196 protein-coding genes and 1 tRNA gene (2 of these 197 running past the window's edge) are annotated in these 230686 nt (G+C 59.2%); 104 read left to right on the forward strand and 93 right to left on the reverse strand.

Annotation, left to right across the window (positions count from 1 at the left end):
* The 4 genes from scpA to H8B14_RS01165 form a co-directional block, all read left to right on the forward strand.
* Positions 1-2107: the 3' portion of a methylmalonyl-CoA mutase gene (gene scpA, locus H8B14_RS01150; protein WP_187313797.1), read on the forward strand. It extends 20 nt beyond the left edge of the window; 2107 of the gene's 2127 nt are visible here — the last part of the coding sequence; the start codon falls outside the window, past its left edge; its stop codon occupies positions 2105-2107.
* Positions 2104-2694: a leucine-rich repeat domain-containing protein gene (locus H8B14_RS01155; protein ID WP_187313798.1), complete on the forward strand. Its 591-nt coding sequence runs from the start codon at positions 2104-2106 to the stop codon at positions 2692-2694. The genes scpA and H8B14_RS01155 overlap by 4 nt, the downstream gene beginning before the upstream one ends.
* A 29-nt stretch (positions 2695-2723) precedes the next feature.
* On the forward strand, positions 2724-3161 hold the full coding sequence (locus H8B14_RS01160; protein WP_187313799.1) for a hypothetical protein: 438 nt from the start codon (positions 2724-2726) through the stop codon (positions 3159-3161).
* A gap of 248 nt (positions 3162-3409) precedes the next feature.
* Entirely contained in the window at positions 3410-4138 is a 729-nt protein-coding gene (locus H8B14_RS01165; protein WP_187313800.1) for a metal-dependent hydrolase, read from the forward strand.
* A 53-nt stretch (positions 4139-4191) separates the two neighbouring features.
* Here the strand turns inward: H8B14_RS01165 and H8B14_RS01170 are convergent, their stop codons facing one another.
* From H8B14_RS01170 to H8B14_RS01180, 3 genes are all read right to left on the reverse strand, one after another.
* Complete coding sequence (locus H8B14_RS01170; RefSeq protein WP_187313801.1) at positions 4192-4680, reverse strand: ankyrin repeat domain-containing protein; 489 nt, start codon at positions 4678-4680, stop codon at positions 4192-4194.
* 86 nt (positions 4681-4766) lie between these two features.
* Positions 4767-5507, reverse strand: a complete 741-nt coding sequence (locus tag H8B14_RS01175) for a J domain-containing protein (protein WP_187313802.1) — start codon at positions 5505-5507, stop codon at positions 4767-4769.
* A 171-nt stretch (positions 5508-5678) separates the two neighbouring features.
* Entirely contained in the window at positions 5679-6425 is a 747-nt protein-coding gene (locus tag H8B14_RS01180; protein WP_187313803.1) for a CPBP family intramembrane glutamic endopeptidase, read from the reverse strand.
* A gap of 187 nt (positions 6426-6612) precedes the next feature.
* Here H8B14_RS01180 and H8B14_RS01185 point away from each other — a divergent pair, with 187 nt between their 5' ends.
* Positions 6613-7353, forward strand: a complete 741-nt coding sequence (locus H8B14_RS01185; protein WP_187313804.1) for a DUF2490 domain-containing protein — start codon at positions 6613-6615, stop codon at positions 7351-7353.
* Positions 7354-7368: 15 nt separating this feature from the next.
* Here H8B14_RS01185 and H8B14_RS01190 read toward each other — a convergent pair whose 3' ends face one another.
* The 4 genes from H8B14_RS01190 to H8B14_RS01205 all read right to left on the reverse strand — a co-directional run bounded on the left by H8B14_RS01190 (position 7369) and on the right by H8B14_RS01205 (position 10898).
* Positions 7369-8535 carry an NAD(P)/FAD-dependent oxidoreductase gene (locus tag H8B14_RS01190; RefSeq protein ID WP_187313805.1) on the reverse strand — a complete coding sequence of 389 codons (1167 nt, stop codon included), beginning with the start codon at positions 8533-8535 and terminating at the stop codon, positions 7369-7371.
* A gap of 64 nt (positions 8536-8599) precedes the next feature.
* Entirely contained in the window at positions 8600-9259 is a 660-nt protein-coding gene (locus H8B14_RS01195) for a DUF2461 domain-containing protein (RefSeq protein WP_187313806.1), read from the reverse strand.
* Positions 9260-9309: 50 nt separating this feature from the next.
* Positions 9310-9756 carry a DUF4174 domain-containing protein gene (locus H8B14_RS01200; protein WP_187313807.1) on the reverse strand — a complete coding sequence of 149 codons (447 nt, stop codon included), beginning with the start codon at positions 9754-9756 and terminating at the stop codon, positions 9310-9312.
* Between the two features lie 179 nt (positions 9757-9935).
* Complete coding sequence (locus H8B14_RS01205) at positions 9936-10898, reverse strand: alpha/beta hydrolase (RefSeq protein ID WP_187313808.1); 963 nt, start codon at positions 10896-10898, stop codon at positions 9936-9938.
* Positions 10899-11059: 161 nt separating this feature from the next.
* Between H8B14_RS01205 and H8B14_RS01210 the strand changes: the two genes are divergently transcribed.
* The 4 genes from H8B14_RS01210 (at position 11060) to H8B14_RS01225 (ending at position 14718) form a co-directional block, all read left to right on the forward strand.
* Complete coding sequence (locus H8B14_RS01210) at positions 11060-11809, forward strand: L,D-transpeptidase family protein (protein WP_187313809.1); 750 nt, start codon at positions 11060-11062, stop codon at positions 11807-11809.
* A 119-nt stretch (positions 11810-11928) separates the two neighbouring features.
* Complete coding sequence (locus H8B14_RS01215; protein ID WP_187313810.1) at positions 11929-12720, forward strand: M57 family metalloprotease; 792 nt, start codon at positions 11929-11931, stop codon at positions 12718-12720.
* A 92-nt stretch (positions 12721-12812) separates the two neighbouring features.
* Positions 12813-13355, forward strand: coding sequence for an NUDIX hydrolase (locus H8B14_RS01220; RefSeq protein WP_187313811.1), 543 nt, complete (start codon positions 12813-12815; stop codon positions 13353-13355).
* 265 nt (positions 13356-13620) lie between these two features.
* Positions 13621-14718, forward strand: a complete 1098-nt coding sequence (locus H8B14_RS01225; RefSeq protein WP_261989841.1) for a TolB family protein — start codon at positions 13621-13623, stop codon at positions 14716-14718.
* Between the two features lie 58 nt (positions 14719-14776).
* Here H8B14_RS01225 and H8B14_RS01230 read toward each other — a convergent pair whose 3' ends face one another.
* A complete protein-coding gene (locus H8B14_RS01230) occupies positions 14777-16180 on the reverse strand; it encodes a DUF5723 family protein (protein WP_187313812.1) in 1404 nt (467 codons plus the stop codon).
* Positions 16181-16325: 145 nt separating this feature from the next.
* Between H8B14_RS01230 and meaB the strand changes: the two genes are divergently transcribed.
* Complete coding sequence (gene meaB, locus H8B14_RS01235) at positions 16326-17303, forward strand: methylmalonyl Co-A mutase-associated GTPase MeaB (protein ID WP_187313813.1); 978 nt, start codon at positions 16326-16328, stop codon at positions 17301-17303.
* Positions 17304-17399: 96 nt separating this feature from the next.
* Here meaB and H8B14_RS01240 read toward each other — a convergent pair whose 3' ends face one another.
* From H8B14_RS01240 to H8B14_RS01265, 6 genes are all read right to left on the reverse strand, one after another.
* A complete protein-coding gene (locus tag H8B14_RS01240) occupies positions 17400-19952 on the reverse strand; it encodes a DUF5916 domain-containing protein (protein ID WP_187313814.1) in 2553 nt (850 codons plus the stop codon).
* Between the two features lie 311 nt (positions 19953-20263).
* Positions 20264-22879 carry a M56 family metallopeptidase gene (locus tag H8B14_RS20850; RefSeq protein ID WP_222840524.1) on the reverse strand — a complete coding sequence of 872 codons (2616 nt, stop codon included), beginning with the start codon at positions 22877-22879 and terminating at the stop codon, positions 20264-20266.
* Entirely contained in the window at positions 22866-23288 is a 423-nt protein-coding gene (locus H8B14_RS01250) for a BlaI/MecI/CopY family transcriptional regulator (RefSeq protein WP_187313815.1), read from the reverse strand. The genes H8B14_RS20850 and H8B14_RS01250 overlap by 14 nt, the downstream gene beginning before the upstream one ends.
* A gap of 185 nt (positions 23289-23473) precedes the next feature.
* Positions 23474-23848 (reverse strand): dihydroneopterin aldolase, encoded by a 375-nt coding sequence (folB, locus tag H8B14_RS01255; RefSeq protein WP_187313816.1) that lies wholly within the window; start codon positions 23846-23848, stop codon positions 23474-23476.
* Between the two features lie 165 nt (positions 23849-24013).
* Entirely contained in the window at positions 24014-25009 is a 996-nt protein-coding gene (locus tag H8B14_RS01260; RefSeq protein ID WP_187313817.1) for a DivIVA domain-containing protein, read from the reverse strand.
* 190 nt (positions 25010-25199) lie between these two features.
* A complete protein-coding gene (locus H8B14_RS01265; RefSeq protein ID WP_187313818.1) occupies positions 25200-26138 on the reverse strand; it encodes a WD40 repeat domain-containing protein in 939 nt (312 codons plus the stop codon).
* A gap of 81 nt (positions 26139-26219) precedes the next feature.
* Here H8B14_RS01265 and H8B14_RS01270 point away from each other — a divergent pair, with 81 nt between their 5' ends.
* Together H8B14_RS01270 and H8B14_RS01275 are read left to right on the forward strand one after the other, a co-directional pair.
* The gene (locus H8B14_RS01270; protein ID WP_187313819.1) at positions 26220-26870 is read left to right on the forward strand and encodes a 4'-phosphopantetheinyl transferase family protein; all 651 of its coding nucleotides are present in this window, start codon (positions 26220-26222) and stop codon (positions 26868-26870) included.
* A gap of 96 nt (positions 26871-26966) precedes the next feature.
* Positions 26967-27575 (forward strand): redoxin domain-containing protein, encoded by a 609-nt coding sequence (locus tag H8B14_RS01275; protein WP_187313820.1) that lies wholly within the window; start codon positions 26967-26969, stop codon positions 27573-27575.
* Positions 27576-27727: 152 nt separating this feature from the next.
* On the opposite strand, the gene H8B14_RS01280 is transcribed toward H8B14_RS01275, so the two are convergent.
* The 7 genes from H8B14_RS01280 to H8B14_RS01310 all read right to left on the reverse strand — a co-directional run bounded on the left by H8B14_RS01280 (position 27728) and on the right by H8B14_RS01310 (position 35147).
* Positions 27728-28603, reverse strand: coding sequence for a transglutaminase-like domain-containing protein (locus H8B14_RS01280; RefSeq protein ID WP_187313821.1), 876 nt, complete (start codon positions 28601-28603; stop codon positions 27728-27730).
* A gap of 258 nt (positions 28604-28861) precedes the next feature.
* Complete coding sequence (locus H8B14_RS01285) at positions 28862-29434, reverse strand: DUF1572 domain-containing protein (RefSeq protein ID WP_187313822.1); 573 nt, start codon at positions 29432-29434, stop codon at positions 28862-28864.
* A gap of 308 nt (positions 29435-29742) precedes the next feature.
* Entirely contained in the window at positions 29743-30639 is an 897-nt protein-coding gene (locus tag H8B14_RS01290) for a DUF5694 domain-containing protein (RefSeq protein WP_187313823.1), read from the reverse strand.
* A 462-nt stretch (positions 30640-31101) separates the two neighbouring features.
* A complete protein-coding gene (locus tag H8B14_RS01295) occupies positions 31102-31488 on the reverse strand; it encodes a hypothetical protein (protein ID WP_187313824.1) in 387 nt (128 codons plus the stop codon).
* 25 nt (positions 31489-31513) lie between these two features.
* Positions 31514-33142, reverse strand: a complete 1629-nt coding sequence (locus H8B14_RS01300; RefSeq protein ID WP_187313825.1) for an acyl-CoA carboxylase subunit beta — start codon at positions 33140-33142, stop codon at positions 31514-31516.
* A 207-nt stretch (positions 33143-33349) separates the two neighbouring features.
* Complete coding sequence (locus tag H8B14_RS01305; protein WP_187313826.1) at positions 33350-34357, reverse strand: MlaD family protein; 1008 nt, start codon at positions 34355-34357, stop codon at positions 33350-33352.
* Between the two features lie 58 nt (positions 34358-34415).
* The gene (locus H8B14_RS01310; protein ID WP_315984803.1) at positions 34416-35147 is read right to left on the reverse strand and encodes an N-acetylmuramoyl-L-alanine amidase family protein; all 732 of its coding nucleotides are present in this window, start codon (positions 35145-35147) and stop codon (positions 34416-34418) included.
* A gap of 205 nt (positions 35148-35352) precedes the next feature.
* Between H8B14_RS01310 and H8B14_RS01315 the strand changes: the two genes are divergently transcribed.
* From H8B14_RS01315 to rplS, 8 genes are all read left to right on the forward strand, one after another.
* Positions 35353-38226 (forward strand): putative LPS assembly protein LptD, encoded by a 2874-nt coding sequence (locus H8B14_RS01315; RefSeq protein WP_187313827.1) that lies wholly within the window; start codon positions 35353-35355, stop codon positions 38224-38226.
* 232 nt (positions 38227-38458) lie between these two features.
* Complete coding sequence (gene panB / locus H8B14_RS01320; protein WP_044016464.1) at positions 38459-39274, forward strand: 3-methyl-2-oxobutanoate hydroxymethyltransferase; 816 nt, start codon at positions 38459-38461, stop codon at positions 39272-39274.
* Between the two features lie 114 nt (positions 39275-39388).
* Positions 39389-40096 (forward strand): RluA family pseudouridine synthase, encoded by a 708-nt coding sequence (locus tag H8B14_RS01325; protein WP_187313828.1) that lies wholly within the window; start codon positions 39389-39391, stop codon positions 40094-40096.
* A 269-nt stretch (positions 40097-40365) separates the two neighbouring features.
* Positions 40366-41121, forward strand: coding sequence for an acyl-CoA desaturase (locus tag H8B14_RS01330; protein ID WP_187313829.1), 756 nt, complete (start codon positions 40366-40368; stop codon positions 41119-41121).
* A 195-nt stretch (positions 41122-41316) separates the two neighbouring features.
* Complete coding sequence (locus H8B14_RS01335; protein ID WP_187313830.1) at positions 41317-41859, forward strand: 30S ribosomal protein S16; 543 nt, start codon at positions 41317-41319, stop codon at positions 41857-41859.
* Positions 41860-41971: 112 nt separating this feature from the next.
* On the forward strand, positions 41972-42553 hold the full coding sequence (gene rimM / locus H8B14_RS01340) for a ribosome maturation factor RimM (protein WP_187313831.1): 582 nt from the start codon (positions 41972-41974) through the stop codon (positions 42551-42553).
* Between the two features lie 11 nt (positions 42554-42564).
* A complete protein-coding gene (gene trmD / locus H8B14_RS01345) occupies positions 42565-43242 on the forward strand; it encodes a tRNA (guanosine(37)-N1)-methyltransferase TrmD (RefSeq protein ID WP_187313832.1) in 678 nt (225 codons plus the stop codon).
* 172 nt (positions 43243-43414) lie between these two features.
* A complete protein-coding gene (rplS, locus tag H8B14_RS01350; protein WP_187313833.1) occupies positions 43415-43789 on the forward strand; it encodes a 50S ribosomal protein L19 in 375 nt (124 codons plus the stop codon).
* Positions 43790-43939: 150 nt separating this feature from the next.
* Here rplS and H8B14_RS01355 read toward each other — a convergent pair whose 3' ends face one another.
* Complete coding sequence (locus H8B14_RS01355; RefSeq protein ID WP_187313834.1) at positions 43940-44329, reverse strand: hypothetical protein; 390 nt, start codon at positions 44327-44329, stop codon at positions 43940-43942.
* A gap of 158 nt (positions 44330-44487) precedes the next feature.
* Here H8B14_RS01355 and H8B14_RS01360 point away from each other — a divergent pair, with 158 nt between their 5' ends.
* Together H8B14_RS01360 and H8B14_RS01365 are read left to right on the forward strand one after the other, a co-directional pair.
* Positions 44488-47469: a M1 family metallopeptidase gene (locus H8B14_RS01360; protein WP_187313835.1), complete on the forward strand. Its 2982-nt coding sequence runs from the start codon at positions 44488-44490 to the stop codon at positions 47467-47469.
* A gap of 10 nt (positions 47470-47479) precedes the next feature.
* Entirely contained in the window at positions 47480-48079 is a 600-nt protein-coding gene (locus H8B14_RS01365) for an inorganic diphosphatase (protein ID WP_187313836.1), read from the forward strand.
* 219 nt (positions 48080-48298) lie between these two features.
* On the opposite strand, the gene H8B14_RS01370 is transcribed toward H8B14_RS01365, so the two are convergent.
* Positions 48299-49006: a hypothetical protein gene (locus H8B14_RS01370; RefSeq protein WP_187313837.1), complete on the reverse strand. Its 708-nt coding sequence runs from the start codon at positions 49004-49006 to the stop codon at positions 48299-48301.
* Positions 49007-49268: 262 nt separating this feature from the next.
* Here H8B14_RS01370 and H8B14_RS01375 point away from each other — a divergent pair, with 262 nt between their 5' ends.
* The 4 genes from H8B14_RS01375 (at position 49269) to H8B14_RS01390 (ending at position 52133) form a co-directional block, all read left to right on the forward strand.
* Positions 49269-49676, forward strand: coding sequence for a 6-pyruvoyl trahydropterin synthase family protein (locus H8B14_RS01375; RefSeq protein ID WP_187313838.1), 408 nt, complete (start codon positions 49269-49271; stop codon positions 49674-49676).
* Complete coding sequence (gene folE / locus H8B14_RS01380) at positions 49669-50343, forward strand: GTP cyclohydrolase I FolE (RefSeq protein ID WP_187313839.1); 675 nt, start codon at positions 49669-49671, stop codon at positions 50341-50343. The genes H8B14_RS01375 and folE overlap by 8 nt, the downstream gene beginning before the upstream one ends.
* Before the next feature lie 134 nt (positions 50344-50477).
* Complete coding sequence (locus tag H8B14_RS01385; RefSeq protein ID WP_187313840.1) at positions 50478-51392, forward strand: TIGR01777 family oxidoreductase; 915 nt, start codon at positions 50478-50480, stop codon at positions 51390-51392.
* A 12-nt stretch (positions 51393-51404) separates the two neighbouring features.
* On the forward strand, positions 51405-52133 hold the full coding sequence (locus H8B14_RS01390) for a DUF2625 family protein (RefSeq protein ID WP_187313841.1): 729 nt from the start codon (positions 51405-51407) through the stop codon (positions 52131-52133).
* Between the two features lie 379 nt (positions 52134-52512).
* Here H8B14_RS01390 and H8B14_RS01395 read toward each other — a convergent pair whose 3' ends face one another.
* The 9 genes from H8B14_RS01395 to H8B14_RS01435 form a co-directional block, all read right to left on the reverse strand.
* Complete coding sequence (locus H8B14_RS01395; RefSeq protein ID WP_222840525.1) at positions 52513-54894, reverse strand: transglycosylase domain-containing protein; 2382 nt, start codon at positions 54892-54894, stop codon at positions 52513-52515.
* A gap of 153 nt (positions 54895-55047) precedes the next feature.
* Positions 55048-55395 carry a hypothetical protein gene (locus H8B14_RS01400; protein WP_187313842.1) on the reverse strand — a complete coding sequence of 116 codons (348 nt, stop codon included), beginning with the start codon at positions 55393-55395 and terminating at the stop codon, positions 55048-55050.
* A gap of 3 nt (positions 55396-55398) precedes the next feature.
* Complete coding sequence (locus H8B14_RS01405) at positions 55399-55785, reverse strand: hypothetical protein (protein ID WP_187313843.1); 387 nt, start codon at positions 55783-55785, stop codon at positions 55399-55401.
* Positions 55782-56306, reverse strand: coding sequence for a hypothetical protein (locus H8B14_RS01410; protein ID WP_187313844.1), 525 nt, complete (start codon positions 56304-56306; stop codon positions 55782-55784). Before H8B14_RS01410 ends, H8B14_RS01405 begins: the two co-directional genes overlap by 4 nt.
* 51 nt (positions 56307-56357) lie before the next feature.
* Positions 56358-56756, reverse strand: a complete 399-nt coding sequence (locus H8B14_RS01415; protein ID WP_187313845.1) for a hypothetical protein — start codon at positions 56754-56756, stop codon at positions 56358-56360.
* Between the two features lie 4 nt (positions 56757-56760).
* A complete protein-coding gene (locus H8B14_RS01420) occupies positions 56761-57000 on the reverse strand; it encodes a hypothetical protein (RefSeq protein ID WP_187313846.1) in 240 nt (79 codons plus the stop codon).
* Positions 57001-57135: 135 nt separating this feature from the next.
* Positions 57136-58746, reverse strand: a complete 1611-nt coding sequence (locus H8B14_RS01425) for a DUF4153 domain-containing protein (RefSeq protein WP_187313847.1) — start codon at positions 58744-58746, stop codon at positions 57136-57138.
* A 121-nt stretch (positions 58747-58867) separates the two neighbouring features.
* Entirely contained in the window at positions 58868-59161 is a 294-nt protein-coding gene (locus tag H8B14_RS01430) for a winged helix-turn-helix domain-containing protein (RefSeq protein ID WP_187313848.1), read from the reverse strand.
* Between the two features lie 100 nt (positions 59162-59261).
* On the reverse strand, positions 59262-59900 hold the full coding sequence (locus H8B14_RS01435) for a hypothetical protein (RefSeq protein WP_261989842.1): 639 nt from the start codon (positions 59898-59900) through the stop codon (positions 59262-59264).
* Positions 59901-60077: 177 nt separating this feature from the next.
* Between H8B14_RS01435 and H8B14_RS01440 the strand changes: the two genes are divergently transcribed.
* From H8B14_RS01440 to H8B14_RS01460, 5 genes are all read left to right on the forward strand, one after another.
* Complete coding sequence (locus H8B14_RS01440) at positions 60078-60479, forward strand: hypothetical protein (RefSeq protein ID WP_187313849.1); 402 nt, start codon at positions 60078-60080, stop codon at positions 60477-60479.
* 211 nt (positions 60480-60690) lie between these two features.
* Complete coding sequence (locus tag H8B14_RS01445) at positions 60691-61131, forward strand: hypothetical protein (RefSeq protein WP_187313850.1); 441 nt, start codon at positions 60691-60693, stop codon at positions 61129-61131.
* A complete protein-coding gene (locus H8B14_RS01450; RefSeq protein ID WP_187313851.1) occupies positions 61106-61894 on the forward strand; it encodes a class I SAM-dependent methyltransferase in 789 nt (262 codons plus the stop codon). The genes H8B14_RS01445 and H8B14_RS01450 overlap by 26 nt, the downstream gene beginning before the upstream one ends.
* 130 nt (positions 61895-62024) lie before the next feature.
* Positions 62025-62897, forward strand: a complete 873-nt coding sequence (locus tag H8B14_RS01455; RefSeq protein ID WP_187313852.1) for a UbiA family prenyltransferase — start codon at positions 62025-62027, stop codon at positions 62895-62897.
* Positions 62898-62961: 64 nt separating this feature from the next.
* Positions 62962-63582, forward strand: coding sequence for a hypothetical protein (locus H8B14_RS01460; RefSeq protein WP_187313853.1), 621 nt, complete (start codon positions 62962-62964; stop codon positions 63580-63582).
* 153 nt (positions 63583-63735) lie between these two features.
* On the opposite strand, the gene H8B14_RS01465 is transcribed toward H8B14_RS01460, so the two are convergent.
* Entirely contained in the window at positions 63736-64395 is a 660-nt protein-coding gene (locus tag H8B14_RS01465) for a DsbA family protein (protein ID WP_187313854.1), read from the reverse strand.
* 158 nt (positions 64396-64553) lie between these two features.
* Complete coding sequence (rho, locus tag H8B14_RS01470; protein ID WP_187313855.1) at positions 64554-66746, reverse strand: transcription termination factor Rho; 2193 nt, start codon at positions 66744-66746, stop codon at positions 64554-64556.
* Between the two features lie 494 nt (positions 66747-67240).
* Here rho and serS point away from each other — a divergent pair, with 494 nt between their 5' ends.
* Entirely contained in the window at positions 67241-68515 is a 1275-nt protein-coding gene (gene serS, locus H8B14_RS01475; RefSeq protein ID WP_187313856.1) for a serine--tRNA ligase, read from the forward strand.
* Positions 68516-68593: 78 nt separating this feature from the next.
* Positions 68594-68959, forward strand: a complete 366-nt coding sequence (locus tag H8B14_RS01480) for a hypothetical protein (RefSeq protein ID WP_187313857.1) — start codon at positions 68594-68596, stop codon at positions 68957-68959.
* On the opposite strand, the gene H8B14_RS01485 is transcribed toward H8B14_RS01480, so the two are convergent.
* The 4 genes from H8B14_RS01485 to H8B14_RS01500 all read right to left on the reverse strand — a co-directional run bounded on the left by H8B14_RS01485 (position 68956) and on the right by H8B14_RS01500 (position 72664).
* On the reverse strand, positions 68956-69222 hold the full coding sequence (locus H8B14_RS01485) for a UBP-type zinc finger domain-containing protein (protein ID WP_187313858.1): 267 nt from the start codon (positions 69220-69222) through the stop codon (positions 68956-68958). The two genes, H8B14_RS01480 and H8B14_RS01485, sit on opposite strands and share 4 nt — an antisense overlap.
* A gap of 18 nt (positions 69223-69240) precedes the next feature.
* A complete protein-coding gene (locus H8B14_RS01490; protein WP_187313859.1) occupies positions 69241-69690 on the reverse strand; it encodes an OsmC family protein in 450 nt (149 codons plus the stop codon).
* A gap of 53 nt (positions 69691-69743) precedes the next feature.
* Positions 69744-70811 (reverse strand): glycosyltransferase family 9 protein, encoded by a 1068-nt coding sequence (locus H8B14_RS01495; RefSeq protein ID WP_187313860.1) that lies wholly within the window; start codon positions 70809-70811, stop codon positions 69744-69746.
* A gap of 98 nt (positions 70812-70909) precedes the next feature.
* Positions 70910-72664, reverse strand: coding sequence for a DNA polymerase/3'-5' exonuclease PolX (locus tag H8B14_RS01500; protein WP_187313861.1), 1755 nt, complete (start codon positions 72662-72664; stop codon positions 70910-70912).
* A 146-nt stretch (positions 72665-72810) separates the two neighbouring features.
* Here H8B14_RS01500 and H8B14_RS01505 point away from each other — a divergent pair, with 146 nt between their 5' ends.
* The 5 genes from H8B14_RS01505 to H8B14_RS01525 all read left to right on the forward strand — a co-directional run bounded on the left by H8B14_RS01505 (position 72811) and on the right by H8B14_RS01525 (position 76642).
* Positions 72811-73206: a hypothetical protein gene (locus H8B14_RS01505; RefSeq protein ID WP_187313862.1), complete on the forward strand. Its 396-nt coding sequence runs from the start codon at positions 72811-72813 to the stop codon at positions 73204-73206.
* A 70-nt stretch (positions 73207-73276) separates the two neighbouring features.
* A complete protein-coding gene (locus tag H8B14_RS01510) occupies positions 73277-73678 on the forward strand; it encodes a hypothetical protein (protein ID WP_187313863.1) in 402 nt (133 codons plus the stop codon).
* 114 nt (positions 73679-73792) lie between these two features.
* Positions 73793-74200, forward strand: coding sequence for an EVE domain-containing protein (locus H8B14_RS01515; RefSeq protein WP_187313864.1), 408 nt, complete (start codon positions 73793-73795; stop codon positions 74198-74200).
* A gap of 103 nt (positions 74201-74303) precedes the next feature.
* The gene (locus H8B14_RS01520; protein ID WP_187313865.1) at positions 74304-75878 is read left to right on the forward strand and encodes a hypothetical protein; all 1575 of its coding nucleotides are present in this window, start codon (positions 74304-74306) and stop codon (positions 75876-75878) included.
* Positions 75879-76096: 218 nt separating this feature from the next.
* A complete protein-coding gene (locus H8B14_RS01525) occupies positions 76097-76642 on the forward strand; it encodes a DUF4252 domain-containing protein (protein ID WP_187313866.1) in 546 nt (181 codons plus the stop codon).
* A 481-nt stretch (positions 76643-77123) separates the two neighbouring features.
* Here H8B14_RS01525 and H8B14_RS21260 read toward each other — a convergent pair whose 3' ends face one another.
* The 3 genes from H8B14_RS21260 to H8B14_RS01540 form a co-directional block, all read right to left on the reverse strand.
* Complete coding sequence (locus H8B14_RS21260; RefSeq protein WP_187313867.1) at positions 77124-78710, reverse strand: OmpA family protein; 1587 nt, start codon at positions 78708-78710, stop codon at positions 77124-77126.
* A 273-nt stretch (positions 78711-78983) separates the two neighbouring features.
* Entirely contained in the window at positions 78984-80453 is a 1470-nt protein-coding gene (locus tag H8B14_RS21265; RefSeq protein ID WP_187313868.1) for an OmpA family protein, read from the reverse strand.
* A gap of 323 nt (positions 80454-80776) precedes the next feature.
* Positions 80777-82072: an aminopeptidase P N-terminal domain-containing protein gene (locus H8B14_RS01540; RefSeq protein ID WP_187313869.1), complete on the reverse strand. Its 1296-nt coding sequence runs from the start codon at positions 82070-82072 to the stop codon at positions 80777-80779.
* 168 nt (positions 82073-82240) lie between these two features.
* Here H8B14_RS01540 and H8B14_RS01545 point away from each other — a divergent pair, with 168 nt between their 5' ends.
* On the forward strand, positions 82241-83269 hold the full coding sequence (locus H8B14_RS01545) for a glycosyltransferase family 9 protein (protein ID WP_187313870.1): 1029 nt from the start codon (positions 82241-82243) through the stop codon (positions 83267-83269).
* Between the two features lie 239 nt (positions 83270-83508).
* Positions 83509-84741, forward strand: coding sequence for a M16 family metallopeptidase (locus H8B14_RS01550; protein WP_187313871.1), 1233 nt, complete (start codon positions 83509-83511; stop codon positions 84739-84741).
* A gap of 179 nt (positions 84742-84920) precedes the next feature.
* On the opposite strand, the gene H8B14_RS01555 is transcribed toward H8B14_RS01550, so the two are convergent.
* A complete protein-coding gene (locus H8B14_RS01555; RefSeq protein ID WP_187313872.1) occupies positions 84921-85883 on the reverse strand; it encodes a hypothetical protein in 963 nt (320 codons plus the stop codon).
* Positions 85884-86422: 539 nt separating this feature from the next.
* Between H8B14_RS01555 and H8B14_RS01560 the strand changes: the two genes are divergently transcribed.
* From H8B14_RS01560 to H8B14_RS01580, 5 genes are all read left to right on the forward strand, one after another.
* Entirely contained in the window at positions 86423-86860 is a 438-nt protein-coding gene (locus H8B14_RS01560) for a YDG/SRA domain-containing protein (RefSeq protein ID WP_187313873.1), read from the forward strand.
* Between the two features lie 32 nt (positions 86861-86892).
* The gene (locus tag H8B14_RS01565; protein ID WP_187313874.1) at positions 86893-87534 is read left to right on the forward strand and encodes an O-methyltransferase; all 642 of its coding nucleotides are present in this window, start codon (positions 86893-86895) and stop codon (positions 87532-87534) included.
* A gap of 93 nt (positions 87535-87627) precedes the next feature.
* On the forward strand, positions 87628-90570 hold the full coding sequence (locus tag H8B14_RS01570) for a TonB-dependent receptor (protein ID WP_187313875.1): 2943 nt from the start codon (positions 87628-87630) through the stop codon (positions 90568-90570).
* 294 nt (positions 90571-90864) lie between these two features.
* Positions 90865-93198, forward strand: a complete 2334-nt coding sequence (locus H8B14_RS01575; protein WP_187313876.1) for a LysM peptidoglycan-binding domain-containing protein — start codon at positions 90865-90867, stop codon at positions 93196-93198.
* A 118-nt stretch (positions 93199-93316) separates the two neighbouring features.
* Complete coding sequence (locus H8B14_RS01580) at positions 93317-94174, forward strand: LysM peptidoglycan-binding domain-containing protein (protein ID WP_187313877.1); 858 nt, start codon at positions 93317-93319, stop codon at positions 94172-94174.
* 109 nt (positions 94175-94283) lie between these two features.
* Here H8B14_RS01580 and H8B14_RS01585 read toward each other — a convergent pair whose 3' ends face one another.
* From H8B14_RS01585 to H8B14_RS01595, 3 genes are all read right to left on the reverse strand, one after another.
* Complete coding sequence (locus H8B14_RS01585; RefSeq protein ID WP_187313878.1) at positions 94284-95360, reverse strand: fatty acid desaturase family protein; 1077 nt, start codon at positions 95358-95360, stop codon at positions 94284-94286.
* A 549-nt stretch (positions 95361-95909) separates the two neighbouring features.
* Positions 95910-96479: a nucleotidyl transferase AbiEii/AbiGii toxin family protein gene (locus H8B14_RS01590; protein ID WP_187313879.1), complete on the reverse strand. Its 570-nt coding sequence runs from the start codon at positions 96477-96479 to the stop codon at positions 95910-95912.
* Positions 96479-97048: a hypothetical protein gene (locus tag H8B14_RS01595; protein ID WP_261989843.1), complete on the reverse strand. Its 570-nt coding sequence runs from the start codon at positions 97046-97048 to the stop codon at positions 96479-96481. Before H8B14_RS01595 ends, H8B14_RS01590 begins: the two co-directional genes overlap by 1 nt.
* A 177-nt stretch (positions 97049-97225) precedes the next feature.
* On the opposite strand from H8B14_RS01595, the gene dnaE reads away from it, so the two are divergent.
* The 7 genes from dnaE (at position 97226) to trxA (ending at position 105694) form a co-directional block, all read left to right on the forward strand.
* Complete coding sequence (gene dnaE / locus H8B14_RS01600; RefSeq protein ID WP_187313880.1) at positions 97226-100909, forward strand: DNA polymerase III subunit alpha; 3684 nt, start codon at positions 97226-97228, stop codon at positions 100907-100909.
* A 132-nt stretch (positions 100910-101041) separates the two neighbouring features.
* Positions 101042-102505 (forward strand): hypothetical protein, encoded by a 1464-nt coding sequence (locus tag H8B14_RS01605; protein WP_187313881.1) that lies wholly within the window; start codon positions 101042-101044, stop codon positions 102503-102505.
* Positions 102506-102559: 54 nt separating this feature from the next.
* Positions 102560-103081: a hypothetical protein gene (locus tag H8B14_RS01610; RefSeq protein WP_187313882.1), complete on the forward strand. Its 522-nt coding sequence runs from the start codon at positions 102560-102562 to the stop codon at positions 103079-103081.
* 54 nt (positions 103082-103135) lie between these two features.
* Entirely contained in the window at positions 103136-103657 is a 522-nt protein-coding gene (locus tag H8B14_RS01615) for a GbsR/MarR family transcriptional regulator (RefSeq protein WP_187313883.1), read from the forward strand.
* A gap of 116 nt (positions 103658-103773) precedes the next feature.
* Complete coding sequence (locus H8B14_RS01620) at positions 103774-104694, forward strand: TIGR01777 family oxidoreductase (protein WP_187313884.1); 921 nt, start codon at positions 103774-103776, stop codon at positions 104692-104694.
* Positions 104695-104779: 85 nt separating this feature from the next.
* Entirely contained in the window at positions 104780-105169 is a 390-nt protein-coding gene (locus H8B14_RS01625) for a hypothetical protein (protein ID WP_187313885.1), read from the forward strand.
* 195 nt (positions 105170-105364) lie between these two features.
* Positions 105365-105694, forward strand: a complete 330-nt coding sequence (gene trxA, locus H8B14_RS01630) for a thioredoxin (RefSeq protein ID WP_187313886.1) — start codon at positions 105365-105367, stop codon at positions 105692-105694.
* A 93-nt stretch (positions 105695-105787) separates the two neighbouring features.
* Here the strand turns inward: trxA and H8B14_RS01635 are convergent, their stop codons facing one another.
* The 5 genes from H8B14_RS01635 to H8B14_RS01655 form a co-directional block, all read right to left on the reverse strand.
* Positions 105788-106099, reverse strand: coding sequence for a hypothetical protein (locus tag H8B14_RS01635; RefSeq protein WP_187313887.1), 312 nt, complete (start codon positions 106097-106099; stop codon positions 105788-105790).
* A 72-nt stretch (positions 106100-106171) separates the two neighbouring features.
* Positions 106172-107137, reverse strand: a complete 966-nt coding sequence (locus tag H8B14_RS01640; protein WP_187313888.1) for an energy transducer TonB — start codon at positions 107135-107137, stop codon at positions 106172-106174.
* Between the two features lie 287 nt (positions 107138-107424).
* On the reverse strand, positions 107425-107889 hold the full coding sequence (locus H8B14_RS01645) for an Lrp/AsnC ligand binding domain-containing protein (protein ID WP_044016376.1): 465 nt from the start codon (positions 107887-107889) through the stop codon (positions 107425-107427).
* 544 nt (positions 107890-108433) lie between these two features.
* Complete coding sequence (locus tag H8B14_RS01650; RefSeq protein ID WP_187313889.1) at positions 108434-109585, reverse strand: isoaspartyl peptidase/L-asparaginase family protein; 1152 nt, start codon at positions 109583-109585, stop codon at positions 108434-108436.
* A gap of 108 nt (positions 109586-109693) precedes the next feature.
* On the reverse strand, positions 109694-111895 hold the full coding sequence (locus H8B14_RS01655; protein ID WP_315984789.1) for a protein-disulfide reductase DsbD family protein: 2202 nt from the start codon (positions 111893-111895) through the stop codon (positions 109694-109696).
* A gap of 198 nt (positions 111896-112093) precedes the next feature.
* Between H8B14_RS01655 and H8B14_RS01660 the strand changes: the two genes are divergently transcribed.
* Positions 112094-113428 (forward strand): hemolysin family protein, encoded by a 1335-nt coding sequence (locus tag H8B14_RS01660; protein WP_187313890.1) that lies wholly within the window; start codon positions 112094-112096, stop codon positions 113426-113428.
* Positions 113429-113510: 82 nt separating this feature from the next.
* On the opposite strand, the gene H8B14_RS01665 is transcribed toward H8B14_RS01660, so the two are convergent.
* The 5 genes from H8B14_RS01665 to H8B14_RS01685 form a co-directional block, all read right to left on the reverse strand.
* A complete protein-coding gene (locus H8B14_RS01665; RefSeq protein ID WP_187313891.1) occupies positions 113511-114029 on the reverse strand; it encodes a hypothetical protein in 519 nt (172 codons plus the stop codon).
* Between the two features lie 134 nt (positions 114030-114163).
* Positions 114164-114694: a gamma carbonic anhydrase family protein gene (locus H8B14_RS01670; RefSeq protein ID WP_187313892.1), complete on the reverse strand. Its 531-nt coding sequence runs from the start codon at positions 114692-114694 to the stop codon at positions 114164-114166.
* A gap of 78 nt (positions 114695-114772) precedes the next feature.
* Positions 114773-115756, reverse strand: coding sequence for a radical SAM protein (locus H8B14_RS01675; protein ID WP_187313893.1), 984 nt, complete (start codon positions 115754-115756; stop codon positions 114773-114775).
* A 92-nt stretch (positions 115757-115848) separates the two neighbouring features.
* Positions 115849-116616, reverse strand: coding sequence for an endonuclease III domain-containing protein (locus tag H8B14_RS01680; RefSeq protein ID WP_187313894.1), 768 nt, complete (start codon positions 116614-116616; stop codon positions 115849-115851).
* 167 nt (positions 116617-116783) lie between these two features.
* Positions 116784-117497 (reverse strand): OmpA family protein, encoded by a 714-nt coding sequence (locus tag H8B14_RS01685; protein ID WP_187313895.1) that lies wholly within the window; start codon positions 117495-117497, stop codon positions 116784-116786.
* A 79-nt stretch (positions 117498-117576) separates the two neighbouring features.
* Between H8B14_RS01685 and H8B14_RS01690 the strand changes: the two genes are divergently transcribed.
* Entirely contained in the window at positions 117577-117840 is a 264-nt protein-coding gene (locus H8B14_RS01690) for a hypothetical protein (protein ID WP_187313896.1), read from the forward strand.
* A 33-nt stretch (positions 117841-117873) separates the two neighbouring features.
* Here the strand turns inward: H8B14_RS01690 and H8B14_RS01695 are convergent, their stop codons facing one another.
* From H8B14_RS01695 to H8B14_RS01705, 3 genes are all read right to left on the reverse strand, one after another.
* On the reverse strand, positions 117874-118620 hold the full coding sequence (locus H8B14_RS01695) for an OmpA family protein (RefSeq protein WP_261989844.1): 747 nt from the start codon (positions 118618-118620) through the stop codon (positions 117874-117876).
* Between the two features lie 195 nt (positions 118621-118815).
* Positions 118816-119709, reverse strand: coding sequence for an acetyl-CoA carboxylase, carboxyltransferase subunit beta (gene accD / locus H8B14_RS01700; RefSeq protein ID WP_187313897.1), 894 nt, complete (start codon positions 119707-119709; stop codon positions 118816-118818).
* 143 nt (positions 119710-119852) lie between these two features.
* Positions 119853-120905: a class I fructose-bisphosphate aldolase gene (locus H8B14_RS01705; protein WP_187313898.1), complete on the reverse strand. Its 1053-nt coding sequence runs from the start codon at positions 120903-120905 to the stop codon at positions 119853-119855.
* 168 nt (positions 120906-121073) lie between these two features.
* Between H8B14_RS01705 and H8B14_RS01710 the strand changes: the two genes are divergently transcribed.
* Both H8B14_RS01710 and H8B14_RS01715 read left to right on the forward strand, forming a co-directional pair.
* Positions 121074-122090, forward strand: coding sequence for an OmpA family protein (locus H8B14_RS01710; protein WP_315984790.1), 1017 nt, complete (start codon positions 121074-121076; stop codon positions 122088-122090).
* Positions 122091-122191: 101 nt separating this feature from the next.
* Positions 122192-123733 carry a hypothetical protein gene (locus tag H8B14_RS01715; protein WP_187313900.1) on the forward strand — a complete coding sequence of 514 codons (1542 nt, stop codon included), beginning with the start codon at positions 122192-122194 and terminating at the stop codon, positions 123731-123733.
* 48 nt (positions 123734-123781) lie between these two features.
* Here H8B14_RS01715 and H8B14_RS01720 read toward each other — a convergent pair whose 3' ends face one another.
* Positions 123782-127432 (reverse strand): PKD domain-containing protein, encoded by a 3651-nt coding sequence (locus H8B14_RS01720; RefSeq protein ID WP_187313901.1) that lies wholly within the window; start codon positions 127430-127432, stop codon positions 123782-123784.
* A gap of 847 nt (positions 127433-128279) precedes the next feature.
* Here H8B14_RS01720 and H8B14_RS01725 point away from each other — a divergent pair.
* From H8B14_RS01725 to H8B14_RS01755, 7 genes are all read left to right on the forward strand, one after another.
* Positions 128280-129815 (forward strand): AMP-binding protein, encoded by a 1536-nt coding sequence (locus tag H8B14_RS01725; protein WP_187313902.1) that lies wholly within the window; start codon positions 128280-128282, stop codon positions 129813-129815.
* 2 nt (positions 129816-129817) lie between these two features.
* Positions 129818-130975, forward strand: a complete 1158-nt coding sequence (locus H8B14_RS01730; RefSeq protein WP_187313903.1) for a DUF3419 family protein — start codon at positions 129818-129820, stop codon at positions 130973-130975.
* Entirely contained in the window at positions 130968-132203 is a 1236-nt protein-coding gene (locus H8B14_RS01735; RefSeq protein WP_187313904.1) for an aminoglycoside phosphotransferase family protein, read from the forward strand. Before H8B14_RS01730 ends, H8B14_RS01735 begins: the two co-directional genes overlap by 8 nt.
* Positions 132204-132332: 129 nt before the next feature.
* Positions 132333-133223, forward strand: coding sequence for a UbiA prenyltransferase family protein (locus tag H8B14_RS01740; protein ID WP_187313905.1), 891 nt, complete (start codon positions 132333-132335; stop codon positions 133221-133223).
* 115 nt (positions 133224-133338) lie between these two features.
* Positions 133339-135879 (forward strand): PEP/pyruvate-binding domain-containing protein, encoded by a 2541-nt coding sequence (locus tag H8B14_RS01745; RefSeq protein WP_187313906.1) that lies wholly within the window; start codon positions 133339-133341, stop codon positions 135877-135879.
* Positions 135880-135907: 28 nt separating this feature from the next.
* Complete coding sequence (locus H8B14_RS01750) at positions 135908-136975, forward strand: hypothetical protein (RefSeq protein WP_187313907.1); 1068 nt, start codon at positions 135908-135910, stop codon at positions 136973-136975.
* Positions 136976-137115: 140 nt separating this feature from the next.
* Positions 137116-139344, forward strand: a complete 2229-nt coding sequence (locus tag H8B14_RS01755; protein WP_187313908.1) for an efflux RND transporter permease subunit — start codon at positions 137116-137118, stop codon at positions 139342-139344.
* A 114-nt stretch (positions 139345-139458) separates the two neighbouring features.
* On the opposite strand, the gene H8B14_RS01760 is transcribed toward H8B14_RS01755, so the two are convergent.
* The 4 genes from H8B14_RS01760 to H8B14_RS01775 form a co-directional block, all read right to left on the reverse strand.
* Positions 139459-142305 (reverse strand): TonB-dependent receptor, encoded by a 2847-nt coding sequence (locus H8B14_RS01760; RefSeq protein ID WP_187313909.1) that lies wholly within the window; start codon positions 142303-142305, stop codon positions 139459-139461.
* Between the two features lie 208 nt (positions 142306-142513).
* Positions 142514-145294, reverse strand: coding sequence for a TonB-dependent receptor (locus tag H8B14_RS01765; protein WP_187313910.1), 2781 nt, complete (start codon positions 145292-145294; stop codon positions 142514-142516).
* Positions 145295-145970: 676 nt separating this feature from the next.
* On the reverse strand, positions 145971-146684 hold the full coding sequence (locus H8B14_RS01770) for an SIMPL domain-containing protein (RefSeq protein WP_187313911.1): 714 nt from the start codon (positions 146682-146684) through the stop codon (positions 145971-145973).
* A 6-nt stretch (positions 146685-146690) separates the two neighbouring features.
* A complete protein-coding gene (locus tag H8B14_RS01775) occupies positions 146691-147830 on the reverse strand; it encodes a cystathionine gamma-synthase (RefSeq protein WP_187313912.1) in 1140 nt (379 codons plus the stop codon).
* A 242-nt stretch (positions 147831-148072) separates the two neighbouring features.
* On the opposite strand from H8B14_RS01775, the gene H8B14_RS01780 reads away from it, so the two are divergent.
* From H8B14_RS01780 to H8B14_RS01790, 3 genes are all read left to right on the forward strand, one after another.
* Complete coding sequence (locus H8B14_RS01780; protein ID WP_187313913.1) at positions 148073-148915, forward strand: DUF2167 domain-containing protein; 843 nt, start codon at positions 148073-148075, stop codon at positions 148913-148915.
* Between the two features lie 96 nt (positions 148916-149011).
* On the forward strand, positions 149012-149722 hold the full coding sequence (locus tag H8B14_RS01785) for a TVP38/TMEM64 family protein (RefSeq protein WP_187313914.1): 711 nt from the start codon (positions 149012-149014) through the stop codon (positions 149720-149722).
* 145 nt (positions 149723-149867) lie between these two features.
* Positions 149868-149941, forward strand: a tRNA-Arg gene (locus H8B14_RS01790).
* Positions 149942-150279: 338 nt separating this feature from the next.
* Here H8B14_RS01790 and H8B14_RS01795 read toward each other — a convergent pair.
* Both H8B14_RS01795 and H8B14_RS01800 read right to left on the reverse strand, forming a co-directional pair.
* Positions 150280-151437 (reverse strand): xanthine dehydrogenase family protein molybdopterin-binding subunit, encoded by a 1158-nt coding sequence (locus H8B14_RS01795; RefSeq protein WP_315984791.1) that lies wholly within the window; start codon positions 151435-151437, stop codon positions 150280-150282.
* 11 nt (positions 151438-151448) lie between these two features.
* The gene (locus H8B14_RS01800) at positions 151449-151862 is read right to left on the reverse strand and encodes a hypothetical protein (RefSeq protein WP_187313915.1); all 414 of its coding nucleotides are present in this window, start codon (positions 151860-151862) and stop codon (positions 151449-151451) included.
* 557 nt (positions 151863-152419) lie between these two features.
* Here H8B14_RS01800 and H8B14_RS01805 point away from each other — a divergent pair.
* Positions 152420-152887, forward strand: coding sequence for a hypothetical protein (locus H8B14_RS01805; RefSeq protein WP_187313916.1), 468 nt, complete (start codon positions 152420-152422; stop codon positions 152885-152887).
* A gap of 402 nt (positions 152888-153289) precedes the next feature.
* Here H8B14_RS01805 and H8B14_RS01810 read toward each other — a convergent pair whose 3' ends face one another.
* Complete coding sequence (locus tag H8B14_RS01810; RefSeq protein WP_187313917.1) at positions 153290-153736, reverse strand: hypothetical protein; 447 nt, start codon at positions 153734-153736, stop codon at positions 153290-153292.
* Positions 153737-154612: 876 nt separating this feature from the next.
* On the opposite strand from H8B14_RS01810, the gene H8B14_RS01815 reads away from it, so the two are divergent.
* The gene (locus tag H8B14_RS01815; RefSeq protein WP_187313918.1) at positions 154613-155011 is read left to right on the forward strand and encodes a hypothetical protein; all 399 of its coding nucleotides are present in this window, start codon (positions 154613-154615) and stop codon (positions 155009-155011) included.
* 47 nt (positions 155012-155058) lie between these two features.
* Here the strand turns inward: H8B14_RS01815 and H8B14_RS01820 are convergent, their stop codons facing one another.
* Positions 155059-155667: a hypothetical protein gene (locus H8B14_RS01820; RefSeq protein WP_187313919.1), complete on the reverse strand. Its 609-nt coding sequence runs from the start codon at positions 155665-155667 to the stop codon at positions 155059-155061.
* 73 nt (positions 155668-155740) lie between these two features.
* Here H8B14_RS01820 and H8B14_RS01825 point away from each other — a divergent pair, with 73 nt between their 5' ends.
* From H8B14_RS01825 to H8B14_RS01845, 5 genes are all read left to right on the forward strand, one after another.
* Positions 155741-156154 (forward strand): hypothetical protein, encoded by a 414-nt coding sequence (locus H8B14_RS01825; protein WP_187313920.1) that lies wholly within the window; start codon positions 155741-155743, stop codon positions 156152-156154.
* A gap of 152 nt (positions 156155-156306) precedes the next feature.
* A complete protein-coding gene (locus H8B14_RS01830; protein WP_187313921.1) occupies positions 156307-157320 on the forward strand; it encodes an NAD(P)/FAD-dependent oxidoreductase in 1014 nt (337 codons plus the stop codon).
* A 93-nt stretch (positions 157321-157413) separates the two neighbouring features.
* Positions 157414-157740: a 2Fe-2S iron-sulfur cluster-binding protein gene (locus H8B14_RS01835; RefSeq protein WP_187313922.1), complete on the forward strand. Its 327-nt coding sequence runs from the start codon at positions 157414-157416 to the stop codon at positions 157738-157740.
* Between the two features lie 45 nt (positions 157741-157785).
* Positions 157786-158652 (forward strand): hypothetical protein, encoded by an 867-nt coding sequence (locus tag H8B14_RS01840; protein WP_187313923.1) that lies wholly within the window; start codon positions 157786-157788, stop codon positions 158650-158652.
* Between the two features lie 149 nt (positions 158653-158801).
* Complete coding sequence (locus H8B14_RS01845; RefSeq protein WP_187313924.1) at positions 158802-159173, forward strand: DoxX family protein; 372 nt, start codon at positions 158802-158804, stop codon at positions 159171-159173.
* A gap of 81 nt (positions 159174-159254) precedes the next feature.
* Here H8B14_RS01845 and H8B14_RS01850 read toward each other — a convergent pair whose 3' ends face one another.
* Together H8B14_RS01850 and H8B14_RS01855 are read right to left on the reverse strand one after the other, a co-directional pair.
* Positions 159255-159692, reverse strand: a complete 438-nt coding sequence (locus H8B14_RS01850; RefSeq protein ID WP_187313925.1) for a hypothetical protein — start codon at positions 159690-159692, stop codon at positions 159255-159257.
* 169 nt (positions 159693-159861) lie between these two features.
* Positions 159862-166122, reverse strand: coding sequence for an alpha-2-macroglobulin family protein (locus H8B14_RS01855; RefSeq protein ID WP_187313926.1), 6261 nt, complete (start codon positions 166120-166122; stop codon positions 159862-159864).
* Between the two features lie 188 nt (positions 166123-166310).
* Between H8B14_RS01855 and H8B14_RS01860 the strand changes: the two genes are divergently transcribed.
* Entirely contained in the window at positions 166311-167018 is a 708-nt protein-coding gene (locus H8B14_RS01860) for a porin family protein (protein WP_187313927.1), read from the forward strand.
* 91 nt (positions 167019-167109) lie between these two features.
* Here the strand turns inward: H8B14_RS01860 and H8B14_RS01865 are convergent, their stop codons facing one another.
* On the reverse strand, positions 167110-167691 hold the full coding sequence (locus H8B14_RS01865; protein ID WP_187313928.1) for a DinB family protein: 582 nt from the start codon (positions 167689-167691) through the stop codon (positions 167110-167112).
* 123 nt (positions 167692-167814) lie between these two features.
* Between H8B14_RS01865 and H8B14_RS01870 the strand changes: the two genes are divergently transcribed.
* The 3 genes from H8B14_RS01870 (at position 167815) to H8B14_RS01880 (ending at position 170930) form a co-directional block, all read left to right on the forward strand.
* Positions 167815-168774, forward strand: coding sequence for a hypothetical protein (locus tag H8B14_RS01870; protein ID WP_187313929.1), 960 nt, complete (start codon positions 167815-167817; stop codon positions 168772-168774).
* 262 nt (positions 168775-169036) lie between these two features.
* Entirely contained in the window at positions 169037-169975 is a 939-nt protein-coding gene (locus H8B14_RS01875; RefSeq protein ID WP_187313930.1) for a ComEA family DNA-binding protein, read from the forward strand.
* Between the two features lie 85 nt (positions 169976-170060).
* Positions 170061-170930, forward strand: coding sequence for a hypothetical protein (locus H8B14_RS01880; protein WP_187313931.1), 870 nt, complete (start codon positions 170061-170063; stop codon positions 170928-170930).
* A gap of 73 nt (positions 170931-171003) precedes the next feature.
* Here the strand turns inward: H8B14_RS01880 and H8B14_RS01885 are convergent, their stop codons facing one another.
* Positions 171004-171897 carry a hypothetical protein gene (locus H8B14_RS01885; protein WP_187313932.1) on the reverse strand — a complete coding sequence of 298 codons (894 nt, stop codon included), beginning with the start codon at positions 171895-171897 and terminating at the stop codon, positions 171004-171006.
* Positions 171898-172145: 248 nt separating this feature from the next.
* On the opposite strand from H8B14_RS01885, the gene H8B14_RS01890 reads away from it, so the two are divergent.
* The gene (locus tag H8B14_RS01890) at positions 172146-172346 is read left to right on the forward strand and encodes a cold-shock protein (RefSeq protein WP_044016307.1); all 201 of its coding nucleotides are present in this window, start codon (positions 172146-172148) and stop codon (positions 172344-172346) included.
* A 156-nt stretch (positions 172347-172502) separates the two neighbouring features.
* Here H8B14_RS01890 and H8B14_RS01895 read toward each other — a convergent pair whose 3' ends face one another.
* Positions 172503-172997 carry a gliding motility lipoprotein GldH gene (locus H8B14_RS01895; RefSeq protein WP_187313933.1) on the reverse strand — a complete coding sequence of 165 codons (495 nt, stop codon included), beginning with the start codon at positions 172995-172997 and terminating at the stop codon, positions 172503-172505.
* A gap of 11 nt (positions 172998-173008) precedes the next feature.
* Positions 173009-174766: a PSP1 domain-containing protein gene (locus H8B14_RS01900; RefSeq protein WP_261989845.1), complete on the reverse strand. Its 1758-nt coding sequence runs from the start codon at positions 174764-174766 to the stop codon at positions 173009-173011.
* A gap of 336 nt (positions 174767-175102) precedes the next feature.
* Here H8B14_RS01900 and H8B14_RS01905 point away from each other — a divergent pair, with 336 nt between their 5' ends.
* A complete protein-coding gene (locus H8B14_RS01905) occupies positions 175103-175912 on the forward strand; it encodes a M57 family metalloprotease (protein WP_187313934.1) in 810 nt (269 codons plus the stop codon).
* A gap of 478 nt (positions 175913-176390) precedes the next feature.
* Here the strand turns inward: H8B14_RS01905 and H8B14_RS01910 are convergent, their stop codons facing one another.
* From H8B14_RS01910 to H8B14_RS01925, 4 genes are all read right to left on the reverse strand, one after another.
* Complete coding sequence (locus tag H8B14_RS01910; RefSeq protein ID WP_187313935.1) at positions 176391-178988, reverse strand: S8 family serine peptidase; 2598 nt, start codon at positions 178986-178988, stop codon at positions 176391-176393.
* Between the two features lie 344 nt (positions 178989-179332).
* Positions 179333-180229 (reverse strand): NHL repeat-containing protein, encoded by an 897-nt coding sequence (locus H8B14_RS01915; RefSeq protein ID WP_187313936.1) that lies wholly within the window; start codon positions 180227-180229, stop codon positions 179333-179335.
* Between the two features lie 52 nt (positions 180230-180281).
* Positions 180282-181076, reverse strand: a complete 795-nt coding sequence (locus tag H8B14_RS01920) for a UDP-2,3-diacylglucosamine diphosphatase (protein WP_187313937.1) — start codon at positions 181074-181076, stop codon at positions 180282-180284.
* Entirely contained in the window at positions 181042-181707 is a 666-nt protein-coding gene (locus H8B14_RS01925; protein WP_187313938.1) for a LutC/YkgG family protein, read from the reverse strand. Before H8B14_RS01925 ends, H8B14_RS01920 begins: the two co-directional genes overlap by 35 nt.
* A gap of 475 nt (positions 181708-182182) precedes the next feature.
* Here H8B14_RS01925 and H8B14_RS01930 point away from each other — a divergent pair, with 475 nt between their 5' ends.
* Entirely contained in the window at positions 182183-183457 is a 1275-nt protein-coding gene (locus H8B14_RS01930; RefSeq protein ID WP_187313939.1) for a tetratricopeptide repeat protein, read from the forward strand.
* A gap of 192 nt (positions 183458-183649) precedes the next feature.
* Here H8B14_RS01930 and ftsH read toward each other — a convergent pair whose 3' ends face one another.
* Both ftsH and rsfS read right to left on the reverse strand, forming a co-directional pair.
* On the reverse strand, positions 183650-185770 hold the full coding sequence (ftsH, locus tag H8B14_RS01935; protein WP_187313940.1) for an ATP-dependent zinc metalloprotease FtsH: 2121 nt from the start codon (positions 185768-185770) through the stop codon (positions 183650-183652).
* A 91-nt stretch (positions 185771-185861) separates the two neighbouring features.
* The gene (rsfS, locus tag H8B14_RS01940; protein ID WP_187313941.1) at positions 185862-186251 is read right to left on the reverse strand and encodes a ribosome silencing factor; all 390 of its coding nucleotides are present in this window, start codon (positions 186249-186251) and stop codon (positions 185862-185864) included.
* Positions 186252-186293: 42 nt separating this feature from the next.
* On the opposite strand from rsfS, the gene H8B14_RS01945 reads away from it, so the two are divergent.
* The 5 genes from H8B14_RS01945 to rlmB all read left to right on the forward strand — a co-directional run bounded on the left by H8B14_RS01945 (position 186294) and on the right by rlmB (position 193569).
* Positions 186294-187058, forward strand: a complete 765-nt coding sequence (locus tag H8B14_RS01945) for a biotin--[acetyl-CoA-carboxylase] ligase (protein WP_315984792.1) — start codon at positions 186294-186296, stop codon at positions 187056-187058.
* Between the two features lie 290 nt (positions 187059-187348).
* The gene (locus tag H8B14_RS01950) at positions 187349-187999 is read left to right on the forward strand and encodes a T9SS type A sorting domain-containing protein (protein WP_187313943.1); all 651 of its coding nucleotides are present in this window, start codon (positions 187349-187351) and stop codon (positions 187997-187999) included.
* A gap of 217 nt (positions 188000-188216) precedes the next feature.
* The gene (locus H8B14_RS01955; RefSeq protein WP_187313944.1) at positions 188217-191216 is read left to right on the forward strand and encodes a glycosyltransferase family 117 protein; all 3000 of its coding nucleotides are present in this window, start codon (positions 188217-188219) and stop codon (positions 191214-191216) included.
* A 128-nt stretch (positions 191217-191344) separates the two neighbouring features.
* Complete coding sequence (locus tag H8B14_RS01960; RefSeq protein WP_187313945.1) at positions 191345-192562, forward strand: GWxTD domain-containing protein; 1218 nt, start codon at positions 191345-191347, stop codon at positions 192560-192562.
* Positions 192526-193569 (forward strand): 23S rRNA (guanosine(2251)-2'-O)-methyltransferase RlmB, encoded by a 1044-nt coding sequence (gene rlmB / locus H8B14_RS01965; RefSeq protein ID WP_187313946.1) that lies wholly within the window; start codon positions 192526-192528, stop codon positions 193567-193569. The genes H8B14_RS01960 and rlmB overlap by 37 nt, the downstream gene beginning before the upstream one ends.
* Positions 193570-193651: 82 nt before the next feature.
* On the opposite strand, the gene H8B14_RS01970 is transcribed toward rlmB, so the two are convergent.
* Both H8B14_RS01970 and H8B14_RS01975 read right to left on the reverse strand, forming a co-directional pair.
* Positions 193652-194743 (reverse strand): mannose-1-phosphate guanylyltransferase, encoded by a 1092-nt coding sequence (locus H8B14_RS01970; protein WP_187313947.1) that lies wholly within the window; start codon positions 194741-194743, stop codon positions 193652-193654.
* A gap of 128 nt (positions 194744-194871) precedes the next feature.
* Positions 194872-195849 (reverse strand): KpsF/GutQ family sugar-phosphate isomerase, encoded by a 978-nt coding sequence (locus H8B14_RS01975; protein ID WP_222840526.1) that lies wholly within the window; start codon positions 195847-195849, stop codon positions 194872-194874.
* 171 nt (positions 195850-196020) lie between these two features.
* Between H8B14_RS01975 and recQ the strand changes: the two genes are divergently transcribed.
* Positions 196021-198216, forward strand: coding sequence for a DNA helicase RecQ (gene recQ / locus H8B14_RS01980; RefSeq protein ID WP_187313949.1), 2196 nt, complete (start codon positions 196021-196023; stop codon positions 198214-198216).
* A gap of 193 nt (positions 198217-198409) precedes the next feature.
* Here the strand turns inward: recQ and H8B14_RS01985 are convergent, their stop codons facing one another.
* On the reverse strand, positions 198410-198832 hold the full coding sequence (locus H8B14_RS01985; protein ID WP_187313950.1) for a BrxA/BrxB family bacilliredoxin: 423 nt from the start codon (positions 198830-198832) through the stop codon (positions 198410-198412).
* A gap of 192 nt (positions 198833-199024) precedes the next feature.
* Here H8B14_RS01985 and H8B14_RS01990 point away from each other — a divergent pair, with 192 nt between their 5' ends.
* From H8B14_RS01990 to H8B14_RS02020, 7 genes are all read left to right on the forward strand, one after another.
* Entirely contained in the window at positions 199025-199318 is a 294-nt protein-coding gene (locus H8B14_RS01990; RefSeq protein WP_187313951.1) for a hypothetical protein, read from the forward strand.
* A 127-nt stretch (positions 199319-199445) separates the two neighbouring features.
* Positions 199446-200507 carry a tetratricopeptide repeat protein gene (locus H8B14_RS01995; protein ID WP_187313952.1) on the forward strand — a complete coding sequence of 354 codons (1062 nt, stop codon included), beginning with the start codon at positions 199446-199448 and terminating at the stop codon, positions 200505-200507.
* A 164-nt stretch (positions 200508-200671) separates the two neighbouring features.
* Positions 200672-202705 (forward strand): OmpA family protein, encoded by a 2034-nt coding sequence (locus H8B14_RS02000; RefSeq protein WP_187313953.1) that lies wholly within the window; start codon positions 200672-200674, stop codon positions 202703-202705.
* 228 nt (positions 202706-202933) lie between these two features.
* A complete protein-coding gene (locus H8B14_RS02005) occupies positions 202934-206578 on the forward strand; it encodes a hybrid sensor histidine kinase/response regulator (protein WP_187313954.1) in 3645 nt (1214 codons plus the stop codon).
* Positions 206579-206630: 52 nt separating this feature from the next.
* A complete protein-coding gene (locus H8B14_RS02010; protein WP_187313955.1) occupies positions 206631-207359 on the forward strand; it encodes a LytR/AlgR family response regulator transcription factor in 729 nt (242 codons plus the stop codon).
* A 33-nt stretch (positions 207360-207392) separates the two neighbouring features.
* The gene (locus tag H8B14_RS02015; protein ID WP_187313956.1) at positions 207393-208013 is read left to right on the forward strand and encodes a PKD domain-containing protein; all 621 of its coding nucleotides are present in this window, start codon (positions 207393-207395) and stop codon (positions 208011-208013) included.
* 179 nt (positions 208014-208192) lie between these two features.
* Positions 208193-208594 (forward strand): hypothetical protein, encoded by a 402-nt coding sequence (locus tag H8B14_RS02020; RefSeq protein WP_187313957.1) that lies wholly within the window; start codon positions 208193-208195, stop codon positions 208592-208594.
* Between the two features lie 8 nt (positions 208595-208602).
* Here the strand turns inward: H8B14_RS02020 and H8B14_RS02025 are convergent, their stop codons facing one another.
* Entirely contained in the window at positions 208603-210132 is a 1530-nt protein-coding gene (locus H8B14_RS02025) for a hypothetical protein (RefSeq protein WP_187313958.1), read from the reverse strand.
* Between the two features lie 370 nt (positions 210133-210502).
* Here H8B14_RS02025 and H8B14_RS02030 point away from each other — a divergent pair, with 370 nt between their 5' ends.
* From H8B14_RS02030 to H8B14_RS02050, 5 genes are all read left to right on the forward strand, one after another.
* Complete coding sequence (locus H8B14_RS02030; protein ID WP_187313959.1) at positions 210503-210751, forward strand: hypothetical protein; 249 nt, start codon at positions 210503-210505, stop codon at positions 210749-210751.
* A 286-nt stretch (positions 210752-211037) separates the two neighbouring features.
* Positions 211038-212576 (forward strand): ABC transporter substrate-binding protein, encoded by a 1539-nt coding sequence (locus H8B14_RS02035; RefSeq protein WP_187313960.1) that lies wholly within the window; start codon positions 211038-211040, stop codon positions 212574-212576.
* A gap of 3 nt (positions 212577-212579) precedes the next feature.
* A complete protein-coding gene (locus H8B14_RS02040; RefSeq protein ID WP_187313961.1) occupies positions 212580-213629 on the forward strand; it encodes an ABC transporter permease subunit in 1050 nt (349 codons plus the stop codon).
* 104 nt (positions 213630-213733) lie between these two features.
* Entirely contained in the window at positions 213734-214615 is an 882-nt protein-coding gene (locus H8B14_RS02045) for an ABC transporter permease (RefSeq protein WP_187313962.1), read from the forward strand.
* Positions 214616-214911: 296 nt separating this feature from the next.
* A complete protein-coding gene (locus H8B14_RS02050; RefSeq protein WP_187313963.1) occupies positions 214912-215148 on the forward strand; it encodes a hypothetical protein in 237 nt (78 codons plus the stop codon).
* Between the two features lie 160 nt (positions 215149-215308).
* Here the strand turns inward: H8B14_RS02050 and H8B14_RS02055 are convergent, their stop codons facing one another.
* Together H8B14_RS02055 and H8B14_RS02060 are read right to left on the reverse strand one after the other, a co-directional pair.
* Positions 215309-216214: an SDR family oxidoreductase gene (locus tag H8B14_RS02055; RefSeq protein WP_187313964.1), complete on the reverse strand. Its 906-nt coding sequence runs from the start codon at positions 216212-216214 to the stop codon at positions 215309-215311.
* Positions 216215-216265: 51 nt separating this feature from the next.
* The gene (locus H8B14_RS02060; RefSeq protein ID WP_187313965.1) at positions 216266-216907 is read right to left on the reverse strand and encodes a peptidylprolyl isomerase; all 642 of its coding nucleotides are present in this window, start codon (positions 216905-216907) and stop codon (positions 216266-216268) included.
* Between the two features lie 171 nt (positions 216908-217078).
* Here H8B14_RS02060 and H8B14_RS02065 point away from each other — a divergent pair, with 171 nt between their 5' ends.
* Positions 217079-217732 (forward strand): DUF2238 domain-containing protein, encoded by a 654-nt coding sequence (locus H8B14_RS02065; protein WP_187313966.1) that lies wholly within the window; start codon positions 217079-217081, stop codon positions 217730-217732.
* Positions 217733-217822: 90 nt separating this feature from the next.
* Here H8B14_RS02065 and hemC read toward each other — a convergent pair whose 3' ends face one another.
* The 5 genes from hemC to H8B14_RS02090 form a co-directional block, all read right to left on the reverse strand.
* On the reverse strand, positions 217823-218761 hold the full coding sequence (gene hemC, locus H8B14_RS02070; RefSeq protein ID WP_187313967.1) for a hydroxymethylbilane synthase: 939 nt from the start codon (positions 218759-218761) through the stop codon (positions 217823-217825).
* Between the two features lie 192 nt (positions 218762-218953).
* Positions 218954-220093 (reverse strand): DNA polymerase III subunit, encoded by a 1140-nt coding sequence (locus tag H8B14_RS02075; RefSeq protein ID WP_187313968.1) that lies wholly within the window; start codon positions 220091-220093, stop codon positions 218954-218956.
* A 3-nt stretch (positions 220094-220096) separates the two neighbouring features.
* A complete protein-coding gene (locus H8B14_RS02080) occupies positions 220097-220522 on the reverse strand; it encodes a hypothetical protein (RefSeq protein WP_187313969.1) in 426 nt (141 codons plus the stop codon).
* Positions 220523-220582: 60 nt separating this feature from the next.
* On the reverse strand, positions 220583-221821 hold the full coding sequence (locus H8B14_RS02085) for a GlmU family protein (RefSeq protein ID WP_187313970.1): 1239 nt from the start codon (positions 221819-221821) through the stop codon (positions 220583-220585).
* 223 nt (positions 221822-222044) lie between these two features.
* Positions 222045-222290 (reverse strand): type B 50S ribosomal protein L31, encoded by a 246-nt coding sequence (locus H8B14_RS02090; RefSeq protein WP_044016244.1) that lies wholly within the window; start codon positions 222288-222290, stop codon positions 222045-222047.
* A gap of 199 nt (positions 222291-222489) precedes the next feature.
* On the opposite strand from H8B14_RS02090, the gene H8B14_RS02095 reads away from it, so the two are divergent.
* The 5 genes from H8B14_RS02095 (at position 222490) to secDF (ending at position 228176) form a co-directional block, all read left to right on the forward strand.
* Positions 222490-222894, forward strand: coding sequence for a hypothetical protein (locus H8B14_RS02095; RefSeq protein ID WP_187313971.1), 405 nt, complete (start codon positions 222490-222492; stop codon positions 222892-222894).
* Between the two features lie 167 nt (positions 222895-223061).
* Entirely contained in the window at positions 223062-223655 is a 594-nt protein-coding gene (rdgB, locus tag H8B14_RS02100; protein WP_187313972.1) for an RdgB/HAM1 family non-canonical purine NTP pyrophosphatase, read from the forward strand.
* A 151-nt stretch (positions 223656-223806) separates the two neighbouring features.
* Positions 223807-224430 (forward strand): uridine kinase family protein, encoded by a 624-nt coding sequence (locus tag H8B14_RS02105; RefSeq protein WP_187313973.1) that lies wholly within the window; start codon positions 223807-223809, stop codon positions 224428-224430.
* Between the two features lie 177 nt (positions 224431-224607).
* Positions 224608-224979 carry a hypothetical protein gene (locus tag H8B14_RS02110; protein WP_187313974.1) on the forward strand — a complete coding sequence of 124 codons (372 nt, stop codon included), beginning with the start codon at positions 224608-224610 and terminating at the stop codon, positions 224977-224979.
* 182 nt (positions 224980-225161) lie between these two features.
* The gene (gene secDF / locus H8B14_RS02115) at positions 225162-228176 is read left to right on the forward strand and encodes a protein translocase subunit SecDF (RefSeq protein WP_187313975.1); all 3015 of its coding nucleotides are present in this window, start codon (positions 225162-225164) and stop codon (positions 228174-228176) included.
* A gap of 192 nt (positions 228177-228368) precedes the next feature.
* Here the strand turns inward: secDF and H8B14_RS02120 are convergent, their stop codons facing one another.
* The 3 genes from H8B14_RS02120 to aroC all read right to left on the reverse strand — a co-directional run.
* Complete coding sequence (locus H8B14_RS02120; protein ID WP_187313976.1) at positions 228369-229007, reverse strand: NifU family protein; 639 nt, start codon at positions 229005-229007, stop codon at positions 228369-228371.
* Between the two features lie 140 nt (positions 229008-229147).
* Entirely contained in the window at positions 229148-230467 is a 1320-nt protein-coding gene (gene nhaA, locus H8B14_RS02125; protein ID WP_187313977.1) for a Na+/H+ antiporter NhaA, read from the reverse strand.
* 140 nt (positions 230468-230607) lie between these two features.
* Positions 230608-230686, reverse strand: the 3' end of a protein-coding gene (gene aroC, locus H8B14_RS02130; protein ID WP_187313978.1) for a chorismate synthase. The gene runs 998 nt beyond the window's last position; 79 of the gene's 1077 nt are visible here — the last part of the coding sequence; its start codon lies off the right edge, out of view; it ends in the stop codon at positions 230608-230610.

Raw genomic sequence — 230686 nt, forward strand, 5'->3', positions numbered from 1 at the left:
GATAGCCTATAACGACGCCCCGCTGCCTGCTACTCCGGCGGCTGAGGCGGCTACGACTACGCCCGAAGGCATCCAGCTTAAAAGCCACTATACCGCCCACGACGTGCAGCATCTCGACCATCTTGGGTTTGGGGCAGGGCAGGCGCCGTTTCTGCGCGGGCCGTACGCCAGCATGTACGTGCAGAACCCATGGACCATCCGGCAGTACGCGGGCTTCAGCACGGCCGAGGAAAGCAACGCCTTCTACCGCCGCAACCTGGCCGGCGGCCAGAAGGGTTTGAGCGTGGCCTTCGACCTGGCTACGCACCGCGGCTACGATTCCGACCACCCGCGGGTGGTGGGCGACGTGGGCAAGGCCGGCGTGGCCATCGATTCGGTGGAGGACATGAAGATCCTGTTCGACGAAATTCCGCTGGATAAGATGTCGGTGAGCATGACCATGAACGGGGCGGTGCTGCCGGTGCTGGCCTTTTATATCGTGGCGGCCGAGGAGCAGGGTGTTTCACCCGACCAGCTGGCGGGCACCATTCAGAACGACATTCTGAAGGAGTTCATGGTGCGCAACACCTACATCTACCCGCCCCTGCCGAGCATGCGCATCATTGCCGACATCTTCGCCTACACGGCGCGGCACATGCCTAAGTTCAACAGCATCAGCATCAGCGGCTACCACATGCAGGAAGCCGGCGCCACCGCCGACATCGAGCTGGCCTATACCTTGGCCGACGGCTTGGAGTACGTGCGCGCCGGTTTAGCCGCGGGCATGACTATCGACCAGTTTGCGCCCCGCCTGAGCTTTTTCTGGGCCATTGGCATGAACCACTTCATGGAAATTGCTAAGCTGCGCGCCGGCCGGATGCTGTGGGCCAAGCTCCTGAAGCAGTTCGAGCCGCAGAACCCCAAGAGCCTGGCTTTGCGCACGCACTGCCAGACGTCGGGCTACTCGCTCACCGAACAGGACCCGTTCAACAACGTGGCCCGCACCGCCGTGGAGGCCCTGGCCGCGGCCTTGGGCGGCACCCAAAGCCTGCACACCAACGCCCTCGACGAGGCCATTGCCCTGCCCACCGACTTCTCGGCCCGCATTGCCCGCAACACCCAGCTCTACCTGCAGCACGAAACCGACATTACCCGCGTGGTAGACCCCTGGGGCGGCTCCTACTATGTGGAAACCCTCACGCACGAGCTGGCCAACAAGGCCTGGGCGCTGATGCAGGAAGTGGAAGAGCTGGGCGGCATGGCCAAGGCCATCGAAACCGGCCTGCCCAAGATGCGCATCGAGGAAGCCGCGGCCCGCAAGCAGGCCCGCATCGACTCGGGCAAGGAAATCATTGTAGGCGTGAACAAGTACCGCCCCAATAAGGAGCAGCAGCTCGACGTACTCGACATCGACAACGACGCCGTGCGCGAGTCGCAGATTGCGCGCCTAAAAACCATCCGCGCCACCCGCGACAATGCCGCCGTGCAAGCGGCCCTGGAGGCCCTCACGGAAGCCGCCCGCACTGGCGCCGACAACCTGTTGGCTCTGGCCGTAATGGCCGCCCGCCACCGCGCCACGCTGGGCGAGATTTCCGATGCCCTGGAGAAAGTGTACGGCCGCCACCAGGCCACCATTCGCGCCATTTCGGGCGTGTATTCTGCCGAGATGGACTACGACGAGGAGTTTGCCAAGGCCCGCGCCGCCGCCGATGCCTTTGCCGTGAAGGAAGGCCGCCGCCCCCGCATGATGGTGGCCAAAATGGGCCAGGACGGCCACGACCGGGGCGCCAAAATCATTGCCACGTCATTCGCCGACGTGGGCTTCGACGTGGACATTGCGCCGCTGTTCCAAACCCCCGACGAGGTAGCCCGCCAAGCGGCCGAAAACGACGTGCACGTAGTGGGCGTGAGCAGCCTCGCCGCCGGCCACAAAACCCTGATTCCGCAGCTGCTCCACGACCTCAAGAAGCTCGGCCGCGACGATATCCTCGTCATTGCCGGCGGCGTTATTCCCGCCCAGGACTACGGCTTCCTCTACAACGCCGGCGTGGCCGGCGTCTACGGCCCTGGCACCGTCATTGCCGTGGCGGCACAGGAGATTCTGGAGAAGCTGAGTTTAAATGCATGACAAAACCAGCATTATTCCTCATTTTTTCTTTGATATGCTTGAGTGCGCAAGCACAACGACGGGGCGTGTATAATGATTTAGCAACTGCCCTTCACCAGCCTGATAAAGTGCGCGTCCTCGATTTACGCGGGCAAAACTTGGATAGCCTTCCAGGTTCATTGGCTAGACTTCAAAATGTTGAAGCCATTTTGTTGGGCATGAAATTGCGCAATCTGTGGCTCTATCCTCGCGCCTGGAAATATGAACTTAATCTTAAATACCGACCAGCGGGAGGATATCTCCATATGCAGGGGCGAGGTGGTGGTGAATATTTCCGCTTTAACCGTTTTAAAACTCCACCGATTGACTTTTGCCTGTTTCCTAAACTCCGGGTTTTAAACGTTAGTGGAGCAGGTTATTTTTCTATGGCAGATACAGTAGCCAGTCGCATGGCAAGGTGTCGCCCAGAAATTATTGTACTTGGAGGCACCGTTCGCCACAAGGATACCGCTCCTGACATTAATACTATAGGGCACCCTGACAAGTATCGTGAAGCTAAAAACTATTTACGCCCCTTTAAAATAAAGGGGTTTAAAGCTAGAAGGTGATTCAACCGAAGCGAATTATTTTGTCTTTCATGTACATCTCCCCCACCGACCAACTCGACGCCGACATTGACTACTTCGCCACCGACGAGGCCGGGCATATCCTGCACGTCGCGTCAGGTGGCGGGGTGCTGCCGGGGTCGGTGGCGGCGGATGAGGCGGCGCTGCTGGAGCTGCACCAGTATTTCCTGACGCTGCCGGAGCCGACAGCGGGCGGGGTGCAGGCCACCACCGACGCAGCTAATGGCGGCCACACCGGTGCCGCCCGCTACGCTCGGCGCGGTTTGTTCTCCTTCGCCAAAACCAACCTCCACGACCACCACGACCCGCGCTACTACCTCGTGGCCCGGCCGCTGCAGCCGCTCACGGTGGCCGAGCTGCCCCCGCCGCTGGCCACGCTGCTGCGCCGAACCCAACTGCCAGGTTTTGTAGCCCAGCAAACCACTTTCGATGTTTCGAATATTCAGTAATGCACCCTGGCCCGCTTAGCAGCGGGCCGGTTTTGGTTGCGGTGGTTTCATTAGAGACCATAACTACAGCTGGTTCCCCTCCTTGGAGAATATCGCGCATCAAGCGAGGGTGGGCTAGGGGTGGCTGACAATAGTTGAACAACTATTGTCAGCCACCCCTCTCCTTTTTCGGAGAGAGGGTTAGGGGTGAGGCGAATACAGCTAGAGCATCTGATAAGCTATTTTCGCCACTCACTTCATCCTTCCCCATGCCTTCCACCACGCAGCTCCAGTTTCTCGGCCACGCCAGTTTCCGCATCACCACGCCGGAAGGCCAGGTCATCCTGCTCGACCCCTGGCTGAGCGACAATCCGTTTGTACCGGAAACCCTACGCCACCCGGAGCGCGCCGACCTGGTGCTCGTCACCCACGGACACGGCGACCATATGGACGCCCAGTTGCTGGCGCTACTGGCCCGCACCAGCGCGGTGCTGGCGGCTCCCGCCCCGGTGCGCTTCTATCTGCACGGGCTCGGCCTGCCACAGGAGCAGGCCGAGCCCATGAACGTGGGTGGCAGCATAGCAGTGGCTGGCCTGCAGCTCACCATGACCCGCGCCCAGCACACCGCCCACATCGACCTGCCCGACGGCAGCACCACCGCCCCGCACGAAAGCGTGGGCTACGTGCTGCGCTTCTCCGACAACACCGTGCTCTACGCCGCCGGCGACACCGGCATCTTCAGCGACATGCGCCTGCTGGCCGACCTCTACCAGCCTACTGTGGCGCTGCTGCCCATTGGAGGGCGCTACACCATGGGCCCGCTGGAAGCAGCTCACGCCGCCCGGCTACTGCGCGTGCCGCACGTCGTGCCATTTCACTATGGCACCTACCCAGTGCTTACGGGCACTCCTGAGCAGCTTCGCGCCCACCTCACCCCTGCTGATGGCGTGGTGGTGCACGCGCTGGAAGCTGGGGATACGCTGGCGTTAGGCAGATAAAAGACCGTCATGCTTCGCTCCGCTCTGCATGACGGTCGACTGATTCGTCCGCCTTATTCCGGCAGGACTTTCAGCGCTTCTTCGTTGCCTTGCTGGATGGCCAGGTCGCGGGCAGAGAGGCCACGCACGTCGCGCAGGGTGGTGTCAGCACCGGCTTCGAGCAGAATGGGCACGAGGGCATGGCGGCCGAACAGCGTAGCAAACATGAGGGCCGTGCCGTCGTTGCCGTTGCGGGCGTTCAGGTCGGCGCCATGCTGGATGAGCAGGCGGGCAATTTCGGGGTAGCCTTTAAACGAGACGCCCATCAGAGCGGTGTTGCCGCTGGCATCCTGCGCATTGGGGTTGGCCCCGGCTTCCAGCAGCACACGCGTAGCATCGAGGTGGTCGTCGTAGGCAGCCAGAATGAGGGCCGTGAAGCCACGGCCGTTCTGGGCGTTTACGTCCACGCCTTCGGCCAGCAAGGCTTGCAGCGCGGCTACGTCGCCGCGGCGGGCAGCGTCAAAAAACAGGTCTTCGGAAGCAGAGGAAGTGAAGTCGGACATTAGAAAATGAATGGAGAGTTTGGCGTAAGTACGGTGTAACAGCCCTGGCAGGATATGTTCCCGGCGGCCAACCGACGTTTTTCAGGTCAGAATAGCCACATCACCACCACCGTGAGCAGCCAGAGCAAGCTGCCGGCCACGGCAGTATTCACCTGCATTTCGGGTGAGCGGTGGGGCAAAATGCCCAGCACTGCCGTGAGCAGCAGCGCCACGGGCAGTGCCGTCAGCACACCGCCATATACGCCACTCCCATAGGGCTCAAAAGGGGCCGCGCCTTCCGGGGAATTGGGGGAGCTGAGGCGGCGCACCACGCCCAGCAGCGGCGTGCGCCACACCGTCAGGAACTGGCCTTCGCGGGCGCGGGGCGCGGTGGCACTAGGCAGCCGGAACTTGGTGAGCGGTGTGCGAATATCGTAGGCCACCTGCGGGTTGGACGCCGAGGCACTCACCGACACCAACGTGCGCCGGAGCACCAGCTCGCCGGGCAGCTCCCGCAGCGGCAGCAGCCAGTCGAGGGCCAGCAACGCACAAAACGCCAGCAGCGCCAGATTCAGCCAGCGGGCGGCGGGGGCATAGCGCTGCATCAGGGCCTGGGTGCCGGACAGTATCGGGGCGGGCTGCTGGGCCAGCAGCTGGTCGTAGGCCCAGCGGCGGCGCGGGTCCAGCAGAATCTGGAGGCCGCCGTAGGCTTCCTGCAGCCGCTCGTTCAGGGCCGGGTCGCGGGCGGCGCGCTTGCTTAGGCGGGCGTGCAACCTATGGTAGGCTTCCTGCAGCTCGGTGGGGGTTGCCGTGGCCGGCACGCTCAGGATACGATAGTAATTCTGCATTGCCGGCGGCGAAACTAAAGAACAGCGAACTTCCCGAAGTACGGATTTTCCGGCTGCAAATGGAAACCCTGCTTCACTGTCCGCCGGTCAGACGGTAGCTGTTCAATTATTCGCCGCCTTGGTGGCACCACCCCCGCAGCAGATTCCATCCTGGGTTTGCGCTCCGTAGTGCTACGCTGCTGCCAGGGCCGGGGCGGCCGGCTGCCGCCGCCGCTTGTACCAAAGCGTGGCAGCTACGGAAAGCGCAATGGTAAGCACGCGGAACACGTTGGCCCACACGTTGCCAACTGCCGAGTCCGACACGTTGAACAGCATCCACCAGGCATTCATGAATACGTGCAGGAAAATGGGCACCCACAAGTTGTTCCAGCTTTTGTAGAGCCAGCCAAACCACACGCCCCCCGCAAACGTGACGGCCAGCACGCCGACTGCCGAGGGCAGGTCGTGGCTTTGGTAGAGGTGCCGGCTGGCAAAGATGCCCGACTCAATAAGGATGGTAAGCAGCCATGGGAACCGGACCCGACGGTAGAGCTGCCCAAACAGGAAGCCCCGAAACAGGGTTTCCTCGCCCAGCCCGGCCCAAAGGGCGCCCCGCAGCAGATTGCCGGCCACAGTGGTCAGCTGAAATACCGACAGGTAGCCGAGCAGCATCGGCAGCGTGCAGCCCAGTCCCATAGCCAGCCCCAGCCCCACCGAAGCCTGCCAGCCCAGCTCGGGCAATGCCCGGCGCCAGCCGTATAACCCGGCCAACGCCAGCAGCGGCAGCCCCACCCACCACAGCGCCATATACAGCACATACAGCCCCGGCGAAAGTTGACTGGGCACCAACCCCAGCAGCAAACCAACAAAGCGGGGCGCATACAAGGCCACCAGAAACGTGAGCAGCGCTACGGCGGCCACCAGAACAGGCTTTTTCATGAAGATCAGGCAGTAGATGAACGAAGAAGTGCCGGAAATTCACGGTTGTATAGGCCGTTTGAAACCAGAATCTGCTGAAGTGAGGAGGTCTTTGGTTGAAGTGAGTGAATTTGAGGATGTACTGGCTGACAACATCTCCCCGCACCGGAATTCCGTTAGGCTGGGGATGCGTACTTTTTCTTTATTTGTGACAAGCCTGCTGGCCGGCGCGCTGCTTCCCACCGCAAGCCAGGCCCAAACCGAGCCGCCAAACTCCATCCAGGACCGCAACCACAACGTGTGGCTGGCGTGGTTCAGCGACGCCCGCCTGACCAGGCGCTGGGGGGTGCACACCGAGTTTCAGCTGCGCCGCACCAATGGCCTGCGCGACCCACAGCAGTATTTCTACCGGCTGGGACTGAACTACCACGCCACCAAGCAGCTCACGCTCACGCCCGGCTACGTGTACTTGCTCTCCTTGCCCTACGGCGATTATCCGGATACGGGCCGCACCCATGAGCGGCGCTTCTACCTGCGCGCCGATCTGCAGGATGAAATCGGGCGCCTGCAACTCACGCACCGCTACATCCAAGACTTTCGCTGGCTGCGCAACCCGGGCGAGCCGGCATACGCGCCCCGCAACTACCGCTCCCGCTACCGCCTGCAGCTGCAGTTTCCGCTCACCAAGCCCCGCATCGGGCCAAACACGCTCTATGCACTGGCGTCTGATGAAGTGTTTCTGGCCTATGGCCCCGGCGTGGCGCAGGTGTTCAACCAAAACCGCCTGTATGGGGGCCTGGGTTACCAGATGACAGAAGCGCTGGGCATAGAGGCCAGCTACCTCAACCAGATTGTGCAGCACGACGATGGCGTGGTGTTCGAGCGCAACCGCACGCTGCAAATCAGCCTCAACTTCAACCCCGATTTCCGGGCCGACAAAGGCGAGTAGCAGGGTGAGGTAGCCTCAGCCCACAGCCCGCACCAGCCGGCGCTGCAGCCAGGGCCAGGCAGCGGCCCGCACTGTCAGGTTTACCAGCCACGCCTTGCCGGCCAGAAACTGCATAAGGCGGTAGCGCCGGGTTAGCTCCCGCCCAATGTGCTGCTCTACCTGCCGGGCATATTCTTCCAGAAAAGCTGCGTCGAAGCGGTTGGTTTGGAAGCTGCGCAACGTTTGCTCGGCAGCCAGCAAACCACTGTGTAGCGCTTTGTCGATGCCGTGGCCCTGCAGCGGGTCGATAAGCGCGGCAGCGTCGCCGCAGAGCAGCCAGCGGCGGCCGTGCAAGGGCCGCCCGGAGCCACCCAGCGGCAGCCCAAAGCCGCTGATGGGCGTCAGCAACTCAGCACCCACAAAGCGCGGAGCCAGGTGAGGATGCGTGTTCAGCAAATGGCGGAGCTCCGCTTTCAGATCAAGCCGGCGCGCCGCCACTTCCTCTGACAGCACGCCCAATCCCACATTGTAGCGCCCGTTGCCTACCGGAAATACCCAGCAGTAGCCGGCCCCAAACTCGCGTAGAAAGTAGAAGTCTGACGTGTCGGCGGGAGCTTCGGCTACGCCCTGGTAGTAGGCGCGCACCGCAGCGCAGTGGTAGGCGCGGTCGAGTTGCGGGGCGGCACCCACCTGGCGCGCCACCACGGAATTGGCCCCGTCGCAGCCGATAACCAGCGCCGCCCGCAGCGGTGCAAGGCCTTCACTGGCCAGCTGAATTGTTACGCCGGCTTCATCAGGCAATATGCGCCGCACGGTGTGGTTTTCAAGTATGTCGGTGGTGGTGTGGCGGCGCACCAACCGCAGCAGCGCATCATCGAAATGCAGGCGGGCACAGTTGAAGGCCGGGTTGTGCCAGCGGATGCGCAGCGTGCGGCCGTTGGGCGCCAGCAGGCGGCTGTAGCGGGTATCGGCGCGGTGCGGGGCCAGCAGTGCGTCCAGTTCGGGACCATAGGCGGCATCGAGGCGGCGCAGGTGGCGCAGCGTGGGGCTGGGAATAGCGTCGCCGCAGATTTTGTCGCGCGGGAAGCCGGCTTTGTCCAGCAGCGCCACGCGCAGGCCGCTGTGGCGCAAGGCCAGCGCACACGCCGCCCCGGCCGGGCCGGCGCCAACAATCACAACATCGTGGGTGAACGAACTGAGCACGCGCGAAGGTAAGCGGCAAACAGCTGGTAGAAATAGCAGCAGCAGTCAGGCACCTCGCGGCGGACTACTCCACGGCTTCGCGCAGAAATTCGCAGAACGGCTGCATTGCCCGAAAAACGGCGGGCACGTAGGTGGCAAGGTCGAGCTGGTGCACAGTAGCATCGGGAATGTGGTGGCTCACTACAAAGCTTTTGTGCTTAAGCAATTCTATATCCGGATGGTCAGTGGAGTAGCCAGTGGGCGCTCTTTTCAGCTTTTCGCCGCCCAAGCCCGGAAAGTACTGCTGGAATGCCAGCGCGTGCAGCAGGGCATGAAGTGCCGGGCCGTTGTAGTCTATTTCCTGCCGGATGCTGATTAGCTGTTCTTTATCAGGCACATAAATACCGCCGGCCAGCATTGTTTGGCCGTGTGGGCCTAGCTGCACATAGTAGCCGGGGCCGGTGCCCGCCTTGCCACCCTCCGAGAAATAGGCGCTGAAATGCGTTTTGAAGGGGTCTTTGTTGTTGGAAAAACGCACGTCGCGGTAGATGCGGAAGATGCATTTTTTGGGTTCCAGGCCAGCCAAGCGGGTATCAGAGGCGGTCAGGTCGCGCAGCCAACCGGCTACAGCCTCCTCAAATTCGCGGCGGAGCTGTTCGTAAGTGGGTTTTCGGGTTTGAAACCAGTCTCGTTCGTTGTGGTGGGCTAGCTCCGAGAGAAAAGCAAACAGTTGTGTGGTATTCATAGAAAGAGCAAGTGCCAGTCCGGCTATACCGGTGCGAAGGGTGTTAGTAGCTACAGCTGCCGGCGCATTTCCTGCTGCCGCATGGGCATGGCATCAATCGTGGAGAACAGGCTACCGGGCGCCAACGGCCGGGTGCTACGGCGCTTTACGCCACCGTCTTTCCCAATCAGCAGTACGGTAAACCCGCCCGAAGCTACCTTGAGCTGCGTTGTCAGACAGCGCGCGTCATCAGTTGAAAGCTCGCTGCCGATAAGCTCACGTACCAGCAGCTGCCGGGCCTTTAGCTCGGGCGCTACGTCGCGCAGCAACTCGCGCTGCTGCTGGAGCGCGGGGTGAGTAGCGGTAGGCGCGTAGAGCAGCAGCACGCGCTTCTGCCAGCGGCTTGCTTTCAGCAGCGCCGCTACAGAACTGGAGCTGGCAACCGTCTGGGCCTGCATCAATTCAATACTCATGAAGAAACCTGCCAGCAGGCAGGCACATACAACAGCTGAACGCATAGAGAATAAGCAATTGGCCCCGGCGCATGTTTTGCGTGGGCAGCAGCGGCCACAAAATGCCGGACAGCTATGTAGTGCATGTTCAAGCAAAATTGTGCTTCGGTGAACCTGATACGACGGTCTGGCGGATGCCATCTGGCTGTCTACGCTCTTCGGCATGCAAGCCTAGGCACGCAAGCTCAAGCCGGCAGCGTCTGCTGCAGCCACTCAAATACGGTCCGGAAGGCCTGCTCACGCGCTACCGGAGCCGACAGAAACAGGTCGTGAATGCCATCCGGGATTTCGCGCACCGTAACCTGAGAGCCAAGGCGCGGCGCCAGCTGCCGGATATGGGCTACGTTGAGCACAATGTCGGCCCGCTGGAAGTCATCGGACCACTGCCGGCCGCTGGCGGTGCGGCTGGCGTGTAGCACCAGCACAGGCGCCGCAATGCCCAGCCCTACCCGCACCTGCGCATGCCCCACCCGGATAGCGCGCAGCCAGCCCGCATTCACGCCAAATACATGGTTGGGTTTCCAGGCCAGGTTATAGTCCCAGTGGCCGCGGTACGCTTGGTGCAGGCTTTGCCCATATGCATCGGACAGGCCGGCCGGTACGCGCAGGTTGGGCCACACCCGCCCCAGCGCCGTGAGCAGCGGCACGCCCAGCCGCTTGAGGCGCGGCTGGTGCAACTCCAGAAACGGACTGTTCAGCACCAGTGCCGCCACAACTCTTGGGTGTGCCGCGGCATAGAGCGCCACAATCAGTCCGCCAGTAGAGTGGCCGCTAAGCACTATTTGCTTTGCGCCTTCGGCACGCAGCACAGCCAGGGCAGCATCCAGGTCGGCGAAATACTCGGTGAGGCTGCGCACGTTGTTAGGGTGCTGGTGCGGTAGAATGGCCCGACCGTACTTGCGCAAATCCAGCGCATAAAACCGGTAGTTGTGCGCTGTGTATTGCGCAGCCATTTCGGTTTGGAAAAAGTAGTCGTTGAAGCCGTGCACATACAGCACAGCCCGCGTGGTGGTGAGCGGTGCAGCAGCGCGCACCAACACGGCCTGTACCGGCCCTTCGTAGTCGGGCGGCTGCGGCAGGCGACGCTGCTCGAAGTCGGGCCCCAGCAGGTCGGGAGTATATAGGCCAGGATCTGAAGAAAATGCCATGTCCGCAGTACGCAAATAAGGCACGCACCGGCTAGCTGCCGCAAAATTCACACTATATATACTTCAGCCGATACTACGCGTGCGCCAACAGGCGTTTTGCCTGTCCTCTGCCCTGCCGGCCTCTCCACCCTGCCGGTTTCTCTTTCTCCCTGATACACTACATGCGCCTACTTGCTTTGCTGGCGGCTGCCCTGCTGCTCACGCTGTGTGCCCCGGCCTCTAATGCCCTCACGCCCGACCCGGGTTTCCGCCAGCAGCAGCTGCTCTTCGAGCGAGTCCGAACTGCCTATTCCCTGCACCAGGCTGCGCTGCACCAACTACTGCACCACAACGATATCCGGCCCGAGCGACTGGAGCTGTTTGTGCGGGCGTTTAAGGTGGGCCGGCGGGTGGAAGTATGGGGCCGCGAGCAGGGCATAGGCCAGTTTGTGCTGCTGCGCACCTACCGCCTGGCCGGCACCTCGGGCACGCTGGGTCCCAAGCGCCAGTCCGGCGACCGGCAGATTCCGGAAGGCTTCTATTCCATAGACCGGTTCAACCCTAACAGCGAGTATCTGTTGTCGCTGGGGCTTGATTACCCCAACGCTGCCGACCGGCGCTATACCGCGCCCGACCCTGGCGGCGACATTTTCCTGCACGGCTCCAACGTCACTATCGGCTGTTTGCCCATCACCGATATTTATATGCAGGAACTCTACGTACTGGCAGTGGAAGCCCGCGCCGCCGGACAGACGGATATTGCCGTTCACATTTTTCCGTTTGAAATGACGGCCGAAAATCTGGCGCGCCGCGTAGCCAGCCCGCACCTGGCTTTCTGGCAGAGCTTGGCAGCCGGTTATCAGTATTTCGAGGACAACCGCCAGGTGCCGCACATGGACGTGGACGAGCAGGGAAGCTACGCGGTACGCTAGGGGCTTGTAGGTGCAAAGCGCTGCAGAATGCTCCACTTCTTTCAATCTGCTGGTAGTCTGCCGTATCGACTAATTACCTATATTACTCCATCGTTCCACAACCAAACCAACTGTAGCGCATGAAAGCACCCGTAATTTTGACCGCCCTGGCCACGGCCGTACTACTGAGCGGCTGCTCCGACAAAGAGGCCGCCGTAAACCAGGCCCAGGACATCAGCGCCGACGCCCTGACGCAAATCCGGCAGCTCGGCTTTAGTGCTGAAAACGTGCAGCGCGACGAAGATGGCAACTACCTGGTGGAAGGTGATATTGCACTCTCGCCAGCTGACCTGAACAACCGTGCGGCCGTGCAGCTGCTGCGTGTGGGCCAGGATGAGCAGTACCGCACCACCAACACCGTCAGCGGTACACGCAACATTACCATCAGCGTGTCCAACCAACTGCCCAGCGCCTACGTCACGGCAATTGATGAAGTAGTGAACCGCTTCAACGCCGAAAACCTGCGCATTACCTTTTCGCGGGTAAGCTCGGGCGGCAACATCAGCATCGTGCGGGCCAGCGGCAGCTACCTGGCGTCGGCGGGCTTCCCCACCAGCGCCGGCGAGCCATTCAACCAAGTGAAAGTCAACTCGCGGGCCATTGGCACGGCCAACCCCACCACCTACATTGCCACCATCCTGGCCCACGAAATCGGCCACTGCATCGGCTTCCGCCACACCGACTACACAGACCGGAGCTACAGCTGCGGCGGCGCCACCTCCAATGAGGGCGCCAGCACCGTTGGCGCAGTGCTGATACCCGGCACGCCAGCCGGCCCCGACCCAAACTCGTGGATGCTGGCCTGCATCGGCAGCGGCCAGAACCGCCCGTTCAACGCCAACGACCGCACGGCCCTCGGCTACATCTACTAAACGCATAGTACTGCCTTCGTTGCCCCAAACCAGTGCGGGGCCGTACCTTGCCAGCGCCGACGCGGATTTGCCCGCGTCGGCGCTGTTGCGTTATGCCTGATTTCCCGATTCCTAAAATTCTGCGCGACTCGGCCGTGCTAGTGCCTGTTTTCCGCGACGCCGCCGGCCAGCTGCAGCTGGTGATGGTGCGCCGCAGCAACTTTGGGGTGCACGGCGGGCAGCTGGCGTTTCCGGGTGGCAAGCCCGAGCCCACCGACGGCTCGTTGCTGGCCACGGCTCTGCGAGAGGCCGAAGAGGAAGTAGGGCTGCCCGCCGCCAACGTAGACATTCTGGCGACGCTGCCTACGGTAGCCATTCCTACCGGCTTCCGCATTTCGCCATTTCTGGGGGGCATCCGGCGGCCCGAAACCTGGCAGTGGCAGACCCGCGAGATTGAGGAAGTGCTGGAAATTCCGCTGCTGCACCTTGCTGATGCCGCCAACCACTTCGAGGAGACGTGGCAGCTAGCTGGCTGGCCTGGCCCGCAGCGCGTGCCCTTCTACCGCGTAGAAAGCAGTGTACCGCTGTGGGGTGCCAGCTACCGCATTCTGCAGCCCTTGCTCCCACGCCTGCTGGCCGGCGAGTGGAACATTTGATTTCTGAGTTCTGAGCTGATACAGTGATAGGCACCGAAGCTGAGCGGCATTCCGAGCGTAGGCAAAGCCGCAGTCAAGGAATTTTGCTAGCGTAGCAATCAACGGCACCACAACGTCAGCACGCAGGATTCCTCGATACGCTCCGAATAACGTTCGACGTTGTAGTCTCGCGCTTTTCACCTCATTACGCCATCCTTTCATCACCTAACATATTCTGGCACGAAATTGCATTTCACTGCATCCTATGACGATTACCACCACTTCCATGAAACGTCTTTTGCTGCTGCCGATACTAACGCTGCTGTTTTCGGGTACAGCCCAGGCCCAGCGCGAACAATCCATCTGGCTGTTTGGCCAGCAGGCGGGCCTCACGTTTCCGGCCGATGGCGGCGCGCCCACGCCCCTGCTCACCAGCAAAATGACCACCTACGAGGGCTCGGCCGTGGCCACCAACGCGCAGGGGCAGTTGCTGTTTTACACCAACGGTGAAAACGTTTTCAACCGTCAGCACACCATCATGCCCAACGGCCGCAAGCTCACGGGCTCCAGCGCCAGCACCCAGAGCGCCCTCATCGTGCCCGATCCGGGCAGCGGCAACGTGTTCTACCTATTTACGGTAGGTGCCCAGGGTGGCAAAGAAGGCCTGCGCTACTCGGTGGTAGACATGACCCGCGACAACGGCCTCGGCGACGTGCCGCGCGCCAACATCCTGCTCGTTTCGCCAGTAGCAGAGAAGCTTACCGCCGTGCGCCACCAAAACGGCCGCGACGTGTGGGTGGTGGCGCACCGCTGGAACTCCAATGCCTTTGTCAGCTACCTCGTGACGGCCGATGGCGTGCAGGGCAAGCCCATTTTGAGCAACGTAGGCGGCACGCACTCCGGCCCGGGCCGCAATGCCATTGGGGCCATGAAATTCTCGCCCGATGGCCGTAAGATAGCCGTAGCCATGTGGCGCGAAGCCAACCGCTACGAGGTGTTCGACTTTGACCGCAGCACCGGGCTGGTGAAGAACCCGAAGGTGTTTTCACCTTACCCCGAAGCTTACGGTATTGAGTTTTCGCCGGATGGCAGCAAGCTCTATGGCTCCAGCAACGGCGAAGGCGGCGGCCAGGCTCAGATTTTTCAGTTTGATTTGAAGACCGGCAAAGCCACTGTCGTTGGCAAGTCGGCGAACCGTAAAGTGGGCCAGCTGCAACGCGCGCCGGATGGCAAAATCTATGTGGCCCGCGAAGACAACCCTTTTTTGGGCATCATTGAAAATCCCAACGCCGACGCCGCCAGATACGTGGATGATGGCCTGAAGCTAGGCGGCCGCCGCAGCAAGCTGGGCCTCCCCAATTTCATCACGGAGCCCGGGAAGTAAGAATTGAAAGACCGTCATGCTTCGCTGCGCTCTGCATGACGGTCTTTCTTTTTCCAGCCTACTGAATCTTCCCAAATTTAAACCGCAGAAACCCCGTAGCCACGGAGATATACGGGTTTTCGGAAGCCAATAGCCCTACCACGTCGCGGGTACTGATGCCGGCATCGTAGACGGAGGTGGCAATGGTGAAACCTAGTGGCAAGCTTAGGCCGTAGCCGGCGCCACCTGTCACGCCGCTGCTCAGCCGCAGCCAGCTTAGCGGCTTGTAATCAACGCCTACGCCAACGAAAGGCGACGTGAGGTTGCCAGCCACGTTATTGAGCGGCAAGGTCACGTCGAGGCCGGTCTCAAAGAACTCGCTGACGCGGAAGCCGGCGCCGGCGCGCAGTTTGGCCGGCAAACTGGCCTTGCTCTCTAGCCCGGTCTGGTACTGAAACAGGCTGTCGGTGCCGGAGGCGAAGATTTCGGTGGCTTCCTTAATAAAGTTGTAGCTGCCGATGCCCGCCGACTTCAGCCGCTTGAGCTTTTGGTCGTTGGCTGTGAGCAGGTTGCCGTCCCAAGTCATGCTGCCCAGGTCCGTGACGGCCAAGCCCAGGCGCAATGACTTGCCCACCTCGGCCGCCACGCCCACATCGAAGCCGTTGCCTTTGCCCACCGGCTGCAGGCCGCTGGTGCGGGCCATGAAGTTGAAGCTGGGATTGGCAGCCAGATTGCCGTAGTCGATGTTAAACACCGGCGACAACGAGCTGTAGCCCTGCACGTCGCCGGGCTGCACGCGCACATCCAGAATCCCGATGCCCTGAATGTAGCGGTAGCCCGCCCCCGCCGACAGCTGAAACAGCGGCAAGTCAATCAGGCGCTGGCCGAACGCCACATTGAACTCACTGGTGGCGGCAAACTGCATTTCGGTGCCCGCCAATGCCTCCGAAACCAGCGGAATATTGCTGGCGCTGGCGTTGGCATAAATCGGCGCATCCTTCCCCAGAAACAATAGCTCGGCCGCGTTTTGGTTGAGGCCGACGTGGCCGGCGGTGCGCAAACGGTGGCTCACGGCAATACCGCCCAGGCCGGGCAGCTGCACGGCCAAACCTACCGTGGTGATGTCGGCGTTGAGGTTGGCGGCATTGTCGGAGGTGAATGCCTGGGCCAGGCTGCGCTTTTCAGCAGGCGTCAGCTCATCGTTGGTGTTGTAAACAAACTTGCGCAGCTGGTCGCGCGTGAGCGACTGGGAGCTGACGCCCACTCCGGCCTCACCGATGGTGAAAGCCACGCGCGAGCCGCCCACCCGGCCCAGGTTGGCCGGATTGATGCCGATGGCCTGGTAGTCGGTGGCGAAGGTGGTGCTGACGCCGCCGCGGCCAGTGGCCGTGAAGTTGCTGAGCTCGTTCTGGGCGTGCAGCGGCGCCGCGGCGGCCAGCATCAGCAGCGCCGTTGTCAGGAGAGAAGTAAAGTTCCGGTTCACGGGCAAAGTAGTTTAGAGAGCTAGCGCCTGACGCCCGCCATAAGTAGGGCGCGAAAGTTGGTCAAATGTACCATTATGGGGTAGTTTGCGCGTAGTTTACTATACCAGCGGCCAATTTTCCCCGGTCAACTCTGTTTCTGCCCCGATGGCCAAGCGCTTTTCCGTTTCCGAATACGCCGACGGCATCCTCTCCGGCAACCGCGTCACACTCAGCCGCGCCATCACGCTGGTAGAAAGCACCCTGCCCACCGACCAGGCGCTGGCCCAGCAGGTGCTGGACGTGGTACTGCCGCACGCCGGCCGCTCGGTACGGGTGGGCATTACGGGCGTGCCGGGCGTGGGCAAAAGCACGTTTATCGAGGCCCTGGGGCTGCACTTGGTGCGCGAGCAGGGCAAGCGGCTGGCAGTATTGGCCGTAGACCCCAGCTCCCAGCGCGGCGGCGGCAGTATCCTCGGCGACAAAACCCGCATGAATGAGCTGGCCGCGCACCCACAAGCCTATATCCGGCCCTCACCAGCGGGCCGCAGCCTGGGCGGCGTTACCAAGAGCACCCGCGAGGCACTGGTGCTTTGCGAAGCAGCGGGCCACGACGTCATCTTTGTGGAAACCGTGGGTGTGGGCCAGAGCGAAACGGCCGTGCACGGCATGGTGGACTTCTTTCTGCTGCTGATGCTGGCCGGGGCCGGCGACGAGCTGCAGGGCATCAAGAAAGGCATTATGGAAATGGCCGACGCCGTGACCATCACCAAGGCCGACGGTGGCAACGAGCTGGCCGCCCGCCGTGCCCGCGCCGAGTACCAGAACGCACTGCACCTCTACCCGCTCGCGCCCAGCCAGTGGAGCCCCGTCGTCACGACTAGCTCGGCCGTGACGGGACAGGGCGTGCCGGAGGTGTGGGAAGTGGTACAGCGCTACGTGCAGCAGACCCAGGAAAGCAACTACTTCCAGCGCCGCCGCCAGGAGCAAAACCTGCACTGGCTCCACGAAACCATCCGTGAAACCCTGGAAACTCGCTTCTACCAGCGGCCCGAAGTGGCGCAGCGTCTCACGCAGATAGAGCAGCAGGTGATGGACGGCCGCAAATCAGCCTTCGGAGCAGCCGAGGAGTTGTTGGGCTTGTAGCGCAAAAAATCCGGTTTGCAACGGGTCGGGTTTGCGTAGCATAACTACAGCCCTGCCTCGGCACAAACCGGATTTTCGCACCTTCATCAGCTGTTGCTACCCGCGTTTGGGCTTGAGCATCAGGTAATCCAGGAAATACAGAATTTTGATGCTGACGTTGTTGTTGTGCGGCGTGTTGATGGTATTGCTCAGGTTGTCGAAGTAGAGTGGGGTGGCTTCGTTTGCTTGCAGGAAATTGGTGCCGGCGTTTTTCCAGACGATACTCACCTGCGAGCCGGGCGCAAACCACCACGAGTACACGGCATCCACGTTGAAGGCATTGTAGGTATTGTCGCGGTTGCGGCGGTAGTCGACAAGCTGCTCCTGGCCATCGGGGCGGAGCTGTGCGAAATCCTGGTAGCGCACAGTACTGGTATAGTGGCGCGTGCGCACCGTCAAGGACATACGGTTGGTGAACGTGTAGCCCACCGACAACACATTCGACACCGTAACTACCTGCCGGCGGCCCAGCAGCACGTCTTTCGGCGCTAAGCCCAGGGCCACGTTGCCGCCCAGCTGCCGAATGATGGCTGAGTCGAGCGGCTCACTGCTGCTGAGGCCGCCATTCACGTAGCCAATCTGGTTTCGGTTTTGCTCCCAGTCTACGCTGTACCGGAAATTAAGCTTATTGTTGACCCGGTAACGCGGCGACAACGACAACGAATAGCTGGCCCGCCGTGGGCGGTCCAGCCGCTCATCTTCTACATGCTGTCGGGTGCCCCCACTCAGGTCCCAGGCCAGCTTCTTCCGATAGTCCGTAGACACATAGGCGCTGAAGCCGGCCCGGCTTGGCACCCGCACGTAGTATTTGCCCAATGGAAACGTGCGCGGCTCGTAGAAGTCATTGCGCGCCGGGTCGATTCTCACGTCAAATCCCGTGGTGATGAAGCTCTTCGTGAAGGTAGTTTGTGTGCCTCCGGCAATGCTGACGTCTTGGTAGCGTGTGGGCCGATACAGGAGCGAATGGTTGATGTTAAACCAGTTATACAGGTTATTGACTTTCCAGAACGGCTTGTACTTGTTGTAATTGGCGTACAGCCCCTGCGAGATATTGTTGTTGCCAAACAGGATGCCCAAGTCGTTGGGATTGTAGTGGTCGGACTCGATGCCGTGGTTGATACCCCAGGTAAAAGCGCCACTGATCTTGCCAAATCCTACCTGATACTTATAGCCATTCTGGTCGTCAATCTGTCTATCGGAGCCGAACTCCGTACCGCGGCGGCGCGAGTATACCAGGCGGCCATCCACAGCGTAGGAATTTTTCTTGTTGGCCATTCGAAACAGCCCGCCGGTCACGTTGGCGTCGTAGGTGCTGCCTGCCCGCGTGACGTTGGTGTTGATCAGCGAAACGAAGGAGTTGTTTTTGAGACTTTGGTCCAGCACCAGAATACTGTAGTTGCTGAACGGCTGCGTCAATACCTCGCGCTCCTCACCGCTTTCCGTGTTGCGCACGGTGGCATACACATCATTGCTGAGCGCATTAAACACCCCAACACCCAGGCCTTTGTTGGTCCGCCCCGATACTTTGGTGGCATTCAGCAGCCGCGTTTCCGACGGATTTTTCACGAGCTGCTCTTTGTCACTCATGGCCACATCGTAAAAGCCAATGGGCGTAGCGCCAACCCGGCGCGAATAGAACAGATTGCCTTTGGTAAACAGCTCGGTGCCCTCCGTAAAGAACTGGCGGTTTTCGTTGAACTGCACCTCAAACGGCGAGAGGTTGAGCACCTGGTTGTCGCTCTGCACCTGCCCAAAGTCGGGCACGAGCGTGGCATCCAGCGTGAAGCTTTCGTTGATGCCCCACTTAATATCGGCACCGCCGTTGAAGCTGGTGGTAGTAGGGCGGGCGCCGTTTTCGCTGAGCGGGTTATGGTTGACGTAGCTGGAAATGTAGGGCGTAAGCGAAAGGCGCAGCGGCGGCTTCACGTCGCGCACACCGGTGAGGGTGCCCCACTGGTTCACGAAGCCATCCACGGCGGGCTTCACCTCGTTCCAGAAAAAAGCCTGGTTGTCTTTTTTGCGCTGCCGCATGAAGTTCAGGCCCCACAGCTGCTCGGGCAGATTGCCGAAGCGAATGGCCGAGTACGGAATGCGCATTTCCGCAATCCAGTCGGTGCCGCGGATGCTGGTGCGCGAGTCCCACACGGCATTCCAGTTGAAGTCTTCGCCCCCGGCCGGCGAGTAACGGGCATCCATCTGCACGCCGCCCGTCGTCACGAAAAAGCCGTAGCCATTGAGTTTGTCCTGGTAGGTATCGAGAAAAATGCCAAAAAAATCAGTGTTGCCGAAGTTGTCGCGCGGGGTTAGCTCCCGCAGGATGGAGTCGGCGCTGATATCGTGCATAACGGCCCCGATGTAGAGGTTGGCGTCGTCGTAGAGGATGCGTACTTCGGTGGGGTGCTTTTCGGGTGGGCCGGGGTTGGGGCGGTTCTGAATGAACTGCGTAGCTACTGGCGCCTGCTGCCACACGGCTTCATCGAGCACGCCATCCAGCTTGATTCCTTCGGTAATCCGGACCGCCTGCAGCTGCTTTTTGGGGGCCAGCGTTGTGGCCGTCACGGGCGTGGCAGCTGGAGTTTGTTGGGCAAAGGCCTTCCCGCCTAGCAGCATATAGCTTATCAGCAGGAAAAATAAGAACACACGAAGGCGCATCACGATAGAATGATGGAGGAGAAGTAAATCAAACGGTGGAAATCAGAGGGAAACGCACGGTGCGTGGCGTGGCATAACTAGCGCACCAAGCTTAAAACGGGGGCAGGCCAGGCAGTGTCCTGACTGGTTTGGGCAATAGATGCTGCCCGGCTGACAACCGTTGCTTGAACTGAATATTTGTTTTTGATACTATACCGCTACTATACCACAAGCCGTGAAGCAAACCGGCCACCGTTGCAGCGGTGGCCGGCTTATCTTATCTCTGTGGCTTATTCACTCACCGAAATATTAACGTTGACATTGGTTGATGACCGACCATCAGCAGTGCTGGAACTGCCCAGCAGCTTGCGGTATTTATCAGCCAGTGCGGCCGATTGCGACTCGCCGTTCACCATCAGGCCTTTGTCGTTGAGCTGAAACATGAAGCTTTTGGCGTCTTTTGCAATCAGTCCGTCTTGGCGGAGCGCTTCCCGAACCTGGTCGGAATTGAACCGTGGTGCGCGTGGCGGCGCAGGCACCGCTGGTACGGCAGGCACACTCGGAGCCGATGGCACACCGGGAGCGGCCGGAGCCGATGGAGCACCGGGAGTGCGCGGGGCACGCGGCGGGCGCGGCATAGCCGGCAGATCGTAGTTACGGGCGCTGGTATTGCTTTGCTGCTGAATATTGATGGAGCCCGTAGCACTGATTTTGCGGCCCGTGCGGTCTTCGTAGAGCTTGCGGTACTTCTGCTGCAACGCATCCGGCTGCTTTTTGCCGTTCACGGTGAGACTGGTAGCGCTAAGCGAAAAGCTATACGTTTCCTTGTTCCGAATCAGGCCGTCGCGCAGCAGCTCACTTACCAACGCCTGGCGCCAGATTTCGTCTTTGGCATCACGGCGGGCCTGCTCGGCGTCGCGCCGGGCTTGGTCCTGGTCGCGGCGGGCCTGGTCTTGGTCGCGCAGTGCCTGCTGCGCATCGCGGCGGGCCTGCATAGCATCCCGGCGGGCCTGGGCGGCATCTTCAGAGGCCTGTTGCCGGTCGCGGGCCGAGTCCTCCGTGAACTGCTTTTTTTCTTCCTGCAGCTCCTGCAATTGCGCCTGTATCTGCTGGCGCTCCTCCGTGCTCAGCCGCAGATTTCGCAGCTGCTCATTCAGGTTGTTTTCGGCAGCAGCAAAGCGTTGGTTGATGGACTCCTGGGTGAAATGCTGCTGCTCGCGCATGGCGTCACCGGCTTCAACCATTGCCAGGCGCGAGAGTTCATCGGCGTCAGCGTCGGTGGGCGTGCGGCCGGCCAGCGCGGCGCTGCTCATGCGCTGCGAAAGTTGCGCCATCCGGTCCCGGGTGGCCTGGCGGCGGTCGGCGAGGCTGTTGTTGCGGTTGGCCTGCTGGGTTTTCGCCAGTGCCTGCTGGTAGGCAGGCAGCTCGTCGGCGGGTACCTTCTTGCCATCCACATACACTTCCGAAATGGCGCCCTGCTCGTTTTTCACTACCACCGTAAGGCCCTTGATTTCGTTGAGGCGGGCCCGGCCGGATTTGGTGCGCAGCTTAGGATTAGCCTGCGCATACACCACCACCGTATCGTCGGAACCGGGCTGCAACTCATTGCCCCGGTAATTGACCGTCAGCAGCTCCCCTTCCGCCTCGGGAATTTCCATTGATTCTTCTCCTGGAACTTCCGCTTCCGGAGCAGCCTCTACTACTACCTCTTCGGGTTTATTTGCAGCCAACTGATCGGTCAGCAAATCGGCACCTTTCGTGACAACGGCAGTGCTGAATGAGGCGGCACTCAACGATAGCACGGTGCTGGCCGTGAGCACCCCTACGCTCAATAGCACCACGCAGGCAGCCCAGAAACCATCGGAAAATGTAGGAGCCGTGGCGCGATGCTGCACCAGGCGGCGCACACGCCCCAGCAACGAGCCCGATTCGCCAGCCGCGGCCATAGCCAGCCGCGGCGTGAACGTAGCGGCCGGCTTGTGTTGCAGCGTAGCCAGCGAGGCCAGCGCCTGCGCCAGCACCAGCGAGTCGCCACACAGCTCGGTGGCCATGTCGTCGCAGCAGTTTTCGCGTTCAGTCCGCAGGCAGTTGGAGAGAAACCACACGGCTGGATGATAGAAAAACAGGATTTCGGCCACCGACTGCAGCAGGTTGAACAGGTAGTCGCGGCGCAGCACGTGGGCCAGCTCATGGGCCAGAATGGCTTCCAGCTCTGCCCCAGACATACCCGAGGCAGCACTCATCGGCAGCAGAATCACGGGTTTCAGCCAGCCCACCACCAACGGGCCCGGTACCAGTCCCGAGGCCAGAATCCGAACTGGCTGGCGCAGGGCGGTGCGAGCCACCAGCGCATCGAGGCGGTTTTGCCACTCGGCGGGCAGCGCGGCCACACGGTAGCGCCGCAGCCGCTGCACGTAGGCCAGCCCACTCAGAAACCGTAGTGTCATGGCCAGCATGCCCAGCAGCCACGCCACCACCACTACCGGCATGTTGCGTTCCAGATACAGCTGCCCCGTTGTCAGCAGCTGGTGCAGGCGGCCGGATGCTGGTGTGGCTATTTCCCCGGCAATGGGTGCCACAGCAGTTCCTGCTGCTGGGCCAAGATCTGCACTGGCAGCTTCCGGAAGCTGACTATCGGCAGAAGCAGAGCTATACAGCGCTTCGGTAGCAGGCGCAGTACGAAACGTGCTGTAGTAATAGCCGAGCGTGATGCCGCTCAGGGCTAGCAGCGTGAGTAGCGCCCCTGCAGCTACTTTGTAGCGCAATGCGGCGGCATGGCGGTGCAGCAGCATCAGCAGGGCGGCAGCAGCCAGCGCCACGAGGGCGCCTTGCCACAACGAGTGGAGCAGTGTCCAGCCCAAGGCGCGCATGAGCGCCGGCGACCCAAATTGTTCAAGCAGGCTCATCGGAGGTATCAGTGGAGGTGGAACGACGCTGTTGCTCAATTTCATTTAGCAGACCCCGGATCTGAGCCAGCTCATCGGAGGAAGTGGAACGCGTGCCGAGAGCCTGCATCACCAGCTTCATGGCCGAGCCTCCAAAGGCAGCATCCACAAACCGGTCGAGGAGCAGGCCTTGGGTTTCTTCTTCGCGCACGGCGGCACGGTACACGTGGGTTTTGCTGTCGTCTTCGCGCAGAACCAGCACCTTATCGAGCATGAGCTGCAGGATTTTGAGGGTGGTGGTGTAGCCGACTTCGCGCTTCTGGCTGAGCTGGTCGTTCACGAACCGGACGGTGCTGGGGCCGTGCTGCCACAACACCTGCAGAATCTCCAGCTCGGAATCAGTGGGCTTAGGAATGGGTTTTTCACTCATAGTATAGGCGCTTTAAAGTCTACGACATTGTTCGTACTTCAAACATATACGAATGGCATCGTAGATACAACTTTAATCTACGATTTTTTTCGTAAAACCTCATACCGAATAAAAAAGCCGGCTGTGAAGGCCGGCCTTTTTTACCTCTATTGCTCTATCTACAAGCACTATATAGCAAGCTTTTGTTAGCTGCTGTGCTTTTGAGTGCGGTGCCGCGTGAGTGTAACGCGGGCCCGATGGCAGATGCCTCCCAGTGGCGGATTGAATTTTGACACGCTCACTTTCACGGACCGCACGTGCGGAAACTCAATCAGCACGCGGTCCAGTACCCGGTGCCCGACGTGCTCCAGCAGGCGGGCGGGCGCCAGCATTTCTTCGGCTACTACTCGGTAGAGCACTTCATAGTTCACGGTTTCCTGCAGCTTATCGGAGGCGCCGGCGGCATGCAGGTCGGTGCGGATGTAGAGGTCGACGCCATACTTATTGCCAATCTTCTGCTCCTCGTCGTAGTAGCCGTGAAACGCGAAGAACTCCATGCCTTCCAATGCAATCTGGCCCATGTGGTGCGGTGGTGAAGTAGTGAGGTAATCTGCAGCCCGAAGCGGAAATCTGAGCTACAGGTCGAAAAAAAAACGCAGCCTTCCCGAAGGAAGACTGCGCAAGGTCGGACACAAAACCCGTGAAATCCGACTTATCAGCAAAATCAACGATTCAGAATCAGCGGACTAAATTTCGTCGAAAAACGACTTTTCCGACGAAACGGCCGTGTTCTGCATTACGGGCTGATCGGTCTGGCCGGGGTGCGTAGGTGGCACCGGCTGCGGAATTTCCGGCTGCTCGGTGCGGCCGGGGCGAATATCGGGCTGCACATCCGGGTTGGGCGCGCCGGGGACCGGGGAGCCCGGACGCTCGATTTCTGGCTCCGGCTTGTTAGGCTGGCTGGGCTGATCGGGCTTTTCCGGCTGGCCGGGCTCGGGCTGCTGGCCGGGCTTGGGGTTGTAGGCGCCGGGCTGGGGCTGCGCGGCCGGCCGGGCTACCGGAGCCGCGCCGCCAAACGAGACCGAAGAGCCACCAGCAACTGCTGCGGCCGAAGAAGTGGAAGACGTTGAAACGAACATGGGAGCAGGGTTTTCAGGTGAATCGGACGAAGCCCGGTTCACCTTTACGCTGGCTGCCCGCGAAAGGATGGCCGCAGTGCTGGCTTTAGGCCGCGCCTTGGCTTTTTCCACCTTGTCCAGCGCATCAGACGCCAAGTGGTGCAGGTCGCGCACGAGGCTGTCGAGCTGGGTTTCAAGGCGCTGGCACTCCTGGCCTAGGCCGCTCACTTCCTTTTGCATTTCGGCCACCGTTTTTTCGGCTTGCTGATAGGCATCTTCTACCAGCAGGCGGGCTTTCTGGCGGGCATCGGCCAGCAGCTGCTCGGCTTTCAGCTGGGCTTCCCGGATGCGCAGCTCGGCGTCGCGCTGGGCCTGCTCGGTGATGCTGTTGCCGGTGTCTTCGGCGGTTTTGAGGGTGCGGTAGAGGCTGGTTTCCACCTCGCGCATCTTGCTTACGTCCTGGGTGGCGTGGTCGAGCTTCACGCGCAGCTCGCGGTTTTCGTCGCCCATCCGCTCCCACTGCTGCGAGAGGGTGAGCAGAAACGCCTGCACTTCGTCCTTGTCGAGGCCCCGAAAGGCTTTTTCAAAGGTTTTCTGGCGGATATCGAGAGCAGTGATTTTCATAGAATTGGGTGGTAGAAGTGGGCAGGTCAGATGGATTCTGCCAGCAGGCACCAGCTCGGGTCCGGCGGCAGTAGCCACCGGGCCGGTTGATGGTTGCGCCATCTAAACGACGCTGTAGTAACGTCAGCGTACGGCAAACAGCCGGAAGGATACCGCCGTCGGACCGAAGCTGGAGCTGCAGCAGTACTTTTTATTGGTTTTCACTGCTGAGCCCCCATACGGCCAGGCTGCGGTCGTCGCTACACGAAACTAGCCTATTCTGCTGTGCCGGCCAAAACAACTTGTTGACCGAGGTGCCGTGGCCGGCATGCCGGGCTTTGTCAATCACGCGCAGTAGCCGCAGGGTTTCGGCATCCCAAAGCTTGATGCTCTTGTCCATGCTGCAGGTGGCCAGCAGCGAGCCATCGGGACTGAAGGCGAGGTGATTGATGGTGAACAGATGGGCCACAATACTGTGCTCTTCGGCGTAGTCGGCGGCTAAATCCCAGCGGCGCAGGTGGGCGTCGCGGCCGGCCGTGAGCAGGTAGCGCCCATCCGGCGAATAAGCGGCCGTGAAAATGGAATTGGTGCCGCCCTCCCACTGCCGCCGCACGGCCAGCGAATCGGCATCGAGCAGGCGCAGCTGCCAGTCGGAGCCGCCCACGGCCAACTCATTGCGCTCCTCGTGTAGAGCCAGGCAGCGCAAACTTTTGTCGGAGAGCTTGAGCAGGGTTTCCACGCGCCAGTCGGGCGCGCGCAGCACGGCCAGCGTACCATCACCGAGGGCCACATACAGCCGCTGGTGCGCCTCGGAGTACACCATGTCGAAGATGGCGGCCGGGGGCAGCGCCGTAGCAAATACCAGCTTTTTTTCGCCTAGGCTGATGCCCTGCACGCCCTGAAAATTGTGGCCGATGAGCAGCAAATCGTGCTGGGGCAGGTGCAGCAGGGCATACACCGAGTTTTCCACCTTCGCCACCAGCTCCCCGTCCTGCTCGGCCTCGGCGGCGCGCCAGGCAGCTACCAGGCCATCGGCGCCAGCCGAGTAGAACGTGTCGGTGCCGGGAGTGCCGGCCAGGGTATAGACGCAGTCGAGGTGGCCGGTGAGGGCCGTGAGTTTATGGGCCTGCGGACGGTAGAGAAACGGCATGGCGCAAAGGTAGCGGTAAGCTCTAAGCCGTAAGCGGCGAGTGTACATACTGGCTTGTAGCTTACCGCTACCTTTGTGCTTATGCCGCTTCACTCCCTCACTCCTCTCTCCGGCCAGGCGCTGCTGGGGCTCTGGCAGCTCACCGAACCACTGGAGGCGCTGTGGCCGTTGCTGCCGCAGCCGCTGCACTATACAGCCCGCTTCCCGCAAGGCCGCCACGAAGACCGGGCCCGGCAATGGCTGGCCGGCCGGGTGCTGGCCCACCAGCTGCTCCGCGAGCTGACCGACGCCCCCGCCACCCTGCACAACGACAGCAACGGCCGCCCTTTCTTCGCCGAGCTGCCTCAGTATGGCGTTTCGCTTTCGCACTCAGGCGACTGGGTGGCGGCGGTGGTAGCGCGGGGAACGGCGGTTGGCATAGATATTGAACTAGAGCGACCCAAAGCCCTGCAGTTGGCGCCGCGGTTTCTATCGGAAGCCGAACGGGCCGACGCCGGTAGCAACGCCGCCAAGCATAGTGTGTACTGGAGTGCCAAGGAAACACTGTATAAGCTGCATAGCCGCCGGGGGTTGGTGTTTAAAGAGCAATTGCTGCTCAGTCCGTTTGAGCTGCGGGAGGCAGGTGTGTTGACGGGACACCTGCTGCTCGAAAACTCCCGCAGCCAACACCAAATCCACTATCAGCGCCCCGCTCCCGATTACGTACTAACTTACTGCGTAGAGAGCAACTGAGTGGTCGAGTAGCTGAGTAATTTGTCTAATTGCACAGCTGCCACTTCCCCACTCAGTTCCTCTTACTCAGCTACTCCCTTACTCAGTTCCTCTCTCATGTCCATTCGCCGAATTTCCATCCTCGCTGCTGCCACCCTCCTATTCTGCACGGTAGCAGCCGTAGGCGTGGCCCGGGCCCAGGGTGGGCGCACTGTCAGCGACTTTAGTTTGCGGAGCAGTTCCAACACAGAGGTTGCGCTGAAAAGCTATGCCGGCAGCAAAGCTGTGGTTGTGGTGTTTCTCAACCCAAGCTGCGCCTACTCTAAGCTCTACCAAAACCGTCTGGCGGCCCTGAATTCGCAATTCAGCGACCGGGGCGTTCAGTTTCTGTTCATCAACGCACCTATCAACCTCGAAGCCAGCGCCGACATAGCTGACGCTGAAAAACTCAAAATCAAAGCTACTGCCGACCTGCCGCTGCTCACCGACGAAGGCCAGAAAGTGAGCACCCTGCTGGGCGCCACCAAAACGCCGGAAGTGGTGGTGCTACAGCCCGTCGGCGACGGTTTTGCCGTGCGCTACAAGGGGGCCATCGACGATAATCCGCTGGTGGAAACCGATGTGCAGGAGCGCTACGTGCAGCAGGCTCTCACCAACCTGCTGGCCGGCCGCCCTGTTGGGGTAGCCGACAAGCGCGGCGCCGGCTGCTTGATTAAGCGCAACTAGGTTCCTGGTTGCGCTGGAAGAATGAAACTTTCTCTTGTAGCACCAGCATGCATTGAAAAGCCCTTCGGAAGCAGTACACACTGCAGCCGAAGGGCTTTCTCTTTATGTAGTTTGCTACGAGAAGTATGAGCAGAAGCGACTATATAGAGGCTCTAGTCTTCTTTCTCCGGCGCGTCGCGCGTGGCGGTGGGCTCGTCGGTGAGGATGGTGAGCAGCTGGGCTACTTCCACGGCTTTGGCGGGTTCCTGTAGCTTCTCAAAGCTGAGCTGCAGGTTGCGCAGGGCCCGCCGCACGATGTCGAGGTGCGAACAGGGCTCGTAGAAAATGTCGTTGGAGGTAAGATTCAGCTGCACGATGTAGTGCTCGATGTCGGTGCGCGTCAGGATCAGGCCGCGATTGTAGCAGTTGATATAGAACGGCTCAATAATGGGATTTTCGGGCCGATAAGTCAGCACAAACAGATTGGGCAGGTTTACGCCGAACACGGGCAGTTCCAGCCGCTGCGCTACCAGCAGATAAATCACGCACAGCGTGAGCGGGTTGCCGCGGCGGGTTTCCAGCACCCGGTGCAGCATGGAGTTGGCCGGCGAGTGGAAATTCTGGGTGTTGGCGGCAAACTTGTGCACCCGAAACAGCACGTGGTTAAGGGCCTGCACCTGCTCAGTGGGCAGCATATCGGGCCGTAGCAGCGTCCATACTTCAAAGCGCAGCTGTTCGATGGCCTTGTTGAGGCTCTGCAAGTCTGCGTCGGGATATTGATAGGAGTTCAGCAGCCACATGCCTTCCAGCAGGTTTTCGCCGCCCGACTCGCGCCACACGCGCAGCCGCTGCTGCAGCCCGTCAAACTGCAGTTGGTGAATCAGATCCTCCAGGCGCTGCTGCTGTTGGGGGTCCAGCGTTTCTTCCCAGCTTTCTTCCAGAAACGGAATGATGGTTTCGCCCAGCGTTTGAATTTTCTCCTGAATCTGCGGGGCAACTTCGGCGTCGTCGAGCAGAGAGATAAGGGCTTTGATTTCTTTATTGGTCATGGAGCGGCAAGACAGCAGCAGCGGAAGCGGCGAAGGTCAGGAAAGGCAAAGAAACGGATACGGCGCGGGAGTGCCGCACGCGGCTATTCAGAAATAACAGCCAGCCCGGCCCGATTTGTTCAGCAGCAGCCGTTTTTAGACCTGGAAAATAGCCTACGTTCGTTGCGCCGGATATGCCGAAAAATCTCGCCTGCCTACTGGAAATATTCCGCGGCCGGCCCACGCGCTTGCCCCCGGAGTGGCCAGTTCTGGCGCCAGCTAGGCGGGTTTGCGGCCCAGGTATTCGTCGGTGAAATGCGCCCGGTGCGGTTCCTGCGCAAACTTCTCGGCGTTATAAGTAGCCGAGGTGCCACGCGGAATCGACAACGACTGCCACTGCCCCGCCCGCACCAGCTTCCCAATAAACACGATTTGCCCCACGTGATACGGGTAGTGCGCCAGCTGCCGGTTGATTGCCTCCGTGACGGTGTGGCCCTGGTTGCGGATGTACACTGGCTGGTCCCAGTTAGCGGGCGTGAGCGAATCGAGGGCGGCCAGCAAACAGCTCCACCCTTGCTCCCAGCGCGCCAGCACCTCAGCCCGCGTACTTAGGTCGTTGTCGAACTCGGCTTCGCGCTGCCGCCAGGGCTTCTCGCCGTCGGTGGTCAGGAAGTCGGTCCAGCGGGACAACATATTGCCCCATAGGTGCTTCACGATGGTAGCTACGCTGTTGCTTTCGGCGTTGGGCTGCCAGAACAGGGCTTCGTCGGGCAGTTGGGCAAACGTCTGGTCGCCGAGCAGCTTGTAGTATTCAAACTGCTTGCGGGCACTGGTGAGGTAGTCGGTATCCATGGAGGGGAATTTACTAATTGGCGCTTAACACCCTATAGAAACGCCTGCCTGCCCCTGTCTGACCGTTCGCACAGCCTGCGTTGTCTACCCAGTAGAAAGAACGACATTTCTAGCATGTGGTGCATCAGGCCAGTGCCAAGGAATTTTGGGGCTAAGGCTGTCGTGGTAGTCGTGGCACCCTTTATTACCCAACAAAACGGTATTACACTTTCGCCTAGTGCCTGAATACAGCCCTCGGCTTGGGGGCCCACCTTGGCATCTGTTCCACCCACCGCGGGTTGATTTCCACGGTGGGCTGGATGAAGCGGCTACTTCAGATATTTGCCCAGGGGCACCACTTTGTAGAGCGGGTCGTTGGCAAAAATTTTGGGCAGTATGGCCGCGTGGCGCTGGCCCATGATTACCAGTACCCGCTGGGCCTGCTCACGGGCCTGGATGGTCACAATGTTTGAATACACCTTCAAGTCGCGCTCAAGAAACAGCGAAATGTACTCGGCCCCGATGTATCGTTTGCTGACGTAAGCGGTGTCGACATACTCCGCAGGCGGGTTGGTAAACCGACCATTTTGCACCCGGGCGGGGTTCACGAACATCACGCGGTAGGTGAAGTCGAGCACGGCGGGGTCGTTGAGGAATACCAAGAAGTCTTTCAACGGCAGGTTACGCTCCCGAAAGCTTGCCTGGGGCTCCCGGCCCAACTCCGAGAAGTCGTTTGTGCCCTTCAAAAAGCCGTCGATGTTGTCGCCGTGCGTGAGGATGCGGTTGGATACGCTTTCGTAGCAGTCGACGCCGAAAATGCGCGGGTGGCCTAAGGCCTTAGCCAACTGATGGCCGAACTGATACCGCTCGGACCGGCCGTATGGCACATCCTTGAGATGCACCGCACCAGCTTTATACAGCGCGTACAGGCTATCGACACTGGCTTGGTCCTCGGGCGCGGTTTCAATCATGATCAGGTCGGGCTTGAACTTAAGCAGTTGCCGGTTGACGTCGGCTATTTCACGCTGCCGCGACTCGCTTAGCAAATCTCCGGTCGGCGCACTCGTAAAGCTAGACTGGCCAAAGTGCGCGCTGCCCAACACCATAATTTCCACCTGCGGTTTGGGCTTGGCCGCAGCTACCTCTTTGGCCACTTTTTTCAGATCCTGGGCGTAGCTGGAAACGGCCAACAAACTTAGAACGGATAAGAATAGGATTGCTTTCATCCGGGCTAAGGTAGGAGACGGAGCGGATTTCGGGCTTGAAGTGGTCTGAAGCGGAACCGGTCCGAAGCGGAAGTGTGGCAGCCGAGACAAAAAATCAACTGATACACCATGGCGCTGCCGAAAGCAATAACATAAATACGCATAACCAGCGTGGCTTCCAGCGCGAAGGTTTCGTCGGCAGCCAGTATCTTCTGCAGGCACGTCAGCATCAGCCGGCCTGCACGCTCACCGTCTCGGGCTGAAACGGTGAGAGGCCCCGCGCAATTTCATCGGCATTCACGAACTCTCAGCAGCCCAGCAGTCCCGGCAGCAGTGCGTACACAGATGTGGTTTTGCCTGCGCCATTGCAGCCCGCCAAGAGGCTAAGAATTTTTATGACTAGCAAGGTGAGGAGCTGCCCCATAACAGCAACGGCCCGCCGCTTCAGGTGAAGCCGGCGGGCCGGAAGTAGCAAGCTACGTTTCAATTCGTTTCTGCTTTCTCTACTGTAATTGTACTACGAATGTAGTTTAGCATAATCAAGCCAATAATTACCATCATTATCCTGTACAAATAGAACTCAATACTGTATGAAGAATCGTCCATCGTTTCATTAAGAAAACGACCCACTAAATTCATTACAGGGCCAACTATCATTGTAATAATTAACCACCACTTCAGGCTTGCAAGTGCATATTTATGCTTAGTAATAACCAGAAGTAGCAGAGCAGCCATCCATATCAGGCGAGCAACATCAGTTACATTGATTCTCTTTGTCAGCACATAGCAGGATAATATCAGGCCAACGACTAAAACCATTACTATTATCCAGTAGATAACAGCACTGCTAAAAACAGTTTTCTCTTTCATAACTATTGAGTTATCCAGCAATTCCTCACACCTGAATCACGCCCACGTTATACGCCTTTTCAATGGGCGCGTGGTTAGCCATGCTGATGCCCTGGGAAATGACTTTGCGGGTTTCCAACGGGTCGATGATGGCGTCGACCCAGAGGCGGGCCGCGGCGTAGTAGGGCGAGAGTTGCTCGTCGTAGCGGGCTTTGATGCGGTCCAGTAGCTCCTTCTCGGCTTCGGGCGTGATGACTTCGCCTTTGGCTTTCAAGGACGCTACCTGAATCTGGAGGAGCGTGTTGGCGGCGGCGGCCCCGCTCATTACGGCCAGTTGGGCCGTGGGCCAGGCCACAATCAGGCGCGGGTCGTAGGCTTTGCCGCACATGGCGTAGTTGCCGGCCCCGTAGCTGTTGCCAATGACCACCGAAAACTTGGGCACCACGGAGTTGGCCATGGCATTCACCATCTTGGCGCCGTCCTTGATGATGCCGCCGTGCTCACTCTGCGAGCCCACCATGAAGCCCGACACGTCGTGCAGGAACACCAGCGGAATGCGCTTCTGGTTGCAGTTCATGATGAAGCGCGCCGCCTTGTCGGCCGAGTCGGAGTAGATGACGCCGCCCATCTGCATGGCGCCCTTCTTGGTCTTCACAATTTTGCGCTGGTTAGCCACGATGCCCACGGCCCAGCCATCGATGCGGGCGAGGCCGCAGAGCAGCGTCTGGCCGTAGAGGTCCTTGTATGGCTCGAACTCGGAATCATCGACCAAGCGGTTGATAATATCCATCATGTCGTAGGGCTTGGCGCGGTCGGCGGGTAGCAAGCCCAGGATTTCGGCCGGGTTTTCCTTAGGTGCGGCGGGCGTTTTGCGCGAGAAGCCGGCCGTGGCGTGGCCACCCAGCTTATCGAAGATATTGCGGATGTGCTCCAGGCACTCTTCGTCGGTCTGGAACTTATAGTCTGTCACACCCGAAATTTCGGAGTGCGTGGTGGCGCCGCCCAGCGTTTCGTTGTCGATGGATTCGCCGATGGCCGACTTCACCAGGTAGGAGCCCGCCAGGAACACCGAGCCGGTACCGTCCACAATCATGGCCTCATCACTCATAATCGGCAGGTAGGCCCCGCCGGCCACGCACGGACCCATAATGGCGGCCAGCTGCACGATGCCCATGCTGCTCATCACGGCGTTGTTGCGGAAGATGCGGCCGAAGTGCTCCTTATCGGGGAAGATTTCGTCCTGCATCGGCAGGTACACGCCTGCCGAATCGACGAGGTAGATGATGGGCAGCTTGTTTTCGATGCTGATTTCCTGGGCCCGCAGGTTTTTCTTGGCCGTAATCGGGAACCAGGCGCCGGCCTTCACGGTGGCGTCGTTGGCGACTACCACGCACTGTCGGCCCTGCACCCAGCCAATGACGACCACCACGCCGCCGCTAGGGCAGCCGCCTTCCTCCTTGTACATCCCCTCCCCTGCAAACGCCCCGATTTCCACGGTTTCCGAGTCTTTATCCAGCAGATACTCGATTCGCTCCCGGGCCGTGAGCTTGCCTTTGGCTTTGTGGGCTTCGATGCGCTTCTCGCCGCCGCCGAGGGCCACTTTCTCCAGCCGCTTTTTCAGTTGGAAATTGAGTTGCTTGATGCTGTCTTCGTTTCTGTTGAATTCGAGGTTCATTGGGGGTGGGACTGGGTGGTGGGGTGGCTCTGTCATCCTGAGCGGAGCGAAGAACCTTATCACGCCTGAATTGCTACCAGACGTTTCGTTCAGGCGTGATAAGGTCTTTCGCTCCGCTCAGGATGACACAGGGCATACAGAACAAAAAAAATCCGCCCCTCGCGGGGCGGATTCAAAGGTAAGAGGATTGCCGTTTGCGGCTGATACCTACTTGATGGTCGTTTTGGTTTCAGTTTCTGTGGTGGTGCCGTTGGGCTTCACAGTAGTAGTTTCCACCTCCTTCTTGGCTTTGTCCTTGCCTCCGCCCCCGAACACCGAGAAGTGCACGTAGCGCTTGGGGTTGGCCTGGAAATCAGTGAGCAGCGTGTTGGTGCTGGCGGCCGTGGCGTTGAGGTTGTTATAGAGCGTAGTATCGTTCATGAGCTTCCCCAACGAGCCTTTCTGGTCCGACAACGAGCGGTTGAGCGTGGTCATGGTACCCTGCGCTTCGGTCATGGTGGCGTTGAGCTTGCGCATGGCCGGGCCCACCGGGGCACTTTTCAGCGAGTCGCTGAGGGTGGAGAAGTTGGTGGCAATCCGGTCAAACTTGGCGCTGGTCTTGTTCAGCTCCGACGTCAAGCGGGCCATGTTGGTGGTAATCTGGTTGATGTTGCGCTGGTTCATAATCAGCAAATTCTTCAGGGCCTCAGTGCTGCCCTGGGCGTTGAGCAGCGTGGCCTGCAGGCTCACCTTGGCTTCTTTGCTCAAAAAGCCATTCACCTTGGTCAGCGTCGAATCGACGGTTCCAAGCACGGGCAGCGCTTTGGCCTGGAAGGCGTCGGTGATGCTGGCTACGGTGTAGGACTTCAGCTCTTCGCCGCCATCGTAGATTTTGGAGTTGCGCCCCAGAAACAGCGTAATGGTTTTCGAGCCCAGCAGCGAGCCGCTGAGGCTGGCCACCGTCGAGTCGCCGACGACCACATCTTTCTGCAGCTCTACCGAGACCTTCACTTTGTTGCCTTCCTCGGGTAGCAGGCGCATTTCCTTTACCTGGCCCACTTTCACGCCATTCAGAATCACAGGGTTGCCCACAGTGAGGCCGTCCACGTTGTCGTAGGTGGCGAAATAAGTATGGTCAGAAGAAAGCAGGTTGCTGCCCTTCAGAAAATTAAAGCCCAGGTACAGTGCTACCAGGGCCACGATGCCCAATAGGGCTACTTTGATTTCTTTCGACACGGGGGTCAAGGCTTAGTGAGAGGCGAGAGAAGACCGCTGCAACGAACGGTCTGGCGGGCTATTCTCCATTCATGGCCTCCAGCTCGTTTTTATAGTCGCGGAAGGCGCGGAAGATACCCGAGGCCATATACGACTGATTGGTCTTATCGTTCAGGTAGGCTTCTTCCTGTCGGTTGGTCAGAAAGCCGGATTCAATCAGCACGGCTGGCATGGTGGATTTCCAGAGCACCAGAAAGCCCGCCTGCTTCACCCCGCGCGAAGGCCGTTTCACGGTCGTGCGGAACTGCTTATCCACGCGCTGGGCAAACCGGATGCTGTTGACGATGTGGGCGCTTTGGTAGAGAGAAAACAGGATGTGGCTCTGCGGCGAAGTAGGGTCGAAGCCGTTGTAGCGTTCCTTGTAATTGTCTTCCTGCAGAATTACGGCGTTTTCGCGCTTGGCCACGCTCAGGTTAGCATCGGTCTTGTGTGGGCCCATAGTCCAGACTTCGGTGCCGAAAGCGCCGGGCGCGGCGGCATTGCAGTGTACCGAGATAAACAGGTCGGCGTTGTGCTTATTGGCAATGCCGGCGCGGTCGGCCAGCTCCACAAACACGTCGGTTTTACGGGTGTATACAACCTTTACGCCCGGCATGGAATCTTCTATCTGCCGGCCCAGAGCCAGAATAATTTTCAGGGCCACATCGGCCTCTCTGGCTTTCACGCCGGCGCAGCCCCGGTCTTTGCCGCCGTGACCGGCATCGAGCACAACAGTACGCAGGCGGTAGCCCGCGGGCTTAGCCGACAGCACAGGGCGTGGGGCCGGGCCTTCCGGCGCTACAGCCGCCGGAGCCCCAGAAAAACAGAGTAACCCCAGCAAACACAACGTGACAATATTCCGCACAGACTTCGTTAGTGAAGAGCAGCGACGCGCTACCTTTGCAAACCGCCACAAAATAAACGAATAAAACTACGTGGCCGTACCCGAGCCCTTGCCGACCGATACGATTATTTTTATGCGCGGATTTATTCTGCGGGGCCTACGGGCTACCGGGCCAGCTATGTTGTGCCTGCTGGCGGCATTCGGGCTATTCATTTTCACGGCGCAGGCGCAGGCGCCCACCCCGAGCCAGCAGCAGGCCACTTCGGTGCCCGCCGACGTGCGCCGCCCTGCCCAGATCCTGCGCGCTGACACGGCCCGCTCGGGTTTGCAGCGCCCCCGCTCCGGCACCGCCGCCGACACCAGCGGCTTGGTGCGCCGTGGCAGCACGCCCGATTCGCTGAATGTGGCGGCCGGCGCCCGCAAAGGTGGTGTGGAAACTACCGTAAAATATGCTGCCAAAGACTCTATCCGATTTGTGGTAGGCGAAAAGAAGGCCATTCTGTACGACGCGGCCAGCGTGAACTACGGCGAGATGGATTTGAAAGCCAACCGGATTACGGTGGATTACAGCAACAACCTGCTCACGGCCGAAGGCACCCAGGACTCTCTGGGCAAAACCAGCGGGCGGCCTGTGTTCAAGAATGGCGCCGAAACCTACCAGGCCGGCCGCATCAACTACAATTTCAAGAGCAAGAAAGGCAAGATTGCCGATGCCGTGACGCAGCAGGGCGAAGGCTACCTGCACGCCGAAACCATCAAGAAAAACCAGTTCAACGAAATCTACGGGCGCAACGGGCGCTACACCACCTGCAACCTGGAGCACCCCCACTTCTACATCAACGCCAGCAAGATGAAGGTGATTCCGGGCCAAAAGGTGATTACCGGGCCCTTCAACCTGGTAATTGGCGGCATCCCCACGCCGCTGGGGCTGCCGTTCGGCTACTTCCCCTCGCCCAGCTCCACCCGTGCCTCCGGCCTGATCATTCCCACGTTCGGGCAGTCCACGGACCGGGGCTTTTTCCTGCGTAACGGCGGCTACTACTGGGCTGCCAACGACAACATCGGCGTGCGCTTTACCGGCGACATCTACTCGGGCGCGGGCCAGCAGTTTGGCGGCTGGCGCGGCCAGGCCGAGATGCAGTACATCAAGCGCTACCGCTACAACGGCCTGTTGAGCTTCGAGTTTTCGTCGCGGCCATCGGAGCGGCTGTTGCAGGAAGATGGCGTGACGGCTTCGGGCATCGTCTTTCCGCAGGGCCGCAAGCCTCAGACCTTGTGGCTGCGCTGGAGCCACTCGCCCACGCCCCGGCCAGGCGGCGGTCGTTTTTCGGCCAGCGTGAATGCCGGCAGCGCCCAGTACAACCAGCAGAACTCATTTGAGCCGCGCCGCTTCCTGACGCCGGCCTTCTCCTCCACCATCAGCTACAGCAAGCAGCTGCGCAACGCGCCCATCAACTACTCGCTGAACCTGAGCCAGACACAGAATACGCAAACCGGCGAAATGAGCTTCGTGCTGCCCGACGCCACCGTGCAGGTGGCGCGGCAGTACCCGTATCAGTGGCTGGGCCTCTCGCCGCGCGACAGATTCTACGAGCAGCTTTCCTTCTCTTACTCGCTCACGGGCCAAAATAAGGTCACGAACACCCAGGCGGCGCGGCAGCTCACTGGTGTGCCGTTGCTGGGTGGCACCAGCACCGGCAGCGTCATCCCAATCCGGCTCGATAACATTGCGGCCTTACTGCGCAACTCCCAGACCGGCCTGCGCCACGATTTCCAGATTCAGCTAGGCAGCTACAACGTGCTCAAGCACATCAACGTCAGCCCGGCCATCAGCTACAACGAAGTCTGGTATTTCAAGCGCCTCGACTACAGCTACAACCCCGTGGCCCGGGCTATCCGGGTAGATACCACCACCAGCTTCAACCGGCTCTACACGGTTTCGGGGGGCTTCAACATGGGCACCAATTTCTACGGAACGCTGGTACGCAAGGGCACCCGCAAGATCCAGGCAATCCGCCACAAGGTCACGCCCAACATCAGCTACCAGTACGCCCCCAACGCCAACCCCGACTACCGCCAGAACCTCAACCTGCCCCTCGGCACCAGCCTTGATGCGCAGGGCCGCCTCGTGGATTCGCGCATTTTCTCGCGCTACGAAGGTTTCCTGTACGGCACGCCCGCCGGGCAGCGACAGAGCCAGGTGAGCTTCTCGCTGCAGAACGCCGTGGAAATGAAGGTGCGCAACAAAAACGACACTACCGGCACCACGCCCTTCAACAAAGTCAGTTTGATTGACGGACTCGACTTCAGCGCTGGCTACAACTTCCTAGCCGTAGGTCCCAAGCTGAGCCCACTCAGCGCCACGTTCCGGACCCAGATAGCCAAGAAGCTCAGCGTTAATATCACCTCGTCTTTTGACTTCTACCAGCGCGACACCTCGGGCGTTACCATCGACAAGTTTCTGTTCGATCAGGAAAACCGCCGCCTAACGCGCCTCACGTCGGCCTCGCTGCAGCTGAACTACCAGTTCAACCCGGCGCAGAACCCGAACAAGAAAAGCAATGTGCCCCGCGCTGTAGCTCCCGTAAATGACCCTACGCTCGGCAACCCTAACCCCATCAACCCCTACGAAGACTACGTGGACTTCGAGCTGCCCTGGGAAATGACCACCGGCTTCTCCATTCTCTACGTCGATCCGGGCGTGCGACCTTCGCGCGGCACCTACGTGCGCACCCGCGCCTTCAGCACAGCCGCACTCAACCTGAGCGGCTCCGTGAAGCTGACCAACAACACCCGCGTCGGCTACACCACCAACTACGACTTTATCAACAAAACGCCGGCCTTTACCTCGCTCGACATCTTCCGCGACCTGCACTGCTGGCAGATTACGGCCAACTGGCGCCCATTCAGCGGCTACGGCCAGGGCTATTTCGTGACCATTGCCGCCAAATCGTCGCTGCTGCAGGATCTGAAGCTGAACCGCAACCGCACGTTCCTGAATTACTAGCGTAGCGTGGCAGTAGCGCGAACTTTGCAGTTCGCGCTACTGCGCCGTTAGAATCGTTTGAACAGCGCGGGGGCGCGAACTACAAAGTTCGCGCTACTGCCGTGCCAGCCCTTCAAGTGTGTAACGGTTGCGTTTGGCCGGCTTATTTCTGAAAAATCCGCAGCTTTGACCTGCGGCTCCGGCTGGCATTTTTCTGTTTGCAACTCCCCACGCTCCTAATACCCTCACAACCATGTCTCAGCACAAAGAAGTCAAGCTCGTGACCACCCATCAGCTGCTGGCCATGAAGCAGCGCGGGGAGAAGATTTCCATGCTCACGGCCTACGATTTCTCCATGGCCACCATCCTCGACGGCGCCGGCATCGACGTGCTGCTCGTCGGCGACTCGGCCTCCAACGTCATGGCCGGCCACGAAACCACGCTGCCCATCACCCTCGACCAGATGATCTACCACGCTCAAAGTGTGGTGCGCGCCGTGAAACGGGCCTTCGTGGTGGTGGATATGCCGTTTGGCTCCTACCAGGGCAATTCGTCGGTGGCGCTGCAGTCGGCCATTCGCATCATGAAGGAGTCGGGCGGGCACGGTATCAAGCTGGAAGGTGGCGCCGAAATCAAGGACAGCATCACGCGCATCCTCACGGCCGGCATTCCGGTGATGGGCCACCTGGGCCTCACTCCCCAAAGTATTTATAAATTTGGCACCTACACCGTGCGGGCCAAAGAGGAAGCCGAGGCGCAGAAGCTAATTGAAGACGCGCTGCTGCTGGAAGAAATCGGGTGCTTTGCCTTGGTACTGGAAAAAATTCCGTCCTCATTGGCCAAGCAGGTAGCAGAAAAGCTCACCATTCCGGTTATCGGCATCGGCGCCGGCCCCGATGTGGATGGGCAGGTGCTGGTAGTGCACGACATGCTGGGCATCACCAAAGAGTTCAAGCCGCGCTTCCTGCGCCGCTACGCTGACCTGGGCGACATCATGCACGAAGCCGTGCAGCGCTACATCCAGGACGTAAAAAGCCGCGACTTCCCCACCCAGGAAGAAGCGTATTAAATCAATTATCCTGTCTGTCATTCCGAGCGGAGCGAGGAATCTGAAATAGCCTGTTTGCTATAGAAGCCGGATTCCTCGCTCTGATCGGAATGACAGCCTTACTTTTTCCTCAGAGTGAATCGTCCGAATCTGTGGTCGGAACAGAAGGAAATTCTGTTCGAAGACAACCATCTGCTCGTCATCAACAAGCCCGCCGGCCTGCTCGTGCAGGGCGACGCCACCGGCGACGAGCCTCTTTCGGCCAAGGCCGAGGAATACCTGCGCTTCAAGTACAAGAAGCCCGGCGCCGCCTTCGTGGGCGTGGCGCACCGCATCGACAGGCCCGTGAGCGGTATTGTGGTGCTAGCCAAAACCAGCAAAGCGCTGAGCCGCCTCAACGAAATGTTCCGCGACAACAAGATGCACAAGACCTACTGGGCCCTGACCGGTATGTGTCCCAACCCGCTCAGCGGCCACCTCACGCACTGGCTTGTCAAGGACCCTATCCGCAATACCACCAAAGCCTATCCCGAGCGCCACGGCCAGGGCCTGAAATCCGAGCTGGACTACCAGGTGCTGGGGCAGGCCGGCAACCGCTGGCTGGTGCAGGTAAACCCCATTACAGGCCGCCCGCACCAGATTCGGGTGCAGCTAAGCTCCGGACTGGGCACGCCTATCGTCGGCGACGTGAAGTACGGCTTCATTGCGCCCTTGCCCGACGTGAGCATTGCGCTGCACGCCCGCCAGCTGGAGTTGCAGCACCCCGTCACGAAGGAAAACATGGTACTGGTAGCTCCGCTGCCCGATATGCCGCATTGGGAAGCCGCGCAAGCCTATTACTAGAGGTCAGATTGTAAAAAGGGAGAGGTGAGCCTTTCGTTCTGTAGTCCAAGCGGGCCAACAGAACGAAAGGCTTACCTCTCCCTTCTTGTAGGCAGACCTTTAATCAGCGCCAATCCAACAACATTTTGGCCTTTTATATAGCAAAATTGCGCTACCGCCGAGTGTGGCCGTAGTTTTGTAAAACGGCTTCTGAACTAAACCGTGTCTTTCGGGCTTTTGCGCTCTGACACTGCAGCCGTTCCTGCATTGTTTCTAATCCATTCTGGCCCATGGCAATTCTCGTTTTCTTCGTTGCCCACTACTACCTGTCGCTGTTTACGCAGACATTCTACTTGCACCGCTACGCGGCGCACAAGATGTTCACGATGAACAAATTCTGGGAGAGGTTCTTCTTCCTGTTCACGTACCTCTGCCAGGGTTCTTCGTTCCTGTCGCCACGAGCATATGCGCTGCTGCACCGCATGCACCACGCCTACTCCGACACCGAGATGGACCCCCACTCACCGCTGTTTTCGTCGAATGCCTTTTCGATGATGTGGAAAACTAAGAACATCTACAACGATGTGCTGAACCGCAACTATGCTGCTGCTGAGCGTTTCGAAGGCGATTATCCGGAGTGGAACCTGATTGAGAGCATTGGCGACAAATGGTATTCGCGCTTGGCCTTCGGCACTATGTATGTACTGTTTTACATCAACTTTGCCACGGCATGGTGGCAGTACCTACTGCTGCCCATCCACTTCCTGATGGGCCCGATACATGGTGCCATTGTGAACTGGGGCGGCCATAAATACGGCTATCAGAATTTCGATAACCACGACCACTCCAAAAACACGTTACCTTTTGATTTCTTGGCCTTCGGCGAGTTGTTCCAGAACAACCACCACAAGCTGCCGATGCGCGTGAACTTCGGCGTGAAGAAATGGGAGTTGGACCCAACCTACTCGGTTATCTGGCTGCTCGATAAGGCCCGCATCGTGAAGGTGAAGCGCAAGTGGCAGCAGCCAGTGCCGATGGCCGCTTAATAACCCGATATTTTGTTTGCCCTGAAAAGGCTGTTGCTGTTCGGCAACAGCCTTTTCTGTTGATAGCCCGCGCCTGATTATGGGTTCAGTCCCCAGCCAATTGGCGGAATGCTTTCAATCTGCATAATATGTCCTTACCTTTGCACCTCATTTTCAACCAGACGCACGAGTTGCGTCGCTTAACCAACCCGGTTTATGGCAGTTAAAATCCGCCTCGCCCGTCGTGGCCGTAAAAAGGCCGCTCAGTTCGACATCGTTGTTGCCGATTCGCGCGCTCCGCGTGATGGCCGTTTCATCGAGAAAATCGGTACCTACGATCCTAACACCAACCCTGCTTCCATCAACTTCGATGGCGAAAAGGCTTTTGACTGGATCATGAAAGGTGCCCAGCCTACCGACACGGTACGGGCTATGCTCTCTTACCGCGGCGTATTGTACCGCAAGCACCTGCAACTGGGTGTTATCAAAGGCGCCATTGCGCAGGACGTAGCCGACCAGCGCTACGCCGACTGGAAAGAGCAGAAAGACGCTAAAATCGAAGGCAAGCGCACCACCATCGGTACGGCTAAGGAAGAAGCTCGCAAGAGCGCTCTGGCTGCCGAATCGAAAGTGAAGGAAGCCCGCGCTGAAGCTATCCGCAAGAAAAACACGCCCGCTCCAACGGAAGCTCCGGCTGCCGAAGGCGAAACCACCGAGGCAGAAGCTACGGCTGAAACCACGGACGAAGCCGGCGCTTAGTTTTCTGGTGAGTGAATGATTAGGTGATTAAGTGACAAAGTACGTTGGCCCATCCGGCTGGGGTAGCTTATCACTTAATCACCTAATCACTTACAGCCCTTACTCTCCGACCATGACACTCGACGACTATTATCAGCTAGGCTCCATCGGGAAGCCACACGGCCTGAAAGGGTTTGTGATGGCCTTTCTCGACGTAGACGACCCGCAGGAGTACCGCAAGCTGAAGTCGGTGTTGCTGGAGATGCCCTCGGCTCCCGGCAAGCTGGTGTCGTACGACGTGGAGAAGCTGCAGCCGCAGTCCAATGAGCGGGCATTGCTCAAGCTCAAAGGCATCGACCGGATTGAGGAAGCCGAGCCCCTGCGCAACGCCAAACTCTACCGCTCTTTGCAGGAGCTGCCGAGTTTGGCCGCCGACCAGTTCTATTTTCACGACGTCATCGGTTACACGGTGCTCGACGAGAAATTAGGGCCGCTGGGCACCGTGGAAACCTTCTACGAGTTGCCACAGCAGGACGTGCTGGCCATGCGCTACAAAGGGCAGGAAGTGCTGATTCCGGTGGTGGACGAGTTGGTGTCGCACGCCGACCAGGCCACCCGGACGCTGCACGTCACGCTGCCCGACGGGCTGCTGGACGTATATCTGCAGCCTTCCTCGCGCGAGCAGGACGAGCCCGACGAAACCGAAGAAGTCTAGTTCCGGCCATCATGCGCATCGACATCGTCACGTGTCAGCCGGATTTGCTGATCAGCCCCTTCGCGCACTCCATCGTGAAACGCGCGCAGGACAAAGGGCTGGTGGAAATTCAGCTGCACGATTTGCGCCGCTATGCCATCAACAAGCACGGCCAGATTGACGACTATATGTTTGGCGGCGGCGCCGGCATGGTGCTACGAGTAGAGCCCATTGCGGCCTGCTTCGACGCTTTGCTGGCCGAGCGCAGCTACGATGCCATCATCTACCTGACGCCTGACGGGGAAACCCTGCGGCAGCCGCTGGCCAACCGCCTTTCTCTGGCGGGCAACCTGCTGCTGCTGTGCGGCCACTATAAGGGCGTTGATGAGCGGATCCGACAAGCCTATATCACCCACGAAATCAGCATCGGCGACTACGTGCTGAGCGGGGGTGAGATGGGGGCGGCGGTGCTCGTGGATGCAGTAGTTCGGCTGCTGCCCGGCGTGCTGGGCAACGAAGAATCGGCCCTCAGCGACTCGTTTCAGGATAACCTACTGGCTCCGCCCGTGTACACCCGCCCGGCGGAGTGGCGCGGGCTGCCGGTTCCGGAAATCCTGCTGTCCGGCAATACCCCCAAAATTGACGTCTGGCGGCACGATCAGGCGCTGGAACGCACCCAGCTTCGCCGTCCAGACTTGCTAAATGGCTAGCTGAATTGAATGGTTGACTAGCTGCCCGGTTGCCTGCTCCGTGAACGGTCAAGCATTCAGCTATTTATCTGTTCAATATTTCAGCTTGCAATCCTAAAAACAGAGGGCTATATTTGCACCTCTTTACCCGAAACCCCAGACGGCGCGGCCGTCCTTCACAGTTTTTTCAGCCATGAGCGTACTACTCGATTTTATTCAGCAGGAATCCCAGGAGCGCCGCGCCAGCTTCCCCGCCTTTGCTGCCGGCGACACCGTTAACGTACACGTTAAGATTCGTGAGGGCAACAAGGAGCGCATTCAGCAGTTCCAGGGCGTTGTAATTCAGCGTAAAAACAGCAACTCCAACGGCGAAACTTTCACCGTTCGTAAGATTTCCAACCAGATTGGTACCGAGCGTATCTTCCCCCTACTGTCGCCTAACATCGATAAAGTAGAGGTAATCCGTCGCGGTAAAGTACGTCGTGCCCGTCTGTTCTACCTGCGTGGCCTGTCGGGTAAAGCGGCCCGTATCAAGGAGAAGCGCCGTACGGTGGTTGCGGCCGCTTAAGCGCCAGCACTTACCCTACACGGCAGCGGCCGGCTTTCCTTGCGGGAAGCCGGCCGCTGTTTTTACAGTCTCCAACAACTCTTTACGACACAAAAAAGGCGCTTCCTACAGGGAAGCGCCTTTTTTAGTTCTTTAAAGCTGTGCTGAATATTACTCAGCAGCAGTTTGGGTACCCGACATCTGCTTGGCTGCCGCGCTCAAAGCTTCGCCTAGTTTGGTCACGCGCTCAGCGGTGTTGGGGTTTTCGGCGAATACAGCCGCTTTGGTGGTGTTAGTGCCGAGGCGGGCCAGCAGTTTGCCTACCAGATCCTTGTCGATGCCGCCGCCATTGAAGTGGGCTTTCAGGTCCTGCAGATCCACTACAATCTGGTGCAGCTCAGGATTGTTTACGTCTTTCAGATCTTCAATCCAGCGCTGAAAATGATTGTCGATGCCGGAACGGTCGGCTTCTTCCTGCAAATCGCTGCCGAGGATTTTAACGGCACCATCCAGGTGATTCTGATGCTGGGTGTCGTCTTTGGGCTGCTTATGAAATGACATGTCGAAGTGATTGGGCCGCCTGTAGAGGGCAGCAGTGTGGGAAGTATGCCCGTGCAAACGCAAGGCTTTATGGAAAGGTTATGCCGCAGCCGGGCCGCAATACGCAGCAGACCCTTACTTTCGTTTCCTGGTTGTCGTTTCGCCTGTTGCTGTTTTATATGAAAAAATTTCTGGTTGGCTATTGCCTGTTGCTGCTTCCCCTGAGTGGTGTAGCGCAGCCTTCAGCTGTTGCTAAAAATCCGGCACCCTACTGGCAGCAGCAGGTCAGCTATTCCATCGACGTAACCCTCGACGATAAGCAGCACCTGCTGACGGGCCGCGAAGAGCTCGTATACACCAACAACTCGCCCGACGCGCTGCCTTACATCTGGTTTCATCTGTGGCCAAATGCCTACCGCGACGATAACACCGCCTTTGCCAGGCAGCAGCTACGCAACGGCAGCCGTAAGTTTCACTTTTCCACCCCAGAGCAGCGCGGCTACATCGACCAGCTCGATTTCCAGGTGAACGGCCAGCCAGCCAAGCTGGAGCTGGACCCCGAAAACCCCGATATGGCCAAATTGCTGCTGCCGCAGCGCTTGGCGTCCGGGGCCAGCGTTACTATTAGCACGCCGTTTCGGGTGAAGATTCCCGATTCCTTCTCGCGCTTTGGGCACGTCGAGCAGAGCTACCAGATTACACAGTGGTACCCCAAGCCGGCTGTATACGACCGGCGCGGCTGGCACGCCATGCCCTACCTCGACCAAGGCGAATTTTACTCGGAGTTTGGCTCGTTTGATGTGCGCATCACGCTGCCAGCCAACTACACGGTGGGCGCAACCGGTGTGCTCCAGAACTCCGAGGAACAGCAGCGTCTGCGCCAGTTGGCTGATGCCGCCGCTGGCAAGAAAACCCAGAAAGACTTCGGCGACGACCAGTCCTTCCCGGTTTCCAGTGCTGAAACCAAAACTCTGCGCTACGTGCAGGACCGCGTGCACGACTTCGCCTGGTTTGCCGACAAGCGCTTTAATGTGCTGAAAAGTGCCGTAACGCTGCCCTCGGGCCGCGCCGTAGATACCTGGGTACTGTTCACCAACAAAGAGGCGGAGAAGTGGGTGAAGGGCTTGCAGGACGTGGATTCGGCGGTGGCATACTACTCCCGCTGGGTGGGCGAATACCCCTATAGCGCTGCCACAGCTGTGGATGGCGCCCTTAGCGCCGGCTCGGGCATGGAGTACCCGATGGTAACCGTGACGCAGCCTTCGGCCATTGTACACGAAGTCGGCCACAACTGGTTCTACGGAATTTTGGGCACCAACGAGCGGGACTTTGCTTGGATGGATGAGGGCGTGAACTCCTACGTGGAAAACCGCGTGGCGGCCCGCAATGGCGAGCAGGCCGGCGGCCTGCTGGGTTTGCCCACCAAAGGCGTCGGCGCTGCTGCTCTCACCCTCAACGGGTTGCCGGACGCGGCCCTCAATTACATTCCTTACCAGGCCGTAGCCAGCCGCAGCCTCGACCAGCCAGTTACCAACCTTGGCTCCGCCGACTATGGCAAGCTTAATTACGGCATCATCGTGTATGGCAAGACGGCCTCGCTGCTGCAGTATCTGGCGGCGTATTTGGGGCAGGTGAAGTTCGATGCGGCCATGCAGGCCTACTACGCCCGCTGGCAGTTCCGGCACCCCTACCCCGAGGATATGCAGGCCGTATTCGAGGAAGTAGCAGGCCAGAAGCTCGACTGGTTTTTCAACGACATGCTCAACGGCCAGCACCGCTATAATGCCGTGCTGTCGAAGTCGAAGCTGGAGAAAGGCCAGCGCAAGGTGCTGATTCGCAACGATTCGCCGGCTCCGTTTCCGTTTCCGGTGGCCAGCCTCGATGCCAGCGGCCGGGTACTGGAAACGCAGTGGACCAAGCCATTTGCCCGCACCGACGAGTCGGATGACGCCGTACTGCGCTTTCGCGACGAGAACGTAGCCAGCCTGGTTGTCGACCCGGACTACCTCACGCCCCAGCTCAACCGCCGCGACGACCATCTGCGCACCACCGGCTCGTTGCGGGCGCTGGAGCGCATCCGGCTGCGGCCTTTACTCAGCCCCGAGCGCTGGGACCAGGCCGCCATCAACTGGCTGCCCGTGGTGGGCGCCAACACGTCAGATAAGTTTATGCTGGGCGCAGCCTTCTACAACAGCCTGCTCAATGTCAAGAAATTCAGCTACCTAGTTATGCCCATGTATAGCTTCAACCAAAAGGAGCTGAATGGCATCGGGATGCTGAACCTCAATATTCTGCCGGAACGAATTACGCGCCGGGCCGTGGTGGGTGTGCTGTTTCAGCGTTTCGAGCGCTACCAGAAGGTGGAGCCCAGCCTGACGCTGTCGTTCCCCCACTCAGCCTTCAACGCGCCGCAGCACACCGTGAAGCTGGCAAATACGGCCATTGAAGACCAGGACCGCCGCACCACTACCAGCATCCAGACGCTGGAGTACTGCCTGCAAACCGGCAATGCCCTCCGCCAATGGGCTGCGCACGCCGAGTTCAACTACCTCACGCCCGACCTGGCCGATGACAACGTGCGCACCGACGCGGCGATGCTTCGGGCCGAGGCCAGCTACCTGCGCTACTATTCGCCCAAGAAAAGCTTTTCGGTGCGGGTGTTCGGTGGCGCCTTTCTTAACAAGGCCAACGACACGCCCTTCGTCATCGGGCTAAGCGGCAGCCCCGACTACCGCCGCCAGACCATGTTTCTGGACCGGCAGCAAATTTCGCCCAGCCTGGCTGCCCAACAGCACCAGTTTGATGGCCGCGACGGTGCTTTCAAGGCGTATTTGCCAGTGGGCAGCAGCCGCTGGCTTACCACGCTCAATCTGCAGGCCGACCTGCCGGTAACGCCGTTTGGGGTGTTTGCTGATTTCGGTATGACCAAGGAGCGAAACCAGCTGGCCGCCAGCCGCAGCCCCCAGCGCGCCTACTACGATGCCGGCCTGTCGTTGCCGCTGTTCAACAAACTGCTGAGCTTCTATTTGCCGTTGGCTGGCTCGCAGTATGAAAACGGCCTACCTGGCAGCCGCAAGGCCCTCACCAGCCAGCTGCGCTTCGTGCTGCGCCTCGATCAGCTCAGCCCATTCCGGCTGCTGGATGAGCAACTGGCCCAATAACTGGTAGCGTATGCGCCTTTCTCCGTTGCTGATTTTGGCAGCCTTGGCTGCTGCGATGCTGGCCTCCACTGGCTGCCAGACGCAGTATGAAGACTTGCCAACCTTTTCGCAGGAACGCAAGCTGCTGCAGGTAGTAGTGGAAATGCCTGCTGGCACCAACCGCGCCCAGCGTTACGATGCCACTGAACACAAATTCGTGCCGGGACGCCGCGCCGGCCTCGACCATGTGGTGGAGTTTCTGCCCTGCCCCGGCAATAGTGGCTTCATTCCTGGCACTACTAGCAGCCAAGCTTTAAATCAGCCATTAACGGCGCTGGTGCTTTCTGAAGCTCAGCCAGCCGGCACTGTGCTGGAAGTGCTGCCCATCGGCCTAGTCACGCTCGACGACAACGGCCTGTTGCGCCCCATTGTGCTAACCGTACCGGCCCGGCCCAGCCAGCAGATTCTACCGGCCGTGAGCACCTGGCACGACCTCACCTCCCGCTACCCCGGCGCGCGGGAAGTACTGCGGCAGTGGTTTCAGCACCAGGGTAGGGCGGGCGAGGTGCGCATCGTGAGCTGGAAAGACGAAAAAGCTGCCGAGCAGCAGGTGCGCAACGCCATGCAGTAAGAACCACAGATTTGGCAGATTGCTTGGATTACGCAGATGCTGTTAGCACTGGTGCCATAGGCCGCGCCAAATCTCAGCTGATTCAGTGCCTGGGAGCGACGCACAGATTATTCCACAACTGCCCATAATAAAAAAGGCCACCTTCAAGGGTGGCCTTTTACAATTCCAAAAAATGAATTTGGATCTGTGCAATCCAATTAATCTGCCAAATCTACGATTCTACTCGATTTTGGTCATGCGCTCCTTCACTGCTTCCAGTGCTACACGCATGTTTACAATATCGGCGCGGGCAGCTTCCTGCTCTTTCAGGTTCAGGTCAATCAGGTTGTTGTACTGCAGCAACTCAGCGGCGTTCTGAGCCAGCTGCTGCTGGATTTCCGACTTGCGCAGCTTGTTTCTTTCGATGTCCTTTTTAATGGCGTCCGACTTCTGGATAACTGCCATGTGGTTGTTTTGCGACGATACCAGCGAGCGTTCTGCTTCCGCAACCTGTACGGCCAAATCTTCGCGGTACAGCATACGAGCGAAATCCTTGAGGTATTTCTCAGCCGACTTCCACTGCACGGGAGTAGCATCCTTGCCCAAGTAGGCGTTACCTAAGTCAATGGACCACCAGACCGACGTGCCGGTAGGCGTGGCATCTACCTTGCTGATTACACGGATAGGCGTTTTGGAAATGTCCTCAATAACAACGCCATCCATCGAATAAACGCCTTTATCGGCCTTTACTTTGCTGCCGAACTTGGTGTCCAGCTGCTTTTTCCAGGAATCGTCAACTCGCTTGCTGTCCAGCTGAATTGTTACGCGTTGGCCTTTGCGTGGAATGCCTTTGATGGCCATATCCGTCTCATCGACGGGGGACTTCTGCGCATAGCCCGTCACCGACAGCACTAACATCAGCAGAGAGAGGAGTACGCCTTTTTTCATAGGTATGCAGTGATTAAGAAAAGGGGAAAGTCTCAATTATGTCCGGTTTTCCTATTCCGGCTCACCAAATTTAACCACTGCCCTTTCATCTGCCTATGGGCTCTGAGGTTTTTTTTGATTGGAATACACTTTTATTAAATAGGTTATACTGAATACTGTTTAACTACAAAAAATACCATTTAACCATCAATCTGGCTGCTCACCTGCTGCAGCACTTGCTACGTATGATGAACAATACCTATGCTTCCTGGTTTCCCCAACTATGTCTGTAACTGTCTGCCGCAAAGAACATTTTAATGCTGCCCACCGTCTGCACAATCCGGCGTGGAGCCCGGAGCAAAACCAGCAGGTATTCGGCAAATGCAACAACCCCAGCTACCATGGGCACAATTACGAGCTGATTGTGCGCCTGACGGGCGAAATAGACCCGGAAACGGGCTATGTGTACGATATGAAGCGCTTGAGTGACCTCATTAAGCGCGAGATTCTGGATACCTTTGACCACCGGAATCTTAACCTCGACACCGAAGAATTCCGTCATCTTAATCCTACCGCCGAAAATATGGCCGTAGTCATCTGGAACCGACTGCGGACCTACGTAGAGCCCAAGTTGGCTCTTTCGGTCACGCTGTACGAGACCGAGCGCAATTTTGTAGAATACCATGGCTAATCCCACGCCCACGCCCGAGGGCACCCTACGCCTCACTACCGACGCGCACCTCCCCCCCGACTTGCATACACCTTTGCGACCTGATGCCTTTGCGTTGAGCGACGAAGAGAAAATTGTTGGTATCACAGAGCACTTCCGTGAAATCATGCACCTGCTGGGGCTCGACCTCAGCGACGACAGCTTGGCTGGCACACCGCGCCGGGTAGCCAAAATGTATGTGCAGGAGTGGTTCCGGGGCCTTAATCCTGTGCACCGCCCCGAGGTGCGGCTATTCGAGAACCGCTACCAGTACTCGCAATTACTGCTGGAGCGCGACATCACCTTGTTTTCTTGCTGCGAGCATCATTTTGTGCCCATCATCGGCAAGGCGCACGTGGCATATCTGCCCGCCGACAATGTGGTAGGGCTCAGCAAGCTCAACCGGGTAGTGCAGTATTATGCCCGACGCCCGCAGGTGCAGGAACGCCTCACGCGCCAGATTGCGGAGGAACTGAAGCAAACCCTACACACCGACAATGTGGCCGTCCTCATCGAGGCCGACCACCTGTGCGTGATGAGCCGCGGCGTGAATGATACCAGCAGCTCCACTATTACAGCCGAGTACAGCGGTGCCTTTGCCGCGGATGCTACTCTGCGGGCCGAATTTCTCCGCCTGCTTGGCAAATGAGTTCCGGGTTTCTGCTTACTTGTATCTAGTTTTGGCGAATCGGCTATGGCTTCTGGCATCAAGCAGCCCTACCAGTTTACCGATAGCACAGGCAGAACGCAGGCAAACGGCATACGCACCAGAAACTCCCCAAAATGTCCCGAAAAGTTCTCATCAGCGGCGGTACCGGTATGATTGGTACCCGCCTTGCCGAGATGCTCATTGACGCCGGCTACGAAGTAGCATTGCTCAGCCGGCAGCCCACCAACAGCCACTACCGTACTTTCCGCTGGGACCCGCGTGCCGGCACCATCGACGAGGCAGCCATCCGGTACGCCGATTACGTGGTGAATCTGGCCGGCTCCAGTGTGTCGGACGGCAAGTGGACCGATGAGCGCAAGCGCGACATCATGACCAGCCGCCTGGGCGGCACCACGCTGCTGGCCCGCGAACTGGCCAAGCCCGGCCACCACGTGCGGGCCTTCGTGTCGGCCTCGGCCATCGGCATTTATGGCGACAGCGCCGACCGGGTAGTGAACGAGGAGACGCCAGCCGCTTCCGCCGACGACTTCCTGGCCGACGTATCGCGGCAGTGGGAGCTAGCGGCGCAGGATGTGGAGAAGCTGGGCATCCGCACCGTTATCAGCCGCATCGGCATCGTGCTCAGCCCCGAGGGCGGGGCACTAGTGCCGCTGGCCCGCACTGTGAAGCTGATGGCTGGCGCCCCGCTGGGTTCGGGCAAGCAGTTTATGTCCTGGATTCACCTCGACGACCTGTGCCGCCTGATCATTCAGATGCTGGAAGAGCCGAAGTGGGAAGGCACCTACAACGCCGTAGCGCCGCACCCGGTCACAAACGAGGAATTCACGAAAGTGCTGGCCGACGTGCTGCACCGCCCGCTGGTGCTGCCTAAAGTGCCGGAATTTGCCCTGAACCTGATGATGGGGGAGATGAGCGAAATCGTTCTGGGCTCGCAACGCGTAAGTGCCGAAAAGGTGCTACGTGAGGGCTTCACATTTGAATACCCAAGCCTGAAGCCCGCACTGGAATCGTTTTACGGGGAGCAGTAGCAGTTATTGCTAATGAGCAAACAGCTTTTTGCTGCTGCGGCATGTTGCCTATTATCGTTTGGCACCGCAGTGGCCCAACGTCAGCCGCAGGGTTTGTCGGATCTGATAAATACGCGGGAGCCCGGCTGGGGCTTAGTGCAGCAGTGGATAAACGCCGCCAAGAATCCGGTGGAAGTACTGCCCAGAACACCTAGCCGCGCCGACAGCACCTTACTGGCTGCCCAAATAACAACTCGCTCCCCGATGGGGGCCATCATTTATGAAACTGGCGGCCTGCTGATTGACAATGGCTGGCTGCGCATTTTGGGGTCGGGCTCGACGGCTCTGAATCGAGACCTGGTGCAGTGGAACCAAGATAAACAGGACGGTTTCCTGCTAATTGCTGATGATATAGCAGGTGGTTTTTTCGCTATCAATGCCGGGGCTTTTGGAGCAACTTCAATCGGGCATGTGTTTTATATGAGCCCTGATACGCTGCGGTGGCAAGCCGTCAGCAGTTCTTATTCAGAATTTCTGATTTTCTGTTTTTCCGGCGACTTACAAAAGTTCTATCGTGAATTACGCTGGAAAGCTTGGCAGTCAGACACCAGGCAAATCAGCGGTAGCCAAGGCATGGCATTTTATCCGTTCCTGTTTACTACCGAAGGCCGCAACATTGAGAAAGTCAGCCGTCGGCCAGTGCCCGTGCAGGAATTGTGGATACTTTACCAAGACATGCAACGCCAGCTTGATGGCCGCTGAGGTTGATTTTTATTTGTGCGCTACGCCAACATGGCACGTATTACACAATTTCTGTTTTGCATGCAGAAGGTCATGCCGCTTTTAGCAGCTGCACTATCTGCGTGTGATACGCTTACAACAGAAATCTGCGGAGAATTATCGGGCGACCATAAGGCCTACGTTGTGCGTGTGAACTGTATGTATAAAGGTCGGCTGCAAGTCCAGCAGGTTCCTTGCTATCCTGGATATCTGCAGGTTAAGTGCTGGTCTACCGTTTCCAGTAAAACACTAGACTCGATTGACGTGTCCGCCAGCACACTCGGGTGGATGGAGGTGTTGGTCTACAACCACCAAGGAGATTTAGTGCGCGGCAATACTGGTTCTATGTAAAGCTTAGGGCTTACAAACTATCCGGCACGGCCAGTGGAGCTTCGACGTTATTAAGCTGCTCCAGCAGGTTGTCGGCCACGATGGTATCTACGGGCTCAGCTCGGCGGCGGCGCGGCTCCGATTCGCTTACGCAGATGTACTTGCGGGATATTTTACCGGGATATTTCGGGAACGGGCCCATGGTGATGCCCAGGTCTTCATCTTCGTAGACTTTTTCCATGTACTTGCCGAAGATGGGCAACGCCGTACGGCCACCTTCGCCCTGCTGCGAGCCCTGGAAGTGAATACTGCGGTCTTCGCCGCCCACCCACACGCCGGTCACGAGGTCCTTGGTGACGCCCATATACCAGCCATCGGAATAGTTGGACGTGGTGCCAGTTTTACCGCCGATCTGGTTGTCTTTCTTCCACAGCTCGTATTCCCACAGCGCCTGCGAGGTGCCACCGGGCTCGTCCATGCCGCCGCGCAGCATGTAGAGCATCAGCCATGCCGTTTCCGACGGAATGGCGCGTTTCTGCCGGGGGTCAAACTGCTTGATGACGTTGCCGTTGCGGTCTTCGATGCGGGTCACGATCATCGGCTCGCTCTGGAAGCCTTGGTTGACGAAGGTGCTGTAGGCATTCACCATTTCGTACACGCTCACATCGCCGCCTGAGCCCAGCCCGATGCTGGGCACCGACAGCAGCGGGCTCTTGATGCCCACTTTGTGCGCGTACTTGGCCACATTCTGCCAGCCCACGCGCTCCGTGAGTTGGGCCGTCACGGAATTTACGGAGCGGGCCATGGCGTGGCGCAGCGTCATGTTGATGCCCGTGTATTCGCGCGTTACGTTGTCGGGCTTCCACTCCATATCCTGCCCGTTCTCCACATAGTTGATGGTCACCCGCTCGTCGCGGATACGGTCGCAGGGCGCGTAGCCGTTGTCGAGGGCTGTGAGGTAGACGAAGGGCTTGAAGGTGGAGCCAGCCTGGCGCTTGCCCTGCTTCACGTGGTCGTACTGGAAGAAATCGTAATCCAGGCCGCCTACCCAGGCCTTGATCTGGCCCGTGAAGGGGTCCATGCTCATCATGCCGGCGTGCAGGAAGTGCTTGTAGTAGGCCAGCGAATCGAGCGGGGAAAGCAGCAGCGTGGTGTCGCCGTCGCCTTTCCAGGTGAATACTTTGGTGGGATGCTTGGCGTTGAGAGCCTGCTCCAGCAGATCGGGGCGGCCTTTGTAGCGGGCAGCCAGCTCCTTGTACTGCTCGGTGCGCTTCATCTGGGTTTCGATGAAGCCGGGAATTTCGTTGCCGTCCTCGTCCACCCAAGGGTTGGAGTTGCGGTTTTTCCAGAACCGGTCAAACTGCTGCTGCAGCCGCTTCATGCGGTCCTGCACCGACTCCTCGGCGTACTGCTGCATCCTGGAGTCGATGGTGGTGTAGATTTTGAGGCCGTCACGGTACATATCGTAGCCGTTCTTTTCACACCACTCATTCACGAACTGGCTCACAGCGCCACGGAAGTAGGTAGCCGGGCCGTCGATGTGCTTTTCCACCTGATATTTCAGGGCAATCGGCTGCTGCTGTAAGGCAGCCACCTCGGCGGCGGGCAGCATGCCGGCCTGGCCCATGCGCGTGAGCACCAGGTTGCGGCGCTTGCGGGCAGCCTCGGGGTGGAAGCGCGGATTGTAGGCGGTAGGGTTGTTGAGCATACCCACCAGCATGGCGGCCTGCTCGGCGGTGAGGCTGTCGGGCGAGGTGCTGTAGAAGGTTTTGGCGGCGACCTTGATGCCGTAGGCTTTGGAGCCGTATTCCACAGTGTTGAAGTACATCCGCAGGATTTCCTCCTTGGTGTAGCGCCGCTCCAGCTCCACGGCCGTCAGCCATTCCTTGGTTTTGCTGACCAGCGTGCTCACCACCGGAATGTAGCCCAGGCCGCCCCGGGTTTCGCCACGACGGGTATTGTAGAGGTTTTTGGCCAGCTGCTGCGTGATGGTGGAGCCGCCGCCGCTTTTGTTGCCCGTCACGACGCCCGAGGCAGCGCGGGCCAGTGCCGTCAGGTCGATGCCGGAGTGCTCGTAGTAGCGCACGTCTTCGGTGGCAACAAGTGCCTTGATCAGCAGCGGCGACATCTTGCTCAGCGGCACTGGCACGCGGTTTTCGCGGAAGTATTTGCCAATCAGCACGCCGTCGGCGGTGTATATTTCGGACGGCTGCTCCACCTTAGGGTCTTCCAGCTCCTCTAGGCTCGGCGACTTGCCGAAGAGGAACATGAAGTTCATGCTAACCAATATGGGATAGAGCAGAAAGAAGCCCACGCCCACCACAAAAGCCGCCCAGGCTATCCGCGACAGGCGGTTTGACCAGGGCCGGCGCGGCCGGGGAGCAGTTGACTTTGGGGCTTGCGGAGCGGACATGCAGGGTGATTAGGACGGCAGGCTGGCAAAGCAGCAGCCAAAGGAACCACAAATATACCAGATAGGTGCGGCCCCAGCTGTGCAAAAAGCACTGCCGTTTTCATGGTGGCGTCGCGCAGACCTGCGGCAGAATTGGCTGGCTGCGCCCGGAAATTAGGTCAGCAGCACGAATACCAATAGTAGCATCAGCAACCCGGTTGCTATTGCCGCCCCGCCAGCTGCTATTGCCCACATCAAACGCCAGGCCGGATGCTGCACTAGCAACGCCACACGCCACAGCCACACCATCGTCAGCAAGGGAACCAGCACCACGCATAACTTCCAGATTATTTGTGCTACTCTTACTGCAGCCGGGGTGTTTGGGAAAAGCTCTTTTTCAAGTTGAATGCTGCAAATAGCGCCCACAAACAGGCCCAGTACCCACCACAGCGCTACTGGCAGTTGGCGCAGGGCGCGAGCGGCAAAGAGTTGCAGGGAGTTCATCATATAAACCAGTGACATAGTTTACCCAAACAAACTGTCGCCATCAGCCCGCGGCTCGAACTCGAACGGAACCGCCATCAGAAAAAGGAAAAACGCCAGCATTACTATCTGGCCGATGCCCAGCAACAGCAGCAACACTGCCGCCAACCGTTGCAAGTGAGCCGGCCATCCGGGTTGCAAATGGCGGGCGGCGGCTTGTTTCAGCAGGTGGCTGGCTAGAAATGGAAACAGCAACAGACACGGGCCGCCCACCCACACTAGCAGACTGGTGAGTACCGGGAAGGCATTGTGCGACGTGGGCAGCAGGCTGCTTAGTACCATTGTTGCGGCGCTGCCCGCCGCCGTCACCCGAAACAGCCGCTGCGCCAGCGTCGCCTCCTCGGGCCACAGAAGTTGGAGCCAGCTCATACCTGTGCCGCCTCTTCCTGGGCTTCATAAAAGCCGATTTGCCGGCGCAATGGCTCCAGACCATGAGCGGCGTACTCGGTGAGGCGCCAGTGGCGGATGGGCTGGGTGCGGCGGCCCCGGCGGTAGTGCGCAGCCAACTGCGGCCACAATTCCGGCGTGAGCAGGCCCAGCGCCAGAAACCCAACGCTCGTAACCGACAGGTCGCCGTTGCCGCACATGAAGGCCTTGAGCTTGAGTTCGTCTTCCGGCGTCATGTCGTAGCCGAGCAGCACGTGTTTGAGGTCGTGGTCTTCGTAGTGCGGGATGAGCTGTAGCTGGTGGCGCTGGAGCAAGTCGGCCACGCCGCGTCCCAGTGTACCGGGCGGCAGCGTCTGCAGATACTGTTGCTGCACGGCCACGTTCTCGCAGCCATACAGGCGCTGGAAAATTGGAATCAGAAATGAGGTGCGGGCGTGCTCGATGGTCTTGCGCGCCAGTTGCTGGTAACGGTTCAAAGGCGCCGTAGTGAGTTGTTGAGGCATGGAGTTAAGGGGGAAAGTCAGAAGTGAAAACAGAGGGCTGAGGGCAGAAAATCAGCTTAGCACAATCAAATACAGCCACGCCACATAGCATCCCGCCACTATCAGCAGCAGGTGAAAAACCAGGCACAAACCCAGCACCAGCTTCCGGTTGAACTCCACTTGGAGCGGCTCGGCCTGCCACATCAGCCGGGTTGCCCACCGCCACACGACGTAATTGCTCCATAAAGGCGCTGCCGCCAAGGTGTAGCCCACTGCATTCAACAGCGTGTGGTGGCCCTGCCAGTCAGCCGTACCCGACAGATACCAGCTTGGCAGCACTATCAGCACCCACAGCACGGCGCACACGGCTATCAGCACGCTCAGGGCGCGGCCGGCGGAAGGCGGGGCGGCCGGCCGGGGTTGGTAGCCGGATTTTGGAAAGTCGTTGGACAGGATTCGCATAGTTGTCATGGTATTAGAGGCTAGCCAGCGCCGCCGCGCCCTGCGGCGACCAAAGCATCATCAGCGAAAACACCACGCCCAGCAGCACCAGCAGCAGCACACTGGTAGCGGGCACCACCGCCCGCACCAGGCGCAGGCGGCGCGAATCGGGGTCGGCGGCGCGTTCCTGCCAGGCGAGCAGGCCGGCCAGCGCCGCTACGTCGCCGATACAAATCAGCAGGGCAACGATGGTAAGGGAGAATTGCAGCAGCATGATATGGTGGGCTAATGAGGTGATGGATTGGTGCCGTCATCCTGTGCTGGCGAAGGTTCTTTTCACTATTGAGTTACTATCAGACGACTCCTTCAAGCGTGATAAGGTCCTTCGCAGGTTCAGGATGACAGGGTTTCACTGCGTCAGTTCCTGGTAGGCCTGCCAGTCGGCGTAGGTGTAGCTGGGCCAGTTGCGGGCTGCTTGCAGGGCGCGGAATTCCTGCAGCCGCTGGCGTAGCTGGCGCTGGGCTTCCAGCGGCTCCAGCTTCTCCCAGGTGCCGTCGTACACTTCGTGCACCAGGTGGCGGCGGGTCAGCACGTCTTCATGAGCAGCCAGTTCGGGCAGCACCCGGTTGGGCATTTCCAGCAGGAAGCCGTAGTCGAGTGTGTGCAGTTGGGGGCGCAGGTTGTAGCGCGCAATCCAGATTTCCCAGTTGCCGACGGCCAAGCCCAGCAGCAGCAAGTAGGCGGCTAGCGCGTTCAGGCGCACCAGCGAGTAGGCCGAGCGGCGCTGCCAGATCTTGAGCAGCACTGTGGCCAGCCCGAAGAAGGTCAGCAGCAGAAACCCGTACACCCCAATGCGCTTGTAGGCCAGGCCCGTGTGCAGGATGTAGTAGTAGTTGCGCAAGCCCACCGACACGGCCAGCACCGCATTCTGCAGCACCCACACCGTAGCTAGGCTGCGCAGCACCGGCAGGCCGGGCTTATAAAAATTCAGGTTGCGGCGGAAAAACCACAGCACAATACCCATGGCTACCAGAATGCTCAGAATGAGCACGTAGGTGCCTTCATGCACAAACTGCGTAAGGTCGAAGCCAGGAGCCGGCTCGAAGCCAAACCACAGCCAGTTGATATCAATGGCATTGACAGCCAGCAGCAGCACGTTCACCAGCACCAGCAAGCTGAGCGCAATCAGGTATTCCTTGCGCAGGTCGAGGGCCCGGAAGCGCTGTTCGCGGAAATCGGGCTGGCGCACCCCAAACGAGGCCACCCGGTTTCGCTGCCGCCGAATGAACTCGCCGAAGCGCGACTCCGAATCGGCGAAGTAGTGCACCGGCACTAGTACCAGCGCGGCCCCGGTCAACAGCAAACCCAGCCCGAAAAACAGCAAATGCGGCACCGACAAATCGGCAAACAGCGCCGCCAGCCACTCCCCTACCCAGTCGAGCACTTGGCCGGCCGCCGCCTCGTAGCGCGGATTGGCAATCAGAAACAACACGTGAAACACGCCCAGCGCCAGCAGCGGCACGCCCAGCAGCCGCCCATAGTACCAGCTGCGGCCGAAACGGCTGCCCAGGTCGCCGGGCAGGCGCAGCAGCGTTAGCAGGCGCGGCACCACCTGCCCGGCACTGGCCAGCGCCGTAGCCAAGGCGTATACCACCAGCTTTAGGTGCGGCTGGTTTACGTAGCCCAGCCACACCGCCAACGACGCCACGCACGCCAGCAGCGCCGCCCCGGAGCCGTACCAGGCCACCATGGCCGCACTCAGCAGCGTGCCCACCAGCGCCAGCCGAAACCCGGCGGAGCGCCACTGCGGCGCATGCCGCGGCAGCCCAGCCAACGTCATGGCTACCACCAGCAGCGTGTAGAGCAGCATATTCAGGCCGGACCGCTCGTGCCAGAACAGCAAGTCGAAGAGGATGGCGCCAACCGGCAGCGCCACTTTCTGCAGGGTGCTGAGCGTGAGGCGCGGGGCCGGCGCGGCCGCCGCAAAATCAGCAGAGGAAACAGGCAGTGAGGAGTTCATGAATCGAAAGCGTGAGGTGAAAATGGAAGCTGGTTAGAGTAGAATCACCTGCCAAATGTCAGGCAGCATTGATTTTTAAAAGAACTTTGCATTACAAAGCAAACGGGCAAAAAAAGAGCCTTTACCCCCGCAGTAATTTTTCCAAAGCCGCCAAATGCTCCTGAAAGGCCATTTTGCCATCAGCGGAGGCGGTATAGGTGGTGTTGGGCTTCTTGCCCACAAACTGCTTGCTAACTAGCACATAGCCCGCCTTTTCCAGCGCCGACACGTGGCTGGCCAAGTTGCCATCAGTCAAGTCCAGGGTTTCCTTGAGGTCGTTGAAGCTCACCGCTTCATTAGCCATCAGCACGGCCATCACGCCCAGCCGCACGCGGTGGTCAAAGGCTTTATTGAGCGTGTGAATGACGTGTTTCAAGGATAGTTGTCAGTTGTTGGTTGTTAATTGTCAGTTGCTGATTGTCGGTCGCGAGGTTTGGTTGCGACTAACAACTGACAACCAGCAACTAACGACTCATTTACCGTTCGTAACGGTTGTACATGAGCAGGCCGTAGCCGATGTGGCCCAGGCCGAAACCCAGGGCAAAGAACAGCAATCCGGCTCCGGGCAGCAACACCGCCAGCAAACCCAGCGCTATCTGCGTGAGACCCAGCCACCGAATTTCCTCCAGTGTGTACTTGCTGGCGTTCAGCAAAGCCAGCCCGTAGAACAGCAGCAGCCCCGGCACCACCAAACTTACGGCCCCACGCACAAACAGCGCCAGGCAAAACAGCCCGCCCGCTATCAGCGGAATTGCCAGGCTTAGCGCCAGCCGCCGCCCCAGGGCGGTCCAGAGCGGCTGCCCCTGGTGACGCGCCCGACGCCAGGTGAAGAAGGTAGCCACCAGCAGCGCCGCCACAATAATGCCGGCAGCCAGCCCTACCAGATATGGCAGCACTAGTAGCCGCTCGGCCTCGGTGCTTTCCAGCAAACGCAGGTAGCCGGTGGCCCCGTATTCGCGGCGCAGAAACCAATGCCCGGCCCCGGCTCCGGCCAGCGCTACCACGCCGGCCCCCACCCCACTCAGGCCACTCAACGAAATGAAGCGGGAGGACCGCTCCATAATGGCGCGAATCTCGGTGAGTTGGGCTAACGGATCTACGGCAGGCTTCATCATAGCTAAAAGCACTTTGTATTGCAAAGCACAACAAACAATTGCTTCTTTGCAAGCAGTAACCTTAACTTATTTTTTATGCAGGCAGATTCTCGGGCTCTGGCCCGGCGGCACATGTGGCTATCGTGGTTGTGGGGGATGTATGGAGTGTGGGCGTTAAGCATAACTACAGGCCTTATCGTGGCCTTCACCAACTCTACGCCCGATGAGTTGCTGACAGCACTAGCCTATGGGCTACTGCTTGGTTTCGTAATACCAATGGCATTTCTTGGGCTACCTGCGCTTCTTGGTGTACTGGGGCGACGGGTATTTATGCAACAGGCCTTTGCCCACTATTCCCATTCGCGACGTCAGTTGCTGTTGCGCACCGCATTGATATTTGAGTGCTCTGTGCTGTTGTGCTGGCTACTGTGGGAAATATTTGCTGGCCTCGTCATGCCGCATGTCTTCCAAGAACTGCCACTCCGACATTTTTTGAGCACCACCATAGCCTTCTTCGGCCTGAGTCTGCCGTGGCTACTTTCCTCTTTGGCCGCGGCATGGTGGGTTACGCAGCCTCGCCTTCTCAGCCAACCCAATTAGAGAATCAGCGAGAGAACACAGCTCAAATTGGGGCTGTGGATTCCCAAACAAGTCCATTATCAGCCAATCTAGGCCTTTTTATCAGCGCGTAAGTATGCAGACATCCAGATCAAAGCAGTTCTGGTGACCAACTACCATTTCATCTTTTGCTATGCGTTCCTTTACATCCATCATCTCCTCTACTGTTCTACGTGCGCTTGTCTTGTGGATTATGAGCAATTTGGGCGGCACGCTATTGCTGGGCCTGACCCTGGCTTTCGGCCGGATTGAGGATGCTTCTATTGCGCTGGTAGCCGGGCTGCTGGCCATTATTATCACGCTGCCGCTGGTGCCGCTGGCTGTGCCGTTTCTGGCCTTGCTGAGCCGTTTGCAGCTTAACTGGTCGCGGCGTACGATGGCGGCGCTGGGCGTAACGCTGTTCTTTATGCTGGCGCACCAGTTGCTGGTAGTGCTGCTGCCGTTTCTGTCGTCGTTGAGCTTGCTGGAAATGACGGCCCCGTATCTGGTGGCTGCCTGGGCTACCGTTTTCTGGCTCTACAGCCCCGAAGGCCAGCACCGCACCAGCCGCCAGCTGTGGGTACGGTGGGCACGTGCCCAGGCCAGCGCAGTTCTGCGTATGTTCCGGCGTGAAATTACGCCTTCAGTTATTTGAGTTCGAAGACCTGCCCTGGTTTCCGCGCGTAGTGCGGGCCGGCATGATGGACTACCTGCGCTTCATGATATCCACGCTGCGCACCTACCAGCCCATTGTGCCGCTGCTGCGCCAAGCCCTGCATGCCACCCGCCAGACCCAATTACTGGAGCTGTGTGCCGGGGCCGGCGGCGGCACCGAAGGCGTGCTACGTAGCCTGCAAGCCACCGGCCTGCCCGCCGCCCACGTCACCCTCACCGACCTGTATCCGCAGCCGGCCGCCTGGCAGCTACTGGCAGCCCGCACCCCAGGCCTCTTCTATTCTCCCGCTGCCGTAGACGCCACCGCCGTGCCGCCCGACCTGGCCGGGTTCCGCACGGTATTTTCGGCGTTTCACCACTTCCCGCCGCCGCTGGCCGAGGCTTTGCTGGCTGATGCTGTGCGGCAGGGCGCCGGTATTGGCATCTTTGAGGGGGCTGGCAAGCACTGGCTGGAAATTCTGCTGGCCTGGACGGTGCTGCCCATCGCGCAGCTGCTGATTACGCCTTTCATCCGGCCCTTCCGCCTAAGCCGGCTGCTGCTCACCTATGTGGTGCCACTCATTCCGCTGTTTACCATCTGGGACGGCACCGTGTCCATCCTGCGCATGTACCCGCCGGCGCAGCTGCTGGCCCTGGCCCACCGCGCCGATCCGCAGGGCACGTTCCAATGGCAAGCCGGCAAAGTGCGCCACTGGTGGGGCCCGCAGGTCACGTATCTGATTGGCGTACCGGCTGAGAATTAGTAATTGATAATTAGTAATGAGTAATTGGAGCTTCTTTGGCGCGAGGTAGTGCGTTAGCAAATTCCAACCAGTTGCTTGGCCTGCTTTGCTCCAGATACGGGCTTCATCGTCTCTAATTACTCATTGCTAATTGCTACTTACTACTTACAAAAAGGCCCTGCCGCTACTCCGGATTCCGTTTTCGGTGTACCTAATGCCGGTGTTCTGGTTTGGGCTGAGCGCGTTGCGGGAGCCGTTTAGTGCGTGGCAGGCGGCGGGCGTGTTTGTGGTGCTGCACCTGCTGGCCTACCCCGCATCCAACGGCTACAACTCCTACTACGACCGTGACGAAGGCAGCATCGGCGGCCTGAAAAGCCCGCCCAAAGTATCCGAAGAGCTGCTGCATCTGGTGTATGCCTTCGATGCGCTGGCGGTGCTGGGCGGTTTGTTGCTGAATCCGTGGTTTGGGATGCTGGTGGCAGTGTACCTACTCGTTTCCAAGGCCTATAGCTACGAAGGCATCCGGCTGAAAAAGTACCCGCTGCTGAGCACAGCCGTGGTGGTGGTGTTCCAGGGCGCTTACACGTTTATGATGACGCAGGTTGGTGCCGGCGCTGGCTATGCGCAACTCACCGAGCCCACCAACCTGCTGCTGGCGCTGGTGAGCAGCCTGTTTCTGTGCGGCTCCTATCCGCTCACGCAGGTGTACCAGCACCAGGAAGACGCCCGCCGCGGCGACCGGACGCTGAGTCTGCGCCTCGGCATCCGGGGCACGTTTGTGTTTGCGGCCGTTGGGCTGCTGGCCGGGGCAGCCGTGCTGGCGTATGCGCTGTGGGTACGGCAGGAAGCGCGCCATCTGCTGGTGTTTCTGGCGGCCACCGGACCGGTCGTGCTGCTGTTCGGGAGCTGGGTTCGGGCTGTGTGGCAAAACCCCGCCGCCGCCGACTTCGAGCACACCATGCGCATGAACCAGGTATCGTCGTTGTGCATGAGTGCGGCTTTTATTCTGATGCTGCTCTGGTAGTTCTTTCCCAACAGACCACTCCTAAACCGCGTATGCAGCCCTGATTCACCTCAGACTTTCTGCTATGCGAATTGCGCTGTTTCTGCCCACTCTCGGTCTGCTGGCTGCCTGCTCCACCCCCGACGCCAGCCAATCAGGCACTACTACCCCGGCCGGGGATTCTACGGCCCGCCTCGAACCCATGGATACGGCGCGCGCCAGCACCGCCACCCCGCAGGCCGACACGCTCAAAACCGTGCGGCGGCGCCATGTTTTCTCTGCTCCTGCTTCGCCCGATGAGTTCAAGCTGACGCTGCGCGGCAAAGACGTGCTGACCGGCCAGATTACGTTCACCATCACCGACGCGGCCGGGCAGGTCATCTTCCGCGAGATGCTTACGCCTGCCGACCTAGAGGCCAGCATGGTGTATGAGATGCAGAAAACTACCGTTGGGCCCGCTGAGCGCGAGGCCTACGTGCGCCGCCGCATGGACGAGTTTTTCGCCGATAAAAACTTCCGTCAGCCGGCCCTTACCACCAAAGATGCCTACCAGGAAGGCGGCGCCGACCGCACCGTCTGGGCCGAGTTGCAGAAGCGCCCCGACGCTGTAGGCTTCCAGTATCTGGTAGGCAAGGAAGACCGCCGCCGCATTGCGTATTCGCCCGGCACCAAGCAGGTAGTGCAATTGCCGGGCTTCGGTAGCTAAACAGTTCTTCCGAGTGCCATTCACCCAGTAGCGCGCACTTTGTAGTTCGCGTCCTCGTGCCGTCCGGAATCGTTGAAACGGCGCGGGGACGCGAACTACAAAGTGCGCGCTACGGCTCATTTACAGCTCAGATACTGCACTCAGAATGATAGACTACCCGGCCTGCTCCAGTGCCTGGGTCAGGCCATCGGCAAATGCCTCGTAGGGCTGGTAGCCGCGCGCCAGCACATAACCCTGGTTGCCGACCCGCAGAATGGTGGTGGGGAAGCCCTGCACCCCGATTTTGGCTACGGCCGCAAATTCCTGCTGGGTAGCCTGAGCGGTTTCCGGCAGGGCTAGCTGGCGCAGAAACGCTGCACCATCAAGGCCGTAGGCGGTGGCCAGGGGCAGGTAAGTTTTGGGCTCGTTGAGGTCGGCGCCGTCGCGGAAGTAGGCCACCTGCACATCGTGGGCAAAACTGGCGGTATCGGGCTGGTTGAAGTGGCGGAAGGCACTGATGGCCCAACTCGGCGGCGCCGAATCCTGTACGCGGCTGCCCTCGGCGCCCACAGCCCGAAACGCCTCCCCAAACTGCACGCCCGTCACGCGCTCCACTTGCGTTAGTGCCCCGCTGATATAGTCCCAATCGTCGCGGATGGGGCCTACTTGTTCGCCCGTCACCATGCCGCCACACAGCACCGATACCTCCACGCGGCCCGCAAATTCCTGCCGCACCCGCTGAATCACCGGGCTCATACCGTAGCACCAGCCGCACAGCGGGTCGAAGAGGTAGAGCAGTTCGGGAAGGTCGGGTGTTGGTTGGATGGGGGGCATGCGGATGGATAATTAGGGTAAAGAGAGTCAGAAACACATAAAACCAGAACGTCATTCCGAGCGGAGCGAGGAATCTGACCAGTATAGTGAATGATTCTACTACACTGGTCAGATTCCTCGCTCCGCTCGGAATGACGTTCTACGTTTTTAAACGCCGTCTAGCCGTTCATGGCCAGCAAGAATTCGCTGTTGTCCTTGGTGCCTTTCATGCGGTCTTTCAGGAACTCCATGGCCTCAGCGGGCGTCATGTCGGCCATGAACTTGCGCAGCACCCAGATGCGGCTCAGTTCCTCGCGGCTCATGAGCAGGTCCTCGCGACGAGTGCCGGAGGCCGGCACGTCGATGGCCGGGAAGATGCGCTTGTTGGCCAGCTTGCGGTCCAGCTGCAGCTCCATGTTGCCGGTGCCCTTGAATTCCTCGAAAATTACTTCATCCATCTTCGAGCCGGTTTCAATCAGGGCCGTGGCGATGATGGTGAGCGAGCCGCCGTTTTCCACGTTGCGGGCCGCGCCGAAGAAACGCTTGGGCTTGTGCAGGGCGTTGGCATCCACACCACCCGACAGAATCTTGCCGGAAGCCGGCTGCACGGTGTTGTAGGCCCGCGCCAGACGCGTAATCGAGTCGAGCAGAATCACCACGTCGTGGCCGCACTCCACAAGGCGCTTGGCCTTATCCAGCGCAATGCTGGCGATTTTCACGTGGCGGTCGGCGGTTTCGTCGAAGGTGGAGCTGAGCACCTCGGCTTTCACCGAGCGGGCCATGTCCGTAACTTCTTCCGGGCGTTCGTCGATGAGCAGGATCATCAGGTACACCTCAGGATGGTTTTCGCTGATGGCGTTGGCAATTTCCTGCAGCAGCACCGTTTTACCGGTTTTCGGTTGCGCCACAATCAGGCCGCGCTGGCCTTTGCCGATAGGCGCAAACAGATCCAGAATGCGGGTACTGTACTGCGTGGACTTGGTGGATAGCTTGAGGCGCTCCTCGGCAAACAGCGGCGTGAGGCTGCTGAACGGCACCCGGTCACGGGCGTCTTCCACGGCCCGGCCGTTAATGGTTTCCACTCCCACCAGCGCGTAGTACTTCTCGCCTTCGCGCGGCGGCCGGATGGTGCATTTCACGGTGTCGCCGGCCTTCAGGCTGAACAGCTTCACTTGCTGCGGCGCCACATAAATGTCGTCGGGCGAGGACAGGTAATTGTAGAACGGGCTGCGCAGGAAACCGTAGCCGCCGTCGGGCATCATCTCCAAGGTGCCTTCGCCGGGCACCACAATATCGAAGTCGTTGCGCTGGCGCTGCTGTTGCGGCGCGTTGCCAGCGTTTTCTTGGCGGCCACCTTCCTGGCGGCTTTCTTGGCGTTGCTGGCGCTGCTGCTCGCGGGCGGCGTACCGTTCTTCGCGGCGCTGCTCCCGGTCGGGGCGAGTGATTTCAGAGCGGGCGGCGTCGCCACGCTCCGAGCGTTGCACGTCACGGTCGAGGCGGTCGGCGCGGCTGGAGTCGCGCAGGGCGCGGCCCGGGTCGCGCTGGTCACGGTCGGGGCGGGCAGCTACGTCGTTGCGGAACTCACGCGGGGCATCGGCAATGCGGGCCACGTCGCTGCTGCCGTTGCGCAACTCGCGGCCGTCGCGGGCCTGCTCCCGCTCGCGGGGCTGGTCGCGGATTGGGCGTGCCACACCATCAGTGCGTTCGGGCCGGAAGATGCGTGGAGCTGGGGCTACTGCTACATCCGAAACTACTTCGGCTACTGCCGCAGCAGCAGGAGTATCTACTACAGCTGGCAAGGCGGCTACTTCGCTGAAAGCGGCAGCTACCGGGGGTACCACCGCTACCGGAGCTACATCCGACTGGCTGGCATCTACTACCTGACCGTTGCGGCCCGACGATTCGCGGGAGCGGCGCTCAGGGCGCTGGTAGGCTTTTACAGGACGCTCAGCCACAGGCTCTGGGGCAGACTCTGAGCCAGAGCCTGTGGCAGGCACTACGTCATCGGCGGCAGCGGCAACAGCTACCGGAACTGGAGCGGCAGCAGTCTCAGGCACAACGGCCACTTCCGGGCTGGTGGCGGGGGCTTTGGCAGCGCGGCTGCGGCTTGCAGCTGGCCGGGCGGCCGGAGCAGCGGCCGGCGTTTCAGCTACGGCCGCCACCGGCGCCGCTTCGGGAGCAGCCGGGCGGGCTTTAGCGGCTGGTTTCACTTTGACGGGTAGCTTGTCGGCGGGCAAGACGGCCTGCTGATCGAGAATCTTATAAATCAGATCCTGCTTGCTAAGCTTTTTAAAGTTGCCAACGTTGAGCTCTTCCGCAATTTCTTTCAACTCAGAAAGAAGGCGGTCTTTCAACTCTTCAATAGTATACATAGAGGCAATGAGGGAGGAAAATTCTGGCGGGGGCCCATCCAACAGCGGGACATTGCCTCAGATTCAGGCAATGCCCGGGAACCGCAGGCGCGGCGTTCAGCACGGGGATATGTTCGAAAAGGAACAGCGGGGTGGTAGTAGGCGGTGGCGCTGGAAAATATCCACGGACCGGACGTTATGAAAACCAACGACGGGCCCGGCATCAGCAGCCGGCTTGTTAACGCAATGTTAGCGCAAACCCGCCGAACTGCCAAACCCCTTGTTACATTTTGCGGATTTCATGCCAACCGCTGCTTTTGACAGCGCTTTTCCCTGCAGCCTACACGGTTAGCTCAGCCAAATGAAGGGGGTGGCGTTGGCCTTGAAACGGGACTTTGCCCCGTTAGGTTCAGCCCATACCTACTGGCAGCACTCACCGATATATAGCGGCGGCATAGAATCTGCCGAATCATTCGGCTACTTTTGCAGCATCCTCTACCGCGTTTTCTGCCCTTATGCTACAAGTTTCTGTCCTGAAAGAGCACACCGAGGCCGTACTGGCCGGGCTAGCCAAAAAGCATTATAAAACGGCCGAAGCCGACGTACAGGCTATTCTGGCGCTGGACCAGCGCCGCAAGGAGCTGCAAACCACCCGCGACTCGGCCCAGGCTGAGGCCAACGAGCTGGCCCGCCAGATCGGGGGCCTGATGAAGTCGGGCGACAAAGCCGGGGCCGAAACCCTGAAAGCGCGCACGGCCGAGCTCAAGCAGCACACCAAATCTGCCGACGACGAGCTGACGCAGGTGGAAGACGCCTTGCAGCAAACACTCTACAAGCTGCCTAACCTGCCCCACAGCAGCGTGCCCGAAGGCCGCGCTGCCCAGGACAACGAGGTGGTGCGCGAAGGCGGCCAAAAGCCGGAGCTGCCCGCCGATGCTCTTCCTCATTGGGAGTTGATCAAGAAATACGACATCATCGATTTCGAGCTGGGCAACAAGATTTCCGGCGCGGGCTTCCCGGTGTACAAGCGCCAGGGCGCCCGTTTGCAGCGGGCCCTCATCAACTTTTTCCTGGACGAAGCCCGCGACGCCGGCTACGACGAGGTGCAGCCCCCGATTCTGGTGAACGAGGCCAGCGGCTACGGCACCGGCCAGCTCCCCGACAAGGAAGGCCAGATGTACCACGATGCCAAGGACAACCTCTACCTGATTCCGACTTCGGAGGTACCGATTACCAACCTCTACCGCGACGAGATTGTGCCGGTCGAGCAGCTGCCGATCCGCAACACCGGCTACACGCCCTGCTTCCGCCGCGAGGCCGGCAGCTGGGGCGCCGATGTGCGCGGCCTCAACCGCCTGCACCAGTTCGACAAGGTAGAAATCGTGCAGATTACGCAGCCCGAGAACAGCTACGCTGCTCTGGATGGCATGGTAGCGCACATCGAAGGGCTGCTGCAGAAGCTGGAGCTGCCTTACCGTATCCTGCGCCTCTGCGGCGGCGATATGGGCTTCACCTCGGCCCTCACCTTCGACCTGGAAGTGTGGAGCGCCGCGCAGGGCCGTTGGCTGGAAGTATCGTCGGCCTCGAACTTCGAAACCTACCAAGCCAACCGCCTCAAACTGCGCTACCGCGGCGAGGGTGGCAAAACTCAGCTGCTGCACACGCTCAACGGCTCGGCCTTGGCGCTGCCCCGCATCGTGGCGGCGCTGCTCGAAAACAACCAGACGCCCGACGGCATCCAACTGCCCAAAGTGCTGCACGGCTACTGCGGCTTCGAAAAGATCGGGTAACACCAATGAGAGCGAATAAGCCAGTAAAAGGATACCATAGTGGAGTATGGTGTCCTTTTACTGGCTTTACTTCCGTCTATGAAATCATTCCGCTGGCTTGCCAGCTTCCTTCTTATCTCCACATCATGTATCAGCTTAAGCGAAGAGGAGCTAAACGGTCCTTACTACGTGGATCAGGATCCGGCAGCGTCTTATAAAACACTCTATTATCGCTGCATGAATGGTTCGGACTACGAAAGAGTGCGGAATGTTCAGAAAGTTGGCTATACAGCGGATTACATTTTTGTCAGCTCAACTAATGGTCTTTATTATATCATTAGGGCGCAGGATCAGCCTTCAGATATTGGCAATCCGTCCGTGCAAAAAGCTATCCACGGACCACTAACCCAATTTCAGTTTAAAGTAGCACTGGATAGCCTAAATTTTGCTGGTTTCACTTTTTAATACTCGGCCATCTGCTCATCTACGTAGCACCACGCCCATTGCTCGCCGGGCTCGGCTGAGGTGACGACCGGATGCGTGGTGGCATGGAAATGCTGAGTGGCGTGCTTGTTCTTGGAAGAGTCGCAGCAGCCGACGTGGCCGCAGGTCTGGCATACGCGTAGGTGCACCCACGTATCGCCGAGAGCTATACACTCGGGGCAGACGTGGCCAGCGGGTGTTGGAATCAGAATTTCGAGGGCGGCGAGATGCTGGCAGAGCGGCATATCAGGAGGTTTTGGTGGCTATACTGTGGCTTCGGCTAGTACCGTGACGATGTGGAGGCCGCGCATGAGGGTTTTCTGCACCGGGCACTTCTGCGAGATGACGTGCAAGCGCTGACGCTGCTCGTTGGTGAGCGGGCCCAGCAGACGCAACTCCTTTTCCACCTGTTCCAGCATTTCGCCGGGCTGCTCGCACTTTTCGCAGTCCTGGGCGTGCACGCGCTGGTGGCGCAGACGCACCTCGATGCCTTCGAGCGGCCACTTTTTCTGGGTGGCGTAGAGGCGCAGCGTGATGGCCGTGCAGGCGCCCAGCGCCGACAACAGCAAATCGTATGGCGTGGGGCCACGGTCCTGGCCGCCGACTTCGGCAGGCTCATCCACGAAGTAGGTGTGGCGGCCGGCATGCACATCAGCTAGCAGCGCCTCGGGGCCTACGGTTACGAGCACGGATTTATCGGGCGTATCAGACATCGGGCGAGGGATTTAGCGGAGACAGAATGTACGCATTTCGCCCGGCTTTTGCTTTAGCGCCCGTCCTGAGTTGGTGGCAGGTCCAGGTTGAACTGAATGTCGCGCATGCAGCGGAAGTGGCCTTGCGGGCACTTCTCGTAGCCGATTTTCGAGCAGGGCCGGCAGCTTAGGTTGGGCACTTCCAACACCCGAAACTCGGTGCGGTACGGATACATGCCGAATTCGGGCACCGTGTTGCCCCACACGCTGAAAATCTCCTTGCCGAAAGCCGCCGCAATGTGCATCAGGCCGGTATCGTGGCTGACGACCAGGCTGGCCTGCCGCACCAGCGAAGCCGACTGGTTGAGGCTGAACTTGCCGCAGGCGTTGTAAATAACTGTTGGTTGATAGTTGTTGGCGGCTGGCTGTTTGGGGAAGTAGTACGGGCTGTCAGGGATGAGCGGCGTGGGGGCGGGCGACACGGCAGCGCCGTTGTCGAAGGCCAGCTCTATTACGTGGCCGGTGGTTTCGTCTTCGGGGCCGCCCAGCAGCACCACCGGGCGGCGCAACAGGCCGCACAGCTCGATAATACGCTCCACGGGCAGCCGCTTGGTGGCGTGCTGCGCCCCGATGGCAAACGCCACGTAGCCGCGCCCGAATACCGGTGGCAGCACCTGCGTCACGTCTACTTCATCGGCTTCCGGAATGAAGTAGTCCAGTCCTTTGCCGTCGTTCTTCACGCCGAGCGGCGCGGCGGCGGCCAGGTAACGGTCCACGATATGCACGCGCGGCATGGTGTGCAGCTTCAGGTTCACGAGCAGCCATTTGCGCCAGTTTAGCTTATCGAAGCTCGCCGAGCGCACGCCCAGCCGAGTTTTGAGCAGCATAGTGCGCAGGTTGTGGTGCAGGTCTATTACGAAATCAAACTGCTCGGCTTTCAGCTCCGCCACCAGCTCTGTGAGCGAGCCGGTGAGGCAGTGCACTTTGTCCACGTACGGGTTGCTTTTCAGGATGCCGCGGTAGCCGGGCTTGGTGCAGAAGTGCACCACGGCCCCCGGCACCTGCTGCTTCACGGCCCGAATAACGGGCGTGGTCAGCACAATGTCGCCGATGGAAGAAAAGCGCAGAATCAGGATTTTCATGGGAGAGTAATGAGGTGATGAAGTAAGTGGTGATGAGGTAATGAGCCTTGACGTTTTATTCACCTCATCACCATTTACTTCATCACCTCATTACTTCCTCACCCAAACAACGAATCCTTGAACTCCAGTGGGGGCTTGATGGCAGCTTTGCGCTTAGCGAAGTACTCGGCCACTTCCGCCGCTGATTTAGCGTTGAAGGTCATTTCCTTGGTTAGCCCTCCCTTACGGCCCATAAATACGCCGTAGCGCATGTCGGCGTAGCCGTTGGTGTGGTGCGCGTCGGGGTTGATGCTGAGCTGCACGCCTTGATCCAGCGCGTAGCGCACCCAGCGCCAGTCCAGGTCGAGGCGGTAGGGGTTGGCGTTGATTTCGATGATAACGTTGTGCTTGGCGCAGGCATCGATGACGGCTTTGTGGTCCAGTGGGTAGCCTTCGCGGCGCAGTAGCAGCCGGCCTGTGGGGTGGCCCAGCATAGTGGTGTACGGGTTTTCGATGGCTCTCAGCACCCGCGTGGTGGCTTTGCGCTCGTCCATCTTCAGGTTGGAGTGCACCGAGGCCACGATGAAATCGAAAGTTTCTAGCACCGTGGGCGGATAGTCCAGCGAGCCATCCGACAGAATATCCGACTCGATGCCCTTGAAGATGCGGAACGGCGCCAGTTCCTGATTGAGCTCGTCGATTTCGCGCTGCTGCTGGCGCACGCGCTCCGGCGGCAGGCCGTTGGCGTAGTGCGCCGCCTGCGAATGGTCGCAGATGCCGAGATACTCATAGCCCTGGCCCTGCAGAAAGGTGGCCATTTCGCGCAGGCTGTGGCTGCCGTCGGAGTAGGTGCTGTGGTTGTGCAGGGAGCCGCGCAGGTCGGCGTCTTCCAGCAACTGGGGCAGCTTGTTTTCGCGGGCCAGCGCCAACTCGCCGAGGCCTTCGCGCAGCTCGGGCTCCACATACTGCAGGCCGGCGCGTTCGTAGAGAGCCTGCTCGGTGGCGAATTGTTCGCGTTTCAGCCACTGGCGCAAAGTGGCGGGCTGGCCGGGCTGAGGAGTTTCCAGCAGCGGTTCGGCCAGGTGGTTTTCGGCGGCCGTGCTCAACAGCAGCTGGTTGGTAAAATCAGCCGGCGCCACCAGCAGCACTTCCACTTTCACGCCCGAGGCCATGGCCGTGCCGCGCCAGGCAAACGGGCCGCTGCGGCGCGGGTCGGGCGTGAGGCCGTCGAGGGAATTGAGGGTTGCGTGGGCGGCGGCCGGATCAGCAGTGGCGGCCACCAGCCCAACGGTTTCCACGGTTTCGAGGCGGCGGCGCACTTCGCCCGCCACGGCTGCTTCCGTTACGCCAGTAGTGGCCTGCAGGCGGGTCAGGAGGTCGTGGGCCAGCTCTTCGGCCTGCGGATAGAGCAGCTTGCCGCGGCTCTGGTCGGTGAAGTCGAGGGCTTCGAGGATGGCTTGCTGGGTTTTTTGGCCGAAGCCTTTGAGCTTGCTCACTTCGTCGTTCTGAGCGGCTTCACGCAGCTGCTCGGCGCCCTCAATACCCAGCTCTTTCCACAGGCTGCGGATTTTCTTGGGCCCGATGCCTTTAATGCGCAGCAGCTCTACCACGCCGGGCGGCGTAGTGGCCAGCAGGCGCGTGAGTTCCTCAAACGAGCCGGTATCCAGCATTTCGGCCACTTTGGCGGCGGCGGTTTTGCTGAGGCCAGTGCGGTCGGGCAGGCCCGTGCGGTCGAGGTCGGCCACGGGCACCGTCAGCTGCTCCAGGGCGTTGGCGGTGCCTTCGTAGGCCCGGATCTTGAACGGATTTTCCTCGTGCAGCTCCATGAGCTGGGCGGTCAGGCGAAAAGCACGAATCAGGGCGCGGTTATCCATAGCAAACAAAGGTAGTTTGTGGTGGGTAGTTTACGGCGGCCCAAACCCTGGCCCGCCCGATTTCTTTACATTCGTTGCCGGGCAGCGCCGTATACGGCTGTGGCCCCGCTTTGCGCCTCCCTCACCTTTTATTCTCCCCAAAGTTTATGCGCCTGTTCACTGTTCTGGCCGCGCTGAGCGTCCTGCTCCTGGCTGCCACCTGCCAGCCCGGCACTTCGGCCTCGTCCCCGCTCCGCCAACTGGAGCATACCTGGCTGCACGCCCACGAAGAAGACCAGGGCGACGTGCGCGTGTACCGGCCCAACACCTACGCCTTCCCTCCTTCCCGCGGCCGCACCGGCTTTGCCTTCGAGCACAATGGCCTGTTTACGCAGTTTGATATTGCGCCTACCGACGGGCTGGAAGGCCGCAAGGGCACGTGGAAAGCCGAAAACGACCACACCCTGCTCATCTCCCTCGACGACAAGAAAGACCCCGATTATCGGCTGGAAATCGTGTCTTTGGAAAACGACGTGCTGAAAGTGCGACGGGTGGAAAAGTAACCGCCTAGTGCAACGCCTCGGCCGGCAGATGGCTCTTGTAGGTAGCTGGTTTCACTTTTACTCTACTGCTATGTACTACCGTCTGCTTTTCTCGCTCGTTTTTATTGGCTTGCTGGCTTTGGGAGGCTGCAAGCAGGACGCCGACGTTGTGGCACCGGAAGTGCTGTTTGGCAAAGACTGGTACAACACCCGCCAGCAGCCCGACGCCGCCGGCTTTTTTACCTATAAGGTGCAGGGCACCTACACGCCGCAGGGTGGCTGGGGCATCGATGGGTTTCGGCTGGAAGCAGACGGCACCTTTGTGCTGCACACCCAGGGCCCGGCCGATGGCCCGCTGGATGTTCCGGGCACCTGGCAACAGGAAGGCCCAGGCAAATACCGCATTAGCCTCAGCCTCAGCAACGGCCAGCCACCCTACCTGCTCACCATCGAGCTAATAGACGACACCACGCTGCGCGCCCGGCAGAACTAGCTTTTCGGGTGCCGGGCTCAGAAAAATTGCTTGCATAAAAAGTGGTGAGGTTGCTGTTGCAGTGCCCAACTTGCGGCCCGAAACAGCAACCTCACCATTTTCATTTCCTGCGTTTTGAACTACTGGCTCGTAAAATCAGAACCTGAAGCCTACTCCTGGAACACGTTTGTGCGTGATGGCGGCACCGACTGGACTGGCGTGCGCAACTATCAGGCCCGCAACTTCCTGCAGCAGATGCAGCCCGGCGACCTTGTGCTCTACTATCACAGCGTCAGCGACAAGCAGGTGGTGGGCGTAGCCCAGGTAGCAGCCCCCGCCGCCCCCGATGCCACCGCCGAAGCCGGCAGCCCTTGGGTGGCCGTGCACCTGCAGCCGCAGCAGGCCCTGGCTCAGCCTGTGTCCTTGGCCCGCATCAAGCAGGATACGCGCCTCAGCCAGATTGGGCTGCTGCGCCAGTCACGTCTGTCGGTAATGCCGCTAAAGGCCGCCGAATTTGACACCATTCTGGAGTTAGGCGCCTGAACCCAGCAGCAGACGGCAATTTGTGCGCACCAGACGTGACTTTGCGCAGTCTTCGGCGTATATTCCGTGCATACCGGCTCCATCCAGACAGCTGGCCTTGGCTATGAGACACGTCTTCCCCTTTTTGCTAGGTCTGTGGCTGGTTGCGGCCAGCCCGCTGCAGGCGCAGCCCACCACGCCCGCACCTTACACACCCACCCAAAATGGCCGCCTGGAGCTGGAGCTACAGGAATATGCGGCCGAGGTGGAAGTGCAGCCCATTCTGCAGGACAGCAGCGTACTGCTGCTGGTGAAACAGGACGAGCCCGGCATCCGCAACGATACGTACGCGCTACAGAAGTACAACCACCGCCTGCAGCCCGTCTGGAACAACAAACTGGAATTACCGGTCGAATTTCAGTTTCAGCGCTTCTGCGCGGAAGGTACCACTGCCTATGCGCTGTTCCAGTCGGCGTATGTGGAACACCGGCTGCTGGTAGCGGCCGTGGATGGCGGCACCGGCCGGGTGCGCACGGTGCAGTTCGACAGCAGACTCACCCGCGACATCTACGACCTGAAAGCACTGGCCGGCAACCTGTTTGTAACTGTGCTGGTAGATAATCACCTGACTATTCTGCTGCTGGACCTGGCCACTGGCAAACACCAGTTTCTGCCTTCAGTATATGAGCCGCTGCCGGCGCAGCTTTCCTTCCTGGCCGATTCGGCGGCGCAACGGGCCGAGTTTGTACTAAGCCAAAGCAATGGCTTCAAGAACCGGCTGCAGCTCAAGCGCCTGTCGGCTGGTGGGGCGCTACTGACGTCGGAGTTTGTGCAGGCTGAGAGCGAACGGGGTCTTATTTCTGCCCAGATCAGCCCGGCCACCGACTCGGCCGAAGGGCGCCTGCTGGCCGGCACCTACACGCTGCGCGACCCTCGCTACTCGCAGGGCCTGTTTGCGGCCGACCTCACGGCGGGTGTTAACCCTTCCGGCTCGCGCCGTTCGCTGCGGTTCTACGACTTCAGCAACCTCAAGCACTTCTTCGACTTTATGAGCCCCAACCGGGCCAGCCGACTGCGGCAGCGAAGCGAGAAAATGCGCGCCGCCGACCGGGTGCTGCGCCTGCGCTACCGCACCCTCATGCACGACCTGGTGCCGTTCGAGGATGGCTACGTGATGGTGGCGGAAATCTACTTTCCGCACTACCGCTACAATTCCTACAGCCCCAGCCTGGTATACAACCCCTACTACTACTCGGCCTACGACCGCGCCAACTGGGCCAGCGGCAACCGCAATTTCGACGGCTACCGCATCACGCACGCCCTGATCTGCGGCTTTGACAAGCGCGGCAACTTGCTCTGGGACAATACTCTGGTGATGAAGAATGTGGAGCTGCGCGACCTCACCGAAACGGTGCGCCTGCGCCAGCTGCCTGATGGCCGGCTGGCAGCGGCTTATCTGCAAAACGATAAACTTTATTACAAAGTAATTGACCGTGCTTCTCCTTCCCCCAACGATTTGAGCGTGAATCTGACGACCTCCGCCTTGCCTTCGGCCCGCGAAAAAGCCACTAATACCACCCAGGAAGGCCTAACAACGTGGTATGGCAACCGGCTGCTCGCATATGGCTTCCAACATGTACGGGCTGAACACGGCCCCGACCGGGACGTATTCTTCCTGAATACTATCAGCTTCGAGTGAGACCTAGCTCCGGCAGGGCCAGCAGGCGGAAGCAGTGAAAATTGTACAGCCACCAGGCCTGGAATGCCGTTTAAGCCGCAAGTATCTCACCCATTTGAGGTGCTGTATAACCTACTGGCTCAATACATTTGCGCTGGGCACAAGCCTAGCTGGTTGTTGCCTGACCCTAGCACGCCTCTACCGCTTCTGATTTCTCTCCCTTTTTCCCTCTCTCTTTTATGACGAAACGCGCATTTTTGTGGCTGCCGCTGGTAGCCTTATTGCTATTGGCAGGCTGCCGGGCCGCTGGTCCGGAGCGGCCCGCCCGCACGGTAGCCGAATTCTTCAATAAATATGAAAACCGCTCCGGCTTTAAAGCCACCGACTGGTCGGCAGGCCTGACTACCCGGCTGCTGCTGGGCCGTTTGGGCAGCCTGGGTGGCGGCTCCGACCTGACGCAGGCGCTTTCCTCCATCCGCAGCTTTAAGGTGCTTACGTTTGCGCCCACCACCAACAGCGCCCAGAAGCTGGTGGCCGACGGACTGGTGCAGGAAGTGAATGGCCTGCTGGCCAACGAGCGGTACACACCCCTCACCACTACCGGCGGCAACATGCGCTACGCCACCCGCACTCAGGGCGACCGGGTAACGGAGCTGGTAACCACCAGCAGCGTTTCAGGCGCCCCCGATTCGTTTCTGCTGATGTCGATTGGTGGCAACTTCACCCGCGAACAGCTCGATCAGTTGCTCAAAATTCTGCCCAACGTGGCCGATATGAGCAAGTAGTAACCGGGTTGGTTTGCTATCCAACAACAAAAGGCTGCCCTCACGAGGCAGCCTTTTTCGTTTTACTGCCCCATGTAGTTGCCTCCACTACGGATAGGTGGCGCGTGGGGCGCACGCTGCTACCTCGGTTGGTGAAGCGCATTGCGCAGAGCAGCTTAGATATATCTGAAGAGTCGTTTGCAACCCACAGAACCTCCTGCTTGATCTGGCGTCTGCTTGGCAAAGCATAATCGTTTTAAAGTTTTCAGACATAGCCTAGTGCATGGGTGGGAATCACGCAAAAACACGCTGCCATTGTGCGGAGTGTAGCCAAGCCACAGCATCTGTACTGCTCAGGCGCACAGGCCCAACGGCACGGTGACTATGCTTCGGCAAGCTCTATACGGCCATTGCCCAATACGCATTAAGATATAGGCACAAAAAAGCGGCCAACTCAGGGAGCTGGCCGCTTTTGGCAATTGGTTGGATTCGTACCGGCTAACTAGCGGCGACGAGGAGCTGGCTTGCGGGCCGGAGCCTTTTTCACCGGCGCCTTGGGCGCAGCCTTTGGAGCGGCAGCTGGAATTTCCGGAGCCATACCGTACTTGGTTTCGGCAGGGTTCGGGTCACCGGGCAGGTACACATCGAACTCTACGCGGCGGTTGATGGCACGGCCGGCTTCGGTGGCGTTGTCGGCAATTGGCTTGGTTTCGCCGTAGCCATGCGACACGATACGGTCGGCAGCAATGCCCTTGCTGATCATGTACGTGCGGGCCGAGGCAGCGCGCTCATCCGACAAACGCAGGTTGTATGCATCGTCGCCTTTGTTGTCGGCGTGGGCCGAGATACCGAGGCTGTAATCTGGGTAGTCGTTGAGGATCTGCACCAAACCGTTCAGCGTTGGGAAGGATACGGGCTTCAGCGTGGCCTTATCGAAGTCGAACTGGATGAACTTCGTGGCTTCCTGCAGCTTCTTCTTCTCTTCCACCTTCATTTCTGGGCAGCCTTTGTTGGAAGCCGGACCTGGACGGTTCGGGCAGCGGTCCTGGTAATCCGGAACACCGTCACCGTCTTTGTCAAGTGGGCAACCGCTAGCATCTACTGCTACGCCGGCTGGTGTATTAGGGCACTTGTCGCTGGCATCGGTTACACCGTCGCCGTCAGCGTCGGGGCAGCCCTGCAGCTCGGCTTTGCCGGGGGTATCGGGGCACTTGTCTTCAGAGTCACGTACACCGTCACCGTCACGGTCGGGGCAGCCTTCAAGGGCAGCCAAACCTTTCTCGGTGGGGCACTTGTCCTGGTAATCCGGAACACCGTCGCCGTCGCCGTCGAGTGGGCAGCCGTTAGCATCTACTGCTACGCCGGCTGGCGTGCCGGGGCACTTGTCTTTGCGGTCTGAAACACCGTCGTTGTCTTCGTCGGCTTTCTTGCCCAGCGCTACCGTGAGGCCGGCTGAGTGCTGCAGGTACCGGTCGTCGAAGCTATTATCGTCACGAACCGGGTCCATGTCGATATTGGCGCTCAACGGGAAGTGCTGGCCGGTCTGTACAAACAAACCAATCGACTCGCTCACGCGGAACGTAATACCGGCCGCGCCGTGCACGTCGAAATATGTGTCGCTGCCGTCGAAGGCAGTGGCGGTGCCATTGCGGTTGATAACGCCATCGGAGCTAATGAAAGCGGCACCGGGCGCAATCAGCAGATAAGGCTGAATAAAGGCGGTTTCCTTGAGCGCCCAGCCGTTGTTGAGCTTCAGCTTAAGGCCCAGGTTGGCATTCACGATGTTGGCCTCAAAAAAGCTGCCGAACTGCGGCGCGCCCGCAACGGCATCGTAGTTTACCTTACCATAGTTGAGGTGCAGGCCCAGGTCGAGGCCAGAGGTGAGGTAGCGGTTGAAAGAGATACCGCCGCCCAGCTTCCAGTTGTCCTCGTTGTTCCAGTACTGTGAGCCGAAATTGCCTTTGTACTGGAGCGTATTGGCAGACAGGCTGATGGCCGTTCGCTGGTCTGTGGTTTGAGCAAATACGCTGGGGGCAGCCGCCAGCAGCGACAGGCCCAGCGTGATGCCAGTGGTAAGAAGTTTTTTCATGGTGTGAAAAGTGTGATGGGGATGCGGGGCCATAGTGCCGGGCACTACCAATCCGCCGCGATTTACCGTGCTATACTTTTAGAGTTGCCCCAGGGTTGTGCTTAAACAAGATTCTATTTCGATCCTACACGTTTTATCACCTGTATGACAGGCTTTTATTGATATAGACTTTCGCTATTATATTTCGAGGCACACCGCACGCCAAGGTATGTAAAGCACAAAAGCGGCGAACCCACAGGGTCCGCCGCTTTTGCTTACGGGGCATTAACAGCCTTATGGCTGCGGCGTGCCGGGCACGAAGAACTCGAAGTCGAATTCCACGCGGCGGTTCTGGCTCATGTTCTTCGACGACGTATTGGGAGCTGCGGGCTCACTTTCGCCGCGGCCCTCCGTCACGATACGAGCGGGGTCCAGCTGCTTGCCAGTGAAGTAACGCTTCACCGAGTTGGCGCGGCGCTCCGAGAGGCCCTGGTTGTACTCGTCGGTACCACGGCTATCGGCGTGGCCGATAACACGCAGGCTGTACTCGGGGTGGTCTTTGAGGGCCTGCACCATCTTGTTGAGCGTGGGGTACGAAGCTGTGGTGATAACCGTGCTGTTCGTGTTAAAGCGCACTGGCTTCTCCAGCGCCTTCACGGCTGGGTCGATGGTCATGGGGCAGCCGTTGGCATCTACCCGCGAACCGGCCGGTGTGTCAGGGCACTTGTCTACGTCATCCTTTACACCGTCATTGTCGGCGTCGAGTACCAGCGGGCAGCCGTTGGCATCTACCTGAGTGCCGGCTGGCGTGCCAGGGCACTTGTCGTTCTTGTCGGCTACACCGTCGCCGTCGGCATCCGGGCAACCGCGGAGGGCAGCCGTGCCAGCTTCATCTGGGCAGTCATCTTCGGAGTCGCGCACACCGTCGTTGTCACGGTCGGGGCAGCCTTCGAGGGCGGCGGTGCCTTTCTCGGTGGGGCACTTGTCCTGGTAGTCCGCTACACCGTCGCCGTCGCCATCAAGTGGGCAGCCGTTGGCGTCTACTGCCACACCCGAAGGCGTAGCGGGGCACTTGTCTTTGCGGTCGGGCACGCCGTCCATGTCTTCGTCCTTGGGCTTGCCAAAGGCAACCGTCACCCCGGCCGTGTGCTGCAGATAGCGGTCATCCCAGGAGTCATTGTCGCGCACCGGGTCACCATCGAGGTTGGCTTTCAGCGGAACATGCTGCCCGGTTTGCACAAACAGGCCCACGGCGTCGGAGAGGCGGAAGTTGATACCAGCCGCGCCGAACAGGTCGAAGTAGCTCTTATCCTCGTCCGTTACCTGCCCGTTAAAACGGCCTTCGCGGCTGGTGAAGGCCCAGCCGGGCGCAGCCAGCAGGTAGGGCTGAATCACGGCATCTTCCTTCAGGGCCCAGCCGTTGTTCAGCTTGAGCTTTAATGCCAGATTGACGTTCACTACGTTGGTGCTGAAGTCGGAATTAAAGCGGGCCGCATTTTGCTCAGCAGTGCTTTTCAACTCTACGTAGGCTCCGCTTAAACCCAGGTCGAGGCCGGGCGTGAGGTAGCGGTTGATGCTGATGCCAGGGCCATAGTTATTGTCAGACCATTCCCAGAAGTTCGAGCCAAAGTTGCCCTTGTACTGATAGCCACTGCCGTAGAGGCTGATGGCCGTTTTGCGGTCGGCTGTTTGGGCCTGCGTGCGCGGAGCGGCTGCCAGCAACGTGAGTCCCAGCGCCAGGGAGGGAGTTAAGAGGTTTCTCATGACCAAAGCTTTTGGTGAACAAATACCCCCGAAAAAGGCCGGGACTGATACCACAATATGCCTTCGGGGTAGGATGCTATACTTTCGGCCGGCCCGGAAAGTTGCTATATGTGCCAGCGCAGTGCTGAGCAGGCACTGAATAATTCGGGGTTTGTATAAGGGCAGGCAGTTCGCCTACTTCCTGATTTACACGGACTACAGCGTATGGAGCCGTGTCCTGGAAACAGCTGGTATACTGTTTGCAACTTCTTGCTCTAGTGCAACAAAAAGCCGCCTGATTTCAGCAGGCGGCTTTTCAAAAGCTAGCAACTACAACGGTAATGCTACCGGGCAGCACGCATCAACCGTTCAATATCCTCTGCTTCCAGCGGAATGTTCTTCATGAGGTCGTCGTTGCCGGTTTTGGTGATAAGAATATCGTTTTCAAGGCGAATCCCGAGGCCTTCTTCGCGAATGTAGATACCCGGCTCACAGGTGTACACCATGCCCGGCTCGAAAGTGCGGTACTTGAAGCCTACATCGTGCACATCGAGGCCCAGGTAGTGGCTGGTGCCGTGCATGAAATACTTCTTATAGAGCGGCGCGCCGGGGTCCTGGTTTTTAACGTCCGACGCGTTCAGCAAGTCCAGCTCAATCAGCTGCTGCTCCATAAACTGACCTACGGCGGCGTGGTATGCCTCAATGTTGCCGCCCGGCACAAGGCGGGCTGTGGCAAACTTCATCACCCGCAGTACGGCCTCATACACGTCGCGCTGGCGCTTGGTGAACTTGCCGTTGACGGGAATGCTGCGCGAGAGGTCGGCGGCGTAGTTGGCGTATTCGGCCCCAAAATCGAGCAGCATCACGTCGCCGTCTTTGCACTCCCGGTCGTTGCTGACGTAGTGCAGAATGCAGGCATTGGCGCCCGAGGCAATGATGCTGCCGTAGGCGGGGCCGCGCGAGCCCTGGCGCAGAAACTCGTGAAAGATTTCGGCTTCAATCTCGTACTCCATCACGCCGGGCTTCACGAAGCTGAGCAGGCGGCGGAAGGCGTCGCCGGTGATGTCGGCGGCCTTTTGCATCAGCCGGATTTCCTCGGGGCTCTTGATGGCGCGCAGCTGGTGCAGCAGGCGGGCCGCACGGCGGTACTGGTGCAACGGGTAGGCCTCACGCAGCTCCTTGATGAAGCGAGCGTCGCGGGTTTGTACTTCCACCGTGGCCCGAATGTGCTCATTGGAGTTGAGGTACACGTTTTCGGCCTCGTTCATGAGAGCCGGCAGCACGCTCTTAAAGGAGTCCAGCCACATGATGGTGCGCACGCCGGTTTGCTCGCGGGCCTGCTCTTTGGTGAGCTTGTAGCCTTCCCAAACCAGAATATGCTCGGAGGTTTCCTTGAGGAACAGGATTTCGCGGTACTGCGGTAGCACCGCATCCGGGAAAATGACGAGGATGCTTTCTTCCTGATCGACGCCGGCCAGGTAGAACAGGTCGTTGTTCTGGCGGAAGGCCATGGTGCCATCGGCATTGGTTGGCATCACATCGTTGGAGTGGAAGATGGCCAGCGAGGCCGGCGGCAGCAGCTCGCGGAAGCGGCGGCGGTTTTCAACAAATAGCTCGGGGGCAATAGAACCGTAGCGCATGGGGGAAACTTGGAGTACGAAGGAATGACGCAGCCGAAGGCCGGCGGCTGCAAGTTAAAAGAATGCCGGTACCTGCTTTTGCTCCCTCTTGGTACTTTGCAAATCTGAGGGGCGTAACAGTTGCGTATTATTGCACCCAGCTTCCTCTTTTGTCTGCTCACTTTCCTGATGCCTGAAGCCTCGCCGCGGCCCCTGCTGCTTATCCAAACTGCCTTTATCGGCGACGTGATTCTGGCCACGGCGCTGCTGGAGCACCTGCACCGCACCGAGCCCGGTACACCCGTCGACTTTCTGGTGCGCAAGGGCAACGAAGGCTTGGTGCAGCAGCATCCGCATGTGCGGCAGGTGTTGATCTGGGACAAGAAAAAAGACAAATACCGCGGCCTGTGGCGCCTGTTGCAACTCATTCGGCGGACCAACTATGGCCGCGTGATTACGCTGCAGCGCTTTGCCTCTACCGGCTTCCTCACGGCATTTTCGGGGGCCAAAGAACGAATTGGGTTTGACAAGAATCCGTTTGCGCGCGGCTTCACGCGCACCACGCCGCATATTATTGGGGCAGGCGTGCACGAGGTGTCGCGCAACCTGCACCTGCTCGACCCAGCCTACGACGGCCCGATTCCACCGCCCAGCCTCTACCCTACCCCTGCCGATGAAGCGGCCGCAGCACCCTATGCTGCTGTTGGACCGTACGTGTGCATTGCCCCAACATCGGTGTGGTTCACCAAGCAATTTCCGCAGGAGCAGTGGCAGAAGCTGCTGGCGGCGCTGCCGGCGCACTATCCAGTTTACCTGTTGGGCGGCCCCCCGGATGTGGCGGCCTGCGAGGTGCTGCGGCAGGCCAGTGGCCGTGAGAACGTGCTGAATCTGGCCGGGCAGCTAAGCTTGCTGGCCTCGGCGGCCCTCCTGCGCGGAGCGGTGCTCAACTACGTCAACGACTCGGCCCCGATGCACCTGTGTTCAGCCGTGGGGGCGCCCACCTGCGCCGTGTACTGTTCTACCGTACCGTTTTTCGGCTTCGGGCCGCTCAGCCCGTTTTCGCGGGTTGTGGAAATTAAAGGAGACCTGGAGTGCCGGCCCTGCGGCTTGCACGGCTACGCCAAGTGCCCACTAGGACATTTCCTGTGCGCGCATGGTATCGAAACCCAACAGCTACTGGCCGTATTGGCGGAGGCGGAGCAGGCGGTGGTGAAATGAAAAACCGCCATTCCGAGTGAAGGCGGAGTCAAAGCCAAGAAATCTCGCTAGTGCGGTAAAGTCATTACCATCACAATGTCAGCATACCAGATTGCGCGGCTTTGGCTACACCTTCGCTCGGAATGACGGTCTGGCGTCTCACCTGTTGTACCTTTGCAACCAGCTGCGCTCTGGCGCGGTTATACAGGGCCGGGGCACGCAATTTCAGCTCCGGCGCCCCTACTCCAAGCCCCTACGCAATGTCTGATTACGACCTGTACGAGTTGCCCAACGGCATCCGGGTTTTGCATAAACAAGTAGTACACACCAAAATAGCGCACCTCGGTTTTCTGCTCGATATCGGTTCGCGCGACGAAAAGCCCGCTCAGCAGGGCTTGGCGCACTTCTGGGAGCACATGGCCTTTAAAGGCACCGCAAAACGCAAAAGCTTCCATATTCTCAACCGCCTCGAAACCGTGGGCGGCGAGCTGAATGCCTACACCACCAAAGAGAAAATCTGCTTCTATGCTTCTCTGCTCAGCACGCACTTTGAGCGGGCCTTCGAGCTGCTGACGGATCTGACGTTCAACTCGGTGTTTCCGGAAAAGGAGATTGAAAAGGAGCGCGGCGTAATTCTGGAGGAGATGAGCATGTACCAGGATACGCCCGAAGACGCCATCATCGACGACTTCGATGACGTGGTATTTGCCAAGCACACCTTGGGCCACAACATCCTGGGTACCCGCGAAAGTGTCAGCAGCTTCCAGCAAGCCGATTTCCAGCAGTTCCTCGCAGAAAACGTGCGCACTGATCGGCTGGTGTTCAGCACCGTCAGCAACCTGCCCTTCTCGGAAGTGAAGCGGCTGGCCGACAAGTATCTGGCGCCGCTACCGGCGCAGCTGGGTGCCCGGCCCCGCACGCCGTTCAGTGGCTACCAGCGCGTACATCAGCTGGAGCGCAAGCCCATTACGCAGGCCCATTGCCTGATTGGCGGCCCTGCCTATGCCATTGAGGACCCACGTCGGATTCCGTTTTTTCTGCTCAATAACCTGCTGGGCGGACCCGGCATGAACTCACGCCTCAACCTGGCCGTGCGGGAAAAATATGGGCTGGTGTACACCATCGACTCCACCTACTCGCCCTACACGGATACGGGCCTGTTCGGCATTTACTTTGGCACCGAGAAAAAGCAGGTAAACCGCACAGTGTCTTTGGTGCAAAAGGAGTTGAGGAAGCTACGCGAGCAGTCGTTGGGCACGGCCCAGCTGCATACCACCAAAGAGCAGCTGATGGGCCAGATGGCCATGGCCGAGGAAAGCAACGGCGGTATGATGCAGTTGCTAGCCAAAAGCACCCTCGACCTAGGCCGCGTCGAATCTATCAACGAAATCTTCGACCGGGTGCGCGCCATTACGGCCTCCGAACTGCTGGAAATGGCCAACGAGGTCCTGACCGATGATAATCTGAGCGTGCTGCAGTACGTACCTGAATAAGAAAATTACAGCTATACAGATGAGGGCCGGACCGTGCTTTTAAGAGCATGGCCGGCCCTCATCTGTATAGCTGTGCTGCAACGAAGCAAAAACACCCACTACTAGGCAAGCAACACCGCTTGCCTGATAGTGGGTGTTTATTTTAGACTCTGTTGGCTGATTGCCCAGAGAATAGTGGCTTACCGGTTCTGACGCACCGTTGCCGTGTTACCGGCACCATTCTGCATCACCTCGCTGCCATTACCAAAACCGCCTTGGTAGGTGCTGGCGCTGTTCCGAGTACCCATTTGGTCCTGGGTAGCTCTGTTGCCGTCAGATTGGCTGGTGCTGAACTGATCAATCAAAGCATCGTTGCCATTTGCGCTGTCACCGCCGACGTTGCCACGCTGGATCTGAGTGGCTTGGTTGTACTGTCCGGAACCGTACTGATTTACGGTTGCCTCATGGTAGCTGCCAGACTGCGTCTGATTTGCCGTGTTGTTATTGCTGGTCTGCGTTATAGCTGCCATGTTATTATTACCACCTCCCTCTTGGGTCTGGTAGGCGTTATTGAAATTGCCGGCTTGCTGGATAGTAGCCACTTGCGAAGCGCCTTGCTGGAACTGCCCGGCTTCGTTGTCGTCACCCGACTGCGTGGTAGTTGCCGAGTTATTGCTACCAGCCTGGCGCTGCAACGCATAGTTACGGTCTCCGGTCTGATCAATTAATAAAGAGGAGTTTTGCGTACCGCTGCCTCCCGTTTGCTCCTGTATAGCTACGTTATCAAATGCCTCATTGCCACTCGCGCCCTGACGGATTTCCGCAGTGCTATTGCTGGCTTGCTGCAATTGGCTTGCCGAGTTACGATCACCGATTTGGGTGGCAGTTGCGTTGTTACCACCACCAAACTGCTGCGTTTGGGTAGCCTCGTTGTCATCACCGGATTGCGTGATGGTAGCACGGTCAGGTCCACCTGGGCCTTGCGACTGAGTGGCATTGTTGCCATCACCGGTTTGGGTGGCAGCAGCAGTGCTACCACTACCACTTTGCGTAACTGTTACATCATTGCCATTGCCAGTTGAGCTAGACGACTGATTGTTGCTTTGCGCGTGAGCAGCGCCAGCCATCATAAAGGCGGCAGCTAAAAAGGTTAACTTTTTCATGGGGAAAGGTTGGTAATGGTGGATGAATGTGTGAAAAAAGGGGGATGACTGAATAATTAAGTTTATCTAATAAATATTATCACTTATTAGATCAACTATGTAAATGTAACACGCTAAACGGAAACTTTACCATCTAGTTTATAAGAAATACCAAAAAAAGTATTGTAATTATACAATATATTGAATTTCGATTTAAATATTATATTTATAATATAAATTTGCATTATTATATAAATCACTTTGTATCAACTACTTACTATCATGCTATTTATTCTTTGTTTACACTTATCCATGGAGAGGTTTTCAACGCAAATCCCGTAATCACATAATTCAGCACATCTTTTTTTTCAAAATGGCGTGCAAGCGCTTATCTAAAGCATTGTCAATCAGAATATACAGCACCTCGCTCCCTGTCTTTGCCTGTGCTATCTTCCTACCTGCAGTCAGCGAAGTAGCATCTATTCGACAGGGCGTCTCGTCTGTAAGCCAGCAGCGTATCAGGTTTCCTTGTTCCAGCTATACCTATAAGAACTCTACTGATGCGCGTCTTTGGCCATATTGGCACATACCGCCCGGGCGACCTGTTTACCAACCGCCTGGAATTGAGCTTGTGTGGGCTTCACCGGCCACGTCGGGCAGGTGTGAGTGGCAGCCAGGCAGAAGGCGCCGATTCCATTGTACTGGCAGGAGCTTACGATGACGACCTGTTTGGCGAGGAAGCAATAATTTACAGCGGCAGTGGTGGGCGCGACCTGAAATCAGGTCATCAAGTCGCCGACCAGGAAATGACGGGCCGCAATCTGGCGCTACGCCGCAGTCAGGAAACCGGCCTGCCGGTGCGTGTTTTTCATCGGGTTTCACACGAAGGCAGCGAAGTCTTTCGATATGAAGGCTTGTACCGTATCATTGGTCATGAATTTGCGCGCGGCAAGTCGGGGTTTTGGGTGTTCCTGTTTAGGCTGGTGCCGATGGGCTAGAAACGCAGAGCCGGCAGTTCTACCTTTGCCGCATGCATTCCGAAGATTTTTTCCGCTACGCCGACCACCACACCACGCCCGAGCCACCGCTGCTGGCGCGCCTCAACCGCGAAACGCACGTGCAGACGCTGATGCCCCGTATGTTGAGCGGGCACGCGCAGGGCCGGCTGCTGAGCATGATCAGCCACATGGTGCAGCCCCGGCGGGTGCTGGAGCTGGGCACCTTCACGGGCTACGCGGCGCTGTGTCTGGCCGAAGGACTGGCTGCCGATGGCGAACTGCACACCGTGGAATTCAACCCCGAGCTGGAAAGCCGCATCCGACGCTACGTGGCCGAGGCCGGCCTCACCAAGCGCCTGCACCTGCACATCGGGCGGGCCGCCGACGTGGTACCGACGCTAACCGAAACCTGGGATTTGGTGTTCATCGACGCCGACAAAATCAACAACGACGCCTACTATGAGCTGGTGCTACCCCAGGTGCGTACAGGAGGGTTTCTGCTCATCGACAACGTACTATGGGGTGGCAAAGTGCTGGACTCCTACGTGGTGAAGCCTTCCGACAAAGACACACACGCGGTGCGCGCCTTCAACGACAAGGTGCAGGCCGATGAGCGGGTGGAAAACGTATTTCTGCCGTTGCGCGACGGCCTGCTGCTGGTGCGAAAACGGTAGCGGGCAGCCGGTTTTTTCGGCGTAGAGTAAACGTGGAGGCCACTATTGCGTCTATTGCTCTTGGTGACTTATCCTGCCGCTTACTTTCCGCTAATGCTCAAACACTTCCTTGCTGTTATTTTTCTGCTGACGGCCACGCTGGCAGCACACGCCCAATCCTCGCTTAGTGGCCGTATTGTTGATGGCACCGACCAGTCGCCGCTGATTGGAGCCAACGTATTGGTGCGGGGCCTGTCGGCTGACTCGGTGAAGAACGGCGCGGCGGCCGACGCCGACGGCAACTTCGCGATAAGTGGCCTGCCCAACGGCCGCTACCAGCTCACGATTTCGTTTCTGGGCTACCAAACACTGCAACGGCAGCTGACGCTGAGCGGGCAGCCGCTGGCGCTCGGCAATCTGGTGCTGGCGGCCGGCGGTGTGGCGCTGAAGGGCGTGGAAGTGGTGGGCAAAGCGGCAGCAGCCGTTCAGAAAGGCGACACGGCCCAGTTCAACGCCGGCTCGTTCAAGACCAACCCCGACGCCAACGCCCAGGACCTCATCACCAAGATGCCCGGCGTGACCGTGGACCCGACCAACGGCAAGGTGCAAGCCCAGGGCGAGCAAGTGCAGCGGGTGCTGGTGGACGGCAAAGAGTTTTTCGGCAACGACCCCGACGCGGTGCTCAAGAACATTCCGGCCGAGGTCATCGACAAGATTCAGGTGTATGACCGCGCCTCCGACCAGAGCCAGTTTACGGGCTTCGACGACGGCAACCAGCAGAAAACCATCAACATTGTTACCAAGCCGCAGTTTCGCAACGGCAAGTTTGGGCGGGTGCTGGCCGGCTACGGCCCCCAGGACGACCGGTACCGGCTGAGCGGCAACCTCAACCAGTTCAAAGGCAAGCAGCGGCTGAGCGTGGTGGCGCAAAGCAACAACGTGAACGAGCAGAACTTCGGCACCGAGGACTTGCTGGGCGTGGTGGGCACGTCGTCCGGCGGTGGTGGCGGGGCCCGCGGCGGCCGCGGCAGCGGCCAGGGCGGCCGGCCCGGTGGCGGGGGCCAGGGCGGCGGCGGCAACAACTCCGGCGACTTTCTGGTGAACCAGCAGGGCGGCATCAGCAAAACCCACGCGCTGGGCCTCAACTACTCCGACACCTGGGGCACCAAAACCGACGTGCAGGGCAGCTACTTCTTCAACCTCTCCGACAATACGGCCCGCACCAACCTGCTGCGCCGCTACGTGGCCCCGCAAGGCTCCACCGATGATCTGCGCTACAATGAACTGTCGCAGAACGCGAGCCGCAACATCAACAACCGCTTCAATCTGCGGCTGGAGCACAAGTTCGATTCGGTGAACTCGCTGATCTGGCGGCCCAGCCTCTCGGTGCAGCGCAACACCGGCAACAGCGGCCTCGACGGGCGCACGTTCCTGAGCACCGGCGACGTGGCCGGCGAAACCCAGGGCGCCAACACCAGCACCTACCGCTCGGCCCTGACGGGCATCACGGCGGCCAACCAGCTACAGTACCGGCACCGTTTTGCCAAGCGCGGCCGCACGGTTTCGGTGGGCCTGAACACGACGTACAACGACAAAGAAGGCGACAACAACCTGCTGTCGTCGACGTCGGCGGTGGGCGGGCGCACGACGCTGCTCAACCAGTTTTCGGAGCTGACGCAACAAGGCTGGGCCTGGACCGGCAACGTCAATTACACCGAGCCCATCAGCCGGTTCAGCCAGCTGCAGGCCGAGTACCGCGTGTCGTACACGCCCAATGAGTCGGACAAGCGCACCTACGATTTTTCGCCGGGCGAGCAGGCCTATTCCATCCTCAACGACACGCTCAGCAGCGTATTTCAGAGCCGCTACCTTACCAATTCCGGTGAGCTGACCTACCGCTACCAGAATAAGGAGCTGCAGTGGACCGTGGGCACGGCCGTGCAGAACGCCCAGCTGCGCTCCGACCAGGAGTTTCCGCGCGCAGCCCTCACGGAGCGCAGCTTCCTGAACGTGTTGCCCAACGCCACGGTGCGCTACAACTTCTCGAAGCAGCAGAACCTGCGGCTCAACTACCGCACCAACACCAACGCCCCCAGCATCAGCCAGCTGCAGGAAGTGGTGAACAATGCCAACCCGCTGCAGCTCACCACCGGCAACCCCAACCTGCGCCAGGAGTACCGCCACAACCTGTTTCTGCGCTACTCCTCGGCGGTGCCCGAGAAGTCCACCTCGTTCTTTGCGCTGATTGGCGGTTCTTACACCAACAACTACATCACCAACAACACCATCTACGCCGGCACCTCGCCCGTGACGGAGGGCGGCATCGTCATTCCGGTGGGCGGCCAGCTCACGCGGCCCGTCAACGTCGATCAGCAGTATACGCTGCGCTCGTTTCTGAACTACAGCCTGCCGCTGAGCTTCGTCAAGTCCAACCTCAACCTGAATGCCAACGCCACCTACTCGCAAACGCCGGGCTTGGTGTTCAGCGAACTGAACTACAGCCGCACGCCGTCGTTTGGGCTGGGCGCGGTGCTGAGCAGCAACATCAGTCCCGAGCTGGACTTCACGCTGTCCTCGAATTCCAGCCAGAGCTACGTGCGCAACTCGCTGCCCGGCCAGGTGGACCGGCAGTACTTTCGGCAGAACACCAGTCTGCGCTTTTCCTGGATCATTGTGAAGGGCGTGACGGTGCAGTCCGATGTGACGCACCAACTCAACCAGGGCTTGTCGGCGGGTTTCAACCAGAACTTTGTGCTCTGGAATGGCTCGGTGGGCAAGAAGCTGGGCGCCAAGCAGCAGGCCGAAATCAAGCTCTACGCTTTCGATTTGCTGGGCCAGAACAACAGCATTCAGGTGAACAACACGGCCGCCTACACCGAGGACGTGCAAACCAACATTCTGCAGCGCTACCTCATGCTGATGTTCACCTACAACATCCGCAGCTTTGCCGGCGCCGGCCCCGCCGATGCCTTACCGGGCGGCGGCGCCCCCGGCGGACGGCGCGGCACAGGCAACTTCGGTCAGCCTAGCGGCCCGCCTCCCGGGGGCGGCATGTAGTCTGATTCAACAGCAAAAGCGTCGGCCCGGCCGGCGCTTTTTGCATTTCACTGGGTTCAGGAAATAATTGGGCAACGCCGTGGTTGAAGTAGCGCCAAGTGAGTCGGCTTCCGGGCAGTGTGCAACCCAATCTTTTCAGAGGTAAAAGCGCTGGCTGGTGTAGTGGTTGGTTCAAGCTTAATGCAGTATAGCAGGGCTATTTGTGCCAATTCCCGCGTTTTTTTCCTCTACTTTGTAAGCGTCGGAGTCTGGTGAGCACAAGTCACGAAGCCAGAGCTGCGCTTGTTGCCTGTTATGAAAAGAATTGTACTCCTACTGCTTTGCTGGCTGCCGCTGCTGGCCGCTGCCCAAAGTGGCCCTCAAAGCGTACCTGTCCCGGCCAACTTCGACTTTGCCGGCCTGCACCTGCGCCTCACGGAAGGCGGCCGCCGGGCCGTGCAGCAGAAAGTAGATGCCCTACGCAGCCACCCGGCCTCGTTTCAGGCCCGCGTGAACCTGGCCGACGCTTACTTTCCCCTTATTGAGCGGGTGTTTCAGGAAGAAGCCCTGCCGCTGGACTTCCGCTTTCTGGTGATTCAGGAAAGCGGCCTGCAGGGCGACGCCCAGAGCATCCACGACGCCGTGGGCTACTGGCAGTTCAAGCGCGAAACCGCCGCCGACTTTGGCGTGGTGATGAACGACGTGGTAGATGAGCGCAAGCACATTGTGGCGTCCAGCAAAGCCGCCGCCAAGTACCTCAAGCGCAACAACCAGGCGTTGCACAACTGGCTGAACACGCTGCTCAGCTACAACCTGGGCTCGGGCGGCGTGAAGTCCTACACTCTGCCCACCGACTACAACGCCACGGAAATGCAGATTTCCGAGCAAACCCACGCCTATATCCTCACGATGCTGGCACATAAGCTGGCCTATGAGCCCGCCGTGGGTCACAACCCTAAGCCGCAGCTGCAGCTGCAGGAGTTTCCGGCGCCTCCCGGCCTCTCGATGGCCAGCATTGCGCAGAGCCTGCAAACCGACCCCGCCGAAACCGCCCGCCACAACCGCTGGCTGCTCACGCCTACTGTACCTACGGACCGAGTGTACACGATGCTGGTGCCCATTACCGACCCGCTGCAGCAGACGGCTCTGGCGGCGCAGCAGAAAGGCGCTACCGCCGGCCAGCTGCTCAACCAACCCAAAACCGACCCGCAGAACGCCGATTACGTGCGCGTGAACGGCATTCGGGCACTGGTGGCGCTGCCCGGTGAAACCAAGGAAAGCATGGCCAAGCGCGCCGGTTTGAAGGTGCGCAAGTTCATGCAGTACAACGACCTGTTTGCCTTCGACAATATTATAGTGGGCCAGCCTTACTTCGTGCAGAAGAAGCGCGACAAAAGTGAGGTGGAATACCACGTGGCGCAGCCCGGTGAGAGCGTGGCCACGGTGTCGCAGAAGTACGGCATCCGGGCTAAGGCTATCTGGGCCAAGAACCGCATGCCGCGCAACGAGGAGCTGCGGGCCGGCCGCATTTTGTGGCTGCAGCACACTCGCCCCAAAGACGTGGCCATTGAGTACGCCGATAGCAAAAACGAAAAAGCGCTGGCGGCTTTCGAGCGGCCTTCAGCGGCCCCGACTCCTAAAGTGGCTCCAGCCACTCCAGCCGCTGCCTCAGCGCCGGAAAAGCCAGCCGTGAAAAAGCGCCGCATCGACGAAACCGAGCCGTACCGCGGCAACACGGCCAGCACCATGCGGGAGCTGGAAGATGCCACCGAAACAGACGATTCGCCTGCTTCCGGGGGCGTAGTTACGCAGCCTGATTCTGCTACTGACGCCACCACCGAGAACCTGAACGAACTGGGCGCCGAGCCGGCTGCACCGGCTGTAGTTGCGCCCGTTCCGGCTCCTAAGTCAGCGCCGGCGCCGGCCGCAGTTGCGCCAGCCGCTGCTTCTGCTCCAAAACCAACGCCAGCTCCGGCGCCCGTGACGGCACCAGCGGCGGCTTCTGCTACTCCACGCCCTGTAGCCGCCACGCCGCCAGCGCGCAAGCCCTTGCCTGCCTCCACTCCTGTTGGTGATGAGCCTGATGAGGAGCCAGCTGCCCCGGTAGCAACACCAGTAACTACGCCGAAGCCGGCCGCCAAGCCAACCACGGCCGCTGCTACTGTGGTTGTGCCGGCTGCTAAGCCGGTTACGACGCCCGCCCCGCCACAAGCCCGACCGCTGCCGCCAACCATGTCTGCTCCCGCCGCAGGCCCGGTAGAAGCAGTGCCCGCCAGCGGCCTGCACACAGTGCAGCCCAAGGAAACACTCTATTCCGTGGCCCGCCGCTACGGCCTGCGTCCCGCCGACCTGATTGTCTGGAACAATCTGCCCCAGAATCCGTCGTTGCGGCTGGGCCAGGTGCTGCGCGTAACAGCGGGCACCAGCACTTCGACAACCCCGGCCACCTCGGCAACTGCGCCGGCCACTACCAACGCAACGGCAACTCCGGCGGTGGCTATGGTGCGGCACACGGTAGCCGGTGGCGAATCGATGTATGCCATTTCGCGCAAGTATGGCGTTACCATCAAGCAGATTATGGAGTGGAACAACAAGGCTGACTTCAACGTGAAGCCCGGCGAAGTGCTGCTGGTGCAGCCAGCCAAGTAACCAGCTGGAGCCTTGGCCTGTGGCTGGCATCAAACGGCTAGAAGTGCGGATTTGCCTGACCAAGCGGTACCAGACTGCCCTTATTTCCTTTTCTGAGTTCTTCTGTATTTTTCTTCTGATGCGTTTTCTTTCCCGGATTCTAACTTTTAGTAGTCTGCTATTGCCGCTTTCCTTGGCGGCGCAAACCCAGCAAACTGCTCCGGCTGTTCCGGTGGCCCCCGTGGCGCTGTCCGAAGATTCGGTACGGGTGATGTCGGGGCTGGTGCAGGCCAGCGTGCGGCAGCTGCGCGCCATCTACTACGAGCCGGATGATGCCCGCGCCACCCAGCTCGTGGAAACCGCCCTGCTCCAGATTCCGGCTTACAACCAGCGCCTGAGTTCCTACACTTCCAGTTTGCCGCGCGAGCAGCAGCAGCTATTGGCCCAGCGCCTGCGCCAGCAGCCCTGGCAGATTGAGCTGCAAACGCTGTTGCGCAGCCCGCAGTACAAGGATTTCAACCTCCGCACGGCCCGCAGCCCCACCCTCAAATCGGCTTCCGATCGGCTGGCGGCCACAGGTTTCCTCGGTACCAAGCCCAATGCCGCTAAGCCAGCCGCCAGCACCGCCGCCGCCAAGGCTACGCCCACCACTAGCCCCGATAAAACAATTAATGCTAAACCGGCTGTGGCCGCTCCAGCTGCCAAAACGCCAGCTGTTGTGGCCAAACCAGTATCAGGCAATGCACCTACCGCAGTGCCAGGCAATGCCCTGGCAGCTACGCCAGCTAAACCAACCGCGGCCATCGTGCCAGCCAAACCGGCACCAGCCAAGCCCACCACCAAAGCAGTGCGGCACCATACAGTAGCCAAGGGCGAAACACTTTTCGCTATTGCCCGCCAGTATGGCGTGAAGCCGGCCCAGCTGCTAAGCTGGAACAGCAAGTCTGACAACAGCGTGAGAATCGGGGAAGTGCTGACTATCCAAACGCCAGAATAGTTGATATCCGGCAACTGGCTGCGTGCTATACTACACTGATTCGACCGCACGACGCAACAGAAAAGGCCGCCTTAACGGGCGGCCTTTTCTGTTGGTGAGTTACAGGTGGCTATGCCAGCGCCAATTCCGGCACTGATTTAGGTGCACGCGCAATCCGGCGGGTGCGGGTGCGGAGCAGCGCCACTACTTCGGCGTCGGAGTTGAACTGGTTTTCCAGGTTCACAAAGTTTTTTGCCAGCAAGTCGTAGCGCCGCGTCATCAGGTAGGCGAAAATGTGCAGAAAGTGAATCCCGTCGAACACCACGGCTTTGTTTTGGGCGTAGTGGGCCACGTTTTTCCGGAAATGCGTTGGATGCTCGCTCCAGTGCAGGGCCGGCTTGAGGTGGTGGCTGATGTGGTAGCCGTCGTTCCAGCACTTGTGGTTGTACTTGGTGTTGATGCACGTCACGCTGTTGGTGTAGCAGTTGGCGGGGTCGGCGGCATCAATAAAGGCGTGCTGGCTCCAGTTGCCCAGCATCATGATGGTGCGCGTGACCAGCACCGGCATAATCAGCACGGCAATGGTAGCGGGCATATTCACGAAACCCAGCACCACGCAGGCCACCAGATACACCACTTCACCGCGTAGCAGCCGCGTCCGGAACGTGTGCTTGTTGGTGCGACCCAGGTACTGCACCAGCTTCGGGATGCCCAGCACGAAGAAATCGGCAAGGTAGCGGCCGAAGCTGGCCAGCGAGTCGCGCTGGTAGTACATGGTGGAGCTGCCGTCGTCGGGCAGGTTGTTTTCGGGGTGGTGCATGCCCATATGGTGGGTGAAGTACGTTTCCGGTGTCTGCCCAAAAAACGGCCCGATTACCCACGGAATGTAGTGGTTGAGGTAGCCATACTTCTTCTTGAACAGGATGCGGTGACTGGTGCAGTGCAGCATCAGCCCGAAAGGCCCCTTGAAGAAAAACGTCGTCAAACCCAGGAATACCGCAAACACGGCCCACCACAGGCCTCGGTCGAGGCCGGGCACATACAGCAGCGCCACCAGCGGCAGAATCGTGAGCGAGATTTCCAGCATCAGGTACACAAACGGCAGGTCGCGCTTGTCCTGGATGAACTGCTGAAGGAAAGCGCCGGAGCGCGAGACAGGAGCGGCCTGGTTGTAAACCGGGTCGGTGGAGGCAAGCAGATATTTCATGCGTGATATTGGCCGGTACGAGCGGCCACAAAAGGCAGATGATGTAAATAGACAACTATCTATAGGATTGTCGGCCCGTTTTTTCGGAACCTATAAATGCCGGCTGGTGCTAATCATCAACCGGATATCGTGCGCCGGCTATATCACCTGCTGCTATGCTAACCCCCAGCATCTGAAAAAGATTGCGGAGCACGCAACAAGATAGGCGGTTCGTGCAGCACACCAGCCGGAACACCGGCGTCGGCTGGCACTTAAGAAGCGGCGCTGGCCACTATAAACCCAGACATAACCACTGAATATTGCGCCATCCTTGGTGAGGGCGCCTCAGCAGCAGCAGGCACCCACCAGCCAACTCACCTCTTCTGGTGATACGCCAAAATCCATTGCCGCGCAACCTTTCCCGGCCGCTAATTCGTGGGTAATGTATTTACAGTGAAGCCAAGTTCTGGCAGCGTTGCCATAGTATCTGGAAACTACTATCTGGGTCGCGTACTGCATCCAGCCATTCCGTAATGTTGGCATCTGCTACCAATTCGCCAAAGCTTTGGGCTATAAATCATCTGGCGCACGCGCAACCTCGTCCAGTAATTCGCGCCGAGTTTCCAACACATAGATGATATCTTCCCAATCCTGGCTCCAGCGCTTGTCGGTTGCTCGCGCATACATGGCTTCCAGCTTTGTCGCTATAAAATGAGGGGCATCTAATAGTTGAATCTCTATATCGCCAAGTGGCAATTGATACCGTACGCTGCTGGCCATACCACTGGGGTACCATCGGTTTACGGTACTACCCAGCACTGTGCCGCCATCAGCTGGCATAATATCTACCACGTATTCCTCTAACGAGCCTGGGTTCTGCCAGCACCAACGAATTTGAATACCGCTTTCTCGATCGTGCCGAAAACCGCGCTGCCGCAATTTCTCTTCCAGGTCAGTGAACTGAGCATAACTGGCCAAATCAATTATGCAGTCGACATCATCGGTTGGGCGAGGATCAGGAACTACTGGATTTGTAGCATACAACCCTACGGTAACACCACCTACAAAAACAACCTGTGGCAGCAAATCGCCGAAAGCCAGCGCAACGGCGCGTAAAGCTATGATATGAGTGTATTCCATCAGATACGTAATAGTCGCTTTAATTCTTCCCGCGCCAGATTTATCTCCCTGCTACGGCCAACTCGCAAAGCATCTGTAAGCGCCAACAGTTGATACAATTGCTCGTTCTGCACAACTACATCAGGCACAGTCCGGAAAAGTGGTTCAATAGCCTGTCCACGCACCTCTCCTTCTTCATGAGGCCACACATACTGCTCAGTAGCTTGAATAATATCACTTAGTGGCGGAGCAGAATGTGCAGTGGGCACCCCTCTTGTCAAATGACCAGGCTTGACAGGAAATACGTACTTGATGCCATAAATCAGGAACTCATAGAGTGCCTGACGAGCGACCTGTCCAGTAGCTAAACGGCCTGATCCTATCAGCAAACCAGCGAAGCGGCTGCGTCTGATGGAGTGGCCTATCTCTGCTTCACTGATCTGCAGAGTAGAGCTGAGTTCTTTGGCCTTGATACTGGTAACGAAGCGTAAGCCCTTCGGAAACTGTTCGCTTGTTGGAGAGTACCCCCTTACTGCCAATTCCAACAGCACGACAATATCCTGCGGACGCATTCCACTGTGTGGGCGCATACTTGCCATAGATTGATATCTTGTGTCAATCACAAATTTACAATTTGTAAATTGTAAACTACCTATCTTTTAGCGCGGCCCTGCCAAAATCCGTTGACGCACAATCTTTCCTGGCGGCTGATTCGTGGGTAACTTTACTTCACGCTTCGCGCCCTAACGGCGTGGTGCCGGTCGCCCATGCCCGTTTTCTCACACCTTCACTCGCACACCCAATATTCCCTGCTCGACGGCCAGGCCAGCATTTCGGCCCTGATGAAGAAGGCCCAGGCCGACGGCATGCCGGCCGTGGCCCTCACCGACCACGGCAACATGTTCGGGGCGTTCAACTTCGTGGCCGAGGCCAACAAGTACAACGTGAAGCCAATTGTGGGCTGCGAGTTCTACATGGTGGAGGACCGCCACAAGAAAGCCTTCAGCCGCGAGAAAGGCGAGCGGGACAAGCGCTACCACCAGCTGCTGCTGGCCAAAGACCAGGCCGGCTACCACAACCTAAGCAAGCTCTGCTCCATGAGCTTCATCGAAGGCGTGTACAGCAAGTTTCCGCGCATCGACAAGGAGTTGCTGCTCAAGTACCACGAGGGCCTGATTGCCACTAGCTGCTGCATAGGGGCCGAGATTCCGCAGGCCATCCTGTTTCAGAGCGAGGCCAAAGCTGAGGAGCTGCTCAAGTGGTGGCTGGATGTGTTCGAGGACGACTACTACATCGAGATTCAGCGCCACGGCCTGATGAACTTCGACGGCACCGGCAAAAGCCAGGAAGACGTGAACCAGGTGCTGTTGGGCCTGGCGAAGAAGTACAACGTCAAGGTTATCTGCACCAACGACTCGCACTATGTGGAGCAGACCGACTTTGCGCCCCACGATATTCTGCTGTGCGTGAATACCGGCGAGGAGCACAGCATCCCCGTTGGCGACTTCCAGACCCAGTATTTCCGCCTGATTTCCCAGGACAACAAGGTTCACTACGACCACCTCGACAACCTGCGTCACCTCTCCGGCCAGGATGCCACCATCCGCCGCCAGCTCCAGCGGATTGATGAGGAAGCACAGAGCCCCAAGCCCCGGGCGCGGTTCGGTTTCGCCAACGACCAGTTCTATTTCAAGAACCAGGCGGAGATGAACGCGCTGTTCAGCGACGTGCCGGAAAGCGTGGACAACACCAACGAAATCGTGGACAAGATCACGCCGCCGGTGCTGCAGCGTGATATTCTGCTGCCCAACTTCCCCCTACCCCCCGAGCACCCCACGGCTGATGCCTTCCTGCGCCACCTCACCTACAAAGGTGCTTTCGAAGGCCCCAAGCGCCGCTACTCCGACCGCACCCCCGAGATTGAGGAGCGCCTCGACTACGAGCTGCGCGTGATTGAGACGATGGGCTTCGCCGGCTACTTCCTCATCACCCAGGACTTCATCAACCACGGCCGCAACAATGGCGTGGCCATTGGGCCAGGCCGGGGCTCGGCGGCCGGCTCGGCGGTGGCTTACTGCATCGGCATCACCAACATCGACCCGATCAAGTACTCGCTGCTGTTCGAGCGTTTCCTGAACCCGGAGCGTGTGTCGATGCCCGATATCGACATTGACTTCGACGACGTGAACCGCCAGCGCGTGATTGACTACGTGGTGGACAAGTACGGCAAAACCCAGGTGGCCCAGATCATCACCTTCGGTACCATGGCCGCCAAATCCAGCATCAAGGACGTTTCGCGGGCCATGGAGCTGCCGCTGCCGGTGGCCAACGACCTGGTGAAGATGGTGCCCGACCAGGTGGGCACCACCCTGGCCAAGGCCTTCGCCGAAAACCCCGAGCTGGACTACATCCTGCGCGACGACGCCCCCGACAACCTGCGCGGTCAGATTCTGCGCCTGGCCCACAAGCTGGAAGGCTCGGTGCGCAACACCGGCATCCACGCGGCCGGCGTCATCATCGCCCCCGACGACATCACCAAGTACATTCCCGTCTCCACGTCCAAGGATTCCGACCTGCTTATCACGCAGTTCGACGGCAAGGTGATTGAGAGTGCCGGCATGCTAAAGATGGACTTTCTGGGCCTCAAAACCCTGACCATCATCGTCGATGCCATCAACCTGATCGAGAAAAACCACGGCGTCAAAATCGACATCGACGAAATCCCGATTGACGACCAGAAAACCTACGAGCTCTACCAGCGCGGCGACACCATCGGCACGTTCCAGTTCGAGAGCGAGGGCATGCGCATGTACCTCAAGGACCTCAAGCCCACCAACATCGAGGACCTGATTGCCATGAACGCCCTGTACCGGCCGGGCCCGATGCAGTTCATCCCGAACTTTATCAACCGCAAGCACGGCCGCGAAACGGTAGACTACCCGCACGAGCTGCTGGAGCCCATCCTGAACTACTCCCAGGGCATCATGGTGTACCAGGAGCAGATCATGCAGACAGCCCAGATCCTAGCCGGCTACTCCCTCGGCGGCGCCGACTTGCTGCGCCGCGCGATGGGTAAGAAGGACATGAAGAAGATGGCCCTGGAGCGGGAGAAGTTCTGCGCGGGCGCCGAGAAGCTGCATGGCATCAAGGCCAAAAAGGCCAACGAGGTGTTCGACGTGATGGAGAAGTTTGCGGCCTACGGCTTCAACCGCTCCCACTCCGCCGCCTACTCGGTGGTGGCCTACCAGACCGGCTACCTCAAGGCCCACTACCCCGCCGAGTACATGGCCGCCGTGCTCACCAACAACATGGGCGACATCAAGAAGGTGACGTTCTTCATCGAGGAAGCCCGCAAGCAGGGTGTGGCCGTTCTTGGGCCCGACGTGAACGAATCCATCCTGAAGTTCAACGTAAATGCCCAGGGCCAGATTCGCTTCGGCATGGCTGCCATGAAGGGCTCAGGCGAGGCCGCCGTGGAGGAAATCGTGAAGGAGCGGGAGAAAAGCGGCCCCTATGCCGACATCTTCGACTTTGCGCGCCGCGTGAATTTGCGGGCCGTGAACAAGAAAACCTTCGAGAGCATGGCCCAGGCCGGCGCCTTCGACTCGTTTGAACGCTACCACCGCCGCCAGTTTCTGGAGGCCCCCGGCGGCGACCAGAACCTCATCGAGAAGGCCATGAAGGTGGGTCAGCAGCACCAGGCCGCCAAGGAATCGGCCCAGCAGAGCCTGTTTGGCGGCGGCGGCGGCGAAATGGCCATCCCGATGCCCAAAATTCAGGATATCGAGCCCTGGAGCCCCACTGAGAAGCTGCGCCGCGAAAAGGAAATCGTAGGCTTCTACCTCTCGGGCCACCCCCTCGACGACTTCAAGCTGGAAATCGACTCCTACTGCACCTGCGGGCTGGATAAGATTGAGAGCTACAAAAACCGCGACGTGACGGTAGCCGGCCTGATTTCCAACGTGCAGTTCAAGACCACCAAAACCGGGCAGCCCTTCGTGAGCTTCAACGTGGAAGACTACGAAAGCAGCCTCAACCTGGCTTTGTTCCGCGACGACTACTCCAAGTTCTCGGCCCTCATCAACCCGCGCAACTACGACAAGGAGCAGGTGCCGCCCATGTTCATTCGGGGCAAGTACGCCCAGCGCTTCCGCGACTCCGACCAGTTCGAGTTCAAGATCATGACCATGGAGCCGCTGTTTAACGTGGCCGAAAAGCTCGCCAATGGCGTGCGCGTGCAGCTGGATCTGCGCACCATCACCGAGCCCTTCATGGACCGCTTCATGGAAGCCGTGGAAGGCTGCGCGGGCTCCAAAAAGCTCGAAATCAAGTTCGCCGAGCCCCACGAGCACCTGGCCGTCGACACCTATTCCCGCCGCTACCGCATCGAGCCCAAGGAGTTCATCCGCAAAATGCGCGAAATGGAAATCGACGCCTGCCAGCTGATTTAGCAGTTTGTGAGACGCTTGTAAGCTCAAGCGTTCTGCCACCAATTCTCAGGCATAGCAGTTGGGCTTACAAGTGTCTCACGCATGAACTATCTATTTTGCCAGCTACTACAACCGATTCTTTACCTCTGTCGAATGACGCTATTTCTACGTCTGTTCTTTTTTTATTTATCCGTCATTCTGTGGTTATCCCTTCCCAGGCAGGCGCAGGCGCAGATTTATTATCTTGAGTTAGACCGGCAAAAGATTACGTTGCCCAACCGCACGATACAGGTTGAACAAGTGGTGGATGGCCGCCCCGGCAAACCTACCATTGGGATAGTGTACCGCACCCTCAACAATCGGCCGGCCGCCGTACTGTTTCGCAATGGTGTGGAAGCGGAGTTCAGCGAGTTCTTGCGGGAACAACTGCCGGCCCGCCCCGCTGACCATCCGATTGTACTGTGTCTGCGCCAGTTGCGCGTGAGTGAGCAGCTCAATGGCGTAACCGAAGCGGCCAACGCTGATTTGGCAGCCGACGTGTACGCGCATTTACCCGATGGCTACCATTTCATGCGGAGCGTAGGGGCTCGTACGTCCAAACGTGCCCTCGAAACTACCTCGTTGCACCAGCAGCACGTAGCATTGCTGTTACAACAGTGTTTAGAGCAGCTTACGGAAGCCGATTGGACGCAGGCATACAGTTCGCCAGTTCGCACCCTCAAGCAGTTGCCTACTGATCTGCCTGCTGCCAGCCTGACTGTGGGCGCTATTACCCGGCTCCCGGCTATTCTGCGCGAAGCGCCACGGCGGGGCGTATATTTCACCTTTGCACAGTTTCTGAGCAACCAGCCAGAGCCTAATATCCAGATCAGACTGGATACGTTGCCCTCCCGGCGTTGGCGCGGTGGAACAGGCCGTGTCTTGTGGGGCGGCACCACCCGATTTGAGGCGTTTGTGGTAGCTAACCCCAACCAACGACTCGGACAGCAACAGGCCTTATCGACCGAAGTTTGGGGCTTTTCTGATGGGCAGCAGGTATTTGTGCAGCACGAGAAAATGTTTTATCCGCTGGTACGACAAGCCAATTTCTTCACTTTTATAGGCGAAAGACCCGCAGACATTGAGTACCTGCGTGCCCGCAGCCAAGCACAGGCAAGGGCCGGAATAATTGGGACGGCCACAGTGCAGGCCCAAGACCACAGCGGCGAGCCCACGCCATATGCAGTGGATATGCGTACTGGCCAGTCGGCTCCTTTCCCCGACCCGTTGCGTGCCCTTCCGGCCCGCACCGATACGGCCTACATCTATCTCTACCGCCAAGCTGATACGGCAGTAACACCAGTATCCGTGTTTATCGAAGGCCGTGAGGTGGGCCAGCTTCAACCTAACTCCTACTTAGAGTTGCCCTGGCCCTATTACGCCCGCCTCATGCGCCTTTGTCTGGGCCTGCCCGCTGCTGCGCCCTGCCAACTGCTGGTACCCGATGCAGCACGTCCCAATTACCTGCGCATCACCCCTGCCCCAACTGACGGCATATTTTGGCAATGGGTAGATGCAAAGCAGGGCGAAGCCGACTTAGACGCACTTGATAAGCTCGGCGTACCCGTGGAGAAGTAAGAATGCGGCTGGTGTTCCTTCAAGACTATTTTTCAGGCATTTATCAAGGCCAGAATGCGTCATCTATCTTCCCGATTCCTGTTGCTCGTCCGGCTTTGTGGGCTGGGTTGCGGCTTGGCTAGCTGCCGCGTAGAGCAGCGGCTGTTGCTGCCGCCTTCTACCGATTATCAGGCGTCCGCCGAAATTCCCGTCACCAATGACACCGCTCGGCCGGCCTTATCCACGCTTCCACTTACGGAGCTTAAGCGCAATTTGCGTGTCCGGCCTGCCACAACCCTGGTACTGAAGCCCCTGGCCCACCCCCTACTGCCGCGGGCATCTGCTGCTAGTGCCCGAATATCTGTCCGCCGCTACCAGACACCGCGGGCGGAAGCGCTGCATCGGCGGCAGCCTACGGAAGGCGGAGTGGTGTTTGGCGTGTTCCATTTGCTCCTGTTGCTGGCCGGGGCCGCTTTATTCGTAGTCTTGGGTCTGATCTTGTTCCCGGTGAGCACCATACTGGGGCTATTTGCCTTCGTGGTGGCCCTTGCAGGTGTGGCTGGCGCGGTGCTGGATATCATCCGGATAGCCCGCTGAAAATAAACTTTCAATTTTTATTGAAAGTTTGAAATACTCCACTACATTTGAACCATGCAACTCGACGAAGCCAAGCGCAAGTTCATTGAAGGCTGGGGCACCCTGGGCTCGGCCTGGGGTGTGAGCCGCACAATGGCGCAGGTGCACGCGCTGCTACTGGTGTCGCCGGGGGCGCTGAGCACCGAGGACATCATGGAGCAGCTGCAGATTTCGCGGGGCAACGTGAACCTGAATGTGCGCGCCCTCATGGACTGGGGCATCGTGCGCAAGGAGCTACGGCCCGGCGAGCGGCGCGAGTTTTTCTCGGGCGAAAAGGACATCCACCGGGTGGCCACCCTCATTTTGCAGGAGCGCCGCAAGCGCGAACTGCAGCCCATCATGCGGGTACTAGGTGAAATCAGCGAGGTGGAACCTTCCCCCACCGCCACGCCCGAGGAAACGGCTGCCTTCACGCATATGATCGGGAGCATCCAGAGCTTTGCCAACTTCGCCGACCGGGCCGCCTCCACCCTCATCAAAGCGGATGAAAACTGGTTTCTAAGCACCTTCATGAAACTGATGCGGCCGGGGCCGTAGGGCTTCGGCATACTTTTTTTTGACTATTATATTTCAATAATTATTGAAAGTTTGATATATACGATTACTTATCGGCCGGCGAAATCCCATTTCTCTTTCCTTTTTCAGCGTGTTTTATGGAACCCCCATTTCTTGTTCTGGCCGGCGGCACGGGCTTTTTGGGCCGGCACATTCGGCACTACTTCACCAAGGCCGGCTACCGGGTCCTGACGCTCAGCCGCCGTGCCACCGGCCCCGATGAGCTGACCTGGGATGGCCGCACACTGGGCCCCTGGGCTGCTGCCCTGGAAGGCGCCGCGGTAGTGCTCAACCTGGCCGGCCGCTCCGTCGACTGCCGCTACCATGCCGTCAACCGCTACGCCATCCTGCGCAGCCGCACGGATAGCACCCGGGTGCTGGGAGCCGCCATTGCGGCCTGCCGCAACCCGCCAGCGCTGTGGCTGAACTCTTCTACGGCGACTATTTATGAGAACACCACTGATGTGGCACCAGCCAACACAGAAGCCACCGGCCGGGTCGGGCGAGGGTTTTCGGAGATGGTGGCGCAGCAATGGGAGGCCGAGCTCAACCTGGCCGACACGCCGCATACCCGCCGCGTGGCGCTGCGCACGGCCATTGTGCTGGGTGCCGATGGCGGCGCGCTGCCCATGCTGGCCCGACTGGCGCGCTGGGGCCTCAGTACGCCGCACGGCCACGGTCGGCAGTGGGTCAGCTGGCTGCACCTCGAGGATTTCTGCCGGGCCGTGGAGTTCCTGGTGGCGCATCCGGCGCTGGTGGGCGCGTTCAACCTGTGCGCCCCGGAGCCGTTGCCCAACGCGGCTCTTATGGTTCTGCTTGATGCACACTACCGCCCGCGCTGGCACCTGCCGCAGCCCCGGTGGCTGCTCGAATTCGGCGCTTTCTTGCTCCGCACCGAAACCGAGCTGCTACTGAAAAGCCGCAAAGTAGTGCCGCAACGGCTGCTGGAGGCTGGCTTCCGGTTCCGCTACCCTGGCTGCTCTCAGGCATTGAACGACTTACTCCCGCAGTTGCCCTAGCCGCTCAACCGGACCCACACGGCTTCTCACCTCATCACCATTTACCTCATCACCGTCCTTTTTTCACCTTTCAACCCCCAACGTCATGAACTATTATCTGCTGGTTTACGGAGTCTATCTGCCCGTCACGGTGCTGCTCACGGTGTGGGTGGCGCGCACGCTCTTCACCAACGGCCGCACTTTCTTGGTCGATATCTTCCACGGCAACGAGCCTTTGGCCGACTCCGTGAACAAGCTGCTGCTCACCGGCTTCTACCTCATCAACATCGGCTACGCCACTCTGATGCTACGTAGCACCGACGAAATCGGGAGCTACCAGCAGAGTGTGGAAGAGCTCAGCATCAAAATTGGAACGATTATCCTGATTCTCGGTGGCATGCACTTCTTCAATCTGTATGTGTTTTACAAGCTGCGCAGCCGCGCCCAGGACTATTCCAACGCCCTCAACTTCGTGGTGAATAAGCCCGAGAAATAGCCACTGGCGGGGCCGGCGGGCACTTTGCTTCCTAGAACAAAAGTCACCCGGCCCCACGCCTCGTTCAGCAGCCGATGCGCACAATTAGTCGAAGTGAACTTTCCCGACGCAGCCTTGTTGAAACGCAATCTGCTACCTTGCGGCCCCAAGAATCGTAAGCAGTAATTTTCAACGTCACACAAACCCCCTTCCGTCATGGGACATAAAGCCATCGAAATTACCGATGCTAACTTCGATCAGATCATCAACTCCGATAAGCCCGTTCTGGTGGACTTCTGGGCCGAATGGTGCGGCCCTTGCCGCATGGTGGGCCCGGTAGTAGAAGAGCTGGCCGGCGAATATGAAGGCAAAGTCGTTATTGGTAAAGTTGACGTAGACGCCAACCCGCAGACGTCGGCCAAGTTTGGCATCCGCAGCATTCCTACGCTGCTCGTGTTCAAGAACGGCCAGGTAGTTGACAAGCAGGTAGGTGCTGTTCCAAAGCACGTACTAGCCCAAAAACTCGACGCTCAGGTAACTGCCTAAGCATTCCTGTTTGCTCTTCGGCAAGCGCAAAAAGCCCGGATTTGCTCAGCAGATCCGGGCTTTTTGCGTGCTATGCTGCTGCCATAAGCCCAGCTAGCGGCGGGGCCGGGTTTGGGCGTCGCGCTTTTGGCGGTAGAGTACCCGGTCGGCTTGGCGCTCTTCCCTGCGGATGCCCTGGCGCTCCGCGGTGGTAACTACGCCGTCGGCGCGGGCCCCTTGCCGGGCCTGGCGGGCGTCGGCCTGTTGGGCCTGGGCCCGGGCCGCCTCGGCGCGGGTCAGCTGCCCCGATTTCACGCCCTGCCGGATGCGGGCCTGGTCGTTGTGGGGGCGGGCGGTCTGTGCGAAGGAGGCGGTGGTAGCCAGTAAGCTCAGCGCGGCCCCAAAGAGCAAGGCAGAAGTTTTCATGGTCAGGCAGATGAAGGTGAAGCGTGCGTACCGCCTTTAGAAAGTAGTGGCAGCGGCAGGTTTAACGCCCACTCAATACATTTCCTCGGGAAGGGCTGCCCGCGCCTCCGTAGGGGGCACCTGGGGCGGCCGCACACCATTGAACAGCGAGAAGCTCGGCGAAAAATGGATGGGCACCGTGAAAGTCATGGCCGTGGGCACATGGTACTCGCGGCCCGGTTGGAAGGCCGGCAGGCTGGCCACCACGCGCCGCGCCTCCTGGTCGGTTTCCGGCGAGAGGCCTTGCACCACCTGCACCTGTCCCACGCGGCCCTGCTCATCTACAGTGTAGCTCACGTAAACCTTACCGGTAATGCCCTTGCGGCGCGAATTGCGCGGGTAGTTGGTATTGCGGGCCACGTAGTTGAGCAGCGCCGTTTCGCCGCCCGGAAACTGCGGCAGCTCCCGCTTCTGCAGCTTGCCCACATATGGCGAGCCGTCTTCGTTGAAAAACGCCAGCGCCGGCCCTTTCTCGCGGCTAAGCAGCTCCAGGGAGCTAAGCTGGCCGGTATCATAATAGTAGCGCCACTCGCCCACGGCCCGGCCGGCGGCGTAGTTGCCTTTAGAGCGTTTCTGCCCGTTGCGGTGCACACTGATCCAGGTGCCGCTGCGCTGGCCATTGAGGTACTCGCCACGCTGGCGCACCCGGCCGTCTTCGTACCACGCCACATACACACCGTCTGCCTCATCGGCGCGGTAGTGCACCTGGGCGGCCTTGGCACCATTCGGATGGTACCAGGTGAGCAGGCCCGCCCGCACGACTGGCTCAATGGAGCTGAGCGTACCCCGTAGCAGTAGCGTGCCTGTCAGCGAGAATTCCCGCATGGCATAGGTGCCCAGCAGCTCATTTTTGCGGTCGATAACCCGGTAGTGCGTGGCGCTGTCCGGCACCGTAGCTTCGTCGTGGCTATTAAGATATATGGCCGGCATGCTTTGTCCCTGGGCTTGCCTCACGCCAGCCAGCAGGCATACACACGACACAATTAAATAGGCTTTCATGGACGAGAAGCTGCAGAAATGAGTTCAGGAAATATACCATTTCTTCTACTGCCAGCCAAGAGCCTTGGGAATTGTTCATAAAAATACTTCTACATTCCTATCATATTTTACTGATGAAGTCAAGCGTTGCTTTTTCTTCTTCTTATCTTCCTACATTCTCAAGTATTGCCAGCCTGCGTGTTTTTTCGCCGGGCCACACCACGGCTTTATAAGCTACCAGCCTAGTCCGCGCGCAAAAAGGCCGCGCCCTAGTGTAGGGCACGGCCTTTCAGCAAACCAGCAACCATTTATAGCAGCTGAATGGGCCTGTTAAGCGACTCCTCCAGCGAAATAAGGGTTTCCGTACGCTCGATACCCTCGATGAGCTGCATCTGCCCATGAAGCACCTCGCGGAGGTGTTGCGTGTCGCGGCACCGGATACGGGCAAAGATGCCGTAGGCTCCGGTTGTGAAGTGGATGCTCACCACCTCTGGAATCTCGCGCAGTTGGGCCGCTACGCTGGCATACACCGAGCTTTTCAGTAGGTAGATACCTAAAAAAGCATCTACTCCATATCCCAGCTTCTGGTAGTCAATCTCCAGAGTGGCACCTTTTACAATGCCTAACTCCTCTAATCGCGCCATTCGCACGTGTACTGTGCCTCCAGAGACATGCACTTTACGGGCAATTTCCGTGTAAGGCATCTTCGCATCATGGATCAGCAAATCCAGAATCTTGCGGTCGGTGTCGTCAAGTTCGTAATTCTTAGCCATTTTAGAGGTGTGTGATTATATATATTCGAATTACAAAAGGTGTTTTTCAAAAATATTGTAAATTTTCAGACAAACGACTGCTAAAATTTTACAATTGGGGGCAAACATCTACATTTGTTGTAATCCTACGCAAACGGCTTGGGATTCTCATTGTAGAGTGATGAAACTGGCAGACATGCCCTCCTCTCTCGGGGGTGGTGATTCGGGAAAAACTGGTCCGGCGGCCGGCTAACCACACCGTGGAGGTTCGAATCCTTCTTCTACAGCTGACTGGGTGGGACATGTGAGGAGGAAAAAGTGGAGCGTATCTGGGTGGGTGCGTTCTTTTTCAAGAGGCGGCATCTGGGTGGGTGCCGCCTTTTTTTTGTCCTGTCCCCTCACTGTACATTCCATTTCTAGGGGTGTTGTGCCGGCGCCACTTCAAATCGGGTGCAAAGAACGCAAAATAAGAGCGGCAAGGCTACCAGCCCATCAAACAAAAGCCCAGTCTGTGACATAACTCACAAACCGGGCTTTTTATTTGGCGTCATCTTCCTAAAACTGACTACTTGTAAATCTGAATCTGGCTTTTGCCATCTGCCTTGATAAACCCGCGGTACATCCCCTCCGAATTGAAAGGCATGGCAAGGTTGCCTTGCCGGTCCAAGGCAATCAGGCCACCGTCGCCGCCCATTTTGGCTACCTTATCGATGGTGGCTTGTGCGGCTTGCGCCACGGGCTGCTGCTGAAACTCCACGCGGGCCGCTACGTCCCGGGCCACCGTCGCCCGGATAAAGTACTCGCCCCAGCCGGTGCACGACACGGCGCACGACTGATTATCGGCATAGGTACCGCAACCGATGATGGGCGCATCGCCGACGCGGCCGTAGCGCTTGTTGGTCATGCCGCCGGTGCTGGTGGCCGCAGCCAGGTTACCATATTGGTCGAGAGCTACGGCTCCCACCGTCCCGTATTTCCTGCCCTCCGTGAAGATCAGACTGGCTTCCTCATTTTGGCTGGGCACGGAAACGGCGCTGGTGGGTTTTCCGGCCTTGGTTTTTACTTTCATCTTGGTGGGCGCTGCCGGAGCCGCTTTGGTAGGCGCATTCAGCTGATCGGGGGTGCCGGCGGCTCGGTCTTCAGCCAGCGCCTTCTGCAGCTGGTCGTAGCGGGCCTGAGTGAAGAAGTAGGAGGGCTCAACAATAACCAGCCCTTTTTCGCGGGCGAACTGCTCGGCGCCTGGTCCGGTCATCATTACGTGCTCCGACTTTTCCATCACGGCGCGGGCGGCCGTAATGGGGTTGCGTACGACCGTCACGCCGGCCACAGCGCCAGCCGCCATATTCTGGCCGCTCATGATGGCAGCATCCATTTCATTGCGGCCTTCGTGTGTAAACACGGCTCCCTTGCCCGCATTGAACAGCGGCGAGTCTTCCATTACGCGCACGCTGGCTTCTACAGCATCAAGCGAAGTTCCGCCACGCTTCAGAACGGCGTAGCCTGCCTGCAGGGCCTGGTTGAGGGCAGCGTTGTAGGCTTGCTCTTTTTCGGGCGTCATGTTGGCGCGCGTGATAGTGCCGGCTCCGCCATGAATGACGAGCGTAATGCGCGACGGATCGGGGGCAGCAGTAGGGGAAGCCGGAGCAGCAGATTGCGCGTGCAGCACGGCAGGTGTGGCCAGCAGGAGCAGCGCCAACAGACGGGTACGAAGAAGCATAGTGAGGCGGAAAATAGAGTGGACAGCAAACCGAATGCGGCCGTAAGATAAAACCCCGCTCCGGACTATTGCCGGAGCGGGGTTTTGCCGCTTTACACAGAAAAGAAATTAAGGGTTTTTCTGGCGGTAGCGGGCCAGGCCGGCATCCAGGAACCGGATGAACGCCTCTACATCGGACTCGTAGGCGACGGGCGTGGCCAGCGTATGGGCCAGGTCGGCGGGAGCAGTCGGGTCGAGCAGCACGTAGAACGGCTGGGCGTTTACGTTGAAGCCGGAAAGCTGCAGATCCGCGTTTTTCTTGCCCAGCGTGGTTTTCTGCTTACTGTCGTAACTGGACGTATACCACTCGCTCTGCGGCAGGTCGGTTTTATCATCCACGTAAAGCGCTACCACTACAAAGTTGTCGCGGAGACGCTGTAGCACCCGCGGATCCTTCCAAACGGTGGCTTCCATCTTGCGGCAGTTCACGCAGGCGTGGCCGGTGAAATCAATGAACAGCGGCTTGCGCAGGGCGCGGGCGCACCGCTGGGCCTGTGCCAGATCGAAGTAGCCGCGCAGGCCGTGGGGCAACTCCAGAAACTCTTCGTAGCGGGGTGCTTCGCAGGCGGCGTTGAGGGGCGTAGCAGCCGCAGCGGGGCTGCCCACGGTACCGGCCAGCGAGAAGTCGTTGCGGCTCTGGGGAGGCAGGTAGCCGGCCAGCAGCGGCAGCGGCGCCCCAAACAGGCCCGGCACCAGGTAGGTCATAAAGCTGAAGGCCAGCACCGCCATCAGCAGGCGGCCGACGCTCAAGTGGGGCAGGTCGGAGTCGTGCGAGAGTTTGAAGCGGCCCAGCAGATACAAGCCCAGCAAGCCGGAAAGGGCAATCCAGAACACCAAGTACAGGTCGCGCGGGAGCAGGTTCCAGTGGTAGGCCAGGTCGGCCATGCTCAGGAATTTCAGGGCCAGCATCAGCTCCACGAAGCCCAGTACCACTTTCACGGTATTCAGCCAGCCACCGGAGCGGGGCAGGCTTTTCAGCCAGGCCGGGAAGATGGCAAACAGCGTAAACGGCAAGGCAAAGGCTAGCGAAAAGCCCAGCATCCCAATAACCGGCGTGAGGCGCTGGCCCTGCGCGGCCATCGTCAGGATGGTGGCCACGATGGGGCCAGTGCACGAAAACGACACCACCACCAGCGTAAGGGCCATGAAAAACACGCCGCCCCAGCCGCCTTTGTCGGCTTGCGCGTCAATGCTATTGACCATGCCGTGGGGCAGCGTGATTTCAAATAAGCCCAAAAACGACAAGCCGAACACGATGAATACCGCGAAGAAAATCAGGTTGGGCAGCCAGTGCGTGCTGATCAGGTTGAGGCCGTCGGCCCCGAGCAGCACTGTCACGAGCAGCCCTACTACCACATAGATGAAGACGATGGACAGCCCGTAGACCACCGCCTTGAGGATGCCGCGCTGCCGGCTATCGGAGCCACTCGTGAAAAACGACACAGTCATCGGAATCAGCGGAAACACACAGGGCGTGATGAGCGCGCCCAAACCGAACAGGAAAGCACCGAAGGCAAATCCCAGCAGCCCTGTTTTGCCGGCATCTGTGGGCACAGTTGCGGTGGCCGGAGCTGCTTCGGCAGTAGCAGCCGTAGTAGCCTCCGCGACGGTAGCAGCAGTGTCAGTAATAGCCGCAGCTGTTGCTGGTGGCCCGGCAGCCGTGTCAACGGAAGGGGCAGCTACGCCTGGCACAGTAGTGGCCGCAGTGGCCGCAGGGCTGGCAGGGGAGGCAGCAGCGGGCGGGGTAGCAGCCGGAGGAGCAGTTGCCGCCGCAATGGCCGTGCCCGTCACCTGAAGAGGACCAAAACTCAGGTTTTCCTCGCCTGGAATGCAGCGCCCATCGATATCGGTGCAGGTCTGGTACTCCACATTGGCCTGCACCGTGAGGGCGCCAGGCTGCAGCAGCCGGATACGCTGGCGTATCTGGCCGGTTTTATCGAAGTAAGTGATGTCGCCTTTGAAAACGTCGTCGTACTTCTTCTTGGAATTAATGGATTTTGGCTTGCCTACCAGCTCGTAGGCCGGGCTCTTAGTGAAGCTGAACGTGAATACCGTGGGCCCCAGGTCGGGGTCGAAATCGGTGGCGTAGAGGTGCCACTTGTCGTCGATGCGGGCATTGACAATAAGGTCGACCTCCTCCCCCACTTTGGCCGTTGGCTGGCTTAGGGCTACGCTCAGCTTGGTAGGTGTCAGGATCTGGGCGGCAGCACTGCCGGCCATGCTTAGCACGAGCAGTAACGGCAGCAGGAAATAAGTGCGGAAAAACATCATCGAAAAGAAAAACAGCGAAAAGGCAGGCCGGCAAAGGTCGGTAGAAACCCTAACAGCCGGGCGAGTTTACCGGTTTTTTAGTGCCGGACTGTGCGCACCCACAGACAAAGGCGGGCGTGGAGCCAACTGCTTATCGGGAATCACGTACTTTTGTAGCATAAAGGCAGCTGGGCCGCGTGAGCCCGAGTTGCCGCACCTATGATCTTAAATATCGTTTTTACTGTTCTGCTGGTATTGCTGAACGGTTTTTTTGTGGCAGCAGAATTTGCTTTCGTTAAAGTTCGCCCGTCGCAGATAGACATCAAAGCGCAGAGCGGCAACCGCTTAGCTAAACTTGTGCAGAGCATGCTGCACGACCTCAACTACTACCTCTCAGCTACGCAGCTCGGCATTACGGTGGCGTCGCTGGCGCTGGGTTGGGTGGGCGAAAGTGTGGTAGCGGCCGTGGTGCTAGCTATCATCGACCAGTTGGGCCTGACGCTCACACCGACGCTGGTTCACCAGATTGCCATTGCTACGTCGTTTACGCTCATCACCATCATGCACATTGTGCTAGGCGAGCAGGCCCCTAAAGTGTTGGCTATTCAGAAGCCTGAAACCACTTCTATGGCTATTGCCATTCCACTGCGGGCCTTCGCCTTCATTACTTTCCCGCTGATCTGGGTGCTTGACCGGCTGTCGAACATGGTGGCGGGTTTGTTTGGGGGCAATGCCACTCATGGATCGGAAGTGCATACCTCGGAAGAGCTGCGTTTGCTGCTCGACCAAAGCAAGCAGAGCGGGGAAATTCAGGAATCAGAGCATGAGCTGCTGGAAAACGTGTTCGAGTTCAACGACCGGATGGTGAAGCAGATTATGGTACCCCGCACCAAGCTGGCTGCCATCGACGTGAATACGCCTCAGGATGGCATTCTGGAAATGGTGTACAACGAAGGCTATTCGCGCATTCCGGTGTTTGAAGGCAATATCGACAATATCGTGGGGGTGCTTTATGTCAAGGACCTGCTGCAGATCATCCGGCGCAATGATGCCATTGAGCTGCCTAAGATTATGCGGCCGGCTTACTTCGTGCCTGAAACCAAGAAAATCAACCGGCTGCTGCGCCAGTTTCAGCGCAAGCACATGCACATGGCCATCGTATCAGACGAGTTCGGCGGCGTATCGGGCATTGTGACCATCGAGGACATTATGGAAGAGCTGGTAGGCGAAATCCAGGACGAGTACGACAACGAGGTGCCGGTGGTAGAGAAGGTTTCCTCCACTGAATTCCGTGTCAATACTTCTACCTCTATTTCCGACGCCAACGAATACTTACCTCATCCACTGCCCGAGGGCGAAGACTACGAAACAGTTGGTGGCCTGCTGAACGTCATCTACGGCAATATCCCGGAGGTAGGCGACGTGGCCGTGCTCGACAGCTACGAGTTCCGGGTGCTGAAACGCTCCCGCCGTTCCGTGGAACTGGTCCAGCTGCGCGTCACGACTGAGGCCGAGCGCGAAGAGCAGGAAGACGAAGGGCTACAGGCTTTATAAAAGTCACAATCCTGATGACAGCAAAAGAAAGGCCGCCCGGTTTCGGGCGGCCTTTCTTTTGCTGTCATCAGGATTGTGACGCCTAGCTGCTGATCAGGGCAATAATCAACATAACCAAGCCGACCAAGAACACCACGCCGCCGATGGTGGCCACGAAGTTGGTGCCCCCGATAAGTCCACCAATCAGTAAAATTACGAGGCCAATACCCATAATGAGCCCTGCTCTCCCGGCCTTCGACTGTACCTGGTCTGCCTGCGCAGCTTCGGTATGACGGGCCTGAAGCTTTTTGGCGAGCTTGGTTGCTACGGCTTTCTGCACACCAGCCAGCTTGGTAGGTTTAGCAGGTTTAGCCACGGCTGCTGGTTGGGCCGGAGCAGGAGTAAGGGGCGTAGCTGCCACCTTTGCTATAGCAACTGCAGTTGGCTGAATGGCAGCAGCCACTACTTCTGTATTTGCTATGGGCGCAGATACTACCGTAGCAGATTGTGCTGTGTGGTAAGAGCCTGTACCAGGCTTGAAAGTATAGTCGGAGCGGCTGCACGACGAAAGAGACAAACCAGCCAGTAAAGCCAGCGAGCAATAGGAATAGATTTTTTTCATGCAAAAATCAATAAAAGTGAAGAAGCAAAACCCAAATGCGGGCGAAATACCCCCGATAGGTGGCTGGTAGCAAAACTAAATAAGTTCACTGTATTACAGCACCTGGATTCTGCACTATTTCCTACTGGTTGCACTTAAATATTTTGTGGCTTTCCGCTAAACCAGCTGGCATATAGCACATAATTATCAGCAGTGCGTAGCATGTTGGCGCGCTGCTCATCCGTTACGGGCTTGATGCGGCGGGCGGGCACGCCAGCGTAGAGGTAGCCCGGTTCGCACCGCGTGTTTTCCAGCACCACAGCCCCGGCCGCCACAATGCAGCCCGCACCCACCACGGCGTGGTCCATCACAATGGCGCCCATGCCAATCAGCACATCGTCCTCGACGGTGCAGCCGTGCACAATGGCTTTGTGCCCGATGCTCACGCGCGACCCAATGGTGGTAGCCGCTTTCTGGTAAGTGCAGTGCAGCACTGCGCCATCCTGCACGTTGGTTTTGTCGCCAATGCGGATGGCGTTGACGTCGCCGCGGATAACGGCGTTGAACCAGACCGTGCAGTTCGCGCCCAGCGTCACGTCGCCGACGATGGTGGCGTTGTCGGCCACGTAGCAGTCGGCAGGAATTTGGGGGTGTTTGCCCTGAACGGGCAGAATGAGAGCCGGCATAGAAATGAGCAGCTAGTGAGTGATACGCAAATCTACTTGTTGGCAGCCGGGTTATGCCTACTTTCTGCCTACCTGGGTTTAGCGCGCCAGCATGCGTTTCCAGGTGCCTTTGGTCCAGTTGTATTTCAGGGTGCTGGGCAGCGCCTGCCAGAAGTACTTGCTGGTTTCGACGGCGAAGCTGGGCTGCATGTAGCAGTTGATGGTGCAGCCTTCGCACTGCGGCAGGCGGCCTTCCAACGCTACCAAACGACCTACTTCAGGCGCATGGTACAGGTCATAGAGCTGGCCGTTGATGGGAAACTTCTGCTCGCCGAGGTGGTAGCAGGGCAGCACCAGCTCGTTGCTGGGTGAAATGACCAGCGTGGTGCTGGCCGCCCGGCATACGGGTGCCGCCACGTGGTTGCCGCCGTCGCGCCGCAGCGCAATAAAGGCCTCATTCAGATATACACCCTTGCGCTTGCCGAAGGCCGAGAGGTAATCCAGTTCGGCGGGCGTCAGCTGCTCGCCGGTTTCCACTGTATTGTACTCAAAGGCCGGGTTCAGAATCAGCACCAAGCCATTGGGCTGGGCAATGTCGCGGTACACAGCTTCCAGCTCGTGCAGATTTTCGCGAAATACCGTGAACAGAATATCGGGCCGCTCACCCAGCTCCCGGGCCACCCGAATGCTTTCCAGCACGAAATCGAAGCAAGCCACACCCCGCCCCTTGTCGTGCACTTCTTTCTCCGACGAATCGAGGGAGAAATGCAGCATATCTACTTTGCCGCGCAGCTTCTCGGCGTATTTGGGGTAGAGCAGACAGTTGGTGGTGAGCGTCGTGATGAAGCCCATGTCGTGCGCCAAACTCACAAACTCATGAATCTGGCGATGCAGCAGCGGCTCACCACCCGTAAAATCCACCACCGATACGCCTAGTCGCTTCAGGTCGCGCAGGTTGCGCTCCACGTCTTCCAGCGTAATGTAGGGCGAGGGTTTTTCCCAAATGTCGCAGAACGAGCAGCGCGCATTACACCGGTACGTGACGTAGTAATTGCACAAAACCGGGTGATTCACTAAACGCATGCTTTCGTTTTTCGTGATTTGTTGTTCGTTGTTTGTTTCAGGCTGTTCGACAAACTCTCCGCAAAGAACGAACAACAAACTCCGAAAAACGATTAATGCGCCAGCGCACCCCAGGCCGTGTCCCACTTGGCAGGCGTGGCGGCTAGTGCCTCGGGCGTGGCCGGACCGTAGTGCTCCAGATAGTAATTGCAGAAGCCTTTCAGCGGGCAGCGCGCACAGTCGGGCTTGCTGAAAAAGCATACCTTCTGCCCATGCCAGTAGTTGTGTTTATGGAAGTTAAGCAGCACCAGCGCATCTTTCGGAAGGTGCTCCAGCAGCACCTGGTGGGCTTTGTCGGCGGAGGCCTTGGGACCAATCATGCCCACGCGCTGCGCAATGCGGTGCACGTGCGTATCAATGGGCAGCACGGGCTTATGGAAGTTGAAGAGCAGCACCAGTGAGGCCGTTTTCAGGCCGATGCCCGGCATATCGTTCAGCCACGCCATGCCCTTTTCCGTCGGCCAGTCGGCCAGAAAGTCCAGCTCGAAAGCACCACGCTCTGCCCAGATCCGGCGCAGAATCTCCTGGATACGGGGCGCCTGCGTATCAGGCCAGCGGGTGGTCCGGATGGCGTGGGCCAGCTCGGCGGTGGGCGCCGCCAGCACACCGGCCCAGTCGCCGAAGGCTTCCAGCATCCGGTCGTAGGCCAGCTCCTCATCGGCGTGCGTGGTCCGGTGCGACAACACCGTGGAAATCAGCTCCCGCATGGGCGTGCGGCGGGCAGTATCCAGTGCCAGTGGCGGATAAAATTCGTTCAGCAGCAGATGGTCTTGCCAGGTTTTTTCGGCAGCGGGCGAGGCGTAGGTGGCGGCGGTAGGCATGCCTGCTTGTACCTGCTGCCTCAGTCCGGGGTTGCGCTAACCACTCAACTCTTTGCCAGCCCATGTTTACTTAACCGTCTTACCAGATAGCTGGAAACAAAAACGGCGACTCTGTGCAGAGTCGCCGTTTTTCAGACTGAGGTGCTGTAGCCCGTAGCGACAGCAGCTTAGATGGTGCCTTTCTCGGCAGCCTTCTTCAGCTTCTCGTTGGCGAAGATGGCAACCTCTACGCGGCGGTTGGCACTGCGGCCAGCTTCAGTAGAGTTATCAGCAATAGGCTGGCGCGAGCCGTAGCCTGTCACGGTGAAGCGCGAAGCATCTACACCCTGCTGCTGCGTGTAGTTGGCCACGGCCTGAGCCCGGCGCTGCGACAGTGGGTCGTTGATGGCATCAGAACCGCTGGTGTCGGTGTGGCCTTCTACGATGACGTTAGTGTCGCCGTACTTGATGAGGGTCTTGGCCAGATCCTGGATGTTAGCCTGCGCGGCCGAAGTCAGGGCCGACGAGTTCTTGGCGAACAGCAAGCCGGAGTCGAAGGTAATCTTGATGCCCTCGCCTACCCGCTCTACTTTAGCACCGGCCATCTCCCGCTTCAGTTCAGCAGCCTGCTTGTCCATGCGGCGGCCAATCAGGGCGCCGGCACCGCCACCCACGGCGGCTCCAATGATGGCACCTTTCGCAGTACCCGACTTGCCACCAATTACGCGGCCCAACACGGCACCACCAGCTGCACCACCTAAGCCACCAATTACAGCGCCTTTAGCGGTTTTGCTCCATGGCTTCTTGGCAGTAGTAGTGCCGGCATCCTGAGCCTGCACTGTGCTGGTGCCAAACAAAAGCACCGCCATCATCAAAGCGAAAAGTGAACGAAGATTTTTCATGAGTGAAAAAGAGGTTAAGGGGTTTCGGAGTTGGTAAGAGAAGAACAGAAAGAGCAGTGGCTAAAAGCAGAGTTGCTGCTTGCACCCAGCCGGTGCTTCACTGCGTGGCCAGGCAATTTGCAACCACCTTGCCAAAAACGCGCTTCAGCGTTTAAAATTGCTGAAAAGTTTGTTTCCAGCAATTACAAGCACTTTTCGCACAGGATTATTTTTGCAAATAACCTTGATTCGCTGGATTTTAGCTGGCAACAATTTAGGCAGCTTTTCCGCAGCATTTGCCTTAGCATATATTCGCTCCGGTGCAACTAGTGGCCCAACCTACACAAAAAAAGGCCGCACATAGTGTGCGGCCTTTTCCTTAATACTACCTGAATGCTTACAGCGTGCCGTTTTCAGCAGCTTTCTTCATTTTTTCGTTGGCGAAGATGGCAATTTCCACGCGGCGGTTTGCCTGCTTGCCGGCTTCCGTGGTGTTATCAGCAATAGGGTCCGAAGAACCGAGGCCTTTAGTGGTTACGCGGGCAGCATCAACACCCTGCGAGGTGGTGTAGTTGGCTACAGCCTGCGCGCGGCGCTCCGACAGCGGCTGGTTGATGGCATCTGAACCGCTGGCATCGGTGTGGCCTTCTACCAATACGTTGGTGTCGGGGTACTTCTTCAGAATCTCGGCCATTTTCTGGATTTCGGTCATCGAAGCAGCACGCAGGTCGCTCTTGTTGGTGTCGAACAGGATACCGGAGTCGAAGGTGATTTTGATGCCTTCACCTACGCGCTCTACTTTGGCATTCTGCATGTCGCGCTGCAGTTCTTCGGCCTGCTTGTCCATTTTGCGGCCAATCAGGGCGCCACCGGTACCACCTACTGCAGCGCCGATGATGGCCCCAGCAGCCGTGCCGTTTTTGCCGCCAATCACGCGGCCGAGCACGCCACCTACTACGGCGCCGCCACCGGCCCCGATGATACCGCCTTTGGCAGTCTTGCTCATGCCGGTCTTGCGAGGGCCAGTACCGTTGGTATCAGGCGCGTCCGGAATGTTGGGGTTGCGGGGTTGAGAAGTGGCGCACGAGCCCAGCAGAAGGGTCAGGGCCATAAAAAACGACAGCAGCGAATTAGGAGCTTTCATTTAAATGAACGTAGGGAGTGAGAAAATCAAGTGAGGTTGGTCGTGCTTTACTGGCATTGCAGGTAAAATGTTCGCTCAATATAGGCACTCATCTATATGTGGCAGTGTTTCAACCTGAAAAGTTGTTCCAGCAAAATGCCCGGCCTGCGCAGCAACGCTGCACAAACCGGGCGTTTTCAACAAGTGTGCCGAAAGTTAGCGGGCCCGCTGGCCAAGCTTGGCGCCAACCGGCTCAGCCACTTCTGTGGGGCGCAGCATGCCCAGCAAATCAGTGAGTTGCTGCTTAAGCTGCTTGCGGTCCACAATAAAGTCGAGGAAGCCATGCTCCAGCACAAACTCGGCGCTCTGGAAGCCTTTAGGCAAATCTTTGCCGATAGTTTCCTTGATAACGCGCGGCCCGGCAAAGCCGATGAGGGCGCCTGGCTCGGCAATGTTGAAGTCGCCGAGCATGGCAAACGAAGCCGTAACGCCGCCGGTAGTTGGGTCAGTGAGCAGCGAGATGTAAGGTACGCCAGCCTCGGAGAGCAAAGCCAGCTTAGCCGAGGTCTTGGCCATCTGCATCAGCGAGAAGCCGGCCTCCATCATGCGGGCTCCACCGGAGCGCGAAATCATCAGGAACGGCTGGCGCTGCTGGCGGGCATAGTCAATGGCGCGGGCAATCTTCTCGCCTACCACCGAGCCCATGGAGCCGCCAATAAAGCGGAAATCCATGGCAGCTACTACCAGGCCCTGGCCATTGGAGAGGCCGTGGGCCGTCCGGACGGCATCGCGCAGGCCGGTTACCTTTTCAGTAGCCGTGAGGCGCTGCGGATATGCTTTGGTATCCACAAAGTGCAGCGGGTCACCGGAGTGCATGTCGGCATCCAGCTCCGTAAACTGCCCATCGTCGAAAAGAAAATCGAAGTACTCGGCCGCGTCAATCCGGTCGTGGTGGTTGCAGTTGCCGCAGGTGGCCAGCAGGCGTTTGTGCTCGGCCATGGTAGCCACGGTTTTACACTCCGGGCATTTGTACCACAGCCCGTCCGGCGTCTCTTTTTTCTGCTCTGTCGGCGTGACAATGCCCTTTTCTACTCGCTTAAACCAAGACATTTTGTTCAATTAAAAATTGAGAATTAAAAATTAAAAATTGGGGATTAACTCAATCAAAACTTCCGAAAAATCATCTTCCAAGCCTTAAAAAGCTGGTTTTATACGGAATTTTCAATTCTTAATTCTCAATTTTTAATTCAAACCTACGCCAGCGTGATGGCCGGGTCCAGGTATACGTCCTGGATGGCGTTGAGGAGTTGCACGCCCTCGGCGAAAGGCCGCTGGAACGCTTTGCGGCCTGAAATAAGACCTTGGCCACCGGCGCGCTTGTTGATGATGGCTGTGCGGACTGCCTCGGCCTGGTCGGTGGCGCCTTTACTTTCGCCGCCGGAGTTGATGAGGCCAATGCGCCCCATGTAGCAGTTGGCAACCTGATAACGGGTCAGGTCGATGGGGTTGTCGGAAGTCAGCTGGTCGTACATGGCCGGGAAGGTCTTGCCGAACTTGAGCGTGCTGAAGCCGCCATTGTTTTCGGGCAGCTTCTGCTTGATGATGTCGGCCTGGATGGTGACGCCGAGGTGGTTGGCCTGGCCGGTGAGGTCGGCCGATACATGAAAGTCTTTGTCGGCAGTTTTGAAGGCGTTGTTGCGGGTGTAGCACCAAAGTACCGTGGCCAACCCTAGCTCGTGCGCCAGCGCAAACGCCTCGCTCACCTCCTGCAACTGCCGGCCCGACTCTTCGGACCCGAAATAGATGGTGGCTCCTACCGCCGTGGCGCCCAGGTTCCAGGCCTCCTTCACCGAGCCGAACATAATCTGGTCGAACTTATTGGGATAAGTCAGCAGCTCGTTGTGGTTGATTTTAACCAGAAACGGGATTTTGTGGGCGTAGCGCCGCGCCACTGCGCCAAACGTGCCGAAGGTGGTGGCTACGGCGTTGCAGCCGCCTTCCACGGCCAGCCGGATGATGTTTTCGGGGTCGAAGTACATGGGGTTGGGCCCAAACGAAGAGCCGGCCGTGTGCTCGATGCCCTGGTCGACGGGCAGGATGCTGAGGTAGCCGGTGCCGCCCAGCCGCCCGTGGTGGTAGAGCTGGCCCAGGCTGCGCAATACCTGCGGCGTGCGGTTGCCGGGCACAAAGCAGCGGTCCAGAAAGTCGGGGCCAGGCTGGTGCAGCAGCTCTTTGCTGATGGTTTTGCACTCGTGCTGAAGCAGCGCCTCGGTTTCGGCGCTCAGGGAAGCAGTAGGAGAAGCCATAGCAGAAGGAAAAAAGGGGCCACTGAAATCAGCCGCCAAATATAGGTTGAAAATCGGTTGATTGCGGGGCAGCATTGCAACATGCGGCAGCCCCTGAGTACCTTGCTGCGGGATGTAGCGAGTCAACCGCCCGGCAGCCCGAATCTGGCTTTTCAACTTGTGAATTCCGTGAAAAAATCCGCTTCTCTGTTTCCTGCGCTGGCCCTGGCCGCGGCCTTCGTGTTGCCCGGCTGCGTGGCCTCCAAAAAGTACGACGACCTGAAGGCCCGGCAGGCTTCTACAGAACAAGGCAAAGCGGAAGCAGAGCGCCAGCAGCGCACCGCCGTAGCGGAGCTACGCAAAGCCACCGACGAGCTGACTGAGCTGCGCCTGCAAACCAAGCGCCTCACCGACGACTCCACCCAAACCGGCAATGCCCTGCGCCGCACCCGACAGCTTTACACCCAACTCACCGACAGCTACGACAAGCTACTGAAAAACTCCGACCGGGAACTGGCCAACAAGTCATCGGACTACAACAAAGTAGCGCAGGATCTGGCCCGCCGTGAGGCCGAGCTGGGGGAGCTGGATGCCGGCCTACGCCGCAGCCGTGCCGATATCGACAAGCTGAACGCCGACCTGAAAACCCGCGAGGCGCGCCTGGCCGAACTGCAAAAGGCGCTGGCCGAGAAAGATAAGGCCGTGAACGACCTGCGCGCCAGTGTCACGAATGCATTGCGTGGCTTCCAGGGCACCGACCTGCAGGTGCAGATGAAGGACGGAAAAGTATATGTGTCGTTGTCGGAGCAGCTGCTGTTTAAGTCGGGCTCGACGAAGGTGGACCCCAAGGGACAGGAGGCGCTCAAGCAGCTGGCCGCTGTGCTCCAGCAGCAGCCCGACGTGAACGTGGTGGTAGAAGGCCACACCGACAACGTGCCATTCAGCCGCGCTGCCGGAGCCATGCAGGACAACTGGGACTTGAGCGTGCTGCGGGCCACCGAAATTGCACGGTTGCTGGCCGCGGGTGGCGTGCCGCCGCAGCGCGTCACGGCTTCAGGCCGCAGCCAGTACGTGCCCGTGGCTGCCAACGACTCGCCCCAGAATAAGGCCCTCAACCGCCGCACCGAAATCATTCTGACGCCGAAGCTCAACGAGCTGTTCAAGATTCTGGACTCCAACTCCTCATCGACGACGGGCGGGAAATAAATAACACTGGAATCGTTTTTATCCAACACATTATCAACTACTTTCAAGGGTAGCCGCCAACGGTTGCCCTTTATTGTTTTCATCTTTATTTCCCCTTACTTATGCACGCATATTTCCGCATCCGCTTTCTGCTGCTGGGTTGTTTATTGCTGATGAGTGGGCTCGGAGCCCAAGCCAGCCACGTACTGGGCGGCGACCTTGACTACGCTTATATTCCCGGCTCGGCCTCGCAATACCGCATCACGGCGCGGCTGTACAGCAACCCGGCCGATGCTGGCACTAATTTTCCGGACCCTAGAATCATGTTTTTGTCCGGCACCCAAAATGGGTGCGCTAGCACTTCTGCCAGTAACTTTCAACTGCAAGTGCCGCGCTTGCAGCTCATGCGCCGGGCGTTGGGCTGTGCTGTCAACGGGCGCAGCTACAACATCAGCCAATACGAAGCCACGGTAACTCTATTACCGGGACAATGGACCCTCAAGGTTATCGAGGAACTGCGCTCAGGCGGTATGCTGAACCTGAATACCACCGATACCGAAGGCTTCTACATGACAGCTTATCTGGATAACTCCAGTGGTCTGACCAACAACTCACCGCGCTTCACTTCCTTCGCGCTGCCCTACGTGTGCGGCAGCCAGCCGTACCGCTACAGCTTTAGCACCTTTGAGCCCAATGGCGACTCGCTGGTGTATCGTTCCGTGCAGCCACTTTCAGCTACTATAACCAATCAGGGTTGTGGCACTGCTATTGCGTACGCCAGCTATGCCGCCGGGCAGTTTCAGGATCCTATTACTGGGCAGACGGCTACTTATCCAGCGGGCCAATTTACAGCTGGATTTCCCGTATTGTCCTTCAGGGCAATTAATGGCGTGGCGGTGCCGCAATTTGAGCTGAACGCCGCCAATGGTGACCTGCAGACCACGCCGGTGGCGGCGCGCGGCCTCAATACCGTGGTAGTGCAGGTAGACGAGTACCGCCGCGTGAATGGCACCTGGGCACGTATCGGCAGTGTAATGCGCGACGTAGTGTACTCTGTGTTCGATGCAAATGGCAACCGCAACCCCAGCTTTTCAAGCCTGCAGATTGCCGGCGCCAACCAGCCCCTCAACCAGCCGATTGTGGTGCAGCGCGGCCAGAGTATTGCGCTAACGCTCACGGCCGCTGACCCCGACGCGGGCCAGGCGGTACAAATCAGCAGCGACGTGGCCTCTGTTATCCCCGGTGCTTCTTTTCAGCGGCAGGGAACCAGCCAGGCAGTGCTGAGCTGGCAGGTACCGGCTACGTTGCCACTAGGCTGCTACTCCTTCACCGTGACGGTTATGGACGACAACTGCCCGAACAGCGGCTCGGAAGTGCGCACCATCAATTTTCTGGTTTCGGCACAGGCGTTGGGTATAGCCAGAAGCCGCGCCCAGGTGCTCTCAACCTACCCCATGCCGTTCCGCAGCCAGGTGCAGTTCCGGCTGCCCACGCCCGGCGTGCAGCCCGTGTATATCACCGATGGCCTGGGCCGGCTCATGGCCACGCTGCAGAGCCGTCCTGACGGCAGTGTGAACTGGGCGCCGGCCGCTGAAGTGCCGGCCGGCGCGTACTTCGCCCGGCCTGGCTCCGGCGAGGCTGTGTTTCGGCTGTTGCGAGAATAAGGCTTTACTGGTGGCAGTAAGCCAAACAGCATTCAAGACAAATTGGGGTTACCTAAGCAGTCGGAACTGCGCCTGATACCCCTCTCCTACTACTCGCAGCAGATACATGCCAGGCTCCAGCCCCAGGGCCGAGAAGTCCAGGGAGAAACGTTTGCGGCCTGGCGCCAACTGTAGTGCACCTTCTGCTCTGGCAAGGCCTACCGCCGATACCAGCGTATAGCGCAGCAGCTGGTTCGGCGCGGCAGATAGCTCCAGGGTGTAGCGGCCGTCGGGCGAAGGGTTGGGATGCAGCGTGGCAGTGCGGCCTGGTGCTGTGGTGGCTGCACCGGAAGCGGCCAGAGCTCGGGCTGCTGTACTCGTACTACGCCACAGCTCCAGGCCGGACAGGTTGACGGTGCCACCAGTGCTGGTCAGGGCCAGCGTGCCGGCCGCCGGCACGCTCACCTCGTACGGGCCCAGCCTGGCCCACTGCCCGGCCGCGCCGCTGTTGTAGTTGCTCGCCACCGCCTGCCCGTTCAGACTCAGCGAAAACACCTCGGGGTAGTTGTCTTCCCATACATACGCCCACACCCGGTACTGGCCCGCCGGCACGCCGCTGAGCGTCGCACTCAGGCCCGTCAGCTTCCAGGCCGAGCTGCGGATCATGCCCGTGCGCGGCGCGTCGGTAGTGGGCACCAAGGGCACGGCGTTGTTGCTGAACACCGAGCCGTTGGTGGTGAAGCCCGCGGCCGTGCCTGCCTCCCAGGTGTTGCCGTCCAGGCTCAGCGCCGGCCCGCCCACGTTGATGGCCCGGTAGAATGCGTAGCTCGTGCCACCGCCCGGCGCCGGATTCACCAGCACGCTCACCTGGTCAGGCGCGCTGCTGGCGTTGGCGTTGTCGCGGACCACCAGACTGAACACGTAGCTGCCCGCCACCAACCCGCTGACGGTGGGCTGGGCCACGGCCAGCGAAGAAAACACGGCCGTGTTCGGCCCGCTCACCTGGCTCCAGTTGTAGGCGCTGATCGTGCCATCGGCGTCGGTGCCGCTGCCTTGCAACTGCACACTATTGGTAGGCAGCGTGAGCGTCTGGTCCGGCCCGGCAGCGGCTACCGGCACCTGGTTGCCCGGTGGTGGTGCGGTACCCAGCCGCCACAGCTCCAGGCCGGACAGATTCATGGTGCCGCCCGTACTGCTGATTTGCACGGTGCCGTCTGTGCCCACAGTTATGTCATAGGGGCCGGGGTTATTCCAGGTACCGGCAGGTCCGCTGTTGTAGTTAGGTGCGACTATCTGCCCGTTGATGGCCAGCGAAAACACTTCAGCATTATTGTCTTCCCACACATACACCCACACCCGGTACTGCCCGGCCGGCACGCCGCTGAGCGTGGCGGTCAGGCCGCTGGGGTTGTAAGCCGAGTTGCGGATCATGGCGGTGCGTGGCGCGTCGGTAGTGGGCACCAAGGGTACTGAATTGTCAGTGAATACAAAGCCGTTTGTGTTGAATCCTGTGGCCGTGCCCGCCTCCCAGGTGTTGCCGTCCAGGCTCAGTGCCGGCCCGCCCACGTTGATGGCTCGGTAGAAGCTCAGGGTGGGGGCTGAGGCACAATCCGGGTTCAGGCGCATTTCCTGAGTGGTAGCCAGGCCCGCGGCGTCAGTTACGGTCAGTACTATGCGGTAGTAGTAAGTTTCGGCGCCGCAGCCCACGGGCGTGGTAGTCAGGGTGGCCTCAGGGGTGGTCTGCACGGGTTCGGGGTGCTGGTGGTCGGCGTGGTGCAGAAAGCACTGCCACCGGTAGCTAAGCTGAGCAGTGCCATGCTCGGTATCCGCCACAGAGGCACGCAGCACAAACGCCGACTGGGTCGCCACCGAATACAGTGTGTTGGGCGCCGGACTGGTAATCGTGACCTGGGGCGGGGTATTATTGGCTGAAATCAGCAGGGTGGCCTGTCCCGTCAGGCCCTGCGGGTCCGTCACGGTTAGGCGCACAGTATACGGTGTGGGTGTTCCGGCAGGGGCCACGAAGCTATGGGTTGGGTTGGCAGCCGTGCTACTGGAGCCGTCGCCGAAGTCCCAGCGGTAGCTGAGCAGCTGATTTTCTGGGTCGGTGGAGGTGCTGCCCGTAAACTGCACGCTCAGCGGGCTGGGCCCGAACCTTAGGTTGGAGCTGGCCACAGCCACCGGTGCCTGATTGGAGGCCGTATACGTTACCTTGATGATTTCAGAAGGGAAGTTGATATAGTAGAGGCCGGGTGTGGTAGGATGCACGGCCAACCCCACGGCCACGGCGCCATCAGAAATGAAATTGCCTACTACCGAAGGAACGTTGGTGCCACTCACGGCCATGTTGCGAATCCAGCCCCCCGAATAGTCGCCAAAGAAGTAGGTGTTCTGGTACTGGGCCGGAAAATCATTGTGAGGATAAAAAACCCCACCCACGCTGGCGCTGCCCCCAAACTGTGGTCCCGCTACCGGCGAGCCAGCCGCCCCCAGGTTAACGACACCCGGTGTGCTGCCCGTGAAAATACCTGTCCGGGAGGGCCCGCCATTGTGGCCCCAATCGATGAGCGGGCGTGTGTGTACGAAGGTGGGTATCGAGTTGGGAATGGCCTGCCCACCGCATGGATTCAGGAAGGTGGCGGTGCCACTGGGTGTGGCCTGCGTTATCAGGTTCTGGAACGTGAAATACTGCTGTGTGCAGCCATTGATGCCGTACTGCGGATTGGGCGCGTACGGATTGGGCTGCGTGCGGCCCATGTAGGTGGTGTTGGCTTCCAGGCCCTCAAACAGCGGCCAGCCCATGTTCTGGCCAGCCCGACTCACCACCTCCACTTCTTCCCAGGTGAAGTAGCCTACATTGCCGACGTACAGCGTGCCGGGGTTGCCATCGGCAGGGCTGGCGCTTCCCGTGCCGGGCCGGCGCGTCATGCGAAATGGGTTGCGGAAGCCCAGGGCCCATACCTTGGAGCACGGCGCCTGCGGGTCGGAAGCTTGGTAGAACGGGTTACTGGGCACACCGGCCCCGGTTTCAGGGTCGAGGCGCAGAATCTTACCGCTCAAACAATCCACGGCCTGTGCCCGGTAAGCTCCGATGTTGTCTTTGCTGGTCATCAGGCCATCAGCCAGCGCCTGGGCGTAATAGGTGTTGGGGTTGCTGCCGTAGTCGTTGTCTGAGCCGTGAGCGCCGTCGCCGACGGAAGCCAGCAGCGTGCCGTCGGCCCCGAAAACCAGACTACCCGCACTGTGGCTGCGCTCCAGACTAACCACACCCGTCGATCTGGTGGCGCCCAGCAGAATCTTTCGGCTCACCGGGTTTACGCTGTAGGCAGTGCCGCTCCGGGTGGCGGTGTAGCGCGTCAGGCGGCTGATACTGGCACTGAAATAATCGTTGGTAGCAGGGTTGTAGGCCGGCGTCCCAAAATTCAGCAGATGATGCCGGTCTACGAGGTAGAATAAGTAGAAGTAGCCGTTGGTCTCGAACTGCGGATGCAAAGCAAAACCAAGTAGGCCGTGGTCATTCCAGGCCCCTACCTCCGGGCTTATATCAAGCAGCAGCGTCCGCTGGCCGTCGTATACCACCCATACTTTGCCGCCCCGCTCCCACACGAACATGTGAGTGCCACTGGCATTAAAAGTGAGCCCAACTGCCTCATTCCACTGATCGGAGACGACCGTGGAGGTGAAGCCTGCGGGGGGCGTCTGTGCTCTCAGAGTGTGCACTGATAGTGGCAGAAGCAGGAGCAGAAAGAAGCAGAGATATCTACGCATAGTATTCAAGCTGTGAAGAAGCATGATGAACAAGCCCAACTGCCCGCCTGCGATGAGCACTGCACAACTGGCGGGCATAAAGCGCAAACCCGGAACAGCAGGGAGATAAGCCCGCAGCCCGCCAGACAGGACGTGGCAGAGAAGGCTGCGGGCTATTAGCCTAATACCAAAACGGTGGAGCGGGTGCTGTTTAGAGCGAAGCAAGCCGCCTGCTTAGGCCGGCAGCACTAACCTACTTGGGTGAAAAAGACAGCGGGGGCAGTACAGCAAACTGCCAGATTAGGAGCTAAAAAACAGAGCCTCACGCACAAGCCGCATGCTGCGGCCCACCTACCGGAATTCGCCTGGGATACTCTCAGTTGGCCCAACCTTCCTCAACAGACAACCAACTCTACAGGCTGATTGAAATTTATAATAAATATTTAAATAATAAATATAATTTATTTTATAATGAGCGAATAGAGTATTTGCATCACCTATTTATGTTATGTTGTCATTATACCCAGCAGGCAATTTGCTGTCGATTGCACATCTGCAGGCTTTACTGTAGCGCGGCCTGCCACAGGTGCCAATTGACTATGCATCTGAATTTTTTCCATCAAGCACATCTCACCACAACCCTTCCGGTAAGGAAATGAGTGGGCTACACTCAGAGATACAGTCTTAAATAAAGTCAGGTGAAAACCGCCTAAAAAGGCATTTGAAGGCATTTTACACAGTCAATCTCCGATCTGTAAAGTCCAACAACCATGAAGGATGGTTAGGCAATATCTGAGCGGTGCAGCACCTTTCCTACCTCATGCAGCCACTCGCCTACATCTTCGCTCCACCCGTGCCAGGTTTGGCTACCAAACGCACGGGTAACTCCCGGTATCAGGAGGAGGAAATGGTGGCTCAAAGCCGAACCACCAACTACGCGCAACACATTCTGGCGCAGCTGCGGCAGCACCCAACCCAGGTGTGCCTGGTGTGGCCCGCACCCGATGGCACCACCCACCGCTACACCGGCAATGACCTGCTGCAGCAAATAGCCACCACACGGGAGCAACTGCTGGGGGCTGGCGTGCAGCCCGGCCACTTGGTGCTGCTGGCGGTGCCCGTCAGCGTGGAGCTGATTGCTGGGTTGCTGGCGGTGCAGGCCGTGGGCGCCGTGCCGGTTTTGCCGCCCGCGGGTGCGTCGGGTTGGCAACTGCTGCAGCTGGTGCGCCGCCTGGATATTTCGGTAGCATTGATTGGCACTGCGCCCCGCCCGCTGATGCGGCTGGCAGCCCGGCTAGGCGGCCTGCGGCTGGTTCTGGTGGCCTCCAAGCGGCTGGAAGCTACAGATGATGCCTGGCAGGCCTGTCCGGTACCGGCGCAGCAGCCGGCGCTGGTGTCGCACAGCTCCGGCTCTACGGGGCGCGCCAAGGCCATCCGGCGCAGCCACGTGGTGCTGCAGGCGCAGCACGCGGCCATCAAGGCCGCCTTTCCGCCGTGGCTGGGGCAGCGCGACTTTCCGCTGTTTCCGAACGTGCTCCTGCACAATCTGGCAGCGGGCGTGGTGAGTGTGCTGCCGGCCGTGCCCTGGCACGACCTCCGGCAGCTCAGCCCGGCCCGCATTGTAGCGCAGCTGCTCATGGAGCGAGTGCAGACCCTGACCGGCAACGTGGCTTACTTTGGCGCGCTGCTGGCGCACCTGCGGCAGCAGCCCGTGGCGTTGCCGGAAGTGGTGGCGGTGGGCGTGGGTGGCTCGCCGGTGCCGGAACCGTTGGCGCAACAGCTTCGGCAGACGTTTGAGCGGGCCACCATCCACATTATCTATGGTTCATCGGAAGCCGAGCCCATTGCTGTGCGCCAGGTGACTCCCGATTCGCCTATCCCGCTGGCCGGCTACTGCGTGGGTCCTATTCAGGATGGGCTGGAATGGCGTTTTGAGCTGCTGGGTATGATTGAAACCGAAGCCACAAACCGCCAGCCGGTGGGCGAGCTGTGGGTGCGGGGCGCGCACGTGGCGGTAGCGCCCGGCGAGTGGCTACGCACCGGCGACTACGGCTACGTGGCCGACGGCCAGCTCTACCTCACCGGCCGCCAGGGCAACGAACAGTTGCACCACGGCGTGCAGCACTACCAGCTGGAGCACCTACTCTACCACCTGCCCGGCGTGGAGCGCGCCGCCGCCCGCGCCGATGCCACCGGCTTCACGTTGTTCGTGCAGGGCACCGCTCCGCTCGAAAGTATAGCCGAGCTGCTGGCTGAAAAGCTGCCATTGATGCCTGTTTTGGGCGTATATCGGCGTAACACGCTACCGGTGGATGCGCGCCATCATTCCAAAATTCTCTACTCTCAGCTTCGCTAATTATGGAATCCGAGTTCTACAAGGTGGCGCTGGACCGCCTGCGCTATTCGCTGGTGTGGGAAGACAGCCGCACGCTCTATAGCGCCCTCTGCATCCAGCCCACAGACCACATGCTGGTGGTAGCTTCGGCGGGCTGCAACGTGCTCAATGCTCTACTCAAAAACCCGCGCCACGTCACGGCCATCGACCTGAATCCGGTGCAGCTGCAGCTGCTGCGCCTGAAGCGGCACGTCATCCAGCACCACGAGCACGCCGTGCTGCGCGGCTTGTTAGGGCTGGCCGGACCGGCGGCGGTGGCAGCCGCCTGGCAAACAGTGGCGCCTACGCTGCCAGCCGCCGAGCAGGCGTATTGGGCCGCATTTTTCCAGAGCCACCCGGCCGGCATTCTTACGGCAGGGCAACTGGAAAGCTACGTTACCGGCTTTCTGCCGACGCTGGCCCCGGCCATGCAGACGCAGCTGCGGCAGCTGCTGGAGTTCGATACGGTGGCGGAGCAAGCAACTTATTTCGAAACGGAGCTGGCTGATTCCACCTTTCCGGCGCAGTTCGTGGCGTATTTCGATGAGGCCAACCTGAGCAAGGGCCGCGACCCGCGCCTGTTTCGCTACGCAGCCGAGTCGGGCGGAGAAGCCTTCTACCTGCGGCTACGCGACACGCTGCACACCGAGCTGATGCGCGACAATTTCTTTCTGCGGTTCTTCTTTTTCGGGCCCGAAAACCTGCCTTGCGCCATTCTGCCGCCCTGCTACCAGCGCCGCCACCATGCGCTGCTGCGCCAGCAGCTGCCCAAGCTCACGCTGGTAGAAGGCGAGGCCGTGGGCTACCTGCGCAGCGCGGCCGGCCAGGGTATCAGCAAAGCCAGCCTGTCCAATATCTTCGAGTATACCAGCCCGGCCGAGTTTCAACGTACGGCGCAGGCGCTGTTTGCCCGCAACCGGCCGCTGCGGGTGGTCTACTGGAATCTGCTGCTCGACCAAGGGGCCAACCAGGGTGCCGATGGCGCTGCCGACGCGGCGCCGCTACCCATTGCCACGGCGGTTTCCGAGCGGCTGTCGCAGCAGGAAGCCTGCTTCTACTTCCGCAACGTGCGCGTGCTCGACTCACGCCAGATCTGTGTTGCCACTTCTTCCACACCTGCTTTTCTCGCTCACTGTGCCTGATACCGCCATTCTCGACCTGACAAGCCCGGCGTTTCTGGAAGAAATACTGCGCGCCCGCACGCCCACGCAGCCCTGCAGAGTCCTAGCCGTGGAACCCTTGCCGCTCGACAACTCGGCCAGCATTCTGGTGACGCTAACGGCCGGCCAGAGCACCCGGCCCATCGGGCACTTCGGGCTGGCCATCACGCTGGAAGAAGCCGGCCAGCCAACCACGCACCACATGGTGCTCAAGGTGAAGCCTCACGGCGGCGAAATATCCGGTATGCTGGCCGGCTTGGCCCAGCTGTGTGGCGGTGAGTTGGCCGAAGTTTACCCCAATTTTGCCGGGCGCACCGGCTTTCAGCACACCCACCAGCGCGAGCTGGCTGTGTACGAACACGCCGCGCCTGGCCTGATGCCGCGCATCTGGGGCACGCACGCCGACGAGGAAACCGGCCTCTACTGTGTGCTGATGGAGTATCTGGAGGACGTGACGCTGCTTAACTCGGTGCAGACCCCGGCCGCCTGGACCGACCACCACATCCGCACGGCACTGGAGCAAATAGCCGCCTGGCACGCCCGCCACCTGCTGCCGCCCGGCGTGCCCGCACCCACCTGGCCCGACTTGCCTACCGGCGCCTACATGCAGGAACTGGCCCCACTCTGGACGGCGCTGCTCCACAACGCCGCGCCGCGCTTCCCGGAGCTGTTCAGCCCGCAGCGTACGGCGCAACTGCACGCGGCCATCCAACAGATTCCGGCGCGCAAAGCCTGGCTAGATGCCCGGCCGCGCACGCTCATCCACAACGACCTGAACCCGCGCAACACCTGTTTCCGGGGCGCCGGCCCCACCCTGCAGCTTTGCGCCTACGACTGGGAGCTGGCCACCTACCACGTTCCGGTGTACGATGTGGTGGAGCTGCTGTGCTTTGTACTCGATGCCGACCGCTACCACCTGCGGCCCGCCTACCTGGAGCACTACCGCCAAGCTTTGCACGCGCATACCGGCCGCTACGCCGATGTGGCCGACTTTCGCCATGAAGCCTATTATGCTGCCCTCGATTTCGGGCTGCACCGTCTGGGCATGTACCTGATGGCACATTCCGTGGGCCCCTACCCTTTCCTGCCCCGCGTGGTTGACAGCTTTTTCAACACGCTAACCCAAACGGCATCCACTGAGCACCCAGCCTTTAAATTACCGTTGCCTCAGTCCGACGCTGCAAGCGTACGACCGGTTTTCGCCCGCTGACTTTGTTGCGTCGTCGTTCACATAGCCTGTTCAGATGGTTCCAGGCGGCGCAGCCGCCAACCAGTCCGACGCCTGCGGCGTCGCATCGGGATAGTGACCCACAATTACCATAGCACCATACCCCTCCGAATGAAACTCCGCCACCTCGCCGCGTATCTGAATCAGCGGTTTCCGCCCGTTAATATGGGACTGTTTGCGGTGCTGTTTCTGACGGTGTGGTCGGTGGTGGGGCGGGGCGCAGGAAATACATTTGGGTGGCGCGAGGTGGGCGGAATGCTGGCTACTATCTCCTTTTTCTTCCGCCTGCGGGTGTTCGATGAAATCAAGGACTACGCCACCGACGCCGTGCACCATCCGCAGCGCGTGCTGCAGCAGGGCCTCGTGACGCTGGGGCAGCTGCAGCAACTGGCATGGCTGGGGGCCGTGGGCGAGCTGGTGTGGTCGGCGCAGATGGGGCGGGCGGCGCTTGGCGGCTGGACGCTGGCGCTGGTCTACAGCTTGCTGATGCGCTACGAGTTCGGAATAGGCGAGTTTCTGAAGCGGCGGCTGGTACTATATGCACTCAGCCACATGCTCATCATGCCGCTCGTCGTTTACTGGCTGTGGCAGGCATACGCGCTGTATCAGCCCGATGTGGCCACGCCGCTGCGGTTTTGGCTGCTGGCAGCCTTGAGTTTGCTGGGCGGCTTTGCGTTCGAGCTGGCCCGCAAAACCCACGCCCCCGCCGCCGAGCAGTTCGGCATCGACTCCTACTCCCGCACGCTGGGCTACCGCGGCGCTATTGCGGCGGTGCTGCTGGTGCTATTGGGCGGCATTGCGGTGCAGAGTCTATTGCTGCAACAGCTGCAGGCCGGCGCGTGGGCATTTGTGCTGTTGGCGGGGCTGTTTGTCCTTGCGCTGCTGGTGTACGGCCGGGCGGCGGCCCGACCTCAGGAAAAGCTGCTGCGCACCGCCGAGCTGCTGGTGTCTATGTTCATGCTGACCAGCTATCTGGCCATTATCGGCCTGGTTCTGCTGTAGAGACGCAATACTTTGCGTCTCGTCGTCTGCGCCGCCAAGGTCAAGGATAAACAACATCAGAATGCGCCGAGACGCGAATACGCGTCTCTACCCTGTTCAATTCCACCCAAACCCCATGGTTCTTCACGGTTCTCTGCTGCCCACTCAGTACACCATCGGCCACAAGGCGCGCGGGTTGTTCCGCCTGCAGGCGGCGGGCATGCGTGTGCCGGAGTTCTTGGTGCTGCCCGCCGAAACTTTTGATGCGCTGCTAGCCGCCCCGGATGCCATTCAGCAGCGGCAGCGGCTGCAGGAGTTTCAGCTGCCCGCCACCGATCAGCAAGCCATCCGGCAGGTGCTGGCGGGCTGGGGCTTTCCGGCGCAACCGGTGGTGGTGCGCTCCTCGGTGGCCGATGAGGACGGCGCGGGTGCTTCGTTTGCGGGGCTTATGGATTCGTTTCTGAATCTGACGTCGGAGGCGGCGGTGTGGGCGGCGGTGGGGCGGTGCGCGGCCAGCGCCTACTCTGAGCGGGCTCTGGCCTACCGTCAACAAAAGCAGCTACCGTTGGTGGCGCGGCCGGCCGTCATCATTCAGCGGCAGCTGGCCGCCGAAGTGAGCGGCGTGGTGTTTTCCACCTTCCCGGAGTACCCGCAGGAAATGGCCATTCACGCCGTTTGGGGCTTCGGAGAGGGGTTGGTGGGCGGCCAGCTGGAACCCGACGAGTTCTACCTCAACAAGCGTACCGGCGGCGCCTGCCATACCAAGCTGGCCACCAAGGACACGCAGTTTCAGTGTGCCAGCAGCGCCGATGGGCTGCAGCAAACCCCTGTGCCCACTGACCACCAGCACGCCGCCTGCCTCACAGAACCTCAGCTGGCGGAGCTGTTTGCGGCGGCCACGCAACTGGAACAGCAATTCGGCCAGCCCCAGGACCTGGAGTTTGTGCTAGAAGCCGGCCAGCCGTGGCTGGTGCAGGCGCGGCCCATCACGCAGCCGATGCCGGAGGTGGTGGTCTACGATAACTCCAACATCCAGGAAAGCTACTGTGGGGTCACGACACCACTCACGTTCAGCTTTGCGCAACGTGCCTACGCCACGGTGTACCGCCAGACCATGCACGTGCTGGGTTTGCCGCCGGCGCGTATTCAGGCCCAAGAAAGCACCGTCACGCAGCTATTGGGGCTGGTGAAGGGGCGCATCTATTACAACATCAACAACTGGTACCGCGGCTTGCAGCTGTTGCCTTCCTTCCGGCAAAACAAGGCCGATATGGAGCGCATGATGGGCGTGGAAGAGCCCGTGGATTTCGTAGTCAGCCAGCAGAAAACGCTGGGCGCCACGCTCCAACTGCTACCTGGTCTGGCCCTGAATCTGTTGCGGCTGCTGCGGGCCTTCGGGCAGCTGAAGAAGCGCGTTCCGGATTTTCACGCGCACTTCCGGGCGCAGTATCAGCGATTCTACGCCCTGCCGCTGGCCACGCTCAGCGGGGCCGAGCTGCGGCAGCAAAAAGATATCCTGGATGCGCAGCTGCTGCAAAACTGGACCACGCCCATCATCAACGACTTCTTCGTGATGACCACCAACGGCCGCGTGAATCGGGGTTTGCAGCGGGCCGGCATCACGCAGCCCGATGAGTTTCTGAGCCGGTATCTGTCCGGCGACCAGCAGGTGGCCAGCACCCAGCCCACCCGCCAGCTGCAGGCCCTGGCCCGCGCCGCGTGGCCCCAGGCCGCCCTGCGCGAGCTGGTGCTGGCCGCCCCGCCCGATCTACACGCCCAGGTGGCCCAACTGGCGCCGGATTTTCACCGGGCCGTGGAAGAGTTCATCGGGCAGTACGGCGACCGGACGGTGGGCGAGCTGAAGCTGGAAACGGCCACCATGCGCGTGGAGCCCGCCGTGTTCTACCAGTACCTGCGCAACTTCCTGCTGGCGCCTCCCGCCCCGGAAACTGAGGCTGGTAGCGCCCTGCAGCAGCAGGCCCGGCAGGAACTAGCCAATAGGCTGACGGGCCGCAGCCGCTGGTTTCGGTGGCGGCTGCAGCGCAACCTCAACCAACTGCAGCTGGCCATCCGGCAGCGCGAAGCGCTACGGCTGGAACGCACGCGGCTGTTTGGCATGTACCGGGCGCTCTACCGGGCCATGGGCGCGCAACTCACGCAACGTGGCCAGCTTGCCGCTACCGAAGACGTGTTCTGGCTGACGGAGCCGGAACTGCTGGCCGCCCTGGCCGACGGCACCGCGCCACTGCTGCCACTGGTAGCCAAGCGCCGCCGCGAGTTCCGGCAGTACGCTCAGGAAGACGTGCCGGCCCGCGTGACGATGCCCGCCCGCCCCACCGCTGCCCCGCCCCTGCCCGAAGGCGCCCTAGCTGGCACCGGCTGCTACCCTGGCGTGGCTGAAGGCGCGGTGGTCGTCATCACCGACCCCGGCGGCGACCTGAACGTGACCGGCAAAATCGTGTGTGCCCTGCGCACCGACCCCGGCTGGGCCGCCTTGTTTCCAATGTGCCGCGGCGTCATCATCGAAAAAGGCTCGTCGTTGTCGCACTCCGTGATTCTGCTGCGCGAGCTGGGCATCCCCACCATCATCAACGTGCCGCATATCACGCAACGCCTCCGCACCGGCCAGCACATTCGCCTCAACGGCGAAACCGGCCAGATTAAGATGGTGGAGTAACGCCTACTTTACGCTCTATTCTCCTCCTATGATCCCCATCCACCAGCTGCCGTTTCAGGACCATTTGCCGGATTCGTTCTTCCAGATTCCCGTCCCGATTTACGCAGCATTGCCTTATCAGCCGCAGGAGGATGCAGCGGCCGTGCGGCAGCTGTTCCGGCAGGAACTGGAGCGCAACGACATCGTGCTGCTCACCAACCACACGCAGCTGCGGCTGGTGGGCATCTTCCCGAAGGACAGCCGCACCGCGTATTTCGGGTATTGGGAAACCGTGGACGATGTGGCACTGAACGAGGCAGCATTTGCGCAGCTGCAGCTGGCCGCCCGACAGCGCGGCTACACGCACCTGCAGGGGCCACTCAACTTCAACACCTACCACCCCTACCGCCTGCGCCTGGGTGCGGCGCCTTCCTGGCAGCACTTCGACCGGGAGCCGGTCAACCCGGCCTACTATCCGGGCCTGCTGGAGCAGCTGGGTTTTGCGCCCGTCCTCACCTTTGAAAGCCGCCTGATTGCGCCCGCCACGGTGCCGGCCGTGTACCAGGACAAGGCCAGCCTGCTGGCCGCCGTCCGGAGTCTGCCCTACGAGTTTATTCCGCTTACACCAGTCAGTTGGCCGGAGCATGAGGAAGCCATTTTTGAGCTGGTGCACCAGATTTTCAGTGCTAACCCGGCCTACCAGCCCATTCCGAAAAGCCAGTTCCGGCAGCTCTACAACGCCGAATACGCCGCCAAGCTGTGCCCGCACACCTCGGTATTGCTGCGCGAAAAAGCGCACGGCCGCCTGGTGGCGCTCAGCCTTTGCCACCCTAACTACGCGCCTCTGCACCTTGGCACCGAGCCGCCCAATTTCCAGCGCGACTATCCACGCCTGCCGCGCCGAACAATGCTGGCCAAAACTATCGGCGTACACCCCGATTTTCGCAATCAGCAGCTGATGAGCTACCTGGGCGCCTACGGCATGCTGACGTTCCGCGACCTGTACGACGAGGCCATTTTCTGCCTGATGCGCTCCGACAACTTCTCTCTGCATTTCACCGACGGCCTGCCCGCCGAAACCGCCCACTACGCGCTGTATGAGCTGGCACTGAACTGAGCTTGTTTGTAACGCGGCGCTGTCATTCCGACACAGGAAGAATCTCGCCAGGCTACTAGAATTACTATTCAGGCAAGATTCCTCCTGCATCGGAATAACAGGCACGGCTCGGAACGATAATTAACCCCTCTATCCAAATCATGCTCCACCTCTACCGAATCCGCTACCTGCTCCTGCTGCTGATTGTGGCGGCTTGCGTGGCGTTGTGGCCCGGCGTGCAGGCTGCTATGGTGGTCGATAATAGCTTGGCTACGTGGTTTCTGCAGGACGACCCGGCATTGCGCGAATACCGCGCCTTTCAGCAACGCTTCGGCAACGACGAAGTGGTGATTCTGGCCGTGCATGATACGCAGCCGGTGCTTACGCCCGCGTATCTGGCGGCCTTTCGCAACCTCACCCGCGAGCTGGGAGCCCTGCCGGCCGTAGCGGGCGTGAACGGCCCCGGCAACACCCAGCTGCCCGGCCGGGGCTTGGCCGGCACCTCACAGCCACTACTGGCGGCTGGCACCACAGCGGCTGAAGTGCGGCGGGCGCTGCAGCCGCTGCCCACGTTGCGCCAAAGCCTGTTTTCCAACGACTTCACCACGGCGCGCTTCATCATCCAACTGCACCAGCGGCCCGACTTCGACGACCGGCGCGGCGAGATTCTGGCGCAGGTGCAGCAAGTGGTATACCGGTATTTCCGGCCGGAGCAGGCGCATCTGGGCGGCGTAGGCATCGTGTATGCGGGTCTGAATGCGTTGTCGCAGCACGATTTTGGGCTGTTCTTGGGGCTGGGCTACCTGCTGATGTTTGGGGTACTGCTGCTTGTCTACCGCAACCTGCTGCTGCTGGTGTACACGCTGGGCATTGTGGGGCTGGCCACTTACGTTACGTTTGGGGTGTATGGGGCGCTGGGCTACCGCGTAAACCTGATGACCGTGCTGCTGCCCATCGTGCTGATTCTGCTGGGCATCATGGATGCCATGCATGTCATTAATGAGCGCAACCGCCTGCGCACACCCACCAGCCCCGCCCGCCACGACGCGCTGCAGGCTTTGCGCAACGTGTTTGCGCCTTGCCTGTTCACCATGCTCACCACTGTGGCGGGTTTTCTGGCGCTGCTGTCGTGCCCGATGGCTATTCTGCGCAATTTTGGGGTGTTTGCGGCGCTGGGCATTGCGCTGTGCTTGCTGTTCACATTTGTGCTGGGCGTACTGCTGCTGCCACTGGCCAAAGCCCCGGCCCGCACTGCCGCCGCCACACACTCGGCCGCCAACCGCACGGTGGCTTTCTACCATTATCTGCTGGCCCGGCCGCGCTTTTTCGCCGCACTTTCCGTGCTACTCACGCTGGCACTGGCCGCCGGCCTGTCCCGCCTCCGTTCCGACACCTACACGCTTGGCTACCTGCCCGCCACCCACCGCGTCGTCGCGGACCATGAGGCCATTGAAGCCAGCTGGGGGCCCTACATGCCGCTGGAGCTGCTGGTGGAGCCCCGCCCCGGCCACGCCCTGTCGGACGTAGCCGTGGTGCAGGCCACCTTCGCCTTCGCCGACTCGGTGCGCCAGCTTTCCGGCGTGGGCCAGGTAACCGGGTTTCACTCGCTCTATCAGGCCGGATTGGAAGCGCAGGTTGGTGGCAAAGCCGCCCGCCTGCGCGCCAGCCAGGGCGCTTTGCACGCGGTAGAGCGGCAACTGAAACAAAACTATCCGAAGCTGCTGGCCCAGTTTGTGCACGAGCCTTCCGGCACCGGGCGCGTCACGGTTTCGGGCCGGATGCTGTCGGCGCGGCAGCTCACGGCCAAGGTGGATACGCTGCTAACAGTGGCGCGCGCCACGCTGGGGCCGGTGGCTACGGTGCGGGCTGCCGGCTACCAGCCGCTCTACGCCAACATTGTGGCCTACGTCACGGAGTCCCAAACCAACAGCTTGCTGCTGTCGTTCGGGCTGGTGTTCGGGTTGACGTGGGCGTTCATTCGCAGCTTCCGGCTGGCGCTGCTCACGGTGGTGCCCAACCTGTTTCCGGTGCTGGTGCTGCTGGGCGCCATGGGCTGGCTGGGCATTCCGCTCGACACGGCCACGGCCAGCATTGCTTCCATCGTGCTCAGCTTGTGCGTCGATGACACCATCCACTTCGTGTACAGCTACCAGCAGCACCGCCGCCACGGCTTCACGCCCGCCCAGGCCCGCCTCACCACCATTGCGCACGTCGGTCCCACCATCGTGCTAACCAGCGTAGTGCTGTTTCTGGGCTACGCCGTCATGACGCTGGGCTCCCTGAAAACGGTGCAGTTGTTTGGCTCACTCACGGCCATTGCTGTGGCCGGCGCCTTCTACGGAGAGCTGGTTATATTTCCATTGGTGCTGAAAAGATTCGACCCGGAGTAACGTGGAGTGGCACCCCGAAAACAAATAACGCGAGTACCCGGCACCGCGCCATTTGCGCCAATGCCAGATACTCGCGTTGCCCGTTTGCGGAGTGCCACTCCACGTTACTTTTCCCTACTTACCCAGCGTCACGTTCACGCGGCCGAAATAGAAGGCGCCGTTGAAGCCGAATTGGTTGGGATTATAAAGTGTGCGGCCGCGGTTGGTGTTGTCGAGGTTGGAAGCGTAGCTGGTACCATCCACGGCAAAGTTGCTGGCGTTGTTGCGCGCATTCACACGGTACTTGTCGGGGTAGACGTTGAACAGATTGTTGGCGCCCACAGCCAGCTGCAGCTGCGGCAGCAACTGGTACGTCACGGTAGCGTCCGTCACCCACTTGGCCGAAAACGTCTGGTCGATGCTGGAAAACAAGAATGGGTTGGGGTTGGCCTGGGTAGGCACGGGGTCCACGCGGGCGTCGCGGAACACTACCTCACCGAAGCGCACGGTGCGCAGCTCCAGGCCCAGCTTGCTGAGCGTGTAGTTGGCGGCCAGCACAATCTTGCTGCGCGGCTGGGCGTCTTCGAGGCGGCCGGTTTGCTGGCGGTCAAAGAAGATGGTGCGCAGTGTGGGGTCTTCGAGCTGGCTGGGTACGTTCACGCTTTGCACCTTGGTTTCCGTGAAGTTGGCAGCGGCCGTCAAACTCAGCGTGCTGGTTTCCGAGAGCGTCAGCCGCTCGTTGGCCACAATATCAAGGCCGCGGGTGCGGGTATCGATGGCGTTGGCGAAAAACTGCACAATACCCACGTCCGTGGCTCCGGCTGCATTCAGGTAGCCGGCCACCAGGGCATTGGCACGGCTGAACTGCGAGCTGAGCGCAATCCGGTCGTTGATGTCAATCTGGTAGGCATCCACGGTGAGCGTGATGGTGCGCAGCAGCCGCGCCGTGAGGCCCAGGCTGTAGTTGCGGGATGTTTCCTGCTTCAAAGAGCCCACGCCAAACTGCCGCACGATGGGGTTTTCGTTGTTGGCCGTCAGCACGGTTTGGGGGGCGCCCTGCACAAACTGGGTGCTTTGGTTGGTGAAGTAGCGCTGCTGCAGCGAAGGCGCCCGGAAGCCGTTGCCGAGGTTGCCGCGCAAGGCCACATCCTCCAGAATATTCAGCCGTACGCCTACCCGGCCGCTCACGTTGGAGCCGAAGTCGGAGTAGTCCTCGGCGCGGCCGGCCAAACTCACCAGCAGGCGGCGGCTGATGTCGCTTTCCACCTCAGCGTAGCCGGCCACGTTGGTGCGCGAGCGGGTCAGCTCGTTGCTGGGCTGGAATCCCGGAAACACCTGGGCGCCGGCCGCAGCGGGCCCAAACGTGGGCGTACCGTTGGCGGCGGTGCCCGTGCGCACCGTGCGGCCCTGGCCGTTGATGCCGTTGGCGTAGGAGGCCGGGTCACCGGCCTCAATCTGGTACTGGTCGTCGCGGTACTCGCCACCGAAGGCCACGCTCAGCGTTTCCAGGAAGCCCAGCTCGCGGTATTGCCGCGAAAAGCCTAGGTTGGTGGTGTTCTGCCGGAAGTAGATGCGGCCGGCGTAGAACTCGCGCGGGCTGGTGCCGGTCGGCAACGAGGCATTCACGGAATTGGTGACGTCGAAATCCATGCCGTTGGAGCCCCACACGTTGCTCAAATCCCAGCTGAAGCCCAGCACCTTGCCCCGCACGCCCGCCAGCACCGACCGGTCAATCAGCGTGGGCTCGATAAGGGGCAGAAAACCGTTGGGGTAGTACGTGGAGTCGGTTTGGGCGCTGAAGCGGCCGGGCAGGCGGGCAAAGCCGGCGGCCTGGCCCTCGCGCCGCATCAGGCCGGCCGTGAGGTAGGCCTCCAAGCCCAGCGACTCGCTCAGCGTGTAGCCCGCGTTCAGAAAGCCGCCGTAGTTGACCTGGTCGGAGTTGCCAAAGCGCAGGTTGCGCCGGTCGTAGCCGCGGCTGGCGGCCAGCGCGTCGTCGCGGCGCTTGAGGTCCTGGCGCAGGGCGGGCGTGTTGGCGTTGGCGGGGTAGTTGCCGTTGTTGTCGCCGAGGTAGATGAGCGGGGCCGTGTCCACGCCGCTGCGGTTGGTGAAGCCCCGGTTGCTGTACTGCCCGCTCACGTCCACAAAGCCCCGGCCACCCAGCCCCAGCCCCACGTTGGCATCGGCCTGAAACAGCTCACCGTCGCTTTCCACGGTCTGGCCAACGGTACTGCTGGCTGTTACGCCCACGCTGTCGTCTTTGAGCTGCACGTTAATAACGCCGGCAATGGCGTCGGAGCCGTAGAGGGCCGCCGCGCCGTCGCGCAGCACTTCAATCCGCTTGATGCTGGCCACCGGAATCGTGTTCAGGTCGGTACCTACCGAGCCGCGGCCCACGGTGCCGTTCACGTTCACCAGGGCCTGGTTGTGGCGGCGCTTGCCGTTCACGAGTACAAGCACCTGGTCGGGGCCGAGGCCGCGCAAGGAGGCCGGGTCGAGGTGGTCGGTGCCATCGGCAATGGTTTGGCGGCTGCTCTGGAACGACGGCGCCGTAAACGTAAGCACCTGCCCCACATCGGTCTGGGCAAAGGCCCGGATTTCGCGCGACGAAATAACGTCCACCGGAGCGGTAGTCTGGATATTGGAGCGGCCCTCCGTGGCTCGCGAGCCGGTCACAACTACCTCGTTCAAATCAGTAGCGGCGTCCACGAGGCGTACATCCAGCGTGGTGCGGCCATTCACGGGCACTTGCTGGGTGGCCGCGCCCACCGCCGAAAACGTGAGTGTGGCCGTGCCGGGCACCTCCAGGCTGAATCGGCCGTTGGCATCGGTGCTGGTGCCGTTGCTGGTGCCGCGCTCCAGCACGGTCACGCCGGGCTGGGCGCCGCTGCTGCCCGTCACGCGGCCCGTCACCGTGATTTTCTGGGCCTGGGCCTGCGCTACTACGGCTACCATGGCCAGGGGTAAGAGAAGAAGTTTTTTCATACGCCAGAGAAAAATAGAAAGTGAAATACTGCGGCAGTCAAGGTCAGCACCTGTGCCCGACCTGAATAGAAATCAATATAGCCATAGAAAAAGCACATTTCCTGCATAAGCCTTGCGCCACGCCGCCATAGGTTGCGCCTGAACGGCTACCCCACAACAAAAAAGCCGCCCAGCGCAATGCCAGGCGGCTTTTTCAGAACGATGAAACTTACAAAGTCAGGTTGAGGCGGCCAAAATAGAAGGCGCCGCTGTAGCCGAACTGGTTGGAGCTGTACAGAAACCGGCCCCGGTTGGTGGCGTCGAGGGTGGAGTAAGTCAGGCTTTGCGGATTGTTGTTGGGGTCTTGGTAGAGCCGGTCGGGGTACACGTCGAACAGGTTGTTCACGCCTATGCTTACGCCCACGTTCTTGAGCACCTGCGCGCTGAGCACGAAATCGGTAATCCATTTGGCCGAAAACGTCTGGTCGATGAAGGCGCGGTCGGGGTTGGCGTCCTTGGTCTGCACCTCGCCGAAGCGCACGGTGCGCAGGTTCAGCGCAAAGATTTTGTAGCCATAGTCGGCGCTGAGGTTGATTTTGCTGCGCGGCTGGCCGTTTTCGAGGCGCGCCCGCTGGGCCCGGTCGAAGAGCGTGTTTTGCAGCGTGGGGTTGGCATCAATGAAGCTGGAGCTGTTGAAGCTGCGCACGGTGGTGGCGTTGAAGTTGGCGGCCGCCGTCAGGGTCAGGCGGCTTTCGGCGCCCAGGTTCAGGCGCTCATTGGCTACCACGTCGAGGCCACGGGTGCGGGTATTCACGGCGTTGGCGAAGAACTGAATGCCCTGCACCGGCAGCGTGCCCAGAATCTGGGCTACGGCCGGGTTGCCCCGGTTGTACTGGCTGCTGAGCACGATTCGGTCCCGGATATCAATCTGGTAGGCATCCACGGTGAGCGTGATAGTGCGCAACACCCGCGCCGTGAGGCCCAGGCTGTAGTTCGTGGATTTCTCCTGCTTCAAAGAGCCAATGCCGAAGGCGCGCGTGAGCGGGCTGTCGTTGTTGGTGGTCAGCACTTCGCGCAGCTCGCCGCTGTTGAACTGGGTGCTGGAGTTGGTGAAGTAGCGCTGCTGCAGCGAAGGCGCCCGGAAGCCATTACTGAGGGCCCCGCGCACCGCCACGTCGGGCAGTATGCTGTAGCGAGCCGCCAGCTTGCCGCTCACGTTGCCCCCAAAATCGGAGTAACGCTCGGCGCGGCCGGCCACGCTCACCAACAGCTTTTCGGTCAGGTCACTTTCCAGGTCAATGTAGCCGGCTACGTTGGTGCGCGACCGGTCCGTGGCATCCTGGGGCCGGTAGCCGGCAAAACCCTGCGAGCCGGCCGCCGCATAGGTAGCCGCCGTGCTGCCGGAGGCCGGCGTGATGATCCGCCCCTGCTCGTTGATGCCGTTGGCGTAGGAGCCCAGCTCGCCGGCCTTAATCTGGAAGTTATCCACCCGGAATTCACCGCCGAAGGCCACGTTGAGCGTGCTCAGCACCGGCAGCTCCAAGAACTTGCGCGAGAAGCCCAGGTTCACGGTGTTCTGCTGAAACAGCAGCTCGCCGGCGTAAAACTCACTAGGGCTAGAACCCAGCGGCAGCGAGGCGTTGAGCGTGTTGCTGATGTCGTAGCGCAAACTGTTGCGGCCGTAGGTGTTGCTCAAATCGGCCTGGAAGCCCAGCACCCGGCCACGCACGCCCGTAATCAGCGAGGCGTCATCCACGCTGCTGTTGATGAACGGCAGGAAGCCGTTCGGGTAGAGGCCCAGGTCGATTTGAGTGGTTTGGCTGGGCAGGCGGTAAAGGGCGCCGCCGCGGCCGGTGCGGCGCGTGAGGCCGCCGGCCACGTAGGCTTCCAGCTCCTGAGCGGGCAGCAAGGTGTAAGCCGCGTTCAGGAAGCCGCCATAGGTGCGCGTGTCGGAAGCACCCACCCGAATGTTGCGGCGGTTGAAGCCGTTTTGAGCCACCAGCGCATCGTCCTGGGCTTTGAGGGCACGTTTCTGGTCGTCGGTGAGGCCACCGGGGTAGGTGCCGCCGGCCGTGCCGCGGTAAATGAGCGGAGCCGTGTCGGGCCCGCTGCGGTCGAAGTAGCTGCGGTTGCTGAACTGCCCGCTCACGTTCACGAAACCACGCTTGTTCAGCCCAAAACCGGCGTTGGCATCAGCCTGAAACAGCTGCCCGTCGCTCTCAGTGGTCTGGCCGGCGGTGCTGCTCACGCTCACGCCGGTGGTGTCATCCTTGAGCTGCATGTTGATGACGCCTGCAATGGCATCGGAGCCGTACTGGGCCGCCGCGCCGTCGCGCAGCACCTCAATCCGCTTGATGGCAGCCGGCGGAATAACGTTCATGTCGGTACCTACCGAGCCGCGGCCGGGCGTGCCGTTGATATTCACCAGCGCCGAGCTGTGGCGGCGCTTGCCGTTCACCAGCACCAGCACCTGGTCGGGCCCGAGGCCGCGCAGGGAGGCCGGGTCCACGAAGTCGGTGCCGTCCGTCACGGTCTGGCGCGTGCTCTGGAATGAAGGCGCGATGTACGTCAGAATCTGCGTAACGTCGGTTTGGGCATAGGCCTTGATTTCACGGGCCGAAATGACGTCCACCGGCGCCGTGGTCAGGATATTGGAGCGGCCCTCCGTGGCCCGCGAGCCAGTCACGACCACTTCGTTGAGGGCGGTTTGATTGTCAGCGAGGCGCACATCCAGCGTGGTGCGGCCGTTGAGCGGTACCTGCTGCGTCACGGAGCCAATGGCCGATATTATTAGCGTGGCGCCGGGCTGCACACTTAGGCGGTAGCGGCCCTCAGCATCGGTACTGGTGCCGTTGCTGGTGTTTTGTTCCAGCACCGTCACGCCGGGCTGGCCCTGGCCGGTGGTATTGGTTACGCGGCCCGTCACGGGCACGGTTTGGGCGAAAGTAGCATAGCTGGCCACCGACAAAGCCGTAACCAGGCCCAGCCGCGTTGCGGATAGATTGTTCATGAGAAAAACAGAAGAGGGAAGAAACAGGTCGCCGCGAAGCCACACAAAGCAGTCTGCAGCTGGCCAAAAACAGAAAATCAGAAAGGAAAGTCTGCTGATAAATCAGCACGGAAACGCGCTTAGCAGAGCAAGTCTATGCTGCCTACACGGCGGCGCAGACGCCGTTGGCAAGTGGCACGCCCGATACAGCGTGCTGCCTAAAGCCATGCGTGGTAGCCCTGCGCGCCGACACAAACCGCAGGGGTTGCGTTATGGCGCGCAAAGACACCCAAAAATCACTTCAACAAACCAACCAGAGGAGAAAACAGGCGGCGCTGCCGCCTTACTGCGCTAGCGCAGCACCACACACTACCAACAACAGCCACGCGCTACTACGGCGCCTAGAGGCGCAGGCAGAACATGGAAGAGTATTGAAATCAAACGATGGGTCAACTGGCTTTTCGGCGAAGAAAAAGCAGCTGAAAAAGTATTTTTCACGCGGCAAAAGTACAGTGCGGGCTTCGGAAAGCCAGCCAACACAGCTGCTGGCTGCCGAAACAACTCTGCTACTACCCGTTTCCCCCGCAATTTGTTTTCAGATGATGTGGCCTCCGCTACAGCTGTGCCCACCAGACACAAAAAAGGCAGGACCCTAGGGGCCCTGCCTTTCCGAATAGATAAAAGTGCCTAAAAGCGTTTATTGCACCTCATAGTCCACGTCGAAAGCAGCGCTTACACGGATGGCTCTCGGACTAACGGAGGCGCTTTCGGCGCTGCTCATTTGCTCTTCCAGCGTGCTGCCTCCGCGCATTTTCAGCAGTGCTTCTTCCCGGCTGCCGGGCGTGGGCCGGGTGGGCACCACTTCCCGCACCGCATGGGCACTGCCAAGCTGCAAACCCAGCTGCTGAGCAGTATACTGCGCCTTAGTGCGGGCATTGGCCAGCGCCAGACCCATCACCTCCAGCCGAAACGCCTCCAGGCGCGAGCTAAGCAGGCTGATTACCACTACTTCGTCGGCGCCGCTTTGCACCAGCTTGGGCAGCAGCTCATCCAGCAGCGCTGGCTTGTCGAGCACCAGCTTGTACTGCCGGGTGAGAGCAATGGTGGAGTTAGCCACTTTCGACATACCGTAGCCGCTGGCTACCACGTTGTACGTCGTAAGCTTCTCGGGCGCAACGCCGTATTCGCGCAGTACAGTCTGCAGGCGAGTTTGCTGCTCGCGGGCCCGGTCGGCGTCGCGCACGTTGTCGTTAGTGCGGTAGGTGAGCAGCAGCTCCGCCGTTTCAGGGGCCAGCTCGCGCATGGCAGTGCCGCGCACCTGCACCATTTTCGGTACCGACTGAGCAACAGCACCCACCACGGCCAGCAGAAACAGCGCCAGTAGCAGCGCCGGAGCCTTTATCTGTGTCATCCGGGCTTAGCCAATGGCTTGCTTGAGGTCGGCAATCAAATCTTCCACGTCCTCAATGCCCACGCTCAGGCGAATCAGCGAGTCGGAAAGGCCGGCCTTGCGGCGCTCCTCGGCCGGAATGCTGGCGTGCGTCATGGTGGCGGGGTGGCCCGAGAGGCTTTCCACGCCGCCCAGGCTTTCGGCCAAGGAAAACAGCTCAAACTTCTCCAGCACGGCCACGGCGTCCTCTTTCCGGTCGCCTTTGAGTACGAAGGAAATCATGCCGCCGAAGTCACGCATCTGCTTGGCCGCCACGGCGTGGTTGGGATGCTCCGCGAAGCCGGGCCAGAACACTTTTTCCACTTTGGAGTGGCTCTTGAGATACTCGGCCACGGCGCGGCCGTTTTCGCAATGGCGCTGCATGCGCAGGTGCAGGGTTTTGAGGCCGCGCAGCACCAGGAAGCAGTCCTGGGGGCCGGGCGTGCCGCCGCAGGCGTTCTGCAGAAACCGCAGCCGCTCGTGCAGCTCGTCGTCCTTCACAATCACGGCGCCCATCACCACGTCGGAGTGGCCGCCCATGTACTTGGTCAGCGAGTGCATCACCATGTCGGCGCCCAAATCCAGCGGCGTCTGCAGGTAAGGCGTCGAGAAGGTGTTGTCCACTACCAGCAGCGCGCCGGCCTTTTTGGCCACGGCGGCCGCTGCTTCAATGTCGATGACGTTGAGCAGCGGGTTCGTCGGCGTTTCCACCCAGATCAGCTTGGTATTGGCCGTCACTTTCTCTTCCACGGCTGCCATGTCGTGCATCGGCACGAAGTGAAACTTAATGCCGTAGTTGGCGAAAACCTTGGTGAAGATGCGGTAGGAGCCGCCGTACAGGTCGTTGGTGCTGATAACCTCGTCGCCGGGCTGCAGCAGCTTGATGATGCAGTCGATGGCGGCCATACCCGAGGCGAAAGCCAGGCCGTGTTGGCCGTTTTCCAGCGCCGCCAGCGCGTCCTGGAGCTGGGTGCGGGTAGGATTGTGCGTGCGCGAGTACTCGTAGCCTTTGTGGTCGCCGGGTGAGCTTTGCACATAGGTCGAGGTCTGGTAAATGGGCGTCATGATGGCCCCGGTGGTGGGGTCCGGGTGCACGCCGGCATGGATGGCTTTGGTTCCGAATTTCATCTGGTAAGACTAAGGTTCTGGGGAACTGGGGTTGGGACGGCAAAGGTAACTATGCGCCGCTAGCATTGCCTTGCTCTACGCCGACGGCAGCAAAGCCAGTCGGTTTATAACCAGCAGAATTTCACCTGGCTCTACCCGAATCTTCCGGGCAGCCACCTATCTTGTCTGCAAAATCTTATTCACACTTCTTCTTTATCTGCTTGAAAACACTCCTACTCCTATGGGCATTGCTGTGCCTGCCAATGGCCGTTTCTGCTGCCCCTACCCCACCAATCGATTTGCTGGATAGTGAGCGGCACTATATCGACTCGGTGCAGGCCAAGTTGCACTATCAGACCGGCCGCATCACGCTTCCCGACGACCTGGGCGCCATTACCGTGCCCGCCGGCTTCCGCTACCTCGATGCCAAGCAAAGCGAATATGTGCTGACCAAGCTCTGGGGCAACCCCAACGGCGAGTCGTTGGGCATGCTGTTTCCGGCTGACCGCGGCCCGCTCGACCCCAACAATTGGGCCTTCGCCGTGGAGTACGACCCCTCAGGCTACGTGGAAGACAGCGACGCTGCCGAAATCGACTACGACGACCTACTCGAGGACATGAAGTCCGACACCGAGGAAAGCAACGCCGAGCGTGAGGAGGCCGGCTTTGGCCGCATTATGCTCATTGGCTGGGCTGCCAAGCCCTTTTATGACGCCAAGCTCAACGTGCTGCACTGGGCCAAGGAGCTGCGCTTTGCCGGCACTGACTACAACACGCTCAACTACAACGTACGCGTGCTTGGCCGCAAAGGCGTGCTCAACCTCAACGCCATCGGCGACATGGGCCAGCTGCCGGAAATCCGGCGCAGCATCCCGCAGGTAATCAAGAGCGTGGAGTTTGCCAAAGGCCAGCAGTATGCCGACTTCGACCCCAAAATCGATGAGGTGGCAGCCTACGGCATCGGCGGCCTGGTGGCAGGCAAGGTGCTGGCCAAAGTGGGCGCCTTCGCCTTGGTGGCCAAGTTCTGGAAAGTAATTATTGCGGTGGTGGCCGGCGGCTGGGCCACTATCCGCCGGTTCTTCGGCGGTGGTAGCTCCGACGAGTAAGTAGGGCTTCCTCGCAATGCAGCCTTCTGCTGCTTTCTTACGTTCTACCTTCGGGCCGGCGCCTTCACGCCGGCCCGTTTGTTTTCCTTGCAGCCTATGGCTTTTCTCCGGGAGCTTTTCCAAAAAAACGCCTCTACTTTCCTTTCCATGGTGCTACTGGCCGGCTTGCCTTTTGTAGGCAGCTCGTCACTGGGCTTCATCCTCTACCAGAACCAGGACTTGCTGCAGAACCCCACGCTGCTGCAGGCGCTGCTGTACTTTGCCATCATTGGGGTAGCCATGGCCTTTTCGCTGATGCACACCACGCTGGCCGTCCTTATCACCGGGTTCTACTTCGGGTGGGCAGGCTTTCCGGGCATGATCATCGCCTACACGCTGGCGGCGCTCACCGGCTATCAAATAGCCTCCAGCCTCGACCACGGCAAGATGCTCGCGTTTCTGCAGCGCTTCCCCAAAGCCGCCGCCGTCATGCGCGAAATGAAAACCGACAGTTGGAAACTGGTTTTTCTGCTGCGCATTTCTCCTGTCACGCCGTTTGCGCTGATGACATTCATTCTGGCCGTCATGGGTGTAGACCGGCACCGGTTTCTGCTGGCGTCGGTAGTAGGGATGCTGCCGCGTAGCCTGTTTTTCTACTGGCTCGGCACCAAGGCACAAGACATCATGCTGCTACTCCGCGACCCAGGAACCGGCAATATGGGCAAAGTACTGGTCGTGGTGCTGGTGGGCGTGTCGTTGTTTGGTCTGTATTACCTGTTCAACCGCGCTATGCAGCGCGCATTACAGCAAGGCACAAAAAGCCAATAAAAAACTCCACTGAAATTCAGCATCTTGCAGTCTTTCGCGAAAAAAACCAGGTGAAATGCGGAAGCTTCCTTGCACCGCCGGAATTTTCCCTGCTATCTTTGCACAACCAAAACGGAGAAACGCTCCGCGAAATGGTAACAAAAACGGTTGTGTAGCTCAATTGGATAGAGCATCTGACTACGAATCAGAAGGTTTAAGGTTCGACTCCTTACACGACCACTAAAAGGGGCCCAGCTACTCGCTGAGGCCCCTTTTTCTTTTTTCAGTATTATTCTCAGTGGAAGATTAGCTGAAAATTATACCCGGCCTGACAAACTACCGCTTCATTACTATTCACCCTGCTCGGCACCAAATAAACTACCCCAGTTGCGTCAGCAGCCAGGGCAAGTTACAGGATGAATGAACGGGGCAAACAGTTCATCTAGCGATTCACGGCTTATTGACGAGCCGTCAGCGAATCGGCTGCAGGCGGGGTGGCTTTGGCGTGCAGGAGTAGCCCGAACAGCAGGAGCAGAAACGTAAGCGCGGGCATCCGAAAGGCACATTGCGGCATCGTATCAGGCAGGTTGGCGCAGGGATTCCAGCACCTTGTCCGGCGCCATCGGCAAGGAGCGCAGCCGCCGGCCGGTAGCGTGGAACACGGTGTTGGCTACCGCCGCCGTTACGCCCACGATGGAAATTTCCCCAATACCTTTTACCCCCATAGCGTTGACGTAGGGGTCGTGCTCGTCGATGAACTCCACGCGCATATCGGGGATATCCCCGTTGACCGGGATGTGGTAGTCAGCCAGGCTGGCGTTGGTATAGCGGGCCAGGTGTGGGTCGCGTACGGTTTGCTCCATCAGGGCCGCGCCGATGCCGAAGATGCTGCCCCCGATAACTTGGGAGCTGGCTGTCTTGGGGTTCAGGATGCGGCCCGCAGCCATGACGCTTACCCACCGGGTAATGCGCACAATAATTAGTCCGGGGTCTACCTGCACCTCACAGAAGTGCGTGCCGAAGGCGTGCATGGAATGCGGGGCAGCTTCCTCCCTTTTGTTCATGTTGGCGTTGGCCGTCGCTTGTGGGGCTTCGTAGCCCGCGCCGTAGCAGCCCAGGGCACTGCCTTCCACATCGCTCATGCTGGCGCGCTTCATCACCTCCCCAAAAGCCTCGCCCTTGCTCGGGTCGGCCTTCAGCTGCAGGCGGCCCTGCTTTATTACTACATCGGTGGATTTGGCTCCGTACAGCGGGGAGCGTTTGTCCATAACCGCCACCTTGATGAGCTTCTGCCACACTTCCTGCGCGGCCAGATACACCGACGAGGACACCCGCCCAGCGGCCGTAGAGCCCCTCGACCATTGCGTGGTGGGTAAAATAGTGTCGCCCAATTCAAAGCGCACACGCTCGGCCGGTAAACCCAGCGCATCGGCCGCTATCTGTGTGATGATGGTGTAGGTACCCGTGCCCAGGTCGGTGGCCCCGGCCTGCACCACGGCGCGGCCGTCGGCGTAGAGGCGCACGCGGGCGTTGCCTTGCGAGCTGTGCACGGGGTAGCTGGCCGTAGCCATGCCGTAGCCCACCAGATACTTACCGTAGCGGGTCTGGCCGTTTTTGGGGTTGCGCTTGCTCCAGCCGAACAGTTCGGCCCCGCGCTGGTAACACTCTTTCAGGCTCTTGCTCGACCACGGATGGCCGTTGGTGGGGTTCTTTTCGGCATAATTCAGCAACCGCACCTGAATCGGGTCTAGGCCAAGCTGATACCTACCTTAAACAGCGGGGACTGCTGCAGACCTTCTGACCGGTCGTTCTCCTTCATGAACGCCTCCGTGAACAAGCAGGAGCAGCCCATCAGGCGCGGATCATGCAGCTCGATGGAGTAAGGAATATGCGGGTTGGCAAACATAAGGATAGGGGTACTAATCTCAATGCTGCGGTCCGCGTAATGCACGGTGCAGGGGCTGGTTACCAGGGCTACCTTGTAGAAGTCCCGGCGGCGGTACGCATGACTCGGGCCGGCGGTCGTGTCAACCTGATAGGCCTTGAACCCTTTGAGTTTGAGTTCTTGCGGGTTTAGGTCTTCGTGGCTGCTGATGAGTTGCGTGGTGGGGGCTGCTCCGGTATTCGTAGCGTGTAGTCGGTATGTAGTCGGTAAAGGCATTTGCACGCGGAGGCTGCGTAAGGGAAGGTACTCCTTTTTAGCAGAGCTAATTTCTTCTAGTTTAATCCTCTCTTCTTGGTAGACAGCATGTCTGCGCTTAAGAAGGCAGTTGGCCAGTAACCAGCCTTACGTTTTGCTGCTGTTTGGGGGTTGGCTTAACTATATGCAGTAGCTGACCATAACCCCGATCTTGTCCTGCAGATGGACATCAAGACCAAAATCTGCGACAGCGCAAGTGTCGGCACCCGTAAGCGTATATCATTGTCCGCTATTTCTAACGCCACCTCATCAAGCGCCCGTTCAACTAACTCAAGAGTTTGCTATGCTAATGAAGCGCTTCTGCAAGCTCGCCGACCATTTCTGGCATTGATTCACCTCGCCATAACTATGGTTTAGTGACAACTCTCTTAGCACTTCCTAGGCTATTTCTGCCCTACGGCTTCTATCAAAATCCAAAACCATTATGCTTATTATAGGAATTTTAAAATATTTATTTATAATAATTTAATATTTTTATCTATATTCATATTACTTAACACTTTACTAATACTTCAGCCATGAAAAACATCAGGAAAGCACCTTTGCTGCTGGTTGCAGCACTGTTTTTCTTCACTAGCTGCGATATGGAACAGGAATATCTTCCAGCTCCTCAGGCTGTTGGAATTGCTAATGCAGCGTCTGCACCTGTGCCTTGCGCATCAGAAGGGTACGAAGTAGATGCCAATGGAGTGGGCGCCTACCAGCTTCCGAACCCGAGATATGTCTATATGACCAACGTGCTGACTGGCCTCAGTTACAATCTGCACATGACCCAAACGAAGTACATAATTACTCCGAATGGGAAAGAACTTTCCGTTTGGCAGGGCACAGACACTCTAACGCCACCATCCAGCAAGATTACCTTTACTTCTACCGCGTGGTCAGAGTGTAACAAGGGCTACGCAAGTAAAGCTGTCCGGTATACAGATGGCAAGGTGACGTCGTCTCTCACATCGGACCCGAACGTTTTGCCATTTGAGAACTAGGCCGGGTACCTTACCCCGGGCACTGTGCTTTGCTCGCAGGTACAAAAAGAGGGTTCATAGTATTTTCCACAAGTACGCCTTAAACACATAATATTCAGGTTGTTTTTCGTTTTCTTGAAGGGCAAGCCACTTGCATATAGTGTTCCAGGGAGCAGTACAGTAGGTAGCCTAGCATAGCTGGTCATCCTCGCAAAGAGCATGCATGCTACGGATGCTCAGGTAGCTACCAGAGCATCCGTAGCGTGCATGCTCTTTGCGAGCAGTGAAAGCAGTACTGACACGTGAGAGAACAGGTGCTAACGTCAGATAAGCTGGGAGGCCGTGCCTGGAAGCGGCCAAAAAGGAAACAAAAAGGCCCCCAATCCAACTGTGGATTAGGGGCCTTTTTGTGTGAAAAGCAACTTATTTGCCTTTACCCTTACCGTTTGCTTTACCGTTTGCCTTATCGGTCAACGTTAGCTTGACAGCGCCCGAAGGATCAGTTACAGCCTCCGTATCATACGTCCGGGTTACTCCATCATTCAAGGTTTCCGTCCAAGTGGAATTGAATACCGTGCGCTTAGCCGGGCGAGAGGCGGCAGCCACCGTACCCGTCCATACGGACATGGCATTACCGGAGGGCGTAACGACAAATTTAGTTTGTTGCATTTGCAGGCAATCAGCCCCTAAAGCGGAAATGCCCAATAGAGAGTTTGTGATACAATCTGGCTGGCTGGTCTTCTGCACGTAAGCACCTTTGCCTTGCTGTACAGCGCCGCCAATTCGGTTTTGGGCAAAACCAGTGGAGCTAAGTGCCATCAGGCTGGCGAAAGCAACAGCCGAAGAGAGCAGACGAAATGAGTTTTTCATGGTGTGAGTAAGTTGCAGGTAGATGGAGAAGTAGGAGGCAAATGACGTACCAACTGTGCTTGCAGAAGGGTCAGGCGACCAGAGTACGGCGCAGGTTTTTTAAGGTTACGCACGCCTACTTCGGCCACTAAATGCATGAACGTTAGACCCGTTAAGTGTTACTGACAGCCGGGGCTATGGATATGGTCAGTTCGTGTTGCAAGCCAGCATTAAAGCAGCTGCGCAACACGTTGGTTCCAATCAGTTAGTTGCTACCTGATTGGAACCAACGCAAAAATGCCGCGGAAGTGGCGCAGTTGGTTTTCCAGTCACACTGGGGTTGTAGATACAGGGCTTTCACTTACTTCGAAAAGCTTGTGCCACCCGGTTGACCCGATACAAGCAGCGCTCATCACAGATAATCCATGTTGCCTGCTAGTCCGGCTCAAGATTTATAGTGCCTATGCTAAGCAAGAGCAAAATTTAGTCGGTCTTTTTATTCTTTAGTGTGCCGCTCAATGCATGCGGACTTTGCTTTTTCGCTTATGCTCCTTACACGAAATTTATATACACCTGTTCGTTCTTTCTGAAGTTCGCAACCAGCACTTAGACCATCCCATAGTGCCAGCAGATTTTCTGCAGCAAACAGGCAGCAGACCAGTTCAGTAATCCGGTGCCGCCTTTATGCGGAGCCGACGACTTTCAGGTAGTGAACTCCTCTTTTCCTGTAAAATTTTTGGCCTATTTCTCCCGTATTGAAACCTCCTAAATAGTTCACTGTCAAAACTTAATATTTTATAATGCCAGGTTGGCAAGGTTTTGGGATTTGCAGACTCACTGCGCATCAAGCAGCAATGTTTTCCTCGTAAGTTTTTCGCCCTACCCTTCCCAACCAATATGCTGGACCGTATTAGACAACACCTCATTCTCTTCGCCCGACAGCAGGTAGGCACCACCAGCTACCTGAATCTGGTACAGGAAGCCGACCTGGGTTTCAACCTCGACAACCCGCATGAGAAAAAACGCTTGAAAGAAGCGTTGGCTGAAATTTCGGAGATGGAATTTGCAGCTGGCCGCCCTATCTTGAGTAGCCTGGTGACGGTAGCGGGCCACAAAGGCCAGGGTGACACGTTTTATAAGCTCTGCGAACACCTCGGCTTTGGTGAATGGCGCGACCTGCGCCGGCAAGAAGACTTTTTGAAAAAGCTACGTGCTGAATGCCGCACCTACTGGCAGGATAATGCCAATTTTCAGCAGCATAGCCTCCTCAACGAATACAGCAACCGTCAGGCGTAGCCGCCTGTTAAGCCAGGGCTACAGCTCCGCCTGTCTGTAGTTGGTTGTTACGAGAGCAGTTTAGCCTGATGGGCTGCATTAATGATGGCGGGCGCATTTTTAAGCGTAGCCAATATAAATTCTCTGGCAGCCTCTTTCAGTTCATCCTGGCTGATGTCCTGCGCTTCTTCGCGCACCAACTCCCCTACCGTTTGGAAGGCTAACACCAGCTTCTCTCGCTTGGGGCGTTCCTGCCTCAACTGCCCGTAGACTATTGCTAGCTGAGCATTAATCTTTTTGCGGCGCGTTCTGAACACCGATTCGCTGGTGGTATGAGGCTTGATGGCTTCTAGCAGTTCCAGCAACGGCAGTAGCTTGGTGGCAGTAGCAACTACGGTGCCTTCCAACTGCTGCCGACGCCGTTTAAGCGTAGGCAAAGCAGCCCGCCTGCGGCTATTCGGGACAGCGGCTGGGGCTAGTTGAGCTTGTTGTGCGTCTGAATTCATACGGGGCCCGCTTGCCGGTAATACATGCTCTAAGGTACTCATAAAAGCTTCTACATCATTTATTGCCTTATCTGCAGGCGCCGCAAACATTGTTTGCGGCGCCTGTGTAATTTGTAGGCCGGCAACGTAGATCAGCAGAAAGCAACTTGGCGTTGTGGCCTTATAGTACAAGCGCTGATTATGATTGAAGTTTGCCTGGTTGCTCTTCGCTATGCCTTGCTATTTTATAGTATATACCCCGTTTATGGAGCTTGTTGCTTACCGCCCACAATACCATATTTACCTGCACGCGGCCAGCAACCATATTCTTTATAAGCGGCTAGAGGAAATGACGCTGGCAACAGAGCTGCCCTACTACATAGCTGACATCGAACGGGCGTTAGGGCTGGTGCAGCCCGGTTTCACGGTGCTATCGGATTTGCGACGCACGCTGGGGCCCAACCCGCAGATGCTGCCTGTGTTCCGGCAAGTGCGGCAGCTTCTGCAAGACCACGGAGTAGCTATGATGGTGGAAGTGCACCCGCTCGCGCTCAGCGTCCCGAAGTTCATGCAGCAGGTGCGGGCCCAATCTGAGGACATTCCGACCCACATATTCACCGACATACGCGAGGCGGAGGCGTTTTTACAGCAATTCAAGGCGCAGCAAAGCCTGCGGTAATCAGCTTAAGGCGAAAGTACCAAAGCAGAAGCGTGGGTTGGAGTCGGGTGCCTATCTTTGCAGCGGTATTGCCAAGCCGGGCCAACGTTTTGGCATAGTTCGCTGTTATACCCAGGGCCTGTCGGCCATTTGTTTGAACTCACCCTTCACTGATGAATTCTATTTCCACTGATATCTGCATCATCGGGGCCGGCCCGGTGGGGCTGTTTGCTGTGTTTGAAGCCGGGCTGCTGAAGCTCCGTTGCCATGTAGTAGACGCCCTGCCCCAAGTGGGGGGGCAGTTGTCTGAAATCTACCCCAAGAAGCCCATTTACGATATTCCGGGCTTTCCTGATATTCTGGCCGGTGACTTGGTAAACAACCTGATGCGCCAGATTGAGCCTTTCCATCCCACTTTTACGCTGGGTGAGCGGGTGGAAGGCTACCGCAAGCTAGACGACGGCTCGTTTGTGGTGACTACCATCGACGGCACCGAAATCAACTGCAAAGCTATTGCCATTGCTGGCGGCCTGGGTTCATTTGAGCCCCGCAAGCCCGCCATCGAGCAGCTCGACAGCTTCGAGCAGGGCAAAGGCGTGTACTACATGGTGCGCGACCCCGAAACCTTCCGCGACCAGCGCCTCGTCATTGCCGGCGGCGGCGACTCGGCGCTTGACTGGACCATTTTCCTGGCCAATGTGGCCAAGGAAGTGACGCTGGTGCACCGCGGCACCACGTTCCGCGGCGCCGCCGACTCGGCCGAGAAGGTGAAACACCTGCACGAAGCCGGCAAAGTGAACCTGGTGCTGAGCAGCAACGTGACGCACGTGCACGGCAACGGCCAGCTGCACGCCGTGACTATCACGGCCAACGATGGTACTGCCACCGAGCTGCCAGTGGACTCGTTTATTCCACTGTTCGGCCTCACGCCCAAGCTCGGCCCGATTGAGGACTGGGGCCTGGAGCTGGAAGACAACGCCGTGAAGGTGAACACGCTGGACTACTCCACTTCGGAGCCCGGCATCTTCGCTATCGGCGACATCAACACCTATCCGGGCAAGCTGAAGCTGATTTTGTGCGGCTTCCACGAGGCTGCCCTCATGTGTCAGGGCGCCTTCAAGCACATCAACCCCGACAAAAAATACGTGCTCAAGTACACCACCGTAAACGGCGTACCTACCCTGTAGCCAGTAATGAGGTGATGAAGTGATGTGGTGCAGAGGAGCATACATCCTGTTGACTTCATCACTTCATCACCTTATTGCTTAATCACTTAAATAATGACCGAAGACGTACGTGTATACGTGGAGGAAGCGCCCGGCCAGCGCACCGAAGTAACAGGGCCCACCGATATGGGATTGAGCCTCATGGAGCTGCTCAAGGCCAGCGGCTACGACATTCAGGCTACCTGCGGCGGTATGGCGCTGTGCGGCACCTGCCACATTGAGGTGCTGGCCGGCCCCGCCCTCGACGAGCCGTCCGATGACGAGTTGGCCATGCTGGAAAGTTTGCCGGTGATGAGCCAGGGCAGCCGACTTTCCTGCCAGATCCGCCTCACCGAGCGCCTCGATGGCCTGGTGCTGCGCCTGATGCCGCAAAACACTTAGCACACGGGCCGCAATTTGCGGCCTGGCTTCGGCGTTGATCTGCCGATGGCTATATCTACTTCGATTTCTGATTTTGTGTACCGCAGCCTGTTGGGCTGCGGTTTTTTGTTGCTCGGCTCCGGCGGCAGCGCGTGGGCGCAACGAGAAATGGAGCTGAACGTCAGTGGCGGCGCAACATTGGCTCAACCGGCTATAAGGCGGCAGAACCTGAACGGGCAGTTCCGAACGGTAGGCAGATTCAATACCGGGGCCGCACTGCGCTTGGTGGTGCCGATGAGTGCACGGCTGGGGGTAGGCTTCGAGCAGCGCGTCACGGGCCTAAATCAAAGCGTGCGCTACGGCAACCGCGTCTCCGGCTTCAGCTCCAGTATCGGTAATGATGAAGTGCATCAGTCGGGACTGAGTTTACGCCTTTACGATGTATGGAGCCCGGGTCCGCGCTGGGGGCTGGATGTAGCCCTGACAGGTTGTTATGCATGGCCCTACTACTCGGGTAGAGATACCTACGAAGGTCCGCTTTGGTACAGTTCTACTACTCAAATGCCGCAACCCGGCATTCCACTGGTGCTGGTGCGCAAAACTGAGCGGCGCGGCACCGCCATGGCCGGCGTGGAGGCGCTACTGCGCTACGAGCTGGGGTTGCGCCATATGCTGTTGCTCACGGCCACCTACCAGCGGGGCCTGGGTCCGCTCGAAGAAATCAACTCCACCAAGCTGGAATATCTTGATGACAACGGCATCGTGCAGCAGGGCAGCCTGGCCATTATCAGCCGCGGCTCCTATGCTACCATGCAGATAGGGTACGGCCTGCGCCTAGGGCACCTCGCGGGCACCACCCGCCGCAACCCCACCCCGCGCTACAGCCTCGACCCCGACGATACCGACCCGGACACGACACCGGGAACCGAATAAGACGCTAGGAACGCAAAGTTGTGGGTTTCTATTAGGCTGACATTGCCGGGCGGGTGGCCGTATGAAATATTCTCTGAATCAGCCATATTGTGCAGCGCCTTGCCGGGCGAACTGTGTTCAGGTCCCATTTCCCTCAACCCACTTCTCGTATGACAGCTTCTACCCGCAACATCATTGCCTGGATTCTGCAAGTCCTGTTAGGATTGGCCTTTATTGCGTCTGGCGGCCGCAAACTGATGGATCTACCGAACACGGTGGCCATGTTCGGCAGTATGGGAATACCTGGCGCGCTGGCCTACGTGGTGGCCGGAGCCGAGCTGCTGGGCGGCATTGGCCTGCTGATTCCGCGCTTCGTGCGGCCGGCAGCACTGGGCCTGGTTATCATCATGCTGGGGGCCGTGGTGATGCACGCTACCAAGATTCCGGGCGGGCTGGCCGGTGGCATACCGGCTATTGTGCTACTGGTTTTGCTGCTGCTGGTGTTCTGGCTGCGCCGGCCAACGGCCTCTACTACGCTGTAGTCGTTGCCGGTTCAACAGAAAAGGGCGTGACCACCATTTCGGTAGTCACGCCCTTTTCTGTTGAACCGGTGCTGGCAGCACCTAGCGGCGGCGGGAGCGGCTGCTTTTAGTGGCCGTCTTGCGCTTGCCAGATGTCGAGGATTTATGCACCACTTTCTTTTTGCTGCTGGTAGTGCGGTGGCGGCTGCGGGAGGCTACGTGCCGGGGCTCGGCGGCCGGCGCGCTGGCTTTGGCCGGCGCTTCCGGGGCTTTGGGCTCCGGCGCCGCTTCGGCGTGGTAAGCAGAAACCTCAGTGGCGGCTTGGGCAGCGGCTTCTTCGCGAGCAGCAGCTTTCAGAACGGCATCCTGCTTGCGGCGGGCCGGCATCAGAAAATCGCGCTCGGCGCGCTCCTGCGGGGTTAGTTTTTCTTCGCCGGGTAGTGCGGTGGGAGTTACGGAAGTGGTTTTCTTTTCGCCTTGGGCCATAACGGCCGTGCTACTTAGCAGCAGGCCGGTTACCATCACAATCAGTCGCTTCATTGTTCCAACAGGGGCTAAACGGAACCTCAAAATTACCACACCCCAGCTATAAAATCCAAAACCGGCTACGTACCAATCTGGTAGAAAGCCATTTTGGTCGAACTGCGCCACGATTCGGCTTGCAAAAAGGTCGTTACCTGCAACTATATACCTTCATCCTTATACCCGGCTATTGCTGTCCCGCAATCTGCACGCGCGTCCCGGCTGAGTGGGTGGTAAACTCCGGTGCGTAGAGGCACTGCAGCTGGCTTAGACCACCCGAGAAGTTACCGGCCTGCGCGGCCCGAAGCCGGTATTCGAAGGTGTGGGTGCCTTTTGGGAAGAAGCCAATGAAGAAGTTGGTGGCGGCGTCGCGGGGGCTCTCATAGTAGCCCAGGCCGCTTTGGTAGCGGTAGCCGGAAGTCTGGCCGATAAGCTCCAGGCCAGCGGCGCGCTGGTCTTTGAGATGCACGTATTCCAAGTCGCGGTCGGCGCGCAGCACCAGGCGCACCACCAGCACGTCGCCGACGCGCAGGGGGCTGGCCGCAGTGAGGCGCTCCAGCACGGGGCCGCCGGTGGTGCGCTGCTCGCGGTAGAGCTGGCGCTCCAGCTGCAGGCCGGTGGCGGCGGGCGTTATCTTATCCAGCTGCTCGAAATACTGCCAGTACAAAGCGCCCCAGGCCACGCCAGCATCGGTTTTCTGCACCGATACACGGCCTTGCGCGGGCTGTATTTCGGTGGCCGGCCAGCTTACTTTGTAGTAGCCAGTGCCGGGCTGCTGGGTGGTAGGCGTTATGGGCTTCCCTCCCACCGTCACGCGCAGCGGCTGAGTAGGCTGCAGCCAATCGGAGCCGCGCAGCAGCAGGGCGTAGCAGGCGTCGGCAGTGGCGCGGGTGCTGGCCCAGTTTTGCGTCTGCTTCTGCTTGAGCAGCCACAGCTTCATTTCATCCACGGCTTTCTGGTTGCGCGCCACCTCGTCGTAGGCTTCAATGAGGGTAGCCTGGGTTTCGGTGGGGGCCTCACGCCAGTAGTAGCCGCCGCGCACATCTTTCCAGTACATGCCCAGCTCAGGGCTGTGCAGAGCATTTTCGGTGAGGGCCTTCAGAATGTCGCGCGCGGCGAGCTGGGTGCTTTGGCGATGCAAGGCCAGGGCCGTTTGGGCCTGCAGGTAGCGGGTGCGGGCGGGCCAGTAGGTGGCAGCCTGATGCTGGTAGTATGCCAGCGCCAGTTTGGCGGCCGCCGCTACGGTCGGCGCAGCCCAGAAGCTGCGGGCATAAAGAGCCTGAATCTGCAAATCAGAAAGGTGGTCCTGTTTCAGGTTCAAGCCCTTTTGCTTGCGCAGCTCGGCGTAGTCGCGCTGCAGCTCGCCGTCGAGGTAGGCCAAAGCGCGGCGCAGAATGGGAGCCGCAACGGCATCCTGGCTGGCATCGAAGGCGCCTAGCTTCCGCAGCTTGCCGAAACCAGCCACGATGAGCTGGGTGATGTAGCGGTCCTCGGGCATCTTTTCAAACCACGGAAACGCCCCGTTGGGCTGCTGCATAGCGGACAGCTTGGTGAGGGCGCGGGTGGTTTCGGCTTTCAACCGAGACTCGTCGAACAGCTCGCTAAGGCGGCGCATCCGTTCGGTTTCGCTCTGCGCGTCGCGCACCCAAGGCGTTTCCTGGAGCAGCAGGGCTTTCAACTCCGGGTTCTGGTCGAGCTTGCTGATGAGAGCGGCTTTATCCCCGCTTTGGGCGGCGCGCTGCCACTCGGTTAGCGTGGTTTTCAGGCGCGGGTTGCTCTGCAGGATTTTGGCCGCCAGCAGGTTGGCGTAGAGGCGGCTGAACACCTGCTCGGAGCACTCGTAGGGGTACTCCATCAGGTAAGGCAGCGCCTGCACGGCGTACCAGGCTGGGTTTTCGGTCATTTCCAGCGTGAGCGAGTAGTTGCGCCGGGTGGCCGAGGTGGTGCTGGTCAGCTTCTGCAACTCAAACTCCCGGGTGGCCGGCCCCACGATGAGTAGCGGCAGGCTTTCGGTGACCAGCAGACGGTTGGGCAGCACCGGCAGCGTGTTCTGCTCGCCGTCTTCGATGGTTGTTAGTTGTTGGTTGTCGGTTGTTTGTTTGTTCTGGCGGCGGGCCTTTTTCTGCTCCTTCTTATCCTTGCCTGACAACTGCGTACCGGCAGCTGACAACTCGCCTTTGGCCACCACCTTGTAGGTTATGGCTTCGATGGGCAGCTGGCCTTCGGCGGTTTCGGGGATGGTGAGGCTCCAGCTCACGGCTTGGCTTTGGCGGGCGGGCAGATTGAACGCCAGCTGGGCGGGGCTTTGCAGCACCCGGGCCTCAATGGGCTGCTGAGTGCGGGCATCATGCAGCAGCAGCTGGGTGCGGCCGCTGACGGGCGCATCGGTGAGGTTGCTGAGCTTGGCGGAGAAGGTGAGCTGGTCGCCTTCGCGGAAGAAGCGCGGGGCGTTGGGCGTCACCTGCAGGCTTTTCTGGGTCACCAGTTCGCGCTGCAGCATGCCAGAGTGCAGCTGCTGGTCGTGGGCCAGGGTGAGCAGCTGCCAGCGGGTTACGGCCTCGGGCATCTGGAACTCCAGCACGGTTTCGCCCTGGGCGTTGGTGCGCACGGCCGGCGCCCACAAAGCCGTTTCGCGGAAGTCGGTGCGAGCCTGCACGTTGCTGAGGTCGGGTTGGGCGGCGGGTTTTGATTCAGTTGGCGCCGTGTCTTTAAACTTAGGCGAATACGCCCTTACGCGCATCTGAACGTGGTCGGCAGCACCTGGAGTGGCCGCCATTGCAGCCGATTCCACCCGGTCTGCAACTACTCTGGTTGGCACTACTTTATCAGCAAGCTCCTTCTGGTCCGGAATTTCATCCTCGCCCATAAAGCCCCACATATTGAGGTGCGGGTAGACGAGGCTCCAAACCGGCCCGGCCACGGGGTTGCCGTCAAACAGCTCCGAGGATTCCTCCACGCCGAACCGGCCGTTCCAGGCCAGCACGGCGGGATAGTATGGCCAGGCAAACTCCGGCTCCGCGAAGGAGTGCGGCCGGAAAACGTCCAGCGACTTATCGTAGAGCGAGGCCAGCAGCTCGGCCGCGGCGGGCTGGCCGTTGGCCTGGCGGATGGTGACGCGCCAGGTTTCCTGTTGGCCGGGCTGCAGCTTGTCGCGGAAAGTGGCGATGCTGAGGGTTAGCGGCGCGGGCGGCGTGGCTACCTGCACGATGGCTTCGTGGCGGTAGAGGCGGTTGTCGCGGATTTGCGTGAGGTGCAGGTGCAGCTCCGCACCGTCGAGGGCGGCGGTGGTCGGGACTTCCACCACGCGCTGCTCGTTGGCGGCCAAGGTGAGCCACTCGTGGCGCAGGGTTTCGCCCTGGGCTTCCACTTCCAGCAGCACCCGCGCCCCGGCGGCGGCGCTGCCCAACAGGAAACGGGCCGGCTGGCCGGGCAGCACGCTGTCCTGCAGGGCCACAAACCAGTCGAAAGTGGGCACGGGCAGCGTGGCGGCGGTGGCCGAAAAGAGCGTGAAGCGCTGCTCGGCTTTCGCATCCGGCTGGGTGGCGGTGGCGGCCGGCGCGGTGGCTTCCAGCAGGTAGCGGCCGGGCTCCTGGGTGGCCAGCGCGGCGCGCAGGTTAGGCAGCAGGGGCGTTTTGTCGGTGTCGAACTCCTGGGTGAGCACGAGGGTGCGGGCCCAAGTGCTGTCGTTGTCGTCGCGGGCGTAGGCGTCCAGCGGGAAGCGGCGCTGGAACTCTTCCCGGCTCAGGGCTTCGCGCTCGGGCCGGTCCCAGGCGCGGGGGCGCAGGGCGCGGGTGGGCGGCGCGAGGCGGAACAGGCGCAGCGTGCCTCGGGCCGGGCGCGGCTCGCCGGCGGCGTTGGTGCTCAGGAGCTGCAACGGCGGCAGCTGCTCGCGGTTGAGCTGCTCGGGTACGTCGAGGCGCAGGGAAAGAGCGCTTGTGCCGAGGCTCACGCGCTGCTGGCCGGTGCGGGTTTCGCCGGCCGCGTCGGTCACGTCGGCCGTCACTTCAAACGCGTAGCCGGGGCCCCAGCCGCGCTTGCTGGGGCCGGTCGCGGCGTCGCCTTTGGCCACGAACGTGACGGTGAAGCCCCCGGCCGAGTCCGTCTGCGTTTTGCCGCTGAGGATTTCCAGTTCGGGCGGCCCCTGCATCCCATACAAGCTGCGGAAGCTCATTCCGAACAAAGGCCAGAACGTGCGCCGCACCACCCGATATTGCACCGTGGCGCCATCAATGGGCTGGCCAGCGTAGGCGGTGGCCTTGCCGCGCACCGTCACGGATTGGCCCAGCACGGGCGTGCCTGCCACCGGCTCAAACGTCACCTGGAACGTGGGCCGCTTGTAGTCCTCAACGGCAAAGCTGACGTTGCCAGCATAGGTTTGCAAGCTCATTTCGCCGTTGAGCAACCCGGTAGGCAGCACCACAGAGCCGTGGAAAGAGCCGAAATCCGACGTGGTGAAGGATAGCGTCTGCACGGTCTGGCCGTTCACGTCCACGAGCCGCACTGACACAGACTGCTTGGTCAGCAGCTGTGACTTGCCGGCGCGGGTTTCGGTGAAGATGCCTTTGAAGTACAGCGTCTGGCCGGGCCGGTAGATGGCGCGGTCGGTGTAGAGGAAAGTGCGGCGCTGGGGCTGCTCTGGCTCGCGGGGGCCGCGGCGCGGACCGTAGTAGCCGCTTTGCGTGGTCAGCAGTGAGTCGCGGCCCTGAGTGAGCAGTAGAGCCCGGAGCTGGGTGTTCTGGCCGGTGGCGGTGCCCAGCGCAATCTGGGTCAGACCTTCGCTATTGGTGGTTTGCACGGTGCCGCGCCGCTGCTTGTAGGCGCGGGCGGTTTGGTCGTAGTACTGGAAGAATGGCAACACACGCACACCAGCATGGGGGGCGCCAGTCTGGCGGTGCAGCACCAGCATTTCGGGGCCTTCCTGAGTGGCAGCGTTGCGGCGCAATTCACTTAGCTCGCTCACACTCAACTCGGCGTAGGAAGTAGCCACGCCGGGCTTTTCCTTGGCAGGGGCTTCTTCAGCAGAACTCAGCACGATGAGGTAGTGGCCCAGCGGCAAGGGCGGGCCGGCATGCTGCACCGTATGGTCGAGGTAGTCGGCGGGGCCGGGCAGGTCCAGAGGCCAGGCGGCGGCGGGCTTGCCAGATAAGGCGCGGGCAAATGTTTTCTGAAAGCTCCAGGGCTCTGAGGCATCACCTGGCTCTGCAAGCCGCACGTTATATGCATTGCTGATGCGGTAGGCTCTGGCGTACAGCTTCGAAACATTGCGCACGTTCAGCTTCAGCAGCCAGGGTTGGGCGGGCAGCACCACTTCTTCGGTGGTGAAGCGCAGCTCCACGGCCTCGATTTCCAGCCGCAGGTTACGGGCCTGCTGGGCGCCCTGCGACTTCGGCCAGGCTTTTTCAGCAGCTAAAGCCAACTCCCGCGCTCGGGCGGGGTTGGTCTCGCGCAGATGGTTTGCCTGCTCGAATATAAACCGGCTGGCAATCGGCAGCGCCTTATAGGTTTCGATGGCGCGCACTAAGGCGGCTTGGTACAGCGCGTCCTCGTCGGGCATTTCGGCGTGCTCGTGCACAAAACGCAGGCGGGCCAGGTCCACATCAGCCAAGGCAGCCGGATTAGCAGCGGCATCCTGGAGGCGGAAGGCGGTGAGCTGCTGCAGCACCTGCAGTACCTGAAATTGCCCATTCAGCGAGTCGGCCAGCGGAGCAGTTAGTTGAAGCTGCGCAAACTCGGTGGCGGCGCCAAACAGCGCCGGATTGGTCAATTCAAACTGCTCAACGGGCTTCGTGACGTAGAACTCGTCGTTGCCGAGGCCCTCGATGGCGCGGCGGGCCAGCAGGTCGTAGAGCGTGGGCGTGAGGGCGCGGCTTTCGGCGTCGCCGCCGGTTACGGCATAGCCCAGGACGGCCAGCTTCAGCTGTTGCTGGCGCTGGGGCTCATCGGCGAGGGAGGCACGGTAGTGCTGCAGCACGGCGCTGCCCAGGCGGGCGGCATCCCAGGTGCGAATGTCGGCCTGGCTGGCATCGGTGGGGTCGGGCGCGGCGGCGCGGGTCCGGTCGTAGAGTTGGTAGCGGTGTTGCTGGTAGTAGGTGGCGTACAGTTGGGCCAGCAAACTGTGCAGGATGGGCCGGGTTGGAAACCGCGCCGTTTTCAGGTCGGCCTCCACCAAGGCAATGCCTTTTTCGTCGGCTTCATCTTCCTTCTGCTCCAGCAGGCGCAGCTTGTAGAGCAGGGCGCGCAGGTACTCGGGCGTGTCCTGGCGCTGGCGGGCCTGCTGATAAATGGCGTCCACCAGCTTACCGGCCGAGGTAGTCTGGTCTTTGGCCAGCAGCTGATCGATTTTCTTCCAGGCGGCAGGGTTGGCAGGGGCCGGGCCGGGCGATGGATTTTGCGAAGAACCAGGGAGCAGCATCAGCAGAGCCAGCAAACTTAAAAGGAAGAAACGCATAGGCTTGAAACGACGGGAAACGGCAAGTTGGTAAAATCCAGATGCCTGTTCCTGTGCAATTCCACATTCACTCTGGCAGAAAGTTGGCGGCTAACTCCTGCGTCGGAAGGAAAGCCCTTAGCGAAGCAGTCTATATTCGCGCCGAATCTAGCCGCACAGGTTCACTTACTCCCTATTTTTTCCCACTTATGAAGTTCCTATTCACCGCCCTGTTGGGTATGGCAACTGTAGCCCTGGCTGCTCCTGCAGCTGAGGCTCAAATCAGCTTTGGCCCGCGCATCGGGGCTAATTCCGCCGATTTCAGCTACCACACCCAGTCGTCGTATGTTCTCAACTCGCAGATGCGCCTTGGTGCGCAGGCTGGCGTAGCAGCCAACATTGGCTTCGGCAATATTGCCTTACAGCCGGCGTTGCTCTACAGCCAAAAAGGCTACCTAGTTGATTTGGAAGATTCCAGCCCTAACAGGGTCTCGACTCACCAGGAAGAACTACGCCTCAACTATCTGGAAGTGCCCTTGAATGTGGTGTACACCGCTAACGGAGCCACAGGCTTGCAAGTATTTGCCGGTCCATACTTTGGGCTGGCACTGAGTGGCAAGGGCAAAGAGGAGCTGAAGTATACTACTGGCAGCCCTAACGATATTCTTGAAGGGAAATACGACGTAGAATTCGCCGACCAAGCCGGTACCGACAATACAAAAGCTTATTACCGCCGCCTCGACCTGGGCGCCACATTTGGCGTGGGCTACAAGGTTGGCCCAATGCAGGCACAGCTCGGCTACGCCATGGGTATCAGCAATATTGCCCCCAACGACCAGAACAACGACGAGCCCAAAAACAAAATCCGCAACCGCAACCTCCAACTTAGTTTGACCTATTTTTTTGGGGCGAAGTAATTGGTGCTACCTACGTTATAAAAGAAGAGCTGCCGGGTGGACCAGCAGCTCTTCTTTTATGGTATACTTTCCCGCTTCAGTTGTGCGCCGCTCAGGCCACTACGCCCTGGCCCTGTAGCACCCGCTCGGCCTGCGTTACGTGGCGGCGGATGTGCACCACCAGCATTTCCAGCACGTCGGTGAGGCGAGGCCAGAGCAGCGGAATAATCGGGTTGGGGATGCGCACGGCGTTGGCATTGACGCGGCGGGCCTGCTCCAGCAGGTTCAGCAGCTCATCGAGCTGGCGGCCAAACACCTCCACCACGGTGCGCGGCAGCCGCGAGCCGCTGGGGGCGTACTGCTGGGGCGTTTTCAGGGGTTTGTCAGTAGGAGGCGCTTTGAGGGTCTCCGTCATTTTCTGGCCGATGTAGCCGTGCTTCACAGTTTCGGCGGGCTTGCTGCCGCGCTCCTGCGCCTGCTTGAGCTTGCGCGTGATGGTGGGCAGATAGAAGCCGCCGATGATGTTGAGGTGCTCCAGGCACTGGCCCACGCTCCAAGTGTCGGGCGAGGGGCGGCGGTTGAGCTGGTCGTCGGTCAGGGGCCGAAAACGCTGCTGCGTCACGTCACGCAAGGCGGTCAGCTCGGCAGTCAGTCCATCAAAGAAATCGGAGGTGCGGGTGGTAGTCTGACTCATAACGGGGTGCAATCAGGATAAGGAGCAGCAGAACGGCGCGTAATGATACGGGCCACGGGTGGCATCGGCAATTACGCAGTCAGGATTGTAGAAGATTCACGCCATTTCTGATACCTTGTTCCCATGCATCGTTTTCTGTTTAGTGTCTTTTTCCTGACTATCGCCGGTTTTTTGGCGCGGGCCCAGGCAGTGCCCAATCCCGGCGAAAATATTGCTTCCCTTGTCACATTTGGGGCTCAGGCCGACCCCAGCTGGGGCGACGACGATTTCACCCAAACCTTCTTCTTTCTGGTGCCCAAGCAAAACCGCCAGCCGGTCTATATCCGCCTCTTCGACCCCGACTGCGGCGGACAGTTCGACGAGAAGCGCTTCAACTGGAACACCACCACCGAGTTCAGCCTCTACGGCGGCGCGGGCGCCCACTCCGCCCCCGATGCCCGCAACCCCAAGCCCGGCGGCAACTTTCGGGCCGGCACGCTGCTCAAGCAGGTGAAGTTCGGGGTGGATGCGCGCTACGACAACCGATGGTACACGTTCGGGCCGCTTAACCCGCTGGAAGGCGAGTTTGTGCCCGAGTTTGATGGGTACGTGTTCAAGGTGATTGCGCAGGGCAAAGCCGGCGACGACGGCAACCTCTACCGCTACTTTTTCAGCACCAGCCCCACCCAGAATGTGGCGGTGGAAGGCGGCAATGCCTTCACCTACGAGTATGCTTTCCGGCTGGTGCCCACGCGCCGCGCCATCACACACCTCTACCCCTACGTCAACGACCAGGTAGTGAGCATCACGCAAAGCAACTTTGACCTTGACGGCGACGTGAGCATCAAGATTTTCAGCGTGGCCAAAAATGGGCACCCGGCCAGCGTAAGCCAGGACAACGTGTGGGCCCGCAGCCAGCACCCCATCAGCAGCAAAGAGCACGGCCTCTCGCTGGATATGCGCCTGACTTCGCTCACCAAGGAGGGCAACGACCTGGTTTTTTATGTCACCAACCAGTATGATGTGGCTTTGCCGTTTTTTGCTATTCCCTTGGGAGGGCCGCCTCGCTACCGCTACGATGTGGACGTAAAAATCAGAAAGTAAGCCGCTGCCCGGTACGGCCGGCAGCAGTCCGGCCATCGGACATTTTGTAAAAACCGGCCAACTCACGTATTAGCTTGCTTTCAGTTTATTATCTACCGTTACCCGTTTATGCTGAATTACTATGCCCTTTTCATCTTTGAAACCCACTAAGGCACGGGTTGCTTCCTCTGGCTTTTGGGCGCGGCTGCGAACAGCCCAGCGGCGGTACTTCGGCTTTTCACGCCGCGAAACCACTGGCTTTGCAGTCTTACTGGCCTTGCTGATGGGGCTGCTACTGGCGCCCATCTTGCTACGGCCGCATCTGCCCATGTACAACCCTGCCGCCGACCAGCGCCAGCTGAACCAGTGGGCCGCCGAGCTGGCCGCCAAACGTCCGGCCCGGCCCACCTACGCCGCCAGCAACAGCCGCTACCCGCGCCGCGCGTATGTTCGCCGGCCCCGCGTACCACAAATGGCCCTAACTCCTTTCGACCCCAACCAGTTTGGCAGCCTCGACTGGCAGGCACGTGGTCTGCCGGCCTGGCTGGCGGAGCGGCTGGTGAAATACCGCGACGCGGTGGGCGGCTTCCGCGCCAAAGAGCAGCTGCGCCGCGCCTATGGCCTCTCCGACACCACCTACGCCCGCCTGGCGCCCTACATGCAGCTGCCCGAAACCCTGCCGGCGCGGGCGGCCCGCTCCTACGCCAGCCGCCCCTACCCCAGCCAAGCCGCCGACCCAATCAGCCGCCGTTTTGGCCCTGCTGGCTCCAGTGCCTCTGCAGTGGGCACTTATGTGCGCAAGCCTCGCAACCTGCAGCCTTTTGATCTGAATACTGCCGATACCACGCAGCTAATGCAGATCCGGGGAATTGGGCGGGGGCTTTCGGTGCGGGTGGTGGAGTACCGGCAGCGGTTGGGCGGCTTCCGCACCGCAGGACAAGTGGCCGAGCTGTACAGTTTGCGCGACGCCCCCGATTTGGTGGACAGCTTGCGCAAATACACTTTCGTCCGGCAGGGTTTCGTGCCGGAAGGAGTGGACATCAATAATGCGCCGTTTGAGGTGTTGCAAAGCCATCCGTATGTGGGCAAGCGCCTGGCACGGGTGGTGGTGGCCTTCCGGCAGCAGCACGGCCCGTTCAAGCAGCCCACCGACCTACGCCAAATTCGTATTCTCGACGAGGCAACCTACGACAGGTTGCTGCCCTATCTGCTGCTTAAGTGAAGAGGGGCTAGCCGGCGGAATAGCTCCAACAGCCCAACCCTCCGGGCACAATGGGAGTTATACGGCTAACCTACCCTCTTTTTTCATGTTGTTTCTGCTGCGCGACAAGCTCTTTCCTATCCTTGTTTTCTTGCAGTCGGTGGTGTGCGGCTGCGGCTCAACAGATGGCCGGAATAAGTTTATCAAAATCACCAAAGACTACAAGGTAGAACAGACGGGCCGCCTGCGTCAGCAACTGGTGCAAGAAAGCTCGGGGTTTGCGCTGGCTGGGGTGCAAGAAGATATGTGGACGCACGGCGACGGGGGCAGCGTCCAGTCGTTGTTCCGCATTACGCCTCAGGGCGACGTACTGCAAACCTTGAATCTGGCCCCGCTTACCAACATCGACTGGGAAGACTTGGCGCGCGACAAGGACAACCGAGTGTATATCGGGGACTTTGGCAACAACCAGAACAAGCGGCGCAACCTGTGCATCTACCGGCTCAGCGGCGCCAAGCTCGACCAGATTGACACCATCCGGTTTCGGTATCCTGACCAGCGGCAGTTTCCGCCGCGCAAGGCAGCCCGCAACTTCGACTGTGAGGCGTTTTACTATCACCAGGACAGCCTCTACCTGTTCACCAAAAACCGGGGCAAGGGCCATTACGTGAAGCTATACTCATTGCCGGCGCGCCCTGGAAACCACGTAGCTACCCTGCTCGACAGCCTGCGCATTGATACATGGATTACGGCGGCCGACATCAGCCCCGATGGCCGCACGGTGGCACTGCTCGGCTACGGCCACGTCTATCTACTCACGCACCAGGCAGGCCGCCGCCTTTTCGACAGTCCTAAATCATGCCTTGCCCTCCCCACTACCGGCCAAGCAGAAGCCTTGACGTTCGTTAACAACACGGATTTCATGATCGGCAACGAAAAAGGCCGCATCTACCGCGCCACTCGCAAAGCCAAATAGCGCTACGCAAACGCAACACGGCCCGCTACTATATTAGTAGCGGGCCGTGTTGCGTTTGCATGGCAGCACTCAATTAAGCCTGATCCTGCGTGCCGGTGCGTTTAGGAGCGGAACCATAGTCGGGTTCCTTTTCATCGGCTGGCCGGTTCTCCTGGCGGCTGGCTTCGCCGTAGTTGCGGCTCTTATCCTGGCTGTCGTAGTCGCCGCGGGCAGGCGAGCCTACTTGGGAGTTGTCGGTGGCAGCGTCGTACTCATCGTTGTAGGAGCCACCGCGTGAGCCATGGCCGTCTTGTGTGCTACCGCTGTAGCTGCTGCCGGCACCGGCATTCCCTTCTTCCGGCATGGCGGCAGGGCGTCCGGCCTCGTCTTGGGCATTGGCAGTGCCACCAGTCGCAGCCGCGCCAGGAGTAGGCTGGCGGTAGTTGCTGTCGTCGGGGTGGCCCTGGTTGTCATAGCCACCACGCGAAGAATGCGCGTCTTCCTGCTGGTTACGCTCATCTGCGGTGCCTGGCGTCCGCAGTCCAGCTTGCAGCGGGCTGCCGCCCGACGTGTTGCCGTAGTCAGCGCTGTAGCCTTCGCTGCGGGTTGCCTGCGAACCATTGTCATTTTGTTGGCTGGTAGGGCTTCCCATACCTAGGCCATTGTCGCCGTTGCCTTGCAACGCCTGGTGGCCGTCGTGAGGCATGGTAGTGTCTGATGGCGGAGCAGCTTCGCGGGCAGGCTCCGGCGTCAGGTTGCGCACCTGGTTGCCGTAGCCACCGTGCGTGTGCCCCAGGTGGCCGTGGGGCCCAAACTCGCCCCGGTCGGGGCTGCTCTGCTGGTTTTCAAGCCGGTCGGGGTCCTGGAAGCTGGTTTGCGTACTGCTAAGATCGTAGCGGCTGCCCTCACTGCCTACTGTGGAGTTACTGTTATCGGCCGGAGCAGATCCTGGCTCAGCGTTATGGGGAGTTTGTTCGTTGTTTTCCATGGAGTATACTGCCGTTTTTGGCGGGAATAAGCGTGGCAGCTAGCAGCTATACGGCACCGTTTCGCGCATTGTTCGTGCTGGTTAGCTGAACTACTATAGCCAGCGTGCAAGCAGGTTTTGCGGCCCTGCTTCTGTTACCCAACAGCACCACGGCTATGGGTTGGATGGTTGTTCGTACCTGTTTATTGGAAATAGCTATTAGATTTACCGGCGTCTTTTCCACACTTCCACTACAAGCAGGTTCTTCTATGAAAACGGGCAAAGTGAAGTTCTTCAATGAATCGAAGGGCTTCGGTTTTATCATCCAAGACGAAAACGAGCAGGATATTTTCGTACACCAGACGGGCCTGATTCACGAAATTCGTGAAAACGACCGGGTTTCTTTCGAGGTAATTGAGGGCAAGAAAGGCCTGAATGCCGTGAAAGTAGAGCGTATTGCCGCCGTGTAATACTCATTCAGGGTAGCCTACCACGCAAAAAGCTCCGGCTGTCAGGCCGGAGCTTTTTGCGTGGTAGGCTACCCTATTTCCTCTTATATAACAAGGCCGCCGCATCAACTCTTATCAGAGACAATGCGGCGGCCTTATTATATAAGGGGAAGTCTGCTAGGGTTTGCGCGGCGCAACCTGGGCTACCCGCACACCCACGGCCATTAGCCCTGGCAGCTGATCCTGGCGCATGTACTGTTCCAAAACCAGCTTGTAAGTGCCCGTCTGCCGAAACTGTTGGTTAGGCAGTGCCAGAAATTGGTGGTCGTAGATGTCGCCGGTACCTTGGCCGCGTGGTTCGCCGGTTTGTGGGTCCATGAGAAACATCTGATGCAACAGCTGCGAAACGGGCTTACCATCAGGGCCTGTGAGGGTGTGCTTCAGGTACAGGTTATAGTAGCCATAGGCGGAGGCATTGCGCACGTTGAAGTACACGTCGTAGTGCTGCGTAGTGTCAGCAATATCGAACGTGAAAGCGGGCTTCTGCCGCACCGACCACGTGTAGCCCTCGAAATCAACATTCTTCTCATAAAGCTGATTCTGGTCACAGGCAGCTAGCACTGCGGCCAGCACCAGCACCGGCAGCCAACGGATTTGCTTAAGCTTAGTCATCAGCTATTGATTCAGGAAATACTGGGAGGAGTTGGAGTAGCGGAGCTGCTGTTCTCCCCCCGGCCGCCTCCTTCGCCGCGGCGGCCACCGCGGCGTCCGCGGCCTCCTTCGCGACCCTCACGGCCTTCGCGGCCTTCACGAGGTGGGCGCTCAGCACTGCCTTCCGGCGCCACCGGGCGTGCACTGGGCTCACCGGATGCGGAACTACCCCGGCCGCCACGCCGCTCGCCGCCGCCTCTGCCCTGGCGGGGTTCAGTGGCAGCACCATCGGCGGTGTTGCGGCGGCCCTCACGAGCTTCACGGCCTTCGCCCCGGCTGGCCTCGTCGCGGGAACTTCCCTCGGCACTGCCGCCGGAGCGGTTACGGTTGTTGCGCCGGTTAAGGGGTTTGGCAGCCGCGCCGCGTGGGCGGCGCGGCTCCTCGCTGCCACCGTCAGTAGCCGGAGATGCCGTAGGCTCGTCTGTATTAGCTGATGTGGCAGGTGTAGCGGCTACTCCCGCTGCGCGCCCCCGGCCACCGCCCCGCGGTGCGGATGTGGCCGGGCGCTCCTCGACTGGGGCGTCAGTGCGGCCCTTTTTCTTGGTTCGCTTCAGGCGCTTGCCTGCTTTTATCTTGTCGTCGAGGCGCTCTAATGAGCCTTCCACAATGGCCGTTACGTCGGGAGCCTTTTCTTCTTCGCGCAAGGCTACCAGCAGTGTATCCACCACTTCCCCGCGCTTGTTCAGGTCCTGTACCTCGCGCACCCGGTCCGTGCTGAGCACCACCCAATTGTTGTCGCCGCGCACAGCAAACCACATTTTGCGGCGGAAAATATCGGTTTTCTGCAGAACGTATTCGCCTTTGCTGGTGATGAGCGGGCGCTGTACCTGCGGAATGTCTTTGAGGGCGTCGAGGTAGGTGTCGAGCTCGTAGTTCAGGCAGCACTTCAGGCGTCCGCACTGGCCCGAGAGCTTGGCCGGATTGAGGCTTAGGTTCTGGTAGCGGGCAGCCGTGGTGCTTACACTCTTGAAATCTGTTAGCCAGGTAGAGCAGCACAGCTCGCGGCCACACACCCCAATACCGCCCAGGCGGCCGGCCTCGTGGCGTAGCGAAATCTGGCGCATCTCCACCCGCACCCGAAACTCATCGGCGAGGCGCTTGATCAGGTCCCGGAAATCCACCCGGTCTTCGGCCGAGTAGAAAAATGTGGCGCGGGTGCGGTCGGCCTGATACTCCACATCGGAGAGCTTCATTTTCAGGCGCAGCTCGTCTACCACGGTGCGGGCCCGAAACATGGTGCCGGTTTCCAGGTCGCGCACGGCGTTCCAGCGTTCCACGTCCTGCTCGGTAGCTACCCGCAGAATGTTGCGGATGTCCTTGGAGTCGGTGGGAACCTTCTTTTTCTTCATTTGCAGGCGTACCAGTTCGCCCTTAAGCGAAACGTGCCCCAAGTGCCAGCCACTGCCGCCGGCCTCTATCACGACGGCGTCGCCGGTGATAAGGGGCAGGTGGCTAGCGTTGCGGTAAAAGTCTTTTCGGCCGCCTTTAAAGCGGATTTCAACCAGGTCGAAGCCTTTGAAGTCACTGGGAGTATCTAAATCCTGGAGCCAGTCGAAAACATTAAGACGAGTGCAGCCACTGCTACAGCTGCCTTTCGAGCCGCAGCCCGTGGCAGACGTGGTAGAGCAGCCTCCACCGGATGAGCCGGATGAGCAAGTAGAACAGGCCACTGGTGAGGTATCTATATAGTGAAGCAGCGCCGGGCGCCGCGGAAAATCGGTTTCAGACAAAGATACAGAAATCAGCTGCGGAAGACAGGACCTGGTGCTCCCCCTGAATCAGCTACTGCTTCCGTTGCCTGCTCTAATGTGGCAAAAGCGGAGAACGTTTCATCAGAATTTATTTTCTAAAATTACACAATACCTATTTTACCCTTTTTCTTCATACTTCCTTCATTATTTTCAAGCTAGCGCACCTTTTTGCACGATTATCATGCGAATAGCAAAAAGGGCAGATGTATATAATTCTGTCAATCACACGGTTCATATTTTGTGATATCATTAATAAAGTCGTAAGTTTTGACCACAATTCGTCCCTTTCACTCCACAACCAACTCAACCCCTTTCATGAAAGCACCCCGTTTACTTACCCCGATGGCGCTGCTGTTTGGCGCAACAATGGCCCTTTCGTCTTGCGAGAAGAAGCAAGAAGTCTTGGCAAAAAATGAACTCTCCGAAGAAACCATCGGCCAGATCCGCACCCTGGGCTTTGGTACTTCTGACGCCAAAGCTGTAGAAGGTGGCGTACTGGTGGAAGGCGACATTCTGCTCACCAATGAAATGCTGAACAGCGCCCCCGAGTATTCGATGCTACGTGTAGGCCAAGACGAGCAGTACCGTACCAACAACCTGGTAAGCACCTCGAGCGGCACCCGCACCATCACCATCCGCGTTTCCACCAACCTGCCATCGGCTTACGTTACGGCTACCGACGAGCTGATCCGCCGCTACAATGCCGAGAACCTGCGTCTGCGCTTTTCGCGCGTAACGTCGGGCGGCAATATTGTGCTGAGCGCTGCTCCAGCTGGCTCTAGCTACCTCGCTTCCGCTGGTTTCCCTTCCGGCGGCAATCCTTACGGCTCGGTACAGGTTAACTCGGCCGCTATCGGCACGGCTAACGCCTCTACTTACATTGCCACCATCCTGGCCCACGAAGTTGGTCACTGCATCGGCTTCCGCCACACCGACTACATGAGCCGTCAGTATAGCTGCGGTGGCTCGGCTGTGAACGAGGGTGCCAGCACCGTTGGTGCTGTATACATCCCCGGCACGCCATCCGGCCCCGACCCGAACTCGTGGATGCTGGCCTGCATCGGCAGCGGTGCTAACCGCCCGTTCAACACCAACGACCGTACAGCTCTCAACTACGTGTACTAAGCATTGCTAGCGGCCGCCTGATTTCTCCACGAAAGGACTGGCGCAGAAATGCATAAAAAACCCCTGGTTCCACTTGGAGCCAGGGGTTTTTCGTTGGTGAATAGTGCTCCTGAAGTACTTACCAAATCATTTCGTTGCTTTAGTGCAATAGCAGGCCTACTCGCACCCGGGAATTTATAGCAGCTACCTACAGCACTGTGCGGCTGTGCCCTGGCTTTGTCTGCCGCTTCAACCGATTTAGAGAAGGATACAGACAGAGACAATACACGACATGGAAAGCATCGGCCATAGTATTCTTGCTGACTTATCTTCACAGAATGCCCCGCCAAGGCGGATTTGTGCGCTAACCGGTTCGGCATAATGCCTTGTGCTGCCTGATTTCTCCGGCAGGCCAGCTTGCGCGACTGATGAATGTGAGTTTGCGCGTATAGCCGCTCAGGCCTCCGCCGTTATTCGCTCAGCTACAGCCGGTACAAGACTATAGCACCACAATCCGGCGGATTATGCGAGAGCTGCCCTCCGCTTCGATGTGCAGCAGATAGGTACCCGGACGCAATCCGGCAGTAGGCATGTAGTTGATTGTGCCGGAAAAGGAACTTTGCTGCAGCAAGCGGCCCAGGTTATCGTAGAGGCGCAGGTTAAGGGCAGCTCCAACCGGACCAACTATATTGAGCGGGGTGCCAGCCACCACCGGCACCGGAAATACCAGCACTTCCTGCGGCCGTACCCGCAGCACTACCTCTGTTTGGCTGTAGAACGAGCGCCCCTGGCTGTCTTTCATTTCCAGACGGTATTGGTTGTAGCCGGGCGCAGCCGTAAGGTCCGTGAGCGTAAAACGAAGCTGCAAAACCGGACTTTGCGTGAGCACCGTGCGCCAGGCGCCTTGCTCCAGCCGTTGCAGGTTGAGTTGCTGCAGCCGAAAATTGCTGCCCAACTCTACCAGCAACTGCACAGTATCGGCCACGGGCTGCCGGGCCACAAAGGAACGCAGGTAGCAGTTGAAACCCGCCGTAGTCAGGTCGATGGTAGTACCGCGCTCGGCCACTTGTCCCCGGAATACTGGCGCAACGGCATAGTGTGGCGTAGCGGCGGCACTCCCCGGCAGAATATGCACAGTATCGGAGGTTAGCCGGAAAGGCTCCAGATGGGTAGCACCCAAGCGGTAAAGCTGGTACTGGGTGGCACCAGGCACCCGCGGCCAATACAGCAGCGTTTCGTCGGGGCAGGTATAGCCGATGCTCAGGGGCAGCGGACGAGCCAGCGCAAATGTATCAGACACGAACGTGCCACTGGGGCCTGCTACCATCCGCAGTTGAGCCAGCGTGGTGGTATCGGGAGCAGCCCAGGCAAAGGTGCGTGCCGCCAGCGGCACCGTGGCCACGGGCCGCCACGCCGTGCTCCCAACCGCCCGATACTGGAGTTGGCCGTTTGCAGCCGGGCCGGCCCACTGCCAACGCAGACGGTTGAGCTGGCCAGGCCGTGCGTTGCGCAGTTTGGTAGGCGTCAGCCACTCAAAGCCGCTAGCTAATTCATATGCCACACTGGATGCCTGCGGCCCTGCTGCTACTGCATAGCCACGTATGAATACCGTATAGGTGCCGGGCGCAGGTGCCGTGAGCGTAATCTGCTCTACATTGTTGAGATGGTCGGGGCCACGGCGGGCAGGCTGAGTTAGCGAGTCGGGGTGCGGGTAGCTGCTCAGCGTCCAGGGCTGCCAGCTACCACCGTTGCCGGCGAGTTGCACATCCAGGTCGTTGAGCAGCGCTGCCGGGGCATTGGCGGCTGCCTCGGGGTCAGTCCAGGCCAGGGTTAGCTTGAGTTGCTGCGTACCGGGCGGCACCACCAGTGTGAAAGGTACCGTTTGCCCCTGCCGTACGCTGGCCTGAAAATAGTGTCGGTCCAGCACCGTCCGGACGGCCCCCAGCGCATCGGCCTGGCCGAAACCGGCCACGAAATCCACTTCGGGCCGTCCTACGTCATCGGCACTGTTGAGCAGAACGGCTTTCACCAGCGCCGACGATGGCAGCATGCCGCCATTTTGCTCACGGTACGCCTGCTGTACCAGCAGGCTGATGCCCGATACCAACGCCGCCGCATCGGAAGAACCACCGTCGCCGAAAGCTACCAGCTCGGGCTTGATGCGGCCATCGTGGGCGGGGCCGCGCGAGCTGCCGGCCGCTACTTCGCCTAAGGCATTGGTGGCGCCTACGCTCAGCGTGTTTTTTGAGTGCTTGAATTGTCCGGTAAGGTTGGCCACACCGGCCAGCCCCCGATACACGCCCGTAGTACTGGTTTGGGTGCCGGAATTACCCGACGAAAACACGTGCAGCAACGCCGGCAGCTGCCGGGCCTGGGCATCATAGGCGCGGGTTTCCAGGCCGTAGTAGTTTTCGATGCCGGTGCCGTAGGAATGATTTTGTACGCTCACGTTGCGCTGCTGCAGCTGGCCGGCCTCATCGGGCAGCAGGTTGTCGTAGCTGGAGCTGGTGATGCGCGCCTGCCAGGCCACGCCGCGCCCCGCCGGCGCCGAGTTGCCGCCGCCCGCAATGAGCGTGGCCATAGTAGTGGCATGTGCCGACACCGTAACGGCCGCCGGGTCTACATTTACCAGACGGCCCTTAAAGTCGATATCATTGACATCCAGCGGATTTTCTTTCACCGAAACCGTCAGGCCCTGCCCGGCCAGCGTGGGGTAGCGGCGGTGCAGAGGGGTCACGCTGTTCACCGCCAAGTCGGCTTGGTTGAGTTGGCGCTCGTCGTGGGCAGGGCGGTTGGGCACATCAGCAAACACCACCAGCGGCGATGCCAGCAGCAATTCCAGCTGAGCACTTTTAAGGCCGGAAACCGTCACCAGGTTATTGGCTTGCAACTGCACGCGCACGCCCGGCAACGCCTGTTGAGCCCAGCGGGTGAATTCGGCGGCATTTTGCACCTGCAGGCGAAGCACTTTGGGCAAAGCAGAAGCGGCGCGGCTGGCCGGGGCCGCCAGCAGCCCCGGCGCCAGCTTGCTACCGGCAGCAGCCCGGGAAGCTTGCTGCGCAACGGCCGGCCCAGCCAGTAGTCCTGCTAATCCCAAACTCGCCCAAATGCGCAACGCCCGTTGTACCATACAGATTATCACCTAAAACCGACAAAATAGCCCGTACGCACAAGGCAGGGGCTTCTTTCAAAGTTAGGAAAAAACCAATGCTACCAGAAGTACGGCCAGGCAGTAGCAGCCACATAATTCCGGCTTCTGAGGCACCAAATGTTCATCCGATTCTCAACTACCATCACTCAACGCTTATTGCTGCTGCTCTTCCGAGTGAATACAAGAATACGAGCTACCCATACGGCGCTTTTGCAGAAAAGAAAGAAGCGGCTTGCTCAAACCGATACTTTGCAGCCCGCATTCTGGGGTGTATAGCTCGACTTCGCCAGTTACAGCTTGTACACCCGCAAGCCCTCCTTCGTGAATACGTAGGCATAATTATCCCCCAGCAGCACCTGGCGCACTTCGGCCGCAGGCACATCGGTGGGCAAGGCTACAGTACGTTGGCCCAGCGTGTATAAATGGAACAGCTGCACGGCACCGTCGGCCAGGAAATACAGTTCATCGGCGCGGAAGCCGATGGTGTTCAGGCCCAGGAACGGCAGCTTTTTGCGGTAGTTGCCGAGGTTGTCGAACACGTAGATGCCGTTCACACGGTCCACCAGATAAAGGTTGTTCTGGTACTCGCGCAAAAACCGGAAATCAGGCCGGGAGCGGCCAATGAGCAGGTCGAGGGGCGTGGAAACCGTGAAGCGCCGGGTGGCGGCATCAAACTGCCGCAGCGTCAGGTCCGACTCGTTGAGCAGCCAGAGCCGGTCGTCGGGGGCCAGCGTGGCCGCGCGGGCAGTGCCGTCGAGCAGATCGAGCAGGTTGAACTCGCCCAGCGGCGCCGCAAACCTATCTAGTAGTACTAGCTGCTGCCGGTCGTCGTAGAATATCAGAATCTTGGTGGTATTCCAGGCTTCCAGTTGCGCCACGTGCCCGGGCTGGGGCGGCGAATACACGTTCAGCGCCTGCCCGTCGGGGCCGTACTGGTGGATATTGTCGCGCGAGTCGGCCACGTAGAGGTTGCCGCGCCGGTCCAGCGACGCCACCCCAGGCTGGGGCAGCGCAAGGGTGCGCACCAGCTGCCAAGTACCGCTGGCGGTAGCAGTTGCTGGTTGCTGGGCTATAACTGGCGCGGTAGCCGGGGCTGGCCGGCCGGGCGGTGCTACTGAGGCAGGAGTTGGGGCCGTGGTTTGCGCGGTGGCCCGAGAGAGGCATTGCGTGGCAAGTAGCGCCAACATGGCCACACTCTTCAGCAAAACGCTTGCCCTGATCATGGCTTTACGCGCTGAATCAGGCCTTTTCGAAATGCTGCAACGCCAGGTCCGTACCATCATAGACGCCATAGGAGCAATAATTGACCCACTCACCGAGGTTTACGTAGCGGCTGCCGGGTGCTACCGATACGTCGAGCGGCAGGTGGCGGTGACCAAACACGTAGTAATCGTGGTGAAAACGCTGCTCCAGCTCCCGGCAATACACCAGCAGCCACTCATCCTCGCCAAAATACTGCGCATCGGCCTCGGCGTTCTGGATGCGGCTGCGGCGGCTCCAGCGGTTGGCAATGCCGATGCCCAGGTTGGGGTGCAGCCGCGCAAATAGCCACTGCGACATCGGCGAGGCAAACACGCGCTTCAGCACCTTATATGTATAGTCCTTCGGTCCCAAACCGTCGCCGTGGCCGATGTGGAACTCGCGCCCGCCAATCTGCTGGCTCACCGGGTGCCGCAGAATCGGAATGCCCAACTCCTTGGTGAAGTAGTCGAACATCCACATATCGTGGTTGCCGGTAAAGAAAATAATGGGCAGCCCGGCGTCGGTCAGCTCGGCCAGCTTGCCCTGCAGCCGGATAAAGCCCCGCGGAATAGCGTGCCGGTATTCAAACCAGAAATCGAAGATGTCGCCGAGCAGGTAGATGGCGGCGGCGTCTTTGGCGGCCTCGTCTAGCCAGCGCACAATGCGCCGCTCCCGCTCCAATGAGCTGGCTGCATCGGGAGCCCCAAGATGGAAATCAGAAGCAAAATAGACTCGGCGGCCAGGCGGCAGCACCAGATCAGGCAGGCGGGGTGGCGGGGTCGGGTTCGTCATCCAGCAAAAACAGGGCGAGGCTGCGCGGGCCGTGGGCGCCGAGCACAAGGGTCTTTTCAATGTCGGCCGTGCGGCTCGGGCCGGTCGTGAGGGAAATCATCGACGGCAGATGGTCGGGGCCGTAGTGGGTTTGCAGGCGCTGCAGCGCGTCGCCGATGTCGGCTACCACTTGTGAGGTGCGCGCAAACACCAGGTGTTGGTCGGGGTAGATACTGAGGCGGCGGCCACTGGCAGTGGCGGCGCTTACCAGCACGCTGCCCGTACGGGCCACCAAGGCCTCGCAGGTAGTCAGGCCGGCATCGGCGTGCGCCAGGAAATCAGCTTCATCCTGCCGAAACACGAGGCCACCGGCGTGCAGCAGCTTTTTCAGCTCTGGCTCCCATACATACAGGTTGTCGAGCTCTTTCTCTTTTTTGTAGGCAAAAAGCTGGTCGTAGAAATGCTCTTCCGACTCGCAGAAATAGAGCTGCCCACCCACACGCACAAAGCTTTCGGCAAAGGCAACAGCCAGGTCATCGGCGGCCGCTGGGTGAAGCGGAGACGTGAAGTTAGGTGCGGACTTAGGCGGCGTCGGCTGCCGAAGTGCTTCGCGGATGCGGCGCAGAACAATGTCGCGGGACGATTCGGGCATAGCCCAAAGATAGCAAGACCACCCAGACCAATAGCTGCCCGGCCACTTGCCCATCGAATACGGCTGCAAGAGAGCAAAATGCCTGGACCATTTTGGGACTTGCCAGAGTTGCCGAGGATGCCGTAAAATCATGGTTTACAGCGTTGGCCGACTATTTACGGGTATTGGAATAGTATCAGATAGGGTTTTGACTACCTTTTGCTTACCGCTCTGTAAAATTCCCCTTGCTCTATTTTCTGGTCGCTGAATTATATCCTATATTTCTTAACTCTTAGAACACCTAAAACCAGCCAAATAGCCTTAATTTTGTCTTTCACCCACTCGGTCTATGGATAAAAATTACTATTTTATACAGGTATTGTCTAGTATCTCGAAATCCACACGCTCGTGCCGGGCTGTTGGGTTGCTGATGGCTTTCATCCTACTTGGGTTACGTGCTGCCGGCCAAACGCCGGACAGTGCGCTGGTAGATGGAATGCGTAACATCTCCCTGGAGAATATCGACGTGGCGCCAGCTGCTGTGGATACCAAAGGCTGGCTGCTGCTCGACAAGGATATCCAAACGGAGCTGGATGGTGCTGTCACGAACCTCTACAATTCCAAGCACGACCAGGCCGAGAAGCAGTTCAGGTCGTTGCGCCGGCGCTACCCGCAGCACCCTATGCCCTATTTTTTGATGGGGCTGAGCCAGTGGTGGAAGATTATGCCCAGCAACGCTACCAATCCGCTGCACGACAAGCTGTTCTTTGCTTACATGGACACGGCCATTACCAAGGGTGAGCGGCTATATGAACTCGACAACAAGAATTACGAGGCCTGCTTTTTCCTAGCAGCCGCTTATGGGTTTGATGCCCGCCTGAATGCCGAGCGCCACAACCTGCGCAAAGCCACCGTCAGCAGCAAGCGCGCCCTCGATTATCTGGAGCGCAGCAAGGAAGCCAATGGCCTCAGCCCGGAGTTTCTGCTGGGCCAGGGCATGTTCAACTACTACGCTGCTTGGATATCCGAGGAGCACCCGTGGCTGCGGCCAATCCTGCTGCTGTTTCCGAAAGGCAACCGCCAGCTGGGGCTCCAACAGATTCGTAGTGTAGCGGCCAACGGCTTCTACACCGGACCCGAGGCCCGGTTTTTTCTACTGAAAATCCTGAGCAGTGAGCGAGAAAACAACCCCGCCGCCGCGCTATTGGTAGCCCGCCAGCTCAACACTGCCTACCCCGACAATGGCTACTTTGAGCGGTGCTACGCCATGCTCAGCTTCAACAACGGTGAATTTCGCAAGTGTGAGCAGATTAGCCTTGATATTCTTGACAAGCTCAACCGCGGAATGCCTGGTTACGAAGGGTTTGGCGGCCGCTACGCTACTTATTACCTGGGCTGGCTGAACCGCAACAAGTACAAGAACAACTCCAAGGCCAAGGAGTACTTCCAGCGCTGCATCGTCTTCTCGGAAGTTACCGACCAAATGGGCCCCGGCTACTACGTGCACGCCAACTACAACCTGGCCCGCATTGCCGATGAAGAGCACAACGTAGCCGCTGCCCGCCGCTACTATCAGGTGGTAATGGACAAAGCCGAGCACAAATCGGAAATCTACACAGAAGCTCGCGACTACCTGAAAAACCGCCGCAACCAAAAAGCCAACGCCACCACGCGTCAGAGCACAGAGTATTCGGCCGGCTTCCAGCGTCGCGCTAAGTCTGCAGCCAAGCCGCAAGCATCGCAGGAAGGCAAAGCCAAAGCGCGTCAGTAGAAACGCAAACTGCAGCACACAGCTTGGCGTCAAACTTAGGCTCAGCTGTATTGCCTTACAACACGTATAGCTGAAGCTGCCCGCTAAAGCGCACACTACATACAGCTACTGGTTACTGTACGTGACGGCTATAAACAGAAAAAGCCAGCCTCTAAAGGCTGGCTTTTTCTGTTATAAGAATAACGTGCCGGATTACATCGGCGTTACGGCCGAGCCGCTGGGCTCGGAAGTTGCGCCGGCTGAACCAGGGCGGTCGGCGTCTACGCCGGGCAGGTTCAGGTCGGGCAGGTCGTTGCTGAGCGGCACGCCGGGGTGCTCCTGCTTCCGTTCACTCAGGGTTTCTGAGCGGTCGGTGCCGGCCATGTGGGCCTGGTAGTTGGTTTGCACGCCGTGCGGGCGTTTGCCCACGAGGCGCTCCAAGTCATCCTGCAGCAGCACTTCCTTTTCCAACAGTTCCTTGGCCACCACTTCCAGCTCGTGCCGACGCTCGGTCAGCAGCTCCTTGGTGCGGATGTAGGCGTTTTCGATGATGGTGCGCACTTCCTCGTCAATCATCTGCGAAGTAGCTTCCGAGTAAGGCTTCGAGAAACCATACTCATTCTGCCCTTTCGAGTCATAGAAGGAAATATTACCGAGCTTGGCATTCATGCCGTACATCGTCACGATGGAGTAGGCCATCTTGGTGATACGCTCCAGGTCGGACAGAGCACCAGTCGAAATCTTGCCGAACACGATGTCCTCAGCGGCGCGGCCACCCAGGGTCATGCACATTTCGTCGGTGAGCTGCTCGGTGTTGTAGAGAAACTGCTCACGCGGCAGGTATTGCGCGTAGCCCAGCGCCGCCACTCCACGGGGCACGATACTCACTTTCACCAACGGATCGGCGTGCTCCAGGAACCAACCCGCAATGGCGTGGCCAGCTTCGTGGTAAGCCACAATCCGCTTCTCATCGGGGCTGATGATTTTGTTTTTCTTCTCCAAACCACCAATCACGCGGTCAACGGCATCGGTGAAATCCTGCATGGTCACCATCTTCTTGTCGCGGCGGGCGGCAATCAGGGCGGCTTCGTTGCAGACGTTGGCAATTTCGGCGCCGGCGAAACCGGGCGTCATGGCCGCCAGCTTGCGGGCTTCCACATCAGGTCCGAGGGTAATCGGCTTCAAGTGCACCTGGAAAATCTCCGTGCGGCCGTTGATATCAGGCTTGTCGATGCTGATCTGGCGGTCGAAACGACCAGGGCGCAGCAGCGCGGAGTCCAGCGTATCGGGGCGGTTGGTGGCAGCCAGGATGATAACGCCAGAGTCGGTACCAAAGCCGTCCATCTCTACCAGCAGCGAGTTGAGCGTGTTTTCGCGCTCATCGTTGCCGCCGGGCACGTTGCCGCGGCTGCGGCTACGGCCAATGGCGTCAATCTCATCAATGAAGATGATGCACGGCGCCTTGGCTTTGGCTTGCTTGAACAGGTCACGAACCCGGGCCGCACCCACGCCCACAAACATTTCCACGAAGTCGGAGCCCGACAGTGAGAAGAACGGTACGTCGGCTTCACCAGCTACAGCTTTGGCCAGCAGCGTTTTGCCAGTACCAGGAGGACCTACCAGTAGCGCACCTTTCGGAATTTTACCGCCGAGTATGGTGAATTTGCTGGGGTTCTTGAGGAACTCCACAATCTCCTGCACTTCTTCTTTGGCTTCTTCCAGACCGGCTACGTCCTTGAATGTGATTTTCACCTTGTCACCGCCATCAAATAGCGCCGCGCGGCTCTTACCGATGTTGAAGATCTGGCCGCCGGCTCCTGCCCCACCGCTCATGCGGCGCATCAGGAACCAGAAACCCACGAACAGTAGAATAGTGAAGCCCCACGTAGTAATCAGGTCACCGTAGCCGGTACGCGTGTCGAAGCTGAGCCCGATACGCTTTTCCAGCGGCACGTTGGCCTGCAGCTTCTCGAAATCCTCCTTGAAGGTTTTGCCATCTACTACCTGAAAGCCGAACTGCGGGCTGGTATCCAGGGTGAGCGGGCCGCGGCGGCTGAGCAGCTGGTTGTAGCGGCCCGACTTGATGGCTTCAGTGCGCAGCGCCACCTCCACCATGCGGCGGTCGGTGAGCAGCTTCACGTCGCGCACGTCGCCGGCGACGTACATCTGCTCGAATTTTTGCTGGTTGATTTCTACTGTGCTGCCGCTTTGGTTGAAAAACAACCAGGCGCACAGAAACAGCACCAACCCAGCCAGCAGCCACAGCTGCATCCCGGGTTTGGGAGCAGGCGTGGGCAGCATGGGCTTTTTCTTTTTGGGCGTGTTATCAGACATGAATAGGAGTTAGCTAGAGCACAAAACAAAGGCGGAACACCCCGCCCGAACGTTTGTTCCGGGAAACAGACGCAGCCCGCCGGATTTTACCTTACCGCGCCGGTACTGTTTCCTCTTCCACGTAGCGGATTTCAGCATCTCCCCACAGCTCTTCGAGGGCATAGAACTGGCGCCGGTCGCGCAGGAAGACGTGAACTACCACGTCCACATAGTCGAGCAGCACCCACTCACGGTTGGTGCGGCCTTCTGTCTGCCAGGGGTTCTGGCCGGTAAGTTTTTCCACTTCTTCTTCCACCGAGCGCGCAATGGCATCGATTTGAGTATCCGAGGAAGCCGAGCAAATGATGAAATAATCTGCTACGGCGTTTTTAAGTTCTTTGAGATTGAGCACAACGACGTCGAGCGCCTTTTTCTCTTGCATGCCGCGCACGACTACATCTGCCAACTTGTCCGAATCCTGTCGAACCAGGGTACTTTTCATGGGGTATTGTTAGGTTTGAACGTCACAAAGTACGAAAATCAAGTGGAGCCTCTTTCCCCGCATACTCTCTTCACGGGCCGCCAGGTACATTGGCTGCCTGAATGTGCCTCCACAAACAGCGAAGCACACCACCTGCTAGGCGAAAACCGCGCCACCGATGGCTGCGTGGTTGTTACCGACAAACAGACCGCTGGCCGCGGCCAGCGAGGCAACACCTGGGAAGCGCAGCCCGGCGAAAACCTGACGCTATCGGTGGTGTGGCGGCCCGCCTTTCTGGCGGCACAAGACCAATTTCTGCTCAGCCAGGCTGTAGCGCTGGCCGTGCACGACTGGGCTGGCACACTGCTGGGATTTGGCAACTCTTTGCGCGTGAAATGGCCCAACGACCTGCTGTATGGCAACCAGAAGCTGGGAGGCATCCTGATTGAAAACACGCTGAAGGGCACAATGATTCAGCATAGTGTGGTGGGAATTGGTATAAACGTGAACCAACAGGAATTTGGAGTACCGACGGCTACTTCTTTGTCGTTGCTGACTGGCCGCGCCTATTCCTTGGCACCACTGGCTTCGCGGCTGCTGGAGTGTCTGGAGCGGCGCTACCTGCAGCTGCGCAGTGGCCGCATTGCCGCCCTTCGCCACGATTATCTTCACGCCTTGTACCACTACCAGGAGTTGCACCGCTACGAAGTGGATGGCCAGCCGATCCTGGGCGCAATTGTAGGAGTTGATGATGCCGGCCGTCTGGCGCTACAGGTACAGGACCAACTGAGGTACTTTGACCTCAAAGAAATACGCTATTTGCTTTAAGGGAAAAAATGCACTGAAAGCTGCTACAAAAAGGCCTTTATTTTGTTGATCCTCAGACGGCAGCAACAACGTATTTTCTTGAACAGCAAGCTACTTTTAAACTTAGCGCAACTATTTGCTTCCAATCGGCATCTACGCTTCCAACAAGACCACCTAGTTAGGCATGGTGCTTGATTTAGCTGGTTTACTGCAACGAAGCAAAGCATACAAGGCTACTGCATCTTTCAGTGCAAAAACACTATATTTGGAATAGCTACCAGCCGGCCTGTTGTTCCCTTACCTTGAATCAGATGAAACTTTCTACGCGTTTTTTTGGGATAATAAGCCTGCTGCTGGCTTCGCTGACGGGCTACGCGGCTACGGTGGTAGTGCAGGTAGGCGGCGCCGACGGTTCCAATGTGTATTCGCCCCAGAACATTACCATCCGGCCCGGCGACCAAGTACGCTGGGAGTGGGTATCTGGCTTCCATCCATCGGTAGCTGATAATGGGGTGGCTTTCGACGCCTTCAACGTATCGGCTAACAATCCGGCTACGCGCGGGCCTTTTACCGCGCTGGGCACCATCACTTATCATTGCCAGCCGCACGCGTTCCAGGCTACGCCGGGCGGGCCGTGGCAGGGCATGGTGGGTAGTATCACGGTAAGCAATTCGCCCTTGGCTACGCTTGATGCCAAGGCCGCCAACATAGGCCTCAGCCTTTACCCCAACCCCAGCAAGGGCATGGTGATGCTGACCGTCAACCAGAAGCCCGGTACCGAATACAAGCTGCGCCTCAGCAACATCATCGGGCGGGAAGTGCGCACGTTTACGCTGCGCCCTGAGGCGGCCACCAACGGCATGCCCCTGAACCTCTCCGATCTGCCGGCTGGCATGTATGTGTATAGCCTGCTGCTGCACGACAAAGTAGTAGCTACCAAGCGGCTGGTATTACAGAACTGACCTTGTTCCTTTTGTTTCTTTCCGAAGAAAGCGGCCCACTGCTCGGGCCGCTTTTTTTTGTGCGCCTTGCACGCCAGCCGGGCTTTTGGGCGTTTAGACGGGTGTGGCGCGGCCGGATTAATTCTCTACTTTTGGCATTCTCTACTTTCTGCATCCCCTCAATTCCTCATTGGGCCACCACGACGGGCGGGGCTTGCCCCGTTCTATCTTAAGAAGTATGCGTTCCTACAAAAGCCTGAATGACGTAGTGGGCTGGCTGGTTTTTGCCATTGCCACCCTCACCTATCTGCTCACGCTCGAACCCACGGCCTCGTTCTGGGACTGTGGCGAGTTCATTGCCTGCTCTTACAAGCTGCTGGTGCCGCACCCTCCAGGGGCTCCTACGTTCCTGCTGCTGGGGCGCATCTTCTCGCTGTTCTCGTTCGGCGACGTGACGAAGGTATCGGTGCTGGTGAATGCGCTGTCGGCGCTGAGCAGCTCGTTTACGGTGCTGTTTCTATTCTGGAGCATCACGATGCTGGCCAAGAAGCTGGTATTGCACCGCCCGGTAGCGGGCCACACGGTGCCCGGCATGCCCGAGCCCACCCAGGGCCAGACGTTGCTGATTCTGGGGGCCGGGGTGGTGGGCGCGCTAAGCTTCGCCTTCTCCGATTCGTTCTGGTTTAACGCCGTGGAAGGCGAGGTGTACGCCATGTCGTCTTTGTGCACGGCGGCGGTGGTCTGGATCATGCTGAAGTGGGAAAACCGCGCCCACGAGGCCGATTCCGACAAATGGCTGATCCTGATTGCCTACGTCATTGGCCTAAGCATCGGCGTCCATCTGCTGAACCTGCTGGCGGTGCCGGCGCTGGCCTTCATCTACTACTACCGCCGCACCCAAAATCCCACTACGGCGGGTGGCGTCATCACGCTGGTGACCAGCCTGGTGATTGTGGGTCTGATTCTGGCCGGTATCATTCCGGGCTTGCCCACGCTGGCGGGCAGCTTCGAGGTGTTCTTTGTGAATACAGCGGGCTTGCCCTTCAATTCGGGCATCATCATTTTCCTGGTGCTGTTTGTTGGGCTGCTGTGGTTTGGCTTCCGCTACTCGTTTCAGAAGCGTAGCCGCCTCGTCAACACGGCTATGCTGAGCTTGGTGTTCATTCTGATTGGTTACACCAGCTACCTCATCATCCCGATCCGGAGCAGCTACCACCCGACCATCAACGAAAACAACCCCGAGGACGTGCTCAGCTTCGTGAGCTACCTCAAGCGTGAGCAGTACGGCGACCGGCCGCTACTGTACGGCCCGCAGTTCAACGCCCGCCCGATCCGCTACGAAGACGGCGCCCCGCGCTACGTGCGCGAAGGCGACAAATACGTAGTGGCTGAAAAGCGCCAGAACATCGTGTATGATGATGCCGACAAAATGCTGCTGCCGCGCATCTACAGCCCGCAACCCGAGCACCTCTACAACTACCAGAAATGGGTGGATATCCGGGAAGGCGTGAAGCCAACCATGGGCCAAAACCTCTCGTTCCTGTTCCGCTACCAGATGGGCCACCAGTTCTGGCGCTACTTCCTCTGGAACTACGTGGGCCGCGAAAGCGACATTCAGCAGTCGGGCGGTTTGTGGCCGTGGAGTGCGGGCAAAGCCGGCCTGCCGGAGCGCGTGGCCGACAGCCCGGCCCGCAACAACTTCTTCGCCATTCCACTGATTCTGGGTCTGATTGGCTTGTTTTTCCACGCCCGCCGCGACTCGCGCAACGCCTTCATTGTGGGTTTGCTGTTCGTGTTTACGGGTCTGGCCATTGTGGTGTACCTCAACCAGCCACCCATCGAGCCCCGCGAGCGGGACTACACCTTCACAGGGGCCACCTACGCCTTTGCCATCTGGATTGGCCTGAGTGTGCTGGGCATTGCGGAGCTGCTGCGTAAAGTGCTACAGGCCGATACCGCCCGCGCCATTGCCGCCAGTGCCATCGGCCTGCTGGCCCCAGCCATTCTGGTGGCGCAGGGCTGGAACGACCACGACCGTTCGGACCGCTATAATTCCGTGGATTCGGCCAAAAATCTGCTGAACTCGCTGCAGCCGAATGCCATTGTATTCACGAACGGCGACAACGACACCTTCCCGCTCTGGTACGCCCAAGAAGTGGAAGGCGTGCGCACCGACGTGCGCGTGGCCGTGCTCAGCTACCTGAATACCGACTGGTACATCGAGCAGATGCGCCGCCGCGCCTACAAGTCGCAGCCACTGCCGATTTCCATGCCCGCCGACCGCTACAAGCAAGGCACCAACGACTACCTGCCCTACGCCGAAAACCCCGCTGTACAGGAAGTAAACCTCAAGCAATTCGTTGATCTGGTGAAGCAGAACAGTGATTTGCTGAAGGTATCATACGGCGAAGGCGCGCCGTCCATGATGTCGTTTCCGACCCGCAAGTTCTACCTCGACGTGGACACCGCCGCCGTGGAAAAGCTGGGCCTCGTGCCGGCCGACCGCCGCAAGCAGCTGGTGAGCCGCATGGAGTGGGACATGGGCAAGGGCGCCATCGAAAAGAAAAACCTGGTGATTCTGGACATGCTGGCCACCAACAACTGGAAGCGGCCCATCTACTTCTCCAGCACTGTAGCCGGTTCTGACTTCATGAATCTGCAGCCCTACTTCCAGCTCGAAGGCATGGCCTACCGCGTGCTGCCGCTCAAAGACCCTAACTACGAGCCTCGCAGCCAGGACGAAGGATACGTGCAGAAGGACCTCATGTTTGAGAACATGATGAAGAAATTCGCTTTCCGCAACCTCAACAAGCCCGGCATTTTCTACGACGAAAACCACCTGCGCTTCCCGGCCAACTACCGCGACAAGTTCGCGCGCCTGGCCAATGCCTACCTCGCCGACGGCAATAAGGCTAAAGCCAAGGAAGTGCTCGATAAAGCTTTCGAGGTGATGCCCGACGCCACTATTCCCTACGACTACTACTCGCCGCAGTTTGTACCGGCCCTGGTGACCGTAGGCGACCAAGCCCGTGCCCAGGACATCATGGATAAGATGACCAGCCGCGCCCAGGTAGCGTTGGCATACTATCAGACGCACAATCCGGCCCTGTTCGACATCGAGAACCAGACGTATTTGCTCGGGTTGCAGAGCGTGTACCGCGCCGCCGAGCAAGTCGGTGACCAGGCCCGGGCGGCCAAGGCGCTGGAGCTGTTGCAGCAATACTACCCGCGTCAGTAGCGGCCCGAAAGGCCTCGTGTTTCCAAAAGCGCCGACCCTGTGGGGTCGGCGTTTCTGTTTCGGCACGGCATTCGCTGCCAGCAGTGCAGTTGCAATACGTACTTACTTTTATTCCTTATCCCATGCCTATGCGCCTTCCTGTTCGTTTGGTTTTGCTGAACTGCTGCCTGCTGCTGAGTTTGTTGGCCCAAGCCCAACGCCGCGACTTTGCCGGGCAGTACCGCCCCAACCGGCAAATGCTGGCAGACTCGCGCCGGGAAGGCGACAGTCTGCGCGTCTATCTGCTCTTTTCAGATGCCAACGTACTCCGCCAGCGCCAGCCGCTGCGCGTGATGGCCTGGGCTTCCTATGACGCCAAACGCCCTATCTGGACCGATACTGTGCGCCGCGTGGCTCGCCGTATCCGGCCCGATGGCGAAGGGGCCCGCGTCGAGTTTTGCTTGCCGATAGCCCGGCTGCAACCCGGCACGGTGCTCAGCGTGGCCAGTGGCTCTGCAGCCGATGCAGCTTCCGGCGACGCGGCCTGGCTGACTCTCACGCCCGCCCGGCTAGCGCGCCCCTTCGTACTCACCGACAGCCTGGGAGCACCGTTGTTGCGGGCTATGGTACGGGCCGGCGAACCGTTTTTTGTGGACCGCTACGGCCCCGACCAACCCGTAAGCTTGCGCCGCTACGCCAGTCCGTTTGTGGCAGCCCTGCCCCCGCATGCTGATCCGGCCCGGCAGTCGGCAGCCCCACCTCGGCTCACAGTGCTGGATTCGCTGTTTGCCCGCGCCGGGGCCGCGCTAGCATTGCCGGAGCCCGGCCTCTACACGCTGCGGCTGCCCGGCGAGCCCAGCACGCTGGGGTTGTTGGTCGCGGACAGCGACTACCCTAATCTCACCTCTGCCGACGCCCTCATTCAGCCGCTGATTTACCTGACTACCTCCACTGAGCGAGCGAAACTCTACGCCGCCTCCAACCCCAAGCGGGCCGTAGATGAATTCTGGCTGGCGGCCGCAGCCGGCCAGCAGACGCTGGCCCGGCAGGCTATTCGGACGTATTACGGGCGAGCTGCTGTGGCCAATGAGCTGTTTGCCGCCCACAAAGCCGGCTGGATGACCGACCGGGGCATGCTCTACGTAGTGCTGGGCGCCCCCGATGCCGTATACCGCACCGCACAGGAGGAGCGCTGGGTTTACCACGGTTCCGACAACGGCTCGTCGGCCACGTACACGTTCCGGCCCAAACCGAGTACCTTTGCCCCTGAACACTATGAACTGGTGCGCCACCCCGAGCAAGAACGTCTCTGGTACGCCGCCGTGGAGCAATGGAGAAAAGCAACGACGACCGCCCCCGGCCGCTAAAACCGCGCCGCACATTTTTTGACTCGGAAAACCGCCCCGTGCCGCGCACTCCGCGTCGCGACTTCGGTGCCGACAGCGAAGCCCCCGGTGGCTACCGCCGCCCCGACGCCCGCCCGGAAGGCCGTGACGACAACCGTTCCGAAAACCGGCCGGACAACCGCGGCGGCCAGCGCTTCGACGGGCCCCGCAGCAACGGCGGCCGCCCTTCCGGCGGTGGCGACAAGCCGTTCTACTCGCATCGCCCGGCTGCCGACCACAACATCGACATGCTGTTTGGTTTGCGCCCCATCCTGGAAGCACTACACGCCGGCCGGACCCTGGAAAAGATTTTCCTGCTGCGTGGCACCAAGAATAGCATCACTCAGGAAATCAACGACCTGGCGCGTGAGCGGGGCACGCCCGTTTCTATGGTGCCCACTGAGAAGCTGGACGGCCTGACGCGCAAAAACCACCAGGGCGCGGTAGCCTTCGTTTCGCCCATCGACTACATGCCGCTGGACAGCATTCTAGCGGGCCTCTACGAGGAAGGCAAAGTACCTTTCCTGCTGATTCTGGACCGGGTGACCGACGTGCGTAATTTCGGCGCCATTGCCCGCAATGCCGAGTGTATGGGCGTGCACGCCATTGTGGTACCCGCTCGCGGCGCCGCCCAGATCAACGGCGACGCCGTGAAAACCTCTGCTGGGGCCCTGAACCTGATTCCGGTGTGTCGCGAAGCCAACCTGCGCGACAGCCTCAATTTCCTGCGCCAGTCCGGCGTGCAGATTGTGGCCTGCACCGAAAAGTCCGATGCCAGTCTGGAAGCTGCCACCGTTGACATGACCGGCCCAGTAGCCGTGCTTATGGGCAGCGAGGAAGACGGCATCAGCCCCGAGTACCTGCAGCTCGCCGACCACCGCCTCCGCATCCCAATGACCGGCCAGATTGGTTCGCTTAACGTGTCGGTAGCCAGCGGCATCATGCTGTTTGAGGTACTGCGCCAGCGCCTGACAGCAAGCAAATCATAAGATCTAAGCATACAAAAAAGGCCGGCCGGCACTCCCAATTGGGAATGCCGGCTGGCCTTTTTTATATGCTTCTTGGTAATTGTTAGTTGTAGCCCAAACCTTTCTTGGCTTTCACATCCGCCACAAAGTCCTTCACGCGCTGTTCTTCCGTGCGCTTGCAGATCAGCAGTACGTTGTCGTATTCAGCAATGATGTAGCCATCCAGCCCCTGCACCACCACGAGGCGCTCGGCGGGTGTCTTGATGACGCACTCTCGGGTATCATACAGCAGAGCGTCGCCGTCTACCACGTTGTTGTCGGCATCGTGGTGGCCCATGCGGTGCAGCGAGTCCCAGGTACCCAGGTCGCTCCAGCCGAAGTCGGCGGGCAGCACATACACGTTGTCGGCCTTTTCCATCACCCCGTAATCGATGCTGATATTACGGCAACGGGTGTAGGCGGCGGCAATGAACTCACCTTCAGCTGGGGTACCCAATTGCGTAATACCTTCATCGAATACCTCGGCAATGTCGCCCAGATACTGGTGGAAGGCGTGGATAATGGCATCGGCGCGCCACACAAACAGGCCCGAATTCCAAAGAAAGTCTCCACTGTTCAGGAACATCTGGGCCAGCTCCAGATTAGGCTTCTCGGTAAAGGTTTTCACCTTTTTCAAGCCCGTAGGCAGCCCATCTACGCCGCCTTCATCCAGATATTGAATGTAGCCGTAGCCAGTGTCAGGCCGGGAAGGCTGGATGCCGAGCGTTATGAGGATATCGTTGGTACTGGCTGCCTCAACAGCTTGGTTGATAATTCGCTGGAACTCCATCTCCCGTAATACGGCGTGGTCGGCGGGTGTCACCACAATCACTGCCTTGGGGTCGCGCTGCGCGATGCGGTAGCTGGCGTAGGCAATGCAGGGAGCCGTGTTGCGGCCAATAGGCTCACCCAGAATCTGATCGGCGGGCAGTTCGGGCAGATGCTGATGCACCAGCTCCATGTAGTCTTTGTTCGTGACGACGAACACATTTTCGGGCGGGCAGATTCCTTGAAAACGCTCTACCGTCAGCTGCAGCATAGAGCGCCCGACACCCATCACATCGTGAAACTGTTTGGGTAAGTGGGTGCGGCTGAATGGCCAGAAGCGACTGCCAATTCCGCCTGCCATTACTACGAGGTACGTATTTGGTTTCATCGGTTTCAGAACTGGAGTAAGGTAAGAGGATTACAGTTTATTCAATTTTGCTGATATATGTATCAGTGGCGACCAAGCAGCTGCAATCCAGGTCAAGCAGATGAAAAAGCAACCTGGTAGCAAACCAGCTACACCAATCCCTCACGCAGCAGGTCGTGCAGATGAATGAAACCGCTGAACCGGCCCTGCTCCGTAACGATAAGCTGCGTAATGTTGCGCTGCTGCATACGGGCCAGGGCCTCCACCGCAAAATCATCGACATCGACGCTCATGGGCTTGGGCGTGAGAATGTCGCGGGCCCGCACGTCTTCCAGGCGGCCGGCAAACGAGCTGAGCATGCGGCGTAGGTCGCCGTCGGTGATGATACCCTGCAGCTCGCCAGCTTCGCTAAGCACGGCGGTGGCACCGAGGCGCTTGCCGGAGATTTCCAGAATAATGTCTTTTAGTGGCGCGTCGTCCTGCACCTGGGGCTGCTGGTTCTGGCGGCTTAGGTCGCCTACTTTCAGGTAGAGCTGCTTGCCAAGCGTACCGCCAGGATGCAGGCGGGCGAAGTCCTGGCGAGTGAAGTCGCGGCTTTCCAGCAAGCACACGGCCAGCGCATCGCCGAGGGCCAGCGCGGCAGTGGTGCTGGTGGTAGGCGCCAGGTTGTGGGGGCAGGCCTCGCGCGTGACGGGAGCATGTAGCACGTAGGTCGCCTGCTGCGCCAGGTAGGAGTCGGCGTTGCTGACGAGGGCCGCCAGCGTCACGCCTTTGCGCTTGAGCAGCGGCACCAGCACTTTTATTTCGGGCGTGTCGCCGCTTTTGCTGATGGCTACCACGAAGTCATCGGCCTGAATCATGCCCAGGTCGCCGTGGATGGCGTCGGCGGCGTGCATAAATAGCGCCGGAGTGCCTGTGGAGTTCAGCGTAGCCACTATTTTGCCGGCAATGTGGGCGCTTTTGCCAATACCAGTCACCACGACCCGGCCCCGCAAAGACAAAATCGCCTCTACGCAAAGTGCAAAATCCGGCGTCAGCGCAATAGCGTCTATCACGCCCCGGATGGCTTCTGCTTCCTGCAGAAGCACATTTTTTGCGATGGAATGAAGCTCGTTCTGTGCTTTCAATCTAAATTTGATTAGGTATTGCGTGTGGAGGGCTACCAGCCGAATAAGGTTTTGTCTTTTTAGCCGCTACCCATTACCGAATACTTCAAAAATACTTAGATTGAGATAGGCAACCCGCGCTAGGCGTCGAAGACCTGTCTGAATTTCCCAACCGAGTAAGTGAGGATGCCGATGCCAGCCGTGAATACCGCAGTCAGTACAACACCTGATTTGAAGGGCAAATTAAAGGAAGTTTTCGGGTACGGGCAGTTCCGTGGTACGCAGGAAGCCATTATCCAGAACGTCATCGAAGGCCACAACACCTTCGTGATTATGCCCACCGGCGCTGGTAAAAGCCTTTGCTATCAGCTGCCCGCGCTGGTGCTGCCCGGTACGGCCATCGTTATTTCGCCGCTCATCGCCCTGATGAAAAACCAGGTCGACCAGCTCAACGCTTTCGGCGTCAATGCTCAATTTCTGAACTCCACACTCACCAAGGCAGAGATGAACCGGGTGAAGAAGGACGTGATTAGCGGTGAGGTGAAGCTGCTGTATGTGGCGCCCGAAAGCCTCACCAAAGAAGAAACCATCGAGTTTCTGCAGAAAGCCACCATTTCATTTGTAGCCATCGACGAGGCGCACTGCATCTCGGAGTGGGGCCACGACTTCCGTCCGGAGTACCGCCGCATCCGGGGCATCATCGACAACATCGGGCAGGTGCCTATCATTGCCCTCACGGCTACGGCCACGCCCAAAGTGCAGCTGGATATCCAGAAAAACCTGCAGATGGACGACGCCTCGGTGTTCAAGACCAGCTTCAACCGCACCAACCTCTACTATGAGGTGCGGCCCAAGCATAACACCAAAAAGCAGCTAATTCAGTACGTGAAGCAGCGCAAAGGCCTGGGCGGCATTATTTACTGCCTGAGCCGCAAGAAAGTGGAGGAAATTGCCGAGCTGCTAAAGGTCAACGACGTGCGAGCCCTGCCCTACCACGCCGGCCTCGATCCGCACGTGCGCATGGCCAACCAGGATGCCTTTCTCAACGAAGATGCTGATGTCATTGTAGCCACCATTGCCTTCGGCATGGGCATCGACAAGCCGGACGTGCGCTTCGTTATTCACTACGATACGCCCAAAAGCATTGAGGGCTACTACCAGGAAACCGGCCGCGGTGGCCGCGACGGGCTGGACGGCGATTGTCTGATGTTCTACAGCTACGACGACATCGTAAAGCTGGAGAAGTTCAACAAGGACAAGCCCGTGACGGAGCGCGACAACAGCAAGCTGCTGCTCCAGGAAATGGCCAACTACGCCGACTCGGCCGTGTGCCGCCGCAAGCAGCTGCTGCATTACTTTGGCGAAACGTACCCAAAGGATTGCGGCTTCTGCGACAACTGCAAGCACCCTAAGGAAAAATTTGAGGCGAAAGATGAAGTGGCTATGGCGCTGAAAGCTGTAGTACAAACCGAGCAGCGGTTCGGCCTCGACCACATCGGTACCGTACTGATGGGCATGAACAGTGCGCACGTGGAGAGCTACGGCCACAACGGCCTGCCCATCTATGGGCAGGGCAAGCATCACGATGCCCAGTTCTGGCACTCGCTGCTGCGCCAGTGCCTGATTTTTGGTTTATTGGAGAAGGATATTGAAAGCTTTGGCGTTGTAAAAATCACCGACAAGGGTATGGAATTCATCGACAATCCCCATTCGATCAAGCTCACCAAAGACCACGACTACGACGAGGAGGTGAAGGAGGAGCTGGAACAGGAAGAGGTGCAGCAGGCCGCCGGCCACGACGAGGCATTGTTCCAGATGCTCAAGGACTTGCGCAAGAAGATGGCCAAGGAGAAAAACCTGCCGCCGTACGTGCTTTTCCAGGACCCAAGCTTGAAGGAAATGGCCACCACCTTCCCGCTCAAGATGGACGACCTCGCCCACGTGGGCGGCGTCGGGCAGGGCAAGGCCACCAAATTCGGCGCGCCGTTCCTGGCCTTGATCAAGAAATATGTTGAAGACAATGACATCGAAACCGCCACTGACGTGGTGGTGAAGTCGGCCGTCAACAAGTCTAAGATCAAGATTTACATCATTCAGCAGATCGACAAGAAGATGGACCTAGAGGAAATTGCTTCCTCAAAAGGCATCGACATGCGCGAGCTGATGGAGGAAATCGAGCACATCTGCTACTCCGGCACCAAGCTCAACCTCGACTATTATATCGACGGGGTATTGGACCATGAGCGTCAGGATGAAATCTACGACTACTTCATGTCGGCCAGCACCGACAACATTGCGGTGGCCCTGAAAGAGCTGGGCTCCGACGAATACACCGAGGAGGATCTGCGGCTGATGCGCATCAAGTTCCTGAGCGAAGTAGCGAACTAGAATCACGGATTTTTTCGGATTAGACGGATTAATCGGATTTCGTAGTCGGTTCTAATCTACTTTTTTGATCAGTAGAATTTGATCAGTAGAAAACAAAAGAGGCTTGCCAACTGGCAAGCCTCTTTTGTTTTCTAGGCGAACGGCAATCGTCCACAAAATCCGATTAATCCGTCTAATCCGAAAAAATCCGTGATTAGCAGTGCTCTTCGAAAGCGCCCTGCAGGTTGTTAACGATGCGCATCAGGTCGTTGCCTTCGATGTGGTAACGCTCAATCATATGCACCAGCTCGCCGTCCTTGAACAAAGCAATGCTGGGGCTGCTGGGCGGATACGGCAGCAGATGCTCCCGCACTTTGGCTACGGCTTCGGTTTCCATGCCGGCAAACACGGTCACGAGTTTAGCAGGCTTCTTATCGGAGCTGGAAACAGCCATTTTCAGGGCCGGGCGGGCTTTGGAAGCCGCACAGCCGCACACCGAGTTGACGGCGACCAGCACGGTGCCGCTCTGCTCGTTGAGGACGGCGTCCACTTCTTCGGGGGTCATCAGTTGCTCGAAGCCAGCCTCGGTGAGGTCCTGACGGATGGGGGCAACCATGTATTCGGGGTACGTAGCCATAGGTAAAAGCTAGGCGTTGAGGGAAAAATGACGGGCGACCAACGGCCACCACCGCTGCAAAATTACGCAATAAACGGCGGCCTTTCAGTGGCTGGCGTATTCAACCAAAATGCGCCCCAAGAGGTTTCTCAAATGGACGGCGTTTGCTGTCGTGGTTGCTGCACCTATTACTTCCATTCTGCTTCACTACCTATGAATTACGCCGCCTTTTCTGCCTCCCTCACCCACCACGAAGCCCCGGCCAGCCTGCCGCCCCTGCTGCAGGCACTGTGGTACGCCGGCCGCGACGAGTGGGGCCGCGCCCACGACATTGCGCAGCAGCATGAAGGCGAACCGCTGTTCGACTGGCTACACGCGCTGCTGCACCGCCAAGAAGGCGACACCGGCAACGCGGCTTACTGGTACCGTCGGGCCGGCCGGCCGATGTTTGCGGGCAATGTTCGAGCCGAGTGGGAGCAGCTGGTCCGGACGCAGTTGGCCGCCTAGCCTGTCAGGCCAGTGCTGCTACTTGTTCTTGCCATAGTTCTACTACAAAACAAAATCAGCAGGCTATTTACGTGGTTTGCGCAATTAAAATTACATTTATCCAGCCGATGCTAAACGGCCGGATGCTATGTTAAAACTGATACTTCTGACAGCTGCCGGCAGCCTGCTGTGCTTGGCGGCTACAGCCCAGGTAGATACCGTGCGCGCCTCTACCCTGCCGCCAGCCCAGCAGGCCGAAAAGCTCTATAACAGTGGCGTGGCCAAGTTCAACCAGAAAAGCTACCGCGCCGCCCTGCAGGATTTCGACCGGGCGCTGGCGGCCAAACCCGACTTTGCCAAGGCCTACTACAACCGCGCCGCCGTCCGCTACGAGCTGCAGGAATATCAGCCGGCCGTGCAGGACTACGATGCGGCCCTCAAGCTGGACCCGGCCAGCGGCACTGCCTACTTCGGGCGCGGCCAGGCCCGGGAGGCGCTGAAGCAGCCCACCGAGGCCGAGCAGGACTACTCCAAAGCTGTGGAAACCAACCCGGCCTACGCGCCGGCCTGGTATTACCGCGGTGCGTTGCGTTTCGAGAAAGGCGACTACAAAGCTGCCAAAGCCGATTTCGAGCAGGCCACCAAGGCTGACCCCACCTACGCCTACGCCTGGCACGACCGCGCCAGCGCCGAGCGCCAGCTGCAGGAGTACCCAGCCGCCATCCAGGACTACACGCGCGCCCTCACGCTACAGCCCGAGCTGCTGCCGGCCCTGCTGAACCGCGCCGGCACCAAGCGCCGCGCCGGCGACCTGAAAGGCGCCCTAGCTGACTACACACAGTATCTGCAGAAAAAGCAGGACAACCCGGTGGCCTACACCAACCGCGGCGCCGCCCGCTTCGAGGCGGCCGACTATAAGGGTGCCGCCGAGGATTTTGGGCGCGCCATTGCGCTGGACGGGTCCTACGCCTTTGCGTGGAACAACCGCGCCGCCGCTTACCTCAAGCAGGAAGACTACAAAAAGGCCGAAGCCGACGCCAGCAAAGCCATTGCCCTCAACCCACAGTACGCCGAGGCCTACCTCAACCGCGGCCACGCCCGCGAGATGCTGCGCAACCCCGACGGCGCCTGCCAGGACTGGCGCAAAGCCGCCGAACTGGGCCTGGAAATTGGCACCAGCTACGCCGCCAACTCCGGCTGCGGCGAGTAGGTGCGTGCTTTCAGACGATAAAAGAACGTCATGCTTGATCTGGCGTCCGCTTGGCGAAGCATCTCTACCGCTTCGTTGTCAAAGTTGATTAGCCAGCAGTAGAGATGCTTCGCCAAGCGGACGCCAGATCAAGCATGACGCCCTCCCAATAGCTTCATATCCTCATGTATAAATACCTACTCGCCCTGCTCCTGCTGTCTTCGGTTGCACAGGCTCAAAGTGTGGAGTTCAGCAAAGACCGGTTCAACAACGACAAGGACGGGTTGAGGACGGCGCTCAAGGCCCTCAAGCTCGGCGACGAGTGGTACCTGGCCGACCCGCCCCGCTACGAGCAGGCCCTGCCGTACTACCTGGAAGCCCAGAAGCTCAACGCCGAAAACGCTGAACTCAACCTAAAAATCGGGGACTGCTACCTGCATTCGGGGTTTAAGCCGCGGGCGCTGGCGTATCTGCAGAAGGCTTACCAGCTCAACTCCGGCGTTGATCCGCGCATCCACTACCTGCTGGGCCGCGGGCTGCACCTGAACGGCAAGTGGCAGGCAGCCATTGCCGAGTACAAACAGGCCACGCCCGCCACCGGCGCCAAAAACACGGCCGGCTTCACCCAAGATATCCAGAAGAAAATCAAGGAGTGTGAAAACGGCCGGCTACTGGAAGCCAAGCCCATTCGTGTGTTCGTGGACAACGCCGGGCCGGGCGTGAACTCGCCCTATCCCGACTACGGCCCGGTTATTTCGGCCGACGAGTCGGTGATGCTGTTTACCTCGCGCCGCTCTACCTCCACCGGCGGCGAGAAAGACCCTGAGTCGGGCGGCTTCTTCGAGGACGTGTACCAAAGCGCCCGCACCGCCGATGCCTGGGGCCCCGCCCGCAGCCTCGGCGAAACCGTGAATACCGCCGGCCACGACGCCACCGTGGGCCTCGCGCCCGACGCCCAGCGTTTGCTGGTGTACATGGAAGACAACGGTGGCGACCTGCACGAAAGCAACCTGCGCGGCACCGAATGGAGTAAGCCCAAGCAGCTGGGCTCACGCATCAACAGCAAGGCGCATGAGTCGTCGGCGGCCTACACGCCGGATGGGCGCAGTTTGTTGTTCGTGAGCGACAAGCCGGGCGGACTGGGTGGGCGCGACATCTACAAGGTGGAAATAGAGGGGCGCGGCCCGGCCGTCAACCTTGGCCCGGCCATCAACACGCCCTACGGCGAGGAAGGCGTGTTTCTGCATCCCGATGGCAAAACCATGTATTTTTCCAGCGAAGGCCACAACTCCATGGGCGGCTACGACATCTTCAAGTCCACCTACGAAAACGGCAAATGGAGCACGCCCGAAAATCTGGGCTGGCCCATCAACACCCCCGATGATGACGTGTTCTTTGTGATTTCCGCCTCGGGCCGGCACGGCTACTACTCGTCGTTCCGCGACGACGGCCTGGGCTCCAAGGACATCTACCAGATTACGTTTCTGGGGGCAGAGAAGGCGCCGGCGCTCAGCCAGGAAGACCAGCTGCTGGCCTCCCGCGTGCAGCCCGTGAAGGAAACCCAGTTGGCCCCGGCTGTGCCCGTGGCCACGGCTCAGGTCACCATCCTGAAAGGTACCATCACCGACGCCGTCAGTAAGCAGCCGCTGGAAGCTACCATCGATGTTATCGACAACTCGCGCAACGAAAACATTGCCTCATTTAAGGCCAATGCGCAGTCGGGCCGCTACCTCGTGAGTTTGCCGTCGGGTGTGAACTACGGTATTGTGGTGCGGCAGGACGGCTACCTGTTCCACTCCGAAAACTTCGATCTGCCGGCCGGCGCAGCCTATTCGGAGGTAGTGAAGGACATCCAGCTCCGCAAGCTGGACGTGGGCGTGAAGGTGGTGCTCAACAACATCTTCTTTGATTTCGACAAGGCCACGCTGCGCAAGGAAAGCACGGGCGAGCTGGAGCGTCTGCAGAAACTGCTCACCGAAACGCCGGCCCTGCGCCTGGAAATATCGGGCCACACCGACAACGTGGGCAACGCCGCCTACAACAAGGACCTGAGCCAGCGCCGCGCCAAGGCCGTAGTGGACTACCTCGTGGCCAAAGGCGTAACCAAAGACCGCCTCACCTTCGCCGGCTACGGCGACACCCAGCCGGTGGCTTCAAACACCACCAAAGCCGGCCGCCAGCAAAACCGCCGCACCGAGTTCAAGGTCATCGGCAAGTAATACTGCTTGCCACTGAAGCCTGCCCCGCCAGCCGTTTTTATGGGTTGGCGGGGCAGGTTTTTCGTTGAAAGAAAATGATGTCAACTGCTCCAGCCACGGATTCAACGAGAAACTGGTGTAGTTGCCCGTAGCGGCGCGGATGGCTGCCTGCAAGCCGCTACCTTGCCAGCCGCTTCAGTTCCCATTGTCTATTTTTTCTGCCAGCTGCCTGTGTTGCGCCCGTTTCTTTTGCTGTTTCGTTTGGGGCTGGTATTGACGCTTATGCTGCTGAGCGCGACACGCAGTCAGGCGCAGCCGGTGCAAGGGCGGTACTTTTTAAAACAATTTGGCCCGGCCGAGGGGTTGCCGCAGCCGTTCATCTACGCCCTCGCGCAGGACCGGCAGGGCTACCTCTGGATTGGTACCGCCGAGGGCCTCGTGCGCTACGACGGCACGGAGTTTAAGACTTACACCACCAAAGACGGGCTGGCCGAGGACTTTGTGACCCAGCTCTATGTGCAGCCCCGCACCGGCCAGCTATGGGCCGCGCACTACCAGGGCGGTGCTTCTCGCTGGAATGGGCAGCGGTTTCAGGCAGTAGCGGCCGGCGTGGCGCGGCCCAAAGCGTTGCGCACTACCCCCGGCATTCCGGCTCCTGACACTGTCCGAAATTCCTTCAACTCGCCGCCAAACCCCGCCAGTCGCCTGCCTGACCTGCAGCAGGTGCTGCCACCCGGCACCGGGCTCCAGTGCCAACTCACCGACCGAGAACAAACGGTCTGGATTGGCACGGCCGGCCAGGGGCTATGGCGCTGGGCTGACCGCCACATCAGCTTTCATCCAACCCCGGCCCCATCCCCGACTACCCCGCTGGCATTACTGGAAGGCGGGCGTGCGGCGGGCATTTCTGCTGCTGGCCAATACTTCACGCTGAACCCCACTGCCAGCCGGCCGTCGCCACTGATTACCTACCCGCTCCGGCTGCTGCCCTACGCGCCCAGCGTGGTGCTGCGCACGCCTTCCGAGCGCGCCAACCCAGTATTCGATGGCCGGTACCCCAAGCCGGCGCCGCAGATACTGTGGACAGGCACGCAGGGCCACGGGCTATGGCAGCTGCCGATTCCCTCGGGCGAGCGGCCAATGCGGCGCGTCCGCCGACTGCCTTCCACCCTGACCGTAACGGCCCTGACCCAACATCCCGGCGGCGACATATGGGTGGGCACCGCCCTGGATGGCGTGTACCGCCTGCCGGCCGACACCACGCAGGCCGCCGAGCATTTCACCACTGCCAACGGCCTTTTGCACAACACCATTTATGCTCTTGCCGCCGACTCGGCGGGCCGCATCTGGCTGGGCACCCACGATACGGGGCTGGCGTTCTGGCAGCGGGGCCGGTTCCACTACTTCCGTTTTCGAACCGGCGCTATCGACGTGTCGGCGTTGCTCACCGATGATGTCGGCCGGGTCTGGATTGGCACCGAAGGCAGTAGCGTACTCTGTTACGAAAAAGGCAAGCTGCGCCCGTATGGCCCGGCCGAAGGCCTGCTTTCGCCGTATTGCTACACCCTGCTGCCCGTGCGCTGGGGCAGCAGCTACCACGGCGGCTACCGCCACGATTTTCGGGCGGAGCAGGTATTGGCCGTGCACCGCAACTCCCTCAGCATTCTGGATGGCGCACGGCAGCACTTCCGGCCGGTTGCCCTGCCCGACAACCCGCTGGTCCGGGAACTGCTGCCCGCGGCAACCGTCGCCTGGAATGACTACTGCATCTGGATTCAGACCCGTACGGGCCTGCTATGTGTGCGCACCAACTACCCCGTGCTGCCCAGTCTGTCGGTTCCGGCGCCGGCCATCCTGCGCAGCGAAGTGGATGGCGCTGCCCAGGTGCCGCAGCAGTTGGGACAGTTGTCCGCCACCCGGCACCGGCTGGGGTTTGCGTTTCGGGCCGTGAGCTTGCTGGCCGGCCCGGCCAGCCTGCAGTATCAGTACCGCCTGCATGGCTACGATATGGTCTGGAGCAAGCCCTCCACAGCCACTGAAGCGCAGTTTGCCCAGCTGGATGCCGGCACCTATGAGTTCGAGGTACGAGCCCGGCGCGGCGAAACGGGCCAGTGGAGTGCGCCGGCTACGGTGGCCTTCAGCATTGCCACGCCCTTTTGGCAGACGTGGTGGTTTGCGGCCTTGAGCGTGCTGGCGGCCGGGGCCGGCATCTGGGCGTTTGTGCGGGGGCGCGAGGCAGTGCTGCGGCAGCAGAAGCTACAGCTAGAAACCACTGTGCGCGAACGAACCCAGGAGCTGCGCCAGCAGAAAGCCTATATCGAAGATATGAACGCCGAGCTGACCGTGGCCCGCGACGTAGCCGAAGCCTCGCGCAAGGCCAAGGCGCAGTTTCTGGCCAATATGAGCCACGAGATTCGAACCCCGATGAACGCCGTTATCGGCCTCTCCCATCTGCTGCGCCAGACGCCGCTCACCGGCGAGCAAAGCGAGTACCTGGAGGCTGTGCAGTCGTCGTCGCAGAACCTGCTGGTCATCATCAACGACATCCTGGACAGCTCCAAAATAGAAGCCGGCAAGATGACACTGGAACACGCCGCTTTCCGGCTGCCCGAACTACTACGGCGGGTGGCCAGCATGTTCCGCTTCGTCACCGAAAGCAAACAGCTCTACTTCCGGCTGGAAATCGGACCCGGCGTGCCAGCCGCCGTCTTCGGCGACTCAGTGCGGCTCAACCAAGTGCTGGTCAACCTCGTCGGCAATGCCATTAAATTTACTACCACCGGTGGGGTCACATTGCGCGCATCAGTACCGGAAGGGGCCATTGATCCAACTCGGCCCACGGTGCACTTTGCAGTGCAGGATACCGGTATTGGTATCCCAGCTGACAAGCTGGATGCTATTTTTGAGGACTTCTCCCAGGCCAATACCAGCACCACCCGGCAGTTTGGGGGCACCGGCCTGGGGTTGAGCATTGCTCGCAACCTGGTGGAGCTGCACGGTGGCCGGTTGAGCGTGAACAGTGCGGTTGGCGTGGGCTCCACTTTCCATTTCAGCATAACCTACGAAGTCGCCGACCCAGTCACCGTGCCCGCCGAAGCCAGCCTGGCAGTAGGACGTTTTGAGCCGGCCCTGCGCGTATTGGTGGCCGAAGACAACGAGCTCAACCAACTGGTGGCTCGCAAAACCCTCGAAGCCTGGAACGTGCAGGTAACCATGGCCGCCAACGGCCGTTTGGCGGTGGAGGCTGCGGCCGCCACTTCCTTCGACGCGGTGCTGATGGATGTGCAAATGCCGGAAATGGATGGTTACGAAGCTTCCCGGCAACTGCGTGTGCATTTCCCGGACGCCGACCAGTTCCCCATCATCGGCCTCACGGCTTCGGCCCTTCCCGAAGACCGGGCCCTGGCTTTAGAGGCCGGCATGAACGATACGCTGGCCAAACCCTTTGACCCCGCCGTGCTTTTTGCCCGCCTGGCCCAGCACACTGGTCGTTCTACCACCGCCGCTCCCGCGCCTGTGCAGGATACAGCGTCCTCCACTGCTGCTTCCGCCGCTTTTCTCGACTGGACACTATTAGAAGAGCTGGCCGGGGGCAATGAGGCGTTTATCGGCCAGATCATTCAAACTTTTCTGGCGCAGGCGCCGGGGCTGCAGCAGGAACTGGCCATGGCTTTCCACAACACAGACTTTGATGCATTGGCCCGCACTGCCCACAAGCTTAAGGGGCAGGCAGCCTACTTTGGGGTGCCGCTGCTGCACGCCACGCTGGAACAACTAGAGCAGCAGGCTCGCCAGCATGCTCCCCCCGACCTTTTGGCTTCCAGCCTCCGTACGCTTGAGCAGCAACTCACGGCTGTATATTCCGTGCTGAAAGTTCGTGCTTCAACCACCTAAACCCATCAGTAGAAAGTGTTGTTTTTTAAGGGGATAGTTTACCTTTGAATATATGCCGCACTCTTCCCCGCTCCGCTGTCTGGTAGTCGACGACGACTTACTTTCCATCCAAATTGTTGAAAACTGCATTGCCAGCACCAACTTTCTAACCTCAACTGGTTCCTGCACCAGTGCCGTGCAGGCGGCCGAAGTACTGCGGAACCAACCCGTTGATTTGCTGTTCTTGGACGTAGAAATGCCCCTCATGTCAGGCATCGACCTGCTCCGCACGCTGCAAAATCCGCCTATGGTGGTGCTCATCACCAGCAGCCAGCAATACGCCGTCGAAGCCTTCGAGCATGACGTGGTAGTTGACTACTTGGTGAAGCCCATCAGCTATGCTCGCTTTCTGAAAGCCTCGCAGCGCGCGTTGGAGCTGGCTGCCACGCGCACAGACTCGGAGCCAGCTCCTGTTGCGTCCACCGACACAGTAGAATTCACCTTCATGAAGGTAGATACAAAGCTGGTGAAGGTGATATTTGATGAAGTCCGCTATGTGGAAGCCCTCGGTGATTACGTGCATGTGGTGACGGGCCAGAGCAAGCTCATTGTATATAGCACTATGAAAGCGGTGGAAGAGAAGTTTCCCGCTTCGCTTTTCGTTCGGGTGCACCGCTCGTTTATCGTTAACCTGAAGCGCGTGCAGGCTATCGAAGACAACTCTATCCTATTGGATGGCAAGCACATTCCTATTGGCCAGACGTATATGCGCGACGTATTTCAGCGGCTCAATAAATTTTAGCGTCCGCCGTCCACTGTATTGGCTCTGGCAGTTATGCGTCTTTCTCACCTCTCCGTTTTTATCTTTCTGATTACCCTTGCGGCATTCCGGCCGCAAGCTGCCCGAGCCCAAATGGCCGGCGACACCATTAGTGCCGAGTGCCCACCAGCGCGCACGGTAGCGCTATGCGTAGAATTGGATGCCCGCGCCTCCGTCGATTCTGCGGCGGGTCCGCTCAGCTACCGTTGGCTCATGGGCGACGGCACCACCCTAAGCGGCCCCACCGTAGCCCATTGCTACACCGAGCGCCGCCGCTACACAGTGCAGCTAGATGTAGTAGACGAGAAAACCGGGGAGATACGCGCCGCCGAAAAGCTTATTCCGGTGGATTTCACGCAGGAAATGGTTCTCAACTTTAGCACCTCACCTGCCAATGGCCGTGTAGGGCAGCGCCTCACGTTTGATGCGCTGGACTCGCAACTACCGCTGTGCGAGAATGTGGTGGTGCTCTGGGATTTCCGGGATGGCTCAGTCGCCAATGGCCGTCGTGTAGAGCACATCTTCCGTCGGCCCGGCAACTACGTGGTGCGTATGGCCCTGCGCGGAAATGGGCCCAACACCTGCCCCGATAGTCACTGTGTTACTAGGTCGGTAAATATCCTTATCGAGCCATAATGCCTTGTGCTTAGTTTAGCGGCCACTTCATTGTTTGACGAACTTACAGCACGCTTTTTCTTGAAGCTCCTACTTAATCCTATCATATTTCAATAAAATATTTCTATTCCTGCATTTATCTAATAAAGAGTTGCTTTATTTGCCAGCTCAATCAGTTTCTTTTTCCCGACTGTGCTTGTATGAAAAGCTTCTTCACCTTCTTATTAGCCGGCAGCCTTGGTGCTGCGTCACTTTCTGCCCAGGCTCAGCAAGCGCCCGAGCGGCTACGAGCTGAGGCCATGGAAAACACCCGTTTGCTAGCCAACCGTATTGGCCTTGATGATGCCCGCTCGGTACGGGTCCGCCACCTGACCTATGACCGGCTGGTGCAGGAAAGCCAGATCACAACCATGTATGGCGACGACCCGACTATGCGCCAGAACAAGTTGCGGGTAGTGGCGCAGGAGTACGCCGAAAAGCTGAAAGGCCTGCTGACTGACTTACAGTTTGAGCGCTATGAGGCACTGGTGGCTGCCGGCACTACTTCTACCTCTCCGAACGTTGTTTCGGCGCTGAAACCAGTAACTACCTCGCCTAAGTAGGGTACCTGCTACACGAGCCGCCTGTCCTGCTCGGTAGTATAAAGCGCCGTTGCCTGCAGAATCTCCAGCGTAATCTGCCAGAGTTCTTCGTAGGGGACAATTTCAATCTCAGCAAAGGCCTCGCCGGGTGGTGGCGAGGCCTGTAGCTTTTTCAGCAGTGGCTCCCCCTTTTTGCGGCTGGCTATTGGGTTGAACTCTTCTTTTACAGCAATAGCCAGCAGCCGGAAAAACAGTTGGCTGCGCAAATTGCCGGTTTCGCGCAAATGCCGCTGCTGATACTTCCGCAAGCTTTCCAGGCGGGTCAGAATGTTTTCAATATCACGCTGACGTAGGAAGTGCAGAAATTGCAGGATGAGTACTGCCACATTGTAGCCTTGTTTGTCGCGGCTATGGTCGGGCACTGTCTGCACAAATGTGTTGAAGTTCCGCATCCGTACCGGCGACAACTCCGGCCGCACAAACTGCAGATAAGCCATATACAAGTCCCAACGTTGCTGGGCTACGGCCTGCTGCTTATCGAAATGAACATTTTTCAGCGCTGTAGCCAATAGTTCCAGCGCCTGGCCATACTGCCCGGCATGAATTGCTAAAAGCAGATAGATTTCCAGGTAGTACAGCCAGTTGACGGAGGAATGATGGAATTCCTTGGCATACGCTTCTGCCAGCCGCAGGCCAGCCGCAATATTGCGGCTCCGAAAGTGTGCATACACACTCATATAGGCGTTAAAACGCTTGTCGAAACGCTTGTTATTGATTTTTCCCTGCTCCAGCAGTTTGGCTGTAGCTCCGGTGATATGAATGACCTGCTGGTAATTGCCAAGCAACTCCTGCTGAATAAGTTGCACCCGATAATGATAGTGAAAGGTTATAAATGTGCCTGCAGCCCGGTGAAACTCCGCCAACTGCTGTACCACACTATCTATTTTATCGAGAATTGAGCGTCTGGTGCGCACATTGTACGCCACAGTGCTTTTCACGTCCCAATATAACTGGGCTGCGTCTTCCTCTATTGCCAGCACATGCTTGCTCTTCTCCAGCAACACTCCATTGGCTTGGTAGCGGGCTGGCATACGGATATCGGCGTATATATTCCGTAGCAGTTGCCCAAATAACACAACGTATTGTGTCATTTCGTGGAGTTGCGCCAGGCGTTGGCCTTTTCTGCTTAATGACTCCGCAGCCTTTAGCTCTCCTTCGGAGTATAATATGCTTACCTGCATATAAAGATTCAGGACCTGATATTCGTAGCGCCGTGACACCAAGTGCCGTGGATCTGTCTCATCAAGGAAATACAAGTGATTCAGCAGCTTCTGCTGCACTCTCGACTTAAGTTTCCGAAACGCTGCGTAACGGGTTTGATCAGTCTTGCCGTATATATTTTTTACAATCTGTTGCTGGGACTTTGGCAGCCCATCCACCAATTGCTGCACTAGTTGCATCTCCTTGTTAGATGAATGACGAGCAGTAAAGTCAAGTAATGGAAGCACTTTTAGCTTCCTGTCTGTCACAATACGGGCCAGATTTGTCAGTTCATCCATTGCTAAATTAGCCTAAACAGGCTCTTATCGTTGTTTTGCTGATCGAACAGTTTCTAAAATTACTGTCACAAAACAACATATTTTTTCCTTTACTGGCATCATCGCTTTGTTGGACATTTGTAGTGATAAAATATGTTTTTTTTGACCGTTCAATGTCACACTTTAACGTGATTTAAGCACAAATCAAGCGGAGGTTAGACTTCCTGTTAGCAAAGCAACAGGCTTCTATAAGAAGCCTTTATCATAATAGTAATAATATTTATAATTATTATACCAATCACTTTTAGGTTAATAGTGTCCTTTACGTGGCTCTGTCTAGCGCCCACCTTTGTGTCAGTCAATCACTTGAAACACACAAACGCCAAGCGCCATGTTAGAGTTAATCGCCCTCGCTCTGCTCCAGTTTTCGAGCTTCACCACCGACTTCTCTACTGGAACTGTTCTTTCCGATTCTCCGGTAACCACGACAACCAGCGCTGACCACGGTGCCGGTGGCTGGACGGGCGTTGACGCAGACCACGGCGCCGGCGGCTGGACAGGCATCGATGCTGATCATGGTGCCGGTGGCTGGACGGGCGTTGATGCTGACCACGGCGCTGGTGGCTGGACAGGCCGTTAAACTGTTTACACCCCTGTAAGTATGTTGCAGTAGCACGTCGCCATAAATTTCCTGGCTACCTTGCCTGCCAGGAAACACTGCCTGCTGCGCACATATGAAGTCTATACTTTCCGGGGTATTGCTACTGCTTACAGGCTGCTGCGTACTGGCCGCGTGCAACTCTCCGGTCAAGCAGTCGGCAGCCATTCGCATCCGCTGGTCCACCGACCCTCGTTCACTGGACCCCCTGGTGACTGCTACGCCACAGGCTACAGAAGTGCTTAATCTCCTGCACTGCAGTCTGCTGATGGGTGAACCAGACAAACAGCAGATAATACCTTGGCTGGCCGATTCGCTGCCACGTGTCCGGCGGCGAGGGCCCTTAACTTTGCTGCATTATCGCCTTCGGCCGGAAGCTAAGTGGGATAATGGCATGCCAGTGCTGGCCCAGGATGTGGCATTTACGCTTCGTGTGCTTAACTGCCCCGGCTTACCTACCGAATTCTCCCGTACTCAGTACAACGATATTTTGGATGTGGAGCTGGATGCGGCGGATCCGCGCCGATTTACGCTGGTGCGCGCCAGCGCTTCCCTGGATATGGTGCGGGCCTCCGGCGACTACGCTATTCTGCCGGAATATTCGCTGGACCCAGCCAAGCAACTGCGGGCTGTGCCATTCGCTTTGCTGCGGGCCGATACAGCCGCCGCAGTCCGCCGGTATCCGGTTATCCGTGCGTTTGCGGCTCGCTACCAGCGTGCGCAGGTGGGGCGGCAGCCGAATCGACTTCCTGGCTGTGGACCTTATAAAGTAGTTGCCTGGCAACCCAACCAATATCTGCGACTAGAGCGCAAAGCCGGCTGGTGGGCCGACCATCTTGCTAAACCGGAATACTGGCTGCAGGCGCAGGCTAATCAACTAGAATACCGCATCATTCCGGATGATGCAACGGCTACGTTGGCTTTGCGCCGAGGCAGCCTGGATCTGTACCCAATGCCTTCGGCCCGGGTATTTACGCAGCTAAAAAATTCAGCTGATAGCAGCCGTCTCACCTTTGCCAAAGCCGACACCTACGAGGCGACAATGGCAGGGTTTAATACAGAACATATTTTTCTGGCTGACGCCCTTACGCGTCGTGCGCTGGCGCTGCTGTTCGATGTTCCTCGCCTGATTCAGGCCACTCAGCCTGGGCTGGCGTACCGTAGTCCTAGCCTCATTTCGCCCCGAGATAAGCACGCCTTCAATGATAGTCTGACGGTGCTCCAGTTTTCGCCGGAGCAGGCGGCCAACCTGTTGCAGCAGGCTGGCTGGCAAAAAAAGCCCGATGGAACGTGGTGGAAAAGCGGGAAGGGTCCTTTGGCGCTTAGCGTAAGCTACCGGAACGAAGCAGCCGACCACGAGCTAGTGGCCCTGCAGTTTCGGGAAGCGGCCACAAAGCTGGGCATTGCCGTGCGGCTGCGTCCTACAGAAGCTGGTTTGCTGCAGCAGCAGTTGGCTGCCGGTACCGTCGATATGTTTATCCGAACGATATCAGGCAATCCGTTTAGCTACAATTTCATGCCCATTCTGCATTCGCAGGGCATTGGGCTGTTCAATTTCACACGGTTCAGCTCTCCTGCCGCCGACCAGCTGATTGAAGCAATAAATGCCGCCAATCAGCCAGCCACCCGCAGCCAGTTGGTACGCCGTTTTCAGCGGCTGCTTCAGCAGGAATCTCCCTTAACTGTGCTGTACTTTTCGCGCAACCGCCTGATTGCCTCCCGCCGACTGCGTCCAGTGCAGGCCACTAGCGTGCGGCCCGGCTACGATGCCCTCCATCTGCAGCTAGCTACTTCTCAGGTTCGATAGGGCATGGTTTTGCGTTTGGGTATCCGGCTGGGCAAGCTGCTGCTGACAACGTGGAGTATCCTGACGCTCCTGTTTCTGCTGACCCGTACGCTGCCCGATGAACAAGAACTATTAGCTCGCTTCGGGGGTGTTCCTGCGGGCGCAATGCCTAGCCCCAAGCAGATGCAGGCCGCACAACAGCAGGCCCGCCACCGCCTCGGCCTCGACAGCCCGCTATTCTATATTTCACCAAGAGCTGTGCAGCCAGCTCAGGGCTTAAGCTGGCGCTGGCAGTGGGAAGGCTGCGACAATCAATATCATCAATGGCTGATGCAGCTCGGCCAAGGAAATCTGGGTGGCTCTTACCGAACTCAGGAGCCTGTAGTACAGCTGCTGGCACAGGCACTACGCCATACGGTGCCACTCGCGCTGGTGGCGCTGCTGCTGTTGGTGTTGCTGGGCGGAGCACTGGGAATTGCGCTGGCGCAGGTGCGGCAGCCAGGGCCATTGCTAGCAATACTGTTTGCCTTGGATACCCTGCCCCTGTTCACCGTGGCACTGCTGCTGCTATTGCTGCTGGCTAGCCCAGATTTCCTGCCGCTTTTTCCTGTTTACGGCCTCGCCGACGACTTTGAAACAGGCAGTTCTTTGGCCTATTTAAGCTACCTGATATTGCCGGTAGCCAGCCTGGTACTTACTGGGGTTGCAGAGCCGGCAGTGCAGCTGGCAGCCGCGCTGCGCCACGAAATGCAACAGGAGTATACACTGGCTGCCCGCGCTAAAGGCTCGTCGAGGTGGCAGGTCTTGTGGCGGCATGCCCTGCGCAATGCGGCTTTGCCTGGTACCACGCTTCTGGCAGAACTATTGCCCAATTTACTGGCTGGCTCAATAGTAGTGGAGCTTATTTTTGCGCTTCCTGGTATAGGCCGACTGCTAGCCGAAGCAGCCACTACCCGCGATTATCCGGTTTTGCTGGGCGGCGTACTGCTGCTGCTGCTTGTGCGCCAACTGTCGCTGTGGCTTGCGGATGCGCTGCAGTACCAGCTTGATCCACGTTTAAGAACCACTGCGTGACTCAGCCACGGAACTCACTGCGTTGGTGGAACCGGCGTTTAAGCTGGTGTTGGCTGGCACTACTTGTTGCAGCAGCTTCTTTCGCTGACTTTCTGCCTTTGCCTGTGTTTCCGGACTTGTTGCGCACCGACGCGTCCCCCCTGACCAACGGCCACCTGCTTGGCACCGACTCGCAAGGCCATGACGTGCTTGGCGGCCTGATCTATGGAGCCCGCACGACACTGCTTGTGAGTGTGCCTGCCACTTTGCTGGCCACTGCGCTAGGGATGCTGGTGGGAGGAGCCGCCGGCTTCTGGGGTGACACCGGCTTGCGGGTTCCGCGTTTTACGTTGCTGACTAGTAGCGGTGCAGCGCTGCTCTACCTAACCATAGGAGCGCCGGCTGCCAGCCTAGCGGCTATATGGTGGCCCATGCTACTTTCGGCCAGTGTAGCAGGTGCGGCCTTGCTGGCACGCGGACGGGCGCTGCAGCAGACCGTGGCAATACCTGTAGACACCTTTGTTTCAATGGGGATTGTGGCGTTGGCGGCATTGCCACGCCTGGTATTAGTGCTAGTAGCAGCAGCTGCTACAGAGCCCAATACCACTACAGTTATTGCCCTGCTGGTGCTGGTTTCGTGGCCCGGCCCGGCCCGGCTGATGCGCGCTGAAACCCGGCGAATTCAGCAGCTGCCTTACCTGGAGGCCGGAAGAGCATTGGGCCTGCCCACCAGCAGGTTGCTGTTGCAGCACATCCTACCCAACTGCTGGCGGGTGTTGCGCACCTCTTTGCCAATAACGGTAGCTGCACTTGTTGGCCTCGAAACCACGCTGTCTTTCCTAGGAATAGGCCTGCCACCTGAACTACCAAGCTGGGGCAGAATATTGGCGGCCAGCCGTTTATCACCTGCCAGCTGGTGGCTGATAGTGTTTCCTGTCTTTGCACTACTGCTCACAATGCTGGCCATACGTCAAGTGCTTTCGGCCAGTGAAGACCAGTATAATTAAAACAGAGTCCTTTCACTTGGTGATGTCACAATTACCACCATTTAAACACTACCCTACTTATTCAGCGCACACAACAACAAATTTCAAACATCTGTAGACTAGACACATACATCATCACTACATATAATTGCAATTTGTTGAAATGCTTCCAGGCATACCTATGCGTCGAAAACCCATAGTCACAAATACCTGGCGACTGTCCTTTACACCGGTTAAGCTTAGCTATAGTTTTGTAATGTGCTAAGGGTTCTAGATAGTTCTTTCAGCATTTCTACAGGCTGTTCTACTGGCTACTCATGGCCTCACTTCTTCTCAAACGCAGGCAGGGCTATGCATTGCGCGCCTTGCTTCTGGAAATGGCTACTTGCCAACGCGCAGCTACCACGCTGGCGGGTTTCCAGACAATTGATGGAGAGATGGTGTCATATATCGCGGGAGAACAGGCGCTTCGGGCTGGCACTGCGGTGCTGGTCGGTGGGCTCCTGGTAGGAACAATCTTGCCTCAATTTGATAGCTATCAACCAATAGAATAGATGTTATTATTATTCAGGCTGGCAATGCTCTGGTAGCATTCCAACCCGTGAACAATGTTGCAATAGGTGTGTAAAAACCCCGCCGGTTCTGCCCGCGGGGTTTTTGCGTTTTTCAGCGTTTGGAAGCCCGATTGAGGTTCTTCGCTTTTCTGGCATCACTTCAGCCAACAAGCGTCTGGCGTGCAACTTCAGCAATGCCTTCCTCGAAGGTATGAGGCTGATACTTCAGTTCGCGGCGTGCCTTGTCGATGATGAAGCCTGTGCGCAGTGGCCGCTTGGCTGGCTGCGAGAAGCTACTGGCATCCACTTTTTCAATCAATGCTGCGTCGAGCTGAAAGTAATCTGCAACACGCAAGGCCATCTGGTACGGCGTCAGCATTTCGTCGCTGCTGATGTGGTAGATACCGGTAGCGTGATGTTGCGCCACCAGCCAGCAGGCCTGGGCCAGATCTTCGGCCAGCGTAGGCGTCCGGAACTGGTCATTCACCACCTTGATGGGCTTTCGGGCCTGTAGGGAGTCGCGCACCCAAAGCACGATGTTGGTGCGGCTGTAATCGTGCGCCACCCCGTACACGAGCACCGTGCGCACGATGGCCCACGGCGTGTGGCTGGCCTGCACTACCCGTTCGGCGGCCACCTTGCTGGCGCCGTAGTAGTTCACCGGCGCCGGCTCGGCCTCTTCAGAGAGCGGCCCGGCTTCGCCACTGAAAACAAAGTCGGTGCTAAGATGGGTAAGATGGATCTGGTGTTTTTCGCAGGCGGCCACCAAGTGCTCAACCGCCGTGACGTTTTGCTGCCAGCACGCTTCCCGGTTCAGTTCACACTCGTCCACGTTGGTCATGGCGGCCGTGTGGATGAGGTGCGTAGGCTGCTCCTGAGCCAGTACTGCCGTTACCTGCGCGGCATCCGTAACATCCAGTGGTACAAAGCGCACCTGCGGATATAGTTCGGCCAGCCTATTTGAGTTGCGAGCGGTGGCAATGAGCGTCAGGCCTGGTTGAACACTTAAAAGCTGCACCAACTTTTGCCCCAACAGCCCATTGGAACCCGTAACGAGAATACGCATAGCACCCATACTACCGACAGCAAAATGTGGAACAGAACGCGGCAGCGCGCTTTAATAAGTGTAGCCGTAGAGCTCCGTGATTTTCTTTTTCTTCAGCTTTTCCACTTTCATCGTCATCCGGATGTCGGTGATGGGCCGGTCGCGGGCGTCTTTAGGCTGCGCCGCAATTTTGTCGATGACGTCGAGGCCGCTCACCACCTGGCCGTATACAGTGTACTGGCCATTGAGGTGGGGCGTGCCACGGTGGTTTTGCACGAGGTAGAACTGCGAGGCACTGCTGGCCCGCGTGGGGTTCACGAAATCAGCCTGCCGGGCGGCCGCCAGTGCCCCAAATTTGTGCGTGAATTCCGGCCGGATTTCCGCCGGAATGGTACCCTCATTGGGTGCGCCCTGGCCATCGTTGCTGGGGTCGGCGTCTTTGGTGCCGGGGTCGCCGCCCTGCACCATAAAGTCGGAGATGATGCGGTGAAAGGTGGTGCCGTTGTAGAAGCCGCTTTCGGCCAGCTTCAGGAAGTTGGCTTTGTGCTGGGGCGTGGCATCGAAGAGCACCAGCTTGATGTCGCCGAACGAGGTACTGATGGTCACGAGCTGGTCTTTCTTGCTGCTCTTCGGGAATTTGGCCGCGTACAGGGCCGGAGCCAGCACCAGCAAAAACACACCAAGCAAAGCAGAAAAGCGGGAAACGAAACGCATAACGAAGAAAATACGGGGTTGACGCAGCGAAAGTAAGGGGTTTGTGGCAGAGCTGCCTAGTGTGACAATGCCGGACACGCAGCGCAGCCGCTGAATATATTTTTCTGCCGATATCCGACCCAACGCCCTGTTTGGCGTATGATGCGCCAGTCTCTCGCTCACTTTCTCTTTATGACAACTGCTTTTACTCCGACTACCGCTACCTCCGACCTGGCTGCCCCGCCGCCCCACTGGTTTCCAAAATTGCTACTGGCCGTATACCTGATTGAGTTGGTGGCGCTGGGCATCAATCCAGCCGAGCGCGGCACGTGGTGGGCCGAAAACGTCCCAATTTTCCTGATTGTATTGGCCCTGACGGTGCTATATGTGCGGGGCACGCGCTTCTCCAACCTGGCTTACGCCCTGATGAGCGTGCTGCTCTTCATGCACACCATCGGCGGCCACTATACGTTCGAGAAAGTGCCGTTTGACTGGTTCAACAACCTGTTTGGCTTCAAGCGCAACATGTACGACCGGGTGGCGCACTTTTCGGTGGGATTCTACGCCTACGCCATCATCGAGCTGACGGACCGCTACGGCACCATCCGCAGCCGCGCCATCAGCTACCTGTTTCCGTTGTGTGTTATCGGCACCGTGGCCATGGCCTACGAGCTGGTTGAGTGGGTGTATGCCGAAGTGGCCGGTGGCGACGCCGGCGCCGCTTTCCTCGGCAGCCAGGGCGACATCTGGGATGCCCAGAAGGACATGCTGGCCGACACCAGCGGCGCCATTTTTGCGCTGATTCTGTACGCGCTATTTGGCCGGGACCGCCGTGAGGCTGCGTAAATTATCTGGCTACATTGCTCAACAAAAAGCCCCGCTTCTATGCAGAAGCGGGGCTTTTTGTTGAGCAGTAAGGTGTCGGAATTCCCTTGTTTATACGTCTCTTTCACGACGGATTTCATCGAGAATCTGCTGGCCGCCGCATGCCAGCACGCTTTCGGCAATTCGGATTCCGAGGGCTTCGGCCTCGCTGGCAGCGGCCGTTTGTGCTTCTTCCAGTAGCTTGGCTCCATCGAGGCTGATGAGGCCGCCGTGCAGGTGTACCACGGCACCGTCGGGGCTGAGCGTGGCCAGCGCGAAGCTGGGAATGCTGCAGCCGCCTTCCATAGTACGCAGGAAGGCTCGTTCCGCCGCCAAGCAAACGTGCGTGGCCGGGTGGTCCAGGATGCGGTGCAGCTCAGATTTAAGAGCTGGATCCAGTGTCCGGGCGCACTCAATGGCTACGCTGCCCTGCCCGGTGGCGGGCACAAACTGCGTCTCGGGTAGTACGTGCCGGATCAGGTGGTCGTACTCCATACGGTGCACGCCGGCGTAGGCTAGCACCAGTGCATCGTATTGGCCTTCTTCGAGCTTACGCAGGCGAGTCTGGAGGTTACCGCGGGCTTCGGCGGTGCTGGCATTGGGCAGAAACCGGCGTAGCATGGCCTTACGGCGGGTACTGCTGGTGCCCAGCACGAGGTCTGGCTTCTGCAGATCGAGGTCGGCCTGAAAACTTACCACTACATCATTCACCTGCTCACGTTCCATGAAAGCCAACAGTTCCAGATCATCGGGAATGGAGCTTTGCACGTCTTTGGCGCTGTGCACGGCAATGTCGATGTGGCCGGTGCGCAAGCCTACTTCCAGCTCTTCCGTGAACACGCCCTTTGCCCCGATTTTATCCAGGGAGCGGTCCAGCACCACGTCGCCTTTCGTGGTGATGATGACAATTTCGGAGGCCAAACCAGCTTGCTCCAGGCAAGCCGCCACGTGGTGGGCCTGCCACAACGCCAGCTTGCTACCGCGGGTGCCGATGCGGATGGATTTTTTCAATTAAAAATTCTGAATTAAAAATTAAAAATGGAAGCTTGCGGTACGCGGCTGCTTCACAACGGCGCCTGGCGTAGCAGTGCCTATCAACGGCTGCAGCAAAGGTACGCCGCCGTTAGTTTTCGCGGCTAACTATAGCCATTTTAGCGGCAGCTATAGCATTTTAGCAAACTGTATTTTCTGTCTCTATTGACATTAGGCAGCCATTTTCAATAGCGTAGCCATGCGCAACGAGGCGTCCACGAATACCATGCGGGGGTTGGCGTTACGCTCGATGTGGTAGTGCGCTTCATTCAGCTCGCGGGTAATCGGGTCGGCGTTTTGCGGCGTGACGAAGCGGCTGAAGCCCTGCACAAACGGCTGCTCCTGCGCGGACAAGTGCGGCACCAGCTGCGGGTCGAGGCCGAACAGCAGCACCTTACGCAGCAGTGTGAGGGCGTACTGCAGAAACTCCTTCTGGTTCTCGCGGCCCAGCTTCTGAAACTCGTCGCTCCGCTCCAGCATCTCGCTCACCTTGTTGCTGAAGCAGGTGCGCATCCAGCCTGCGAACAGCGCAAAGTAGTCGTGGTCGGTGGCGGCGGCGTGGTGGGCGGCCAGGGCGGCGCCGGGGTTGCCTTCTGCAAGCTGGGCCAGCTGTCGGGCTTTCACTTCGGGCACCTGGTGCTCGTCGCGTAGCCAGTTGGTTAGGTCCTGCTCGGCGAGTGGGCGCACTACCACGGGCTGCACCCGGCTGATGATGGTAGGCAGCAGTTGCTCGGGGGCGTGGCTGACCAGCAAAAACACGGTGGCCGCGGGCGGCTCTTCCAGCAACTTGAGCACGGCGTTGGCGGCGGCCGGGTGCATCAGCTCGGGCTGCCAGATAACCACCAGTTTGTACTGCGCCTCAAACGCTTTGAGACTCACCAGCCGCAGCAGCTGCAGGCTTTCCTCCTTGGAAATGCTGCCCTGCTTGTTTTCGGCCCCAATATGCTGCATCCAGTCGTTGAGGCCTTGGTAGGGGCTGTCGAGCACGAAGGTGCGCCAGTCGGCCATGAACTTGCTACTGGTAGCGTCTTTGGCTACGGCCTTGGTGGTCGTGACGGGCACGATAAAGTTCAGGTCGGGATGGATGAGCTTGTCGATTTTCTGGCAGCTCGGGCAGTTGCCGCAGGAATCTGAGGCGTCGGGCGTGCGGCTCTCGCAGTTCAGAAAAGCCGCGAAGGCCAGCGCCAACGGCAGTGCCGCCGAGCCTTCGGCCCCGCGAAACAGCTGAGCGTGCGCCACGTGGTTGCGCTGCACGCTTTGCACGAGCAGCTGCTTGACCTGTTGCTGGCCGGGAATGTCGGAGAAACGCATGGGCTATTCGGGTAATAAATCCAGATGCCAATCGGTGGCATCTCTGAGCTTGCGCCAGTCCCAGTAGGCGTCCAAAAATCCATCGTGGAGAAACTCCTGGTCGTTTGAATCGGGAGCGTCAACCAGCTTCACACCACGCCAGTTGCCATACATTGGCTCGGTGGTGCCATCTATCAGATTCAGCAGATCAAAAACTACGTCAGCAGCACAGCCAGCAAGAATTTTGCGCACCGCCGTATGCAAAACCGGATTGCCACTAAGCTGCTTGATGGCTTCTGCTTCTGCTGCATTTAACCCGCCGTTCGGAGGGTACGACACCTCAACTATCCGACCTTCAAGTAAATCGTCAGCATACTGTACAGCATGTTCTTCGATCAACTGATTGGCCGCCAGCAAAAATGTTTGCCTGTGGTCGTCAGAAATTTGCATCAGCTTATTTAAGCCACTCAATACCCATCAGTTATGCAGTTGGGCTTATTTTCAGTGAAGCTACAGCTCCGTACCAGCAGTCGGAGCGGCTGGAGCGGTCCGCTCCCACACCCGGTCTTTCACAGTTTGCTCATACACGTGGCGCATAATATCCTGCTCTACCTGGTTGTAGGCCAAACTGCGGCGGGCCATTACGCGCTCCGCAACCTCAGCCACCTTGGGCAGCCGGAAGGTTTCGAAGCCGGCGGCGCCGCCCCAGCTGAAGCTGGGAATGAAGGTGCGTGGGAAACCAGCCCCAAAGATGTTGGCGCCCACGCCCACCACCGTGCCGGTGTTGAACATGGTGTTGATGCCGCATTTGCTGTGGTCGCCCATCATCAGGCCGCAGAAGGTCTGGCCGGTGTTCACGAAGCGGCCTACCGAATGACTCCAGATTTTGACGGGCGCGTAGTTATTCTTGAGGTTGCTGGTGTTAGTGTCGGCGCCCAGGTTGCACCACTCGCCAATTACCGAGTTGCCGAGGTAGCCGTCGTGGCCTTTGTTGCTGTAGCCGAGCAGGATGCTGTTGCCGACTTCGCCGCCGACTTTGCTGAACGGGCCCACGGTGTTGTCGCCGCGCATTTTGGCGCCGGCATTGATGTGGCTGCCCTCACAAAGCGCCAGCGGCCCGCTGATAATGGCGCCTTCGTGCACCTGCGAGTTTTTGCCGAGATAGATTGGGCCGTTTTCGGCGTTGAGAATGGCGGCACGAATCTTCACGCCGGGCTCGATAAACACGTTTTCTGGCGCGTACACGATGGTATGGGCGTCGCCGATGGGCGCCGACTCGCGGCCTTTTGTCAGCAGATCGAAGTCGCGGCGGATTTCGGCGCCGTTGCGCAGAAACAGGTGCCACACTTCCCGGATGATGGTGACAGGCTCCACCACATCGCGGGTTTTCTGGAAGCCGTCCTGAATCAGCTCGGCTACCTGCGTGGCATCGGCGAGGTGGGCCGCTACCAAGGTTTTGTCGCAAAACAGCGCCTCGCCGGCGGCCAGGGCCTGCACCTGCTGCACCAGCACGTCATCGGGGCATATGGCACCGTTGATGACTAAGGCCGGGCCCGCCGTGGCACCAGCCGGGTACTTGGCCTGCAGATGCGACTCGGTGAGGTAGCCTACGGGCTGCCCACCCAGCCGGTGCTGCCACTTTTCGGCCAGCGTCAGGATGCCGCAGCGCAGGGCCGCCACCGGGCGCGTGAACGTGAAAGGCAGCAGATGGGGCCGGATGGCCGGGTCGTCGAAGAGCAGAACGTGCATAGTAGTAGGGCGTAGGGCGTAGTGATTGGGGCCTAGGGTCCGGCATTGCGTACCCGGGAGTCTGGGCACGAAATGAGTAAGGCTAGCCGGCCGAAACCAGCGCCGACAATGGACTGCAAAGGTGGGCAGAAAAGCAAAAACTCCTGCCAGGCGAGCCAGCAGGAGTTTTATAAATCTCAGTCGTACGAAGCACTAGGCAACAAGCACCAAGCACTCTGAAAAACTACTTCTTCTTGTAGCGGGTCATGAACTTCTCTACGCGGCCAGCCGTGTCGAGCAGAACGTTTTTGCCGGTGTAGAAGGGGTGCGACTCCGAGCTAACTTCCACTTTCACGACCGGATACGTCTTACCGTCTTCCATCGTGATGGTCTCGTTGGAGTTCATCGTCGAGCGGGTAACGAATTTGAAACCGCTGGAGCTGTCCTGGAATACCACTTCGCGGTACTCGGGGTGGATGTCTTTTTTCATGTCGGAATACCGTTTGTGCCTGGTTGCCTGCCGATTTTGCGGAAGGGACTGCAAAAGTACATGTTACACGCAACTTTCAAAAGCTTCTGTGGCTCTTTTCTGTAATTCCGACTTCAGACCGCCTGAGCTATCGGAATTTGTTTATTTTTGAAGCCTTGCCGTCTGTTACTGCCTATCCGCCTACCGTATACTCTCTGCCATGCTCCCCCACAAAGCTACGCGGCCGTTGGTGCTGCTTTTGCTCCTGTGCACTACTCTGGCCCTGGGAGCCACTATTACGCTTTTTCAGGCGGCGTTCGAAAATGACAATGTGCGCGTAACGTGGGAAGTAGCCAGTGAAAGCGGCGTACAGAGCTACGAGCTCTACCGCAAAACCAACTCCGACCCCGGCTTCAACCGCCTCACTACCCTTGCTCCTACCAGCCAGGGCCGCTACCAATACCTTGATACCGACGTCTACCGCGGCACGCAGGGTGGCGGGCCGTTCATCTACCGCCTGACGGTGCGCACCACCACCGGTGACCAGTATTACACCAGCACTCTCGGCCAGACGCCCAGTGCCGTGCAGCGCTCCTGGGGCAGCATCAAGTCGATGTTTCGGTAGAGAGTAGAGGTATATAAGAACTTCATTCCGAGCGAAGTCGGAGCCGAGGAATCTTGCATGCTGATGTGTGGTGCCATTGTTTTACCACAAGCAAGATTCCTCGGCTTCGTCTTCGCTCGGAGTGACGTCTTTCCCGGCTGTTTCTTCATTTCATTACCCAACCCACAATGCGCCTTTGCTTTGCTTCCAATAATGCCCATAAGCTAGATGAAATCCGGCCGCTGCTGCCCGCAGGTATGGAGCTGCAGAGCCTGGCTGACATCGGCTGCCAGGAAGAGTTGCCCGAAACGCAGGATACACTGGCCGGCAACGCTCGCCAAAAAGCCGAATATGTGTGGGAGCACTACGGTATAGCCTGTTTTGCCGACGATACGGGCCTGGAAGTAACGGCGCTGGGCGGCGCGCCCGGCGTGTACTCAGCGCGCTACGCCGGCCCCCAGCGCCTAGCCGCCGACAATGTGCAGAAGCTGCTCGCGGAGCTGCGCGGCCACGCTGACCGCTCGGCTCAGTTCCGGACGGTGGTGGCGCTGGTGTTGCCCGGCGGTGTGGTGCACGAGTTTGCCGGCGCCGTGCAAGGCCTCATTACCGAGGAGCTCAGTGGCACAGGCGGTTTTGGGTATGATCCGGTGTTCCGGCCCACCGAAGGCGACGGGCGCACGTTTGCGGAAATGACTACCACCGAGAAAAACCAGATCAGCCATCGGGCGCGGGCCGTGGCGGGCCTTGTGGCATTTTTGAAAAAGGAGACAGGTGACAAGTAACAGGTAAGCAGAAGCGCTACTTGTTGCCGTATACTCTGCACTGGCATCTGCCGCTTGTCACCATTTACTTGTCACTTCTCACTTCACCTCATCACCTAATTACTTACTTTTGCAGGGTTGGCCCTACCAGTACGGGCCGTTTTCCCACACCATGCAACATCCTTTCATCGTCGGTATCACGGGCGGCAGTGCCTCCGGCAAAACCACCTTCCTGCGCCGGCTGCTGGCTTCGTTTCCCGAAGAAGATATTTGCCTGATTTCGCAGGACAACTATTACCACCCGCGTGAAAACCAATCGGTGGATGCGCAGGGCGTCACCAACTTCGACCTGCCTTCCAGCATCGACTCGGCCGCCTATGCTGCCGACGTGCTGCGTATCAGCCAGGGCCTGGAGGTGCGCCGGCCCGAGTACACATTCAACAACCCGGGCGTGGTGCCGCAGGAACTGGTGTTCAAGCCCGCGCCTATTGTAGTAGTGGAAGGCATCTTCGTGTTTTATTTCGAAGAAGTGGCCAAGCTGCTGGATCTGAAAGTGTACATCGATGCCCGCGAGCATGTGAAGCTGCAGCGCCGCATTGTGCGCGACCGGGACGAGCGGGGCTACGACCTAGAGGACGTACTCTACCGCTATACCAACCACGTGGCGCCCACCTACGAGAAATACATCAAGCCCTTCAAGCAGGACGCCGACATCGTCATTCCAAACAATCGGCACTTCGACCGGGGCCTGGAAGTGCTGGTGTCGTTTTTGAAAAGCAAAGCGGCTGCCCAGTAAAACGGATTTACCCTCCGTTTCCGATAAAAGCAACGGCCTTATGAATACGGAGTGGCACTCTGTTTCCAAAACCGCGCCTCATGGTGCAGCAACGGAAACGGAGTGCCACTCCGTTTTAACTGGCGGCCGTTGCCTCGCCCGGCCGGTTTGGCTATATTTGTAGCTCTTAGGTTTTTCATGCTCCTCTTTTTCGCTCACTTTTTGCCCCGCGTGCGTTTTGCGCTGCTCACAGCCACTGTGCTGTTTGTGCTGTCGTTGAACCACCAGGCCGTAGCCACCTTCCGGGTGCCGGCCGGCAACACCACGCGCGTCGGGCTGCCGCTGCGCGTGTCGGTGGTGAAGCAGAAAGTGACGTTGGAAGCTACCGGCCCGATGGTGCTGCACACCGCGCCTGTACTGGCCGCGTGGCTGCCCTGGCCCGCTACTCAGAGCTGGCTGCCGGCCGTACGCCAGGCCCTGGCCGTGCCCCGCCCGCTGGCGGGCATCCGGCCGGCAGCTGTATTCCGTGCGCGCCTTTTGGTGGCGGCCCTTTCGCCGCAGGCTCCCTAGCGGGGCTGCTGACAGGTTGCGGTGCGGGTGCATCGATTTGTCCGGAGCTGATGCGGACGAAGTACGGTGCCCGGCTTCCCCACCTTGCTTTTTGGCAGCAGCCAAGCACTACAGCAACCTGTAGCAACAGCAAACTCCGGGCACATCAGCTTTTCCAGAAGCAGTACATCAATCAATCAAACATGCGTAATAAAGGACTCATCATTGCGCTGACCATCATTGTGTCGGCGCTGTGTATTTACTTTCTGACCTTCACGTTTATCTCGCGGCGGGTGCAGAACGACGCCGTGGTGTATGCCACCAAAAGCGGCCAGGTTAACCAGAAACTGCGCCAGCGCTACCTCGACTCGGTGTGGCGCGCCCCTGTTATCAGCTTGCTCGGCGTTGACTACACCTACCGTGACGTGCGCTCGTCGGAGCTGGGCCTCGGCCTCGACTTGAAAGGTGGCATGCACGTGACGCTGGAAGTGTCGCCGGTGGAAATTGTGCGCGCCATGAGCGGCAACTCCAAGGACGCCAAGTTCAACCAGGCCATGATACAGGCGCAGGAAGCTCAGAAGGCGAATCCTTCGACTCCTTTTACCACGCTCTTCGCTCAGGCTTACCAGACGGTGGCCCCTGGCCAGAACCTGGCCCGCATCTTCGCCAATACCACCAACAAGAGCCGTGGCATCGACATCAACTCGACCAACGAGAAGGTTATCGGCGCCATCAACAAGGAAGTGGAGGAAGCCATTGACCGCTCGTTCAACATCCTGCGTACTCGCATCGACAAATTTGGCACCAGCCAGCCCAGCATTCAGCGTGTGAAAGGCACAGGCCGCATTCAGGTAGAGCTGCCTGGTGTGGATAACCCGGACCGTGTGCGCAAACTGCTGCAAGGCCAAGCCAAGCTGGAGTTCTGGGAAGTATGGCGCCAGGATGAGTTCGGCCCTTTCTTGCAGCAACTCGACCAGGTTCTGATTGCCAAAGAGAAAGCGGCTACCACTGCTAAGCCAGCTACTGTAGCTACTGCCACCGACACTGCCGCTGTTGTTGCTGGCGACTCTACGTCGCTGGCAAGCCAGCTGGCCAAGAAAAACACTGCTTCAGCTGCCAAAACCGATACTGCCGCCGCTGCGCAGCAGGGCTCGGTACTGACCCGCCTGTTCACGATGCCGGTGCCCGGCCAGCTGGGCGTGAACGTGCAGGACACGGCCCGCATGAACACCATCCTGCGTTCCGACGAGGCCCGCGCCATTCTGCCCCCCAATCTTACGTTCCTGTGGAGCGTGAAGCCAGAAACCATTGAAGGCAAAGAGTACTTGAAGCTGAATGCCATTCGCAAGCAGCCCGGCACTGTGGCTCCGCTGGAAGGCGACGTAGTAGCAGATGCCCGTGGTGATATAGATCCGCAGCGTGGCGGTGCTGAAGTAAGCATGAGCATGACCCCGGCCGGAGCCAAGAAATGGCAGAAGCTGACCGGCGCCAATATTGGCCGCCAGGTAGGAATTGTGCTTGATGATTACGTGTACTCGGACCCGGTTGTGCAGTCGGAAATTGCCGGCGGCAACACCAGCATTTCGGGTAATTTCTCGATTGAAGAAGCCAATGACTTGGCCAATGTGCTCAAGGCCGGCAAGCTGCCCGCACCGACCCGCATCGTGGAAGAAGCCATTGTAGGCCCCTCGCTGGGCAAAGAAGCCATCGACCAGGGCATGTACTCGTCGTTAGCGGGCCTGCTCATTATCATGGCCTTCATGGCCCTCTATTATGGCCGCGCTGGCCTGGTGGCTGATGCAGCCTTGCTCTTCAACGGCTTCCTCATCATCGGCGTTCTGGCAAATCTGGGCTTTGCCCTCACGCTGCCCGGTATTGCCGGCTTAATACTGGTGTTTGCCTCCTCGGTGGATGCCAACGTACTGATTTTCGAACGAATCCGGGAAGAGCTGGACCACGGCCTGAGCTTGCACGACGCCATCAACAAAGGTTATTCGCGCGCTTTCTCGGCCATTTTCGACTCCAACGTTACCACGCTCATCATTGCTATTATCCTGGGCATCTTTGGAACTGGCCCGGTACAGAACTTTGCCGTAACACTCGGCATTGGGGTTTTCACCTCGTTCCTGTCGGCGGTGTACGTGTCGCGCCTCCTGATTGAGTGGCTGGTGAAAGGCAAAGACAAGAGCCGCATGACATTCTCGACGTTCCTGTCGCGCAAGCTGTTCCAGAACCTGAACTTCGACATCGTAGGCAAGCGCAAAATTGCCTACGCTGCATCCACAGCTTTCATCGTGCTGGGCTTTGTGCTGATGGCCGTGCAAGGTGGCCCCAACTTAGGTGTGGATTTCCGCGGCGGCCGGGCTTACGTAGTAGACTTCACTAAGCCTGAAGTAGCGTCGGAAGTGCGCGAAGAAGTTACCAGAGCCTTCCAGGGTGCTGGCACCGAGGTAAAAACCTTTGGCGCCGCTAACCGCCTGCGTATTACCACTGGCTATTTAGCCAACGATGAAAGCGTGGCCGCCGACCAAAAAACGCGCGCCGCGCTGCTGACAGGTCTGCAGAAATACAATGTAGCCGACAAGCAGATTGTAAGTTCGTCGAAAGTAGGTGCCACCATTGCCGACGACATCAAGCGCACCTCGGTGCTGAGCTTGGGCCTGACGTTGCTGGGCATTTTCATCTACGTGCTGTTCCGCTTCGAGAAGTGGCAGTATTCGATGGCCGCCGTAGTAGCGTTGTTTCACGATGCGCTGCTGGTTATTGCGGCCTTCCCCATTGCCCGTCTGTTTGGCCTCAACTACGAGATGGACCAGATTTTCGTGGCGGGGGTACTTACTATCATCGGCTTCTCGATGAACGATACGGTGGTTATTTATGACCGTATCCGGGAGTATCTGCGCGAAAACCCCAAACTCACGTTTGCGCAGGTAGTGAATCCGGCCTTGAACAGCACCTTCTCGCGCACCATGATTACGTTCACGACCCTGTTTTTGGTAGTGGTGGTGCTGTACATCTTTGGCGGTGAAACGCTGCGCTCGTTCTCGTTTACGATGCTGGTAGGTATTTTCTTCGGAACCTACTCGTCTCTGTTCATTGCCACGCCTATCATCCTGGACACTTACGGCCGCAAAGAAGCCCGCGAACGGGGCACTGGCCTGACCACGACCATCAACGACGGCACCGACGCTCCGAAGCTTTCGACAGCGCAGGTGTAAATCATCGGTTAGGCTGAGCTTGTGTGCTTAGCTGACTGCCTCACTGAAAACGCCCGGCCAAATGGTCGGGCGTTTTTGTTGACGCGTTAGAGCCTTCGTTGCAGTAGTTCATTGTACTACCCTCCCTACCAGCACACAAAAAAGCCCCGAACCAACTGGTTCGGGGCTTTTGCGTTGCAGCTACTTGGCTGCTTAGTGTTGGGCGATGATGCCTTCAGCTACTACCTCTTTCACTTCGGGTACCATGCGCTTGAGCAGGTTTTCGATGCCTGATTTCAGCGTAACGGTGGCCGAGGGGCAGCCCGAGCACGAACCCTGCAGGTTCACGGTCACGATGCCTTCGTGGTAGCTTTTGAAGGTGATGTTGCCTCCATCCTGCTCCACGGCAGGGCGCACGTAGTTGTCGAGCAGGTCGATAATTTTCTGGCTGGTTTGCTGATCGGCTTCCGACGAATCGGCCGAGCCGGTAGCGGCGGCCTGCTGAGCAGCTTTCTGCTCGGCGGCGGGGTCTACGGTGAAGATAGGGCCACTAGCCTCCACGTACGACTTCAGGAAGGTGCGCAGCTCGGGAATAAGTTGCGCCCACTGGTGCTCGGTAGTTTTAGTAACGGTGACGAAGTTCTGGGCAATAAACACGCGGCCCACGTAATCGAAGTTGAAAAGCTCCTGAGCCAGCGGCGAATTCACCGCAGCTTCGAGATTGGGATAGTCCACGCTCACGCCATCAGCCAGCAGCTGGGCATTGAGCACGAACTTCATGGATTCGGGGTTGGGCGAGGCTTCGGCGTAGATAGAAACCGGTCCTGCGGGGGCAGTGAGTTGTTCAGCCATGTTTGAAAGACTTGGAGACAAGCGGGAGAAAGCCAGGCCAGATCTGTTCGGCCTGACACTTAAAACCGCACAAGGCGGCAATAGTTGCAAAGGTAACCAGGAAATAAAGTATCGGAGCGGTTAGGGACCATTAAGGACCATTAAACTGCCGCGGGCGACGCGGGCGCAGTACGCAGCAGCAGAAACCCAGCAAGGCCTGACACAAGCGAGGCACACAGAATGGCCAGTTTGGCCACTGGCTCACCGGCCGAATTCTCGCCGAGTGCCAGCAGTGTAATAAACAACGACATCGTGAACCCAATACCGCCCAGCACGCCAGCGCCCCATAGGTGGCGCCACGTAACGCCCGCCGGCAGTGAGGCCCAGCCCAACCGCACGCTCAGCCACGACAGCAGCCCAATGCCCAGCGGCTTGCCCACCACCAGTCCCAGCAGAATGCCCAGCCCCAGCGGCGACAACAGCTGCCCGAACACGCCAGCGTCGATTATGAGGCTGGTATTGGCGAAGGCAAACAGCGGAATGATGCCAAACGCCACCACCGAGTGCAGGCGCTGCTCCAGCTTCTGAGCCGGCGAACTGATGGCGTCCGACAGGTATTCTAGTTCCTCGCTGATGATGCGTGGATTGGCATCGGCCCCGTGCACCTCGTGCTGTAGCATGCTCAGTCGGTCGTTGAGCATCAACAGAATCTCGGGGCGGGCCCGCCTGATGCGCGACGGAATGGCCAGCGCCAGCAGCACGCCCGCCAGCGTGGCATGCACGCCCGACTGGTGCATAAAAAACCACAGCAGCACGCCCAGCGGCAGGTAGACAGCCAAGCTGCGCGCCCCCAGAAAATTCAGGTTCAGCAGCAGCGCCCACACGCCCAACGCCAGCAGCAGATAAGTCAGGTCGAGGTTGGCGGTGTAAAAGCCGGCAATAACCAGGACGGCACCCAAATCATCGACGATGGCTAGGGCCGTGAGAAACACCTTGAGGCCCAGCGGCACGCGCGGCCCCAGCAGTTGCAGCACCGCCAGCGCAAAGGCAATGTCGGTGGCCATCGGGATACCCCAGCCGTTTTGGGTGGGCAGGCCGCGGTTCACCAGAAAGTAGAGCAGGACCGGCAGCAGCATACCGCCCAGCGCCCCCGCAATGGGCAGGGCCGCCTGCCGCCATTCCGACAACTCGCCTTCCACCACTTCGCGCTTAATTTCCAGGCCCACAATCAGGAAGAACACGCTCATCAGCCCGTCGTTGATCCAGTGCACCAGGCTCATGTCGAGCACCAGGCCGTTGAGCGAAAATTTCAAGTGCTTTTCCCAGATCTGCGGGAAGTAGGCCGCCGGGCCCCAGCTGGTGTTGGCCATCAGCAGCGCCAGCACCGCACTGGCCATCAGCATAATACCGCCGGCCGCTTCGCGGCGGAAAAATTCAGTGAAAGGCCGCACCAGCGGACGCACAAGTTGAGGAACAGCCATAGGCAATGAGCAACGCAAAATCTGCCGGCGCGGCCAAAAATGACCGCGCCGGCAACGCAGGAAAATACCGGGCCCGGTTGCGGCTTCAGCGTGGATTGCAACCGGGCCCTTGAATATCTTTTAAGTATAACAGCCGTTGCCTATACCCGGTTGGCGCGGGCGCGCAGCAGCATGTCGGCCAGCACGAGGCTGGACATGGCATCCACAATGGGCACGGCG

Source organism: Hymenobacter puniceus, from assembly GCF_014333525.1.
Classification (GTDB): domain Bacteria; phylum Bacteroidota; class Bacteroidia; order Cytophagales; family Hymenobacteraceae; genus Hymenobacter.

Coding starts and splice junctions, on each gene's coding strand:
- H8B14_RS01155 (WP_187313798.1), top strand. CDS start 2,104: ATGACAAAACCAGCATTATTCCTCATTTTTTCTTTGATATGCTTGAGT.
- H8B14_RS01160 (WP_187313799.1), top strand. CDS start 2,724: ATGTACATCTCCCCCACCGACCAACTCGACGCCGACATTGACTACTTC.
- H8B14_RS01165 (WP_187313800.1), top strand. CDS start 3,410: ATGCCTTCCACCACGCAGCTCCAGTTTCTCGGCCACGCCAGTTTCCGC.
- H8B14_RS01170 (WP_187313801.1), bottom strand. CDS start 4,680: ATGTCCGACTTCACTTCCTCTGCTTCCGAAGACCTGTTTTTTGACGCT.
- H8B14_RS01175 (WP_187313802.1), bottom strand. CDS start 5,507: ATGCAGAATTACTATCGTATCCTGAGCGTGCCGGCCACGGCAACCCCC.
- H8B14_RS01180 (WP_187313803.1), bottom strand. CDS start 6,425: ATGAAAAAGCCTGTTCTGGTGGCCGCCGTAGCGCTGCTCACGTTTCTG.
- H8B14_RS01195 (WP_187313806.1), bottom strand. CDS start 9,259: ATGAATACCACACAACTGTTTGCTTTTCTCTCGGAGCTAGCCCACCAC.
- H8B14_RS01200 (WP_187313807.1), bottom strand. CDS start 9,756: ATGCGTTCAGCTGTTGTATGTGCCTGCCTGCTGGCAGGTTTCTTCATG.
- H8B14_RS01205 (WP_187313808.1), bottom strand. CDS start 10,898: ATGGCATTTTCTTCAGATCCTGGCCTATATACTCCCGACCTGCTGGGG.
- H8B14_RS01210 (WP_187313809.1), top strand. CDS start 11,060: ATGCGCCTACTTGCTTTGCTGGCGGCTGCCCTGCTGCTCACGCTGTGT.
- H8B14_RS01215 (WP_187313810.1), top strand. CDS start 11,929: ATGAAAGCACCCGTAATTTTGACCGCCCTGGCCACGGCCGTACTACTG.
- H8B14_RS01220 (WP_187313811.1), top strand. CDS start 12,813: ATGCCTGATTTCCCGATTCCTAAAATTCTGCGCGACTCGGCCGTGCTA.
- H8B14_RS01225 (WP_261989841.1), top strand. CDS start 13,621: ATGAAACGTCTTTTGCTGCTGCCGATACTAACGCTGCTGTTTTCGGGT.
- meaB (WP_187313813.1), top strand. CDS start 16,326: ATGGCCAAGCGCTTTTCCGTTTCCGAATACGCCGACGGCATCCTCTCC.
- H8B14_RS01240 (WP_187313814.1), bottom strand. CDS start 19,952: ATGCTGCTAGGCGGGAAGGCCTTTGCCCAACAAACTCCAGCTGCCACG.
- H8B14_RS20850 (WP_222840524.1), bottom strand. CDS start 22,879: ATGAGCCTGCTTGAACAATTTGGGTCGCCGGCGCTCATGCGCGCCTTG.
- H8B14_RS01250 (WP_187313815.1), bottom strand. CDS start 23,288: ATGAGTGAAAAACCCATTCCTAAGCCCACTGATTCCGAGCTGGAGATT.
- folB (WP_187313816.1), bottom strand. CDS start 23,848: ATGGGCCAGATTGCATTGGAAGGCATGGAGTTCTTCGCGTTTCACGGC.
- H8B14_RS01260 (WP_187313817.1), bottom strand. CDS start 25,009: ATGAAAATCACTGCTCTCGATATCCGCCAGAAAACCTTTGAAAAAGCC.
- H8B14_RS01265 (WP_187313818.1), bottom strand. CDS start 26,138: ATGCCGTTTCTCTACCGTCCGCAGGCCCATAAACTCACGGCCCTCACC.
- H8B14_RS01270 (WP_187313819.1), top strand. CDS start 26,220: ATGCCGCTTCACTCCCTCACTCCTCTCTCCGGCCAGGCGCTGCTGGGG.
- H8B14_RS01275 (WP_187313820.1), top strand. CDS start 26,967: ATGTCCATTCGCCGAATTTCCATCCTCGCTGCTGCCACCCTCCTATTC.
- H8B14_RS01280 (WP_187313821.1), bottom strand. CDS start 28,603: ATGACCAATAAAGAAATCAAAGCCCTTATCTCTCTGCTCGACGACGCC.
- H8B14_RS01285 (WP_187313822.1), bottom strand. CDS start 29,434: ATGGATACCGACTACCTCACCAGTGCCCGCAAGCAGTTTGAATACTAC.
- H8B14_RS01290 (WP_187313823.1), bottom strand. CDS start 30,639: ATGAAAGCAATCCTATTCTTATCCGTTCTAAGTTTGTTGGCCGTTTCC.
- H8B14_RS01295 (WP_187313824.1), bottom strand. CDS start 31,488: ATGAAAGAGAAAACTGTTTTTAGCAGTGCTGTTATCTACTGGATAATA.
- H8B14_RS01300 (WP_187313825.1), bottom strand. CDS start 33,142: ATGAACCTCGAATTCAACAGAAACGAAGACAGCATCAAGCAACTCAAT.
- H8B14_RS01315 (WP_187313827.1), top strand. CDS start 35,353: ATGCGCGGATTTATTCTGCGGGGCCTACGGGCTACCGGGCCAGCTATG.
- panB (WP_044016464.1), top strand. CDS start 38,459: ATGTCTCAGCACAAAGAAGTCAAGCTCGTGACCACCCATCAGCTGCTG.
- H8B14_RS01330 (WP_187313829.1), top strand. CDS start 40,366: ATGGCAATTCTCGTTTTCTTCGTTGCCCACTACTACCTGTCGCTGTTT.
- H8B14_RS01335 (WP_187313830.1), top strand. CDS start 41,317: ATGGCAGTTAAAATCCGCCTCGCCCGTCGTGGCCGTAAAAAGGCCGCT.
- rimM (WP_187313831.1), top strand. CDS start 41,972: ATGACACTCGACGACTATTATCAGCTAGGCTCCATCGGGAAGCCACAC.
- trmD (WP_187313832.1), top strand. CDS start 42,565: ATGCGCATCGACATCGTCACGTGTCAGCCGGATTTGCTGATCAGCCCC.
- rplS (WP_187313833.1), top strand. CDS start 43,415: ATGAGCGTACTACTCGATTTTATTCAGCAGGAATCCCAGGAGCGCCGC.
- H8B14_RS01355 (WP_187313834.1), bottom strand. CDS start 44,329: ATGTCATTTCATAAGCAGCCCAAAGACGACACCCAGCATCAGAATCAC.
- H8B14_RS01360 (WP_187313835.1), top strand. CDS start 44,488: ATGAAAAAATTTCTGGTTGGCTATTGCCTGTTGCTGCTTCCCCTGAGT.
- H8B14_RS01365 (WP_187313836.1), top strand. CDS start 47,480: ATGCGCCTTTCTCCGTTGCTGATTTTGGCAGCCTTGGCTGCTGCGATG.
- H8B14_RS01370 (WP_187313837.1), bottom strand. CDS start 49,006: ATGAAAAAAGGCGTACTCCTCTCTCTGCTGATGTTAGTGCTGTCGGTG.
- H8B14_RS01375 (WP_187313838.1), top strand. CDS start 49,269: ATGTCTGTAACTGTCTGCCGCAAAGAACATTTTAATGCTGCCCACCGT.
- folE (WP_187313839.1), top strand. CDS start 49,669: ATGGCTAATCCCACGCCCACGCCCGAGGGCACCCTACGCCTCACTACC.
- H8B14_RS01385 (WP_187313840.1), top strand. CDS start 50,478: ATGTCCCGAAAAGTTCTCATCAGCGGCGGTACCGGTATGATTGGTACC.
- H8B14_RS01390 (WP_187313841.1), top strand. CDS start 51,405: ATGAGCAAACAGCTTTTTGCTGCTGCGGCATGTTGCCTATTATCGTTT.
- H8B14_RS01395 (WP_222840525.1), bottom strand. CDS start 54,894: ATGTCCGCTCCGCAAGCCCCAAAGTCAACTGCTCCCCGGCCGCGCCGG.
- H8B14_RS01400 (WP_187313842.1), bottom strand. CDS start 55,395: ATGTCACTGGTTTATATGATGAACTCCCTGCAACTCTTTGCCGCTCGC.
- H8B14_RS01405 (WP_187313843.1), bottom strand. CDS start 55,785: ATGAGCTGGCTCCAACTTCTGTGGCCCGAGGAGGCGACGCTGGCGCAG.
- H8B14_RS01410 (WP_187313844.1), bottom strand. CDS start 56,306: ATGCCTCAACAACTCACTACGGCGCCTTTGAACCGTTACCAGCAACTG.
- H8B14_RS01415 (WP_187313845.1), bottom strand. CDS start 56,756: ATGACAACTATGCGAATCCTGTCCAACGACTTTCCAAAATCCGGCTAC.
- H8B14_RS01420 (WP_187313846.1), bottom strand. CDS start 57,000: ATGCTGCTGCAATTCTCCCTTACCATCGTTGCCCTGCTGATTTGTATC.
- H8B14_RS01425 (WP_187313847.1), bottom strand. CDS start 58,746: ATGAACTCCTCACTGCCTGTTTCCTCTGCTGATTTTGCGGCGGCCGCG.
- H8B14_RS01435 (WP_261989842.1), bottom strand. CDS start 59,900: ATGATGAAGCCTGCCGTAGATCCGTTAGCCCAACTCACCGAGATTCGC.
- H8B14_RS01445 (WP_187313850.1), top strand. CDS start 60,691: ATGAGCAATTTGGGCGGCACGCTATTGCTGGGCCTGACCCTGGCTTTC.
- H8B14_RS01460 (WP_187313853.1), top strand. CDS start 62,962: ATGCGAATTGCGCTGTTTCTGCCCACTCTCGGTCTGCTGGCTGCCTGC.
- H8B14_RS01465 (WP_187313854.1), bottom strand. CDS start 64,395: ATGCCCCCCATCCAACCAACACCCGACCTTCCCGAACTGCTCTACCTC.
- rho (WP_187313855.1), bottom strand. CDS start 66,746: ATGTATACTATTGAAGAGTTGAAAGACCGCCTTCTTTCTGAGTTGAAA.
- serS (WP_187313856.1), top strand. CDS start 67,241: ATGCTACAAGTTTCTGTCCTGAAAGAGCACACCGAGGCCGTACTGGCC.
- H8B14_RS01480 (WP_187313857.1), top strand. CDS start 68,594: ATGAAATCATTCCGCTGGCTTGCCAGCTTCCTTCTTATCTCCACATCA.
- H8B14_RS01485 (WP_187313858.1), bottom strand. CDS start 69,222: ATGCCGCTCTGCCAGCATCTCGCCGCCCTCGAAATTCTGATTCCAACA.
- H8B14_RS01490 (WP_187313859.1), bottom strand. CDS start 69,690: ATGTCTGATACGCCCGATAAATCCGTGCTCGTAACCGTAGGCCCCGAG.
- H8B14_RS01495 (WP_187313860.1), bottom strand. CDS start 70,811: ATGAAAATCCTGATTCTGCGCTTTTCTTCCATCGGCGACATTGTGCTG.
- H8B14_RS01500 (WP_187313861.1), bottom strand. CDS start 72,664: ATGGATAACCGCGCCCTGATTCGTGCTTTTCGCCTGACCGCCCAGCTC.
- H8B14_RS01505 (WP_187313862.1), top strand. CDS start 72,811: ATGCGCCTGTTCACTGTTCTGGCCGCGCTGAGCGTCCTGCTCCTGGCT.
- H8B14_RS01510 (WP_187313863.1), top strand. CDS start 73,277: ATGTACTACCGTCTGCTTTTCTCGCTCGTTTTTATTGGCTTGCTGGCT.
- H8B14_RS01520 (WP_187313865.1), top strand. CDS start 74,304: ATGAGACACGTCTTCCCCTTTTTGCTAGGTCTGTGGCTGGTTGCGGCC.
- H8B14_RS01525 (WP_187313866.1), top strand. CDS start 76,097: ATGACGAAACGCGCATTTTTGTGGCTGCCGCTGGTAGCCTTATTGCTA.
- H8B14_RS21260 (WP_187313867.1), bottom strand. CDS start 78,710: ATGAAAAAACTTCTTACCACTGGCATCACGCTGGGCCTGTCGCTGCTG.
- H8B14_RS21265 (WP_187313868.1), bottom strand. CDS start 80,453: ATGAGAAACCTCTTAACTCCCTCCCTGGCGCTGGGACTCACGTTGCTG.
- H8B14_RS01540 (WP_187313869.1), bottom strand. CDS start 82,072: ATGCGCTACGGTTCTATTGCCCCCGAGCTATTTGTTGAAAACCGCCGC.
- H8B14_RS01545 (WP_187313870.1), top strand. CDS start 82,241: ATGCCTGAAGCCTCGCCGCGGCCCCTGCTGCTTATCCAAACTGCCTTT.
- H8B14_RS01550 (WP_187313871.1), top strand. CDS start 83,509: ATGTCTGATTACGACCTGTACGAGTTGCCCAACGGCATCCGGGTTTTG.
- H8B14_RS01555 (WP_187313872.1), bottom strand. CDS start 85,883: ATGAAAAAGTTAACCTTTTTAGCTGCCGCCTTTATGATGGCTGGCGCT.
- H8B14_RS01560 (WP_187313873.1), top strand. CDS start 86,423: ATGCGCGTCTTTGGCCATATTGGCACATACCGCCCGGGCGACCTGTTT.
- H8B14_RS01565 (WP_187313874.1), top strand. CDS start 86,893: ATGCATTCCGAAGATTTTTTCCGCTACGCCGACCACCACACCACGCCC.
- H8B14_RS01570 (WP_187313875.1), top strand. CDS start 87,628: ATGCTCAAACACTTCCTTGCTGTTATTTTTCTGCTGACGGCCACGCTG.
- H8B14_RS01575 (WP_187313876.1), top strand. CDS start 90,865: ATGAAAAGAATTGTACTCCTACTGCTTTGCTGGCTGCCGCTGCTGGCC.
- H8B14_RS01580 (WP_187313877.1), top strand. CDS start 93,317: ATGCGTTTTCTTTCCCGGATTCTAACTTTTAGTAGTCTGCTATTGCCG.
- H8B14_RS01585 (WP_187313878.1), bottom strand. CDS start 95,360: ATGAAATATCTGCTTGCCTCCACCGACCCGGTTTACAACCAGGCCGCT.
- H8B14_RS01590 (WP_187313879.1), bottom strand. CDS start 96,479: ATGGAATACACTCATATCATAGCTTTACGCGCCGTTGCGCTGGCTTTC.
- H8B14_RS01595 (WP_261989843.1), bottom strand. CDS start 97,048: ATGCGCCCACACAGTGGAATGCGTCCGCAGGATATTGTCGTGCTGTTG.
- dnaE (WP_187313880.1), top strand. CDS start 97,226: ATGCCCGTTTTCTCACACCTTCACTCGCACACCCAATATTCCCTGCTC.
- H8B14_RS01605 (WP_187313881.1), top strand. CDS start 101,042: ATGACGCTATTTCTACGTCTGTTCTTTTTTTATTTATCCGTCATTCTG.
- H8B14_RS01610 (WP_187313882.1), top strand. CDS start 102,560: ATGCGTCATCTATCTTCCCGATTCCTGTTGCTCGTCCGGCTTTGTGGG.
- H8B14_RS01615 (WP_187313883.1), top strand. CDS start 103,136: ATGCAACTCGACGAAGCCAAGCGCAAGTTCATTGAAGGCTGGGGCACC.
- H8B14_RS01620 (WP_187313884.1), top strand. CDS start 103,774: ATGGAACCCCCATTTCTTGTTCTGGCCGGCGGCACGGGCTTTTTGGGC.
- H8B14_RS01625 (WP_187313885.1), top strand. CDS start 104,780: ATGAACTATTATCTGCTGGTTTACGGAGTCTATCTGCCCGTCACGGTG.
- trxA (WP_187313886.1), top strand. CDS start 105,365: ATGGGACATAAAGCCATCGAAATTACCGATGCTAACTTCGATCAGATC.
- H8B14_RS01635 (WP_187313887.1), bottom strand. CDS start 106,099: ATGAAAACTTCTGCCTTGCTCTTTGGGGCCGCGCTGAGCTTACTGGCT.
- H8B14_RS01640 (WP_187313888.1), bottom strand. CDS start 107,137: ATGAAAGCCTATTTAATTGTGTCGTGTGTATGCCTGCTGGCTGGCGTG.
- H8B14_RS01645 (WP_044016376.1), bottom strand. CDS start 107,889: ATGGCTAAGAATTACGAACTTGACGACACCGACCGCAAGATTCTGGAT.
- H8B14_RS01650 (WP_187313889.1), bottom strand. CDS start 109,585: ATGCTTCTTCGTACCCGTCTGTTGGCGCTGCTCCTGCTGGCCACACCT.
- H8B14_RS01655 (WP_315984789.1), bottom strand. CDS start 111,895: ATGATGTTTTTCCGCACTTATTTCCTGCTGCCGTTACTGCTCGTGCTA.
- H8B14_RS01660 (WP_187313890.1), top strand. CDS start 112,094: ATGATCTTAAATATCGTTTTTACTGTTCTGCTGGTATTGCTGAACGGT.
- H8B14_RS01665 (WP_187313891.1), bottom strand. CDS start 114,029: ATGAAAAAAATCTATTCCTATTGCTCGCTGGCTTTACTGGCTGGTTTG.
- H8B14_RS01670 (WP_187313892.1), bottom strand. CDS start 114,694: ATGCCGGCTCTCATTCTGCCCGTTCAGGGCAAACACCCCCAAATTCCT.
- H8B14_RS01675 (WP_187313893.1), bottom strand. CDS start 115,756: ATGCGTTTAGTGAATCACCCGGTTTTGTGCAATTACTACGTCACGTAC.
- H8B14_RS01680 (WP_187313894.1), bottom strand. CDS start 116,616: ATGCCTACCGCCGCCACCTACGCCTCGCCCGCTGCCGAAAAAACCTGG.
- H8B14_RS01685 (WP_187313895.1), bottom strand. CDS start 117,497: ATGAAAAATCTTCGTTCACTTTTCGCTTTGATGATGGCGGTGCTTTTG.
- H8B14_RS01695 (WP_261989844.1), bottom strand. CDS start 118,620: ATGAAAGCTCCTAATTCGCTGCTGTCGTTTTTTATGGCCCTGACCCTT.
- accD (WP_187313897.1), bottom strand. CDS start 119,709: ATGTCTTGGTTTAAGCGAGTAGAAAAGGGCATTGTCACGCCGACAGAG.
- H8B14_RS01705 (WP_187313898.1), bottom strand. CDS start 120,905: ATGGCTTCTCCTACTGCTTCCCTGAGCGCCGAAACCGAGGCGCTGCTT.
- H8B14_RS01715 (WP_187313900.1), top strand. CDS start 122,192: ATGCACGCATATTTCCGCATCCGCTTTCTGCTGCTGGGTTGTTTATTG.
- H8B14_RS01725 (WP_187313902.1), top strand. CDS start 128,280: ATGCAGCCACTCGCCTACATCTTCGCTCCACCCGTGCCAGGTTTGGCT.
- H8B14_RS01730 (WP_187313903.1), top strand. CDS start 129,818: ATGGAATCCGAGTTCTACAAGGTGGCGCTGGACCGCCTGCGCTATTCG.
- H8B14_RS01740 (WP_187313905.1), top strand. CDS start 132,333: ATGAAACTCCGCCACCTCGCCGCGTATCTGAATCAGCGGTTTCCGCCC.
- H8B14_RS01745 (WP_187313906.1), top strand. CDS start 133,339: ATGGTTCTTCACGGTTCTCTGCTGCCCACTCAGTACACCATCGGCCAC.
- H8B14_RS01750 (WP_187313907.1), top strand. CDS start 135,908: ATGATCCCCATCCACCAGCTGCCGTTTCAGGACCATTTGCCGGATTCG.
- H8B14_RS01755 (WP_187313908.1), top strand. CDS start 137,116: ATGCTCCACCTCTACCGAATCCGCTACCTGCTCCTGCTGCTGATTGTG.
- H8B14_RS01760 (WP_187313909.1), bottom strand. CDS start 142,305: ATGAAAAAACTTCTTCTCTTACCCCTGGCCATGGTAGCCGTAGTAGCG.
- H8B14_RS01765 (WP_187313910.1), bottom strand. CDS start 145,294: ATGAACAATCTATCCGCAACGCGGCTGGGCCTGGTTACGGCTTTGTCG.
- H8B14_RS01770 (WP_187313911.1), bottom strand. CDS start 146,684: ATGACACAGATAAAGGCTCCGGCGCTGCTACTGGCGCTGTTTCTGCTG.
- H8B14_RS01775 (WP_187313912.1), bottom strand. CDS start 147,830: ATGAAATTCGGAACCAAAGCCATCCATGCCGGCGTGCACCCGGACCCC.
- H8B14_RS01780 (WP_187313913.1), top strand. CDS start 148,073: ATGGCCGTTTCTGCTGCCCCTACCCCACCAATCGATTTGCTGGATAGT.
- H8B14_RS01785 (WP_187313914.1), top strand. CDS start 149,012: ATGGCTTTTCTCCGGGAGCTTTTCCAAAAAAACGCCTCTACTTTCCTT.
- H8B14_RS01800 (WP_187313915.1), bottom strand. CDS start 151,862: ATGCCTTTACCGACTACATACCGACTACACGCTACGAATACCGGAGCA.
- H8B14_RS01805 (WP_187313916.1), top strand. CDS start 152,420: ATGAAAAACATCAGGAAAGCACCTTTGCTGCTGGTTGCAGCACTGTTT.
- H8B14_RS01810 (WP_187313917.1), bottom strand. CDS start 153,736: ATGAAAAACTCATTTCGTCTGCTCTCTTCGGCTGTTGCTTTCGCCAGC.
- H8B14_RS01815 (WP_187313918.1), top strand. CDS start 154,613: ATGCTGGACCGTATTAGACAACACCTCATTCTCTTCGCCCGACAGCAG.
- H8B14_RS01825 (WP_187313920.1), top strand. CDS start 155,741: ATGGAGCTTGTTGCTTACCGCCCACAATACCATATTTACCTGCACGCG.
- H8B14_RS01830 (WP_187313921.1), top strand. CDS start 156,307: ATGAATTCTATTTCCACTGATATCTGCATCATCGGGGCCGGCCCGGTG.
- H8B14_RS01835 (WP_187313922.1), top strand. CDS start 157,414: ATGACCGAAGACGTACGTGTATACGTGGAGGAAGCGCCCGGCCAGCGC.
- H8B14_RS01840 (WP_187313923.1), top strand. CDS start 157,786: ATGGCTATATCTACTTCGATTTCTGATTTTGTGTACCGCAGCCTGTTG.
- H8B14_RS01845 (WP_187313924.1), top strand. CDS start 158,802: ATGACAGCTTCTACCCGCAACATCATTGCCTGGATTCTGCAAGTCCTG.
- H8B14_RS01850 (WP_187313925.1), bottom strand. CDS start 159,692: ATGAAGCGACTGATTGTGATGGTAACCGGCCTGCTGCTAAGTAGCACG.
- H8B14_RS01855 (WP_187313926.1), bottom strand. CDS start 166,122: ATGCGTTTCTTCCTTTTAAGTTTGCTGGCTCTGCTGATGCTGCTCCCT.
- H8B14_RS01860 (WP_187313927.1), top strand. CDS start 166,311: ATGAAGTTCCTATTCACCGCCCTGTTGGGTATGGCAACTGTAGCCCTG.
- H8B14_RS01865 (WP_187313928.1), bottom strand. CDS start 167,691: ATGAGTCAGACTACCACCCGCACCTCCGATTTCTTTGATGGACTGACT.
- H8B14_RS01870 (WP_187313929.1), top strand. CDS start 167,815: ATGCATCGTTTTCTGTTTAGTGTCTTTTTCCTGACTATCGCCGGTTTT.
- H8B14_RS01875 (WP_187313930.1), top strand. CDS start 169,037: ATGGGGCTGCTACTGGCGCCCATCTTGCTACGGCCGCATCTGCCCATG.
- H8B14_RS01880 (WP_187313931.1), top strand. CDS start 170,061: ATGTTGTTTCTGCTGCGCGACAAGCTCTTTCCTATCCTTGTTTTCTTG.
- H8B14_RS01885 (WP_187313932.1), bottom strand. CDS start 171,897: ATGGAAAACAACGAACAAACTCCCCATAACGCTGAGCCAGGATCTGCT.
- H8B14_RS01890 (WP_044016307.1), top strand. CDS start 172,146: ATGAAAACGGGCAAAGTGAAGTTCTTCAATGAATCGAAGGGCTTCGGT.
- H8B14_RS01895 (WP_187313933.1), bottom strand. CDS start 172,997: ATGACTAAGCTTAAGCAAATCCGTTGGCTGCCGGTGCTGGTGCTGGCC.
- H8B14_RS01905 (WP_187313934.1), top strand. CDS start 175,103: ATGAAAGCACCCCGTTTACTTACCCCGATGGCGCTGCTGTTTGGCGCA.
- H8B14_RS01915 (WP_187313936.1), bottom strand. CDS start 180,229: ATGTTGGCGCTACTTGCCACGCAATGCCTCTCTCGGGCCACCGCGCAA.
- H8B14_RS01920 (WP_187313937.1), bottom strand. CDS start 181,076: ATGACGAACCCGACCCCGCCACCCCGCCTGCCTGATCTGGTGCTGCCG.
- H8B14_RS01925 (WP_187313938.1), bottom strand. CDS start 181,707: ATGCCCGAATCGTCCCGCGACATTGTTCTGCGCCGCATCCGCGAAGCA.
- H8B14_RS01930 (WP_187313939.1), top strand. CDS start 182,183: ATGCGTAACATCTCCCTGGAGAATATCGACGTGGCGCCAGCTGCTGTG.
- ftsH (WP_187313940.1), bottom strand. CDS start 185,770: ATGTCTGATAACACGCCCAAAAAGAAAAAGCCCATGCTGCCCACGCCT.
- rsfS (WP_187313941.1), bottom strand. CDS start 186,251: ATGAAAAGTACCCTGGTTCGACAGGATTCGGACAAGTTGGCAGATGTA.
- H8B14_RS01950 (WP_187313943.1), top strand. CDS start 187,349: ATGAAACTTTCTACGCGTTTTTTTGGGATAATAAGCCTGCTGCTGGCT.
- H8B14_RS01955 (WP_187313944.1), top strand. CDS start 188,217: ATGCGTTCCTACAAAAGCCTGAATGACGTAGTGGGCTGGCTGGTTTTT.
- H8B14_RS01960 (WP_187313945.1), top strand. CDS start 191,345: ATGCGCCTTCCTGTTCGTTTGGTTTTGCTGAACTGCTGCCTGCTGCTG.
- rlmB (WP_187313946.1), top strand. CDS start 192,526: ATGGAGAAAAGCAACGACGACCGCCCCCGGCCGCTAAAACCGCGCCGC.
- H8B14_RS01970 (WP_187313947.1), bottom strand. CDS start 194,743: ATGAAACCAAATACGTACCTCGTAGTAATGGCAGGCGGAATTGGCAGT.
- recQ (WP_187313949.1), top strand. CDS start 196,021: ATGCCAGCCGTGAATACCGCAGTCAGTACAACACCTGATTTGAAGGGC.
- H8B14_RS01985 (WP_187313950.1), bottom strand. CDS start 198,832: ATGGCTACGTACCCCGAATACATGGTTGCCCCCATCCGTCAGGACCTC.
- H8B14_RS01990 (WP_187313951.1), top strand. CDS start 199,025: ATGAATTACGCCGCCTTTTCTGCCTCCCTCACCCACCACGAAGCCCCG.
- H8B14_RS01995 (WP_187313952.1), top strand. CDS start 199,446: ATGTTAAAACTGATACTTCTGACAGCTGCCGGCAGCCTGCTGTGCTTG.
- H8B14_RS02000 (WP_187313953.1), top strand. CDS start 200,672: ATGTATAAATACCTACTCGCCCTGCTCCTGCTGTCTTCGGTTGCACAG.
- H8B14_RS02010 (WP_187313955.1), top strand. CDS start 206,631: ATGCCGCACTCTTCCCCGCTCCGCTGTCTGGTAGTCGACGACGACTTA.
- H8B14_RS02015 (WP_187313956.1), top strand. CDS start 207,393: ATGCGTCTTTCTCACCTCTCCGTTTTTATCTTTCTGATTACCCTTGCG.
- H8B14_RS02020 (WP_187313957.1), top strand. CDS start 208,193: ATGAAAAGCTTCTTCACCTTCTTATTAGCCGGCAGCCTTGGTGCTGCG.
- H8B14_RS02025 (WP_187313958.1), bottom strand. CDS start 210,132: ATGGATGAACTGACAAATCTGGCCCGTATTGTGACAGACAGGAAGCTA.
- H8B14_RS02030 (WP_187313959.1), top strand. CDS start 210,503: ATGTTAGAGTTAATCGCCCTCGCTCTGCTCCAGTTTTCGAGCTTCACC.
- H8B14_RS02035 (WP_187313960.1), top strand. CDS start 211,038: ATGGGTGAACCAGACAAACAGCAGATAATACCTTGGCTGGCCGATTCG.
- H8B14_RS02040 (WP_187313961.1), top strand. CDS start 212,580: ATGGTTTTGCGTTTGGGTATCCGGCTGGGCAAGCTGCTGCTGACAACG.
- H8B14_RS02050 (WP_187313963.1), top strand. CDS start 214,912: ATGGCCTCACTTCTTCTCAAACGCAGGCAGGGCTATGCATTGCGCGCC.
- H8B14_RS02055 (WP_187313964.1), bottom strand. CDS start 216,214: ATGCGTATTCTCGTTACGGGTTCCAATGGGCTGTTGGGGCAAAAGTTG.
- H8B14_RS02060 (WP_187313965.1), bottom strand. CDS start 216,907: ATGCGTTTCGTTTCCCGCTTTTCTGCTTTGCTTGGTGTGTTTTTGCTG.
- H8B14_RS02065 (WP_187313966.1), top strand. CDS start 217,079: ATGACAACTGCTTTTACTCCGACTACCGCTACCTCCGACCTGGCTGCC.
- H8B14_RS02075 (WP_187313968.1), bottom strand. CDS start 220,093: ATGCGTTTCTCCGACATTCCCGGCCAGCAACAGGTCAAGCAGCTGCTC.
- H8B14_RS02080 (WP_187313969.1), bottom strand. CDS start 220,522: ATGCAAATTTCTGACGACCACAGGCAAACATTTTTGCTGGCGGCCAAT.
- H8B14_RS02085 (WP_187313970.1), bottom strand. CDS start 221,821: ATGCACGTTCTGCTCTTCGACGACCCGGCCATCCGGCCCCATCTGCTG.
- H8B14_RS02090 (WP_044016244.1), bottom strand. CDS start 222,290: ATGAAAAAAGACATCCACCCCGAGTACCGCGAAGTGGTATTCCAGGAC.
- H8B14_RS02095 (WP_187313971.1), top strand. CDS start 222,490: ATGCTCCCCCACAAAGCTACGCGGCCGTTGGTGCTGCTTTTGCTCCTG.
- rdgB (WP_187313972.1), top strand. CDS start 223,062: ATGCGCCTTTGCTTTGCTTCCAATAATGCCCATAAGCTAGATGAAATC.
- H8B14_RS02105 (WP_187313973.1), top strand. CDS start 223,807: ATGCAACATCCTTTCATCGTCGGTATCACGGGCGGCAGTGCCTCCGGC.
- H8B14_RS02110 (WP_187313974.1), top strand. CDS start 224,608: ATGCTCCTCTTTTTCGCTCACTTTTTGCCCCGCGTGCGTTTTGCGCTG.
- secDF (WP_187313975.1), top strand. CDS start 225,162: ATGCGTAATAAAGGACTCATCATTGCGCTGACCATCATTGTGTCGGCG.
- H8B14_RS02120 (WP_187313976.1), bottom strand. CDS start 229,007: ATGGCTGAACAACTCACTGCCCCCGCAGGACCGGTTTCTATCTACGCC.
- nhaA (WP_187313977.1), bottom strand. CDS start 230,467: ATGGCTGTTCCTCAACTTGTGCGTCCGCTGGTGCGGCCTTTCACTGAA.